At 59.9% G+C, this 230686-nt stretch carries 198 protein-coding genes, 6 tRNA genes, 4 pseudogenes and 1 riboswitch (1 of these 209 cut by a window edge); of the genes and pseudogenes, 109 read left to right on the plus strand and 99 right to left on the minus strand.

Annotated elements, in window-relative coordinates:
- Positions 1 to 140: 140 nt before the first annotated feature.
- Complete coding sequence (gene kdsA / locus K6U75_02515; GenBank protein MCL6473918.1) at positions 141 to 974, plus strand: 3-deoxy-8-phosphooctulonate synthase; 834 nt, start codon at positions 141 to 143, stop codon at positions 972 to 974.
- 175 nt (positions 975 to 1149) lie between these two features.
- On the plus strand, positions 1150 to 2139 hold the full coding sequence (locus K6U75_02520) for a Gfo/Idh/MocA family oxidoreductase (protein ID MCL6473919.1): 990 nt from the start codon (positions 1150 to 1152) through the stop codon (positions 2137 to 2139).
- An 80-nt stretch (positions 2140 to 2219) separates the two neighbouring features.
- Here the strand turns inward: K6U75_02520 and ald are convergent, their stop codons facing one another.
- A complete protein-coding gene (gene ald, locus K6U75_02525) occupies positions 2220 to 3332 on the minus strand; it encodes an alanine dehydrogenase (protein MCL6473920.1) in 1113 nt (370 codons plus the stop codon).
- 180 nt (positions 3333 to 3512) lie between these two features.
- Between ald and K6U75_02530 the strand changes: the two genes are divergently transcribed.
- From K6U75_02530 to K6U75_02550, 5 genes are all read left to right on the plus strand, one after another.
- Entirely contained in the window at positions 3513 to 4598 is a 1086-nt protein-coding gene (locus K6U75_02530) for a deoxyguanosinetriphosphate triphosphohydrolase (protein ID MCL6473921.1), read from the plus strand.
- Positions 4599 to 4613: 15 nt separating this feature from the next.
- Positions 4614 to 4949, plus strand: a complete 336-nt coding sequence (locus tag K6U75_02535; protein ID MCL6473922.1) for a hypothetical protein — start codon at positions 4614 to 4616, stop codon at positions 4947 to 4949.
- 180 nt (positions 4950 to 5129) lie between these two features.
- Positions 5130 to 5900, plus strand: coding sequence for a TIM barrel protein (locus K6U75_02540; GenBank protein MCL6473923.1), 771 nt, complete (start codon positions 5130 to 5132; stop codon positions 5898 to 5900).
- A gap of 261 nt (positions 5901 to 6161) precedes the next feature.
- Entirely contained in the window at positions 6162 to 6638 is a 477-nt protein-coding gene (locus tag K6U75_02545; GenBank protein ID MCL6473924.1) for a ubiquinol-cytochrome c reductase iron-sulfur subunit, read from the plus strand.
- A 24-nt stretch (positions 6639 to 6662) separates the two neighbouring features.
- Positions 6663 to 8795 (plus strand): cytochrome b N-terminal domain-containing protein, encoded by a 2133-nt coding sequence (locus K6U75_02550; protein MCL6473925.1) that lies wholly within the window; start codon positions 6663 to 6665, stop codon positions 8793 to 8795.
- Positions 8796 to 8864: 69 nt separating this feature from the next.
- Here K6U75_02550 and K6U75_02555 read toward each other — a convergent pair whose 3' ends face one another.
- The 4 genes from K6U75_02555 to K6U75_02570 form a co-directional block, all read right to left on the minus strand.
- The gene (locus K6U75_02555) at positions 8865 to 9686 is read right to left on the minus strand and encodes a carbohydrate ABC transporter permease (protein ID MCL6473926.1); all 822 of its coding nucleotides are present in this window, start codon (positions 9684 to 9686) and stop codon (positions 8865 to 8867) included.
- The gene (locus K6U75_02560; protein ID MCL6473927.1) at positions 9686 to 10633 is read right to left on the minus strand and encodes a sugar ABC transporter permease; all 948 of its coding nucleotides are present in this window, start codon (positions 10631 to 10633) and stop codon (positions 9686 to 9688) included. Before K6U75_02560 ends, K6U75_02555 begins: the two co-directional genes overlap by 1 nt.
- A complete protein-coding gene (locus K6U75_02565; GenBank protein ID MCL6473928.1) occupies positions 10633 to 11958 on the minus strand; it encodes an extracellular solute-binding protein in 1326 nt (441 codons plus the stop codon). The genes K6U75_02560 and K6U75_02565 overlap by 1 nt, the downstream gene beginning before the upstream one ends.
- A 179-nt stretch (positions 11959 to 12137) precedes the next feature.
- Complete coding sequence (locus K6U75_02570) at positions 12138 to 14411, minus strand: VWA domain-containing protein (GenBank protein MCL6473929.1); 2274 nt, start codon at positions 14409 to 14411, stop codon at positions 12138 to 12140.
- 172 nt (positions 14412 to 14583) lie between these two features.
- On the opposite strand from K6U75_02570, the gene K6U75_02575 reads away from it, so the two are divergent.
- Positions 14584 to 14898 carry a hypothetical protein gene (locus K6U75_02575; protein ID MCL6473930.1) on the plus strand — a complete coding sequence of 105 codons (315 nt, stop codon included), beginning with the start codon at positions 14584 to 14586 and terminating at the stop codon, positions 14896 to 14898.
- An 83-nt stretch (positions 14899 to 14981) separates the two neighbouring features.
- Here the strand turns inward: K6U75_02575 and K6U75_02580 are convergent, their stop codons facing one another.
- Positions 14982 to 15863, minus strand: a complete 882-nt coding sequence (locus K6U75_02580; GenBank protein MCL6473931.1) for a 2-oxoacid:ferredoxin oxidoreductase subunit beta — start codon at positions 15861 to 15863, stop codon at positions 14982 to 14984.
- A 15-nt stretch (positions 15864 to 15878) separates the two neighbouring features.
- On the minus strand, positions 15879 to 17615 hold the full coding sequence (locus tag K6U75_02585) for a 2-oxoacid:acceptor oxidoreductase subunit alpha (GenBank protein ID MCL6473932.1): 1737 nt from the start codon (positions 17613 to 17615) through the stop codon (positions 15879 to 15881).
- A 292-nt stretch (positions 17616 to 17907) separates the two neighbouring features.
- Between K6U75_02585 and K6U75_02590 the strand changes: the two genes are divergently transcribed.
- The 4 genes from K6U75_02590 to K6U75_02605 all read left to right on the plus strand — a co-directional run bounded on the left by K6U75_02590 (position 17908) and on the right by K6U75_02605 (position 20854).
- Positions 17908 to 18543 (plus strand): DUF6062 family protein, encoded by a 636-nt coding sequence (locus K6U75_02590; protein MCL6473933.1) that lies wholly within the window; start codon positions 17908 to 17910, stop codon positions 18541 to 18543.
- A complete protein-coding gene (locus K6U75_02595) occupies positions 18533 to 18988 on the plus strand; it encodes a hypothetical protein (protein ID MCL6473934.1) in 456 nt (151 codons plus the stop codon). The genes K6U75_02590 and K6U75_02595 overlap by 11 nt, the downstream gene beginning before the upstream one ends.
- A gap of 18 nt (positions 18989 to 19006) precedes the next feature.
- The gene (locus K6U75_02600; GenBank protein ID MCL6473935.1) at positions 19007 to 19615 is read left to right on the plus strand and encodes a cation:proton antiporter; all 609 of its coding nucleotides are present in this window, start codon (positions 19007 to 19009) and stop codon (positions 19613 to 19615) included.
- A gap of 135 nt (positions 19616 to 19750) precedes the next feature.
- A complete protein-coding gene (locus K6U75_02605) occupies positions 19751 to 20854 on the plus strand; it encodes an MFS transporter (protein ID MCL6473936.1) in 1104 nt (367 codons plus the stop codon).
- Here K6U75_02605 and K6U75_02610 read toward each other — a convergent pair.
- The 7 genes from K6U75_02610 to hoxE form a co-directional block, all read right to left on the minus strand.
- The gene (locus tag K6U75_02610; protein MCL6473937.1) at positions 20814 to 21425 is read right to left on the minus strand and encodes a biotin transporter BioY; all 612 of its coding nucleotides are present in this window, start codon (positions 21423 to 21425) and stop codon (positions 20814 to 20816) included. The two genes, K6U75_02605 and K6U75_02610, sit on opposite strands and share 41 nt — an antisense overlap.
- 312 nt (positions 21426 to 21737) lie before the next feature.
- Positions 21738 to 22253 carry a hydrogenase maturation protease gene (locus tag K6U75_02615; protein MCL6473938.1) on the minus strand — a complete coding sequence of 172 codons (516 nt, stop codon included), beginning with the start codon at positions 22251 to 22253 and terminating at the stop codon, positions 21738 to 21740.
- Positions 22254 to 22361: 108 nt separating this feature from the next.
- The gene (locus tag K6U75_02620; protein ID MCL6473939.1) at positions 22362 to 23783 is read right to left on the minus strand and encodes a Ni/Fe hydrogenase subunit alpha; all 1422 of its coding nucleotides are present in this window, start codon (positions 23781 to 23783) and stop codon (positions 22362 to 22364) included.
- Between the two features lie 11 nt (positions 23784 to 23794).
- Positions 23795 to 24328 (minus strand): NADP oxidoreductase, encoded by a 534-nt coding sequence (locus tag K6U75_02625; GenBank protein ID MCL6473940.1) that lies wholly within the window; start codon positions 24326 to 24328, stop codon positions 23795 to 23797.
- Positions 24325 to 25044 carry a bidirectional hydrogenase complex protein HoxU gene (gene hoxU / locus K6U75_02630; GenBank protein ID MCL6473941.1) on the minus strand — a complete coding sequence of 240 codons (720 nt, stop codon included), beginning with the start codon at positions 25042 to 25044 and terminating at the stop codon, positions 24325 to 24327. The genes K6U75_02625 and hoxU overlap by 4 nt, the downstream gene beginning before the upstream one ends.
- A gap of 11 nt (positions 25045 to 25055) precedes the next feature.
- Complete coding sequence (nuoF, locus tag K6U75_02635; protein ID MCL6473942.1) at positions 25056 to 26687, minus strand: NADH-quinone oxidoreductase subunit NuoF; 1632 nt, start codon at positions 26685 to 26687, stop codon at positions 25056 to 25058.
- A complete protein-coding gene (hoxE, locus tag K6U75_02640; GenBank protein ID MCL6473943.1) occupies positions 26684 to 27178 on the minus strand; it encodes a bidirectional hydrogenase complex protein HoxE in 495 nt (164 codons plus the stop codon). The genes nuoF and hoxE overlap by 4 nt, the downstream gene beginning before the upstream one ends.
- A gap of 382 nt (positions 27179 to 27560) precedes the next feature.
- On the opposite strand from hoxE, the gene prmC reads away from it, so the two are divergent.
- The 16 genes from prmC (at position 27561) to K6U75_02720 (ending at position 58508) form a co-directional block, all read left to right on the plus strand.
- Positions 27561 to 28412, plus strand: coding sequence for a peptide chain release factor N(5)-glutamine methyltransferase (gene prmC / locus K6U75_02645; GenBank protein ID MCL6473944.1), 852 nt, complete (start codon positions 27561 to 27563; stop codon positions 28410 to 28412).
- 4 nt (positions 28413 to 28416) lie between these two features.
- Positions 28417 to 29064 (plus strand): threonylcarbamoyl-AMP synthase, encoded by a 648-nt coding sequence (locus K6U75_02650; protein ID MCL6473945.1) that lies wholly within the window; start codon positions 28417 to 28419, stop codon positions 29062 to 29064.
- A 57-nt stretch (positions 29065 to 29121) separates the two neighbouring features.
- Positions 29122 to 30030, plus strand: a complete 909-nt coding sequence (locus tag K6U75_02655) for a CPBP family intramembrane metalloprotease (GenBank protein ID MCL6473946.1) — start codon at positions 29122 to 29124, stop codon at positions 30028 to 30030.
- 3 nt (positions 30031 to 30033) lie between these two features.
- Positions 30034 to 30852 carry a tetratricopeptide repeat protein gene (locus K6U75_02660; protein MCL6473947.1) on the plus strand — a complete coding sequence of 273 codons (819 nt, stop codon included), beginning with the start codon at positions 30034 to 30036 and terminating at the stop codon, positions 30850 to 30852.
- Between the two features lie 10 nt (positions 30853 to 30862).
- Positions 30863 to 31252: a HEPN domain-containing protein gene (locus K6U75_02665; protein MCL6473948.1), complete on the plus strand. Its 390-nt coding sequence runs from the start codon at positions 30863 to 30865 to the stop codon at positions 31250 to 31252.
- Complete coding sequence (locus tag K6U75_02670; protein ID MCL6473949.1) at positions 31209 to 31610, plus strand: nucleotidyltransferase domain-containing protein; 402 nt, start codon at positions 31209 to 31211, stop codon at positions 31608 to 31610. The genes K6U75_02665 and K6U75_02670 overlap by 44 nt, the downstream gene beginning before the upstream one ends.
- Positions 31611 to 31673: 63 nt before the next feature.
- Positions 31674 to 34400, plus strand: coding sequence for a DNA polymerase I (gene polA / locus K6U75_02675; protein MCL6473950.1), 2727 nt, complete (start codon positions 31674 to 31676; stop codon positions 34398 to 34400).
- Positions 34401 to 34478: 78 nt separating this feature from the next.
- Positions 34479 to 35876, plus strand: coding sequence for a 30S ribosomal protein S1 (gene rpsA / locus K6U75_02680; GenBank protein MCL6473951.1), 1398 nt, complete (start codon positions 34479 to 34481; stop codon positions 35874 to 35876).
- 2 nt (positions 35877 to 35878) lie between these two features.
- Positions 35879 to 36481, plus strand: a complete 603-nt coding sequence (gene coaE, locus K6U75_02685) for a dephospho-CoA kinase (GenBank protein ID MCL6473952.1) — start codon at positions 35879 to 35881, stop codon at positions 36479 to 36481.
- 130 nt (positions 36482 to 36611) lie between these two features.
- Positions 36612 to 42035 (plus strand): carboxypeptidase regulatory-like domain-containing protein, encoded by a 5424-nt coding sequence (locus K6U75_02690; protein ID MCL6473953.1) that lies wholly within the window; start codon positions 36612 to 36614, stop codon positions 42033 to 42035.
- 75 nt (positions 42036 to 42110) lie between these two features.
- A complete protein-coding gene (locus tag K6U75_02695; GenBank protein MCL6473954.1) occupies positions 42111 to 43880 on the plus strand; it encodes a CsgG/HfaB family protein in 1770 nt (589 codons plus the stop codon).
- A 105-nt stretch (positions 43881 to 43985) separates the two neighbouring features.
- Positions 43986 to 46937 (plus strand): S8 family serine peptidase, encoded by a 2952-nt coding sequence (locus tag K6U75_02700; protein MCL6473955.1) that lies wholly within the window; start codon positions 43986 to 43988, stop codon positions 46935 to 46937.
- Between the two features lie 51 nt (positions 46938 to 46988).
- On the plus strand, positions 46989 to 49622 hold the full coding sequence (locus K6U75_02705) for a hypothetical protein (protein MCL6473956.1): 2634 nt from the start codon (positions 46989 to 46991) through the stop codon (positions 49620 to 49622).
- A 48-nt stretch (positions 49623 to 49670) separates the two neighbouring features.
- Positions 49671 to 55700 carry a hypothetical protein gene (locus K6U75_02710; protein ID MCL6473957.1) on the plus strand — a complete coding sequence of 2010 codons (6030 nt, stop codon included), beginning with the start codon at positions 49671 to 49673 and terminating at the stop codon, positions 55698 to 55700.
- A gap of 75 nt (positions 55701 to 55775) precedes the next feature.
- Complete coding sequence (locus K6U75_02715; GenBank protein MCL6473958.1) at positions 55776 to 56549, plus strand: penicillin-binding protein activator LpoB; 774 nt, start codon at positions 55776 to 55778, stop codon at positions 56547 to 56549.
- Positions 56550 to 56564: 15 nt separating this feature from the next.
- Positions 56565 to 58508 (plus strand): Ig-like domain-containing protein, encoded by a 1944-nt coding sequence (locus K6U75_02720; protein ID MCL6473959.1) that lies wholly within the window; start codon positions 56565 to 56567, stop codon positions 58506 to 58508.
- Here the strand turns inward: K6U75_02720 and K6U75_02725 are convergent, their stop codons facing one another.
- Positions 58509 to 60596 (minus strand): hypothetical protein, encoded by a 2088-nt coding sequence (locus tag K6U75_02725; GenBank protein MCL6473960.1) that lies wholly within the window; start codon positions 60594 to 60596, stop codon positions 58509 to 58511. It abuts the gene before it with no gap.
- Positions 60597 to 60738: 142 nt separating this feature from the next.
- Between K6U75_02725 and K6U75_02730 the strand changes: the two genes are divergently transcribed.
- Together K6U75_02730 and K6U75_02735 are read left to right on the plus strand one after the other, a co-directional pair.
- Complete coding sequence (locus K6U75_02730) at positions 60739 to 61842, plus strand: rhomboid family intramembrane serine protease (GenBank protein MCL6473961.1); 1104 nt, start codon at positions 60739 to 60741, stop codon at positions 61840 to 61842.
- Positions 61843 to 61892: 50 nt separating this feature from the next.
- A complete protein-coding gene (locus K6U75_02735; GenBank protein MCL6473962.1) occupies positions 61893 to 62438 on the plus strand; it encodes a hypothetical protein in 546 nt (181 codons plus the stop codon).
- Positions 62439 to 62446: 8 nt separating this feature from the next.
- Here K6U75_02735 and K6U75_02740 read toward each other — a convergent pair.
- Positions 62447 to 62523: transfer RNA gene (locus K6U75_02740), tRNA-Pro, on the minus strand.
- A gap of 129 nt (positions 62524 to 62652) precedes the next feature.
- On the opposite strand from K6U75_02740, the gene K6U75_02745 reads away from it, so the two are divergent.
- The 10 genes from K6U75_02745 to K6U75_02790 all read left to right on the plus strand — a co-directional run bounded on the left by K6U75_02745 (position 62653) and on the right by K6U75_02790 (position 75783).
- Positions 62653 to 63618, plus strand: a complete 966-nt coding sequence (locus K6U75_02745; protein MCL6473963.1) for an aldo/keto reductase family protein — start codon at positions 62653 to 62655, stop codon at positions 63616 to 63618.
- A gap of 95 nt (positions 63619 to 63713) precedes the next feature.
- Positions 63714 to 63798, plus strand: a tRNA-Leu gene (locus K6U75_02750).
- Between the two features lie 19 nt (positions 63799 to 63817).
- Positions 63818 to 63893 (plus strand) — tRNA-Gly (locus K6U75_02755).
- Between the two features lie 20 nt (positions 63894 to 63913).
- Complete coding sequence (locus K6U75_02760) at positions 63914 to 64690, plus strand: NTP transferase domain-containing protein (GenBank protein ID MCL6473964.1); 777 nt, start codon at positions 63914 to 63916, stop codon at positions 64688 to 64690.
- The gene (tilS, locus tag K6U75_02765) at positions 64687 to 66102 is read left to right on the plus strand and encodes a tRNA lysidine(34) synthetase TilS (GenBank protein ID MCL6473965.1); all 1416 of its coding nucleotides are present in this window, start codon (positions 64687 to 64689) and stop codon (positions 66100 to 66102) included. The genes K6U75_02760 and tilS overlap by 4 nt, the downstream gene beginning before the upstream one ends.
- Positions 66103 to 66186: 84 nt before the next feature.
- The gene (ftsH, locus tag K6U75_02770) at positions 66187 to 68124 is read left to right on the plus strand and encodes an ATP-dependent zinc metalloprotease FtsH (protein MCL6473966.1); all 1938 of its coding nucleotides are present in this window, start codon (positions 66187 to 66189) and stop codon (positions 68122 to 68124) included.
- 83 nt (positions 68125 to 68207) lie between these two features.
- Positions 68208 to 69008, plus strand: a complete 801-nt coding sequence (locus tag K6U75_02775) for an SPOR domain-containing protein (protein ID MCL6473967.1) — start codon at positions 68208 to 68210, stop codon at positions 69006 to 69008.
- Positions 69009 to 69061: 53 nt separating this feature from the next.
- On the plus strand, positions 69062 to 73279 hold the full coding sequence (locus tag K6U75_02780; protein ID MCL6473968.1) for a hypothetical protein: 4218 nt from the start codon (positions 69062 to 69064) through the stop codon (positions 73277 to 73279).
- Positions 73280 to 73298: 19 nt separating this feature from the next.
- Positions 73299 to 74138, plus strand: coding sequence for a sugar phosphate isomerase/epimerase (locus K6U75_02785; protein MCL6473969.1), 840 nt, complete (start codon positions 73299 to 73301; stop codon positions 74136 to 74138).
- A gap of 7 nt (positions 74139 to 74145) precedes the next feature.
- Positions 74146 to 75783 carry a peptidylprolyl isomerase gene (locus tag K6U75_02790; protein MCL6473970.1) on the plus strand — a complete coding sequence of 546 codons (1638 nt, stop codon included), beginning with the start codon at positions 74146 to 74148 and terminating at the stop codon, positions 75781 to 75783.
- A 48-nt stretch (positions 75784 to 75831) separates the two neighbouring features.
- Here the strand turns inward: K6U75_02790 and K6U75_02795 are convergent, their stop codons facing one another.
- Positions 75832 to 76809: a sugar kinase gene (locus K6U75_02795; GenBank protein MCL6473971.1), complete on the minus strand. Its 978-nt coding sequence runs from the start codon at positions 76807 to 76809 to the stop codon at positions 75832 to 75834.
- Positions 76810 to 77064: 255 nt separating this feature from the next.
- Between K6U75_02795 and K6U75_02800 the strand changes: the two genes are divergently transcribed.
- Positions 77065 to 78033 carry a Gfo/Idh/MocA family oxidoreductase gene (locus K6U75_02800; protein MCL6473972.1) on the plus strand — a complete coding sequence of 323 codons (969 nt, stop codon included), beginning with the start codon at positions 77065 to 77067 and terminating at the stop codon, positions 78031 to 78033.
- A 34-nt stretch (positions 78034 to 78067) separates the two neighbouring features.
- On the opposite strand, the gene K6U75_02805 is transcribed toward K6U75_02800, so the two are convergent.
- Genes K6U75_02805 through K6U75_02815 form a run of 3 tightly spaced genes read right to left on the minus strand, consistent with a single transcriptional unit; the run spans position 78068 to position 81341 of the window.
- Positions 78068 to 78751 carry a queuosine precursor transporter gene (locus tag K6U75_02805; protein MCL6473973.1) on the minus strand — a complete coding sequence of 228 codons (684 nt, stop codon included), beginning with the start codon at positions 78749 to 78751 and terminating at the stop codon, positions 78068 to 78070.
- Positions 78748 to 80136 (minus strand): argininosuccinate lyase, encoded by a 1389-nt coding sequence (gene argH / locus K6U75_02810; GenBank protein ID MCL6473974.1) that lies wholly within the window; start codon positions 80134 to 80136, stop codon positions 78748 to 78750. The genes K6U75_02805 and argH overlap by 4 nt, the downstream gene beginning before the upstream one ends.
- Complete coding sequence (locus tag K6U75_02815; GenBank protein ID MCL6473975.1) at positions 80133 to 81341, minus strand: argininosuccinate synthase; 1209 nt, start codon at positions 81339 to 81341, stop codon at positions 80133 to 80135. Before K6U75_02815 ends, argH begins: the two co-directional genes overlap by 4 nt.
- Positions 81342 to 81491: 150 nt before the next feature.
- On the opposite strand from K6U75_02815, the gene K6U75_02820 reads away from it, so the two are divergent.
- From K6U75_02820 to K6U75_02855, 8 genes and pseudogenes are all read left to right on the plus strand, one after another.
- Positions 81492 to 82481, plus strand: a complete 990-nt coding sequence (locus tag K6U75_02820; protein MCL6473976.1) for a LacI family transcriptional regulator — start codon at positions 81492 to 81494, stop codon at positions 82479 to 82481.
- A gap of 94 nt (positions 82482 to 82575) precedes the next feature.
- Positions 82576 to 82758: pseudogene (locus K6U75_02825) on the plus strand (DUF1559 domain-containing protein).
- Positions 82759 to 83415: 657 nt separating this feature from the next.
- Positions 83416 to 83625 carry a hypothetical protein gene (locus K6U75_02830; protein MCL6473977.1) on the plus strand — a complete coding sequence of 70 codons (210 nt, stop codon included), beginning with the start codon at positions 83416 to 83418 and terminating at the stop codon, positions 83623 to 83625.
- A 216-nt stretch (positions 83626 to 83841) separates the two neighbouring features.
- Complete coding sequence (locus K6U75_02835) at positions 83842 to 85479, plus strand: sensor domain-containing diguanylate cyclase (GenBank protein ID MCL6473978.1); 1638 nt, start codon at positions 83842 to 83844, stop codon at positions 85477 to 85479.
- A complete protein-coding gene (locus tag K6U75_02840; GenBank protein MCL6473979.1) occupies positions 85476 to 86288 on the plus strand; it encodes an NTP transferase domain-containing protein in 813 nt (270 codons plus the stop codon). Before K6U75_02835 ends, K6U75_02840 begins: the two co-directional genes overlap by 4 nt.
- Complete coding sequence (locus tag K6U75_02845; GenBank protein ID MCL6473980.1) at positions 86272 to 87156, plus strand: phosphatidate cytidylyltransferase; 885 nt, start codon at positions 86272 to 86274, stop codon at positions 87154 to 87156. Before K6U75_02840 ends, K6U75_02845 begins: the two co-directional genes overlap by 17 nt.
- A 70-nt stretch (positions 87157 to 87226) precedes the next feature.
- Positions 87227 to 88120, plus strand: a complete 894-nt coding sequence (locus K6U75_02850) for a PilZ domain-containing protein (GenBank protein ID MCL6473981.1) — start codon at positions 87227 to 87229, stop codon at positions 88118 to 88120.
- A 67-nt stretch (positions 88121 to 88187) separates the two neighbouring features.
- On the plus strand, positions 88188 to 88820 hold the full coding sequence (locus K6U75_02855; GenBank protein ID MCL6473982.1) for a PilZ domain-containing protein: 633 nt from the start codon (positions 88188 to 88190) through the stop codon (positions 88818 to 88820).
- On the opposite strand, the gene K6U75_02860 is transcribed toward K6U75_02855, so the two are convergent.
- Positions 88817 to 89581, minus strand: a complete 765-nt coding sequence (locus K6U75_02860) for a DUF2993 domain-containing protein (protein ID MCL6473983.1) — start codon at positions 89579 to 89581, stop codon at positions 88817 to 88819. The genes K6U75_02855 and K6U75_02860 overlap by 4 nt on opposite strands.
- Positions 89582 to 89745: 164 nt before the next feature.
- Between K6U75_02860 and K6U75_02865 the strand changes: the two genes are divergently transcribed.
- The 3 genes from K6U75_02865 (at position 89746) to K6U75_02875 (ending at position 92232) form a co-directional block, all read left to right on the plus strand.
- Entirely contained in the window at positions 89746 to 90138 is a 393-nt protein-coding gene (locus tag K6U75_02865) for a DUF2089 domain-containing protein (protein ID MCL6473984.1), read from the plus strand.
- A gap of 12 nt (positions 90139 to 90150) precedes the next feature.
- A complete protein-coding gene (locus K6U75_02870; GenBank protein MCL6473985.1) occupies positions 90151 to 91329 on the plus strand; it encodes a DUF4097 family beta strand repeat-containing protein in 1179 nt (392 codons plus the stop codon).
- Positions 91330 to 91473: 144 nt separating this feature from the next.
- The gene (locus tag K6U75_02875; GenBank protein MCL6473986.1) at positions 91474 to 92232 is read left to right on the plus strand and encodes a hypothetical protein; all 759 of its coding nucleotides are present in this window, start codon (positions 91474 to 91476) and stop codon (positions 92230 to 92232) included.
- Between the two features lie 76 nt (positions 92233 to 92308).
- Here the strand turns inward: K6U75_02875 and K6U75_02880 are convergent, their stop codons facing one another.
- On the minus strand, positions 92309 to 93058 hold the full coding sequence (locus tag K6U75_02880) for a DUF1559 domain-containing protein (protein ID MCL6473987.1): 750 nt from the start codon (positions 93056 to 93058) through the stop codon (positions 92309 to 92311).
- 188 nt (positions 93059 to 93246) lie between these two features.
- A riboswitch (cobalamin riboswitch) is annotated at positions 93247 to 93387 on the minus strand.
- A gap of 311 nt (positions 93388 to 93698) precedes the next feature.
- On the opposite strand from K6U75_02880, the gene K6U75_02885 reads away from it, so the two are divergent.
- Positions 93699 to 95735: a S8 family serine peptidase gene (locus K6U75_02885; GenBank protein ID MCL6473988.1), complete on the plus strand. Its 2037-nt coding sequence runs from the start codon at positions 93699 to 93701 to the stop codon at positions 95733 to 95735.
- Here K6U75_02885 and K6U75_02890 read toward each other — a convergent pair.
- A complete protein-coding gene (locus K6U75_02890; protein ID MCL6473989.1) occupies positions 95715 to 97775 on the minus strand; it encodes a hypothetical protein in 2061 nt (686 codons plus the stop codon). The genes K6U75_02885 and K6U75_02890 overlap by 21 nt on opposite strands.
- Before the next feature lie 110 nt (positions 97776 to 97885).
- Positions 97886 to 98389 (minus strand): hypothetical protein, encoded by a 504-nt coding sequence (locus tag K6U75_02895; GenBank protein ID MCL6473990.1) that lies wholly within the window; start codon positions 98387 to 98389, stop codon positions 97886 to 97888.
- Between the two features lie 146 nt (positions 98390 to 98535).
- Here K6U75_02895 and glmS point away from each other — a divergent pair, with 146 nt between their 5' ends.
- Entirely contained in the window at positions 98536 to 100365 is a 1830-nt protein-coding gene (gene glmS / locus K6U75_02900; GenBank protein MCL6473991.1) for a glutamine--fructose-6-phosphate transaminase (isomerizing), read from the plus strand.
- Between the two features lie 9 nt (positions 100366 to 100374).
- Here the strand turns inward: glmS and K6U75_02905 are convergent, their stop codons facing one another.
- The 8 genes from K6U75_02905 to infC all read right to left on the minus strand — a co-directional run bounded on the left by K6U75_02905 (position 100375) and on the right by infC (position 107284).
- Positions 100375 to 102237: a redoxin domain-containing protein gene (locus tag K6U75_02905; GenBank protein MCL6473992.1), complete on the minus strand. Its 1863-nt coding sequence runs from the start codon at positions 102235 to 102237 to the stop codon at positions 100375 to 100377.
- Positions 102238 to 102427: 190 nt separating this feature from the next.
- Positions 102428 to 102823 (minus strand): PIN domain-containing protein, encoded by a 396-nt coding sequence (locus K6U75_02910; protein ID MCL6473993.1) that lies wholly within the window; start codon positions 102821 to 102823, stop codon positions 102428 to 102430.
- Positions 102807 to 103034, minus strand: coding sequence for a DUF2281 domain-containing protein (locus K6U75_02915; protein MCL6473994.1), 228 nt, complete (start codon positions 103032 to 103034; stop codon positions 102807 to 102809). The genes K6U75_02910 and K6U75_02915 overlap by 17 nt, the downstream gene beginning before the upstream one ends.
- A 16-nt stretch (positions 103035 to 103050) precedes the next feature.
- Complete coding sequence (gene pheT / locus K6U75_02920; protein MCL6473995.1) at positions 103051 to 105093, minus strand: phenylalanine--tRNA ligase subunit beta; 2043 nt, start codon at positions 105091 to 105093, stop codon at positions 103051 to 103053.
- Positions 105094 to 105096: 3 nt separating this feature from the next.
- The gene (gene pheS, locus K6U75_02925) at positions 105097 to 106086 is read right to left on the minus strand and encodes a phenylalanine--tRNA ligase subunit alpha (GenBank protein ID MCL6473996.1); all 990 of its coding nucleotides are present in this window, start codon (positions 106084 to 106086) and stop codon (positions 105097 to 105099) included.
- A gap of 2 nt (positions 106087 to 106088) precedes the next feature.
- Complete coding sequence (gene rplT, locus K6U75_02930; protein ID MCL6473997.1) at positions 106089 to 106460, minus strand: 50S ribosomal protein L20; 372 nt, start codon at positions 106458 to 106460, stop codon at positions 106089 to 106091.
- Between the two features lie 21 nt (positions 106461 to 106481).
- Positions 106482 to 106682, minus strand: a complete 201-nt coding sequence (rpmI, locus tag K6U75_02935; protein ID MCL6473998.1) for a 50S ribosomal protein L35 — start codon at positions 106680 to 106682, stop codon at positions 106482 to 106484.
- 83 nt (positions 106683 to 106765) lie between these two features.
- Complete coding sequence (infC, locus tag K6U75_02940) at positions 106766 to 107284, minus strand: translation initiation factor IF-3 (protein MCL6473999.1); 519 nt, start codon at positions 107282 to 107284, stop codon at positions 106766 to 106768.
- Positions 107285 to 107556: 272 nt separating this feature from the next.
- Between infC and K6U75_02945 the strand changes: the two genes are divergently transcribed.
- A complete protein-coding gene (locus K6U75_02945; GenBank protein ID MCL6474000.1) occupies positions 107557 to 110019 on the plus strand; it encodes a PBP1A family penicillin-binding protein in 2463 nt (820 codons plus the stop codon).
- Positions 110020 to 110021: 2 nt separating this feature from the next.
- Positions 110022 to 111833: a penicillin-binding protein 2 gene (gene mrdA, locus K6U75_02950; protein MCL6474001.1), complete on the plus strand. Its 1812-nt coding sequence runs from the start codon at positions 110022 to 110024 to the stop codon at positions 111831 to 111833.
- A gap of 21 nt (positions 111834 to 111854) precedes the next feature.
- Here the strand turns inward: mrdA and K6U75_02955 are convergent, their stop codons facing one another.
- Positions 111855 to 112799, minus strand: a complete 945-nt coding sequence (locus K6U75_02955; protein MCL6474002.1) for a hypothetical protein — start codon at positions 112797 to 112799, stop codon at positions 111855 to 111857.
- Between the two features lie 342 nt (positions 112800 to 113141).
- On the opposite strand from K6U75_02955, the gene K6U75_02960 reads away from it, so the two are divergent.
- The 4 genes from K6U75_02960 to K6U75_02975 all read left to right on the plus strand — a co-directional run bounded on the left by K6U75_02960 (position 113142) and on the right by K6U75_02975 (position 117161).
- On the plus strand, positions 113142 to 113819 hold the full coding sequence (locus K6U75_02960) for a M48 family metallopeptidase (protein ID MCL6474003.1): 678 nt from the start codon (positions 113142 to 113144) through the stop codon (positions 113817 to 113819).
- Positions 113812 to 114003: a hypothetical protein gene (locus K6U75_02965; protein ID MCL6474004.1), complete on the plus strand. Its 192-nt coding sequence runs from the start codon at positions 113812 to 113814 to the stop codon at positions 114001 to 114003. The genes K6U75_02960 and K6U75_02965 overlap by 8 nt, the downstream gene beginning before the upstream one ends.
- A 284-nt stretch (positions 114004 to 114287) precedes the next feature.
- The gene (locus K6U75_02970) at positions 114288 to 115817 is read left to right on the plus strand and encodes a hypothetical protein (GenBank protein ID MCL6474005.1); all 1530 of its coding nucleotides are present in this window, start codon (positions 114288 to 114290) and stop codon (positions 115815 to 115817) included.
- A gap of 15 nt (positions 115818 to 115832) precedes the next feature.
- Entirely contained in the window at positions 115833 to 117161 is a 1329-nt protein-coding gene (locus K6U75_02975) for a VWA domain-containing protein (GenBank protein MCL6474006.1), read from the plus strand.
- A gap of 133 nt (positions 117162 to 117294) precedes the next feature.
- Here K6U75_02975 and K6U75_02980 read toward each other — a convergent pair whose 3' ends face one another.
- Positions 117295 to 117447 carry a hypothetical protein gene (locus K6U75_02980; GenBank protein ID MCL6474007.1) on the minus strand — a complete coding sequence of 51 codons (153 nt, stop codon included), beginning with the start codon at positions 117445 to 117447 and terminating at the stop codon, positions 117295 to 117297.
- 14 nt (positions 117448 to 117461) lie between these two features.
- Here K6U75_02980 and K6U75_02985 point away from each other — a divergent pair, with 14 nt between their 5' ends.
- Positions 117462 to 117719 (plus strand): RDD family protein, encoded by a 258-nt coding sequence (locus K6U75_02985; GenBank protein ID MCL6474008.1) that lies wholly within the window; start codon positions 117462 to 117464, stop codon positions 117717 to 117719.
- Between the two features lie 201 nt (positions 117720 to 117920).
- Here the strand turns inward: K6U75_02985 and K6U75_02990 are convergent, their stop codons facing one another.
- Positions 117921 to 118190: a hypothetical protein gene (locus K6U75_02990; GenBank protein ID MCL6474009.1), complete on the minus strand. Its 270-nt coding sequence runs from the start codon at positions 118188 to 118190 to the stop codon at positions 117921 to 117923.
- A 116-nt stretch (positions 118191 to 118306) separates the two neighbouring features.
- Here K6U75_02990 and K6U75_02995 point away from each other — a divergent pair, with 116 nt between their 5' ends.
- The 6 genes and pseudogenes from K6U75_02995 (at position 118307) to K6U75_03020 (ending at position 124753) form a co-directional block, all read left to right on the plus strand.
- Entirely contained in the window at positions 118307 to 119332 is a 1026-nt protein-coding gene (locus K6U75_02995; GenBank protein ID MCL6474010.1) for a LacI family transcriptional regulator, read from the plus strand.
- Between the two features lie 12 nt (positions 119333 to 119344).
- Positions 119345 to 119539 (plus strand): annotated as a pseudogene (locus K6U75_03000) (DUF1559 domain-containing protein).
- Positions 119540 to 120091: 552 nt separating this feature from the next.
- Positions 120092 to 120298 (plus strand): hypothetical protein, encoded by a 207-nt coding sequence (locus K6U75_03005; GenBank protein MCL6474011.1) that lies wholly within the window; start codon positions 120092 to 120094, stop codon positions 120296 to 120298.
- A gap of 126 nt (positions 120299 to 120424) precedes the next feature.
- Positions 120425 to 122338, plus strand: coding sequence for a hypothetical protein (locus K6U75_03010; protein ID MCL6474012.1), 1914 nt, complete (start codon positions 120425 to 120427; stop codon positions 122336 to 122338).
- Positions 122339 to 122503: 165 nt separating this feature from the next.
- Complete coding sequence (locus tag K6U75_03015) at positions 122504 to 124282, plus strand: GAF domain-containing protein (protein MCL6474013.1); 1779 nt, start codon at positions 122504 to 122506, stop codon at positions 124280 to 124282.
- Between the two features lie 12 nt (positions 124283 to 124294).
- Positions 124295 to 124753, plus strand: coding sequence for a response regulator (locus tag K6U75_03020; protein MCL6474014.1), 459 nt, complete (start codon positions 124295 to 124297; stop codon positions 124751 to 124753).
- A 67-nt stretch (positions 124754 to 124820) separates the two neighbouring features.
- Here K6U75_03020 and K6U75_03025 read toward each other — a convergent pair whose 3' ends face one another.
- On the minus strand, positions 124821 to 125036 hold the full coding sequence (locus tag K6U75_03025) for a hypothetical protein (GenBank protein ID MCL6474015.1): 216 nt from the start codon (positions 125034 to 125036) through the stop codon (positions 124821 to 124823).
- Between the two features lie 229 nt (positions 125037 to 125265).
- On the opposite strand from K6U75_03025, the gene K6U75_03030 reads away from it, so the two are divergent.
- Genes K6U75_03030 through holA form a run of 5 tightly spaced genes read left to right on the plus strand, consistent with a single transcriptional unit; the run spans position 125266 to position 131696 of the window.
- Positions 125266 to 126222, plus strand: a complete 957-nt coding sequence (locus K6U75_03030; GenBank protein MCL6474016.1) for a MoxR family ATPase — start codon at positions 125266 to 125268, stop codon at positions 126220 to 126222.
- A complete protein-coding gene (locus K6U75_03035) occupies positions 126219 to 127451 on the plus strand; it encodes a DUF58 domain-containing protein (GenBank protein ID MCL6474017.1) in 1233 nt (410 codons plus the stop codon). The genes K6U75_03030 and K6U75_03035 overlap by 4 nt, the downstream gene beginning before the upstream one ends.
- Positions 127448 to 129523: a DUF3488 and transglutaminase-like domain-containing protein gene (locus K6U75_03040; GenBank protein ID MCL6474018.1), complete on the plus strand. Its 2076-nt coding sequence runs from the start codon at positions 127448 to 127450 to the stop codon at positions 129521 to 129523. Before K6U75_03035 ends, K6U75_03040 begins: the two co-directional genes overlap by 4 nt.
- Positions 129524 to 129533: 10 nt before the next feature.
- Positions 129534 to 130571 (plus strand): Gfo/Idh/MocA family oxidoreductase, encoded by a 1038-nt coding sequence (locus K6U75_03045; GenBank protein MCL6474019.1) that lies wholly within the window; start codon positions 129534 to 129536, stop codon positions 130569 to 130571.
- Positions 130572 to 130583: 12 nt separating this feature from the next.
- Positions 130584 to 131696, plus strand: a complete 1113-nt coding sequence (holA, locus tag K6U75_03050) for a DNA polymerase III subunit delta (GenBank protein ID MCL6474020.1) — start codon at positions 130584 to 130586, stop codon at positions 131694 to 131696.
- Here holA and rpsT read toward each other — a convergent pair.
- The 4 genes from rpsT to K6U75_03070 form a co-directional block, all read right to left on the minus strand.
- Complete coding sequence (rpsT, locus tag K6U75_03055) at positions 131650 to 131943, minus strand: 30S ribosomal protein S20 (GenBank protein MCL6474021.1); 294 nt, start codon at positions 131941 to 131943, stop codon at positions 131650 to 131652. The genes holA and rpsT overlap by 47 nt on opposite strands.
- Before the next feature lie 36 nt (positions 131944 to 131979).
- Positions 131980 to 132055: transfer RNA gene (locus K6U75_03060), tRNA-Cys, on the minus strand.
- Between the two features lie 432 nt (positions 132056 to 132487).
- Positions 132488 to 133135 carry a methyltransferase domain-containing protein gene (locus K6U75_03065; GenBank protein MCL6474022.1) on the minus strand — a complete coding sequence of 216 codons (648 nt, stop codon included), beginning with the start codon at positions 133133 to 133135 and terminating at the stop codon, positions 132488 to 132490.
- Positions 133132 to 134145 carry an ABC transporter ATP-binding protein gene (locus tag K6U75_03070; GenBank protein MCL6474023.1) on the minus strand — a complete coding sequence of 338 codons (1014 nt, stop codon included), beginning with the start codon at positions 134143 to 134145 and terminating at the stop codon, positions 133132 to 133134. The genes K6U75_03065 and K6U75_03070 overlap by 4 nt, the downstream gene beginning before the upstream one ends.
- A 292-nt stretch (positions 134146 to 134437) precedes the next feature.
- Here K6U75_03070 and K6U75_03075 point away from each other — a divergent pair, with 292 nt between their 5' ends.
- Together K6U75_03075 and K6U75_03080 are read left to right on the plus strand one after the other, a co-directional pair.
- The gene (locus K6U75_03075) at positions 134438 to 135442 is read left to right on the plus strand and encodes a DUF1559 domain-containing protein (GenBank protein MCL6474024.1); all 1005 of its coding nucleotides are present in this window, start codon (positions 134438 to 134440) and stop codon (positions 135440 to 135442) included.
- Positions 135443 to 135456: 14 nt separating this feature from the next.
- Complete coding sequence (locus K6U75_03080; protein ID MCL6474025.1) at positions 135457 to 135792, plus strand: hypothetical protein; 336 nt, start codon at positions 135457 to 135459, stop codon at positions 135790 to 135792.
- A 39-nt stretch (positions 135793 to 135831) separates the two neighbouring features.
- On the opposite strand, the gene K6U75_03085 is transcribed toward K6U75_03080, so the two are convergent.
- From K6U75_03085 to K6U75_03110, 6 genes are all read right to left on the minus strand, one after another.
- On the minus strand, positions 135832 to 136497 hold the full coding sequence (locus tag K6U75_03085) for an ankyrin repeat domain-containing protein (protein ID MCL6474026.1): 666 nt from the start codon (positions 136495 to 136497) through the stop codon (positions 135832 to 135834).
- Between the two features lie 44 nt (positions 136498 to 136541).
- Positions 136542 to 137069, minus strand: a complete 528-nt coding sequence (locus K6U75_03090) for a histidine phosphatase family protein (protein ID MCL6474027.1) — start codon at positions 137067 to 137069, stop codon at positions 136542 to 136544.
- Between the two features lie 39 nt (positions 137070 to 137108).
- Positions 137109 to 138569: a DNRLRE domain-containing protein gene (locus K6U75_03095; protein ID MCL6474028.1), complete on the minus strand. Its 1461-nt coding sequence runs from the start codon at positions 138567 to 138569 to the stop codon at positions 137109 to 137111.
- Positions 138559 to 140643 carry a PQQ-binding-like beta-propeller repeat protein gene (locus K6U75_03100; GenBank protein MCL6474029.1) on the minus strand — a complete coding sequence of 695 codons (2085 nt, stop codon included), beginning with the start codon at positions 140641 to 140643 and terminating at the stop codon, positions 138559 to 138561. Before K6U75_03100 ends, K6U75_03095 begins: the two co-directional genes overlap by 11 nt.
- Positions 140644 to 140739: 96 nt before the next feature.
- On the minus strand, positions 140740 to 141102 hold the full coding sequence (gene queF / locus K6U75_03105; GenBank protein MCL6474030.1) for a preQ(1) synthase: 363 nt from the start codon (positions 141100 to 141102) through the stop codon (positions 140740 to 140742).
- A 398-nt stretch (positions 141103 to 141500) separates the two neighbouring features.
- Entirely contained in the window at positions 141501 to 141695 is a 195-nt protein-coding gene (locus K6U75_03110; protein MCL6474031.1) for a hypothetical protein, read from the minus strand.
- Between the two features lie 66 nt (positions 141696 to 141761).
- On the opposite strand from K6U75_03110, the gene K6U75_03115 reads away from it, so the two are divergent.
- The gene (locus K6U75_03115; protein ID MCL6474032.1) at positions 141762 to 141926 is read left to right on the plus strand and encodes a hypothetical protein; all 165 of its coding nucleotides are present in this window, start codon (positions 141762 to 141764) and stop codon (positions 141924 to 141926) included.
- A 63-nt stretch (positions 141927 to 141989) separates the two neighbouring features.
- Here the strand turns inward: K6U75_03115 and K6U75_03120 are convergent, their stop codons facing one another.
- A complete protein-coding gene (locus K6U75_03120) occupies positions 141990 to 143300 on the minus strand; it encodes a Gfo/Idh/MocA family oxidoreductase (GenBank protein MCL6474033.1) in 1311 nt (436 codons plus the stop codon).
- 398 nt (positions 143301 to 143698) lie between these two features.
- Here K6U75_03120 and K6U75_03125 point away from each other — a divergent pair, with 398 nt between their 5' ends.
- The 5 genes from K6U75_03125 to K6U75_03145 all read left to right on the plus strand — a co-directional run bounded on the left by K6U75_03125 (position 143699) and on the right by K6U75_03145 (position 149301).
- Entirely contained in the window at positions 143699 to 144970 is a 1272-nt protein-coding gene (locus K6U75_03125) for an alginate export family protein (protein ID MCL6474034.1), read from the plus strand.
- Between the two features lie 24 nt (positions 144971 to 144994).
- Positions 144995 to 147529, plus strand: a complete 2535-nt coding sequence (locus K6U75_03130) for a methyl-accepting chemotaxis protein (protein MCL6474035.1) — start codon at positions 144995 to 144997, stop codon at positions 147527 to 147529.
- 102 nt (positions 147530 to 147631) lie between these two features.
- The gene (locus K6U75_03135) at positions 147632 to 148255 is read left to right on the plus strand and encodes a Uma2 family endonuclease (GenBank protein MCL6474036.1); all 624 of its coding nucleotides are present in this window, start codon (positions 147632 to 147634) and stop codon (positions 148253 to 148255) included.
- A 13-nt stretch (positions 148256 to 148268) separates the two neighbouring features.
- Positions 148269 to 148865 (plus strand): DUF1992 domain-containing protein, encoded by a 597-nt coding sequence (locus K6U75_03140; protein MCL6474037.1) that lies wholly within the window; start codon positions 148269 to 148271, stop codon positions 148863 to 148865.
- Positions 148849 to 149301: a hypothetical protein gene (locus K6U75_03145; protein ID MCL6474038.1), complete on the plus strand. Its 453-nt coding sequence runs from the start codon at positions 148849 to 148851 to the stop codon at positions 149299 to 149301. The genes K6U75_03140 and K6U75_03145 overlap by 17 nt, the downstream gene beginning before the upstream one ends.
- Here K6U75_03145 and K6U75_03150 read toward each other — a convergent pair.
- Positions 149293 to 149541: a hypothetical protein gene (locus K6U75_03150; GenBank protein MCL6474039.1), complete on the minus strand. Its 249-nt coding sequence runs from the start codon at positions 149539 to 149541 to the stop codon at positions 149293 to 149295. The genes K6U75_03145 and K6U75_03150 overlap by 9 nt on opposite strands.
- Before the next feature lie 69 nt (positions 149542 to 149610).
- On the opposite strand from K6U75_03150, the gene K6U75_03155 reads away from it, so the two are divergent.
- The gene (locus tag K6U75_03155) at positions 149611 to 150222 is read left to right on the plus strand and encodes a DNA-3-methyladenine glycosylase (GenBank protein ID MCL6474040.1); all 612 of its coding nucleotides are present in this window, start codon (positions 149611 to 149613) and stop codon (positions 150220 to 150222) included.
- On the opposite strand, the gene K6U75_03160 is transcribed toward K6U75_03155, so the two are convergent.
- Positions 150219 to 151241, minus strand: coding sequence for a hypothetical protein (locus K6U75_03160; protein ID MCL6474041.1), 1023 nt, complete (start codon positions 151239 to 151241; stop codon positions 150219 to 150221). The genes K6U75_03155 and K6U75_03160 overlap by 4 nt on opposite strands.
- Positions 151242 to 151263: 22 nt before the next feature.
- Positions 151264 to 151737: a hypothetical protein gene (locus K6U75_03165; protein MCL6474042.1), complete on the minus strand. Its 474-nt coding sequence runs from the start codon at positions 151735 to 151737 to the stop codon at positions 151264 to 151266.
- Between the two features lie 241 nt (positions 151738 to 151978).
- Here K6U75_03165 and K6U75_03170 point away from each other — a divergent pair, with 241 nt between their 5' ends.
- The 3 genes from K6U75_03170 to K6U75_03180 all read left to right on the plus strand — a co-directional run bounded on the left by K6U75_03170 (position 151979) and on the right by K6U75_03180 (position 155505).
- Positions 151979 to 152788: a hypothetical protein gene (locus tag K6U75_03170; GenBank protein MCL6474043.1), complete on the plus strand. Its 810-nt coding sequence runs from the start codon at positions 151979 to 151981 to the stop codon at positions 152786 to 152788.
- Between the two features lie 42 nt (positions 152789 to 152830).
- Positions 152831 to 153592, plus strand: coding sequence for a 5'/3'-nucleotidase SurE (surE, locus tag K6U75_03175; protein MCL6474044.1), 762 nt, complete (start codon positions 152831 to 152833; stop codon positions 153590 to 153592).
- An 80-nt stretch (positions 153593 to 153672) separates the two neighbouring features.
- Positions 153673 to 155505, plus strand: a complete 1833-nt coding sequence (locus tag K6U75_03180) for a M28 family peptidase (GenBank protein MCL6474045.1) — start codon at positions 153673 to 153675, stop codon at positions 155503 to 155505.
- Between the two features lie 11 nt (positions 155506 to 155516).
- Here the strand turns inward: K6U75_03180 and K6U75_03185 are convergent, their stop codons facing one another.
- The 6 genes from K6U75_03185 to K6U75_03210 form a co-directional block, all read right to left on the minus strand.
- Positions 155517 to 156323 (minus strand): phytanoyl-CoA dioxygenase family protein, encoded by an 807-nt coding sequence (locus K6U75_03185; protein ID MCL6474046.1) that lies wholly within the window; start codon positions 156321 to 156323, stop codon positions 155517 to 155519.
- Between the two features lie 197 nt (positions 156324 to 156520).
- The gene (locus K6U75_03190; GenBank protein ID MCL6474047.1) at positions 156521 to 157525 is read right to left on the minus strand and encodes a cellulase family glycosylhydrolase; all 1005 of its coding nucleotides are present in this window, start codon (positions 157523 to 157525) and stop codon (positions 156521 to 156523) included.
- A gap of 45 nt (positions 157526 to 157570) precedes the next feature.
- Positions 157571 to 158476: a carbon-nitrogen hydrolase family protein gene (locus tag K6U75_03195; protein ID MCL6474048.1), complete on the minus strand. Its 906-nt coding sequence runs from the start codon at positions 158474 to 158476 to the stop codon at positions 157571 to 157573.
- 11 nt (positions 158477 to 158487) lie between these two features.
- Entirely contained in the window at positions 158488 to 159534 is a 1047-nt protein-coding gene (locus K6U75_03200; GenBank protein MCL6474049.1) for a dihydrodipicolinate synthase family protein, read from the minus strand.
- The gene (locus K6U75_03205) at positions 159521 to 160489 is read right to left on the minus strand and encodes a Gfo/Idh/MocA family oxidoreductase (GenBank protein MCL6474050.1); all 969 of its coding nucleotides are present in this window, start codon (positions 160487 to 160489) and stop codon (positions 159521 to 159523) included. The genes K6U75_03200 and K6U75_03205 overlap by 14 nt, the downstream gene beginning before the upstream one ends.
- 1 nt (position 160490) lies before the next feature.
- Positions 160491 to 161405, minus strand: a complete 915-nt coding sequence (locus tag K6U75_03210; GenBank protein MCL6474051.1) for a Gfo/Idh/MocA family oxidoreductase — start codon at positions 161403 to 161405, stop codon at positions 160491 to 160493.
- Positions 161406 to 161937: 532 nt separating this feature from the next.
- Between K6U75_03210 and K6U75_03215 the strand changes: the two genes are divergently transcribed.
- The 4 genes from K6U75_03215 to K6U75_03230 are packed head-to-tail and all read left to right on the plus strand — an operon-like array spanning position 161938 to position 165948.
- On the plus strand, positions 161938 to 162519 hold the full coding sequence (locus K6U75_03215) for a response regulator (protein ID MCL6474052.1): 582 nt from the start codon (positions 161938 to 161940) through the stop codon (positions 162517 to 162519).
- A 7-nt stretch (positions 162520 to 162526) separates the two neighbouring features.
- Entirely contained in the window at positions 162527 to 164344 is a 1818-nt protein-coding gene (locus K6U75_03220; GenBank protein MCL6474053.1) for a GAF domain-containing protein, read from the plus strand.
- Positions 164337 to 165047: a hypothetical protein gene (locus K6U75_03225; protein MCL6474054.1), complete on the plus strand. Its 711-nt coding sequence runs from the start codon at positions 164337 to 164339 to the stop codon at positions 165045 to 165047. The genes K6U75_03220 and K6U75_03225 overlap by 8 nt, the downstream gene beginning before the upstream one ends.
- Before the next feature lie 34 nt (positions 165048 to 165081).
- Positions 165082 to 165948: a site-specific DNA-methyltransferase gene (locus tag K6U75_03230; GenBank protein MCL6474055.1), complete on the plus strand. Its 867-nt coding sequence runs from the start codon at positions 165082 to 165084 to the stop codon at positions 165946 to 165948.
- Positions 165949 to 165954: 6 nt separating this feature from the next.
- Here the strand turns inward: K6U75_03230 and K6U75_03235 are convergent, their stop codons facing one another.
- The gene (locus K6U75_03235) at positions 165955 to 167289 is read right to left on the minus strand and encodes an OFA family MFS transporter (GenBank protein MCL6474056.1); all 1335 of its coding nucleotides are present in this window, start codon (positions 167287 to 167289) and stop codon (positions 165955 to 165957) included.
- Positions 167290 to 167476: 187 nt separating this feature from the next.
- On the opposite strand from K6U75_03235, the gene K6U75_03240 reads away from it, so the two are divergent.
- Positions 167477 to 168034: a hydrolase gene (locus K6U75_03240; protein ID MCL6474057.1), complete on the plus strand. Its 558-nt coding sequence runs from the start codon at positions 167477 to 167479 to the stop codon at positions 168032 to 168034.
- Between the two features lie 36 nt (positions 168035 to 168070).
- On the opposite strand, the gene K6U75_03245 is transcribed toward K6U75_03240, so the two are convergent.
- The 3 genes from K6U75_03245 to K6U75_03255 form a co-directional block, all read right to left on the minus strand.
- Positions 168071 to 168147 (minus strand) — tRNA-Glu (locus K6U75_03245).
- A gap of 87 nt (positions 168148 to 168234) precedes the next feature.
- Positions 168235 to 168951 carry a hypothetical protein gene (locus K6U75_03250; GenBank protein ID MCL6474058.1) on the minus strand — a complete coding sequence of 239 codons (717 nt, stop codon included), beginning with the start codon at positions 168949 to 168951 and terminating at the stop codon, positions 168235 to 168237.
- Between the two features lie 65 nt (positions 168952 to 169016).
- On the minus strand, positions 169017 to 170420 hold the full coding sequence (locus tag K6U75_03255; GenBank protein MCL6474059.1) for a hypothetical protein: 1404 nt from the start codon (positions 170418 to 170420) through the stop codon (positions 169017 to 169019).
- A 345-nt stretch (positions 170421 to 170765) separates the two neighbouring features.
- On the opposite strand from K6U75_03255, the gene bcp reads away from it, so the two are divergent.
- From bcp to K6U75_03310, 11 genes and pseudogenes are all read left to right on the plus strand, one after another.
- Positions 170766 to 171236, plus strand: a complete 471-nt coding sequence (gene bcp, locus K6U75_03260; protein MCL6474060.1) for a thioredoxin-dependent thiol peroxidase — start codon at positions 170766 to 170768, stop codon at positions 171234 to 171236.
- 2 nt (positions 171237 to 171238) lie between these two features.
- The gene (locus K6U75_03265; GenBank protein MCL6474061.1) at positions 171239 to 171847 is read left to right on the plus strand and encodes a hypothetical protein; all 609 of its coding nucleotides are present in this window, start codon (positions 171239 to 171241) and stop codon (positions 171845 to 171847) included.
- Positions 171844 to 173082: an MFS transporter gene (locus tag K6U75_03270; GenBank protein MCL6474062.1), complete on the plus strand. Its 1239-nt coding sequence runs from the start codon at positions 171844 to 171846 to the stop codon at positions 173080 to 173082. Before K6U75_03265 ends, K6U75_03270 begins: the two co-directional genes overlap by 4 nt.
- An 89-nt stretch (positions 173083 to 173171) precedes the next feature.
- Positions 173172 to 175205 (plus strand): DUF5916 domain-containing protein, encoded by a 2034-nt coding sequence (locus K6U75_03275; protein ID MCL6474063.1) that lies wholly within the window; start codon positions 173172 to 173174, stop codon positions 175203 to 175205.
- Positions 175199 to 175984: pseudogene (gene rsmI / locus K6U75_03280) on the plus strand (16S rRNA (cytidine(1402)-2'-O)-methyltransferase). The gene K6U75_03275 and the pseudogene rsmI overlap by 7 nt, the downstream one beginning before the upstream one ends.
- 141 nt (positions 175985 to 176125) lie before the next feature.
- Complete coding sequence (locus K6U75_03285; GenBank protein ID MCL6474064.1) at positions 176126 to 176944, plus strand: sugar phosphate isomerase/epimerase; 819 nt, start codon at positions 176126 to 176128, stop codon at positions 176942 to 176944.
- A gap of 21 nt (positions 176945 to 176965) precedes the next feature.
- On the plus strand, positions 176966 to 177958 hold the full coding sequence (locus tag K6U75_03290) for a Gfo/Idh/MocA family oxidoreductase (GenBank protein MCL6474065.1): 993 nt from the start codon (positions 176966 to 176968) through the stop codon (positions 177956 to 177958).
- 1 nt (position 177959) lies between these two features.
- A complete protein-coding gene (locus K6U75_03295; protein ID MCL6474066.1) occupies positions 177960 to 178961 on the plus strand; it encodes a Gfo/Idh/MocA family oxidoreductase in 1002 nt (333 codons plus the stop codon).
- A gap of 181 nt (positions 178962 to 179142) precedes the next feature.
- Positions 179143 to 181605: a glycoside hydrolase family 116 protein gene (locus K6U75_03300; GenBank protein MCL6474067.1), complete on the plus strand. Its 2463-nt coding sequence runs from the start codon at positions 179143 to 179145 to the stop codon at positions 181603 to 181605.
- 7 nt (positions 181606 to 181612) lie between these two features.
- A complete protein-coding gene (locus K6U75_03305; GenBank protein MCL6474068.1) occupies positions 181613 to 182734 on the plus strand; it encodes a class I SAM-dependent RNA methyltransferase in 1122 nt (373 codons plus the stop codon).
- A gap of 139 nt (positions 182735 to 182873) precedes the next feature.
- Complete coding sequence (locus K6U75_03310; GenBank protein ID MCL6474069.1) at positions 182874 to 184304, plus strand: DUF4139 domain-containing protein; 1431 nt, start codon at positions 182874 to 182876, stop codon at positions 184302 to 184304.
- A gap of 86 nt (positions 184305 to 184390) precedes the next feature.
- On the opposite strand, the gene K6U75_03315 is transcribed toward K6U75_03310, so the two are convergent.
- The 12 genes from K6U75_03315 to K6U75_03370 all read right to left on the minus strand — a co-directional run bounded on the left by K6U75_03315 (position 184391) and on the right by K6U75_03370 (position 198667).
- Entirely contained in the window at positions 184391 to 185383 is a 993-nt protein-coding gene (locus tag K6U75_03315; GenBank protein ID MCL6474070.1) for a family 43 glycosylhydrolase, read from the minus strand.
- Between the two features lie 8 nt (positions 185384 to 185391).
- A complete protein-coding gene (locus K6U75_03320) occupies positions 185392 to 186123 on the minus strand; it encodes an SIS domain-containing protein (protein ID MCL6474071.1) in 732 nt (243 codons plus the stop codon).
- 3 nt (positions 186124 to 186126) lie between these two features.
- Complete coding sequence (locus K6U75_03325; GenBank protein ID MCL6474072.1) at positions 186127 to 186876, minus strand: sugar isomerase domain-containing protein; 750 nt, start codon at positions 186874 to 186876, stop codon at positions 186127 to 186129.
- Positions 186873 to 187766, minus strand: coding sequence for an NAD(P)-dependent oxidoreductase (locus K6U75_03330; protein ID MCL6474073.1), 894 nt, complete (start codon positions 187764 to 187766; stop codon positions 186873 to 186875). Before K6U75_03330 ends, K6U75_03325 begins: the two co-directional genes overlap by 4 nt.
- 10 nt (positions 187767 to 187776) lie before the next feature.
- Complete coding sequence (locus K6U75_03335; protein ID MCL6474074.1) at positions 187777 to 189579, minus strand: phosphodiester glycosidase family protein; 1803 nt, start codon at positions 189577 to 189579, stop codon at positions 187777 to 187779.
- A gap of 240 nt (positions 189580 to 189819) precedes the next feature.
- On the minus strand, positions 189820 to 192285 hold the full coding sequence (locus tag K6U75_03340; protein MCL6474075.1) for a glycogen/starch/alpha-glucan phosphorylase: 2466 nt from the start codon (positions 192283 to 192285) through the stop codon (positions 189820 to 189822).
- Positions 192286 to 192297: 12 nt separating this feature from the next.
- Entirely contained in the window at positions 192298 to 193059 is a 762-nt protein-coding gene (locus tag K6U75_03345; GenBank protein ID MCL6474076.1) for an inositol monophosphatase, read from the minus strand.
- 58 nt (positions 193060 to 193117) lie between these two features.
- Complete coding sequence (locus K6U75_03350; protein MCL6474077.1) at positions 193118 to 194050, minus strand: lactate/malate dehydrogenase family protein; 933 nt, start codon at positions 194048 to 194050, stop codon at positions 193118 to 193120.
- Positions 194051 to 194081: 31 nt separating this feature from the next.
- Entirely contained in the window at positions 194082 to 195509 is a 1428-nt protein-coding gene (hslU, locus tag K6U75_03355; GenBank protein ID MCL6474078.1) for an ATP-dependent protease ATPase subunit HslU, read from the minus strand.
- Between the two features lie 20 nt (positions 195510 to 195529).
- Positions 195530 to 196063, minus strand: coding sequence for an ATP-dependent protease subunit HslV (gene hslV, locus K6U75_03360; GenBank protein ID MCL6474079.1), 534 nt, complete (start codon positions 196061 to 196063; stop codon positions 195530 to 195532).
- Between the two features lie 148 nt (positions 196064 to 196211).
- Complete coding sequence (locus K6U75_03365; protein MCL6474080.1) at positions 196212 to 197351, minus strand: hypothetical protein; 1140 nt, start codon at positions 197349 to 197351, stop codon at positions 196212 to 196214.
- A gap of 113 nt (positions 197352 to 197464) precedes the next feature.
- Positions 197465 to 198667, minus strand: coding sequence for a cysteine desulfurase (locus K6U75_03370; GenBank protein MCL6474081.1), 1203 nt, complete (start codon positions 198665 to 198667; stop codon positions 197465 to 197467).
- 92 nt (positions 198668 to 198759) lie between these two features.
- On the opposite strand from K6U75_03370, the gene K6U75_03375 reads away from it, so the two are divergent.
- From K6U75_03375 to K6U75_03390, 4 genes are read left to right on the plus strand one after another with little or no spacing between them, the layout of a single operon-like run.
- Positions 198760 to 199578 (plus strand): sugar phosphate isomerase/epimerase, encoded by an 819-nt coding sequence (locus K6U75_03375; GenBank protein ID MCL6474082.1) that lies wholly within the window; start codon positions 198760 to 198762, stop codon positions 199576 to 199578.
- A 46-nt stretch (positions 199579 to 199624) separates the two neighbouring features.
- Positions 199625 to 199954, plus strand: coding sequence for a DUF4258 domain-containing protein (locus tag K6U75_03380; protein MCL6474083.1), 330 nt, complete (start codon positions 199625 to 199627; stop codon positions 199952 to 199954).
- The gene (locus K6U75_03385) at positions 199935 to 200186 is read left to right on the plus strand and encodes a type II toxin-antitoxin system MqsA family antitoxin (GenBank protein ID MCL6474084.1); all 252 of its coding nucleotides are present in this window, start codon (positions 199935 to 199937) and stop codon (positions 200184 to 200186) included. The genes K6U75_03380 and K6U75_03385 overlap by 20 nt, the downstream gene beginning before the upstream one ends.
- A 42-nt stretch (positions 200187 to 200228) precedes the next feature.
- The gene (locus K6U75_03390) at positions 200229 to 201671 is read left to right on the plus strand and encodes a TldD/PmbA family protein (GenBank protein MCL6474085.1); all 1443 of its coding nucleotides are present in this window, start codon (positions 200229 to 200231) and stop codon (positions 201669 to 201671) included.
- 3 nt (positions 201672 to 201674) lie between these two features.
- Here the strand turns inward: K6U75_03390 and K6U75_03395 are convergent, their stop codons facing one another.
- The 5 genes from K6U75_03395 to K6U75_03415 form a co-directional block, all read right to left on the minus strand.
- Positions 201675 to 202070 carry a PIN domain-containing protein gene (locus K6U75_03395; GenBank protein MCL6474086.1) on the minus strand — a complete coding sequence of 132 codons (396 nt, stop codon included), beginning with the start codon at positions 202068 to 202070 and terminating at the stop codon, positions 201675 to 201677.
- On the minus strand, positions 202070 to 202354 hold the full coding sequence (locus K6U75_03400) for a hypothetical protein (GenBank protein ID MCL6474087.1): 285 nt from the start codon (positions 202352 to 202354) through the stop codon (positions 202070 to 202072). Before K6U75_03400 ends, K6U75_03395 begins: the two co-directional genes overlap by 1 nt.
- Before the next feature lie 43 nt (positions 202355 to 202397).
- Positions 202398 to 203444 carry a hypothetical protein gene (locus K6U75_03405; GenBank protein ID MCL6474088.1) on the minus strand — a complete coding sequence of 349 codons (1047 nt, stop codon included), beginning with the start codon at positions 203442 to 203444 and terminating at the stop codon, positions 202398 to 202400.
- A 28-nt stretch (positions 203445 to 203472) separates the two neighbouring features.
- On the minus strand, positions 203473 to 205116 hold the full coding sequence (locus K6U75_03410; protein ID MCL6474089.1) for a hypothetical protein: 1644 nt from the start codon (positions 205114 to 205116) through the stop codon (positions 203473 to 203475).
- An 87-nt stretch (positions 205117 to 205203) separates the two neighbouring features.
- Positions 205204 to 206256, minus strand: coding sequence for a hypothetical protein (locus tag K6U75_03415; protein MCL6474090.1), 1053 nt, complete (start codon positions 206254 to 206256; stop codon positions 205204 to 205206).
- 325 nt (positions 206257 to 206581) lie between these two features.
- On the opposite strand from K6U75_03415, the gene K6U75_03420 reads away from it, so the two are divergent.
- Positions 206582 to 207700 (plus strand): hypothetical protein, encoded by a 1119-nt coding sequence (locus K6U75_03420; protein ID MCL6474091.1) that lies wholly within the window; start codon positions 206582 to 206584, stop codon positions 207698 to 207700.
- A gap of 3 nt (positions 207701 to 207703) precedes the next feature.
- Here the strand turns inward: K6U75_03420 and K6U75_03425 are convergent, their stop codons facing one another.
- The 9 genes from K6U75_03425 to K6U75_03465 all read right to left on the minus strand — a co-directional run bounded on the left by K6U75_03425 (position 207704) and on the right by K6U75_03465 (position 215195).
- The gene (locus K6U75_03425) at positions 207704 to 208753 is read right to left on the minus strand and encodes a chemotaxis response regulator protein-glutamate methylesterase (protein MCL6474092.1); all 1050 of its coding nucleotides are present in this window, start codon (positions 208751 to 208753) and stop codon (positions 207704 to 207706) included.
- Positions 208754 to 208905: 152 nt separating this feature from the next.
- On the minus strand, positions 208906 to 209736 hold the full coding sequence (locus K6U75_03430; GenBank protein MCL6474093.1) for a TdeIII family type II restriction endonuclease: 831 nt from the start codon (positions 209734 to 209736) through the stop codon (positions 208906 to 208908).
- A gap of 3 nt (positions 209737 to 209739) precedes the next feature.
- A complete protein-coding gene (locus K6U75_03435) occupies positions 209740 to 210936 on the minus strand; it encodes a site-specific DNA-methyltransferase (GenBank protein ID MCL6474094.1) in 1197 nt (398 codons plus the stop codon).
- Positions 210937 to 211173: 237 nt separating this feature from the next.
- Positions 211174 to 211347 carry a hypothetical protein gene (locus tag K6U75_03440; protein ID MCL6474095.1) on the minus strand — a complete coding sequence of 58 codons (174 nt, stop codon included), beginning with the start codon at positions 211345 to 211347 and terminating at the stop codon, positions 211174 to 211176.
- Between the two features lies 1 nt (position 211348).
- Positions 211349 to 211696, minus strand: a complete 348-nt coding sequence (locus K6U75_03445; protein ID MCL6474096.1) for a PqqD family protein — start codon at positions 211694 to 211696, stop codon at positions 211349 to 211351.
- The gene (locus tag K6U75_03450; GenBank protein MCL6474097.1) at positions 211663 to 212127 is read right to left on the minus strand and encodes a S24/S26 family peptidase; all 465 of its coding nucleotides are present in this window, start codon (positions 212125 to 212127) and stop codon (positions 211663 to 211665) included. The genes K6U75_03445 and K6U75_03450 overlap by 34 nt, the downstream gene beginning before the upstream one ends.
- On the minus strand, positions 212091 to 213302 hold the full coding sequence (locus tag K6U75_03455; protein MCL6474098.1) for a SpoIID/LytB domain-containing protein: 1212 nt from the start codon (positions 213300 to 213302) through the stop codon (positions 212091 to 212093). The genes K6U75_03450 and K6U75_03455 overlap by 37 nt, the downstream gene beginning before the upstream one ends.
- Positions 213299 to 214102: an AAC(3) family N-acetyltransferase gene (locus K6U75_03460; protein ID MCL6474099.1), complete on the minus strand. Its 804-nt coding sequence runs from the start codon at positions 214100 to 214102 to the stop codon at positions 213299 to 213301. The genes K6U75_03455 and K6U75_03460 overlap by 4 nt, the downstream gene beginning before the upstream one ends.
- Before the next feature lie 103 nt (positions 214103 to 214205).
- Positions 214206 to 215195 (minus strand): metallophosphoesterase family protein, encoded by a 990-nt coding sequence (locus tag K6U75_03465; GenBank protein MCL6474100.1) that lies wholly within the window; start codon positions 215193 to 215195, stop codon positions 214206 to 214208.
- Positions 215196 to 215290: 95 nt separating this feature from the next.
- Here K6U75_03465 and K6U75_03470 point away from each other — a divergent pair, with 95 nt between their 5' ends.
- Positions 215291 to 216010, plus strand: a complete 720-nt coding sequence (locus K6U75_03470) for a hypothetical protein (GenBank protein MCL6474101.1) — start codon at positions 215291 to 215293, stop codon at positions 216008 to 216010.
- Between the two features lie 230 nt (positions 216011 to 216240).
- On the opposite strand, the gene K6U75_03475 is transcribed toward K6U75_03470, so the two are convergent.
- The 4 genes from K6U75_03475 to K6U75_03490 form a co-directional block, all read right to left on the minus strand.
- Positions 216241 to 216327, minus strand: a tRNA-Leu gene (locus K6U75_03475).
- A gap of 61 nt (positions 216328 to 216388) precedes the next feature.
- Positions 216389 to 217414, minus strand: coding sequence for a cation diffusion facilitator family transporter (locus tag K6U75_03480; protein MCL6474102.1), 1026 nt, complete (start codon positions 217412 to 217414; stop codon positions 216389 to 216391).
- A 104-nt stretch (positions 217415 to 217518) separates the two neighbouring features.
- The gene (locus tag K6U75_03485) at positions 217519 to 218409 is read right to left on the minus strand and encodes a histidinol-phosphatase (GenBank protein ID MCL6474103.1); all 891 of its coding nucleotides are present in this window, start codon (positions 218407 to 218409) and stop codon (positions 217519 to 217521) included.
- Positions 218400 to 219233 (minus strand): sugar phosphate isomerase/epimerase, encoded by an 834-nt coding sequence (locus K6U75_03490; protein ID MCL6474104.1) that lies wholly within the window; start codon positions 219231 to 219233, stop codon positions 218400 to 218402. Before K6U75_03490 ends, K6U75_03485 begins: the two co-directional genes overlap by 10 nt.
- Before the next feature lie 124 nt (positions 219234 to 219357).
- On the opposite strand from K6U75_03490, the gene K6U75_03495 reads away from it, so the two are divergent.
- The gene (locus K6U75_03495) at positions 219358 to 219861 is read left to right on the plus strand and encodes a DUF6141 family protein (GenBank protein MCL6474105.1); all 504 of its coding nucleotides are present in this window, start codon (positions 219358 to 219360) and stop codon (positions 219859 to 219861) included.
- Between the two features lie 49 nt (positions 219862 to 219910).
- On the opposite strand, the gene K6U75_03500 is transcribed toward K6U75_03495, so the two are convergent.
- A complete protein-coding gene (locus tag K6U75_03500) occupies positions 219911 to 220114 on the minus strand; it encodes a cold-shock protein (protein ID MCL6474106.1) in 204 nt (67 codons plus the stop codon).
- Between the two features lie 182 nt (positions 220115 to 220296).
- The gene (gene pheA / locus K6U75_03505; GenBank protein ID MCL6474107.1) at positions 220297 to 221358 is read right to left on the minus strand and encodes a prephenate dehydratase; all 1062 of its coding nucleotides are present in this window, start codon (positions 221356 to 221358) and stop codon (positions 220297 to 220299) included.
- Between the two features lie 86 nt (positions 221359 to 221444).
- Between pheA and accD the strand changes: the two genes are divergently transcribed.
- Together accD and K6U75_03515 are read left to right on the plus strand one after the other, a co-directional pair.
- A complete protein-coding gene (gene accD / locus K6U75_03510; GenBank protein ID MCL6474108.1) occupies positions 221445 to 222278 on the plus strand; it encodes an acetyl-CoA carboxylase, carboxyltransferase subunit beta in 834 nt (277 codons plus the stop codon).
- Positions 222279 to 222283: 5 nt separating this feature from the next.
- Positions 222284 to 223246 (plus strand): acetyl-CoA carboxylase carboxyltransferase subunit alpha, encoded by a 963-nt coding sequence (locus K6U75_03515; GenBank protein MCL6474109.1) that lies wholly within the window; start codon positions 222284 to 222286, stop codon positions 223244 to 223246.
- Between the two features lie 49 nt (positions 223247 to 223295).
- Here the strand turns inward: K6U75_03515 and K6U75_03520 are convergent, their stop codons facing one another.
- The 7 genes and pseudogenes from K6U75_03520 to K6U75_03550 all read right to left on the minus strand — a co-directional run.
- On the minus strand, positions 223296 to 223505 hold the full coding sequence (locus tag K6U75_03520; protein MCL6474110.1) for a hypothetical protein: 210 nt from the start codon (positions 223503 to 223505) through the stop codon (positions 223296 to 223298).
- Positions 223506 to 223762: 257 nt separating this feature from the next.
- Positions 223763 to 224965: a hypothetical protein gene (locus K6U75_03525; GenBank protein ID MCL6474111.1), complete on the minus strand. Its 1203-nt coding sequence runs from the start codon at positions 224963 to 224965 to the stop codon at positions 223763 to 223765.
- Positions 224962 to 227382: an alpha-L-rhamnosidase gene (locus K6U75_03530; protein MCL6474112.1), complete on the minus strand. Its 2421-nt coding sequence runs from the start codon at positions 227380 to 227382 to the stop codon at positions 224962 to 224964. The genes K6U75_03525 and K6U75_03530 overlap by 4 nt, the downstream gene beginning before the upstream one ends.
- Positions 227383 to 227398: 16 nt before the next feature.
- Positions 227399 to 228520: a glycoside hydrolase family 27 protein gene (locus tag K6U75_03535; GenBank protein MCL6474113.1), complete on the minus strand. Its 1122-nt coding sequence runs from the start codon at positions 228518 to 228520 to the stop codon at positions 227399 to 227401.
- A gap of 185 nt (positions 228521 to 228705) precedes the next feature.
- A complete protein-coding gene (locus tag K6U75_03540; protein ID MCL6474114.1) occupies positions 228706 to 229860 on the minus strand; it encodes a hypothetical protein in 1155 nt (384 codons plus the stop codon).
- Entirely contained in the window at positions 229857 to 230012 is a 156-nt protein-coding gene (locus K6U75_03545; GenBank protein ID MCL6474115.1) for a hypothetical protein, read from the minus strand. Before K6U75_03545 ends, K6U75_03540 begins: the two co-directional genes overlap by 4 nt.
- Positions 230013 to 230210: 198 nt before the next feature.
- Positions 230211 to 230686 (minus strand): annotated as a pseudogene (locus K6U75_03550) (transcriptional regulator) (it continues 1215 nt past the right edge of the window).

Genomic DNA, 230686 nt, shown 5'->3' on the forward strand with positions numbered 1-230686 from the left:
CTGTGATACCATCGAAGCGTTTGGATATGTGACATTTCAAACTGGGAATTAAATGTGACTCGCCATTGGTAACAACAGGTTGCTCCCTGGCATCCGTTCCATCGCTTGCACCTGTCGCCCGGTGTTGCTATCATATAGACATGGACGGACAGGTTGTTACCCCAGTACATGTCGACAAAGTAGTTATCGGCGCAGGAGTGCCTGCGCTGATCGCCGGACCGTGCGTCATCGAGAGCGAGGCACTGTGCCTGCAGATTGCCCATGAACTGAAAGCCATCTGCGAGCGTGTAGGTATTCCCTGCATTTTCAAAGCCTCTTTTGACAAAGCCAACCGCACCTCGCTGCATTCCTTCCGGGGACTGGGTATCGAGCAGGGCTTGCGCGTGCTGGCATCGGTCAAACAACAGGTCGGAGTGCCGGTAACCACCGACATCCACGAGCCATGGCAGGCAGAACGCGCCGCCGAAGTGGTAGACCTGCTACAGATACCTGCTTTTCTGTGCAGGCAGACCGATTTGCTGGTCGCCGCCGCTCGCTCCGGCAAGCCGGTGAACGTGAAGAAGGGTCAGTTCATGGCGCCGTGGGATATGCGCCACGTGGTGGAGAAGCTGCGCGAGAGTGGCGCAACGGGTGTGATGCTGACCGAACGCGGCGTCTCCTTCGGCTATAACACGCTGGTGGTAGACTTCACCGCGCTGCCCCAGATGCGTGCACTGGGTACACCGGTGGTATTTGACGCGACGCACAGCGTGCAGTTGCCGGGTGGCGCAGGCGCACGCAGCGGCGGCAGGCGTGAGTTCATTCCCCATCTGGTGCGGGCGGCTGTCGCGGTGGGTATCGATGCCCTCTTTATGGAGGTGCATCCCGAACCTGACCAGGGGTTGTCCGACCCCGCCACCATGTTTCCTCTGCGGGAACTGGAAGTTTTACTGACGCAGGTCGTGGCGATACATCAGGCAATCCGCCGGGGATAAGAGTCATGCGCTGGCGAAGAGGGCTTTGGATTGGTAGTGGGTTGTTCGCGCTGGTATTGGCTCTGTGGTTTTGTGAACATTCCGGCTTCCCCTGCGAAGGTTCTCCCGCAGCGCAGGATATTCGCCTCCGCCTTCAGTAATCTGGTAATAACACCGTTTTGGAGGAGAGTGACGAATGGCAGGAAAGGTACGGATTGGTTTCATTGGGTGTGGCGGCATGGCTCGCTCCCACATGAAGGTTTTCTTCACCAGCGTTCCCGAAGCGCAAATCGTCGCGCTGTGCGACCCCAGCGACGAGCAAATCAAGCGATGCATGGAGGCTTTTCCCTCCCTGAAAGAGGTACCCGTTTTTAAGGACTACCGCGAAATGCTGGAAAAGGTGGCGATGGACGCGGTGGCCATCATCACGCCACATACGCAGCACTTCCAGCAGGCGATGGACGCGCTGGACAAAGGGCTGCACGTGTTGATTGAGAAACCGATGGTATGCACCATCGAGCACGCAAAGATTCTGGTCAATCGCTTTACGGAGACGGGCAAGGTAGGGCTGGTTTCCTACCAGCGTCACTACGCACCGCAGTTCCGCTACATCAAGCAGAGCATCGAATCCGGTAAAGTGGGCGAGGTGCAGTTCATCTCCGCGCTGCAGTGCCAGGGCTGGTACAAGGGCACGATGGGCACCTGGCGTCAGGACCCCGAGCTCTCCGGAGGCGGACAGCTGAACGACTCGGGCAGCCATCTGGTAGACATTATCCTGTGGACTACCGGGCTGACGGTACAGACGGTCACCGCCTTCACGGAGAACTTCGAGTCGAAGGTGGATATCAACAGCGCACTGTCCATCAAGTTCCGCAACGGTGCGCTGGGCAACATCTCCATCGTGGGCAACGCCCCCACCTGGCATGAAGACATCACCTTCTGGTGCAGTGAGGGTATGTTCCTGTACCGGAACGGACACCTGCAGTTCGTGGACGCTGCAGGTAAGCGACACGACCTGACCGAGAAGGACATGCCCGCTGGCAGCAGCCCCGGACGCAACTTTGTCGATGCCATCCTGAAGGGGGTGCCGGTGGAGTCGCCACCGGAGTGTGGGCTGCGCGTCATCGAGATGACCGAAGCCGCGTGGAAGTCCGCCGCACAAAACGGAATGCCGGTCACGGTGTAGGATAAAGGTTAGTGGGCGGGCTACGCGCGGTAGCCTGCCCTTCGGTCCTGCTGATAGCGAACTGGTCTTTGCAGAGACAGTCACAGCACGGCTTCCACCGGTGTATAGGTCAGCCCGAACAGCTCCGCAATCGCAGCATAAGTCACTTTGCCATCCACGATATTGAGCCCACGCTGCAGAGGTGGATGCTTGCGTGCCGCCTCCCGCCAGCCGAGATTCGCCAGCTCCAGCACCCAGCGGGTGGTCTCATTGGTCAGGGCGTAGGTGCTGGTACCGGGCACCGCACCGGGCATGTTTGTCACACAATAGTGGATGATGCTGTCCACCGTGTAGGTTGGATGCGAATGGGTGGTGGGTTTAGACGTTTCGGCGATGCCGCCCTGATCGATGCTGATGTCCACAATCACCGCGCCCGGCTTCATCAGCGACAGCATGTCGCGTGTGATGAGAATGGGCGCACGCGCCCCCGGACGCAGTGCCGCTCCGATGACCAGGTCCGCGCGGCGCAGCTCCTCGCGGATGTTGTAGGCGTTGGACATCAGCGTGTCCACGTTCTTGGGCAGGATGTCTTCCAGCACCCGCAGGCGGGCGGTGTTGATGTCCATCACCGTGACGTTCGCGCCAATGCCTGCGGCTATCTTCGCCGCGTTCGTGCCTGCTACGCCGCCGCCGAGTACCAGCACATGCGCGGGGCGCACCCCGGGCACGCCGGAAAGCAGGATACCGCGCCCTTCCATCGGTCGCTCCAGATACTTCGCCCCCTCCTGAATCGCCATCCGCCCGGCGATTTCGCTCATCGGAATCAGTAGCGGCAGCGATCCGTCGTCCAGCTGGATGGTCTCGTAGGCGATGCACACCGCCCCGCTGCGTATCATCGCCTGTGTCAAGCCCTCATCAGCCGCAAAGTGGAAATAGGTGAACAGAACCTGTCCGGGGCGCATGAGAGGGTATTCCTGTGGCAAAGGTTCCTTGACCTTCACCACCATATCCGCCTGCGCGTATACGGTTTGCGCATCGGGCACGATTCGAGCGCCAGCCTGTGCATACTCTTCGTCGGTGATGCCGGTGCCTTTGCCCGCGCCCGATTCGAGAAGCACCGTATGCCCTGCTTTGGTCAATATCTCCACGCCCGCAGGCACCATTGCCACGCGGTACTCGCTGTCCTTAATCTCTCGCGGCACACCGATAACCATCTTCCGTTTCTCCTCCCTAACGCCGTTGTTAGCCGGGGACTGTACACCGTACCCTCAACAACTCATTCTCCTTCGCGGCAGGGATCTCCTGCGGGGGGCGTAGCCCGTCCTGCGTTGCGCTTGCGTGCATCATACGGTATACTATGAGTGTTGCCGAACTCAGTGCTGAGTGTTTATTCCATGACCAGCATCTCTATTCGGGACGGTTCCATCCGCCAACAGATTGAGCAATGGGAGCTGCAGACCCTCTCGCCGTACGCGGCGAAAAGCACGCAATCGCGTGGTAGACTGCGCCACGAACCACCCTGCCCGGTCAGAACCTGCTTCCAGAGAGACCGCGACCGGGTGTTGCACTCTAAGGCGTTCCGCCGCCTGAAGCACAAAACGCAGGTCTTCCTTGATCCTGAAGAAGACCACTATCGCACGCGCCTGACGCACACGCTGGAGGTGGCGCAGATTGCCCGTACGATCAGCCGCGCCCTGCGTCTCAATGAAGACCTGACCGAAGCCATCGCGCTGGCGCACGATTTGGGGCATCCGCCGTTTGGACACGCGGGGGAGCAGGCGCTGGACGAGGTGTTGCAGGAATATCTGCCCGGCAAACGCTTCCGCCACTGGGAGCAGAGCCTGCGCGTGGTGGACGTGCTGGAGCGAGAGGGCAGGGGACTGAACTTGACCCACGAGACGCGGGAAGGTATCCTGTACCATAGTAAAGGTAGAGCCGACCTCGACGCCGACCTTCTGCCCGATGAATGCACGCTGGAGGCACAGGTAGTGCGCATCGCCGACCGAATCGCCTATGTGAATCACGACATCGACGATGCCATTCGGGCGAGGGTCATTCAGCCGAACGATTTACCGTCAGAGTGCGTCCAATTGCTTGGTGAAACTTCGTCTGAGCGCATCGAGTCTATGGTACTGGATGTGATTGAAAACAGCCTGGGGTGCGCTCACGTTTGTATGAGCGTCCCCGTACAGCAGGCGACAGACAGGCTGAAAGAGTTCCTGTTTGAACGGGTGTATCAGGAAGAGGCTATCGGCTTGAAGGAGCTGCAAAAGGCGAAGGGTATCTTGAAGGCACTGTTCCGCTTCTATATGGAGCATCCGGAGCTGTTACCACAGAGCGGGCGGCGATTGACCGATAATACCAGTGTGGAGGCTCTGGCGCAGGCGGTGTGCGACTACCTGGCAGGTATGACCGACCGCTTCGCCATGAACACCTACAGCAACTATTTTGTGCCGCGCATGTGGCATATCACCTCCTGACAAGGAGAAACGACGATGGAAGACTCTCAGAACATGCGAACCGGTATCTTCTGCTCCTGCGGGCAGCGCATCTACGAAAAGGATGTGGTGCAGCGGGGCTACTACCTGCGTCGAGTCGGCTCGAACTTTGTGTATATCCGTTACCGGTGTCCCAAATGCAAGCGGCTCGGCGAGCAGTTCATCCGGCAGGAGGCATGGAACGAGCGACTGCTGCGCGGCGAAGCCAACGAACTCACCCCCTCGGAGAAAGAGCGGGTGGAAAAACTCGGACCGATTACCATCGATGAGATGATCGACTTCCACGAATACCTGGAGCAAGACCCCTCCCTGCGCCTGATGCCGGATAAGTAGCACCCTACACCAAAAGCCAGCTGTAAAGGGCAGAAACTGGGTATTTCGCTGACGATTGGCGTGATGGGAGCGAATAGTCTCCGAAAGCCTCACACTGTTCAGCAAGACGAGAGGCTGCAGGAATCCTTCTGCCGAACAGAGAACCCCCTCCACATAAACCGTGCGTCAGGAGGAAAGGTGATGGCGTTCAAACAGTCGTTCTCGTGGTGGTGCTTTGCCGGGCGACCAGATATCGGTGGCGATGCCGCGAAGTTGCTCCAAGGGGCAAAATCCATCGGATACGATGGGGTCGACCTCGCCCCGACCGAGATACTGGATATGGTCAAGGAGCACGGGCTGGAAATAGCCAGCTATGTGGGGCACGCCTCGCTGACCGATGGGCTGAATCGGCGCGAAAACCATCAACGCATCGCCGAGGAACTGCACCGCAACATCGAACTGGCGAAGAAGTATGGCATCCCCAATCTGGTATGCTTCTCGGGCAACCGCAACGGGCTGGACGATGAGCGCGGCGCGGAAAACACCGCTGAGGGACTGAAACTGGTCGCCAAAGCGGCGGAAGAGGCTGGGGTGATGCTGGTGGTGGAGCTGCTCAACTCCAAAGTCGACCACAAGGACTATCAATGCGACCGCACTGCATGGGGCGTGAAGGTGTGCCAGATGGTGGGTTCGCCCGCGGTGAAGCTGCTGTACGACATCTATCACATGCAGATTATGGAAGGCGATATCATCCGCACCATCCGCCAGAACATTCAGTGGATCGGGCACATGCACACCGCTGGCAACCCCGGGCGCAACGATATGGACGAGACGCAGGAGCTGTACTACCCCGCCATCGCCCGCGCCATCCAGGAGACGGGCTACGACCGCTGGGTAGGGCACGAGTTCATCCCCAAGGGCAACGATACCTTCGCCGCCCTGCGCCACGCCTACGAGCTGTTCCGGGTGTAATCGTTCGCCATGCCCCTGTCGCCAACCGACAGGGGCGACCGCGGCTCCCCTGTCATCCTCTTTCTCAATGGCTCAATGGAAGGAATCCCTCTAGATATGATAAAATATATATTGATGTAGAACTCTAATTAGCAGCGCCGTTCACGTTGTTGGATACATCTGGATAGACAAGCCCGGTTGGCTTGCCTGGGAGGGTTCCGGAAAACGGGAGCAGAACAGCAGTTCTGGGGCAACGGATTGAGGAGTGAGGGAGCAGCAAGCATGGAACAGCAAGTCACACGCCGTCAGTGGCTGGCATTTCTGGTGAAAGCATTGGGAACTGTTTTGGCATTCGCGTATGGCATTCCCGTGCTGGCGATGGTGATTGTTCCTGCCTTTCGCAAACAAAAGTCGCCATGGATTAAGGTTGGCGAAATCAAAGAGTTTCCTGCAGGCGAACCCAAAGCGGTGACCCTGAGCTATCAGCGACGGGATGGCTGGGTTATCCGCACCGTTCGCAGCACAGTGTATGTGGTAAACGGCACAGATGGCTCGCTCAAGGTGCTTTCCAATATCTGTACTCACGCCAGCTGCGCGGTGCGCTGGGAAGCAAGTAAGAGCGCCTTCTACTGCCCGTGCCACGTCGCGTATTTCGACGCGGATGGTAAGGTGATACAGGGTCCGCCCCCACGCCCTCTGGTGCAGTACCCGTACAAGGTGGAAGGTGGCTCGCTGTATGTGCGCCTGGATAACGTATAGCGCGTCGCAAGGAGGTAGATAACCATGTTGCGCAAGCTGCTTGACTGGCTGGAGCGGGAGACCGGCGTTATCAGCGCCTGGGGGCGTTTCTGGGCGCAGCCTCTGCCCCAAGGGGTAGGCTGGTGGCACATCTTCGGGGCGTTGACGCTGATAACACTGGTCATACTGTTCCTCACTGGCGGCGCGCTGATGTTCTACTATAGTCCTACCCCAGACCAGGCCTACGCTTCGGTGCAATATATCGAACATTATTTGCCTGCCGGACAGTTCATCCGCGCCCTGCACTACTGGGCAGCACGGCTTATCGTGCTGCTGGTGATCATCCATATCGTCCGGGTGTTTCTGTGGGGAGCCTACAAGCGTCCCCGCCAGATGATATGGGTTAGCGGAGTGTTGCTGCTGTTAGTGGTCATTGGCTTTGGATTAACCGGCTATGCGCTGCCGTGGGACCAAAAGGCGTATTGGGGCACGGTGGTGCGTCTGAAGATTGCCGAGGGCATCCCACTGATTGGCCCGTCCGTGGCTGCCTTTCTGCGTGGCGGCGACACGGTGGGCGCGGTCACCCTGATGCGTTTCTTTGTGTTGCACGTGTTTGTGCTGCCTGCGCTGGTCTTCCTGCTGACTGCATGGCATGTGATACAGGTGCGCCGTCTGGGGGTAACGCCACCGGGTGTGCAGGTTACTGAGGAAGCCAGTGTGCCGCACACGCAAATGCTATACCCCGACCACACCGCTCGTATTGCCGTGGGAGCCCTCATCCTCTCGGTGTTGCTCATCGGGCTATCGTTGCGGTTCCCTGCGCCGCTCGAGCCGCGTGCGAATCCCTTAGACACGGCATACAAGCCACATCCCGATTTTTATGTGCTATGGATGCACGAGCTGGTCAACCTCTTCCCGCCTCATTTAGAGTTCGTGGGCTCGTTTGTGTTGCCGACCATCCTGCTGCTGTTGCTGCTTGTGGTGCCTTTTGTGGAGCGCAATCCCGAGCGTCAACCGAGGAAGCGACTGAAGGCACTGAGTGCAGGTACTTTGGTACTGCTGGCGATCGTCGCGCTTAACGTGAAGGGGATGGAAGCCCTGCCGCAGCCAGAGCGGCTGTCCCCTCTGGAGCAGCGCGGGCAGCAGATTTTTGTGGAGCTGAAGTGCTACTCCTGTCACGGCATCAACGGCGGCGGCGGGCCCGTAGGGCCCGACCTGGGTCTGGGAGGCAAACGCGACCCGGAGATGGTGCGTGCCCTGCTGCGCAACCCGTCCGCCCATAACGCCCATACTATCATGCCTGCCTACCAGCTGCCCAGGGAACAGGAAGATGCGCTGGTGGCATATATCGTCAGCATCGGCCCAAACTCCAAAATGCCGCCCATTCCGCCGACGGAGCCCGAGAAACCTGCTTCGCACTTCGAGGAGAACTGGTTCGTGAACCACAAGTTCGAGGTGCGCAAAGACCCCGGCAGCTGTAGCGACTGTCATAAGCCGTTCTTCTGTCAGGCATGCCATCAGAACCGCCGCCCCAGCTCACACGATGCCCAGTGGCTGAAGTTCCACTTTGGCAACGCCGCCGAGCGACCGGAGATGTGCGCCACCTGTCACTCACCGGACTACTGTGAGACCTGCCACAAGGTCATGCGCCACGATACCCAGTGGTTGCGACAGCATGGGGCGAAGTTGAACGAGCTGGGCGACAAAATGCGTTGGTCGGGAGAGACCATGAGGCAGCTGTGCAGTCACTGCCACACGCCGCAGTCGTGCCAGAACTGTCACGGCGTACCGATGCCACATCCCGAAGGCTGGGACGAGAAGCACGCGCAGGTCGGGCATCAGAACCCGGCGCTGTGCCAGCGGTGCCACAACTTCCAGTCCGACACCTGCCAGACCTGCCACCAGATGCGCCCCTCCTCCCACACGGAGGACTTCCGCAAGGAGCATCCCCGCCGCATCACCGATAGTGGCGCGAGCTGTCAGGTGTGTCACGGGCGCAACGCCTGCATGGACTGCCACAAGGTGCCCATGCCGCATCCGCCAGATTTTGGCGAGTCGCACGCTAAACTGGGGCAACAGCGGGGCTGGAAAGGTTACACTGGAGTGAAGAAGCTGCAGGCAGCGCAGTGCGCTACCTGCCATGATGTCAAATACTGTAATCAGTGCCATCAACCGTAGAGGGTAAACACCCGTTGCCGCTTAGCGTTGGTGGGCAGCCCGACCATGCTGAAACACCTGCTAAGCGGTTTACCCCTTGACGGCTCCGGCGGTCAGTCCCGCAATGAACTCCTTCTGCAGTAACATGAAGAGGATAATCACCGGTAGCACGCTCAGCAAAGTGCCCGCCATCAGCGTGCCGTACTGTTGTTGATATAACCCCACCAGCTGGTTCAGCGCGATGGGCAGGGTGAACCGTTCGGTCTTGTGCAGGATGATCTGGGGCCAGAGGAAGCTGTTCCATGTACCCATAAAGCTGATGAGGCAAAACGCGCCAATCATCGGGCGGGAGACAGGCATCACGATGTCCCAGTAGATACGGAACTCCGAGCATCCGTCGATTCGCGCCGCGTGGAGCAGCTCATCGGGTACTTGCAGGATGGATTGACGGAACAGGAAGATGCCGAACACGCTGACCGCGCCGGGCACTACCAGCCCTGCGTAGCTGTCCACCAGCCCCATTCGGTAGATGAGTTCGTACAGCGGCGCCATCAACACCTGACTGGGCAACATCATGGTGGAAAGCATCAGAATCATGATGGGCTTTTTACCTTTGAAGTCGTACTTTGCCAGCGCGAAGCCCGCCAGCGAGGAGAAGAACAGCTGCACAATGACCATCGTGCTGGCAACGAAGATGCTGTTTATCATATAGCGGTGGAAGGGTACGGTGCTGAACAGGTCGCGGAAGTTATAGGTGCTGAGGCGTGGCGCGAAGAAGGTGTAGCTGAACAGGTCATCGGGCGATTTGAGCGTTGCCGCCAGCAGCCACACCATCGGCGTCAGCGTCAGGGCGGCAAAAGCCAGCAGAGACAGGTTGACCACGAAGCGAGCGACTCGCTGAAAAGTCTTCATCAGTCTCCCCCCTTCCACGCGCCCGTCACGCGCATCTGCACCAGGCTAATCATCAGCACGCCCAGAGCCAGCGTCCATCCAACGGTCGAAGCGTAGCCCAGATCGCCCGTAATAAAGCCTGTCTGATAGAGGTACATCACGATGGTCAGACCCGCCTGGTCGGGACCGGCGGAGTTATTGAGCATAATCCAGGGCAGTTCGAACAGCTGGAACGAGCCGATGGTGCTCATCACCAGGACGAACACCGCCACCGGTTTGATGCCGGGCAGGGTCACCGCCCAGAACTGGTGCCAGGCGTTGGCGCCGTCCACCGTCGCCGCCTCGTACAGGTCTTTATCCACCGCCTGCAGCGCGGCAAGGAAATAAATCATATTGAAGCCCACGTACATCCACAGCGACGTCAACACCAGGGCAGGCATCACCAGATTGGGGTTCGCCAGCCATTTGGTGTCCAGCGGCACGCCGGCGATGAAGTGCAGGAAACGGTTGACCAGCCCGTATTGCGGGATGAACAGCACGCTGAACAGCACGCCCACAAACACCTGCCCCAGCAGATTGGGCGAGAAGAAGGCGAGGCGCAGAATCTCGCGCCCGCGCACCCAGCGGCTGTTCAGCAACAGCGCGAGGCCCAGGCTCAACGGCAGTTGCAGAAACACCGACCAGAAGGCAAAAACGGCAGTATTCCACACCGCCTTATGGAAATCGCGGTCGGAGAACAGGAAGATAAAGTTCTGCAACCCCACGAACACCGCGCTTTTCGGACCGTTTGTGGCGTAAAACGCGAGTATCAGGCTCTTGACGATAGGGTACGCGCCGAAGATGGCGAACAGTATCAGGAACGGCGATACGAACAGGTAGGGCGCCATCTTATATTGCAGCACGAACCAGCGCGAGGTGCGCACGGCTCGCGCGGGCGCAATCGAGATGTCGGTAGGTCGGGTTGCCATCAGTAGGGGTTCCTCCGCATCAGTCTTCGTACTTCGTCTGCGCTCTGTTTGAGGCGTTTGCGCACGAACTCCTCGAAGCCTTTGTCACCGTTTTGCTTGTAATATTGCACGCACGCCACCAGCGCCTCGCTGAGCTTGCCCTTCGCCGTGCCGATAAAGGGACTGGTGTACTGGAACGGCACATCGGGCGCCAGCTGCGCGTACAGCCTGCCCAGTGGCTGATTGCTCCAGTAGGGGCGCGGTTCATCGTAGGCGGGGTGATCCCAGGCGTCCTTCGCGGGAGGCAAAATGTTGGTGTCTCGGAACCGCTGTGCGAGGTCGTCTTTGTTCAGGTAAAGATGCAGTGCCAGCTCCCACGCCAGATCGGGGTATTTGCAGTGTTTGGTAATGCCTATCATCGTGCCGCCCCAGGTGCTGGTGCGCCTGCCGCCCGGATAAACCGCAGGCAGAGGCATCAGCGCCATCTTACCGCGCATTTTGGGCACGTCCACCTCGATGGTCTTGGAACGCCAGTCAGGGGTGATCATGCACAGGAAGTAGCCGTCTTCTACCGCGCGGGTGAAGATTTGCCCGCCACCCAGGTCGCTGGCGATGCGGTTGGGTCCGGCAACCAGCGGCACGTAAAAGAGCATGGTCTGCACCGCGATTTCGTTGTCCATGATGCAGTTGCCCTGTGGGTCGAACAGACCGCCGCCGCGCTGGTACAGCAGGGGTTCGAAACGGCTGGACTCGCTGTCGGGCAGCTCCAGCATGTAGCGTTTACCTGGGATGGTGACCTTTCGCCCCACAGCGATGAAGTCATCCCACGTCTGGATTTTGCTCACGTCGATGCCCAGCTGGTCGAAGATGTCGCGGCGGTAGGCAATCATCACGGGATGGACGTCGTGCGGCAGCCCAAAGATGCGCCCGCGGCTGGTGTAAGGGGCAAATCGTGCCTGCACCATGCGGTCGTATAACCCCGATTGCTTGATGCGGTCGGTCAGGTCGCGGAAGCCGACGTCCTTGAGTGGTCCGCGGAAGAAACTGCCCGCCGCGCTGATTTCCACCTCCACCAGGTCGGGCACATCGAGGTCGGAGAGGAACGCCGCCTGCAAGCGCGAGGTCACCGCCTGCCATGAGACCAGCTGCAGGTCTACCTTCACGCCCGGATGTTTGGCTTCAAACGAGGGTATCGCCTGCTTGTAGGCGTCATAGTGCGTTTTGGCGAACGTCCACATCACCAGCGTGGCTTTCTTCGGCGGAATGGGATTGAATGCCAGCCACACCGCCGAAAGTATCGATAGAACGAGCATACTCAGAGCCGCAGGTCCATACGGAAAACGCATGGTAAACACCCCAGAAGCGTGATACCCTTAGAAGAAATATTTCCATCTGCCTGCGTCTGATTCCTGCCCTTAAACGATTTAGATTGGGGTGCTGGGCTACCGGCGCGGTCGCCCGGCAACAGTTGCGGCTCCCCCGGAGGTTCGCCCTTCGGGCGATACGCCGGACACCAGCATCTCCACTACGCCCTCGCCTCGATCAACCGCCACTCGTCTTCCGTCAGGTCGGTCTTGCCATCCGGTGCGATTTGCACCGCTACGCGCTCCAGCTGCACCAGCACCTCCTCGCCCAGCGACAGGTACTGCCGCAGCTCAGGACGTCTGCGCAACAGGGCGAAGTGCGCGTCGCTGAACGCCTGCACCTTAATCACCTGCTGTCCGCTCTGATAGCGGCTGTCCATCCACTGCCTGCCCTGCTGGTAGAAGGTACGCCCGCCGATGTTGCGCACCACCTGCTGGGCGCGCTGGGCTGTGCCGTCGGGTGCAACCAACAGTCCGAGGCTTTCGTGACTCTGCGCTGGTATTCCCGGCAGTCCAGCCATGGCGGGCGGAGCCGCTGCACCTCCAGTACCCTGCCGTTGCAGTGCCTGAGCTCGCACGCTGGCATCTACTGCTCCCTTGCCCAGGGTCAGACCAGAGATCAGCAGCATCGTGACGAATTCCCTCGCTCGCAAGGACACTCGTCGGTCGTCGCCCCGTGCCAGAATCATGTCCTCGTCGATCAGGAAGGAAGTATATTCGGTGACGATGCCGTACTCTCTGGCAAGGCGCACAATCTCGTCGATGACCTCCTGATTGCGACGCAGGCGCACCTCGTCCATCAGATAGCCGATTTTGCGCATTGCCCACAAGCGCGGGATGAAGTCCATGCTCTCGGCGCGGTCGGGGAAGTCCACCACGTGCCGGATGCGCTCCTGTCGCTGGCGAGACATCGCCTCCAGCACCACGGCGCCACGCCCACTGCCCCTGTAGCGACCGGCGACGACTACCTGGTCACCGGCAAAAAGGTCTGGCAGGTCGCGCGGGTAAAGGTCATACGCATCGACACCTTCGCAGAACAGCTTTAGGTCTGCCAGCACCGGCACGCTGATGGCGTTGTAGAAGGCGGAGACGCGCGCTTCAATGTTCTCTTCGGGGCGGACGTAGCTGGCAATCCCCCGGTTGCGCTGGCACAGCGTGTCCAGCAGATTCACGTTGACATCATAGCCCACGCCGAAGGCGAAAACGCGCACGCGACGGCTCTGGTTCATCTCGTCAACGGCGCTCAGGATGCGCTGAGGGTCGGTCTCGCCCACGGTGGGCAAGCCGTCGGTCAGGAACACCACTGCCTGCAGCACATTCCTCTGCTCGTTGGGGAACAGACGCAACGCTTCGCGCAGGGCGTCGGCGATGTTGGTGCCTCCCTGTGCGGTCAGTGCCTCGACTTCGCGCACCGCCTTCTCGACGTTCTCGCGGGTGACGGGTACCAGCCCGTCGAACAGCTTTTGCGGCTGCTCGTTGAAGAGGATGACGTTAAATCGGTCTTCGGGCTGCAGGTTGCGCACACAATACGCCAGCGCCTCTTTCGCCTGCTTGATTTTGTCGCCCCCCATGCTACCCGTGCGGTCGAAGACGAACACCAGGTGCCGGGGCATTCGGGGCGGTTGCTGGCCTCCGTTAGGGGCAAGCAGCAGGAGGAAGTAGCCGTCGCCCGTGGTGCGGTAGGTCAGCACGCGCAGGTCGTACTGCTCGGTGGAGGTGGTGTAGTATACCTGCAGGTCGCGCTCGGGGATAATGGTTTCTGCGCTCCACTCGATGGTGGCGCGGTTCGCTCCCTCACGCTTGACCACCGCTTCCGAATGCGAGGGGCAGTAGACGTTGGTCAGCGGTGCGACGGTGGCAATCTCCACTCGCACCCGCACGTAGCCCACCGGGTCCGTCGGGCGGGTAGCCGCGCGGGTGGCTCGCAGGGGAAGCAGGTAGCGGTTGACCTCGCCCTCGCGCCGCAGGGTTTCCGTGTAGCGCAACTGGATGCGCCGCTCGCCCTTTGGGGGAATGGGGAACACCCGCGCCCGCAGCACGTTGCGCTCGGCGAACTCCAGCAGGGCGGGGTCTCTTCGGCGGCGGACGATGTTCTCGTAGATGCGTCGCGCCTCCTCTTTGGGCAGCAGGCGCGCTTCTACCGCCCTATCGCCGACCGTCAGCGTGAAGCGGGTGACCGCCGCCCCTTCCGGCACAGGGAACCAGTATTCCGCCTCCTGCGCGACCTCGGTGAGGTTCACGAAGGTCTGTTCGATGGTCGTTTCTGCCACGCCGTCGCGGATGGAGACGTTGACCAGATGCTGTTTCACCCGGAAGGGCAACGGAACGCGCGTATCACGGGGAGAACCGTCGGCGACGGGTATCAGGATGCCCTGCGCCAGCAGGGGGACCGCAAACCCCAGCAGCAACACCATCACCAGCGCGGGAGTGCGCATGTTTCCGTCCTCCTTTGCACGGTTTTGCGCATTTTAGACGATGGCACGGGGCAAGGGGTTATCCGTAAGGTGCTTCATCTCCGTCTGCTGGCTAATTTGAATGTAAAATATGCTTCACAAAACCACCCCATTTCCTCCTTGATACAACCTCGCAAGATTTACCATCTTATAAATGTGCAGACACGCCACGCGGGTGCTGCGGGTGGAGCTTCGCACCAGGCGAGTGGGCACGGAGAGTAACCCCGCTGCGCCGGTATACGTCAAAGTGGTGGAGACCACTGCCCCGACGGATGTGGTGGAAGTGGAATTGACCTTGCCCGCGGGGGCGTATACAGTTCAGGCGAAAGCGAACCACTGGCTGCGCGGGGAGGTGGCGGTGGTCTCGTCGGTGTCGTGGATATTCGCTGCGCCGACGGGGGCGGACAAGGTGACGCTGTTCGACTTCGGCGTGCTGGTCAAAAACTTCGGTGAGACGGGAGAGGAGTAGTGATGCCTCCCATCCCCTCAATTCGTCGGTAGGGCAGGGGAGGATGCGCTGTAGCATCTCCCCTGCTCTGTGCTCCCACTGCCCTACATGTACCGCTTAAACAGCTGCTCCACGCTGGCGTTCTCGGTATATGCCTGCTGCTGGATGTGGGCGAGTTCTTCATCCAGTGTGGGGCGCTCCACCCGATACAGGATGCCGACGGGGAACGGATTCTCTTCCTCCGCCAGCCGCAGCGCGGCGTACTTGTCCGTCGGGTCGTGCGTTTCGGGGATTTCGTATACTTTACCTTTATAGTGGTCGTAGGTCTGCACCTTGTTGAAGGTCACGCATGGGCTGAACACGTCCACCAGCGCGAAACCGCGATGCCGGATGGCTTCCGAAATGAGGCGCGCCAGATGATTGGGCATGCCGGAGTAACCGCGCGCCACGAAGGTGGCTCCCGACACGATGGCGATTTGTAGCGGGTTCAACATGCCCTCTACGTTGCCAAAGGGGGTGGTCTTGGTCACAAAGCCGTGCGAGCTGGTGGGTGAGGTCTGTCCTTTCGTCAAACCGTAAATCTGGTTGTTCATCACGATGTAGGTGATGTCGATGTTGCGTCGGGCGGCGTGGGGGAAATGCTCCATGCCAATCGCGTAGGCATCGCCGTCCCCGCCCACTCCGATGACCGTTAGTTCGGGGTTTGCCAGCTTGATGCCTGTTGCTACCGGCAGGATACGCCCGTGTACTCCGTGAAAGCCGTATGTCGCCACGAAGCTGGGCGTTCGGCTGGAGCATCCGATACCTGAGACCAGCACCGTCCTGTCGGGATCCAGATTCAGCTGGCTCATGGCTTTCAGCAGGGCGTTCAGCACGCCATAGTCGCCACAGCCGGGGCACCAGATAGGCTCCAGATGGCTTCTGTAGTCCTTCGGCTGGCGCTGGACGGGCTGGGTTTGTATGGATAAGGTCTGTGTCTCTGCCATTCTCTGTCTCCTCTCTCACATCCGGGCAACGCGGATGATTTCTTCTTTGATTTCTTCCGGGTCAAAGGGCAAACCCGTATCCTTCGCGTAGGAAAACGGTTCGATATTCGTTTGCGAACGCAGATAGGCGGCGAATTGACCGGTAAAGTTCTTTTCCGGCACCAGCACCCTTTTGACCTTGCTGGCGAACTCCTCCATGCACTTCACCGGCAGGGGCATCAGCATCTTCGGGTACAGGGCTGCCGCCTTCACGCCTTCCTGTTGCGCCAGCTGAATGGCTTCGCGGATGACTCCCTCGGTGGAACCCCAGCCGATGATGCCCACGTCCGCCCCCTCGGGCTCGCCCCACACGCGCACAAACTGTTCCGCATATTGCTCGCCGAGGTGTTGTAGCTTGCGGAATCGCTTGGATTTCATCGCCTGCAGGTTTTCGGGCGTGTAGGTGGGGTCGCTCCACTCGTTATGCTCGATACCTGTCGACATATAGGCTTTGTGTGGCACGCCGGGTATCGCCATGGGCGAGACGCCGGTTTCTGTGATGGCATAGCGGGCGTAATGGCCATTGGTGCTGACATCCGGCATGATGCGCTCCCAGCGCGGCACGCGCGCCAGATCAGGCTTCGGGATGGTACAGCGACGGTGCGCCAGCGACTGGTCGGACAGCACGATGACCGGCAGCTGGTAGCGCTCGGCGATATTGAAGGCGTGCTGAATCAGATAGAAACAGTCTTCCACGCTGGTCGGCGCCATCACCACGCGCGGCGACTCGTTGTGCACGCCATACAGGGCGATATTCAGGTCACCCTGAGAGGTCTTCGTGGGTAGACCCGTGCTTGCGCCTCCCCGTTGTACGTCCACAATCACCGCCGGGATTTCCGCCTGCGCCGCGAGGTTAATCTGCTCGACCATCAGCGAAAAGCCGGGTCCGGATGTCGCGGTCATGGCGCGCTTGCCCGCGAAGGACGCACCCAGAACAATCCCCAGCGACGAGATTTCGTCTTCCGCCTGGATAACCACTCCACCAAAGCGAGGCAAAACCGGCGCCAGCACCTCCATGATGTCCGTCGCAGGGGTAATGGGATAACCCGCGTACACGCCGACCCCCGCATGGATGGCTCCCAGCGCTATCGCCTCGTTGCCGTTGATGATGAGGCGATCGGGGTTGCCCCTGTCTATGCCCGCGAGCAGGGGAGTCCACCGGTCTATATGCTCGGAAACGTAGTGGTATCCCGCGTGCAGCGCCTGATAGTTTCTCTGCACGACCTCTTCGCCTTTCCGCTTGAAGGTCTGCTCGGCAATCTTTTCGCCCGCTTCCACCGGCGCGCCAAGATAGCGTAGAATCACCCCCAGTGCCACCATGTTCTTGGTGAGTATCGAGCCTGTCTCTTTGGCTATCGTGCCAATGGGAACGGGGATCACGCGGTGGTTGGGCAGGTCATGGGTGGGCACATTGTCGCTGTCGTAAATCAGCGTGCCCCCCGCGCGCAGCGAGGCGATGTTGTCACGATAACCCTCCTCGTTCAGTGCCACAAATACATCCACACGACTGCCGTAGGAGAGAAGCACGTGGTCTGCAACACGCACCTGATACAGCACGGTGCCCCCTTTAATCTCGGCAGGATAGGTGCGGAAGGTGTATACTTCATAGCCCAATCGCGCTAACGCCGTCGTTAGCATCTCACCGAGGCTCAGCACCCCTTCGCCCGACTCTCCCGCCAGGCGCACCACAAAGTCTGTTCGTGAGCCTTCCATGTTTCCACCCCTTTGTGTTGTAGGCAAGAGCCACATTGCATCTGCGATTTCCATTATACCGCATCCCCTGTGAAGTGGATATTTTTAGCTATGCCAAATAACTGGTGTTTACATTCTACCGCAAATTCTGACTTCTGCAGCAGTCCCACGGCTTATTGTGGTATAATAGAAGCGCACAACGTAGAGGGCGATGGAGGTCCGCCCGCCCTTTGAGTGAAAGGGCGAACCGCCGATTTGGCTAATGGCTCCTGTTCGTGTGAACAGTGAGCCATTTTTGCGTTTATGAGGGTGAATGATGCATCTGCCGGAGGTGGCACTGGAAGAGGCATTGCGGGAAGGTGAATGCGCCCTGTGCTGGCTGGCGCATCGGCACCTGTTGCGCCGGGTAGACGCGCTCTTCAGGGAGCATGTCAACGACCCGCTATGGCGGCAATCTCTGCGCGAAGGTAAGGGTTTGTGCACCTACCACGCCGCGCTGGTGCTCTCACGGGCAGATGTGCTGTCCCTGTCGATCATCGCCGAAGACGTGCTGGCGCACGCATCGCTCACTGCCCCCTCCGAACGGGCGCGCAGCGCGCGGGATTGCCTTCTATGTGACGCACAGGCGCACGATGTGGCGCAGGCGGCAAATCTGCTGACACAGCTGCTTCGTCAGGTAGAATGGCGGGCACACTATGAGGAAAGCAAAGGGCTTTGCCTGCCTCACCTGCGGAGTGTGTTGCAGAGCGCGACGCCGGAAGTACAGGCGTGGCTTATCGCCAACGAGAGGCAGCGATGGCAGACCATGCGGGCGCAGCTGCAGGAGGTCATCCGCAAGCACGACTACCGCTACCAGCATGAGCCGTGGGGCGATGAGGTGGGCAGCTGGAGGCGGGCGATTCACAAACTCTACGGCGTTTTTGCCGAGGAGGTGCACCATGAACGATAGTCACCGCAGACATCTCTTTGCCCTGCTGGTGCAACTGGAAGACACTGTCAGCCGTATCACGCAGGCGGGCTGGATGGGTATCTCACCCTCTGGCGGCGGGCAACGGCTCACTCCTCTGCCCCCTTCACAGTGGCGGATGCTGCAGGAAGCCCTCGAAAGATTGGTGGACAGCTACCACGATGCGCTCAGCCGCCTGGTTCCCGACCTGACCAAGCAGCACGACCAGCCGGAACCGATAGAGACCACTTACTACTGGCTGCGGTTACTGCTGGGTAGCCTGCACGACTCGCTCCTGCCCGAGCTGGACCCCGAACGGTTTGAGAAGCGGTACGGCAATTTGAGTGAGGAGGAACGGGAGGCGCTACGTCGGTTACAGCGCACCGTCGAGCGCGAGCTGAAACATGTGCAGGACATCGCACAGATGCACTTTCTGCCGAAACGATAAGGAGGATTGTAGAGAAGAATGAACGTTTGGTGGACGGCGTTTATCTGGGTAGCTCTGGCGCTAGCCGCATCGGTGGTTTCCATCCGTCTGGCGCTGAGCGTTGCGCTGGCGGAAATCCTGTTCGGCGTGCTGGGAGGCAACTTGCTACATATTCAGACCAACGAGTGGATTAACTTTCTGGCAGGGCTGGGCGGTGTGTTGCTCACCTTTCTGGCAGGCGCGGAAACCGATTGGCGCGTGCTATGCAGCGAGTGGAGGGGGGCATTTGCGTTGGGAATGCTCTCTTTCTTGGCTGCGCTGGTCGCTGAAGTGGCGGTGGTTCGGTGGATCCTAAGGTGGGCATGGAGTGCCTCGCTCCTTGCGGGTGTGGCACTGGCGCCTACCTCCATTGCCATCGTATACACCGTGTTGGTGGATACCGGCATGAACCACATACCTCTGGGTAGACGGATGCTGATCGCCTGCTTTCTATCCAACCTAGCTGCGATGGTGCTGTTGGGCTTGGTTTTTACCAAACCGAGCGCGTGGCTAGCGGACATCAGGGGCATTCCACATTGCACGAGCGGGTGTTCGGTAGCACGGCATCTTCGATTGTCGCGCACGTGCCCTGTCATGTGCTGGTGGTGAAATGGGGCAGGAGCCGAACTGCCTGCACGAGAAGCTGTTTCCAACGCTGGCAGAGGAGGCGTATGCTTCGTGAAAAAGCTGTCGCGCCCGGTGTTTTTCGTCGTCCTGCTGGGGCTGGTGAGCCTCTGCGCAGACATGACCTACGAGGGCGCACGCAGCATCACCGGACCCTTCCTGGGTACACTGGGCGCGAGTGGCGCAGTGGTGGGCTTCGTCTCCGGGCTGGGGGAGCTGGCAGGCTACGCCTTGCGCCTGGTCTCGGGCTACCTCAGTGACCGCACCCGCCGCTACTGGCTGCTGACCTTCACGGGCTACACAGTGAACCTTCTGGCAGTGCCCTTACTCGCGCTGGCTGGACACTGGTTGCTGGCATCCACGCTGATTGTGGTGGAACGGCTCGGCAAAGCCATCCGCACTCCGGCACGCGACGCCATGCTCTCCCACGCCACCCGGCAGATGGGGCATGGCTGGGGGTTCGGTCTGCATGAGGCGATGGACCAGATAGGTGCGGTGCTGGGACCACTGATTGTCTTTGCTGTGCTTTCCTATCGCAACGATTACCGGCTGGGGTTTGCCGTGTTACTGGTACCCGCGTTACTGGCGTTGATGGCGCTCACTGTAGCCAGGCTGCAGTTTCCCCGTCCGCAGGAGCTGGAGTCCAAAGCGGTTCCCCTGCAAACGCGCGGCTTCAGCCAGACCTACTGGCTGTATCTGGGCGCGGTCGGACTGGTGGCGGCAGGCTATGCGGACTTCCCCCTGATGGCATATCACTTCGGCAAGACAGGTGTGGTGGCATCCAGCCATATCGCGCTGTTTTATGCGCTGGCGATGGGTGTGGATGCCATCGGTGCGCTGGTGCTGGGACGGCTTTTTGACCGCATCGGTTTTTACACGCTGATTCTCGCGACGGTGATTTCCGCCGGATTTGCACCTCTGGCGTTTCTGGGCGGATTCTTCGGAGCCGTCTCCGGGGCGATTCTGTGGGGTATCGGCATGAGCGCGCAGGAATCGGTGATGCGGGCGGCGGTGGCGCAGCTGGTTCCCTCCGAACGTCGCGGCACCGGTTTCGGTGTCTTTCACACGGGCTACGGGCTGGCATGGTTTATCGGCAGTGCATTGATGGGCTGGCTGTATGACCGCTCGGTGCTCGCGCTGGTAACCTTTTCGGTTCTGACGCAGGTGGCGGCGATGGTCGCGTTCATGGCTCTGGCGCGCGGGCACAATCGCCATCTGCACTAGATTGCCTGCTCTGTGCCAGCAGTTTCCGTCCCCATGGCAGCAGCGCGGTCGCAACCAGCAGCTTGGCAACGTCGCCAGGGATAAAGGGCAACAACCCCAACGCCAGAGTCCGCTCTACTCCGACAAACACTGCCAGCCAGGGCAAGCCAAACAGGTAAATGATAACGTTGCCCATCAGCATCGCCGCAAGCGCCGTGCCATACTGGCGATCCCAGCCGCGCTCTGCCAACAGTCCGACCGCATACGCTGCTGCCACAAAGCCAAACAGATAGCCTCCAGTGGGCCCCAGCAGGTGCGACACTCCTGCTGCTCCTTTAGCAAACACCGGGTATCCGACTGCGCCTTCGGCAAGATAAGTCACCGCACACATGCTGGCGCGACGACTGCCTAACAGTACAGCCATCAGTAGCACCGCCAGCGTCTGCCCGGTGATAGGGACGGGGCTGAACGGTAAAGGTATCGCGACACGCGCACTCCATGCGATGAACAATGTGCCCGCAAGAATGCAACCGATGTCGTATATCAGAGCATACGGTTTAGCCACAGGACGAAATGCATCAGCAACGGTCATCCAAACCTCCTAGGATGGGCGCGGTTACGCTGTGTCTCAATCATTACGCGCCAGCCGTCGGAAACCCTGCTTGAAAGCCTCGATACCCTGTTTCCTCCTGCTGACGACACTCACAGTTGCCGAAAATATACCGGTTAGAGCGACGGAATGGGTGTGCCCGTGAGATTCAGCGAGAGGACGGGGTTCCCTCCAACAAAGGGCTATCGATGACCTGAAAAAGGCGGATGCCTCCACCAGCCGCGATATGACCCTGTATTTTGTGACGGCGGGCAAAGTGTTCGAGGCGGCGATACGCACCCTATCCCACTACACTCAGGCGTTGTGGTAATCGAGCAGCCGGTCACCTTCCAGAGGTAATGAGGGCTGGCTCGCACCGCCAGCGGTGCGAAGCACAAAACGTCTGATCATAGCCGTCGCCCGTTCTACAGCCTTTTCCACTTCGGGCGACAGCCTCTCCTGGTGTTCGAAATGCACACTTTTCACGGTGAGCAGGTATGCCTGCGCCGGAGCCGAACCGTACACTGCCTGCGCAATGAGGCACAGCTCGGCGGGACCTGCGGAATGAGTGAAAGAGGCGTTGGCGGAGGGTGTAGCGGCGACGGTTTCCCAATCCAGCTCACCCACGGGTTCACCCTCTCTCGCGTCGACGAAAACGGCTACGCGGCATTGACTGAGCGGCTCGGCAAGGTCGGGAGTCAGCTGGTGGCAGGCGATGACCTGTACACCTTCCACAGGTTCCTCGATCAGACGCTCTGCAACCCACCAGCCGAAGCCGTCATCTTGCCGGAGGGTATTGCCGTAACCGATGACCAGAATGGGGCAGGACATGTTTGCCTCTGGACACCTGTTCGCGTGGAGGGCGAGGCTCCTGCCGAGCCTTTTGGCATTTTTCCGGCTCACCGGCAGGTTCGCCCTCCAGGTGGTAGACCTATCCGATTACCGCCTCACCTCATCCAGAACCTCGCCGGTGGGTGAGAGCAGCTGGATGTGCAGCGGCATCTGCCCCACAGCGTGTGTGGAGCAGCTCAGGCAGGGGTCAAAGCAGCGGATGACCGCTTCCACCCGGTTGAGCATTCCCTCCTGAATGCGGTCGCCCTTCACAAAGTGTTTCGCCGCCTGCAAGATACCTCGATTCATCGCGAGGTTGTTGTGTCCGGTGGCGATAATCAGATTCGCCCAGGTAATCAACCCATCTTTATCGATGCGATAGTGGTGGATGAGTGTACCGCGGGGTGCTTCCGCCACACCGATGCCCTCGCTGCGGTTGGGCCCCGCCATCGCCTGCACGCGCGTATCGAGGATATCCGGCTCATGCAGTAGCTGCTGGATACGCTCCAGCCCGTACAGTATTTCAATCAGGCGGGCATAGTGGTAGTAGAACGAGCTGAGCACCGCCCCTCGCTCCAGTGCTCGGAACTCCGCCCATGCCTCATCGGCACGTGGCGTACCGCACCGGTCTATCAGGTTCAACCTCGCCAGCGGACCCACCCGGTACACTCCCTCGGGATAGCCAATCGGCTTGTAGTAGGGGAACTTCAGGTAGGTCCACGGTTCGACCGCCTCGCCGATATAATGCTCATAATCGTTGGGGTCGATCTTATCGGCGATGACGTTACCGGCGGAATCGACCACGCGAAGCACGCCGTCGTAGTGTTCCAGTGCGCCTGTTTCGGTCACCAGTCCCAGGAACAGCGAGGGGAAGTTGGCGAAGGTCTGTATCTCTTCGCTGAACTGGTTCATGGTCTTTTTGAACCAGGCGATAGCGCGCTGGGTGATATCGATACCTTCGGGGATGCTTGCCAGCATCTGCTCGCGCTTCTCCGCGCTGAGCGGCTGGGCTACCCCACCCGGTACGATCCAGGAGGGGTGGATGCGCTTACCCGCCAGCCACTCGATCATCTGCTGGCCAATCTGGCGCAGACGGATGCCATCGCGCGCCATCTGCGGGTTTGCCTGAATCACGCCCACAATGTTGCGCACGGCAGGGTCGGCGTCCATGCCTAGGAGGAAATCGGGTGAGGAGAGGTGGAAGAAGCTGAGCGCGTGCGACTGTACCAGCTGAGCGAGATTGAAAATGCGCCGCAGCTTCTCTGCGGTTTCAGGGATGCGCACCGCCAGCAGGGCATCGCACGCCTTGCCGGAGGCGATGAGGTGGCTGACGGGGCAGATACCGCAGATGCGCGCGGTCAGCGCGGGCATTTCGCTGAATCGCCGTCCCTCGCACAGCTTCTCGAAGCCGCGAAACTGGGTGATATGGATACGCGCATCGCGCACGATGCCCTGTTCATCCAGCTGGATGGTGATTTTGGCATGTCCCTCGATGCGCGTGATCGGGTCTATGGTCAACGTTTGAGCCATTTTGCTACCTCCTACGCTCCAAAGCGCGTCAGCTTCGCCATATCCGGCATCCGGTCTGCCAGAAGGTCGCTGAGCGCGAGGAAGATGGTCTCTGCCGAAGGCGGGCATCCGGGAATGAACACATCTACCTTCACCACTTCGTGTACCGGACGCGCCTTCTCGATGAGCGCGGGAATGACCTCACGCGGCACCTGCGGGTGTAACGTGACGTTTTCGAGGTACGCCCGCTGTAATACCGCGTTTGTGCCGAACGGGTTGCGCATGGAGGGCACGTTACCGGTCACCGCGCAGTCGCCAAAAGCCACCAGTATCTTCGTGCGCTCGCGCACCATTCGGATCTTGTGCAGGTCTTCCTCACTGCTCACTGCCCCTTCGACCAGGGTGATATCCACCTCTTCAGGAAACTCCTTCAGGTCTACCAGGGGGCTGTATACTAAATCCGCCTGCTGGAACACCTCCACCAGCCGCTCGTCCATGTCCAGAAAGGACATGTGGCAACCGGAGCAGCCGTCCAGCCATACGGTTGCTATGCGTTTCTTGCTCATCGCCGTTCCTCCCGCATCATGGTGAGGTAGGGCAGAAACTGCCGCTTCTTCAGCCGCTCGTAGACTGGCTTGCCCTTCTCAAACAGCGCACCGGTGGGGCAGACGTTCACGCACTTGCCGCAGCTGGTGCAGGTTTCGGACTCGCCCCACGGCTGGTTCAGGTCGGTGATAACGCGGCTGTCTATACCACGCCCCATCACATCCCAGGTGTGTGCGCCCTCGATCTCGTCGCACACGCGCACGCATCGCGTGCACAGGATGCACCGGTTGTGGTCCACCACGAATCGCTCGTGGCTGGCGTCTACCGGCAGGCGCGGGAAACGGTAGGGCACGCTGACATGCGTCATGCCCAGTATCTGCGCCATGCTCTGTAGCTCGCAGTGTCCGTTCACCACGCACACCGAGCAGATGTGATTGCGCTCGGAGAAGAGCAACTCCAGCACCATGCGGCGGTACTTCTGCAGTCGCTCGGACTGCGTGTACACCTCCATCCCCTCTTCGACCCGCGTCACGCACGCAGGTAGCAGACGCGACACACCCTTTATCTCCACCAGGCACAATCGGCACGCGCCGATTGGGGTCAGCCCTTCCAGGTTGCACAGCGTCGGGATGAAGATGCCGTTTTGCCGGGCGACCTCGAGGATGGTCTCGTCTTCACGACCGCTCACATCGCGGTCATCTATCTTCAGCGTTTTGACGCGAACTGGCTGATTCATCTATGCTCCTCCTAATGACGCATCTGGCATACCCCGGCGGGGCACTGCTTGTCCACGATGTGGGCGATGTACTCATCGCGGAAGTACTGGAGCGTGCTCAGCACAGGGTTAGGTGCGGTTTGTCCCAGCCCGCACAGGCTGGTGTACTTCACCATGTCGCACAGCTCCTCCAGCAGGGCAAGGTCGTCCATCGTTGCCTGACCGGAGGTGATCTTATCCAGCAGGTGGTACATCTGCGCGGTACCAACGCGGCAGGGCACGCACTTGCCGCAAGACTCGGTGACGCAGAAGTCCATGAAGAACTTCGCCACGTCCACCATGCAGGAGGTTTCGTCCATCACGATCATACCTCCTGAACCCATGATGGAACCGACCTTTGCCAGCGACTCGTAGTCTACGGGCATGTCGAGATACTGTTCGGGGATGCACCCGCCCGAGGGACCCCCGGTCTGCACCGCCTTAAACTGATGTCCGTCGGGGATGCCGCCGCCGATGTCGAAGATAATCTCGCGCAGGGTGATGCCCATCGGTACCTCGATCAAGCCGGTGTTCTTCACACGTCCTGCCAGCGCGAATACCTTGGTACCCTTACTCTTTTCCGTGCCGATGCTGGCGAACCAGTCGCCCCCATTCCGGATAATGGGCGCGACGTTGGCGAAGGTTTCCACGTTGTTAATCAGGGTGGGATAACCCCACAATCCGTACTCCGCCGGGTAGGGTGGGCGTGGACGGGGCTGTCCGCGTTTGCCCTCGATGGAGGCGATGAGAGCCGTTTCCTCGCCACACACAAAAGCACCGGCGCCCAGGCGAATGTCCACATGGAAGCTGAAGGTGGTTCCGCAGATGTTGTTGCCCAACAGACCGAGGCGTTCTGCCTGCCGGATAGCGGTGCGCAGCCGTTTGACCGCCAGGGGGTACTCGGCACGCACATACAGGAAGCCCTGACTGGCGCCCACCGCGTAGGCGGCGATCGCCATGCCTTCCAGCACACGGTGTGGGTCACTCTCCAGCACGCTGCGGTCCATGAACGCGCCGGGGTCGCCTTCGTCGGCGTTGCAGATAACAAACTTGCGACTGCCTCCCGCTTTGGCAACGGTGCTCCACTTCAAGCCCGTTGGGTAGCCTGCGCCGCCGCGTCCGCGCAGTCCGCTACGGGTAATCTCGTCAATCACGTCCTGAGGGGACATGTCTTCCAGCACACGCGCCAGCGCAGTGTAACCGTCGCGGGCGATGTAGTCCTCTATCTTCTCGGGGTCGATGACCCCGCTGTTTTCCAGCACAATCTTGTACTGCTTGGTGAAGAAGGACATATCGGAGGGGCATACCAGCCGCTCCACCGGCTTCTTCCCCAGGCTTTGCACAATGTCGGCAGCGTCTGTCTCGGTGACATTCTGATACATCACGCCGTCGGGTTCGACGAGCATCAGTGGGCCCGCCGTACATAATCCGAGACAGCCAACCCCTTTGACCTCGCACTCGCCCTCCAGTCCGCGCTGGGCGATTTCGTTTTGCAGAGCCTCCCGAACGCGGTCGCTGCCTGCGGACAGACACCCTGCCGCGACGCATATCTTGATGCGGTGCCGGGGTTCAGGGCGAGCCCCTTCCTGAGACTCTGCCAGCTTACGCAGTTCCTCTGGGGTCATTGGTCTGTCCACCTCCCTATCCGTTGTAGTGCCTCGTCGGGTGTTACCTTACCTGCCACTTCGCCGTCGAAGACCACCGCAGGCGCCAGACCACATGCGCCGATACAACGCGCTGTGAGCAACGACAGCTTGCCGTCTGCTGTGGTCTCGCCCGGCTGAATCTGGTATTTCTCCGAAATGGCAGCCACCACCTGAGGGGCACCTTTGATGTAGCAGGCGGTTCCCATACATACCACGCAGGTGTGCTCGCCCTGTGGCTTCAGGGTGAAGAAGTGGTAGAAGGTAGCCACTCCGTATACCTTGCTCAAAGGTACCCGAAGCGCTTTGGACACATATTCCAACGCCTCTGTCTCCAGATACCCGAAGGTCTGCTGGACAGAGTGCAGGGTTTCAATCAACGCATTGGGACTGTACCCATGCCGACGCATGGTGGCTTCCACAATCCGCCATCGTTTGTCATCCGAAGGCGGAGACGGTTTGGTGAAATGCATCTTTTTCGCTTCCTCCGTCTGTAGTGTGATGTGCTATCCTTGGGGGCGAAGGGGAAAGCCGCAGAACTGACAAAAATCCCGGCTTTCTGCGGTCGGAGAAACGTCTATGTTGAAGTGGCTTCTTTGCCACCTTTTCTTCCCTCACAAAGCCCCTCGTCTCACACAGCACCTTTCGCTTCTCGACCACTAAACGAGGTTGCATTGAGGTGCTGTGCTTTCACTATTTTGATATACTACATTTACTTGCACCTTTACTATACCACATTAACCTGGCGGTTGCAAGCAGATACCGTGGATGTCCGTATCTTGAACTGGCCCGTGGTTTGTGCTAATCTTTTGATACAGCAGAATAGTTCGGACCTCTTGGAAGCATTTGAGCGAAATGACCATCAACCAGATGATTGTGCAGGGGACGCGCGTTCTCGAACAGGCGGGCGTGGATACTCCGCGTCTGGACACAGAGCTGCTGCTGCAGCACCTGCTGGGTGTTGGGCGAGCCTATCTCTACGCTCATCCCGAAGAGGAGGTGGGCGGGGATATCATACAGGAGTGGCAGACTCGTCTGGAACGCCGGGCGCACCGCGAGCCACTGGCGTACATTCTGGGCAAAGCGGGCTTCTACGGCCTGGAGTTTGCCGTGACTCCTGACGTGCTGGTCCCTCGTCCAGAAACAGAGGTGCTTGTGGAAGCGGTGCTCGCCAAACAGCCGGCCACCGTGGCGGACATTGGCACGGGAAGCGGGTGTATTGCGGTAGCAGTGGCGGTGAGTCTGCCTCAGGCGTGGGTGTGGGCGACCGACATCAGCGAAGCCGCCCTGCGTGTAGCCCGCGAGAACGCGCAACGTCACGGTGTGGCAGAGCGCGTGTGCTTTCTGCAGGGCGACCTGCTGCAACCGCTGGCAGGGCATCGCTTTGAGGTCATCGCTTCCAACCCGCCGTATGTTGCGGAAAGCGAACGGCTGTGCCTGCAGCCCGAAGTGCGCGATTGGGAGCCGCCACACGCGCTGTTTGCTGGCGGTGATGCCCTGCAGTTCCACCGACGGCTGGCGGCAGAAGCGCATTTCCATCTACAGGAGGGTGGATGGCTCGTGATGGAGGTCGGTATGGGGCAGGCGGAGGCGGTCGCCAGCCTGCTGGAAGAGTCGGGATATACGGCGGTGCGTATTCTCAACGACCTCGCAGGCATCGGGCGCGTGGTGGAGGGAAGGTATCGTTCATCTTGCCAAAAGGAGTAGAACTATGGCACAGGTAATACAGGTAGTACCGGGTTCTCCTGACTCACTGAATGATGCGGTGCAACAGGCGTCCGACGTTCTTCATCGGGGTGGACTGGTTATCTTCCCGACGGAGACGGTGTACGGATTGGCGGCGGATGCCCTTTCGGAGGAAGCGGTGCGTCGGGTGTGGGAGGTCAAAGGTCGCCCATCGGACAAGCCGTTGCCGGTGCAGGTAGCGGACGTCGACGGTCTGCGGCTGTTATGGCGCGAGGTGCCTGAAGACCTGGTAGCCCTCATCCGCGCCTTTATGCCCGGACCGTTGACGCTCGTCTACTGGCGCAGCGCCCTGGTACCCAATGTCGTCACTGCAGGGGCAGATACCGTAGGGGTGCGGATACCTGACCATCCGGTGGCGCTGGCGCTGTTACGGGCTTTTGGCAGACCCATTGTCGCGCCCAGTGCCAATCTGTCGGGTGAGGAACCGCCTTCACGGGTGGAGGACGTATCACCTCGCCTGCTGGAACAGGTGGAACTGATGATAGACGCGGGATACACTGGCGGCGGTGTGCCCTCTACCGTGCTGGACGTGACCGTGCGCCCAGCGCGAGTGCTGCGTGCCGGCGCGCTTTCCACCAGTGAGCTGCGGAAGTATCTGGATGTCGACGGCTAACCCCCAGCTTCCCCTCTGCGCGTCCACGCGGTATAATCAGGGCAGAGGTTGATGGGAATGCCAGCGTTCATGGAACTGATTGCGCTTCTTCTGCTGATGGCTTACGCGGCGGCGCAGCTGGGCATACTCGCCGTGTGGGGCGTGCACACCTACTACGTACGTCGGGGGATGCCTGGGCTTCTCGCCGATCGATGGAGTTTCCTGGACCTCTGGATTGGTTTTCATCTCGCGCTGTTTTTTACCCTCGCGTCGCTGGTGGCGGTCGCCATCTGGATGGGACTTTTGCTGGCGCTTTTCTCTCCCCAGAGTATTCCCGCGTTAGAGCGTATGTTCTACACCGCAGACCGAAACGCCCCATTGTTCTGGGCGGCGTTATTGTTTGTGTTGATCGTACAGAACGCCGCCTTCGTATCGGTAGCGATGTGGTATACGCTGGGCAAATACGGGATAGATACAGACAGGCTCGGTTTGGCATGGAACTGGCAGGCGGTGCGCCAGGGGGTGTTATGGGGTGGCGTGGCGTTTCTGATTACCCCGCTGGTGGAACTGCTCAGCATGGGGGTGCTGAGGCTGGTGCTGGGAGCCGCCGCGTTTGAACGTCTGATGGACTGGGAGCGGCAGACTGTGGCTCTCGACTCGTGGCTGGAGACGCTTCAGCCCGGTATCATCACGCTGGGGTTTATACTGGTGGTCGCGGTAGCCGCGCCCATCGGCGAGGAGATATTCTTCCGCGGCTTTGTGTTTAACCTGCTGCGACACCGCACCACCTTCACCTCGGCGGTGTGGCTGTCTGCGGCGCTATTCGCACTGCTTCATGCGTCGGTCAAAAACTTTCTGCCGATTCTGATAATAGGCGTTTTGCTGGCGCGTCTGTATGCGCGGACAGGCTCCCTGTGGAGCAGCGTGGTCATGCACGGCACGTTCAACTTTCTGTCGGCAATGGCGGCAATCATTCTGGGAGGTTAGTCCATGCGCTGGATAAGTCCTGCCGGTATTGTCATCATCATGTTCGCGCTGTTGGCAGGCTGTCAGAGGACAGCGATGATGCCGGGCGCTGTGCCTGCCCCCTTACAGCAGGCGGAGAAACACCTGCGCAACGGCGACATCGCCGCCGCGAGGCAGGCGGCGGATTCCTACCTGCAGCAATCGCCCACCTTTCAGTCCTATCTGCAGGTACTGGCGCTGTGGAGCAGCAACGAGCAGTACGAGCTCAGCGCGGAATACGCGGAGCGTGCGCTTAAGGATACCCGACTCCGGCTGAACTCGCTGGAAGAGGCTCAGCTGTGGCAGATACGGGCGGACTCGCTGGGGTATCTCAAGCGCTACGAAGAAGCCATTCCGTGTTACGAAGAGGTGTTGAAACGTACACCGAGCAACCCGGTTACGCTGAACAACTACGCCTATCTGCTGGCAGAGGCGAACACCCGACTGGACGAAGCGGAAGCGATGGCAAACCGTGCGCTTGCTGCCGAACCCAACAACCCCGTTTATTTGGATACGCTGGGTTGGATATACTATCGCCAGGGGCGGTATCAGCAGGCGGTGCAGCTGCTGGAGCAGGCGGTGCAGGACGCCCCGCAGGAACCGGAACTGCGTTATCATCTCGGCATGGCATACTGGCGACGGGGACGGCTGCCGGAGGCGCGGGTGGAACTGCGCAAAGCGGCAAACCTGTGGCGCATCCAGAAGGGCAAGCCATACGAAGACGCGCTCAAAGCACTGGAGCAGGTGGAGAAGGGGATTCGGGCGAACCCTCCAGAAGAACGGCGTGAGCGCATCGAATTGTAAGGAAACGTCGATGCCCCAGCGATACCTGGACTGGATAAGACAAGCGCGGAGAGACCTTGAACACGCCCTGCGCTCCTTGCAGGACGGGGATTACGAGTGGGCGTGTTTTGCCGCACAGCAGGCTGGGGAGAAAGCGGTTAAAGCCGTATACCAGAAACTGGGCGCGGATGCCTGGGGGCATTCTGTCACGTCGTTGTTACAAAGCCTTCCGTCCGACCTTCAGCCACCGTCCGACCTGCTGGACGTCGCTCGCGAGCTGGATAAGTTTTATATTCCGCCGCGTTACCCAAACGCTCACCCGGGCGGTGCGCCGATGGATTACTACACTCGTGCAGAAGCCGAAAGGGCAGTGGACTATGCTCAACAAGTCATCGCCTTCTGTGAAGGTCACCTGGTTTGACTACACAGCGGTATGGGCGGAGGTACAGCGCTTCGCGCAGGAGCTGCTGCAGCAGTTCAGCGAGGTCGAGGAGGTGCGCGTGTTCGGCTCGCTGGTTCGGCGGGAGTGTGTGCCCGGCAGCGATGTAGACCTGTTGCTCATGCTGCGCGAGAGTTCAGAGCCTTTCCACCACAGAATCTCCCGTTACCTGCCGCGCAGACCCATGCCGGTCGCGGTGGATGTGTTTCCCTACACCCTTGATGAGCTGCAGCAGATGCTTGCCGACGGCAATCACTTCCTGCGGCGGGCGATGCAGGAGAGCGTGCCGCTTGCCCGACGGGAACATCATCACCGCCTTGCCCCATCCCGCACCCCTTGACAGAAACTGCTCGAAACCGTTAGCATACTGCTGAACAGAAAACATCCCGAGGAAACCGCGACCATGAGCCAGCACCCAGGTGCGGCACCCAAACTGGTGCTGATTGACGGACACAGCTTGCTTTACCGTGCCTTCTACGCCACGCGCCCGCTGTCTACCACCGACGGACGCCCCACCAACGCCATCTACGGCTTTGCGGGGATGCTGTGGCAGATTTTGGAAGACGAACAGCCCGACGCTATCGTGGTGGCGTTCGATACCGCTGCGCCCACCTTCCGCCACGAGGAGTTCACCGACTACAAGGCGCATCGTCCCGAAACGGCGGAGACTTTCTACGTGCAGGTTCCCGCTGCGCGGGAGCTGGTAGAGGCGATGGGAATACCCGTCATCGCGCTGGAGGGCTTCGAAGCGGACGATGTGCTGGGCACGCTGGCGCGCCGTGCCCGCGAGCAGGGGTACCAGGTGCTGATTGTCACGGGGGATCAGGATGCGCTGCAGCTGGTGGACGAAGGAGCGGCGGTGCTGATGCCGCAGAAGGGTATGGGGCAGACCGTGCGCTACGACCGGCAGGCAGTGGTCGAGCGGTTCGGGCTGGAGCCGTCGCAACTGCCCGATTTCAAAGCGTTGAAGGGCGACCCTTCCGATAACATTCCTGGCGTACCCGGCATTGGCGACAAGAAAGCGGCAGCCCTGCTGAAGCAGTTCGGCAGTGTGGAGAACCTGCTGCAACGTCTTCATGAAGTGGAAGACCCCAAACTGCGCGCCTTGCTGGAGCAGTATCGCGAGCAAATCCCTCAGTACAAACGGCTGGCTACCATTGTGTGCGATGCGCCCGTGCCCGACACGCCGCCCCGATGGCAACCCACGCCTGAACAGTTCGCCCGCCTGCAGCAGGTGCTGGAAAGCCTGGAGTTTCGCTCCTTCCTTCGCCGGCTGCCGGAGCTTCGCGCGAGATGGTTGAAGATGGAGACCCCCACGCTACCCCTGGAGACCCCCGCTGAGGTGCGCACTGTCGGCGTGAGATGGAGCGTAGCACGCACCGAAGACGAGGTACGCCGATGGGTACGGCGTTGCCTGCAAACGCCGAAAGTGGGCGTTCGTGCGCTGGTACAGGGCACGCACGTGATGGAGTTGCAGCTGAGCGGCGTAGCGGTTGCCCTCTCGCGCGAGGAGGCGGTTTTTGTGCCGGGCAGCTCAGCGGTTGCCTCTCTGTTCGATGAGGGGGGCAACAGTCTCGTCGGCTTACTCACGCCATTGTGGGAAGGGGAGCAGGTCGGCAAAGCCGGTTACCATATCAAACCCCTGCAGGCTGTGCTTATCCGTTCTGGAGTGGAGCCGAAGCAGTTCGTTTTCGATGCGATGCTGGCGGGATACGTGCTGCAATCGGGACGAAGCAGCTACCCGCTGCCCGACCTCGTGCAGGACTATCTGGGCGAGAGGCTGCCTGCAGAGGATACCACCGCTGAGAGCGGTCTCGCCGCCTTTACCTGCGCCGAAGCCGCCGCCTGCCTAAGGTTGGAGCAGGTGATGAACCAGCAAGTGGCGGCTATCGGATGCACGGATGTGCTGCACCGTATCGAGATGCCTCTCTCCGAGGTGCTGGCGCGGATGGAGCTGGCGGGCGTGGCAGTGGATGTGCCGTACCTGCACCAGCTCTCTGACATGCTGGACAGCCTGCTGCGCACGAAAGAGAGCGAAATCTACACGCTGGCAGGGGAGCCGTTCAACATCTCCTCGCCCAAGCAGCTGGGACAAATCCTGTTCGACAAACTACGGTTGCCTGCTGGAAAGAAGACGCGCACCGGAGCCTACTCTACCGACGCCGAGGTGCTGGAGCAGCTGGCGGTAGAACACCCGATATGCCGCAGCATACTGGAGTACCGCGAGCTGAGCAAGCTGAAGTCCACCTACGCCGATGTGCTGCCGCGTCTGGTGCATCCCTCTACCGGGCGCATCCACACCTCCTTTAACCAGACGGTCGCCGCCACGGGACGCCTCTCCAGTAGCGAACCGAACCTGCAGAACATCCCCATCCGCAGTGAGGTGGGAAGGCAGATACGCCGTGCTTTTGTGGCAGCACCGGGCAACAGACTGCTGGCAGCAGACTACTCGCAGATTGAGCTGCGCTTGCTGGCACACGTCAGCGGCGATGAGAGACTCCTGACGGCGTTTGCGGAGGACCGCGACATCCATGCCGCCACCGCTATGCTGTTGTTCGGGGTGCCAGAGGATGGTGTCACTCCTGAACTGCGCCGCAAGGCAAAAACGGTGAACTTCGCCGTGCTTTACGGCATGAGTGACTACGGTTTGTCGCAGGAACTGGGAATGCCCGTGCAGGAAGCACGCGCCTTCATCGAGAACTACTTCCGCCAATTGCCCGGCGTGCGTCGCTACATCGAGGAGACGCTGGACTTCGCACGGCAGCACGGTTACGTGACCACCCTGTACGGTAGGCGGCGCTACGTGCCCGAAATCAACCATGCCAACCGTAACGTGCGTCAGGCGGCGGAACGTGCAGCTATCAACTCGCCCCTGCAGGGAACCGCTGCCGACATCATTAAACTGGCGATGGTCGAGCTCGACCGTCGCCTGCGGCAGGGGAACTGGAAAGCGAAGATGGTGCTGCAGGTGCACGATGAATTGGTACTGGATGCCCCGCCGGAGGAGATCCCCGCGCTGGCGAATCTGGTGCGAGAATGTATGTCCGGGGTAGCCAGCCTGCGCGTCGCGCTGAAAGTGGATGTGGAAGCAGGCGATAATTGGACGCAGATGGAGAAGTTGAACCAGTAAAAGCAGGAAACAGGATGCATGGTGGCAAAACCTATAGCGCGCGTTAGCGCCGTGAATACACAGGGAGCAAGTCGTATTATGCCGGAAGAACCGATAGAGGACTCTGTATTATCAACCGGAGAGGAGCCGCTGGAAACAGCCGTTCCAGAACCACCCTCCGAGGGCGATTCTATATCACCAGCTGGAGAGCGGCCGCTGGAAACACCTGCTACAGAACCATCCTCCGAGCGTGATGAATTCGCTCGCGCCGTGCAGCAGATGAGCGCGGAAGAGCTGGAGCGTGCCACTCGCACCGTGCGCAGAGGGGAACTGATTCGCGGCACGGTGGTGCATGTGGACGAAAAGGGGGTGCTGGTAGACATCGGCACCAAGTCGGAAGGAATTATCCCCCTGAACGAACTCTCCCGTCAGCCCAATCAACCCCCTGAAGAGGTGGTGCAGGTGGGGCAGGAGGTTGACGTGGTGGTGCTCAAGCCCGAGACCGAAGAGGGGCAAATCATCCTTTCCAAGAAACGCGCGGACTACGAGGTGGCATGGCAACGCCTCGAAGAGGCGATGCAGGCAAACGAAACCATCGATGGCACGGTCACTGAACGGGTGAAAGGTGGCTTCATGGTAGACGTCGGTGTACGCGGTTTCGTGCCTGCTTCGCATGTGGGTATGAGCCGTGCCCCCTTGCCTGATAGCGCGCTGGAGAAGTATGTGGGGCAGACCATCCCGCTGAAGGTGCTGGAAGTAGACAGAAAGAACCGCAAGGTGGTGCTGTCTAACCGTCTGGCGGAGGCGGAGCGTCGCGAGCAGCAGCGCCAACAGGTGTTCGACAGCATCCAGGAAGGACAGGTCATCGAGGGAACCGTGCGCCGGCTGGTGGACTATGGCGCGTTCGTAGACCTGGGCGGTATCGACGGCTTACTGCACATTAGCGAGATGTCGTGGAAGCGCATCAAGCACCCATCTGACGTGCTGCGCGAGGGGCAACGGGTGCGTGTACAGGTGCTGCGCGTGGACCCCGCGTCGCGTAAAATATCGCTGGGGCTGAAGCAGCTCATCCCCGACCCCTGGCTGGATGTGGAGCAGCACTATCAGATCGGGCAGGTGGTCAGGGGCAAAGTGGCTCGCCTCGCCCCCTTTGGAGCGATTGTAGACCTGCCGGGCGATCTGGAAGCCACCATCCCGCTGGCAGAACTGTCCACGCGACGGGTGCGCAGCGCGGCGGAGGTGGTGCAGGAAGGACAGGAAGTAGAAGCTCTGGTCGTGCAGATTACCCCTGCCGAGCATCGCATGGTGCTGAGCATACGCCGCCTGCAAAAGCAGCGAGAAGAACAGGAAAAAGAGCACCTGATGGAGCAGTACAGCAGCAGCTCGCGCGGCTTCACGATTGGCGAAGTCGTGGGCAAGAACTTCACCTTTGAAACTGGGGAGGGCGAATCCTCGTCAAAAAATGAGGATGAGCAAGAGCAGGCACCGGCGGAGTAACCATGCTGGTTGCTATCACCGGCGGCATCGCCGAAGGCAAAAGCACCGTCTTGCGATGGTTTGAGGAGTGGGGAGCGCACAGTCTCAGCCTGGACCAGATTGCACGCGCTCTCAGCAAACCGCAGGAGGTGCTTTGGCAAGCCATTGTGGCGGAGTTCGGGCAGGGATACCTGCTACCCGATGGTGAACTAAATCGCAAGCAGCTGGGGGAGGCGGTTTTTGGCGATAATGCGCTGCGGCGACGGTTAAATCGCATCAGCCACCCCCTTATCCTGCAACGGATGCATCTGGAGATACAAAACATTCAGCGCCAGCAGGCGGATGCTGTGGTCGTGGTGGAGGTGCCGCTGCTAATAGAGTGTGCCCTTTACCTCGATTTTGACAGGATAGTGGTGGTGGAAGCAGGAGAGCAGTTTCAACGTGCGCGCCTGTTGGCGAGCGGACTGGACGAACAGGGTATCGCAAAACGCCTTGCTGCCCAGCTTCCTACCCGTGTAAAGAGGATTTTTGCCGACTGGGTCGTATGGAATCGTGAAAATTTGGAGCAAACTCGTGAACAGAGCTGGCGCATCTGGCAGGAGTTGCAGCAGGAAATTGCGAAATAATGGCGTAAGTGTTGTGCGGGCTGTTGACAACGCGTAGAGGCGTTCTTATAATCATGCAGGAACCCTGTAGGAGTTGGCGAAGAATCATCGTGGGTAAGACGGCAAGCACCGCAAGAAGTGAGGAGGAAGGATGGCATTGAGAGGCGCTAATGGTTGGGTATCGCCCGTGTTTCGGGCATGGACGCTCCTGCTGGGAGCAACTATCGTTGCAGTGCTCTTCAGCCAGTCAGTGGCTTTGGCGCAGCCGAAGCCCCGCTTCCCGCGTTTTCCCATTGTTGGCACTCCGGATCGCGTACCCGTCGACCTGAAGCGCGACTGGGATATGCTCAACGGGAGAGGTACTCCCGAACAGACCACCAATCTAACCAATTCGCCAGCGGATGAGCTGGGACCGCTGTGGTCTGGCGATGACCGGTTCATTTACTTCTACTCGAACCGCGTCAGCGCGACCAACGGCGCTCGGGGCAGCAACTTCCGCATCTACGTCATGCGTCCCGACGGCACGGACATCCGTCAGGTGACTACCGAAGACGGCGACCAGATTGAACCCGCGCTGTCGCTCAACCAGAACCGACTGGCATACGTTGCCCGCGCCTCTGCCGCCGCGCCGTATCATCTGTTTGTGCGCAACCTCACCACAGGGGCGGTGCTGAGCCTCACCCGCGAACGAACCGACCTTCCCTTCACCGAAGTGCGGCAACCCACGTGGTCTCCCAGCGGGCTGGAGGTGGCTTTTGCCGGTAAGGTAGGGAACTTCTACCATATCTTCGTCATCAACGTGGACACCGGCGTGATTCGGCAGGTCACCGACGGAAACTGTAACGACATGGAGCCTGCCTGGTCGCCGGATGGGAACCTGATTGCCTTTACCTCCGACCGCACAGATGCAGCGGGGACAGGCTCCAAACCCACCACCGACATCTGGACGGTGACCGCCTACGCGCGCGACCCAGCCAGTGCGGTAGTGCGCCGGGTAACCGACTTCGCACCGGGCGGCGTCAGCAGCACCAATAAGCAGCCGTCGTGGAGCCTGCGCGAGCTGCCGCGCTTCATCACAGGCGTCAACCGACCACTCCTGTGGCTGGCATTCGCCTCCAACCGGCAGGATACCAACAACGACGGCACACCCGACGCAGTGGGCAGCACGTTTGACATCTACTTCCTGGACGCCACCGTACTGCCGGACGGCTCCGGGTTGCAGACAGTCGAACCTACCGCGCAGGTGTATCGCATTGATGCGCGTGACCCTGCCTACAGCACAAATGAAGAGATGCCTACCTGGTCGCAGTTCACGACCGCGCTCAAGCTCGCGCACGTGAGCAACCGCACGGGCAACTGGGACATCTTTTCCACTTCCATTGTAGACGTCAACGCGCCGGAGCTCCTGAAAGCGGATGTCAATGAAAACGAGATTGTGGAAGTAATACCTCGCGTCTCGCTGCCAGGCACCACTGTGCGTTTTCGCGTGAGGGCGCGAGACCCGGAAAGTGGAGTGGCCGGAGTCTACCTGCAGATTAAAGACCCGGATAGCCGATATCAAGACGCGCAGGGCATCGAGCATAAGATTTTCCTCAACGCCGGACCTATTCCGGTTGGTGGGCAAGGTGTACGGGCGACCATAGTGCCCTGGGAGATCGATTGTCAGCCGATTGACCCGGCAACGAACACCTATGTGACCCTGAGCAATACGTTGCCTGGCCGCCCGACCATGATAGCAAACCGGTTTCTCGGCTATCCACCTCAGATGTATGAGCCGGGCACGGACGATTTTGCCGCCTTCAGTGGAGTCCAGAATCCGCCCAAGAGCCACTGGCTGCGCCTTTACGACGACGGTCCTGCCTCACAAGGAGGCAACGAGCCAGAGGGTGAGGTCGCTGGTGACGGTATCTACACCAATGTGTGGGCAACGCCTGCGGATAACCCCAGCGACTGGTATGTGGATGTCATCATTTACGACCGCGCGGTGAACCCGTTCCGTCCCACCCAGCAGTCCAACTGGAAGATTTACGACAACGTCTGGGGGTTCTCCACCAGGCCGTTTAGCGCGTCCAGCAAGGTTCTGTTCGTGTCCGACTACACGCTGGGGCAGAAGTTCTTCCAGGGGCGGTTTGGGATTAACTTTGCCCTCGACAACGTGTTCTTTACCTACTGGGGAGTGGAGTCCTGGCTGACCGGCATCGACATCAACTACTTGCCGTCCTCCGGTTTCTACTTCTCCAGCGATACCGACACCGAGCCAAAACCGGTGCGAGATACGTGGAACGCGCTCGGTCCAGGCTCCTATGGAACCCGGCAGCCCAATGGTCTACCGTGGTCTAATCTCGCTTTCTGGTCGGTAGACCCCCGCATCAGCGACTCACAGAACTACGACATCTGGCGGATCTTGTGCCGTGGTCCGGTGCCTCAGTCTGTCTATCTTGCGTATCTTCCGCGGCGGGAACTGCAACCCAGCCCAACGAACCCGCGCACTGCAACGCAAACCGTGACCGTCGCTGACCGCTGCATCATCTGGTCTGCGCCGTACGCAGGGGATGTGTGGGCAGGCAACGGCACTATCACCGACCTGAACACCCAGCGCGACCTGACCAACTTCGTGGCGGCAGGTGGACGGCTGTATGTCACCGGACAGGATATCGGCTGGGCTTTGACGCTCAACGGGACGCAGCCAAGCGCGTTCTATACGAACGTGATGAAGGCGCGCTACATCGATGACCAGCATCCGTCCCTGGATCCGCTGAATCGCAATACGTTGAGCGGCGGAAATACGCTGGCGAACCCCTTCGCCTGGACGACGTGGAACGAGCATAACTACTATCAATTGACCTCATCCACCTTGCAGTACTCTCCCCCCATTTCGGGTGGTTTCCAACTGCAGCCTGGACCCGACGACAACAACCTGTATTTCAATGATGGCTGTCCCAACCAGAGGTATGTGGACGGAATTAATCCGCTTAGCCCGGCGAGGACGGAGCTGACCTTCGAAGACGGCGTGCAAGGGTTAATTTACTGGTTTGATGCTGCGAGTTCCGGCAAAGTGGTTTTTGCCAGCTTCGGACACGAAGGACTGAACCGCCAGTACTACACTCTGGACAATGTGGCTTACGGTTATAACGTGCCGCAGAAGCTGATGCACAATATTATCTGCTGGCTGCGCACGGGCACCATCGTAGGCACGGTGCGCGATGTGGATGGCGGCGCGCCCATCGAAGGCGCGCTGGTACGTGCCATTTTTGGCGGCGGTAACGAGCGCACCACGGGACCGCAAATCGGCACCGCGTTCACCCGAAGGGATGGCACGTACAATATCGGTGGATTGGACGCCTCGGTGTATGAGGTGGTAGCGGCCTTCCCGGGCTACACAGCGCAAAAGGTAACGCTGGCAGGAGTACACGGTGGCGACTTCGGCGAGACGAGCTTCCTTCTCACCAAGGCGGAGCCGGGCGTGCTGAAGGGCAGGGTGACTTATCCCGATGGCACAACCCCCATTCAGGGCGCGCTGGTGACCGCCACCGAGGTCATCACCGGACAGCAGTTCACCGCGGTTTCCGATGCGCAGGGCAACTACGTCATCCCCCGCCTCCCCACCAGCCGAGTGGAAGACGGCGGTGGATACGATGTCACCGCGACGAAGGAGGGCTTCTCGCCCGACCAGCCGCCGCAGCCGGTGCGCGTGAGCATCCCGCCCGCCACCGAGGTCACGCAGGACTTCCGCTTGAAACCTGCACCCGGTAACGTGACGGGCACTGTCACCCGTTCCGACACGGGTGAGCCTATCGCGAACGCACTGGTGACGGTGCGCAGCGGCACTACCACGGTGGCATCTGCCACCACCGACGAGAACGGACAGTACACCATTACCGGCGTGGACGGCGGAACCTATCAGGCGACCGCCTCCGCCGCGGGCTTCTCGCCGCAGACCAAGACCATCACGGTGGTGTCGAACCAGACCATCACGGAGAACTTCCAGCTCGACCCCGTGCCGCCGGGCAGTGTGTCCGGTCTGGTCATTCGCCAGGGCGACCAGCAGCCGGAAGAGGGTGTGGAAGTGGAGGTGGTCTCCAGCAATAAGACCTACCGCACCACCACCGGCCCGGCGCAGACGGAAAACGGCTATACCTTCAACTGGCGCATCACGGGCGTGGATGCGGGCGAGTACACCGTGCGCGTGCGCAAGAGCGGCTTCACGCCAGTGCCGGAATCGCGCCAGATCACGGTGCAGTCTGAGACCGAGACCACCGGTGTGAACTTCTCGCTGAAGCCACTGCACACGTTCAGCGCAGGGCTGAGCCTCATTTCCGTGCCGTTTGACTATTCGACGCAAGACCCTGCCGACGTGCTGAACGTGCCGGTGGCAGACCGCCCGAACTTCAAACTGTTCGCGTGGTCGCTGGGACGCTACGTGCTGTATCCGAACGTGCCGGCAGACCGCGTGCGTCTGGGACGCGCCTTCTTCCTGAATGTGCCCAGGCCGCTGGTCATCACGCAGGAAGGGGCATCTGCGGATCCCGGCGTACCGTTTGAGATACAGCTGGCACCCGGCTGGAACCTGATTGGCGTGCCGTATAACTTCTCGCTGCGCTGGCTGGATATGAAGGTGCGCGACGGCGCTGGCGTCGTCAGCGTGCAGGAGGCGATTGCCAGGCAAGCGATACGCAACGGTCTGTGGACGTACGTGAGCGGACAGTATGTGCTGGCGACCGAGCTGCAGCCGTGGTTGGGCTACTGGGTGCGTGCCAACCGTGCGGTTACCCTGCTGATTGACCCTGCGGGGCGCAGCCGCAGTGCGCTCTCCCGCTCGGCGGAACCGGTGCAGACCGACGGCTGGCTGGTGCAGATTGTCGCCAGCACGGGCAGCGTGATGGATGCCAGCAACTACTTCGGCGTGGCAAGCCGCGCCGCCGACGGGTATGATGCGCTGTTCGATGTGGAGCGACCGCCGTTCATCGACGGGCAGCCGATGGTGCAGGTGGCGTTCGAGCATCCTGAATGGGGTGCGTACGCGGGGCAGTATGCGGTGGATGTACGCTCCCGCGCCGTCGGGCAAGTGTGGCGGTTCACGGTAACGACGAGTGTCTCCAATAGCGATGTGACCTTGCGCTTCCCGAACGTGGCGCATGTGCCTCGTGGACTGAACCTGTATCTGGTGGATGAAACCACCGGTCAGCGTCGCTCGCTGCGCACGCTGGCGGCCTACACCTTCCGCAGCGGCGAGGGAATGACCACTCGCTCGTTCCGCATCGAGGTGGCGAACGAACAGCGTGCCAGCCTGCGCATCAGCAACGTGAGCCTGACGGGACGTGGCAGCACCCGCACCATCTCCTTCTCGCTGAGCGCGGAGGCGTCGGTGAGCGTGGTAGTGCTGCGCAACGGGCAGCCGGTGCGCGAGCTGCTGACGCAGTCCACGCGGTCGGCTGGCATCAACACGGTCACGTGGGACGGACGCGACCGCAGCGGTGTATCGCTTCCTGCAGGGGCATACACCGTGGAGATACGCGCTACCGGCACCGATGGGCAGGTTGCTCGCAGTGTGGTGCCTGTGGTGCTGACACGATAATCACAGGAGCATCGTCCCCATATGGGGAAGAGATATCGACGAAATGAAACGAACGAATAGGGGGAATCGGTAAAGGTGAAACGCTTCCGGAAAGGGTTAATCGCTCGCGCGTTGAGCTGGACGCTGATCGTGGCGATGATTGTACCGGGGATCGCGTCCTTGACGCCGGTGCCTGCAGCTGCACAACAGGCGGCTCGCGGTACCGTAGCGGTGGTGGATTTCACCGTGCGTCCTGGGCTGCAGCAGGCGCTGCTGAGCCGCGCTGCTACGGATGCGGTGGCGATTGAGCTGTCGCGCGCGGGCTTTAACGTGCTTCCACGCACGCAGGTACAAAACGCGCTGCAGGAGCTCTCTCTAGAGCCGATACTCGACCGCCTGGGGGTCGTGAAACTGGGTAAGACCCTGGCGGTGGACTCTATCGTGTCTGGCGAAGTTGTCGCGGTCACGCTGGAAGGCTCGCCAAGAACCGCCCGGGTCACTATCCTGGTGCGCGTGACCGACGTGGCGTCGGGTGAGGACGTCAACGGCGCCGCTGTGACCGGACAGAGCAACCCGCGAGTGGGCTACGTTGGAGACGATGACCAGCTCATCCGGGAAGCGATCAGCAACGCCGCATTGCAGGCGGCGACCACGATTGCCTCCTATACCATACCTGAAGCCACTGTCTTGAATACCGTTGGCACCGACGAAGTGCTGCTCAACCGGGGTACCCGCAATGGTATTCAGGCTGGTATGGAGATGATAGTGTTGCGCGGTAGAGATGTTGTGGGGCGCATCCGGGTCACCCGTCCGAGCACCAGCGATGCGATTGCCAGGGTGATCAGCAGCACACTCGGCATCCAGCCCGAAGACCGGGCACGTGCCGTCTTCAAGCTTCCCACCGTGCAACTGGACAGGGGTAAGGTCAAAATCGCAGAGCCTCGTGCCAAGCCCAAATCCGCCGGTTTGAGTAACCTGGGCAAAATCCTTGTGGTAGCTGGTCTCATTTTCGGAGCCACCCGAATCGCACAGGGAGGAAGCAGAGGCGTTGACAGCGTGAAGGCAGAGGCAGTCATCGACCCAACCGGGCCGGCAGTGAAAATCTCGTGGAAACCGAGCGTGTTTGCTCAGGCGAACCAGGACCGTATCCTGTACCACATTTATCGTGAACCCGCGGACCCCACCCGCCCGCGAGTGCCGGTGCTGTCTGCCCGCTCGAACGAAACCTACGTGATAGATACGCAGGCGGCGCGCACGGTTAACTGGGTGGACATTCCGCCGGGGCAGGAAGTGGACAGCCCTGACCTGGAAGAGGAAGAGGACATGCCAGGCGTAACCGCAGGACAGTCGTATCGCTACGCGGTAACGCTCATTTACCGATTTGTATCGCCGCTGACCGGACAGCAAACTGGAGGGCAGCAACAGCAGCAGGAAGTCACCTACCGTGAAAGCGATAAGCAATGGACGGGCTTTGCTACGCCGCTTGCCCAACCAGTGCTGCTGCTCCCGGCCAACGGTAGTCAGGATGTCAACCTGAGCTCGGTGGACTTTGAGTTTCAAGCAGTGCCCGGAGCACAGGCTTATCGGGTGGAAGTTTCCACTGACCCCACCTTCCAGAATAAAGCGCTGTCGTTCTACACCAACGAAGTAATGCTGCCCGCTGGTTCGACGGTAACCATTCGCAACATCAACCTGCGCGCAAAGTTCTCGGGTGCACAGCGCCTGTACTGGCGGGCAGGGGCACGCAACATCAACGACCAGCCGGGGCCCGCTCCGTGGACTGGCGACACCAGGGGACAGTACCGGTACATCTGGAGCGAACCCTTCTCGTTCGTGCCGATTGAGGAGCCTCCCCCTGCTCCATAACGGCAGGTCAGGATAGATGCGCCCCCTCTGCCCGTCTCAGGAGAGGGGGCGCGTGAAGAAGTCACAAACGACAGGAAAAGACGACTTATGCGTCGGAGGTGTCAGGTGAAAATGCGCGCGCGGATGTTTGGCATTCTGGCGACGTTTGTGCTGTTAGGTGTTTTGACCGCAGGTGCTGTGCCACAACAGGCGGTGCGCCAGTTTGTGGCAGGAGAACTCATCGTTTCACTGCAGCCCAGTACCAGCGTGGAACAGCTTCAGAGCCTGGCGCAACAGATGGATATGACGGTCAACTATCTGGGCGTGCCAGGCGTGTACCACCTGGTGATGAAAGGTGCCAGAGAGGGCGCAGTGACCGACGAGCAAACCCTTCAGACAGTGCAAAAGCTGGAGGAATCCGGTCTCTTTGCTTACGTGGGACCGAACAGGATTTATTATCCCCTGCAGAGAGAAGTGCGCCCGAACGACCCCCGTTACGGCGAGCAGTGGGGGCTCGAGATGATTAACATGCCGCGCGCGTGGGTGTTCCAGAAGGGCAAGGCGAATGTGGTGGTGGCTATCGTGGATAACGCATTTGAAACCACCCACCCCGACATTCGGGAGAGGTTCATCGCGGGAAGAGACGTAGCTGACCAGGACAACGACGTGAGTCCGCCGAGTCGGATGTCCCCCTGGGAGCATGGCACCGCGGCGGCAGGCATTATTGGGGCTTCCACCAATAACAACCTAGGTGTAGCGGGTGTGGCATGGGAAGGGGTTCGTTTGTTGCCCGTGAAAGCCTCCGCAGACACGGATGGGGTAGGCTTTACCCAGGACGCGCTGATACGGGCGGTGCAATTCTGCATCGAACAACGCGTGCAAGTGGTGAATTTGAGTCTCGGAGGGATTACAGACAGTGACGTGCCGGACCTGAGAGACCCATTTAACCAATTGATACTTTCCGGCGCTCAACAGGGCATCATCTTCGTAGCGGGAGCGGGCAACTTTTTTGCAGAAGGGAACCTACCGGTGACCCCAGCCAACTTAGCCTCGGTGAGCGATATGGTGCTGGCAGTGGCTGCGGTGGGTCCTCGCCGGGAACGCGCCGCCTACTCGCAGGCACGTCCTTATACCACAGTGGCGGCGCCGGGAGGCAACAGTGCCTCTACTGGCATCCCAAGCGACGATATTTTGACTACCACTCTGGGCGGCAGCTATGGGTATGTAATGGGCACGTCCTTTGCTGCGCCTCATGTGTCTGGGGCGGTAGCCATCCTGCTCTCCCAGGGAGTCAGGTCCACCGAGGTCAAGAGGTTGATTCAGGATACCGCTGCGGCGGATGGACGCTCGGTACCCAACCCCGAGTTCGGTTACGGCATCCTCGACGTGTACAACGCCATTCGCCGGGTAGCCACCTCAGCGGCGATAGTCAGTCCGGCACGTTCTGAAGTCGTTGAGACGCTGAAGCCCACGCTCGTTTTCAGCGTCACGAACACCTCCGCCGCTCTGGTAAGCATCACGATTGACGGACAGGCGGTACCGTCCACCGAGATTGCGGACAGCTATGTGGTGGACCCCAGCGGTGTGGTAGCAACGATTAAGCTGACCCGCAGGCTGGCACCGGGCACGCACACGGTGCGCGTGACTGCCCGTAACGTCAACGACCCAACCATCAGCAGCACGGATGAGGTGTCGTTCCAGGTGTCTCCGCGCGTGCTGCGGGCGGGGCGTTCGCTGATTTCGCTGCCCTATTTCCAACCGCAAACCGGTCAGCCCACACGCTCGGTCAGTGCGGAGACGATGCTGGGCACCGCATTCCAGATGTTCCGCTGGCTGCCGGAGGCAGGACGGTATGCCAAGTACAGCTCGTGGGGTGCACCGAAGGACCCCGCCGCCTCATTCGACCAGGTGAGCGAGCAGGTCGGTCCCCTGGGCGGCAGTGCGATGGCGCCGCTGGGACTGGCGTACTTCATTGACCTGCCCTCCGACACGGCAGTATTGACCGAAGGTGCTCCTGCGCCGGAAGTGCCGTTCCGCATTCCGTTGAAAAAAGGCTGGAACATGATTGGCAACCCGTTTGCCTTCAACGTGCCCTGGGTAGCCTGCGAGGTGGAAACCAGCGGCGGCGTGCGACTGAGCCTTCAGGAGGCGGCGGATAAGGAAATCATTCTGCCCCAGCTGTTCCGCTATGAAAACGGCACGTATACCTGGCAGACCGCGCCTGCAGGCGTGCTCTACAAGTGGGAAGGCTTCTGGGTGCGCGCCTTCCAAGACTGCACCTTAATTGTGATGCCTCTGCCGACAGGCGGGCGTTCCGTGAGTGCGAATGCTACCCTTCCCGGCGGCGGTGGCTGGCTCCTGCGGTTCTCGGCAGTGGCTGGCGTGGTACGTGATGGCAACACCGTCATCGGTGTGAACAGTCGGGCGGCAGACGGCTATGGATGTGAGGATGTGCCCAAACCGCCGTCGCTCAGCCCATATGTGAGCGTCCGGATACTCAATCCCGATTGGGGAGCACGCGCGGGAGCGTACGCTCAGGACGTGCGGCGCAGTGATAACCGCCGCCAAACATGGCAGCTGCAGGTGGAGACCGACCAGTTGAACGAGCCGGTAACCTTGCGGTGGGAAGGCATCAAGGATGTGCCCGCACGTGTGCGCCTGACGCTGGTCGATGAGGTAACCGGCAGGCGGATAGCGATGCGCACCACGGGCAGCTACACCTACCAGCCCGGTGGCGCAAGCAGCCGCAGCTTCACCGTTATCGCCGAACCGGATGTGCGTTCCGCACTGCGGGTGTCGTCGGTGCGTGTGCGGGCGACGCGTGGTAGCGGCTTCAGCATTGACTATACGCTGTCTGGCGAGGCGCAGGTACAGATTGCCATCACCGATGCTTCAGGCAAGCCGGTTGCCACTCTGATGCAGAACACCCGTTCGGCGGGCGTTCACAGTGCGACGTGGAACGGGCGCGATAGCAAGGGCATCGCGGTACCATCGGGCACCTATCTGGTGCGCGTGGAAGCCACCAGCCCGGATGGCGAGCGTGCCCGCATGGTGACACCGATAGTGATTACTCGGTAAGGCGTGAGCAAGAAAGAGATGACACACGGGGAAGATACACAGGGAGGACAGATGATGAAACTCGTCGGTTTGAGCAAACGACGATGGACAGCGTGCGTGCTGATGGCAGGGCTGCTGCTGGGCGTTCTATCGGCTGTTACACAGGCGCAGCCCAGCAACGACTTTCGTGCAGTTTACATCAACAATGGCATCTTAGCCGCCGGTATCGGATTAGATGGACAGGTTGGTATCGGTGGTACGAACTACGATGCTATCGGGCGCATCACCCTTGGCACGGCGCAGGGCGCACGCTTTACGACGGATGATGATAACCAGCCGCTGCTGTTTGCCTTCCCGTATCCCTGCGGTAATTTCGGTGTGGTGACGGTGCGGGTGGAGTCGGCAGAGGAAACGACCGATGTCATCTGGGGAAGCGAGGACGGAGATTGGGTGGATGGTGTCGAACCCTATGCCGACCGCAACGGTCGCTCCACGATTGTGGGGCGATGGCGGCACAGTGACACCGGCATCCGAGTGGATCAAATCGTGGAGCTGGTGGGAGCTTACGCGCGCATCACGTGGACTATCACCAACGAAGGCACGACGGCGCAGAGCGTCGGCTTGCGCCTGCTGCTAGACGAAGAAGTGGGGGGGGCGGTTGGTCTGCCGACGTCCCACTATGTCATTGTGCCTGGTTACTTCCCCGTGCAAAATGACCTCGACCTCCAAGGTGGACAGGTGCCTTCTCTTGTAGATGCTGCTCCCAGACGCACCGCGAACGCCCCGATTCTGCGCTGGGTGTTCAAGCAGAATGGACTGACTACCCCCGACAGAGTAGTCATTGCCCAGTTTTCTCGCCTGGCAGCGAATCTTTGGGAGTTCACGGCAATTCCCGAGTTGGAGGTCACGGATTATGCTTTTGCGTGCTATTGGAGTCCACAGTCGCTGGCACCGGGCAGGTCGCGCACTATCGTCACGTTGATTGGTTTGGGTACCAGCACCAACGACCCCACCGGGCGCTATGCGTTAGACACCGAGTCGCCGGGTGTGGTCGGTCTGGATGCCAGTAAGGCCAACCAGCTCTCGCCTGAGGAGTTTACCATCGGGGCATCCATCACCAATTACCGCTCACTCAATGCACTGGAAAACGTAACTTTCGAGAACGTGAGCTTTGCGATTTCGCTTCCACAGGGGCTGGCGCTCGCAGATGGTGAGAGTGTGAACAAGACGGTTCCCTCTGTGCTTCCCGGCGAGGTGGCAACGGTCAGCTGGCGCGTGAGACCGACCGGGGAGAAGATGGGCGAGCTAACCTACCGGATATACTCCACCGTATCGCCGGGTAGCCTGTCGAAGAGCGTTTCACGATCACTGATCGTGCCGATGACCACAAGGGTGGACCTGAAGACCGGCTTCCAGATGGTAAGCTTTCCGTTCGCGTTCGATAACACGGACCCTGCAGCCATTCTGGGGCTGGAGCAGGGCGACTTTACGCTGTTGCGCTGGGACGCCACCCAGCGACGCTATGCGCTGGTCAACAGTATCCGCCCTGGTGAGGGCTACTGGCTGCGGGTCAACACCGACCAGACCCTGACACTGAGCGGGGCAAAGATTGCGGGAGACGTCTTTGGCGGCACCTTGCGGCTGGCTCTGCCGCAGGGCTGGGTGCAAATTGGGAATCCCTATCCCTACCCGGTACCTATCGGGTTGATTCGCTTTATCGACGTCACGCAGGGCATGGCTATGACCTATGCGGAGGCGGTACAGCGTGGTCTGGTGCGCAGTGTGCTGTTCTACTACGATACCACGCCACCTGTTGGCTACAAGCCCATCTCGCTGTACAGCGATCCCTCCGCTCCGATGATGCCGGGGCGCGGCTACTGGATATATGTGGACAGCCGCAATCTGGAGGTGATATTCCCGAACGTCATCACGCCCGGAGCGACCATTACCTTCCCCAGCCGACTGGGCGGGGCTCCCGTGCGCTGGCAGGTGCAGTTCATTGCGCAAAGCGAAGGCAAGCAGGATGCAACCGCCGTCATTGGAGCCGCCTCTCGCGCGGCAGACAGCATCGACATGTATGATATGCCCAAGCCGCCTGCTCCGGTGGAGGAGAGCGTGCAAACCCTGTTGATTGCGCCGGATGGTCAAAGCCTACTGGCGCAGGACCTCCGCGCCGACGGCACTCGTCGGCAGGTGTGGGAGATGGTGGTCTCCGCACCTAAACCCAACAGCGCGGTGGTGCTTCGGTGGAGCGGTATGCAGAGCGTGCCTTCGTCCCTGCGGCTGAAGCTGGTGGACACGGAGGCAAAAGTCACCCGCGATCTACGAGCGACCTCGTCCTACACCTTCACCGCGGGCGCGTCAGGCAGCCGACGGTTCCAGATAGTGGCAGAGCCTCGCGGCGTAGCTGGATTGCGCATCACTTCATTTCGAGTGACGCTCACGCGTGGTGGGGCAGTATCTATCAGCTATGCTCTGAGCGACACCGCCAGCGCGAAGGTGCGCATTGTGAACGCAGCGGGCAAGGTTGTACAGACCCTGCAAGCAGGAGAAGCCGCATCGCGCGGCGTAACAAATCTGACATGGAACGGACGCGACGGCGCGGGCATCGCCGTGCCTGCCGGAGGTTATCTGGTAGAGGTCATCGCGACCTCGGAGGATGGACAGACGGCGCGCGCTGTGCAGCCGGTAGTGATAACGCGGTAAGCAAGGGGAGGATTGGCGAAGAAAATGGTTAAGGGAGAGAAAAAGACCATGCGAAACGGGTGGAAGTGGCTCACTCTGGCTTTCGCCAGCCTTTGGGTGCTCACATGGGCAACGGGCACTTTGGCTGCTCCAAGCGTGGGTAGCACTTCGGTCCGTCCGCACCGTGTACTTCAGCAGGGGGCAACTGCTGACGGCTCTGTCAGTACATGGTTTGTTTTCCAGGCGGTGGTGACGCCTGGCGCGGACAACGAGGTCATCCTGGATGTGTTTGTGACCTTCAACGGGCTGCCGGGGTTGCGGCTGACGCCGGTTGGAGGTGGCGTATACCGCGCCGCGATAAGAGGAAGTCAGATCGGCATTGGTACGCACAGCCTCGGTGTGCTGGTGAACTGGACGACAGACCAGCCGCAGGACCCGGTTACTGCCGCATTTAGCCCGGATACGCTCATTGTCATTCCGCAAATTACGAATGTTCTCAGCCGAGCGCAGCTGTGGCGCGTGAAGACGCTTTTCGATGACGAAGCGCTGGCAGCATCTGACCCCTTGCAGAGAGACCCGCTTCGCCCGGACCCTCTGGACCTGCTGGCGCCGGACGATGGCTCCAGCTCTACCCGCTATCGCTACCGGGTGCTCTACCGACATCCGTTCGGTATCCCGCCGCAGCCGATTTACAGCTCCTTTACAATGAACGCGGCTGACGGGAGCTTCACCTATCAGTTTGTATCCGATACTTTCATGCCGCCACCGCCGTACACCGCTGTTCCACACGCGGAGCCCGTGTGGGGCACGGGAAGAGTGGAAACCAATGACTTTGGCGGCGTATACATCTATATCGATGGCGAACCGCACTGGATGGTACCAGTGTACAAGCTTGACGCGGGCGGTAATCCGATACCGCTTGGTAGCCTGACGCCGGACGACTTCCGCAACGGTGTGGTGTACGAATATGTCTGGGAGCCAACGCACTACGCCAGTCAGTCTGGCGATAGCCGGTATGGCTTGCCCTACAAATACGGTCGCCCCACCGACAACGCGTTTGTGGTGGCACCGTATGGTGTGCACAGCTACGATTTTCGCGCAGGGGTAGACCACTTCCCGACGGAGGACAGTGCGCCTGCGGTCTTCCAGCCGGGTAACCCCTTGCAGGACCCATCGTATCCGCTGTTCTCGGGGGAACATCCCCGTATCACGCCAGTGCTCAGTGGCTTCCGCTCGATGTTCGAGCCGAACTTCCTGCATCTGGGCACGGTTCGCAAAGCAACGGGCGACACGACCGTCTTCTGGAACCCGGACCAGCAGCTGCCTAACGGACCGTTCCATCCGCAGCCCGGTCCTACCGCTCCGGGCACGCAGTCCTTCCCGGTGGCGATGGGTACGGAAGACACGGTGTTCGAATTCCGTATCCGCTACCAGGGCGACCGCGACCCGGCATACATCAAGGTCTTTATCAGCAACGACTTCACCGGCGAGAGCTATCCCCTCCATCTGACCATGCAACCGCTGGACCCGGCGCAGACCAATCCGGGTGTCTACGTGGCACGCACTCGCCTGCCGCGAGGACCGCACACCTACTACTTTGAGGCAAACGACGGTACCCGCACGGTGCGGTTCCCCGTCCGTCCTCTGGATGACCCCGTACTGCCTGCCGGTGGTATCCACACGAAGGGACGCAACTTCTTCATGGGACCCTTCGTCAATACCAAACCGATACTGTCTGACTACTCGGTCACGCCGGCAACGGGCAAGCAGGGAACCAACTTTGTCTTCCGCGTGAAGTACACCGACCCGAATAACCAGCGTCCGGTGCGCGCACGGCTGCACCTGCAGCTGAGCGATGACCCTGCGCCGCGCGGGACGTGGGTCACGGTGAACATGGTGCGCGAGAGCCCGGATAGCGTGCCGTATTCGGATGGGGTGGTGTATAAGTTTGATACCTCCTCCGACCCGAGCATCGTCCTGCAGCCGGGCACGCGACACTACTACTTCGAGTTTGTGGACAACTGGGGTGACCCGTACGACCCCAACACCCTGCTGGCAGGCGAGACTACGCTGCTGCCTGCCAACGCTACCACCGACCCGGATGATGACGCCAATAAAGTGGTGGTGGAAAACACCATCGCCGGACCGATTGTCGTAGAGAACAAACCGCCATATCTGGTGAAGCCTGATACCGTAGTCGGCGACGTGAACTGGGCGCCAGGCGCAGCGGATGTGGGTGGTGACTATCTCGCGTCGGATACCTTCGAGAACACGGCGACGTCGTTCACCTTCCGCACGAAGTATGTAGACAAGAACAACGACGCTCCCACCTTCATCAAGGTGCAGTACCGCAACACCGCCGACCCGGGCAGCGTGTTTGAGCGTGACTTGAGCATTGCGCCAGGCAGCGGCACGCTCTACTCGGACGGCGTGGTGTATCAGGTGACCGGTATTAAACTGCCCATCGGTCAGACCGAGTTCCGCTTCACCACCTCCGACGGTACGGTGGTGACTACAACGGGCTGGCAGACCGGTCCCAACGTGGTGGCGAACACCGCGCCGGTACTGGAAGAGCCAGCCGGTGGAACGGTGACACCCACCAGCGGCGACCAGGGCACGCTCTACACCTTCCGTGTCGTTTACAAGGACGCTGAAGGACAGGCGCCTGTCGCCACGAACGGTGGCTTCATCCGTGTGTGGATCGATGGTACAGAGTACGACATGGTACCCGGCGGCGCACCCGACTACGTCAACGGTACCGTGTTTGAATACGCAACGACGCTTGGTGCTGAACCTGCTGTCCATCAGTATCACTTTGTAGCATCCGACGGTGGCAACACGGTTCGCCTGCCGACGACGGGCGAGTTCAGCGGACCCAGCGTGAACGACTTCAACAAGCTGTCTAATCCGCGCGTGACCATCACGCCTGCGGGCAACAGCGAACCGCGCGGACGCAGCGATGCGGCATACGCGTTCCAGATTACCTTCACCAACCCCAACGGCACACCGCCGGTGGGCAACATCGAGGTGCTGGTGGACGGCACGCCTTACGTGCTGAACGAGACTATTCCCGCCAGCCCCACGCCAGCGGACTTCCGCAACGGCGTGACCTACAGCCTGACGCTAAACGCACCGGTAGCGCCCATGACGCCCGGGCAGCACCAGTTCCAGTTCCGGTTCCAGAACGGTGCCTTCTCAACTCAGCTGCAGAGCGTCGCGGTGAACCATAAGCCGGTGCTTTCGGATAACAAGGTGACCACCGATGGCAGCACGGCGACCACGCAGGTGTCTAAGGTGGCGCGCCCCATCTTCCTCGTTACTTACCGGGATGCCGACAATGACGCGCCGAAGTTCGTCAAGCTGTTTATCGACGGAGACGTGACGGGCGTGAATATGACCTCCACTGGCGGTACGAACTATCGGGCTGGTGTGGTATACCGGTATCAGTCCCCGGCGCCGCTTGCCATCGGCGACCATACCTACCGCATCGCGGCACAGGATGCCGACCCCTTCGCGGAAGATGCGGCGGAGGTCAACGGCGCGTTTGAGGTGCTGAACCTGAAACCGGTGCTGAGCAACGGTACGGTGACGCCCGCTACCGGCTCGCACAACGCGGCGTTCACTTATAGCGTGAAGTACACCGACGGCGACGGCGATGCCCCCGCCTTCGTGCGAGTACGCATCCTGAAGCCAGACAGCACCGAGCAGGTGCTGAACCTGACCGGTTCGGGTGATTATGCGCAGGGCGTGACCTTCAGCGGAACCATTCCGGCGAACTCACGCCTGCTCACAGGTAATTATCAGTTCCGGTTTGAGGCGAACGACGGCACAGTAGACGCCGACCCGTTGCTGGGCGATGGACCAACGGTGACCAACGCCAGTCCTGTGTTGAGCAACGGTACGGTTGTTCCAGTTCGGGAGTCGGGACGTGCCGCGTTCCAGTATTCGGTGACCTATACTGATGCGGATGGCGATGCTCCAGAGTTCGTGCGGGTGGTGGTCATTCAACCGGATAATACCGAGCGCACCCTGGACATGACTGGCAGTGGCACCGACTACACGAGCGGTGTTATCTACACGGCACAGGTGCCGGCGAACTCCAACCTCGCTCCTGGCAACTACGGCTTCCGGTTTGAAGCCAGGGACGACTATGGTGCGGACGCTGACCCGCTCACTGGCACGGGACCGCAGGTGAACAACCCGCCGCAGCTGGTCAACCCGAGGGTCACCCCGCTGTCGGGCAAGCTCAGCACGGAGTTCGTGTACGAGGTCACGTACAAGGATGCCGATGGCGACGCACCCAGAGCGTTCAGCGGCACACCCGGCGGCGAGGTGCAGATCAATATCGACGGTACCTGGTACGCCATGACGAAGGTCGGTGCGGGTACCGACTACAGGGCAGGTGTAACCTACCAGCTCAAGCGGCGCCTGAGCGAAGGCGGACACACCTTCCAGTTCCGCGCTCAGGACCAGTACGATGCCGTGGAGACGGCAGTCCTGAGTGGTCCGACCGTGAACAAAGCGACCATCACGCTCACTGCGCCCAGCGGGACCGCTGCCCTCGGTGAGACCGTCACACTGAGCGGACAGCTCACGCTGTCGGGCAGTGCAACGGTGAACGCCTCGGTGCAGGTGGTGATTTCCCCGCCGGTGGGTGCGGGTGAGGTGAAGAACGTGAATACCGCTTCGGACGGCTCGTTCTCGGTGCAGTTCACGCCGGGCACCACCGGCACGTGGTCTGCCTATGCCTCGTGGGCAGGCAACGAGGAATACGACGGTGTGAACAGCGCACCGGTGACCATACAGGTGCAGGGCGCAACCTTCACCATCCAGCCCGGTATCAGCATGATTTCCATCCCGCTGATACCGCCATCCAGCGACCCCGACTTCCTGTTCGGGTTCGACACTCGCACGATTAACCTGGTCCGCTGGCAACCTCTGGAGAACCGCTACGTCAGCGGCGGCAGTGTGGCAGCGCAGGCGGGTGCTGGTTACTGGGTGCGTGCAATCAGCGCAGTGAACGTATCGCCTGTGGGCACGCTGGCAGACCAGAACCAGCCGTTCTCCATCCAGCTGATACAGGGCTGGAACATGATAGGCTCGGTCTATCTGCAGCCGACCCTGCTGGGTGCGGCGCAGGTGCGCGTGGCTGGTCAGGTGATGACCCTTGCTGAGGCGGCAAAGAGGGGTCTGGTTCGCGACTACGCATGGCGTTACGACCCGGTCGCCCGCGCCTACAGGATAGTGAGTGCGGGTGAGAACCTGCAGCCCTTCGTGGGATACTGGATACGCGCCCTGGTCGATGCTGAGCTCATCCTGAACCCGCCGGGAAGCCGCTCCGCAGGTGGTATGCAGATTAGCCGCTCGGCGAAGATGAGCGAAGCCGACTGGATGGTGCAACTAGTGGCTCGCGCTGGCGAGGCGACGGACTCCGACAACTACATCGGTGTGTCGGGTGACAGCCTGCAGGTGGAGAAGCCTGCGCCGCTGGAGAACTACGTGCATGTGCAGTTGCTGTCGCCGGAGAGCAATACTCCGCTGGCAGTAGACGTGCGACGCAGCGCGGGCGCGAAGCAAGTATACACCTTTGAGGTGCTTACCGACATGCCAAACACGCCAGTGACCCTCTCGTGGCCCAATCTGGCGAAGATTAGCCGCAACGTCGAGATGGTGCTGGTGGATGTAGACGCCAACGTGCGCCGCGTGATGACCAATCTACCGTCCTACACCTACAACAGCGGTGCCAACGGCGGCACTCGCCGTTTCCAGATTATCGTGCAGCCTCGAGTGCGCACGGCAGCGATGATCAGCAACGTGCGCGTGGCGCAGACCCGTGCAGCGGGAAGCACGCGGGTGCAGATTAGCTACGCGCTGAATACGGAAGCATCGGTGGCGGTGCAGATTACCGACGCTGCCGGCAAGCCGATACGCGCTTTGCAGGCTGGTCAGGCTGGACGCGGCGTGAACAACATCACGTGGGACGGTCGCAATAGCGCGGGCGTGGCGGTTCCGGCTGGTGCCTACATGGTGAGGATAACCGCTACCACCGAGGATGGTCAGACCGCCAGCGTGGTTCAGCCGATTGTTCTGACGAGGTAAGTCCGGACAGGGGCTTCCTGCAGGGGAAGCCCCTTCCCCAAATATCCGAGAGCAAGATGAGGAGGTTCAGAAGCAATGAATCCTTTCCGACGGGCATCCGTGCGGATGTGGACGGCGCGAGCAGTCGTATGTGCGATGCTATCGCCGATTCTGTTCAGCCCTGCAGTGGCAGTGGCTGCGCAGGATAAACCCCTACCACCCACGGTGGTGGTGCTGCCTTTCGCGCCATCTATGGAGATGAGCGGAACCGTACCCGCGACGCTCGGCGCCAGCCTGACCCGCGCGGTGACGTCGAGCCTCAGAAGCACCGGCAAGTTCGACGTGGTACAGTTCACTGCTGCCAATCCCTCCATTGCCCGCGCAGTGGAAGAGCAGCGGCTGCGCACGGCGCAGGTCACACCGCCCTTTGAAGACCCGGAAGTGGCAGTGCTGGTGGCACGTGAGATGGGCACGCAGTACGCGCTCGCTGGTGTCATAGAGGATTACACCTATGACGCGGGCGCGCGCAAGACTTCGTTGACGGTGTCGGTGCAATGGCTGGAAGTGAAAAGCGGGCGGGCTCTGAAAACGGTAGCCATCTCCGCCGAGGCGACTGGAACCGCTACCAGCACGCAAGATGAAGTGAACGCCAAAGTGGTCTCTGAGGCAGTCAATCGCGTGCTTCAGGAACTCGCCATTGGCGAGGTCAGCGTAGTGCAGCCCTCTCAGGTTCCGGCGAAGAAGCCGACCGTGAAGCGCGGTTCCACCGTGGGTTGGGTAGTGCTGGGGCTTGGCTTGATTGCAGCCCTTGCATCCGGTGCGCGTGGTGGCGGTGGCGGCATGGATATGCCTCCTCCACCTCCGCAGTAGTGGAGGCGATGGTGCGTGAATGTGCGCACGGGTATCCTCTCACTGCTTCTGATTGTTTGGAGCGGCGTTGCGTTTGGCGCGGCGCCGCTTTATAGCATTAAACTGTCCGCATCTCCCTCTATCCTGCTGTCGGATGGTAAATCTGTAGCGCTGGTGAGCGCGGAAGTACGCGACGCGAAGGGCAATCTGGTTCCCGATGGCACCCAGGTGCAGTTCAGCGCGTCTCTGGGGATATTGCGTGACACGGTCGTTGCCACCAGCGCAGGCATTGCCCGAACGCAGATTACCAGCTCGAGCTTACCGGGCGTTGCGACCATCACGGCGGCACTGCCCGGTGCGTCTGCCTTCGAAGAGATTCGCATCACCTTTACCGATGACCCCGAAATGCTGAGGCAACGAGCCAATACCTATCTGTTCAACTCTCCACAGTATCTGGCATACAGTGCGGACTGGCAGTGCATCGAGGCGGTTTCTCCCGAACAGAAGGCGGAAATCGTTGTGGGTGCTTTGCGCCTGCAAGCACGCAGCTATCAGTACAGACTGGATGAGGACCTGGTGATTGCAGAGGGAGCTGTGCTGTCACGGGGGAAGAGAAGCCTTTCGGCAGAAAGATTGCGCTATTATCCACGCCGCGATGAAGGGCAAGCGGTCATCGTGACGGAGGACGGACAGATACGGGAGGTGGCGTTCCGGGGACCTTTCTGGGAACAGGAGCCAGTTGCTGTCAGCAGACCCGATGCCTACACCTACACGGACCTCTCCACCAGCGAGCTGCTGTTTGTGGCAGATAGCGCGGTTCTGCTCCTAGGGGAGCGTATCCAGTTCCGCCATGCAAAGATGTATGTCGCCGGGCAGAAGCTAATAACCCTGCCCATGTACGACCTTAATTTCCGGACGGGAGAGGCACTGGGACAACAGATTATCGGTGTCAACTCAGGGGGGCTGACCATCGACCTGCCCTTCTATTACGTCGTGTCCCCGGAAGCGGTGGGTGCTTTGCGCCTGCGACACGCCCAGAGGGTGGGGCGCGCGGTGTATGCGATACGCCCGGGCTGGTCGCTGGATTTGGAGCATAGCTACAGCCGTCCGGGCGTCATGGAAGGGGCATTTGCGCTTACCAGCCTGGCACGCGGAGATTGGGGCATTCGCTGGAGCCATGCGCACTGGTTCAGCCAGAACGCCAGCACGCATCTGTACGTGGATGTGCCGGCGCATCGGAATCTGTATGTCAACAGCGGGTTGTCCTATGGCTTCGGGCAGGGACGCATTGGGCTGAACCTTTCGGGTGGGCAGAGCCTGGCAGGTACACGCTACCGTGACCTGCGCAGTGACCTCTACGTGGAAAGCAACCCGATGAAGCTGGGCAGCCTGCTGAAAATGACTGTTTCCACCACGTTCAGCAGCCGGGTGACCGAGTTTTCGGAGCAGCGCGTGCGTACCGATGGCGCCGGTTTGCGCTCACGACTCTATACCACTCCTCTGCGACTTGCAGGCTTCACCATGAACTCTTCGGTAACAGCCAGCTACCTTTGGGGCAATAGCCAGACCACTGGTTCCAGCCTGATGGCAACCGTCTCCGCCAGCAGGGCATTGTGGGACGGTGCGCTGCTGAGCCTGACGTATGACTACACACACGACCGTCTCGTGCGGGCAACTGGTTACGGCAGGCAGCGCCTCAGCGGGATGTTCGCCTGGTCTGCAGGACAGCGGTTCAACGCCTCGCTGGTGGGCACGCGCGTTCTGGACAGTGACTCCTTGACCCTCTTCGCCGATGCATCCTACCGTTTGAGTTCGTTGTGGCGGTTGGGTGCGAATTTCAGCTTCAATCGCTTTCAAGGCGCACGCTATAATGACCTCGAGATCTCTATCGGATACCGTATCGGCATCCGCGAACTATTGCTCACCTGGTCCAGCCTGACCCATCGGTGGCAGGTAGACCTGATTGCTGCGGGTTTTTAGCTATCGCCAGCGGCCGATAAAGAACCCTCTGCCCATCGTGCCGAAGACCAGTTGTGTGGGGTCGTGCGGATTGAAGGCAATGACGTCGCCCCTCAGACAAGCCAGTCCTTCGTTCTGCTGGGTCCATGTGCTTCCGCCATCTGATGACACCCACACCCCTGTCGCGAAGCAGGTGTCATGATACGGGTGGTCACTGGTGGAAACTGCCAGCCGCTTTGGATTGGTGGGGCATACAGCCACCCGCGCGATGTAGCGGTCGTCGCGCAGGCGTGACCATTTGCCCGACTCATAGCGCCACAAGCCGCCGTACTCAGCACTGCGCCACGCCGTAACATAGATGCGTTCGGGAAACAGAGGGTCTACAGCCACCCACGTACACGGTTTCGGAGAGCCTTCCACCAGCTTGAGTTCTCTGCCGCTGGAGGTAAACCACACGCCCGATTCGCCGCACACGTAAAAGGCGCGTGCGCCGGGTGATACTGGCGCAATCCAGCTGAAGCCAGGACCCTCATGAATCACCTGCCAGTGGTCGCCGCCATCGCTGCTGCAGTACAGTTTACCACCCACGGTAGCCCATACTTCACGGGGAGAAGCGGCGTAGATTCCCAGAGGCTGTGCCCGATCGTATCGTTCTGGCAGTCCATGTGATGTGCCAGCCAGTATCGTCCAGCTCCTGCCTCCATCTGTGGAGCGTGCGATACCTTCAAAATTTCCAAACTGCCCCAGTGTTACAAACATCAGATTTCCTGTATCGTCGGCAAACGCCACGTCATTGCCTCCACCCCAGAGAGGCATCCCATCCCCGCCCCATGTCCAGCTGCGTAAGCCATCGCGGCTCTGCCAGAAGTTTCCATGGTCCATCGCCAGCAGCACCGCATGACGGGAGTTACGCGGATTGAAGCGAAAGTTCACGCAGCACAAGCCTGAAAAACCTCTTCCCCTCCAGCTGTTTGCAGCTACACGCTTTGCTGTCACATCTATCCACGTTTTGCCTGCGTCACGGGTACGCAGGACGTATTCGCTGCCCGCCACAAAGGCAATGTTCGCGCTATGCGGAGCGAACTCAATCACCGTTGCTCCCAGCCCCGCAGGGTAGGCGCAGTCTACATCCTGCCGCCGCAAAATGGCTTGCCAGCTGGCTCCGCCGTCGGCGCTTCGGTACAGGGTGCTTCCATCCCAGGCAGTGTCGGCAGTAAGCAAGATGTCGGGTTGCGTGGGCGCAACCGCTATCGCCTCATAGCGTGCCGTCAGGTTAGGGTCGGTAGTGTTTTTGGTGCTCAAACCGTTGACTGATGGCTTCCAGTGACGTCCGCCGTCCTCGCTGCGGTATATTCCGCCGGGCAATACAGGTTGCCCTGGCTGGGCTTGATAGTTGCTCAGGGCTACCCAGAGCCTGTGCGGGGCGCGCGGGTGTACAGCGATGTCCATCACCTGCAGATGGGGCAGACCGTTGTTGCGCGGTTGCCACGTTCTGCCTCCGTCTGTACTCACAAAGACCCCTGCACCCGGTACCACCGCATAGAAGGTAGTGAATGTACGTCCTGCAGCCTCTACGGCTACGATATTGCCGCCGGGCGATTGTGAATTGCCAGGATGACGAGCAGCCACTGTGCCAATACGCCGCCAGCGATTGCCCCCGTCCTTGCTCTCCCAGACGGCTCCCCACAGGGGTTCACCCGGCGAGTGCCACTGACGGTGGGAGCCGCCGAAAGCAATGAGATGGTCAGGATAACGTGGGTTGATTAATACCTTTTGGATGGGAGCCGAGTAGTGCCAGTCGCTGGTCGGGGGGAAGCCATTCCGCATTAAACGCCAGTGTCGTCCACCGTCGGTGCTCAGGCAGGGACCACTCATCGTGCCTGCCCACACCATGCGCGGATGGGTGGGGTGGAAGGTGAAATCCGCAATCTCCCAGCTGGGCAAGCCGAACGTAGATTGCCAGCTGTCGCCCCTATCCGTACTCAGCCCGATGCCCAGCATGTCGCCGCCCAGCAAAACATGCCTGGGGTTATGTGGACTGACGGCGACGGAGGTGAGCCACCCTCCGCATCCGGGTTCGTTTAGTGGCGTCCAGCGTATGGCTGTCATGGATAACCTCCGGGCTGGTATCCTGCCGTTGTTGAACGTTCATCGTCAGCTGGTGAAACTCCTGCGACGAAACGTCTGTCCTCGTGAATGAGGAAACAAGCTCGCATCTGTCTAAAAACATAGCAAAAGGGGTCTCCATCCGATGATATGCCCTCGTTGCCAGGAACCGTTAATGCGCTACCAGTCTTATGCGGGGCTGGTGTGGCAGTGCGCTCGCTGTGGGGGACGGGCGGTTGCGCTGTCTGTGCTGCGCAAGGCGGTAGAAGAGCGCACGGTGCGCACACTGTGGGTGGCTGCGACGCAGGGGCGTGTCAGGTCGTCGTTGCTCTGTCCATCGTGCCGCAAGCCGATGAGTGAGGCATCGGTGGGAGTAAACCTGCCGGTGACGGTAGATGTATGCGAATTGTGTCAGTTTGTCTGGACGGATGCGGGTGAGCTGGAGCAGATGCCTGCTGCTCCGCCTCCCGTGAAGCCTCCGGAGCCAGACCTGCCTCCCGAAGCGAAGGAGGCTCTGGCAATGGCAAAGGTGGAAGCGCTGAGCAAGCGCACGCAGCGATACGGCATCGAAGAGGACATGCCTGACAACCTCTTGCAGGCGGCATTGTTAGTGCTGGGCTTGCCGGTGGAAGAGGATAACTTCCTGCAACGCCAGCCATACATGACATGGATTACCGCCTTCACGATTGCTGTCATCAGCATCCTTGCCTTTTTCCACATGGAGCGCGCGCTGAACACACTCGCCCTGATTCCGTCGGAGTGGTGGCGGTACGGCGGTATCACGCTATTCACCAGCTTTTTTGTGCACGGTTCCATCTGGCACCTGTTGAGTAACCTCTACTTTCTGCTGGTATTTGGAGACAACGTGGAGGACCGTGTGGGGCACGGGCGCTTCGTGCTGCTGCTGGTACTGGCGACGCTGGCGGGGAATATACTGCACATCGCGTTTGACCCACGTCCCGACGTTCCCTGTATTGGCGCGAGCGGCGGCATTTCGGGGGTCATTATGTTCTATGCGCTGGCGTTCCCGAACGCACGGCTTTACCTGATGTGGCGTTGGTGGTGGTACTTTCGTGTGTTCAGTCTGCCGGCGTGGGGGCTTGCCCTGATGTGGCTGTTGCTTCAGCTGCTGGGTGTGATGGAACAGATATCCGGCTTCGGCGGGGTTTCTGCGCTGGCGCATCTGGGCGGTGCGTTGGCGGGCTCTGCTTGCTGGCTACTGTGGCGGCGCGCGCAGCAGGAACTTTAGTTAGCGTGTGTAAGTGTAAAATCGAGTAATAGGTCGCGGAGGAAGAACGTATGTACGAAATACCCATTCTGCATCCTGTCGTGGTGCACTTCCCCATTGCCTTTCTGCTTCTGGCGGCGGTCACCTCGCTAGTCTGGTTGGGCATTGGCAGCCATTTCTGGCGCAATGTCACGCTCGTTTTGCTCATTGCCGGGTTCATCGGTGGACTGGGGGCATACTTCACGGGCGAAGCGGCGGAAGAGTTCGGCGAAGGTAACGCCAGAGTGGAGCAGTTTGAAAAGCAGCACGAGAGCTTAGCGCTATTGACGCTGGTGGCGGCGTGGCTTGCGTTGTTTGTGCTTTCGGCGTACACCGGCGCGTATGTCCGACGCTTGCCGACAGGAACGAATGACAAGGACATGATAGCGGTGCGTGTGATTGTTACTGTGCTGGTGCTGGTAGCGGCAGTGCTGGTGGGGCGTACCGGGCACTTGGGAGGGTTAATGGTCTGGGGGCAACCCGCAGGTGGCGTCTCCGCAACGCCCTCAGGAGAGCAAACCCGTGAGATGCCGGCGCAGCGGGGGGGAGAACACGAACGGGAGGGAGACCGCGAATGAACAAAAAATGGTCGGGGTGGGCGGACTTGAACCGCCGACCTCACGGACCCGAACCGTGCGCGCTACCAAACTGCGCCACACCCCGACCGTCGGCAAGATTATTATAGCAACAATGTGGCGCGGTTGTCAACAGACCGGGGGGATTGACGCTGCCGGTGTTTCGTGTTAATATACAGCCGTCTTAAACGTTTCAGAACCTGCTGGAGGAGGAAAGATGCAGTACCGCAAGCTGGGAAAATGGGGTGTGAAGGTCAGCGAAGTCAGTCTGGGCTCGTGGCTGACCTTCGGGCACGCGACCGATGAGGAATCCGCAGCGCAGTGTATCTACCGGGCGTACGAGCTGGGGATTAATCTCTTCGACACCGCCAACGTCTATGCGGCGGGGCGGGCAGAAGAGGTGATGGGCAAGGCGTTAAAGGCGTTCCGTCGCGATTCCTACGTGCTGGCGACCAAAGTGTACTTCCCGATGGGCGACGGGCCAAACGACCGCGGGCTATCGCGCAAACACATTTTCGAGCAGTGCCATGCCAGCCTGAAGCGGTTGGGCACGGACTATATCGACCTGTATCAGTGCCACCGTTACGATGTCCACACACCGCTGGAGGAGACGGTGCGCGCCATGGGCGACCTCATCCGCCAGGGCAAAATCCTCTACTGGGGTGTCAGCGAGTGGTCGGCATCGCAGATACTGGATGCCATTCACCTGTGCCGGCAGATGAACATCGACCCGCCTGTATCCAATCAGCCCCACTACAACATGCTGGGGCGGGAGATTGAGAAAGAAGTGTTGCCAATGTGCGAGCGTGTGGGTATGGGCAACATCGTTTACTCGCCGCTGGCGCAGGGAGTGTTGACGGGCAAGTATCAGCCGGGCTCACCGCCGCCGCCCGACACGCGCGCCGCAGACGAAAGTTCCAACATGTTCATGCGCTGGCTGATGAGCGATGAGGTATTAACCAAGGTGCAGAAACTGCGTCCGATTGCGGAGCGTAATGGATTGAGCATGGCGCAGCTCGCGCTGGCATGGTGTCTGCGTCAGCCGATGGTGTCCAGCGTGATTATCGGGGCGCGCAAGGTCTCGCAGATAGAGGACAATGTCAAGGCTTCAGGGGTGCAGCTGTCGCCCGAAGACCTGCGCGACATCGATATGGCGCTGGGCTTCGCACAGCCGGAGGGGTAAGGCAGGTTGCTCTGGGGGCGACGGTGCAGATTGCGCCCTAGCCCCCTTGACATCTGTGCAAACGTGCCGTATAATAATAATGCAAACGTCCGAGCGGGCGAGTGGTGAAATCGGTAGACACGCCAGACTTAGGATCTGGTGCCGTAAGGCGTAGGAGTTCGAGTCTCCTCTCGCCCACCACTAACCCGACAGCGAACGAGCGGGAGTAGCTCAGTTGGTAGAGCGTCTGCTTGCCATGCAGAAGGTCGCGGGTTCGAATCCCGTCTCCCGCTCCATTTTTTTGTGAGGTCATCCCGTGAGCTCCCCCACAGTCACTGCGGTTGTGCTGGCGGGTGGTAAAAGCAAGCCTGACCTGCTCGCCGCCACGGGCGTGTCCAACCGTGCTCTGCTGCAGGTGGAAGGGGAAACCCTGCTCGCGCGGGTGGTGCGTGCTCTGCAGGAGAGTGGGGTAACGTCGCAGGTTATCATTGTGGGTGATGTGGGGGCTCCGGAAGGTTGCCCTGTCCTGCCCGATACCGGCGATTTCGTCGAGAACGTGCTGCAGGCGGCTGCTTCCGTCGCTGCGGAGCAATACATCCTGTATGCCACCGCCGATACTCCCTTCCTGACCCCTGAATCGGTGGCGGACTTCGTGGCTCGCGGCGTGCAATCGGGGGCGGATATGTGTTATCCCATAATCCCACTGGAGCTGTGCCGCCAGAGGTTCCCGAACATGCCCCGCACCGCACTGAGCCTGCGCGAGGGCACTTTCACCGGTGGCAATTTGCTGCTTATCCGGGCGGGCACAGTTCGCAGGCAGGCAGGTCTACTGCGCCGCGCATTCGCTGCGCGTAAGTCGGTATGGGCGATGGCGCAGATACTGGGTGCGGGTATCATCCTCCGTGCGGTGCTGGCAAGGCTGATTTCGCCAAACCTGCTTTCCATTGCACACATCAAAAGCCGCGTCCAGCATCTCATGGGTGCTACCGCTCAGGAAATCGTCACCGAATATGCCGAGATCGGCGTGGATATCGACAGGCTGGAGCATGTGCAGACCCTGCGGGAATCGGGGTACCGCGTGGGCAGCGCGTGAAGACCGGAGACGACATGGAACTGCTTCCCTTAGTGGAGGATACCTTGCGCACACGCTCCCTGCTGCAGCCGGGACAGAAAGTACTGGTTGCCTTTTCGGGAGGAGCCGACTCCACCGCGTTACTGCATCTTTTTTCACGTTTGCGCGAGAGCTGGTCGCTGGAGATTGCCGCAGCACACCTGAACCACGCCCTGCGAGGGGAGCAAAGCGACGCCGATGAAAGCCATTGTCGACAGGTATGCTCCGCGTGGCATGTGCCTTTCTTCTCCCGCAAGGTGGAAGTGGCACAAGAAGCAAAGCGACAGCGTCTCAGCATCGAGGTGGCGGCTCGCCAGGTGCGCTATGCCTTTCTGGAGGAAGTTGCAGATGCCATTGAGGCGGATGTGATAGCCCTGGGACACACGCGGGATGACCAGGTGGAAACCGTCTTGCTGAACCTGACACGCGGGACTGGGACAGCCGGTCTGGCTGGGATGCCTATCCGTCGGGGCAGGTTTATCCGTCCTCTGTTGCCTGTCAGTCGTTCGCAGGTGCGGGCGTACTGTGCGCTGCACGGGTTATCTTTTGTGGAAGACGCCTCGAACATGGACACCCGCTATAGCCGCAACCGTATCCGCCACCAGGTGTTGCCGGAACTGCGCCTGATTAACCCACGGGCGGACGAGGCGATCGAGCGATTGGCACTGGTGATGCGGGATGAGGAGGACTGGTGGCGAACCTACCTGCAGGCTCTGGAACCACAGTTCACGTTGTGCCGAACGCAGGACGAGTGGCAGTTGTCCCTCGAGTGGCTGACCCGGCAGCCTGAGGCGATTCAGAGGCGGGTGATTCGATACGCCGTGCAGAACCTTTCTCCTGAAGGCGGGGAAGCGGAGTTCGAGCAGGTGGAGCGTTTGCGAGAGGCGATTCGCACCGGCAGGCGTGCAGGCATAACCGTGCACGGTGGGCGATTGCATGCCTCTGTTGGGCAGCGTGCGCTGAGGGTTTGGGGGAAACATGAATCTGCGCCGCCGGCGTATGAAATAGTGGTGCAGATACCCGGTGAGACACCTGTTCCCGAGGCGGGCGTTACCCTGTTCGCCGAATATTCACCGTTACCGGATGCCCAGTCATGGCGTCAAGATAACTGGGAAGTGTGGTGTGATACCTCGCGCATCTGCGGGCAGGTGAGAGTCCGGAACTGGCGGCGAGGTGACAGGGTTCAGCCTCTGGGGCTGTCGGGACATCGAAAACTTTCCGATATCTTTATTGACAGGAAAGTGCCTCTTTCTCTGCGCCAGAGAATACCCGTCGTTTGCGACGCAGAGGGTATAATCTGGATAGTGGGAATATGCCTGGCGCACCGGGTGCGCTGCACATCCGAAACGAGGCAAGCACTCCATCTGTGGGTGCAGCCTCAAGGTGGGTGGTAAGGAGAGTTCATACAAATATGTCGATATGGTATAATACCAACGTCGCCAGCGCTACATCAGGCAACGCGCTGAGAGGAGGAAGACTTGAACCGCAGTCTGCGTAACGTATTGGTGTTTGTTTTTCTGGGCCTGGCATTCTATCTCGTCGTGCGGGGCGGTCCCTTCCGCCCGTTCGACGCACCGCAGGAAGTGAAATATAAGCGTTTGCTCGACCTGCTCGAGGAAGACCGCGTGCTTCAGGGCGAGTTCGATAAGGATACCTTCCAGTTTCAAACCGATGACGGCGCCCGTTACTACGTCGTCCTGCCAGATACGCCCGAATCACGCACCGACCTGCACCGCAAGCTCGAGCAGAAGCGGGTGAACTTCACCTTCCGTAAGTCGGTGTTCTCGGATGCCCTGCAGGGCTTGCTGCCGATGGTTCTGCCGCTGGTACTGGTGGTTTTTTTCTGGTTCCTGATTCTGCGGCAGATGCAGGCAGGCAGCAATCAGGCACTCTCCTTCGGGCGCAGCCGCGCCAAGCGGGCGTCCGAAAACGTGCCTAAGGTCACCTTCGACGACGTGGCGGGCATTGAGGAGGCAAAGGAAGAGCTTCAGGAGATTGTGGAGTTCCTGAAGAACCCGAAGAAGTTTCAGGCGCTGGGCGCGAAAATCCCCAAAGGCGTGCTGTTGCTGGGGCCGCCCGGCTGCGGCAAGACGCTGCTGGCGCGTGCCATTGCCGGCGAGGCGGGTGTGCCCTTCTTCCACATCAGCGGTTCGGACTTTGTGGAGATGTTCGTCGGGGTGGGCGCATCGCGCGTGCGCGACCTCTTCGATACCGCTAAGGCAAACCGCCCCTGTCTGGTGTTCATCGACGAAATAGACGCGGTGGGACGCCAGCGCGGCGCAGGGCTGGGCGGCGGACACGATGAACGCGAACAAACCCTGAACCAGCTGCTGGTGGAGATGGATGGCTTCGACCCCAACACGGGCGTTATCCTGCTGGCAGCTACCAACCGCCCGGACGTGCTGGACCCCGCGCTGTTGCGACCGGGGCGATTTGACCGGCGCATCGTGGTGGATACGCCTGACGTGAACGGACGGCGCGACATCTTCAAGGTGCATCTGAAAGGGAAGCCTCTGGCGGAGGACGTAGACCCTGAAGTGCTGGCACGGCGCACCCCCGGCTTCACCGGCGCGGACATCGCCAACCTCGTGAACGAAGCCGCCCTGCTGGCGGCACGGCGCGATAAACAGCGCATCGAGATGTCCGATTTCGAAGAAGCTATCGAGCGAGTCATAGCTGGCCCGGAACGGCGCAGCAAGCTCATCAGCGAGAAGGAGCGGGAAATGGTGGCATTTCACGAGGTCGGGCACGCCATCGTGGGCGAGCTTCTGCCCAATGCCGACCCCGTGCAGAAGGTCACCATCCTGCCGCGAGGTCGTGCGCTGGGATACACTCTGCAACTGCCGGAGAAAGACCGTTACCTGCTGACGCGAGCGCAGCTGCTGGATGAGATTACCACGCTACTGGGTGGGCGCGCCGCAGAGAAAATCGTCTACAACGAGGCAACCACAGGCGCAAATAACGACCTCGAGCGCGCGACGGAAATCGCCCGGGCAATGGTGTGCGAGTACGGCATGAGCGAGAAGCTGGGCAACCTCACCTTCGGTAGAAGGCACGGCAACCCCTTCCTGGGGCGCGACATCATGGAAGACCGCAACTACAGCGAAGAGATTGCCTACGCGATTGACCAGGAGGTGCGTGCCATTATCGATGAGTGCTTCCGCCGTGCCGTAGACATCCTCACGACCAACCGCGAGAAGATGGATGAGGTCGTGAGAGTGCTTCTGCAGAAAGAGACTATCGAGCGGGAAGAGTTCCTGGCGCTGATGGAGGGGGCGCAACCGGCCGAGTCCATCAGCACATGGAACACCTCGCCTCCCGAAAGCCCGGATGTGCAGAAGGAGCCTGCGCAGCCGGAGGTACCTCCTCGTGCGCCGGTAACCAAGCGGTTGCGCACAGAACCGGGCGTGGCATAGAAGTGACCCGTAAAAACGGACAACCAGCGCGAGGGGCAGAGGTCCTGCCCCTTCTTGCGTAGAGCGAGGGGGAGGGTAAGACGATGCGTTACTCCACCGCGAACAGCGGACATTCGGACGTGTGGCAGCGTGTCATGTTCGTGTTGCTGGGGGCTGCGTGTGTGGTGCTGTGCTATTTCATCGGCGCATACTGGTTGGGACCGTGGCTCCAGCGCATGAGCGAGAAACAGCCGTCGGAAACGCCGACACCGGAGCCTTCGGGGGCTGTCGTTGCCGGTACGCCTGAGGCACCCTCGGTCGCTGCGCCGTTCTCTCCCGTTTCACCAAAGCTGGAAGGAATACAAATTCGGGAGCGCGATGTCCGTACCCTTCCCGACACCGTGCGGGTGATACCGTCCTCAGGCGGTGTCGCACCAGATGAGGATACTCCCACGGAGGAACCCCAGCCATCCACCACTCTGGAAGAACAGCCCTCTGCACCCGCGCCACCGGCGAATCTGTGGACGCCCCCTCCCACACCGTCACCGTCATCCCAATCCCGCCCGGGCGCGTCGGAAGATTTTTCAGGCGGTGTGCAGGTACCCCAGACACTGGATGGTGAACCCGTACCGGCAGGTGGCGTTTCCAGTGCGCCTGCACCCACGGACGTTCTGTATCGGGTGCGAATGCCGAGTGCCTTCGAGAACCGTGACGAAGCCGACGCGGCGATGCGCGCCGTTTTGGACAAAGGTCTGCCCGCGGCGGTGGTCACCGACACGGTGGGCGGACGCAAGGTGTTTCGGGTGCAGCTGGGCGTTTACCGCAACAGGTCCGGCGCAGAGAAACTGGCGGAACAGGCACGCCGTCTGGGGGTCAGGGCGGAGGTCAGTGCGCCTTCACCATGAACATTGCCGTCTGTCCACGTCACCAGAAGCCACTGATGGAGGAGACAGGTTCCATGCGTTACCCCCTGCTGTCGCTTTTGTTTTCGCTTTTCATCATGCTGATACTCACCGCTCCGGTGCATTCCTCCGTGCCCATCATTCGGGTCAAAGAGATAAAGCCCGGGATGAAGGGCTACGGGTTGACTGTATTTCGTGGGACGAAAGTCGAGCGCTTCGAGGTAGAAGTGCTCGGGGTGCTGCCCAAAGCGAACGTCGGGCGCGACCTCATATTCATCAGGATGACCGGCGGGCCGCTGAACGCGCGCGGGGTGAACATCGCCGCAGGAATGAGCGGTAGCCCCATCTATATCAACGGGCGACTCGCCGGAGCGGTGTCTATGACCTTCTGGGGCTTCCCCAAAGAGCCCCAGTGTTTGGTGACACCCATTGAGGACATGCTGGAGGCGCTCGACCCGCGTCTGCCAAAGGAACCGGCGGGCATGGCGCGGGCGCAGGCAGAACCGCAGACGGTGCTTTACGGGGGCAAGCGCATCATCATCGCACCGGATAACGCACCGCCAGCAGGCGAAGGGGAGCTGGTCTTCACACGCCCTCCTGTACCAGTCATGGCAAGCGGCCTCTCAGCGAAGAGCGTCCAGCGATTGAATGCCCTTCTGCAGCCATACAATATGTTTGCTATGCCGGGACCCGGACGCGCTGAAAAAATGGCGCAGCAGATACCACCTCTGCAGCCCGGCTCGGCTGTGGGCGTCGCTCTGGTAACAGGCGACGTGGACATCAGTGCGATAGGCACGGTAACCTATCGGGATGGCGACCGCGTACTGATTTTTGGGCATCCTTTCATGGGCATCGGGGCGATAGAGGCTCCGCTCACCAGTGCCTACGTGTTTGATGTGGTGCCCAGTTACTCGCGCTCGGTCAAAATCGCCGCGCCGGTGAGCGTCGTGGGTAAAGCCACCCAGGACAGACTGTTCTCGGTGGCAGGCGAGCTGGGCAAACGCGCGACCATGGTTCCGGTGACGGTCGATGTGGAAGATACGAGCACGGGACGCAAACGTCGGTTCCAGGCGCAGGTGGTTCAGCATCCGTTGCTAACCGGTCAGCTGGTGTCGCTGGTGGCATATGAGACTCTGTCGCAGATACGCGGCACGCCCGGCGATTCGCTGGCGAGGGTGCAATTGACCGTGAATGCCGACGAGGTAGGCACTGTGACCCGCGACAACGTGGTGTTCGATGATGTAGACATCGCGAGCAGTGCAACCGCCGACCTGGATAACCTGATGAGCATCCTCACTGCGAACCCGTTCTATCCGCTGGCGATAAAAAGCGTGGACCTGAGCGTGCGCCTCGAAAGCAGACGGCAAACCGCTACTATCGAGCGTGTGTTCGTGCGCAAAGGGCGCTATGAGCCGGGCGAGACGGTGGAACTGGGAGTGGTGCTGAAACCCTATCGCGGACAGCCGATAACGCGCGAAGTGAACCTTGTCCTGCCGCAGAGCCTGCGAAGCGGTCGCTACACCCTGCAGGTGCGTGGGGGAATGCAGCCCTCTCTCGCCTTACTGCCGGGGCTGATTATACGACCCGGTATGACCGAGCAAGCGCCCCCCGCCAGCATCCAGCAGATGGTAAATCGCTTTCTGGAGCGCGAGCGCAATAACGACCTCGTGGTGAGGCTGCTTCTACCGACAACCACCGTGAACATCGGCGGGGAGCGCTTCAGCCAGATACCGCCGACCATTGGCACGCTAATGCGTTCGGGCAAGAGCAGCGCCCTGCGCCTGGAACGCGATGAGATTAAGCTGGTGCTGCCTACCGACTGGGTGCTGAGCGGTTCGCAGACGCTGATACTCAACGTGCAACGCCGCGATTCGTCGGAGACGCGCCCTGTGGAACCGCGAATTCCAGCAGGAGAACCGACACCGCCTGAGGGAGTACCCCCCGGCGTACCGCCCGGCATCCCTGCCATGATGGATAGCGTGTGGGGCGATGACGAAAGCCAAACCTTTGCGGAAAGCATAGTGCTGTCGCAATCGCGGGCAACACCGTCCCGCCCTGCAACGGCTGATGCGAAACTGCCTGCTGCTGCGCCGCAACAGACCCCGGATTCCCCTGGGAAGCCAGAGAAGGACGAGAAGCCGATAACGCGCGGGGCGCAGGTATGGACGCAGACCGAGCAGACGGATTTCGCCAGAGGCTTTTTTGACCGTACCACCGCGACATCGGAGGGAGATGTACGCCTCTCATTCACCCTGTCACGGGCGTTAAGCGTCGGAAAGCCGTTTGTGTGGGCGCTGGTGCCTGCCGGGGATGGTTCTCTGCTGATGGGCACAGGACATGAGGGAGAGATACTGCGTCTGTCATCTGATAACCGGCTTTCCACATGGTGCCGTCTGTCGGATATGGAGGTTCACTGGCTGATTGCGGATGGCGATGGCTGGCTGGTGGGAACGTCACCTCGCGGACGCATCTACCGTGTGAACGCCGAAGGCAAGTTCGAGCAGGTAGCGCAGCTGGAACAGAATTATCCCGTTTGCGCCCTGCGTCGCTCCGGCAACTCGGTGGTAATCGGGGCGGGGGGCAGTGCTGGTGTGGTCTACGAGTGGCGTGATGGGCAGGTACGCCCGCTGTTGCAAACGGGGCAGAATCATGTAACCGCCCTTGCGCTGGCTGCGGATGGCACCGTATACGTGGGTACAGGCGACAACGCGATGTTGTGGCGCATTCTTCCGGACAATTCGGCTCAGGTAGTGCGCGATTTTGGAGAGGGAGCGGTCTCCGCATTGACCGTCTGGCAGGATGGTTCGATACTGGTGGCTCTGCATACACGCTCACAGGTGGTGCGCCTGTATCCCGATGGGCGTACCAAAACGGTCATCGAGCGCACCGAGAACCCCATCCTTGCCTTTACACCGGCGCCCGATGGTAGTGTGTTCGCATACGGCAGCGGGATTATCTACCAGATATTGCCGAACGACCGCGTGAATCTGGTGGAGAACCGGCTGGATGTGGACTTCGCGGCGGGCGTATGGTGGCAGGACGCGCTGTGGCTGGGCACGGTAAACGGCGGCGAGATATACATCGCCCGAACCAACGGCGGGGAAGGTGTATACATCTCGCCGGTGCACGATGCGAAGAACCCCGCCCGTTGGGGTGCGCTGTACTGGATGGCGGAGACGCCGGAAGGCACATCAGTGGAGATAAGCACGCGCAGCGGCAACGTGCCCGAACCGGATGCCAGCTGGAGCGAGTGGAGCAGCCCACTGACCAGCCCGGGCGATACGGTTACCAGCCCACCAGCACGCTACGTGCAGTATCGGGCGGTGCTGCGCACGCGGAACCCGCAGGTCAGCCCCATGCTTCAGTCGGTATCGCTTTACTATCGAACACAGAACCAGGCACCACGTGTCACATTGAAATCCCCCAAAGGCGGCGTGGTGCTGTCTGGCGAGCAGAACATCGAGTGGCAGGCGGATGACCCGGACAAGGACACCCTGAGCTACAGGGTCTACTACCGCATGGAGGGCGAGCGGGAATGGCGGGAGGTACAGACACCGAAGAGCGCAACTCCATCGCCCGCACGTCCATCGGAGGAGAAGAAGTCGTCACTCCAGAAAGCGTCTGAGGGAGATAGCATCCCGACCGTCGAGGAGATGATGGCGGACCTGCGCCGCCAGGTGGAGAACGATCCCAGCATCCCCGCTGCGGTGAAAGCGGAGATACTGGCGAGCGCGGAACGGGATTTACCGCAGGTTCGGGCAGCAATGCAACAACAGGCTCCGGCTGCAGCGCAGGCGCAAAGGTTACCTGACCCCTCGCCCCCCGCCGTGCCGACCACCGCGACCTCGCGCAAGTGGGACACCAAACCGCTGAAGGATGGCGTGTATCGCCTGCGTGTGGTGGCGTCCGACCGTCCCTCCAATGCTACCGACCCCCTATCTGCGGAGGTAGTTTCCGAGCCGTTTATCGTGTGCAACAGCAAACCGTTCATCGTGGTGCCGTCGCGGGACGGTGTGCAGGTAGAGGTAGATGGCACAGTGCAGGTATCCGGCTTTGTCTTACAGAAATTAGTGCCGGTGACTGCTGTGCAGGTGCGCATCGGCGAGGGGGAGTGGCTCGCGGTGGAGGCGGGTGATGGGGTGTTTGATAGCCCTGTGGAGACGTTTCGCTTCCGCTCCGAGAAGCTGTCGCGAGGTGAACACCAGATTACCGTGAAGGCGTTTAACGCGGCGGGTTTGATCGCCACCTGGCAGAAAAAGATAGCCGTGAAATAGACTTCTCAGGAGGTCAACAATGAAACTCTCTGTCATTACCGATGAGATATCGCAGGATCTGGAGCACGCTGTTCGGGTGATGCAGGAGTACGGCGTTACCGGCGTGGAGCTGCGCGGGCTGTGGAACGTGAACATCGCCGACATCGACGACGCCACTGCCCGGCGTGCGAAGAAGCTGCTGGACGCCAACGGAATCAAAGTGTCCAGTATCGCCTCGCCTTTCTACAAGTGTGACCTGTTTGAGGAAAGCACTGAGGCGAAAGGTCCCATGCATCTCGCGACGCCGCGCGATCTCAGCGAACAAATAGATATGCTGCAGCGTTGTATCGATCTGGCGCACTTCTTCGAGACGCCGATTATCCGCGTCTTCTCGTTCTGGAAACGCGGCGAGTTGACACCGGAGATCGAGAAGCGCATTGCCGACTCCTATGCCGAGCCGGTAAAGATAGCGGAGCAAGAGGGGATTATCCTCGCCCTCGAAAATGAGCACTCCTGCTATCTGGGGACAGGCGCGGAAGTGGCGCGAGTGGCACGGGCCATCGATTCGCCACACCTGGGTATCTGCTGGGACCCGGGCAACGCCCTGTGCGCCGGTGAGACGCCCTATCCTGATGGCTACGAAGCGGTGCGCGACCTGGTAGCACATGTACACGTCAAAGACGGCGTACTGGAAGACGGCAAGGTGCGCTTCGTGGTGGTCGGTGAGGGGGCTATCGACTACGCCGGTCAGTTCGGTGCGCTGCGCCGCGATGGTTACACAGGCTGGATTTCTCTGGAGACTCACGCGCGCATAGACGGTGATGCAGAGCGCGCCTCACGCCTGTGCCTGCAGGCGCTCAGACAATGGATGGAGGAGTAGAGTTGCCATGGCAAGACGTAATGATATTCCCAGATACACTGCTGGTCGCGAAGACGAGTTTCTCTCCTTGCGCAGTATCCGCGAGGGCTTCTCGAAAAGGCTGCGAGCGTTCTCCCTCGCGCTTGTGTTTGTCTTCGCGGCTGGGTTGATTACTTATTTTTCGATGGGACCAACCGGCGATTCGGCAGGAGGCGACCCTTCCCGTCAGTCGGTCGCGACCGTTAACGGCGAACCCATCAAGCGCGACCAGTTCGAAATGATGGTGAGTGAAACCTCGCGCGAGAGGGCGATGATGTCCGGGGATGCGCTGGCGTCCATCGGCGTGCGGCGACAGGTATTTGACGAGCAGGTTCAGCAGATACTCATCGCTCAGGCAGCCGAGAAAGAGGGGGTCCGAATCTCCGACAGGGACCTCGACCGTGAAATCGATAAACTGGTAGACCAGCAGGTGAAGCAGGAGCGCGAGCGCGCGGCTCAGGGCAAAGAGATGACCGACCAGCAGTTCGAGATGGTCATCCGCAGCGCGATGGGCAAGAGCGTCGCCGAGTGGCGCGAGGAACTGAAACAGAACTGGGAACCGCGCAAACCTCTCCTGCGTCAGGCTCTGCTGCAGCAGAAGCTGATGGAGAAGGTGGCAAATGTGCCCAACCCGTCGGATGAAGATCTCAAACGCAGCTTTGACCTGCTGACCGTAAGGCATATCCTGATAAGCACGGGCAAGCGCACCGAAGAACAGGCGCGCAAGCGTGCGGAAGAGATACTGCAGAAGGTGCGCTCTGGCGCGGACTTCGCTAAGCTCGCGAAGGAGTTCTCCGACGACCCCGGCAGCAAGCAAAACGGGGGTAGCCTCGGTGATATTCCGCGCTCGCAGATTGCCATGCTGTTTGTGCCCGAGTTTGCGAAAGCAGTAGAAGCATTGCAGCCGGGGCAGGTCAGTGACCTGGTGAAGACGGAGTACGGTTTTCACATTATCCGGCTCGATGGGGTGAAGCCCAACGTACCTGCCGATTTCGAAAAGAAAAAGGCGGACTACCAAAGGCAATATGTGGAGACCCTGCGCAATGCGAAGTGGCAGCAGTATCTGACACAGCTTCGTCGCACGGCGAAGGTGGAGATACTCGACCCCGAAATCCAAGCCTATGAGGTGCTAGATGAGCTGGGGCGCAAAGCAGGCACTCCGGAGTATGCGGCTGCGCTGGACAAGGCGATAGCTGCCTTCGAGAAGGCAACGCAGGAGATGCCCTCTGCCGAGGCGATGGTGGTACTGGGCGAACTGTACCGTGCGCAGTCCGAGATGCCGGGTCTGGCAGAGCCTGCTCGCCAAAAAGCGCGGGAGAACGCCATCACTGCCTGGCAGAATGCCCTGCAACGCATTGAGAGCGTGCAACTGCGCATGAGGCTGGCGGAGCTGTATCGCAAAAACAAACAGACCGACCTCGCCATCAAACAGTACGAGGAGGTCGGCAAGATTGCGTGGGACCGCCCCGATATCCATGCGCAGCTCAAGAGCATTTACAAGCAGATGGGCAGGCAGGACCTGGTGCAAAAGGAGATCGAGTGGGAGAAGAAGTATCAGGAGCGCATGAAGGCGGAGAGGGTACCCCCACCCTCTTCTGCCCAACCTGCTCCCTCGCGCAAACCCTGATGCAGGTAGGCAGCGTAGCCTGCAGGGGCGCATCGCAGTGCGCCCCTGTTACCGTACGATACCTCGTGGGATACCCTGTAATAACTGCTGAAGCTCGTCGGGCGAGGTAAACAGTACATCGCCGGGCACCGTGTGCTTGAGCGCAGAGAGAGCATCAGCGCAGCGCATCGCCAGTTCGATATCCCCCTGCAGATAACCGTACAGCAGCCCCGCATCGTAGGCGTCGCCGCTGCCGATGGGGTCTATCACCTCGAAAGGACATCCCTCTGAACGCCATACATTCTCTGCCGTTGCCACCACGCTGTAACGCCGTCCTACTGTTGCCGATTGCTGGTCGCGTAACGGGGTGGCAACCACCGGAACCCTGTAGCGTCGTTGTATCTGGACGGCGATGTCCATATCCTCGCCGTCTACTGCGAGCACCGTGCGTGCATCGGCGGGAGAAACTATCAGCAAATCCACCAGCGGGAGAAGCGATTCTATCACCCGGCGCGCCTCGTCGGGAGACCACAACAGCGACCGGTAGTTCAGGTCAAATGAAACGGATATGTTCATCTCCCGGGCGACTTGCAACGCCTCCCAGGTGGCTTCCCGGCAGCCTTCGCTCAGTGCAGGCGTGATACCTGTTGCGTGAAGCAGGCTCGCACCGCGAAGCAGGTCGTACCAGTCCCATTCTCCAGGTCGCCAGCGGCTCATCGCCGAGCCTTTGCGGTCGTAATACACACGGGTAGGACGCGGCGTCACGCCGGGTTCCACGAAGTACAGCCCCAATCGGCTATCGCTGTCCCACGAGACGTGTTGCACATCCACCCCAAGCGACCTCAGCCGTTGTGCAACCAGGTGCCCCAATGGGTTATCGGGCAGGCGCGATAGCCAGACGGTTTGTACACCCAGCTGCGCCAGCACCGCTGCCGTGTTGCTCTCGGTGCCGGCAATGGCGATTTCAAACCGCTCCGCCTGAGTAATGCGTTGATAGCCGGGCGGAGATAAACGAAGCATCGTCTCTCCAAAGGTAACGACACGCATCTTCCTTCGCCCCTTTTTCCAGTTCGCGGGCGGATGCAGGCACTCCTGTTACCATTAGGCGACAACCGTTATCCGGTGTGCGAACGTCATTTCACAGCACAATATGCCCAGGAAGCGGGAACTGAGGGGGACAATGGCGAAATAAGTAAACAGTTGATGCATACCTGATTTCGCAGGCTTCCATGCCCTCATTAGCCGGAGCAGATGGTGCAAGGAGCCTGGGTAATACGGCGGAGACAAAGGAGGTAATTCAGCGTGAGTAACCGAAAACTTCGCGTTGGCTTGATAGGTGCGGGAGGTATCGGACGGACGCACCTCTCCAGTTACGAGCGCGTGCGGGAAGCGCAGATTGTGGCGGTCACCGACATCAATGAGGAAGTGGCACGCGCGGCGGCTCAGCAGGTAGGAGCAGAGGTATTCCGCAGTGTGGAGCAAATGCTGGAGCGGAGCGAACTGGACGCGGTGGACATCTGCACGCCTCCCGTCACCCATTTGGACGCGGCGTTGCCAGCGATAGAAAAGGGGTTGCATGTCCTGTGTGAGAAACCTCTGGCTCATCATCCCGACGCCGCACGAAAGATGGTACAGGCAGCGGACGCCAAAGGGGTCAAACTCATGACCGCTTTCTGCCACCGCTTCCATCCCCCAATAGTGGCTCTCAAGCGGCTGATTGATGCCGGCGAGCTGGGAGAAGTGGTGATGTTCCGCAACCGCTTTGCGGGCCCGTTCAAAGGGGTGGAAGAGCGATGGTTCTCGGACAAGGAGGTGGCTGGAGGCGGTGTGTTGATGGATACCAGTGTGCATAGCATTGACCTGTTCCGCTTCCTGGTGGGAGAAGTTGCCCGCGTGCAGGCAGTAACTCGTCAGACGAACCCCGCCATTGGCGAGGTCGAGGATACCGCTATCGCGCTGCTGTCCTCCAGCGATAAGCGGATGGGTGTGGTGGAAGCCAGCTGGGTGCTTGCTGCCGGGTTTAACGTGGTGGAGGTATACGGCACGGAAGGGGCAGCGATGGTGCACTACTGGGACGGTTTCAAGAGCCGCTACAAGACGAACAAGATGGACGACTGGCAACTGCTGGAAGAGGTTGGTCCCGACCGGTTCGTTGGGGAGATACAGCACTTCGTGGACGCCTGCCTGGGCAGAACCGAGCTGCAGGTCACCGGATACGATGGCTTGCGCGCGGTGGAAATCGTGTACGAAGCCTACGCTTCGCAGGGATAGCGAAGCATTCCGCAGGGGCAACCCGCGGTTGCCCCTACGCTTTCAATGCAAACGGGTTGAAATCGGTGTCGTAGTCGTAGTAATCTTCCTGCTCCGCCTTCTTCAGGAACCCAACCACTGCGTAGGTGAGTGGTGTAGCCAGCGCTTCATACAGCACTTTCGCCGTGTAGTTCCAGGCGATCACCCGCAGCAGCAGCCCCGTGTCCCACACACCAGCGAAGGCTATCGTCTGAAACAGTACCGTATCTACGGCTTGTCCCACCATCGTACTGCTAATCGTGCGCGTCCACAGGTACCGTCCCCCAGTCCATATCTTCATCTTCGCCATCACGTAGGAGTTGACAAACTCGCCGCACCAGAAAGCGATCAGACTCCCCACCACAATACGGGGCGTCTGACCCAGTATCATGGCGAAGGCTTCCTGCATTTGCCATTCCGGCGATGGCGGCAGCATCACGATTACCCAGAAGAGCAATGCCGCCAGCAGGTTAAAGCCGAAACCCATCCAGATGACCCTTCGGGAGCGAGCGTAGCCATACACCTCTACCAGTACATCGCCAAAGATGTAGGAAATCGGGAACAGTAGCGTGCCGCTGTCCAAATCCAGGCGCAGGAAGTCCAATATGCGTACGGGCTTCACCGCCACAATGTTGGACAGCAACAGCACCACCACGAAGCTCACCGTAATGACATCCAGGTATCGGTAAGAGCGGTTCAACGGATGTCCTCACCTCCAAGAACTTTCTCTGCCAGCTCGATTTGCTGCTGAACCGCGTCGGGGGCGGTACCTCCACGCGATCGTCTTGCCTGCATCACCGCTTCGGGTTGCAGTAGTTGCACTGCCTCTTCGTCGAACAGGTCGCTGAAGGTGCGCAGCTGTGCTACGTCCAAATCCTCCAGCGCCAACCCTTGCTTCAGGCAATACTGCACCACACGCCCCACCACCTCATGTGCCTGTCGGAACGGCATTCCCCTGCGCACCAGATAGTCGGCGAGGTCGGTGGCATTGGAGAAGTCGCCGCGCACCGCCTGACGCATCCGTTCGGTGCGAAACTGCGCCCTCGTTAGCATCAATTGCATCAGGGGCACACTGGAAAGCACCGTATCCAGCGCATCGAACAGGAAACCTTTGTCCTCCTGCAGGTCGCGGTTGTAGGACAGGGGTAACGCTTTCAGCATGACCAGCGCGCCCGTCAAATCCGCCACCGTGCGTGCCGTGCGCCCGCGGATCAGCTCCGCCACGTCGGGGTTCTTCTTCTGCGGCATGATGCTGCTGCCGGTGGTGACGCTATCGTCCAGCTCCACGAAGCCGAACTCGGGCGTGCTCCACAGAATCAGCTCCTCTGCCAGACGCGACAGATGCGTCATGATTAGTGCGGCGCACGACAGGAACTCCACCACGAAGTCGCGGTCGGACACGGCGTCGAGACTGTTCTCGCACAGCCCGTCGAAGCCCAGCTCCTGCGCCACCATCTCGCGGTCAAGGGGAAAGGAGGTGCCTGCCAGCGCTGCGCTGCCCAGCGGCAGGAGGTTTACCCGCTTGCGACAGTCGCTCAGCCGCTCGCGGTCGCGCTGAAACATCCAGAAGTATGCCATCAGGTGATGGGCAAGGCTCACCGGTTGCGCGTGCTGCAGATGGGTGAGGCCGGGCAGGATGGTGTGCAGGTGGTTCCGTGCCGTTTGCAGCAGCCATTCCTGCAGATGGCGTATCTGTTCACCCAGAGTGTCTATGCCTTCGCGCAGGTAGAGGCGGGTGTCGGTTGCCACCTGGTCGTTGCGGCTGCGGGCGGTGTGCAGTTTGCCTGCCACCGCGCCGATGCGCTCGGTGAGCAGGCGTTCGATCTCGGAGTGAATGTCTTCTGCCTTCGGGTCAAAAGCTATCCTGCCTGCCGCGATGTCCTCACGTAGCGCGTTTAATCCGGCAATGATGGCGTCCGCTTCCTCCGGTGTCAGCACGCCGGTTTTGCTCAGCATCCGTGCATGCGCGATGCTGCCCCGAATATCCACCTCCCACAACCGCGCATCGACACCGATAGAGGCGGTGAATACCTCCACCGCCTCATCGGTCTGCTTCTCGAAACGTCCTCCCCACAGCTTGCTCATGGTGTGCCGCTGCCTTCTCGCTTCTGCTTCAGGGCGTGGTACATCCGCGCCTGCAAGCCGAAAATCTTCACCATACCGGTGCTTTCGCGCTGGTCGAAGGTGGTGGTGTCGAACGACGCCAGCTCCTCCGAGTACAGCGCCCACGGACTGCTTCGTCCGATGACCTGCAGGCTGCCTTTGTACAGGCGCAGCCATACGGTGCCGGTTACCCGTTTTTGCGTCTGGCGGATGAAGCACTCCAAATCCTCCTTGAAGGGGTCAAACCACAGCCCATAGTATGCCAGCTGCGCCCACTCCGCGTCTACCAGCGATTTAAACCGCAACTCCTCGCGCGTTAGTGCCAGCGCTTCCAGCGCCTGATGCGCGGTCAGAATGGTGACGGCGGCTGGGCATTCATAGTTCTCACGCACCTTCAGCCCCAGCATCCGGTCTTCCATGATGTCGATACGCCCCACGCCGTTCTCGCCCGCGATGCGATTCAGTTTGGCAATCAGCTCCGCGGGGGAGAGCGGTTCGCCGTCGATGGCGACGGGCACGCCGTTCTCAAACTCCAGCTTCACCTCGCGCGGCGCATCGGGTGCGTCCTGCGGGTTGCGTGTCCAGCGGTAAATCTCCTCGGGCGGGGCATAGTCGGGTTCCTCCAGCCTTCCGCCCTCGACGGAGCGTCCCCACAGGTTCTCGTCGATGCTCCAGATTTTCTCCACGCTCTGAGTGATAGGCACGCCGCGCGATTTGGCGTATTCTATCTCCCACGAGCGGGTGAGGTTGCGTTCGCGGATGGGTGCGTGGATGACCGCATCGGGCATGAGCGCACGGAGAGTGAACTCGATACGGAACTGGTCGTTGCCCTTGCCCGTGCAGCCGTGCGCGAACGCCGTAGCACCCACCTGCTTTGCGACTTCCACCGCTTTGGCGGCAATCAGCGGGCGGGCAATCGAGGTGCTGACCGGGTAGCCCTCGTAACTGGCGTTTGCCTGCACCGCCGCGAAGCAGTAATCGCGGGCGAACTCCTCTCTGGCAGGCACGGTGTAATGCTCTGTGCCCAACGTCCGCGCTTTGCTTTCCGCTTCGCGGATGTCCTCCTCGGGCTGACCCACATCCACCGTAACGGTAATCACGTGGTCATACCCATACTCTTCCCGCATCAGCGGAATACAAACCGAGGTGTCCAGCCCCCCGGAATAGACTAGAACCACTTTCTTCATCGCCTGTGCTCCCATAATGGTTAACGATTTAGATTATACGCAAAAGGAGCGGGTAACGCAAGCGAGAGGAATCCCCTGTTCCCGTTGACAAATTCGCAGGGCAGGGGTATAATGAAGCCATCTATGCAAACGTTTGCATAACCGAAGACGATGAAAGTCACCATCAAGCAGATAGCAGAATGTGTGGGGGTATCACCTTCCACGGTGTCGCGAGTGCTCAGCGGTAGAGGAGAACGCCTGATTTCGGAGCAGACGCGGCAGCGTGTGCTGCGCGCAGCGGAAGAACTGGGTTATCAGCCCCACCTGGCGGCGCGCTCGCTGGTTACAGGGCGCACCGGTACAGTAGCTCTGTGGATGTATCATCTGTATACTGCGTTCCACGCGCAAGTGGTGCATCTGGTGGAAACCGCCCTGTGGCGGTCGGGATACGAGATGCTGATTCGGCAGGTGGGTCACCAGAGCGAGCCACCCCGACATGGCTGGGGGCGCGTGGACGGGATTATCGGCTTCGAGTGCGTCGGGGCGCTGCGCTTTGTGCAGAAGCACTCCCGTCGTCGGCCGGTGCCGGTGGTCAGTATGGGTGCATACTATCTGGCGGATGTAGACCATGTGGGCGTAGACCTTTATACAGGAGCTGTACAGGCGGTGCAGCACCTGATCGAGCAGGGCTGTCATCGAGTCGCTTATTTGGTCAACGCTGAGTCGCGCCATCCAGGCGATGCACGTCGTGATGCTTACGATGCGGTGATGCAGGAGGCGGGCTTGCGGCGGGAGTACATCGTTAGCGTGGACCAGTCGCGTGCAGCCGCGGCGGCGTCAGTGGCAGCGCATGTGGAACAGTTCGGTCTTCCCGATGCTATCTTCTGCCACAACGACGAGATGGCTCTGGGCGCGTATCGCAGCTTGCGTTTACTGGGCGTGCGTGTTCCCGACGAGGTGGCTCTCGTCGGCTGTGACGGCATTGAGGATACCGAGTATCTGGAAGTCCCTCTCAGCACCATCCGGCAGCCGCTGGAGGAGATGTGTCAGCTGGCGTGCCAGTTCTTGCAGAGGCGCATGGCGCAGCCGGATATCCCTCTGCAGTCGGCGGTGTTGTTGCCGCAGCTGGTGGTGCGGGAGTCTTCCTTACGGAGGAGGTGATGTGGAACAGCGGTCAGTGGACAGTTCTTCCGTGTTTGCGTATGCTACTCAGATTCCAGGTTCAAAGTAACTTTCAGAACGAGGAGGGACAACGATGAAACGGTTTGGCTTTACGCTCATCGAGCTGCTGGTGGTTATCGCCATTATCGCGATACTGGCAGCCATTCTGTTCCCGGTGTTCAGCCAGGCGCGTACCAAAGCCCGCCAGGCTTCCGACATCAGCAACATGAAGCAGCAGGGTCTGGCGCTGATGATGTACTCGCAGGACTACGACGAGAAGCTGCTGGGCTTTGGTCTGCCCTATGAGGGAGACCCTCGCTGTTCACCCGGTCCTTGGGTCTACTGGCCCGCGCTGTTACAGCCCTACGTGAAGAACACGCGGGTATTCCTCTCGCCGCAGCTGGAGGCGGCGTATGATGCCAACGCACCATGGGTCTGTAAGGCACTGAATATCAACCTCAGCCCCGATGGCAACACGCTTTACTTCTCTTACATGCTGAACGGGGTGGGGGATTGGTACTACACCCGCTGGAAAGACAACAACCCGGGCGCGCACTGGGGCATCGTGTGGTGGCGCTATCCCAGCCAGGGGGTGTTACAGGAGCCTGCAGGCACCATCTACGTGGTGAACGGGCACTGCCCGGACTCGTGGCAGGATGGTCACCTCGATTATCCGCTGCGGCTGGGATGGAACACCTGGACGTGTACCGGCACCGACTGGAGCTCGCGTGACCCCAACGTGCAGGGCTTCTTCAACGGTATGCAAAACATCATCTGGACGGATGGGCACGTCTCTCCGCGCAAGTGGGGACATACCTTCCCGCATGAGTGGACGGTGCAGGCAGACCGTGACGCGGACCCTGTGCTGAACCCGTAAACACGTCAAATCAAACGACCTCCGGCAGTGCCGGAGGTCGCTATCTGGAGGTGTAAGATGAGACGCGAGATCCCGCCCTGGGTGGCGGTGCTGGTGATCGTGGTGGTGTTAGCCATTGCAGGTTTCTTTTACGCGCGGCAGTGGTTCGAGGGGCCAAAGCGCATCTCCGGAACCCCTCCGCCCGGCGTGAATCTGGCACCACCCATGCCGGGGCAGTCCGGCACGCCGATGGCAGCGCCACCCCCATCCGGCGGTTACGGAAGGTAAGGTCGTCTCCTGTGGAGGGCGAGGCTCCCGCCGAGGCGTTTGGTGCGTTTTTCGGCTCACCCGGAGGTTCGCCCTCCGCGTACGCAGGTTGAAGCCTGCGGCTACAGAAGCCTCTACAGAAGCCTGCTGCCGAGGCGTTCAGCATCTTCGCCTTGCAACCGGTCTGCTTTCGCCATATAATATCCACAAGAGCTCGCAGCAGGAGAAATCGCTTTGGTGCGCGGTCTGCAACGGAAGCAACAGGTCTTATGGGGTGTAGCCCTCACGGGTCTGCCCGTGTGCTGGTGGCTGCAGCCCGTTCAGGTGGTGCACCCATTCCCCCTGCCTCTGCTAATCCTGCTCACGGTGCTGACGATGGCGGTGCCCGTAGGGCGGCTGAGGACTCGCAGGGTACGCTTCGGCGGTGCGGTGGTTTTCTTCGCGAGCTTGCTGTACGGCGCAGCCGTAGGCGGGGCGATGAGCCTCGTCGCGGGGTGGGTAGCACAGCGCATCGTGCGTGATCGCCAAAACACGTTGTTGTACGCCTCCGCGGTCGCACTCTCGGCGATGTGCAGCGGTCTCCTGTTTCATCCTTCCAGTAGCCTTTCGGCGGTAACATGGCAGTTCTTGTTGCGAGTACTGGCCGCGGCGCTGTTGTTTGGCGCGGTACGGGTGCTTTTGCTGTGGTGGGGTGAAGGCTGGCGAAAAGTGTCCGTCTGGTCTGCAGCACGCGCGGAGATGTTCGTGGATGCTGTGGCTTTCCCCACGGTGATGGCAACGTTATCCATACAGAGCACGTGGGGGTGGTTGTCCGTCGTGCTGTTCTGCGTGATGGGCGCTATAGGGTTGTTGTCCGCGCGGGCGTTTATTCAGGCGCATCTGGCGCAGCGACAAATCCGCGCCCTGCGAACCATGCACCAGCGACTGATAGCCCATTTGCACCCCGACCACCTGATGCAAGATCTGGGTAACGAACTGCGCCGTCTGTTGCCCTTTGACCGGCTGACACTGTGGAGCTACGCCCGTCAGGAGGCGCATCTGCAAAACGTTGGGGTCTACCCGCAGCAAAGTCGGGATGTGTTCCCTGCCTACCTCGAAGCGAGCGGGACGCTGGGCAAAGCGTTGGACCACCGAAAACCGATGGTGCTTGCGCATCCACTTTCCGAACGCCTGCCCGACCTGCAGGAGCATTTTCAGGGGCATTTGCTGCTTGTTCCGCTGTGCGTCCACGACTACCCCTGGGGGCTGCTTGTGCTGGAGCGTGAGCCACAGCGGGAACCTTTTGTACGCGCGGATTACGAGACCATACAGGTGCTGGTGGAGCATCTGACGATTTTACTGGAGAACTTGCGGTTATATCGGCAGACCGCAGAGCTCGCAGTACGCGACGGCTTGACGGGTTTATTGAACCACCGCCGGTTTCACGAGCGGCTTCAGGAGGAGCTGTCCCGCTCACTGCGCTATCACCATCCCTTGACCCTGTTGATGATTGACGTGGACTACTTCAAGCGCTACAACGACACCTATGGTCATCAGCAAGGGGACGAACTTCTGCGTAAGCTGGCAGAGATATTGCGGCAAAACATCCGTCAGAGCGACATCGCGGGCAGGTACGGTGGCGAGGAGTTCGCGGTGATTCTGCCGGAAACCGATAAAGAATCGGCTGTCGTGCTGGCTCAGAGGTTGTGCGAGGTGGTAGCGCGCACACCGTTTCCGGGGTATCCGGGCGGTCCGCCGGTGCGCTGCACCGTGAGCATCGGCGTGGCGAGTTATCCTGAGGATGCGCTCACCGTTTCCGACCTGATTGCTGCCGCAGATACCGCGCTCTACCGGGCGAAGCGATTTGGCAAGAACCGGGTGGTGATAGCGCCTTGAGGACGAATCTTGCGGTAGTCGTCACGGCAGGCGGGCGTATTGCCAGAGCGGATTTTCTCTCCAGCAGTCTACCCGAAGCCTCTGCCGCCGCGGAGGACTACGCCGGTGAAGGCAGGCATGTTCTCATCAAGGCTCTCCTCAAGACAGGAAGGCGCGCTCTGCTCGAAATCGTTTTGGATGCGGTGCGGGCGACTGGTCTGGCAGAACGGACGGTCATTGTCGGTAGTGCGGAACTGCAACACTGGTTGAATCCTCCGCATGAAACCCTCGTGCCCGAGCTCTCGGAAGCGCACGAAAACCTGATTGCCGGTTTGGAGGCGGTGAAGGAGTATCCCCGCGCGCTTTACCTCACGTCTGACCTGCCCTTTGTAACGGCTGATGCAATCAAACGTTTCGTGGATGCCTGTCCGCCCGATGCACAGCTCTGCTACGCGATAGCCCGGCGTGAAGCGTTCGACGCGCGTTTTCCCGACTCGCCCAGCACCTACGCCCGGTTGAGGGACGGTGAGTTTGTGGCGGGGTGTGCAATGATGGTGGAACCCGCTGCACTGCTGGCGCGTGCCGAATGGATACGGCAGGTCGCCCAACGGCGCAAGAGCCTCTGGCGGCTGGCTCTGCTGGCAGGTTGGCATGTTCTGTGGAAGTACGCTACCCGACAGCTGAGGGTGGCGGATGTGGAACGCCGTGCAGAACAACTTTTGGGGATGCGCTGTCGGGCGGTGGAGTGCGACCCGGAACTGGCTTACGATATAGACACCCCGCAGGAGTATGAGTACGCGTGGAGGTTCGCCAATGACAGAGCTGGCTAAGCGCGTGCTCACTGCGCTGATTGGTATCCCTGTGTTTCTACTCGCGCTGGTGGGACCACCGGCGGCGGTGATGCCTGCAGGAAGTACCTGGGTGGTACTGGTGATGCTGATAGCGCTGATGGGTATGCTGGAGATGCTGTCGGCGGTGGAGAAACGGTATCCGCAGGTGCGGGTGAACCGCCCGCTGGCGATGTTATCGGTGTATCTGCCCTTTGATGCGTGGCTGGGTTCGCAGCCGCAGGCGACCTTTCTGGGGAGCGTTCGTTTGGTGGTTGCCGCCATCATGCTGGTCGCTCTGGCGTGGGAGGTGTGGCAGGCGGAGAGGCTGGGGAAGCTGAGTGTATGGCGGAATGTCGGCACCGCTGCGCTCGTTGTTCTGTATCCCGGACTGTTGTTGAGCATGTGGGTGAGACTGCAATTGATAGATGCGGGCTGCACCGGGGAGGGGGTATGGTTTTCGGACGGCGTGCGCCTGATATTATTGACGTGCGTTTCGATGTGGGTGTGTGACTCCGCCGCCTACTTTGTGGGTAATCGCTTCGGCAAGCGGCGAATGTCGCCCCGGCTCAGCCCGCGCAAGAGCTGGGAAGGGGCGGCAGCGGGTACACTGTTTGGGACGGTTGCCGCCAGCCTGACCGCTCTGGGGATGGGTTTGGCTCCCTGGACAGCGGCGTTGCTGGTGCTGGTAGCGGTCGTTATGGGGCAGATAGGCGACCTGTTTGAAAGCGCATTGAAGCGCGAACTGGAGATAAAGGACTTTGGCGGTTTTCTGCCCGGGCATGGTGGGGTAATGGACCGGTTTGATAGCCTGCTGTTCGCTTTACCGGTTGTTTATCTGCTCAGCCACTTCTTGCCCATTTGCTCGTAGCTGTACCAGAACGCAAATCCTCTCCGGTGTGGAAGGAACTCGTTGAGGATTAACAAGGAGAGGATTGCTCATGGTTGTTGTATTGGCGGAGAGCGCTTTGGTGAGCCGCCCTTCGGCGTGGTGGCAGCGTGCTCTTGTAGCCGATGGACAGTCATGGATATGGGTGGGCACGCTGGTTATTAGCCTCGTGCTGATTGCTATCCTCGCTTTGCGCTACCTGTGGTACCTCTGGTGGCTACATCGCATTCGCCTTCTACGCGGACAGGGGTTGATATCTTCCTCGGAGTTGCGAAGAGGGCAATGTGCTTACCTGCAATTGCTGGACGGTTCCGAGGAGGAGCGTTTGCGCCGGTGGCGTACGATGGTGCGCGCCGTTCACCCCAGCACAGTAGATGTGGACATGCCCATGCTGGCAGAGGGTGAGCGTTTCGTGCCAGGGGCACGGGTCGCCCTGGCGGTGAACGCAATAGACAGCCTGTATGTGATGGAAACCGAGGTTGTCGGTGTGGAAAGCGGTGAACCATGTGTTTTGCGGTTACGCCGACAGCCTTTACTCCATCGTCTGCAGAGGAGACAGTTTGCGCGGGTGGAGCTCATGGCACCGGCTACCATCGAGATAGTGGGGGGAAAGAGTATTGGTCGGTATACCGGTGTGATTCTGGACATCGGCGGAGGCGGTGTGTGTGTGCAGGCACCCGTGGCTCCAGTGGTGGGAAGCACGGTGTGTCTGGAGGTGCCGACGTTGTCTGAGGTTTTGCCTGCTTCAACCCGCCTGACAGTGGTGGGAGTGTCGGAGACCGTGGTGGACGGGCATCTGGAATATCGCCTGCATTGCGCCTTTGCCGACCTGAGCGCGGAACAACATGAGCGCGTGGCGCGGTATGTGCACCGAAAGCAGCATGAATCTGTCACTGAGCGACGCTGGCGCACACCGCAAGAGGTGGGGACTCAGCATTATTCCTGACCTGAACTCTGTTGCCTTCGTAGCCGATAATGGACATGGATAGAGCGATGGCAGGAGCGATAGGTCCGTGTTTCAGACAGGGGACCCGGTAGAGATACATTTCAGGACAGGTAACACCCTGGTGGCTTTGCACGGGACGCTGGTGCAGATGGTGCGTCCACTGATGGAGATACATCTGAACAGCCAACCGCTTCACGACGGTCTGGTGAGGTCGGGCATCAACGTGCTGGTGGTCATCAGCGCGGGAACAGGGATTTACACCACCGAGGCAGTCATCCAGCGGTACCATCCTGCAGCCGGTCAGATTGTCGTTTGCGTCAACGGCTCCTTCCGCTTCCAGCAGAGGCGACAGCATGAGCGTTACCGGTGCAATATGCAGGTGCGCCTGCGTGCGGTTGGGGATACGGAGTGGATTACCGGAGAATGTCGGGACATCTCGGCAGGGGGTGCTCGCATCTACCTCGCGCAGGAGCTGGTTTTGCGCTCCAACACTCTGGAGTTGCTCTTTATCTCTCCGGGCAACCAGCAGGCGGTGCGTGCGGTAGCAGAAATCGTGCGGACGGGCAAGCTGCTGGACCAGGACGGTTGGGAAATCGGGGTGCGCTTTACCGAGATGAGCCGTATGGAGAAAATCCAGTTCGCGCGCTTGCTGCAACTGTGGGCAGACCCCCAGGACCGCGAGCCAGTGAGGCCTGATTAGCTCCGCATGAGGTCTGCCAGCCTGTCCACCAGAACCGCTCCCTCAAACATCAGCGTTCCCTCGCCGATAGCCACCCGTTCGATGCGAACGGGCGCCCGGATACCGGAGAGGTCTATTAGTGGACGGTTCAGGAACAGCTCGGAAAGCAGCTCCCGAACCTTCTCGGGCACGGAAAGCCCTACCACTTTCAGCTCCGTGTCCTCGAACCACACCTGCGAGCCTTCTTTAAGGCGCAGTCTGCCGCTCAACTCAGCCGAAAGCTTCACGCCCAGACGGGTATACACGTCGATGGATAAACGCATTTCGCCAGCGCGACTGCGGATCAGCAAATTGTCCAGACGAGATACCACCAGATTCCACGGCGAGCGCACAGGCGGTAACAGACTGCTCAGGTAGGACTGCAGAACCTCGTCGTCCATGCTGGCATGGAAGGATCCCTGCTTTGCCTGGAGCGGGGCGTCCTTCCGGTATTCGATGTCTTCCAGTTCCACCACCAGTTCGCGCAGGATAAGCCCTTGCTGAATCTCCACCCCCTCGCCGACAATGCGTGCTGCCCTCACTTTTCCCTGAAACATCTTTTCGTGCCTCCCCAGAAGGTATACGCGGTATCGTTTTGCCGGGGCGATGAGATGGGGCAGCTGTGCCTCCACGCGCTTTTCCGCTAAACGACGCGGGTTCACTCCACAGCCGCTCACCGCTATCGCTACAACAAGAGCGATGACAGCTATCGCCTCTCTTTTCTTGCTTTCGGTGTTTTTCATGGTAAGCCGATATCAGTATACCCAATATTCAGTTGGTAGCAGGGGGCTTCCTTTTTCCTGGTCAGGCGATTGATTATTTTCATAAAAATCTTGAAAATTTTTTCATAGACACTTGATTTTTTGAATATGAGCGTGTATAATCTAAAACAGTGGAGGTGATAGACATGTACTCCGTTCCTGCAAGATGTCCGGTGTGCGGTGGCAATCTGCAGATACGCGAAGTGGTATGCGAAAGCTGCGGCACGCAGATGCGCGGTCAATTCGCGGCGTCTACCTGCCGGTATTGCGGGCTGGACCCGGAGCAGCAGCAGTTTTTGGAGGTGTTTTTGCGTTGCCGCGGAGTGTATAACTGCGTCGAGCGCGAGTTGAATATCTCGTATCCGACGGTGAAAGCCCGACTGGAGTCCCTGTTGCAGGCACTCGGGTTATCGGCCGTGGGCGAGGAGAAGGCAGAAGAGATGGATGTGCAGGAGCGCCGGAAGGCGATTCTGGATGCTCTGGAGCGTGGCGAAATCACCGCAGAAGAGGCGGCGGATGCGTTGCGCCAGTTGCGGTAGGAGGTGTATCCCATGAACGAGGAACTGCAGCGAATCTTGCGCATGGTGCGCGAGGGCAAACTCACCCCGGAGCAAGCGCAGATGCTCATCGAGGCGCTGATGACCAAGCCGGGCGGTGAAAAAACAAAGCGCAAGGAAGAAGCTGCCTTCGAGGAGGCGATGGAGCAGCTGCGCAAAGCCTTTCAGGGCGTGGACTGGAAACGCATTCAACAGGAGTGGCGACGTATCAGCGAGGAAATCCGCGAGCAGACCCGCCGCGGCTGGGAAGAGGCACAGCGTGCTTTTCGTGGCATGGGACGCTGGGATATCGACCTGCGGCTGGGCACGGTGCAGGACATAGAGTTTGAGCAGACCGTGGATATCCCTGCGGGCGCACGCCTCATTGTGCAAAACGTGCTCGGTGACGTGCGAGTGCGCGGACAGGAAGGCGCGACGCAGATGCGTGTGCACGCCGAAGGTGCCATTCGCGCTGAAGGCACGGAGCAAGCCGAGCAGGGTGCGGGAGCGTGGGCACCGGTCATCGAGCAGCGCGGCGATGTGGTGTTCGTGCGCCTGGCACGAGCGGGGAAGTTCGCCTCTGCCGACGTGGATATCACTGTGCCAACAGGCGTCTCTTTAGAGATACAGTCTACAGCCGGTGACGTGTTGGTGGAAGGTACAGGGTCACCCGTGAGCGTGGAGAGCGCAAGCGGCGACATCACCATACGCGAGGCGAGCGGCAAAGTGCGCCTGATTTCCGCCAGTGGCGACGTCACGCTGGAGAGGAGTGAAACAGAGAGCGCGCACCTTGAGGCGCAAAGCGGAGACATTCATTGTGTGGCATGCGCCTGCACAGGGGCAGAGGGCTTGCGTGCTCGCACCGCCAGCGGCGATATCGTCGTGCAGCAGCTGCGCGCAAAACAGGTATCTCTGGCTTCCGCCAGCGGTGACATCCGTCTGGAGTTTGGCGAGCCGTTCTGCGGAGAGGCAAACCTGCAGACCGCCAGCGGTGATGTGACGATAGGGTTGCCACAGGGTTCGGCGTGCACCGTGCGCGTCATCTCTACCGACGGCGATGTGCAGAACCAGCTGGGAATCACTCTTGCGCGCAACGAACGTGGCGAATGGGAGGGCACCTTTGGCACAGGCGCGGAGGTCGGCACACTGGTGGCTCGCACGATCCGCGGAGACGTGATACTGCGCGCTCTGTAAGCCTTTATCGCAACAACAAAAAAAGAAGATACCCCCTGACCTTGGACGCTGGGAAATAACCAGCGTCTTTTTTTCGCGACGGTTGACAGCACGCGGGTGGTCGTGTTATCTTAAACACGATAATCCGCAAAAGGGGGTCTAGCCATGGCACAGCCGACCCGTGCCGAAGTGATAGAGGCGGAGTTACAACGCATCATCCCCATCGTCATTACGGGGATTGTGGTGCTCCTCGTCGGGCTGTTCTTGCTGTATCTGTCCACTATTGCTGCGTGGATGCCGTTCATCATCGGGGTAATTGTCACCCTAGCAGGCGTGGGCATCGCCGGGTACGGCGGCTGGCAATATATGCAGGTGAACAACTTGCCTGCGTATCGCGCGCTATGTCCGTACTGTGAGAAGCCTACTCTGTTCGTGGCTCCGCCTACAGAAGACTACACCTGTGAACACTGCCACCGGGTGGTGGCAATAGAGGGTGGACAGGTAGTGCCTCCGCTGGTACTGGTGTGCCGGCACTGCGGCACGCCGCAGAAGGTGTCGCCTCGTGCGAAAATGTTCATCTGCGACAACTGCAACGGGCAGAACGACCTGAAACCCGCTGCCCGACCTGGTGTCGCAACGGCGCCTGTGGGCGCGGCAGAAGAGAGCCTCGAGTACACTACCTACGACCTAGTGCTGGTGGATGCCGGGCATGATACGGAAGAGGTGCTGGATATACTGTGCACCATTCTGGCTGCGCCGCGCGACCATTGTCGGGGTATTCTGAAGGACCTGCCGATGGTGATTCTGGTAGACCTGCCCCGACGCAAGGCAGATTCCTACCGCAGGATGCTGCGCGAGGCGGGGGCAACCGCAGAGGTGCATCCTACGGGACAGTACCGTCCGCCCGCCAGGCACGACATGTAGCCGAAAAAGTCCCCCCTTCTGCTGAAGGGGGGATATAGCAATTCAACGCACGTTAAGCAGGAGGAACTCGTAAGCCTTAATCGCGGGTGAAGTGAGCGTCGGTCATCTGCGTTTGGGTCATGGGTTTGACATGTCCGTCGCAAAAGACCACGTTCGCGAACCCGCGATGTTTTACAACCTGTGCGGTAGCGTCCACATCCTTCCGGTTATCGATGTGCCGGAAGTCCACCGTGGGGTTGTCCCACCACATGGAGGGCGGGTCGATGTAGGGCGTCTCCCACATGGTGCCGTCGCCGCCGTACCACGGCACGTTATAAAAGCCGCTATCCGCGAACATTACCTTCTCTGCAGGGCGCGGGAGCGATCCTTCCGATGCAGGGTTCTGCAGGTTGGGCCAGGTGCCCCAGTTGAAGCTGATGTAGATGTCCGACCCGATGTAACCCCAGTTGTAGCCGTAACCGTTGCCATCGCCGAACCGGGTGCGCCCGCCCCAGCTGGGACATCGCTGAATCTGCCCGTTTTTCATATAGGGGTAGAGCAGACTCTGGTTTTTGTCCCAGACGTTGGATTGCACCTCCCGCCCGAACCAGCACTGCCGCAGCGAGCCGCTATAGGCGTACTGGGCGATGGGGTAGGTCTGGTCGTAGTCCTGAACATACATCAGCGTTGCCAGACCGAGTTGCTTCATGTTGCTGAGGCAGCTGGTTTGACGGGCTTTTTCGCGCGCCTGCGCGAAGACGGGGAAGAGGATGGCTGCCAGTATCGCGATAATCGCGATAACTACCAGCAGCTCAATCAGCGTAAAGGCGTTGCGTTTGTCAGGCATGTTTCCCTCCTCACGAAAAAATAATCACCGCTGACGACGTGCGGAGGGAAACGTCGCCGCGCGGTGGTGGCGTACGGCGCGTCAACAAAAAACCTGATGCCCTTTCGCACCAGGTTGGTTGAAACGCGCCCGATATTCACCTTCGGGTCACGTCCCCCTCCCTCCGCGAAGGGGTACCCTGCGATTGCAGGGAGTGACCAGCCGTCGCCGGGCATTCGGGCTCGCCTCCTGAACGGAGACACACCGCAGCGGGCCTGCGCCGGATTCTCACCGGACTTCCCCCGATATTTCAGCCTCAATGCGATTGAGGCGCAGACGGCTTACCCTTATTGGTTTTAGTGATAGTGTATCACGCTTGTGTCCGGTTGTCAACGGTCATCGAGGGTGTTCGATAAAATCTCACTAAAGTCGCCTGCAAAAAAAACTGCGCCTCGAGGAGCCTTCTGTAGCCGCAGGCTTCAGACTGCGTACCTGGAAGGCGAACCTCTCGTGAGCCGAACCCCCACCCGACCTCCCCGCGGACGGGGAGGTGGCAACGGCTTGGCAGGAGCCTCGCCCTCTCCAGCTTGACGCCAGTATGCCACGTGGCGTAAGATAGATACTGGCTGTTTGTTTCGTTTTAAGGAAGGGGAGGCAAAAAATGAGGCGTCTTTTCTTGCTGATATTGCTCCTGTTCTGTGTGCCACTGGGTGCAGAACACTCGAAGGAACCGATTCTGACCTCGCAAACTCGTGTGCTTGCCTCGCCGGACCGCATTATTGTGCGTTTTGCGCACCCGGCGGCGCAGAAAGCAGTGCAGCAGCTGGGATACCGCACGCTGCGTCAAATCCCACAGCTGGGCTACGCGGTGCTGAACGTGCCATACGGGCAGGTGGACGAGACCATCGCCCTGCTGAAGGCAAAAGGGCTGGTGCGCGAGGCGTATCCCGACCGCGCCTACCGCATGGCGTACATCCCCAATGACCCCCTGGTGCCGAACCAGTGGAACCTGTTCCGGATGAACGTGCCCGCTGCATGGGACATCACGCAGGGTAATCAGGATGTGGTGGTGGCGGTGCTGGATACCGGTGTGGACTACACTCACCTCGAACTGGTTCCCAACATCTGGCGCAACCCGGGCGAAATCCCCGAGAACGGCATCGACGATGAACACAACGGCTTTGTGGACGACGACCTCGGCTGGGATTTCGCCTACGGCGATCGCGACCCGATGGACGACCACGGACACGGCACCGCCTGCGCAGGCATTATCGCGGCAGCGGGAGATAACGGCTATCAAATGGCAGGCATCGCCTATCGATGCCGTATCATGTGCGTGAAAATCGGGCTTTCGAACGGTTACTCATACGACTCGATGTTCGCCCCCGGCGTGGTATACGCGGCGGATATGGGGGCGAAGGTGCAAAGCATCAGCTACTTCAGCGACGACCTCACGCCGCTGCTTCGTGCCGCCGTTGATTACGCCTGGAGCAAAGGCTGTCTGGTCATCGCGGCGGCGGGCAACTTCGACGAGCCGTACCCCATCTACCCCGCCGGTTATGATAAAGCAGTGGCTGTGGCGGCGACCACCTCCGCCGACCGCAAGGCGAGTTTCTCTAACTACGGCACGTGGGTGGATGTCAGCGCGCCGGGTGTGGGCATCGTGGCAACTACGTGGGGCGGGGGATATACCGGGCGCTTCGCAGGAACTTCTGCGGCGACACCGAACGCGGCGGGCGTCGCGGCGTTGCTGTGGTCTCTCCAGCCGAACGCCCCTGTGCAGAGCATCCGCATGGCGCTGGAATACTCCTCTCTACCGCTGAATGACCCTGTGGTGGGCTATTTCTCGAACTACGGGCGAGTGGATGCCTGGTCTGCCCTTCGTCTGCTGCCCTCACTGAACCCCTGGTACCCGACCTCGCCGACCATTCACTGGATCAGCCCGCACCGTTTGCCTGTTACCGGTGGGGTGGTCACCATTTTCGGACGCGGCTTCGGGTGGGACGCGAACGCAGGAGCGGTGCTGCTGCAAGGCAGACAGCTGGTGACGTTATCATCCCGTCCTGTCCCTCGCCCGCGACAGGGTCTGCGCGTGCTGGAATGGAGCGACTCACGCATCGTGGTTCAGGTACCGAATGGGGCGATATCGGGGTGGCTACAGGTGCGCGTGCATGGCAGAACCTCCAATCGCCGCTGGCTGGCGTTGGATCCGTCATCTACTGCCTGCGCCACCGCGCCGAGCGACGCGGGCATCGCTGGGCGCTACGGACAGGGGGCACAGCTCAGCGGCGGCTACGCAGAGCTGCTGGAAGCGGACGGTAAAGCTCTGGTTGCCCGTCCCCGCACGGACAACAGCAAGACCATCGAGCTGAGACTGCTGGTGCGTGGGCTGGACAGAAACGGCGTGTCCTCTATTTCCTGTGAATACCTGCGCCAGTATGTCGGCGTGGGAGACAGCGTGGTGGAGAGCGTGCAGCTGTACGACTTCAGCACTGGCAGCTATCCGTATGGCGTATGGGTAGAGGTGTACAGCGCTCGCGCAAACGCGCACGCTGGCGAGACGCTGCGCTTCAGCCTGCCTGCGCCCGCGAGCCGGTGGGTCTCCTATGAAGGCGACCTGTTCGTCAGGATTGTGGTGAACACCGGCAACGCGGACGCCCGGCTGCTCATCGATAAGCTATGGTTTCTCTGGCAGTAGCGTCTCTACCAGCTCGCTCTCTACCGACAGCTCGCCAATCGTGGAGACGGCAAAACGATTCGCCTGTGAGAACCAGTACACGTCCTCCGGACGCTGGCGGAGGTCCACTACGCACTCGAACGTGTCGGGACCTACCGTTGCCACCGGGAACCAGGGGCGGTCGTTCAATCCGTCGCTGGAGACGCGGCGGTACACCCGGTAGCCGATGGCTCGATCGAGATACTGCATCTCCCGCAGAACCGCCGGCTTCTCCCATCGCACACGGACGTGGTGTTCGTCGATGCGCTCGACCGTGACATTGCGCGGCGGCAGCGGCGAATCCACCGAGCCATACGGCGTTCTGAGCGTGATAGTGAAGTGTTCCTTCTGCCCGCGGAACCACGCGGTGATAAAGTCGGTAATCTCCAGCCAGTAGTAGCAGGGACGGTTGTACTTCGTGACCTTCGCCAGCATCAACCCGCGCCCGCCCACCACGTTGATATTGCCGAAGGGGTTGGGGCGGCGGTGGAAGCCGTTGAGCGTGCGCACTTCTTTGACGGGGCGGTTCGGCAGGCGTAGCATTCCCTCGTCGTCGGTTTCTCCCACAATCACGGGGTCTTTGGAGACGGGATGGTCAAAGTTGCCGTCCTCGATCACGGGGAAGTATTTGACCCCCGCCTCTTCTCCGGGTTGACCGTTTGGGTCTACCACACAGCCGCGCTGGAAAATCTCCACCTTCGCGCCGGGCACCGGCTTGCCGTTCACGTCCACCACCCGCAAGAAGTTCCCGGCAGGGATGGCAAAGTAGTGGTCACCGAAATGCCCGCGCGGTTTATCCCACGTCATGTTCAGGTAGCCCGCATCCGCCTCCGAGAACACGTGCGGACCATGCCAGTGCATCATCGTCACGGGGTGCGTCATGAAGTGCGCCACGAGGTCGCCGTTATCGGGCATTTTATGATGCTCGTGCCCTGCGTAGTCCAGCGCATACCAGTCGGTCAAACCCAGCTGGTGCCCCAGCTCGTGGGGCAGTGACCATTCGGTGTTCCGCCGCCACTCCTTCGTGGGAGGTTCCCATTTGCCCGCTTTCTCCTCGGGGCTATCGTGCCATATCCAGCCACCCTGGTGGTAAGCGATGCCGTCCTCCGCGACAAGCCCCTGTACCGCTTTATCCACATCGTCGGTATAGATGATGCGGTCCAGGCGCACCCGTGCCTTGATGCCCTCGGGAGCGGCGGGGAAAATGCTGTGCGCAAACAGCAGATTCATGATGTCGATATGCCAGCGGTAGTAGTCTTCGAAGCAGAAGGTTCCCGCCGCGCTGCGGAAGGTGTGCCACATCTGCACCCGCTTGTTGCTGACGATGTAGAAAAAGCCCCAGCCCCACAGTGGGTCGGTGACCTCATTGTTGATGGTAGCTATCTCTTTCTGGTTCGTGATGATGCGGAAGGTAACGTGGTGGAAGCCTTCCTGCCAGTTCCACTTGAGCGTGAAGGTGGCTTCCTCCATCTCACGCAGCCGTTGCCGGTATCTGCCCCGGCTCACCTCTTTGCCATCGACCAGCCACACGTAGTCGAACGGTTGCGCGGTGGCAAAGCCCACGTTCTTCACGTGTGCGGTGAGGGTTACCGGCTCGCCCGGCTGGTATTTCAGCTTCAGCCCTTTGACAATCTCTTCCGGTTTGAGGTAGCTCTCTTCGCCCAGGTCCGGTAACACGGGGGCACCGGCGATTTTGGGACGGCCCCACTGGTCATAATGTACTCTGCCGTGTAGTCCCGCCAGTTTGGGGTTCAGCTCGATGAAGGTCACCGTCAGGTCGGGCAGGTTGGGTCGGGCATCCCAGCTGTCGTCGCGTTCCACCCTGAACTGTTTGACCATGCTGCGGGGATACACTTTCGCAGGCCCACCGACCTGTTGCATGTTCTCCCACACCAGCAGACGTACGCCCTCATCCCGGATGAAACATCCTTGAAGCACTGTGCCGTCCATCAGCTCCAGTGTATCTGCATGTGCGGACAGCAGCAGCGCGCATAGTGTCACTACGGTAAGCAGGCGTGTCATCAGCGAATACCTCCTGAAACTCTTGCCGATGTAGCCAATTCTGTGCACGCCTGCCGAAAGCCTGCATGTAAAAAAAACGGCAGCCCAAAGGGCTGCCGGGTGTTTGCGCCTTATCGCGCGTTCACGAAGGGGCAATTCGGGTTGGCTCCGCGCATCTGTGCCCGCGCTCGGTTGCCGTAGCCGTTCCCTGCGCCGCCGAAGCCCTTGCCACCGCGATTCTGCTGCATGATTCTCTGGTGCAGCTCACGGTTGCTGACCTGCAGCTGATGCAGCTGCTCGCGCAGGGCGTTAATCTCTGCCTGCTTTGCCTCGATCGCCTTCGCGTCTGCCTTATTTGCCTGCATCTGCGCCAGCTCGAATTGCTTCTGCCGAATCTGGTCATGCAAAGCCTTCACCTGCTCCACAAACTGCTTCTCCTGCGGGTCGGTGGGGTTCACGCGCGTCCACCAGCCGCCGGCGTTCGGGTTGGGCTGGGTGTAGCCATAGGGACAGGGTTGCCCCTTCGCCCCGTAAGCGTTCCCGCGTCCCGCGCCACGTCCCTGCGCGAAGGCAGGGCTTATCACCATCGCTGCCAGCAAAGTGGTTACCGCGATCCATGTCCATGCTCGTTTCATCTTCTGACACCTCCTTTAGGGTTCACAGGTGATAAGACGGTGCAAAGGGTAAGCCGATTCCCTTGTTTTTTGCGAGAAACTATCTTACAATGGTTGCGCTTTGCCGAAAATAGAATCAAGTAGTTCGCAAGGAGGTGCGCCCCTCGATGTGTGGTATTACCGGCTATATCGGCCCGCGCAACGGTATTGAGCTGGCAATCGACCAGCTGCATCGGCTGGAGTATCGCGGCTACGACAGCGCGGGCATCGCTTTTCCGCAGAACGGCAGCCTGCGCGTGATCAAGAGCGAAGGCAAAATCGCCCGGCTGGAAAGCCTCCTGGAAGGAGAGAAGACCGCCGCTTTCACTGCGGTGGCGCACACCCGCTGGGCAACGCACGGCAAGCCTTCGCACGACAACGCCCACCCTCATACCGACTGCACGGGCAGAGTGGCAGTCGTACATAACGGAATTATCGAGAACTATCTGGAACTGCGCCATGCGTTGCAGGAGCGTGGACACGCCTTCTCCTCCGAGACCGATACGGAGGTCATCGCGCATCTGATTGAGGAGCAGCTGGAGCAGGATTTGGCGGAAGCGGTGCGCAAAGTGTTGCCTCAGCTGCGCGGGTCTTATGCCATAGCGGTGTTAAGCACGGTGGACAAAGACAAGATTGTGGTCGCGCGGAAGGACTCGCCGCTTATCATTGGGCTGGGCGAGGGCGAGAACTTTGTGGCATCCGACATCCCTGCCGTCATGCGCTACACCCGTCGGGTGATTGTGCTGGAAGATGGCGAGATGGCTATCGTGACCCGCGACAGTGTGCAGGTGATGCAGGCGGACGGAACGCCTGTCGTGCGCGAGCCGATGGAGGTTACCTGGGACGAGGCGTCAGCGGAGAAGGGTGGCTATCCGCACTTCATGCTCAAAGAGATTCACGAGGAGCCCCGCACCCTGCGTGATACGCTGCGAGGCAGGATTTCGCAAGATGGGCTGGTGGCTTTCTCTGATTTGAGCATTTCGCCCGACGAACTGCGCCGGTTCAAGCGTATCCTGATTACCGCCTGTGGCACCGCGCTGCACGCAGGCATCGTGGGCAAAATCTTCTTCGAGAAACTGTTGCGCCGACCGGTAGACATCTGGTTCGCTTCAGAGTTCCGGTATGGAGACCCCATTGTCGACGAGGAGACGCTCGCCATTATCATCAGCCAGTCGGGAGAAACCGCGGACACGCTTGCCGCTCTGCGGGCGTGCAAGGAACACGGGGCGACCACGCTGGGCATCGTGAACGTGGTGGGCAGCAGTATCGCCCGCGAAGCGCATCATGTGCTATACACCTACGCGGGTCCAGAAATCTGCGTGGCTTCCACGAAGGCGTATATCACCCAGCTGGCAGTGCTGTACATGCTGGGCATCTATCTGGCGCAGCTGGAAGGCCGATTGAGCGACGATGAAGCCCGCGCTCTGGTGCGCGAGATGCAGTCGCTCTCGGACAGGGTGGAAGAGGTCATTCACAGTGAGGAGCAGATTATCCATCTGGCGAAGAGGCTCGCGCCATCTACCTGCTTCTTCTATCTGGGGCGGGGATACGACTATGCGGTGTCGCTGGAGGCTGCGCTGAAGCTGAAGGAAATCAGCTATATCCACGCGGAGGCGTATCCTGCTGGCGAGATGAAGCATGGGCCGCTGGCTCTGGTGGAGCCGGGGGTGACGGTAGTCGCTTTCGCCACACAGCCTCACACCTTCGAGAAGATGATAAGCAACATGAAGGAGGTGAAGGCGCGCGAGGGCTTTGTGCTGGCGGTCGCTCCCGAAGGGCATGAGGAGGTGCTGCGTCAGGTGGCGGATGAAATCATCCTGTTACCTGCAGTGCATCCGACCTTTGCGCCGGTAGTGGCTATCGTGCCGATGCAGTTGCTGGCGTACTACATCGCGCGAGAGCGGGGATGCGAGATCGACCAGCCGCGCAACCTGGCGAAGAGTGTGACGGTGGAGTAGTGGTGTTTATCACAGACTCTGTTCCAGTGTCACCGTTTTTACTCCGCCTGCACCGACCTTCAGCGGCACCCGCCACTGCAGCTGCTTGAAGTAGCAGAGTGCCTCCTTGCCGTCCTGACAGTAGTAAATGTCGGCTGTAACCTGCAGCTCGCCGTCCGCTTGCACGGTCAGCGGCACACGCAGGGGCAGTTGCGTGAGCGCAACGGTCTTTGCCGATGCGCTATCAGGGGGATTAGCCGCCACCGACACCCGCGAGTTGGCTAGCGGGTTCAACTTGTAGCCCACTGGCAGCGTGACGTTCAACACCAGCTCCACATCGCCTGTCTGCACGCTTTGCGCGGGTAGGGTGGTCACTTCGGCACGCAGCAACGCCTGTGGCGGACGTAGTTTCTCCAGTCCGCGGATGGTCAGCGTCTCCACCCGTCGGGTCTTCAGGTCGGCGATGCGGATGGCATGGTTATTGGTATCGGCGATGTACAGCCTGTCACCAGCGATACTAACCCCGCCCGGCTCATCGAAGGCAGGGCGTTCGCCGTCGCGCAAGCCCGCCGTGCCGTCGCCCAGAAAGGTCTCGATGCGCCCCGTCGCAAGGTCATAACGCTTGATTTTGTTATTGTAGGTATCCGCGACGTAGATAACGCCTCTGTGGTAGACCACCCCCAGCGGATGTTGCAGGCGGGCGCGTCGTCCCTCACCGTCGATGTCGCCGAAGTCGAACAGGTCGCCGCCAACCAGCGTGTCAACCCGTCCATTCGGGTCGATATCCGCGGCGCGGAGGGAGCTGCTCTCGCTGTCGGCAAAGTAAAGCCGCTTGCCGTCAGTGGTGATGCCTGAGGGTTGAGCTAAAGCCGCCTGTCTAAGAGAGGCATCGAACCGCGCTTCACGCCCGCTGCCCGCGTGCGGTTCCACCACACCGCGGCGCAGGTCGAGCCGCCACAGCTGATGCACCCCCGCCATGGCGATATACAGCACATCCCCCACCAGCACCACATCCCACGGCGAGCTGAGCTCGGTCTCCTTGGCGAGACCGCCTTCGCTCCAGAAGCGCATCTGTTTGCCAGTGCCCGCGATGGTGCTGACGGCGCGCTTCTCGAAATCGATCAGGCGGATGGCATGGTTTTCGGTATCCGCCACGTAAAGGCGATTATCGCGGTATGCCATGCCCTGCGGATGGCGGAACTGCGCCTCGTCAAAGCCTCCGTCTTTGTAGCCTTCCTCGCCCGAACCGATGACCTCTTTCAGCGTGCCGTCTTTGAGGGACACCACCACGATGCGGTTGTTGCCCGAGTCGGCGATAAAGAGTTGCCCGCTACGCTCGTCTGCCAGCACCTTGCCAGGAAACTCGAGAATGCCCCTTGGCGTCTTCTCGCGCTCCAGCTTCAGCTGGAGAGGGGTGCGGTCTATCTCGCCGCGCGGGTCGTGCTTGGCAATCAGCTCCTGAATGGCGCGGTCGAACGGCTCGTAGATGCCTTCACCCGACATTGCGCCCACCACTTTGCCGTTGGGGTCGATCAATACCACCGTCGGCCACGCGCGTGCGCCATACATGCTCCAGATGACCATATCGCGGTCGTTCACCACGGGATGCTCGATGCGGTAGCGCAGGATAGCCTGGCGGATGTTCTCGCTCTCCTTCTCGGTGGTGAACTTGGCGGAGTGGACGCCAATGACCACCAGCTCGTTGGGATATTTCTTTTCCAACCGCTTCAGGTCAGGGATGATATGCATACAGTTGATGCAGCAATAGGTCCAGAAGTCCAGCATCACGATTTTGCCCCGCAGGTCTTTCAGGCGAAGGGGGCGGTCGGTGTTCAGCCATTCAAGCCCTTCGGGAAACTCCGGTGCGTTGACAGACGGCTGGTAGACCGGCATGACGGCACTCTCCTGTGGAACGGTGTTGCGCAGCTGGCTCAAGCCAAGCACGCTCAGGCTACCAATCACCAGCAGCCAGAACAGCGGTTTGACCGAGATGGCGCTCGTCGGGTTCATACTTTTAGTACCGTTAAAAGTAGCCGCAAAGTTCCCGTATTTTTCTTGGAGAACTCTGTATGCTATGTGGTTCTCAGACCGTTTCTGGTGTTCTTCTGCCCTTTGGCGTCCGATCAAAGTCGGTGTCGAAGCTCACAATCTCGAGGTTAAACTCTTCCGCCACCACGTAGAGGTAGGCGTCGTCGAAGTCAATCCCATGCTGTTGAGATGCTGAGGCGACTCGTTGAAACATGTTTGGCGGCAGGCTCAACATCTGAAGCCCTGCTCGCTCGAGCATGTCGTGGACAAAGTCCACGAAGACCTGATGCTGTTGCCTGCGGAATAGAACCACGCCCAAAGAGTGAAGCGTAAAATCTGTCAGGAACATTTCGTGGGCATGAACATTTCTCAGGAGACGGCGTGCCTGCTCTGCACGCTCTTGGTCTAGCAGTATTTCCAGAAAGATGTTCGTATCAATCAGTAACCTCACCGTTGCCTGTTCTCCAGTGGGCGATTTCGTGCTGTAGCTGGACGGAGGTATACTCGTCGCGCAAGTCTGCCAGTGCCCCAGCCCACGAAAAAGTCGGTGGCTGAGGATGTCGTCGTCGGCGCTTTTGCAGCAAGAAGTCTACAAAATCGGCAACCTCCTGCTGCAGGTCAGGAGGGAGTTGCTTGATTCGCTCTTCCAGAGAAGGACGCATTCCAGTTCACCCGCTTTCACGTTCTCAACCTCGCGCCGATTTCCTCCAGCGCGCGCACGATTCGGGCAACGATCTCGTCCACTTCCTCGTCGGTGAGGGTGCGTTCGGGGCTGCGGAAGGTGAGAGACAGCGCGAGGCTGCGTGTGCCCTGCGGGATGCGCTCGCCGCGATAGACGTCAAACAGCCGCACGCTTTCCAGCAGCACGCCGCCTGCCTCTTTCACCGTGCGCTCGACGGTCTGGTAAGGCACATCCTCTGCCGCCACCACCGCCAGATCGCGCAGCACCGCCGGATACTTCGGCAGGGGTTCATAGCGCACGCGCCGCTCCGCTAGCGACCACAGGGTCTGCACATCGAACTCCCCTGCCAGCACCGTGCGCCGCGTGATGTCCAGTTGCTCCAGCACGTCGGGATGCAGCTCGCCGAAGATGCCCAGCTCGCGTCCGCCCGCCAGCACACGTGCGCTGCGACCGGGATGGAAACGCGGGTCATCCAGCGCCTCATACTCGGCTTCTGCCACTCCGACCGTTTCCAGCAGGGTCTGCACTACTCCCTTCGCGGTGAAGAAGTCGGCGGCAGGGTAACGGGCGTCCCATCCGGGCGGAAAGACCGACCCGGTGATAGCAAATCCCGCCTTCAGCGTCTCCGCGTAGTCTCCATCGGCAAGCTGTGAGAAGACCGCTCCCACCTCAAACAGGAAAATCTCCGTCTGCCGTCGCGCCAGGTTGTGCAGAACCACGTCCATCAGCGACGGGATGAGCGAGTTGCGCAGGGTGCTGAGCTCCTCGCTGGCAGCGTTACGCACGCGCACGGGGGTGCGGTTGGGGTCATCCAGTGGACCCGGCGCACGCAGGGTGTGCGTATGCACCTCGATCAACCCTGCCCGTACGAAAGCCTCCTGCAGAGGGCGGATGAGGCGGGTATTCGGGCTGTCGCCGCCGCGATGGGTATGCCCGAAAGGCAGCCGCTCTGGAATGTTCTCGTAGCCGTAGACCCGTCCCACCTCCTCCGCCAAATCCTCTTCAATGTTCAGGTCGGGGCGGAAGGTAGGCACGGTGACGTGGATGACTCCGTCCCGCATCTCTGCTTGCAGTTGCAGGCGACGCAGGCAATCCAGCATGGTCTGTGCGTCCAGATTCATCCCCAGCAGCAGGTTACAGCGTGCGGGGCGCAGGGTCACGGTTCGCTCGGAGACGGGACGCGGGTAGACATCCACCACTCCGGAGAGGGTTTCGCCTGCGCCGATTTGCTCCAGCAGTTCGCACGCCCTATCCAGCGCAGCAACAACACCACCGGGGTCTACCACGCGCTCGAAGCGATAAGAGGCTTCCGTAGAAAGCTGCAGTCGCTGCGAGGTGCGCCGGATGGAGGTGGGATTAAAGTGCGCCGACTCCAGCAGCACGTTGCGTGTGCTTGGGGTCACTTCCGTCTCGCTGCCGCCCATCACTCCGGCGACTGCGACCGGGTGCGTGGCGTCGCAAATCATCAACATATCCGGTTGCAGCTCGCGCTCGACGCCGTCCAGCGTGACGATTTTCTCGCCCGGTCGGGCACGACGTACCACGATGCGCCCGTTGGGCAACAGGTCGAGGTCAAAGGCGTGCAACGGCTGCCCCAGCTCCAGCATCACATAGTTGGTCACGTCCACCACGTTGTTGATGGGGCGCATGCCTGCCGCCAGCAGGCGTTGTTGCATCCACGCGGGGGAGGGGGCGATGCGTACGTTGCGTACCACGCGCGCGGCGTAACGCGGGCACAGGTCGTCATCGAGTATTTCCACCTTTGCTACCTGTGCCGCTTCGCCCGGCTCGGTGGTACGTGCGGCAGGCATCGGATGGTGCAGGGGCAGAGCGTACAACGCTGCTACCTCCCGGGCGACGCCCACCATAGACAGACAGTCACCGCGGTTGGGAGTGACTTTGACATTGAGCACGGGCTCGCCGGTGTCGTGTTCAATCGCCTCCACCTCCAGTCCCGCCATTGTCAGACGGTGAGCGAGCTCTTCCGGCGACGCCTGCACATCCACGTATTCCTTTAACCACTCTATCGGCACACGCATGGCTTACGCCCCATATCGCTGTAAAAATCGCAAATCGTTCTCCAAAAACAGCCGCAGGTCATCGATCTGATATTGAATCATGGGGATACGCTCGATGCCCAGCCCGAACGCGAAGCCCGTCCACTCTTCGGGGTCGATACCGTGCGCACGCAGGATGTTGGGATGTATCAGCCCCGCGCCGCCCAGTTCCAGCCATCCACCCTGCCAGTAGATGGCGTAATCCACGCCCGGCTCCACGAAGGGGAAGAAATCGGGACGGAAGCGCACCTGCACGTCTTCACCGAACATCTGCCGCGCGAACGCCGCCAGCACTCCCTTCAAATCCGCCATGCTGATGCCTTTGTCTACCATAAAGGCATCCACCTGATGGAAGGTATGGTGATGGGTAGCATCTACCGTTTCGTTGCGGAAGCACCGCCCGATGACCGCGATGCGGAACGGCGGCTGGCGTTTCTCCATCACGCGCCCCTGCACGCTGGTGGTCTGCGTGCGCAGCAGGCGGGTATCCGAGATATAGAAGGACATCTGCTCGTCCATCGCCGGGTGGTCATCGGGATAGTTGAGTGCAGCGAAGTTGTAGCGATAGTCGTCCAGCTCGGGGCTGTCCACGAACTCGAAGCCCAGTCCAATGAGCGCGGCGCGCACCCGCTCCATCGTTTGGGTCAATGGGTGTTTGAGACCCACGCGCAGGGGGCGAGGCGGCAGGGTAATATCTATTCGCTCGGCGCGCAGACGTTCTTCACGTTCACGCCTTTGCAGCTCCGCGCGGCGCTGGTCAATCTGTGTCTGGAGTTGCGCCTTAACGGAGTTGAGCATCTGCCCGAAGCGTGGACGTTCCTCCGGGGGCAGGGTGGGCAGGGCGCGTAACAGTTCGGTTACCTGCCCTTTGCGCCCCAGAAAGCGTGTTTCCACTGCTTCTAGTTCCGTTGTACTGCTGGCGGACAGGATGGCTTGTGTTGCTTCCTCTATCAGCGTACGGATACGCTCTTCCACCGCTACCCCACCGCTGCTAACGTGGCGTGTTGTCGTGCTATCTCTATCAGTTCGCGGAAAGCCTCGGGCTGGTTCACCGCCATGTCTGCCATCACCTTGCGGTCCAGTGCGACACCTGCCTTTGCCAGCCCTTCGATGAAGCGGCTATAGGGCAAGCCTTCGGCACGGCAGGCAGCGGAGATGCGGGTAATCCACAGCCTGCGGAACTGCCGTTTGCGCACGCGACGGTCGCGGTAGGCGTATTGCAGGCTTTTCATTACCTGTTCGTTGGCACGGCGGAAGACGTTTTTCTTTCGCCCCCAGTAACCTTCCGCCCGTTCGATAATCTTCTTATGCCGTTTATGGGTTATTGTGCCGCGTTTGACACGAGGCATAGTTGTTGACCCCCTTCCGTGTTAGATTCCCAGCAGACGCTTCATGCGCCAGCGGTTGCCTTTATCGACCTCTTTCTCGATTTCCAGCCGGCGTTTACGAGAGCCACTCTTGTGCAGGAACATGTGGCTGTTGGCAGCATTGAGGCACATCAGTTTGCCCTTACCACTGAGGGCAAACCGCTTCGCCGCCGTTTTATGGGTTTTCATCTTCTGTTTCGGCATACGGCTCATCTCCTTAGCAGAGTAGTGCGTGAAAAATGGGGGAGTTTTCCCCCATTCACATTTACCAGCAATCGGTCTGCTCGCTACTTGCCTTTCGGTTTGGGAGCAATCACCATCGTCATGGTGCGTCCTTCCATGGTGGGAGGTTTTTCCACCACGCCGACCTCGGCACAGCCGTTGGCGAAAAACTCCATCACCTTTTGTCCCATTTCGGGGCGGGTGATTTCCCGGCTGCGGAAGAGCACCGTGATTTTGACTTTGTCGCCCTCTTTCAAGAACTTGATGCAATTATTCAGCTTGAAGTCCAGGTCGTGGTCGTCCGTTCCGGGACGCACCCGGATGGCTTTCACTTCCGTGACGTGCTGCTTTTTCTGGGCTTCCTTCTCCCGTTTCGCCTGCTGGTACTTGAACTTCCCGTAGTCCATGATGCGACACACGGGAGGGTTAGCCTGAGGGGCGACCTCGATAAGGTCCAATCCGCGTTCCTGCGCGATTTGCAGTGCCTCGCGGGTGGGCAAAATGCCCAGTTGCACGCCGTTCTCGTCCACGACGCGCACCTCGCGTGCCCGGATGCGCTCGTTGATCCGCAGATCCGTTCTGATGTTTCCTCACCTCAGACCAAGTTTTGCGCAAACCAACGCAATACATTGTATCGGCAAAAGGCTGTTGTTGTCAAGTATCTGCAGGGCGGTGTTCAATAAATCCACCGGACGCCTTCCTAGGCGGGGGCGAGGTCGGTCAGGGGCGGTTCCACCTCCGGGCGACGCGCCGCGCCTTGCAAACTGTGGGCAGGTTGTGCAATGATATACCCGATACACGAGATTGGGATATAATGAGAGCGGGAGAGGCTGAAAGTCGCACCAACGGAGAGACGATGGCTTCAAGACCACGAAAACGTCCGGTAACCCGCCCACTTCGCAGGCGGCGTCGCCCGATTTGGCAGCGTCTGCTCATCTATCTCCTGCTCCTGGTGTTACTGGGGATTGTGGTAGGCGGCGGGTATCTGGTGGTGCTGCTGGTGCAGGTGTCGAAGTTGTTGCCCAGCAGTGAACAGATTGCAAACCTCAAGCCGTATGTAGGCACCCGCATTCTCTCACAGGACGGGGTGGTGCTGGCAACCCTGACCCACGAACGGCGTGAGCTGGCAAAGATGTCGGAGTTTCCCAAGCCGCTCATAGATGCAGTAGTGGCTATCGAGGACAGCCAGTTCTATCAGCACAGAGGCATCAGTCCACGAGCGCTATTCCGCGCGGTTTGGGTGAACTTGCGCGAGGGCAGGTACGCTCAGGGGGGCAGCACCATCACCATGCAGCTAGCACGGAACGCCTTCCTGACGCAAAAGAAGACTTTCCACCGCAAGATACAGGAAGCACTTCTTGCTCTCCAGATTGAACAACACCTGACCAAAGAGCAGATTATGGAGACCTACCTCAATGAGGTCTACTTCGGTAGCGGAGCATATGGTGCTAAAACAGCTGCCCGTGTGTACTTCAATAAACCTCTTCACAAGCTGACCCTTGCCGAGTGTGCCCTGCTGGCGGGAGTAATACGTCGCCCATCCGCTTACTCACCCCACGAGAACCCCGAGCTGGCGTTGCGCCGACGGGATAGGGTGCTGGAAAGGATGCGTATGCTGGGGTTCATCAACGAGCAGGAATATCAGGAAGCGAAGCGCGAGCCGATTCGCGTGGTGCCACTGCGACGGCAGGGAATCAGCTTTAAAGCGCCTTACTTCGTGTTCCATGTGTTAAAGCAGTTAATGGAGGATTACGGTGAAGACCAGATTTACAGGGAGGGATTGACCGTAGAGACCACCCTGAACTGGCAAATGCAGCAGGCAGCAGAGCAAGCGTTACGCGAAGGACTGGCGAAGTACGGTAGGGGGAGCGCTACACAGGGCGCGATAATCGCCATCGACCCGCAAACCGGCTTCATTCGCGCGATGGTGGGCGGAGTGGACTTTAGCAGGTCACAGTACAACGCCACCACACAGGGCAGAAGACAGCCGGGTTCGGCTTTCAAACCCATTGTCTACTGCGCGGCAATCGACAGGGGCTTACTGACTCCTGATTCGCGCATTGTGGACGCGCCTGTCAGCTATCCTTCCTATCCAAAGCCTTACCGTCCCAAGAACGCAGATGGTCGCTACCGCGGCTCGGTAACGGTGCGGCAGGCTATCGCTTACTCTATCAACATTCCGGCAGTGAAGACCATTGCGATGGTGGGACCACAGACAGTGATTGATTACGCACGCAAGCTGGGCATTCAGTCACCACTGGAGCCAAACCTTTCCCTCGCGCTGGGGTCGTCGGCGGTGCGTCCCATCGAGATGGCGGTAGCATACGGCGTGTTTGCATCGGGGGGCAATCGCTGCGAGCCCGTTGCCGTCGTGCGCGTGCGAGATCGCGAAGGCGACATCATTCAGGAAAATGCCCCGGAGATAACGTATGGGGTTATCCCTGAATCCACCGCGAAGACGATGGACGACCTGCTGAAGGCACCGGTACGCACGCCCGGCGGAACCGCCTATCGCGTATTGCATGATTTCCCCGAAGCACGGGGCAAGACGGGCACTACCGATGAAGGACGTGACGCATGGTTCGTTGGCTACACGCCCGAGCTGGTCACCGCCGTGTGGGTGGCGCGTGAGGTGGAGGACCCCGTCAAGAAGCAGAAGGCGTATTTGCCAATGCCTCGCGTTTTCGGCGGTACGGTGTGCGCCCCTATCTGGAAGGAGTTCATGAGCAGGGCGGTGCCCCTGCAGAAAGAGTGGCTTCGCAAGCTCGAGCCGGGCGACGTGCCGCAAAAGCCTCAGCAACCGGAGAGCGTGGATACTATCACGTTGACCCTGTGCGACGACACCGGCATGATAGCTACGCCCGCTTGCCCGCACACGCATCGCTTTACGTTCCGGCGCGGTGAGGAGCCTGCACAGCCGTGCACCCTGCACGGTTCACCACAGCCCTCCAGCCCGGACGTTCCTGACAGCACCGCCAGCCCGTCGTCTGAAGGCGAACCGCCTGCCACCACTGCCCCGCAAACGCCGGAGCCGGTGCCCCCGCCCGCGATGACCGCTCCGGGTAACGTCTCTGGCGGTGAGCCGGCGATGTTGCAGCCCCGCGTGAGCGAGCCACCGCCGGTGACCGCACCTGTGCAGCCGCGTCTTTCCGAACCCAAGGTGGTTGCTCCACCGGCTGAGGAAAAGGTTCGAATCTGTGCGGATTCTGGTCTGCTGGCGACGCGCTATTGCCCTGAGGTGGTCATCAAGAGTTTTGCTGCCAGCAAAGCACCCCGGAAGCGGTGTCCTCTACACCGTCCGCCTCCCGGAGAGGAGTAGCCATGCGCGGGCGTTTTGGGGTGGAGATACCTGCATCTCCTCAGGTGCCCCACTTCAAGCTGTACCTGGCGGTCATCGTTCTGGGCTTCGCGGCGCTGGTTCTGCGCCTGTGGTATCTGCAGATAGCGATGGGCGAGCAGCTGCTGGCGCAGTCGGAGAGCAACCGCAAGCGGTTTATCCGGCTGTTTGCGCCCAGAGGAATGATTGTTGACCGCGCCGGACGCACGCTGGCGATGAACCGCCCCGAGTTTGTTGTCAGCATCATCCCGGCGGAGGTGGGAAACGACGACTCGGTGCTGTATCGCTTAAGCCGGATTCTGGAGATGCCTCTGGAGGACATCCTGCAGGTGGTGGGCAACGCCAAACAGCGCGCCCAGCGGCTGTATCCCGTTCCTCTGGCAACAGGCATCTCTCTGGAAGTAGTGACGCGCATCGAGGAGAACCGCCTGTGGTTGCGCGGGGTGGATGTTAGCCCACAGCCGGTACGGTGGTACCCCGATGGCAAGCTGGCGTCGCACCTGCTGGGGATGCTGGGAGAGGTAGATGCTAAGGAACTGCAAACCCTGCGCGAAGTAGGAGTGTCACCCGGGGAGTACGTGGGAAAGATGGGGGTGGAACGGGTGCAGGAGGTGTGGCTGCACGGCAAGGCGGGGGGCAAGTGGGTGGAGGTGGACGCGCGAGGACGGCAGCGGCGTGAAATAGAAGAGGTGCCTGCCGAGCAGGGCGCGACGGTCATGCTTACCATCGACAAACAGTTGCAGCGAGCCGCTGAAGAGGCTTTTGGGAACAGAGTGGGGGCAGTGGTCGCTGTGGACCCCCGCACGGGCGAGGTTTTGTTGCTGGCGAGCTTTCCGCGCTTTGACCCCAACGCCTTTGCGCGCGGGGTGAAACCGCACGTTTGGCGTGAGATAGCGAACAACCCACTGCACCCCCTGCAGAACCGCGCCATCGGCAGCCGTTATCCGCCCGGCTCCACCTTCAAGATTGTGACGGCAGCGGCGGGGCTCCATTTCGGGGCGATTACGCCTTATACGGGCTTCTACTGCCCCGGCGCTCTGCAGCTGGGAAAGTGGCGGTTCCGCTGCCATCGCCGGCACAATGCCACAGACTTTATCAAGGCGATTGCTGCGTCGTGTGATGTCTACTTCTATCAAACGGGATTGCGGCTGGGCATGCCCAAACTGGCGGAGATGTCGCACGCCTTCGGCTTGGGGGAGCTGACCGGCATCGACCTCGTCGGCGAGAGCAAGGGCAACATCCCCACGCCGGAGTGGAAGAAAAAACGCTACAAGGAAGGCTGGTACGACGGCGACACGGTGAACGCCTCCATCGGGCAGGGCTTTGTGCAAACCACCCCGTTGCAGATGGCGCTGGTGGCAGCGGCGGTGGCGAACCGAGGGACGGTGATGAAGCCCTTTGTGGTGAAGCGTATCGTGCGACCGGACGGCACAACGATAGATACCCCGCCTACCGTGCTGAAACAGATACCGCTGACACCGGAGCAGTGGCGCTGGATTGAAGAAGGCATGAGGGCGGCGGTGGCGGGTCGAGGGGGCACGGCTCATGCGGCGAATCTGCCGGGCATTGCCGTGGCGGGCAAGACGGGAACCGCTGAAGACCCGCCCCGTCGCGAGCCGCACGCCTGGTTCATCTGCTACGCCCCGATGGACAACCCGCGCATCGCATTGGCGGTGGTGGTGGAACAGGGTGGACACGGCGGTGCAGTGGCGGCACCCATTGCACGGCACATTCTGGAGACCTTCTTCGGCATCACCCACACCCACACCCGCGCCGACGCCAGCGCCACGGATTAGCCGCACGGGGCGTATCCCGCTTCAGCAGCAGGGGATAGGATACTTTCGCGCCAGTTCGGGATGACTGAAAAACCGCTTGCCGATGACCAGTGGGAAGACCAGGTTCGGCTGGCGTCGTACCGTCTCCAACAGGTCACTCCGCCTGTGGTTCCTGCCCCCATGCCGCCAAGCGATGCCCGCGCGGTCGAAGGCATCGTACACGCGGTGCCAGCGCAACCAGACTGTCTCAATGTATCGGACCTTAATCACTTCGTGTATCTGACCATCGCTCATTGCCATCAAGAGTGCCAGCTGCAACATTTCCATCTGTTCGCGGCGTAGCTGCAGCGCGGGAGCTGTGTGCGAGAATAAGTGATGCAGGAACGTGCCGGGTTGAGCCGGGGTGTCGTGACGGTCTACACCGATGAGATAGCCCTCCCGCCTTTGTGTCCGCAACGAAACCGCCTGCGTCTGGTGGAACAGCCGAAAGCCCATGCGCAGGTGCACCTGCAGCGCCTGTTCACCGTATACCTCCTTGGTGATAGAGCGTAGATGAAGCCCCTGATGCAGATGCAGGAAGCTGGCGATTAGCGGTCGATGCAGCTGTTCCAGCTGGCTCTCACTGAGGTCTTCTCGCCAGCCGTAGAAGGCGATGAGGCCGACCCCATGACCGCGGTGCGCCCGGATGAACTCGCTGGGGTAAAAAGCGGTGTCAGGGTAACGAAACACGGCACGGACAATGGTTCCCCTGTCATTACGCACGTGTTGGACAAACCCTTCCGATACCGCTGCACTCAATCCGAAGGCGACCACATGATCCTGCTCATCTACCACCACCGCACTGATTGCCCGCCCCTGTTGCAGCCACTGCTGCCATATCTGCGAGAGATACTGCTGCATGCCTGGTGTTTCCAGCTGCGCAGCTTGGCAAAGTGCGACGCACACGGGCAAGTCGTCTGGGACTGTGAATCGCACCTGGAAAGGCATGATTGTCACCTCCTGTGGTCTGTTACGCCACTCATTGCATGTTTTCCTGCACGGAGGGGCTGTTCTCTGTGCATTATGCAAAGTGAAAGTGTACTTATCGGTTATCAATGGTTAAGGGAAGAAGACGGGTCTGAAACGTATTGACGTTTCTCTGTGTGGTGTTGTACGATGCCAGTACCCGCTGCAAATTAAAAGGACCTATACGGAGGAGGTAGGATGATGTCCAGCGTTTCGCAAGCGCTCAGTATATCGGCTCTACGCCACCCGAAAGAGCAGACGTACCTCTTGGTGGGAGCGGTGATAGGTGCCATCGTGTGGCTGCTTTTGCTCCCGCTTCTTCTTATGTTGATCTGGTTTGTCATTCCATTCGCGATTGTACTGTGGATTGCGGAGCAGTTCTTCAGGGCGGAGCTACTGGGCAACGCGGTGAAGGTAAGCGACGAGCAGTATCCAGAGATTCATGCGATTGTCAAGAGTCAAGCTGGAGTTTTGAACCTCGCTAGTATCCCCGAGGTGTTTGTTATAAACAGTCAGGGGGCGATAAATGCACTTGCCGTCAAGTTTGTCTCGAAGAAGTACGTTATCTTGTATTCGTCTCTGATCGACGTGATGCTGGCGCATGGTTCCCTCAAGGAGTTGAGTATGGTGATAGGACATGAGCTCGGGCATCATGCCGTGGGGCACCTTGCCTGGTGGAAGACCTTCTTGCTGAAGCCAGCCATGTTCATCCCGTTCTTTGGCGCTGCTTACTCTCGAGCATGTGAGCTGACGGCGGACCGAATCGGGTTGTATTTGTGCGGCGACAGTGAAGCTGCCCGCAGAGGACTAATCGCTCTGGCGTCGGGAAGCATCTATCTGGCACCCAAGACCGCTGTCAAGGCGTTTACCGAGCAGGAGCGGCAGATGCCACCGCTATTTGGTTTCCTCCATGATTTATATGCGACTCATCCACGAACAACCAGACGGGTTCTCGAACTGGAGGCAGCGAAGTCTCTCATCGGAGGTACTCAGAATGGCTAAGAAGAAGATCGGATTAGAAGACAAGGACGGTCATTGGCACGAGGCAACGTACTATCCGGACAGCAGAGAGGTTTACTTGAAGGGTAGCTACGTGGGGAGAGCCAGCACAGTAGACGACGCAATCACTGTGGTCAGGCAAATACTCAATAAGCAGGTCAAACGCATCGAAATATCGGATGCATAGCGAGCGCAGATAAATAGCACCAGAGTGAGAGGACGACCCGTCTCTGTTATTTCATTCTTGCGATGATAAACAATCGGACCGAAAGTGTACTTATCGGTTATCAATGGTTAAGGGAAAAGACGGGTCTAAAACGTATTGACGTTCCCTGTGTCGCGCTGTATTCTATAAGCACCTGCTGCAGTTTAGAGCAACCTTTCGATTTGTTGACACAAGAGTAGTCGCCGGGCAAGCCGGTTCGCAGTAATCCGAGATGGGTGTTACATTCGATAAGGGAGGGGAGAGAAATGCAAGCGCTGCGCACTATGGGCAAAGTCTGGGCCGCAAGCGTATTGGTGCTCGCCCTGTGGCTGACTAATGGTTGCGGAGGGGGTGCTGGTATAAACGAACCACCCAAACCGCTTTGGGAAACCACTCGCGTTGTTGGACCTGAAGGCACCACCATTGAGACCCCCCAACAGTACGGCGCGAAGGTGGAAGTCGCGCCGGGTACATTCGATTCCGCCACTCAACTTCGTGTTCAAGTCTACCCACCGGAGGTAGCAGCGGGCAATCTTCCCCAAGGTGTAGCTCCCGCCAGCTACGTTGTCCGGATGGACTTTGAAGACACCCCTTCTGGTCAACAAGGGAACATATCTATATCATTAACTCTCCAAGCATCACGCCAAAGTGGTGATATGTGGTACTTGTTTTCCACAATTCCACAGAACAAAAATACAACTCCTGCCGTTGTGCTCAAGGGCTGGCACACATCAAAAGTTGGTCAGGAATTGAGGATTGACCTCTCCCAAGAAGACATTAAAAAGCTTCTTGAGCGGCTCTCGCAACCGCCGTATTTGCACTCGTTAACAACAGGAATGTACACGTACAACAGCAAACCTGCCCAAATCAGTCCTCGAGGACTGGTTAAATACGACCCACCAAGCCATAAATGGCGGGCTGACAATCCAGTTTGGAGCAATAAGCGCATTGCCATCCTTTTGCATGGTATGAAAAATGACATTGATAACATGTTAGATCTTGCCAAAGTTCTGCATGGTTACCGTGTCTATGACGAAATTTGGGGGTTTGATTACGACTGGAGTAGACACATTGATGAAAACGGCGAAGACCTTGGTATCGAAGTTGGTATAGCGTTGAAAAAGGCTGACAGACCGGCTCGGATAGATCTTTACGGACACAGTATGGGAGGCCTAGTAGCCCGGTGGGCATTAGAAAAGGAGGGTGCTTCACCATTTGTAGAGAGGCTTTTTACTTTCGGAACACCCCACCTTGGGGTGCCTATCGATGACCCAACAAATTTGCCAGGAAAGTGGGATTGGTTTCTCTATAACGCTATTCCGTGGCTAAGAGGTCTCAATACGGATGGTGTGAAAGATTTACTGGAACCCGGCAGTTCTTTCTTGGACAAACTGAATGACCACACTCCCGCTGCTAAGAATACGGTGTACATAGTGTTTGCCGGAACTAAATTTGAGGACTATTTGGGGAAATGTTTTTCGCGAAGTTGCTACACCGTAGGTATGTGGGCTTCTACACATGTATACAACACGCAGCTGCTGCTTGATGGAATCGTTGCCGTGTACAGCGCAGCGCCATTAGTATCGCCTAATCCTGTTGACAATGATTGGGCACGCCAAGTGATGCAGAATCAGGGATGGGGTGACATCACAAAACTGAAAGGCGCATACTGGGTGCTGGGCACACAGAATTTCTTGCTCGACCAAAACCACTCAGAGATCAAAGTGCCGAAGAAGGGCGCAGAAGATGCCCTAGTTCCTAGTGTCATAGATAACACGAACATCGTGATACGATAGCGGAGGATGATGGCGATGCAAAACACACTTCGTACTGCCTCGTGGTGGTTGCTCTTGCTCAGTACAGTATTAATCCCTGTCGGTTGCGGCGGAGGGGGAAAGATTCACTCGCCGACCGATCCCGACACAGAGCAGTTAGGTGCGACTGCTGCTTTCATCATTCGTTGGCCGCGCACGCGGCTGATACCGGATGGAACCAATCGCATCATCATATATGCGCACCACCAGCAAGCGAGAACAGCCTTCGCCTATGTGAAGGATCGGAGCGGTTCGGCGACGGAAGAGCGTATCAGCGTGGCAATCCCCTATGGCCAAGGCATCACCTTCAGCGCGGAAGCACGAAGGGTTCCGACGACCAAATACCACAATGTCCATCGCTTACCATTGAACCATCCTGATCTACGGGGGGGCGACCTGCTCGGGAGCGGGCACGATGGAACAGCACATAATGTGATGTATAAAAGTGTAGTCACCGCAACGGTTGAAATTCAGGCACCAGGAACCCCCGACCCCGGAACCGCTCGCGTAGACATTCGGGTGAACCAGGTCCTAGCCGACTTCTTCCCGCTGGTGCTGGTGTTGGAGTTGATACGCGACCAAGATGGCAATCCTATTACCAACCTCAATAGAAGCAACTTCGAAATTTGGGAAGACGGCGTGCCAGCCATCATCACGGATGTGCGCGTGATCACGCAAGGCGCAACAGACCTGTCCGCGTGCCTGGTGCTGGATCGCAGTGGCAGTATGGCGGGCCAACCGAATGCAGACCTTGAGCAAGCCGCATCTACTTTCGTGAACCTGATGGGCAATCGCGATTATGGAGCTGTTATCAACTTCTCCTATTACCACTCGATAGAGCTTTCGCAAGACTTCACTCAGGATAAAAACGCCTTGCTTGCTGCGATAAACGGACGTAGCGCGGCTGGCGCCACAGCGCTCTATTCGGCGATATGGCTCGGTCTAGAGGCTACCGCTCGGCAGCAGGGAGCAAAGGCTGTGATCGCGATGACCGATGGCAGAGACAATAACAGTGACAAAAGCGTCGATGACCTAATTACTCGCGCCACGCAAACAGGTATCCCTGTTTTCACGGTTGGCTTGGGTGATGTGGATGCATCCTCTCTGCAACGATTGGCGAATGAAACAGGCGGGCTTTATTTCTTCGCTCCCAGTTCAGACCAGCTGGAGGTAATTTACCGACGAATCTCGCGTCAGTTGCAGGGAGCGATCCAAATTACCTTCATCAGTCCTGATCCACAACCGGCTGGGAGAACGCGGAATTTAGTGATCCGGTATCGCTACGGTCAATTCCAGGGGGAAACCACGTCCCAGTACACTTATTAGGAGGTTACCACATGAACACCTGTCCCGTGTGTCACAATCAGGTGCCCGTTGGGACACGATGATGTCCGCTGTGCCGCGTCAACCTGCTCAACCCGGAGGTGCGACTGGCTCCGCCGAGTAAGCGCCTCGGCGCCTACTTCTTCGATGTGCTCATACCCACGTTGGTGATTTGGATTATCATCTGCGGCGGCGGTGGGCTGACCCTCGGGTTGGCAGCGGCGTCTTCCGAAACCGTCGGCAGCGAGACAGCGGCGGGCGTTGCCGTCGGGGTAGGAACGCTGGTCATGCTGTTTTGCATTTTTGGCGCATGTGTTCTGGGCGCTGTGGCTGTTCGCCCAGCGTACCACCCCAGGTAAACAGGTCTTGAGAATGTACGTTATGAAAGCGGATGGAGACCGCGCCAAGTTTGGGACGATGCTTTTGCGCGCGATAATCGGCAAGTTTCCCTCGTCCCCGATATTCTACCTCGGCTTTCTCGCTATCATACTGGACAAGGAATGGCAGGGGTGGCCCGATAAGCTGGCGAGTACATTCGTGGTAGAGGAGTTCGTAACCTAGGGGGCCAGTGACTGTTCTGTAACCCCGGGGTCCGAGGTAGAGGGCGAATTAGAAGGCGTGCGCGTCGCGTTATTGCCATCAGACAGGCGTTAACAGCCGCGGGTCTCATGTTAGTGGCGCCGTTCACTGGGAAATCGAGCTTTCGCGGTTGGACGCATACCGAGTGCTGGCACGCCGTATCGGAGAGACCGAAGGCACGGTTCAGGGGAACCGCATCACGTGGAAGGTTGCAGCTGATGAGACAGTGTGGCGCAGGCTGCCGCTACCGTAACCGAGGTGGGCGCACTGTGGCTGGCTGGCGCGGTTGCCCGGACGACGGCGAGGGCGTGTGTCCGCCCGCTGCGCGCAGTGCGGTGCGATGGTCGCGGGGGATGAATAACGCCCACTGGCAGACTGACCCACAGCGGGGCGGAGTAACACCGCCCCGCTGTCCTGAATCTCTGTTAGCCCTGCGGAGATCCTGCAAGACAAGATAAGAGTATCCAGCGCGAAAATTTTCGTGCCGTTCCCCCAAAAACCCCTTGACATGTCTGCGCGGATTATTTATAGTAGATGCGTAAACGCTTACACAACGAAAAAGGGCAATTATGACCATTGAGGAGTTCGCACGTAAAATCGGGGTGTCCAGCGCCACCGTTTCGCGGGCAATCCACGGCAAGGGGCGCATCAGTCCGCAGACGCGCCAGATGGTGCTGCAGCGCATGGAGGAACTGGGCTTTACGCCCAACCTGCACGCGCAGAACCTGGCGCACCGGCGCAGCCGCACCATCGGGCTGGAGTATCTGGGGCGCACCGAGGTGCTTTCCGATATGTTCCTGATTGCGCTGGCGCGGGGCATCCAGCGGGTGCTGACCCAACACGGCTATAACCTGCTGCTGAACCCTGTGGGAGTGGTGCACGAACGCGAGAGCCTGCTGCGGCGATGGGCGCACTCACGGGCGGTGGATGGCGCCATCGTGGTAGGCGACCCCGATGTGAGCGTGGACTGGCTGCAGAAGCTGGTCACGCAGAAGACCTTCTGCGTGGTGATTGTGCATCATCCGCCGCCGCCACTGCCCAACGTGGGCTGTGTGACGCTGGATTTGTCGCGGGGCATTGCGCAGGTGGCGGAGTTGCTGTGTTCGCTGGGACACTGTCGGGTGGGCTATATCGGCAGTATCGAGCCGGACCCGGTATTGCCCATGTTCCAGAAGCAGGTGGCACGGCACGGTGGAGAGGTGCATCCCCAGCACATCGTGTACGCGGGCAGGACGCCGGAGGAGGGTGCGCTGGCAGCCCAACAACTGCTGCAGGGGGAACCCCGCCCAACTGCCACCTTCGTGCGAACCGATGTGCTGGCAATTGGGGTGCTTCGTGCGGTGCGGGCGATGGGGCTGCGCGTGCCGGAGGACGTCTCCCTGGTATCGCACGACGATGTGCCGCTGGCACAGTTTACCGACCCGCCGCTCACCACCGTGCGGGTGGATTACGAGGCGCTTGGCAAATCGGCGGTGGAGATGTTGCTGGCGATGCTGGAACGCAAGCCGGTGGCGCTGTCGCACACGGTGCACACCACGCTCATCCAGCGCGCCACGGTCGCGCCGCCTTTGCATCATACACTCTATCGCGATTAGGAGGGATACACCATGCGTCACACGTCTCGGAGCAAGGGCTTTACGCTCATCGAACTGCTCGTCGTCATCGCGATTATCGCGATACTGGCGGCAATCCTGTTCCCGGTGTTCGCACAGGCGCGCGAGCGCGCGCGGGCGGCAAGCTGTCTGTCCAACATGAAGCAGTTTGGTCTCGCCATCCAGATGTACAAGCAGGACTATGACGAGACCTACTCCGGGCCGTTCATCTACTACGGTGCCTGGGGCGACTGCAATCAGCTCGTGTGGTTCCCCGACCTGCACATGCCCTACGTGAAGAACCGCCAGCTGAAAGTATGTCCTTCCGGGCGGGAGTACACGACCTTCGCCGCTCCCAACACGATGGATGAACCCGGCACCTGCGGCTGGGGCGACCCCGGCAACGGGCGATACTACTTCAGCTACAAGTGGAACAGCATCTGGGCATGGCCCTGCACCGACCCCAATCCCAACTGGAGCTGGTCAAAGTTTGGCTTCAAGCACTATCTGTCTGAAGGCGCAGTGGAGGAGCCTGCGGGCACCATCCTGCTGATGGACGGCTCGTGGCCCGAGACATGGGCGGACTGCGACGCCGACCCCATCTGGAACCATCAGAACGTGTGGTGGGGACCGCCGACCATCGTGTACCGGCACTTTGACGGCTTCAACGCCACGCACGGCGATGGGCACGCCAAGTACTATCGCAAGGCGTCCACGCGCTGGGGCCAGTGGACGGTGCAGGCGGGCGACTAGGAGGACGAGATGGCATCGCCGTTGAAGCGTGAGGTGTCGCCGGTGGTGGCGGTAGTGGTTGTCGTGGTGGTGCTGGGACTTATCTTCGGAGCGTACTGGTACCTGACCGCGACGAAAGAGTCTGACCAACCCGCCCGCCCGCTTCAACCTCCACCAAGCGTCACCATGCCACAGGGAGCAGGCGCGGGCAGCGCACCGTCAACTGCACCTCGTTAGCGACACACGCGGGCGTATCTTACACGATACGCCCGCTTACCACGAATGCAGGAAGGGGAAAGGGCTTTTTGGGCGATGGTCTCCCAGCCAGAAATCACCGGTGCGCTTGAGGAGCGGACGGAGAGGGTGCCTGCCACGCTCCACATCCGCTGGTGGACTATTGGGCTGGGGCTGGTGCTCATCGTGCCCAACAATTACTGGGTAGTGTACATGGAGAAGGTGCGCACCGGTCCTTATCCCACCACTATCTCCATCTTTGCCAACTGTGTGTTCCTGCTGGTGGTGCTGCTAATAGTCAACGCGCCGCTGCGCCGGTGGTTTCCCCGCGTTGCGCTCAATCGCGCCGAACTCCTGACGGTATACTCCATGCTCTGCTTGGGTTCGGCACTGGCGGGGCTGGACATGATCCCCGTGCTGGTGCAGATGATGGGGCATCCCTTTCAGTTCAGCAACGAGTCCAACGGCTGGCTGAACACCTTCGGCAAATACCTGCCGCGCGAGCTGATGGTCACCGACGTAGATGCCCTGCAGGGCTACTACCGGGGCAGCGACACGCTGTATCGCTGGGAGCATCTGCGGGCGTGGCTGCCGCCCGTTCTGCGGTGGATGGTCTTTATCTTCGCGCTGTTGTTCGTGATGCTGTGCCTCAGCAACCTGCTGCGCAAGCTGTGGGTGGAGCGTGAGCGACTGACCTTCCCCATCGTCATACTGCCCCTGCAGATGACCGAAGAGCGCGTCCCCTTCTGGCGCAACGGATTGCTGTGGGCGGGTATCCTGCTGGCAGGGGGTATCGACACGCTGAACGGGCTGAACTATCTGGTGCCCTCGTTGCCCGCCATCAACGTCAAACATCAGGATTTGCTGCCCTACATCACCCAGAAGCCCTGGAACGCCATCGGCTGGACGCCCTATTCGTTCTATCCGTTTGTCATCGGGCTGGGCTATCTGCTGCCTCTGGATCTGGTGTTTTCCTGCTGGTTCTTCTATCTGTTCTGGAAGGCGGAGCTGGTAATCTCGAACGCCATGGCATGGGATACCATCCCCGATTTCCCCTTCATCCGCGAGCAGGCGTTCGGGGGATACATGGCGATCCTGGTGTTCCTCACGTGGACAGCGCGACACTACCTGAAGGCGGTGTGGCAAAAGGCATGGCACGGCGCTGGCGAGCTGACGGATGAGACGGAAGCCATGTCCTACCGGGCGACACTGCTGGGGCTGATGGGTGGGCTGGCGTTTCTGGTGGGGTTCCTGTGGTATTATGGGATGTCGCCAGTGTGGGCGGCACTGGCGGTACTTATCTATTTTGCGTTGACGCTGGCGGTGATGCGCATGCGGGCGGAGCTGGGTCCGCCCGTGCATGACCTCCACTTCTCGGGACCTGACCATGTGATTACCCGTGCCTTCGGCACGGGCGCGCTGGATGGGCGCAGTCTGGCGTTGTTGAACTTCTTCTACTGGTTCAACCGCGCCTATCGCAGCCACCCGGTTCCCATCGTCATCGAGAGCCAGCGCATCGCCGGTTCGGTCAACGCCTCGCAAAAGCGGATGGCGGTCGCATTGATGCTGGCGGTGCTGGTAGGCGGGCTATCTTCGTTCTGGGCGTTTGTGCATCTGGGCTATCAGCTGGGAACAGCATCCAAGTTCTTTCAGGGCATCTGGTTCGGCAACGAGGCGTACAACCGTCTGGCAACATGGATTTCCAGCCCCACCGAACCCAACCCGCAGGCGAACTGGGCGATGGCGATTGGCTTTGGCATCTGTTCGTTGCTGATGTTTCTGCGGCTGAAACTGCTGTGGTTCCCATTTCATCCCATCGGCTTTGCCATCTCCGGCTCGTGGAGCATGAACCTCGTGTGGCTGCCGCTGTTTATCGCGTGGCTGATTAAGTGGCTGGTGCTGCGCTACGGCTCGTTGCAGACCTACCGCCGCTTCGAGCCTTTCTTCCTGGGCTTGATGCTGGGTGAGTTTATCGTGGGCAGTATCTGGAGCCTGCTGGGTATGGTCTACGACCTGCCCACCTACAGCTTCTGGGGCGCGTGAGGTAGGGAATATCCCCTGGCAGAGGATTAAAGCTTAGTTAAGCCGTCAGCCCCGCCTCCCCCGCGGCGAGGTTAATGAAAAACCTCCAAGAGCGTTGCGAATTGCCTGTTTTCCAGTTATACTGATAGGTGCAGATTCAGAGGGTAAAAGGAGCGGTTCGTCGTTTTGAGCAAGCAGCAGCAATACCGACAGGCCTTACAACAGCTGGGCAAGGTGGCACGGCAGGCGGTGTCCCAACCCGATATCGACCGATTTCTGGACTACGCGCTGGAAGAGGGCATGAAGCTGGTGGGAGGCTTTCGTGCCTTCATCGCACTCGTAGACGATGACGCGGGCGAACTGGTCATCCACAGCGCGCTGGGACCGGGTTGGGATGAGGAGAAACGGCAGCGCCGTTTGCAGGTGGCGCAGGAGGAAGGAAAGGGCATCACTGGCTACGTGGCTGCCACACAACGACCCTACTGCACAGGGGATGTGAATCATGACCCGCACTACTTGAAGTTCTTCGAGGATGTGGTCAGCGAGCTGGCGGTGCCCATTGTGGACGCTTACGGGCGCACGCGCGGTGTCATCAACATCGAGTCCGACCAGCCGGATGCCTTCGACGAGGAGGATGTGAGCTCGGTCGCTCTGCTGGCAGACCTGTGTTTGACGGCTTTAACCCTGCACCAGTCCCGCGTGCGACAGGAAGCGCTGGTGCAAATCGGCAACGAGCTGAGCACCTCGGAGGACCTGGACGACCTGATGCGCACGGTGCTGGATGTAGCGGCGAAGGTATTGCGCTTTGAAGACTGCTCGGTGTTCCTCATCGATGACGACCAGAAACGTCTGATCCTCGCCGCGTCCAGCGGTGCGCTGAAGGAGCAGGTGGGCAAGGTGTCTTATCCGCTGGGCGAGGGGCTAACCGGCTGGGTAGCGCAACACGGGGAGGCTGTGCGCACTGCGAACCCGCGCGAAGACCCCCGCTGGCGGGGCATCGCCATTGAAATGCCGGTGGAGCAAATCGGCGCGTTTCTGGCGGTTCCCGTATGGGGGCGGGAGCGCACGATTGGCGTCATCCGGGTAGTACGAAGGCGCAGTTTAGCGCCGTGGTTCGATAACTGTTTCACCGACGACGAGCTGGAGGTGCTTTCCGCCATCGGCAGCCAGCTGGGTTCGGCGATAGAGAGCCTGAACATGCGGCATCGGCTGGTGCAGACCGAGCGAATGGCAGCGTGGGGGGAGATGTCTGCCAAAGCCGCGCACATGATTGGCAACCGCACCTTTGCCATCAAAGGCGACCTGAACGAGGTGGAATACCTGCTGCAGCAGCCCGAGGTGAACCGCGAGGAGCTGACCGAGCTCATCGGCAGTATCCGGCGGGGGATTTCGCGTCTGGAGGAGATTCTGCATGAGTTTCGCGACTTCGTGATGGCTACCCACCTGAGCACGGGTGTGGACAACGTGAATAACATCATCGCCCAGACGGTGGCGGAGATATTCCCGCGCCGGGGGCCCGTGGAGCTGAAATTAGAGCTGGACTCCAGGCTGCCGGACATCCGATGCGACGCGGTGAAGCTGAAGCGTTGCTTCGCGGAGATGATAGAGAACTCGCTCAGTTTCCAGCCGGAGGGTGGAGAGCTGTTCATCCGCACCGGGCTGGTGGACTCGCGCGCCCTCCCCGTGCGATTGGGCGTGGCGCGCAACAAGCAGTTCGTACATGTACAGTTCTGTGATAAAGGACCGGGCGTGCCTGCCGACATCAAGGAGAAGATTTTCCAGCCCTTCTTCAGCTCGCGTGTCAAGGGGATGGGGCTGGGGCTGTCTATTGTCAAGGGGATTGTGGAAGCGCATCGCGGTTTCGTATACGAGGATGGCGTGCCCGGCAAGGGGGCTTGCTTCCATATTCTGCTTCCGGTCAACGGAAAGCCATCAGGTGAGCAAACGGACGTGAAAGAGCGATAGCGAGGAGGTGCTATGTACCGGATACTGGTGATCGATGACGAAGAAGAGGTGCGCCATGCGTTGCAACGCCGTCTACAGCGCGAAGGTTATCAGGTAGACGTTGCCGAGGGGGAAACCGATGGCATCGAGAAGATCAAGCAGGCGTCCCCCGCGTACGACGTGGTTATCACCGATATGGCGATGGAGAACCCCGACAGCGGGGTGCGCATTTTGGAGGCGGCGCTGGCGCACGACTTGTTCAGCGAGGTGATTGTGCTCACTGCGTACGGCAACGTGGCGAACGCCGTAGAGTGTATGCGCCGCGGCGCGTTCGACTATGTGGAGAAGAACATCCCGGGCGTCGATGTATACGAACTGCTGGTGCTCAAGATCGAGCAGGCGCTGGAGCGCCGCCGCTCCGCAGTGAACACCCTCCGCCGGATGGAAGAGATTACCCGCCGGTTGACCTCCTCCATGAGGCGTGGGGATTAGAAAATGTGATACGGCGGGTAGAATCAGCGCTTCTACCCGCCGGCACGCGACAGGGATATGCCTCTCATTATGCCGCCTTGCGCATCACGGCGTCTGCGACCTGAATGGAGACCACCTGGTCCAGGCGGATATCCTCGGCGTCGGTTATCAGGTATGCACCGTAGAGCGGCACATATCTGGCATCTTCAACAGTAGCCAGCGTCACGTGGGTGTTTCCTATGCGGTCTTTCCACACAATCTCGCAAAGCGAACCCACGTAAGCCTTGGCATCGTGCACTCCCATGTGCATTCCTCCCTTGGCTGGTGGGATGCCACCTTCTGTAGAGGATTTTCCATGTTCCTCCTGTGCGGGTACCTGAAGAGGATACGGGTAGCGCAAAAACCCCGCATTGCTACCGAAATGGAAGCGGAGGCGGGTATACTGGATGCGTAACGAGGGAACACCGGCGCGCGTCCTTACAGTATAGAGAGGTGTAGGCTGCGCCGGTATTCCAAAAGGAGGAAACTTCGTCATGCCAGAACCCACCGCCGAACTTCTCCGCCGCATCGTGGACGAGGTGGAGAAAGCCATTGTGGGCAAACGCCAGGTGGTTGAACTCGCAGTACTCACGCTGTTGTGTGACGGGCATCTTCTCATAGAAGATATCCCCGGCGTCGGCAAAACCACCCTCGCTAAAGCGCTGGCGCGCTCCATCGGCGGAAAGTTTCGCCGCATCCAGTTTACTCCAGACCTGTTGCCTGCGGATGTGACCGGCACCAACGTGTTCAATCCCAAGACGCTGGGCTTTGAACTGCACCCTGGGCCGGTCTTCGCCAACGTGGTTCTGGCAGACGAAATCAACCGGGCGACCCCCAAGACGCAGTCCAGTCTGCTGGAGTGCATGGAAGAGCGACAGGTTACCATCGACGGCGTCTCGCACCCATTGCCTCGCCCCTATTTTGTCATCGCCACGCAGAACAATGTGGAGATGCTGGGCACGTATCCGCTGCCGGAGGCGCAGATGGACCGCTTCTTCATGCGCCTGTCGCTGGGTTATCCTTCACAGCAGGATGAAGTGTTCATACTGGACCGCCAGCAGCAAGAGCATCCCCTGCAGCATGTGCAGCAGGTCACCGAGCCGGAGCAGATTGTCGATGCGCAGCAGGCAGTGCGCACGGTCTTCGTGCATGACGCCGTGCGACATTATATCGTCAGCCTCGTCAACGCCACCCGTCGTCACCCGCATGTGCAACTGGGCGCCAGTCCACGCGGCTCGCTCAATCTCATGCACGCAGCGCAGGCATACGCGGTGCTTCAAGGACGCGACTATGTGCTGCCTGACGATGTGAAAGCGGTGGCTGTCGCGGTGCTTTCCCATCGGCTTATCCTGAAGCCAGAGGCGCGGGTGCGCGGCGTTAGCGCGGAGCAGGTGGTCTCGGAAGTGCTGCAGCAGGTGGCGGTACCGCTAGGTGTGAGGGCGCAGAAATGACGGAGCAGTCGCAAATGCAACAGGCTACTCCCGGCTACCACGGGGTGAAGGTGCTGGCGGCGGTGCTGGCAAGCCTGTGTATCCTCACCGTGGCAATGACGCTCGGACTGGGACACCTGTACATGATGGCAGTGGCAACGGCGATGGTACCGTTACTGTCCTACTCGCTGGGTAAAAGGATGCTTCGCGGGCTGGAGGTGCGGCGAGAGGTTGCTGATGTCGCGTGGGACGGTCAGGCGGTTGCGGTGAAAGTGCATGTGCATAACCGGTCTGCCACCCCCAAATACTTCTTGCAGGCGCGGGACAATCTGCCCGAGCAAGCGGAGTTGGCGGAAGGCGATGGCGTCATTCCGCTGGCTGTTCCGGCGAGGGGCACACAGACGGCAGAGTATCAGGTGCGGTTTCAGCGTCGCGGAAGGTATACGCTCGGTCCGATGAACATCCGCGCCACCGACCCGCTGGGCATGTTCTTCTTTGAGCACCGCCTGCGCGAGCAGACAGAGGTTCTGGTACTACCATCCCCGCTGTCACTGCCACAGATGAACATGATTCGGGGGGCAACCTTCACCGCAGGGGGACTGCACTCTGCGCCGGTGCGCGGGGATAGTGTGGAGTTTCTCGGCATTCGGGAGTATGTGCCGGGCGACCCGCTACGGCGTGTGGACTGGAAACATTCCGCTCGCCATGGCGACCTGTTCGTGCGCGATTTCGAACGGTTCACGCAGAGCGAGGTCTGTGTGCTGCTGGACTGCTCGGCGGGCTTGCGCCACCTCCCCAACAGCTTCGAAGTCATGGTGAAGGCGGCAAGTGGCGCCCTGCATCAGGCGTATGCAGGTGGACTACCGTTCCGGATGCTGGTCGGGTTGCCGGAGGTGGATGGTCTGCCGGCCCGCTGCTCGGCGGAGCGGCTGTATGAGTGCCTTTATCGCCTTGCGGAGATTACCCCTCGCCCCGATTTTGTGTGGGCGGATGTGGTAGCGAAGGCGGTGGCGGAGGAGCCACCCGGTACTCTGCTGGTGCTGATAACCGCCGCGGCGGACCCGAGTTTACCCCCGCTCCTGGACGCTTGCGTCCGCAAGCAGATGCAGGTTGTGCTTTTGCTGCCAAATGTGCCTGCGCTGGACAGGCAGGGTGGTGTGCGTGATGCCCTGCATGACGGGGAGTTCCTGCGTGCCCTGTCCGTGCCTCACGTGAATGTCATTCCCCTGCATCCGGGAGGTGGCTCATGACGGAAACACACACCCCGCGCGAGAGAGACAACCCCAGCGTCTGGATGTATGTGTCGGGGCTGGCAGTGGCGTACTCCGGCTTGCTGGCGGCGCGGATTGTGATTGAGGACGTTCGTTTTACCAGCATGCTACTGCTGCTGGTGCTGGGCGGCTTTGTGTTCAGCTTTATCGCCAGGCAGCTGGGCTGGTTCAACCTGTCGCCCGGGCTGTTCGTGCGATGGCTGTTCGCGGGGTTAATTGTGTATGCCCTGTTCAGCTTCTGGACGCAGGGATGGGTCATGCCTTCCGATGTAGAGACCACCTACGGCGGCACCGCCATCGCTTTCCTGTGCTGGCTGGTGGTGTTCATCTCGTTCATGCTGGCATCGGATGAGCATGTGTTGTTTGTGGCAGTGCCGGTCATCGCCTTGCTGGGGGTGACCGCGCCCGCGTTGACCTCCTATCAGGCGTTCTGGTTATTCACCATGTTCCTGGGCAACACCGCCTTCTTGCTGGCGCATGAGAACTTCCGGCGCGTGTACCGCACGGCGAAGCCCAATGCCCTGCTGTTGCGCGGGCAGATAGTCGTGGCGGTGGCATGTGGAGCGCTGGCGGCGTTGACGGGGGTGCTGGTTGGATTGACGCTGAAGGATACCACTGTCCGTCTGAGCGGACAAGCCCTGCCGGCAGGTCTCAGCACCCCGGCCAGTAACAGTGTCTCCAGCTCGTTCAACCAGCCGGCAATCCTGGTGGGTTCGGGACCCGTATCGCTGAGCGAACAGCCGGTGCTGGAGGTGCAAAGCGACGAGCCGCTTCTGTGGCGCGGCAGTGTCTATGTCCGCTACACAGGGCGCGGCTGGGCGAACCCGCGATATGGCTTCTTCGGACGAGACCTGTTCAATGTGGATATGCCATTCGCGGAGATGCCTGAGCGACGCGACGGTTTGTATACGCTGCCGGTGCCCCCGGTCTCGCCGGAGCCGATACGCTACCGCGAGGTCAAGCAACGGTTCAAACTGTTGAGCGGAGCGGCGAACGTGATCTATGGGGCTGCTCAGCCCGTGCTCGTCCGGTTCCCGACCATGGCGGTGCGTGTGGACGCCGGAGGATGTCTGCAAAGTTATTACGGTTACCGCGCCGGGGCCGAGTATGAGGTGGTGTCGCGCGTACCCGATGCCACCCCCGAAGACCTGCGTCAGTCCCCTGCGGCGACGCCGCTGGATGTCGGGGCTTTCTATTTCGACGCGCCGCCCAATCCTCGATTGCAGAACCTCGTTCGGGACCTCACCGCAGGACTTACCAATAACTACGACAAAGTGATGGCGCTGAAGGCTTATATCGAGTCGACCTGCAAGTATAACCTGAATGCGCCAGCGGTGCCAATGGGCAGGGATGCGGTGGATTTCTTCCTGTTCGATTCGCGGGAGGGCTATTGCGACCTGTTTTCCTCTGCGCTGGCGGTGCTGGCGCGCTACGCGGGTATCCCCTCGCGCGTGGCAACGGGGTTCATCACGGGCGACCAGCAGCCCGACGGCAAGTATATCGCCAAAGAGAAGCATCGCCATCAGTGGACGGAGATTTACTTCCCCGGCTGGGGCTGGATTGCCTTTGACCCCACCGAAGGCGCGCGCAACGTGACGGAAGACCCGAATCAGCGGGGAGGCCGCCTATCGTGGCAGGCTCTCGTGCAGCGATACGGCTATTTGCCGTGGGCGTTGCTGTTCGGGGCTATCGGTCTGCTGCTGTTCGCGGCGGTCAATGAGGTTCTTGGGCGTCGTTCATCTGCTGCCTCTGCCTCGCGCATCGTGCGTGCGTATCTGCGGGCGGTGCAGCTGCTGCACAGGGCAGGGGTTCCTCGCGCCGAGTGGATGACCCCCTCCGAGTACGCCTCGCGTGTGCAGAAAGCCCTGCCCGATGCGGCGCTACCTGTGTGGGGACTGACGCGCCTGCTGGAGCGCAGCGAATACGGAAAAGGCATCGACGAGGCAGAGGTGGAGCAGGCGGAACGCTACCTGCAGCAGATCCGCGCCGTGCTGAAGCGTCAGAACAGGTGGTGGCGTCGCGAGTGGCGAAATAGCAATCGCTATCTCTGAACATGGAGGTATCGCCGTGGAAGTCATTCGTGTGGGCGTAGTCGGCGCGGGAGCCAATACCGTTGAAAAGCATATCCCCAATTTGCAGGCGATAGAGGGTGTGGAGATTGTCAGCGTGTGCAACCGCACGCGCGAGTCTTCGGAGCGTGTCGCCAGGCATTTCAACATCCCCAAAGTCTACGATAACTGGCGCGAGCTGGTGGACGCGCCCGATACCAATGCCATTGTGATAGGCACGTGGCCCTACATGCACTGTCCTGTGACGCTCGCCGCCCTGCAGGCAAACAAGCACGTGATGACCGAGGCGCGCCTGGCGATGAACCTGCGGGAGGCCCGGCAGATGCTGGAAGCGGCGAAGATGCGCCCCCATCTCGTGGTACAGGTCGTGCCTTCGCCGTTCACACTGAGAGTCGACAACACCATCAAGCGCCTGATCGCGGAGGGGTATCTGGGCGAGGTGCTGGCGATAGAGGTGCGGGCGGGAGGCACTTTCATCGACCGCGATTCCCCCCTGCACTGGCGGCAGGATTTCGACCTCAGCGGTTTCAACACCATGACGCTGGGCATCTGGTATGAAGCAGTGATGCGCTGGGTGGGCGAGGCGAAGCGAGTCACCGCTCTTGGCAAGACCTTCGTGCCGATGCGCAGGGATGCTTCGGGCAACCTGAAGGCGGTGCGTATCCCCGACCATCTGGAGGTGGTGGCGGAGATGGTGTGCGGCGCTATCGCGCATTTTCAGATTTCCGCCGTCACCGGTTTGGCGGGCGGACCCGAAGTGTGGCTCTTCGGCAGCGATGGCACGTTGCGCCTTGCAGACGGCAGGCTGTTTGGCGGCAGGCGAGGCGATAGCTCTCTCACCGAAATCCCCATTCCTCCCGAAGAAGAGGGCAAATGGCGGGTGGAAGAGGAGTTCGTCAACGCCATCCGCGGCAAGGAGAAGATTAAACTCACCACCTTCGAAGACGGTGTGAAGTATATGGAGTTCACCGAAGCCGCCATCCGCAGTATGGCGGAAGGCAGGACGGTCGCTATCGGTGACCTGTTATAATGGCGGGGCAGGATGGCAGTCAGCGCAACGGATTTCTTGCATCGGGGCGTTGGGAAGACGCCCGCGCGCGTCTATCTGGTGCATGGCAGGGAGGAGGGGCAGAAGCACGTCGTTCTGCAACGCCTGCGCGACGAACTGGTTACTGAGGAGTTCGACCGGGCACACCTCGATGCACAGGAGGCAGACCTGTCCACCATCCTTGCCGAGACGATGAGCATTCCTGCCTTTTCCCCCCGTCGGGTGGTCTTCGTTCGGGGCGTTCAGCACCTCAAAAGCGCGGATATCGATAGCCTCGTGGACGCCATCCCCCGCCTGCCCGACAGCACCTGTTTGGTGCTGTACACCCACGCCGAGAGTGAAGAGGAAGACAGGAAGGGAACTGCCGTGCCTGCGAAACTGCTGAACGCTGTGGACAAACAGGGAGTGGTCATCGAGTGCAAACCCCTGTCCTCGGCGGGTTTTGTGGGCTGGCTGGACGCGCGGCTGAGGGAGTCGGGAAAGGAGATGACTCCTGACGCGAAGGAACGTTTTACCTTCCTGACCGCTGCCAACACCGCTGCTGCAGAGCCGGAACTGGCAAAGCTGCTGTGGTTTGTGGGCGAGCGGACGGTTATAGGGCGCGAGGATGTGGAGGCTGTGGTCAGCCGCACGGTCGAGGCGCAGGTGTTCAAGCTCGTGGACGCCATTGCGCTGGGCGATGCGGCGTCGGCGATGCGCTTACTGCAGGATGTGCTTTCTTCAGGAGGGCGGGCGGAAGGTGTGGTGCCCCGTCTGATGGTGCTGATCGCCCGCCAGTTTCGCTTATTGTGGCAGATGCGCCTCCAGATAGAGTATCGTGAGCAGGCGCAACAGTGGTTCCCTTCCGACCCGAATCTGGCGCAGCTGCTTGCCAGACAACGCTTTCTGGAGAAGAGCCTGCGCGAGCAGGCAAACCGGCTGTCGCTGCAGGAGCTGCAACAGGCCTTTGACCGCCTGCATCAGGCGGATCGTATGCTGAAGGGAATAGACGAAGGGGATAACGACGCTCGCAGAGTGTTCGAGCGGCTGGTGGTTGACCTGTGTGGCTTAAAAGCAACCACTACGCGCCGCTCGATGCTGTCTGCTGCTGTGCCAGATATTGGTTGACGAAACGCATCAGGCGCGATTTGCGCCGCGCTGCCTGGTTCTTGTGGATGATACCGCGCTCGGCGGTTTTGTCTATCGCACTGCACGCCTGCGCCAGCGCCTTGCGGATGGCTTCGATATCGCCACTCGCAGCTGCCGCCTTCGCCTTCTTGATGAAAGTCTTCATCGCCGACTTGGCAGACTTGTTGCGCAGGCGACGCTTCTCATTGCGCTTAATGTCCTTGATGGACGATTTCAGGTTTGCCAACCTTGCTTCCGACCTCCCCCTTTGAGCAGTAAAAAATGGAGGCGCCGGCCGGAATCGAACCGGCGAATAGCGGTTTTGCAGACCGCCCCCTTAGCCACTTGGGTACGGCGCCTCGCCCTTTTGCAACATCATTATACTGAATCCATCCGTAATTTGCAAGATGTGCTGAGGGGTTTATGGCTCGGCGGGATCTTCGTGTCCTCCAGGCGGTATCCGGCGAATTATGGGACGCCCCCTGTTCCTCGTTAACAGACCTGATAACACAGTGGTAGCATACTGTTCGACGCAGAAAATCGGTCACCAGCGCAAATCCGAACAAGCGGAAGGCAAGGTGTTGTACAAATGGAGAGCAGTATCGTTATCGACCTCGACCCGGAGACGGCAGCGCGCTTGCGCGAGGAAGCAAAAAGGCGTGGTGTTCCTCTGCCACAGTACATCTCAGACCTTTTGCGCCACCGGGCGCTTGTAGAGTGGCCGGCAGATGTCTTGCAGCTGGCAGGCACTTGGACCGACTTCCCCGATCCGGAAGAGCTTCGCGCACACCTCACACAGGGGGGCGCATGTCAAACACAATCACCTCCTGCTGGCTCTCCAGTAGATGCGCTGTGTGCTCGCTGAAATCTACCCGCCAGCCTGCTTGCTCCATTTTCACCATAAACTCCCATGCGGTATCGCGCCACGGGTCGGCGAGCCATACGCGCCCGTGTGTGCGAACGCACCTCGTCAGCACGCGGCGCAGGGCGTCGTGGAGGCGACGCTCGTACAGCACGTCCGCCGCGATGACCACCTCAAAGGGTTCCACCTCGGGAAAGTGTCGCCAGTCGGCGAGCAGGGTGGTAACGCCTGTAATGCCGTTCTGCTGCGCATTCCACAGGGCGAACTCCAGCGCATCGGGTTGGTAATCGTTCAAAGTGACCTCCGCCCCCAGCCAGCGCGCCACCAGCCCGCACAGCCCGAGCCCAGTGCCCAGTTCCAACACCCGTTTACCCCGAATCTGCTCGCGACGCTCGCACAGAAACTCACACAGCCCCACTGCCGCGTGCCACGGTACCGCCCAAAAAGGAATGTCGTCGGCGGAGGTACTTTCGGTAAGCAGGTCATCCACACTGCGCACGGCAGTAATCCGAAACGTTCGCCGGCAGAGTGGGATGGACAGGGTATGGGTGGGGTAGCGCAAAATGGCGGATGTCACCCGACGCGCGCCTCCGGGCTCTGCGTGTTCAGGTGCGCTCTACCGGCGAAGATGTCGCGGATGACCTCCTCTGCCTCCACCTCGTCGATCACGATATCCACCACCGGCAGTTCGGAAAGCACCTGTGCCGCAATCTGCGTGGTGCGCACGCGAGGAACTTCAATCACCGCGCGCAGTTCGTCCATGCTGCACACCGCGCCGAATCGCTCCAGTTGCTCACGGGCAACAGGACGGTCAAAGGTGAGCTTCAGCAGCTTGCTATCCGAGTACTGCTCCACCAGGGTTTGGAGTGTATTATCGAAGATAATCCGCCCGTGATCGATGATAACCACCCGCTGGCACAGCTCCTGAATATCCTGCATGTAGTGCGAGGTGAGCAGGATGGTGGTCTTTGCCTGCCGGTTGTACTCTTTCAGGAACTCGCGGATCCGTTTTTGGGACACCACGTCCAGCCCGATAGTGGGTTCGTCCAGAAACACCACCTTCGGCGCGTGCAGCAAAGCCGCCAGCAGTTCACATTTCATCCGCTCGCCGAGGCTCATGCGTCGCACCTGCGTGTGCAGCAGGCGTTTGATGTCCAGCATCTCCGCCAGCTCGTTCACGCGCTGCTCGAAGGTGCGGTCATCCACCTCGTACAGCTCCTTTAGCAGGACGAAGCTCTCGTAGGCAGGCAAATCCCACCACAACTGCATCTTCTGTCCCATCACGATGGACATCTGTCGCTGGAAGGCGGGCTTGCGCTCCCACGGCACATAGCCCATGACGGTGGCTTTGCCGGAAGTCGGATAGAGAATGCCCGACAGCATCTTCAGCGTGGTGGTTTTCCCCGCGCCGTTGGGACCGAGAAAGCCGACCAGCTCCCCTTCCTCAATGGTGAAGGAGACGCCCTGTACCGCGTGAACTTCCACCTTCTGACGGGTAATCAGGCTCCTGATGGCTCCCAGTGTGCCCTGTTCCCGTTTGTGGGTGACATACGTTTTGGAAAGCCTGTCTACCTCGATAATGGGCATACCACACCTCGCATGAGCACCTCTTAATGATACACATCACCACCGTTGTGTTGCAAGGGAGGGATGAGGCGTTCATAAATCCACCAAAGGCGTGCGGCAGGGCGAGGCTCCAAGCTGAGCCGTCAAATGCCCCCACAAGAATACTTGACATGCTTGTCACAACGTTATATAATATAGGTAATCATCAGGCAGGGAGGTGATGTTACCTACTTAAACAGACGTTTTTGTTTAAATACCTCTTGAGTGTTCGCGACAGGAAAACCAACTACGAAAAACAAAAGGAGGGTGACACATGAAACGACAAGCCTTTACGCTCATCGAGCTGCTGGTAGTCATCGCGATTATCGCGATACTGGCAGCCATCCTGTTCCCGGTGTTCGCACAAGCTCGGGAGAAGGCGCGGCAGGCAACCTGCACCAGCAACATGAAGCAAATCGCGACCGCATGGCTCATGTATTCGCAGGACTACGATGAGACAGGCTCACCGATGTGGGTGAAGAGTAACCTGCGTACAGGCTGTGGCGGTTCCGGGGACCTGATAAACCCCAATTTCCGCGCTCCCTATTCTGGCACACCGTGGGGACAGTACTGGCCTGACCTCATTTACCCCTACGTCAAGGCAGGGCGCGCGGCAAATTATGATGCTGCTGGCAATCCCATCTCGAAGGGCAACCGCGCAGTGTTCACCTGTCCTTCTGGGGACTCTCGCCTGACTATACCCGGCGGCACCAGCGGGTGGGGGTCACTGACTTATGGCATCAACCAGAGCTACGTCAACTATGACCCCATTAATCCCGAAAGCGCGTGGAACGCACCAGGCGGGGGGCCCGACTTCCTGTGCGGGCAGGACCCCGGCTGCCAGAGCTGGGGTTGGGGCTGTTCGAAGGGCGCCACCATCGCCAAGCTCACCAACCCTGCTGACACCATTATGTTTATGGAAGGTCTTGTCGGTGCAGGACCCGGCTGGTTCGGTGGCTGCTGCAGCCTGGACAACTACCCGGGCACGCGCGAGACGGTGATGGCTGGTATGGCTGCTGCCTATCCGGCGGAGGGTGGCTTCCCTGCTGGCTATCATCCCAACCGTCCCCTGAAGCGGCAGCGGCTGGACGGTGTGGGCAGCTTCTGGGACTATGCTAGCGGCACCCTCAACGATGACGGTACGGTGATGCCAGTGCCTCTGTCCAACGACCGCGTGCTGTACGTGCATAACGGCGTGGCGAACTTCGTCTTTGCCGACGGGCACGTGAAGGCGCAGCGCGTGACTTACATGCGACAACACACTGCGTCGTCTCATTAAAGGTCATTTGCGGGATGGCGACCAGTCGCCATCCCGCCGGACAGGAGGTGGACAAGGTGCCGCAAGTGATTCGCAAAGACCAGCAGTCCAAGCTACAGCGGGAAGTCTCTCCACCAGTGATTATCTTAGCGGCGGTGGTGTTGCTGGTGTTACTGGTCTTCCTGTTTGACCGCTTTGTCACGCCAATCGTGCCCCGGCGGCAAATGAGCGAACAGGAGGCGTGGGAGAAGCGGCTAAAAGAGATGCAGCAAGCCATGCCACAAGGCGGATGGGCGTCACCTGCGCCGGGCATGCCGCCGGTGTATGTGCCTCCTGCTGGACAGCCGGTGAACACGCCACCGCCTCGTTAGCGAAAAGAAGTGGGGCAGGTAAGCCTGTTCCACTTCCTGCTATTCCTTTGCGCCTGCTTTCAGCAGCAGTTGCTCCGCTTCCTTGCGGTTATACTTGCGTGCAAGCGCAAGCGGTGTATCCCCACCATTTGTCTTCACGTCCACCCTGGCACCCTTTTTGAGCAGCAGTTCAACCACCTTTGGCTCGCCGAACATTGCCGCCAGGGTCAGCGGCGTCTCTCCGAAGTTGTTGGTGGCGTTCACATCCGCCCCGCGCTCGATGAGCAGGATGGCAATCTCTCGCTCGTTGTCGGAAAGAGCATACATCAGTGGAGTTCTGCCGTTGGAGTCGCTGGCGTTGATGTCTGCCCCTTTGTCCAGAAGGGCAACCAGCACCTCGCTCTGCGCCCGCTGACGGGGATTAGCCGCCATCATTAACGCAGTCACACCGTACTTGTCGGCGGCGTTCACATCTGCCCCGCGCTCCAGCAAGAGCTGTACGACCGGTAGTGAGCCGTTCATGGCTGCCCAGATGAGAGGGGTCTTGCCATGTTCATCGCGGGCGTTCGGGCTAATACCTCGGTCTAACAGAGCGCGGATAGTATCCACGTCACCCCGTGCGGCGGCCAGGAATATCTCTCTCTCACCCTGTCTGCGTGAAATACCCCAGAGAAGGACTGCCGCGACCACCACTACACCGATTATCACTGCGACCGTGCGCCACATGCCTTCCTCCCGTTCGCGATTTGCGATGATAAACCGTTCGATACTCAGGTAATCATGTCCTTGCTGAGGTGTCCGGTGAAATTGGTATATCGCACACGCAACACGCTGTGTTCATCCCACTCCAGCAGGGTGATGGCACCGTTGAAGTGGGTGAAGCGGGTGTGGGGGGTGGTTCCGGTAAAGGCGCATACCAGCCGCGAGCCGAATGTGCCATGCGTGACGATGACGATATTGTTCTCTTCCCGCACACCGAAGCGTCGGAGTACCTCTTTGGCTACGCGCTGTGCGCGCTCCCACATCTGCTCGCGTGTTTCCAGCTCTTCCTCGTATTCGCGCAGGTCGTCCCAGGTCTCCGGTTCCAGTTCCAGCACCTGTGCGAGAATGGCTGCGCTCTGCTGTGCCCGCAGCAGCGGCGAGGTGAAAAGCCAGTGCATGGCGCCGGGCTCTTCCGCCAGCCATTTGGCGACCCGCTTCATCTGCCTGCGCCCCAGTGGGGTTAGAGGCGGATCGTCCAGAAGCGTGTGCCCCGCGTTGTTGGTGGACTGCCCATGTCGGATAATGTAGATGCGCATCGCTCCACCCTATTCGCTGTCTATACCTCACTTTCCTGTTCACGGACTATCCGCCCACCACACTTCCAGCTTGGGGCGTCCCTCCACGTTCCAGTCACCGGTATCGGACGAGACGAAGTATTTGCCGCTGTGGTAATCGGAGTCTGCACTGTAAAGGATTAAACGCAGTGGCTCCTTGCGGGCATAGGCGCGCGCCACGGCGTACGAGACGTCCCACGTGCGCGGCACGCCAGGCCATCCCGGATGGCTGGCAAGAGGCTCCACCCAGCTGCCTCCGATGTTCTCAAGTGCCAGCGGTGCGCTGTTCCACGTGATGGTATCCTCACGCCAGTCCGCGGCGGCAATCAGCACCTGAATCCACGACGGTCGCGCCTCGCCCGGTCCGCCCGAGTTGCCGAAATGATACAGGGTCAGCCTTGCCGACACGATAGATTTGCCCGGCGGGATGGAGTCCAGCGGAAACGTGACATAGTATTTGGAGAAGCATGGCCAGTCCGCCACGTCCGACTGGTTCTGGATGTTAAAATCGGGGGCGCGACCGTAATTGCGGTTGCCCCACTCGTTCCAGATGTGATACTCGTCACCCGGGCACTGGTTGGAGATGGTGCCGCCGACGTCGGCATCTGGCACGAGTGGGCTGTTTTCCTGAGGGCGGCGTATCAGAGTGTAGCCATTTGGGTTCGCCGTCGCGCGGTAGGTCGGCAGTCCGAAACGCAGGAAGCCCCAGCACACTGCGCTGTTTTGCGACGCGCCGGGCGGCCACGATTGGTAGGTCGTAGGCGGCGTGCGAGGGTCATCACGGTCGTGCAGCAGCACCGCCATCCGCCAGACCGTGCCCTCTGGGGGCGCACCACCCACCTCCAGACTGCTGAAGGGAATGGTAAACCCCATTGCCCAGCCGCGGTCGGTGTCATCGTCGTTGTTGATGGCGTTGCCCCGCCAGCCGGGAACCGTCCGCACGGGAACCTGCACCGCCTGCCAGCCTGTCGGGCTTCCCCGATACACCGCGCGGTGCGCTTCGCTGGAATCGCCCGACAGCTGCGCCACAAACCGCCAGCTGGCTGCGGACAGCCTGTCCTGCCCCGATGTGTCGATACCCGATGTGTCGATAAGGAGTGTCACCGCGTCCCACTGGGTGAGTGTGTCTGGCGTGGGGTTCTCGTCATACCAGAGATGGCGGTCGAAGACAGCGATGTAGACGTACAGCTCGTTCGCGTTATAGCCCACGCGGATGTCCGCGTAGTTTTGTGAGGGAGAGACCCTGCCGAACCATGCAATCGCCGTTTGCCCAAAGGGAATCTCGCCTGCGAAACGGGGGGCGTTGATGCGGGGCAGGGAATCGGCGTCGCAACGGGGGCGCGGCACCACCTCCGGTACCAGCGAGGACGAGGAACACCCCTGAAGCGCCACGAACACAGCTGCCGCTACCGTCACGCCCCCAGCAAACGCCAGCGTCCACACTCGCCTGCCAAATGCATGGATACTGTGTTTAGCGAACATCCGTGCTGTTCCCCTGTGCTAAAGTGGTGACCCGGATTTGAGCGGGTGTGGTGGCATAGATGCACGGGTCGCCCTGATACCAGGCGATGGTTCCAGTGACTTCCACAGGCTGTCCCACATGGTACATCTGTTCCGGGGTGCGCGGGAAGTTGCCCCAGTGTTGCCGATGGATTATCACCTTAAAGGTGCCCCGATGCGGGTTGGAGAAACCCAACAACACCTGCTTGCGGTTGTTGAACACGAACCGAAGCGTGCCTTTGACGGTGACTGTCTGCCCGTCCCACTGACGCGCTGCGGTATGGGGGATGACCGCGACAGCAACAGGGGTGACCACCCTGCGTGGTTGCTGAACTGCAGGGCGCGGGGCGCGGGACGCCTGTGGGTTGCCGCTGGTCAGCGCGACAATGGCGCCGTCGCAGCTGCGGAAGTAGACGTTGTTGTTGCTGACCACCCATACAGCGTATTCGCTCCAGTAGCGGTCGTAGACGGCTCCCTGATTGTAGTAGATGTAGAAGCCGAAATCGTACCCGCGCGTGTTGAACAGTCCACTGGAGCAGTAGTGGGATGGGCTGAAGCTGCACCCACCGTCATCCTGCGAGGTCGCCACTGTCGCCAGTCGCTGGCTGGTAATCTTGTTGGTGAAGCTGCCTCTGGCGTCTGAGCGGTCCAGAATACGCAGCGCGAAGCCCGCCTCCCAGTGTCCGCCAAACAGGATGTCGCCCGACATGGATACGTTCGGCTGTTCGTCGGTCAGTAGGAAGGGAGCGTCCGAGCCAGGAGGCCAGTCGAAATGGATGAATCGAATGTCGCCACCTTGAAGCCCAGGCACAGTCGCGTTGTCCAGCACCATCTCACCGAAGTGCGAATCCCAGCGCGGGTCATAGGCGTGTTTGGCGCGCACCACGGTGTAGACCACCTCCTTGCCGTTGGGAAGCCGTTTGACCACCGGCTGCGGTCCCATCGGGAGGTAATCGCTGTCGCCGTAGCCGCCGTGCCCCACGTTGGCGATGAAGGGTCTTGCGCCGTCGTCAAGGCGCAGTACAAACAACGCCTGATGGGTGGGATTGTTCTGTAACATCTGACGGATGGCGGAGTTGGTCTGAGGCCAGTCATGCCACAGGTATTGCCAGGGCAGGCGTACCTTCACCAGCACGTAGCCCGCGCTATCGGCGATAACGGGCCAGCCGTATCGGTATTCCACAGGGTCGGTGAAGTTGAGGTTGGGATGCACAGGGCGGACGCGCCATCGCTGCGTGCCATCGGCGTTGCGGATGGCGTGGACGAACAGGTCGGGTTCTGTCGCCACCACAATCAGGTCACGCGAGGCGGAGTAGGCAGGCGGAACCGCCACCACCACATTCGCCCCGGCGTTATACGCCCAAATCTGCTGCATGTTCTGCTTATTGACCGCATATACCGAGTTGCCCATCGAGAAGACCACGCGGTCGCGCAGCAGGATAGGCGGTAACGGCAGGTCGCTGCGTTTGCCTGAGTTGCACTGCGCCAGAATCACGCCGTCGGTGGCGCGTAATTTGTAAAGGATACCGTTAGACGAGACCACAAACACCGACTGCGTCTCGTGGTCGTATGCCACTGTCGACCGCACGTCGCCGATGCCGCCTCGCCGCCAAACCTGCTGCCCCGTGTCTTCCCGAAGCGCGAACACACCGTCCACGCCAGCCGCGATATATACCCGTCCGCCGCCGGTAACCGGTTGCACATTGCGGGGCAGGGAACCGCTGGAGGTTACCTTCGCCACCCTTCCGCCAGCGTCCACGCCGTTCCAAATCCAGCGGAGGCGCCAGGGGTATGGCACTGTCTGCGCAGTATAGCCGGTGTGCTGGGCATCGTGGGCATGCTGACTCCACTCTGCAGGGTTTTCCGGTACGACCGGTGTGGGTGTTGGGCGCGGACGTGGAGGACGGGGACGCGGCGAACGCGGTGGAAAAGCCGACGCAGGGCGGTATCCATCGTCGGGCGGGACGTAGGCTCGCGCACCGACCAGTACGACCGCCACCAGAGACATTACTCCGACTATCGCCGCCAACAAGAGCGACCACTGCCGCAACCGCATTTTGCCAAGACCTCCTCCCTGTGAATCGTGTCTGCATCTGCCCATAGAGAATGTTCGGCAGAATGCACCGTGTGCATGACAGGATTTTCGTTACGGTTACGTTAAACTTTCTTGGTCGGCAACATAGCTGGCGGTAACCACCGAGTAGATTCCGCCGCGCACGTTAAACTCACCGGTCACCGTCATGCGTCGGGGCTGGCACACCGCCACGAGGTCATCCAGTATCTTGTTCACCACAGCCTCGTAGAAGATGCCCTGATTGCGATAGGCGAAGAAGTAGTATTTGAGCGATTTCAGCTCCACGCACTTCTTGTCTGGCACATATTCGATCGTGATGGTGGCGAAATCCGGGTTACCCGTTTTGGGGCACACCGAGGTGAACTCAGCACAGACATGTTTAATCACATAATCTCGGTCGGGATACGGGTTGTCGAATACTTCCAGGATGCTCCTGTCCATTCGCTTCCTCCACGTTGTCGGTGCTATTCCTATTGTACCTGTTGGTCTAATAGAACGCCAGCCCGCTGCTGTAGCGCAGGGAGACGCCAAGCAGGTCCTCGCCAGTGGAGCTGTGCAGGTAGAACACAGAGTACTCGGCAGGGTGGTTTGGCTCGCGGCAACGTACAAACGCGCCGTAGGCGTGGTTTGTCAGGGTGCTTGGGAAGGTGTATTCTACTTGAACCGCGAAAGTGTCTGAGAGAGCGCACGCATCGGTGTATCGAGCCGGCGTTTTTCGTGCGATAATTGCAGCAACTCCCGTGCTGCCGCCTGTCGTTGCGGAGATAGGTCTATGCGTAGCGCGAAGCCAAACGCCTGCGTGTCTTGCGAGGCTGTCCGTGCAAACTGTATCGCTCCGTCTATGCCCAAAGTGTAGTCGCTATAGCTCGTTTCTGGTAATAGTCGCGAATAGACAGTTGCTGCTCCGTGCTGCGCGCCACCAGCGAGAAGTTGCACATCTCGTGTACCGCTTCTTCCACCTGTTGCCCACTCAGCGGTTCACCAATCTGGCGCAGCAAATTTGTCGCGGCGAGTTTTTCTCGAAATTTCCCCATCACAGGTGTTAGGTACCGCCGTTGTGGTGCGTTTGTTTATCAAAACACCACACGGAGGGTACCGGGATGTATATTCCTGCCGACCTGGCGTACAGGGGCGCACAGATGGTGCGCGCATTTCTGGAGCAGATGGAAGAGTTTGGACGCTCCCACGCGCTGTCGTGCCGCGAGATGTGCGCCCTTGCTGGTGAAGCATTGTTTCTCTACCGCTACACGAACACCGAAAACTGAGGTGGTTCTGTGCGGTGGGCGGGTAGAGGCACGTCCCCCCGACCTCTACCCGCTTTTTTTCGCTCAGAGGATCCATCCTTTGCGATAGGCAGGACGGATGAGTTTGTCTGCCTTCGGGCTGTTGACTGCCTTCATGCGTCTGGCATCCCAGTTGATACGCTCGCCGGTGATGATTGCCAGGTTGCCCAGCAGGGCGGTTTCGGTGAGCGCGCTGGCGTAGTCGAAGTTGGACATGGCAGCTGATCCGCCCTTGCAGGCGATAATCCACTCCTGGTGGTGCCCCGGCGAGCGCGGGATGGAGGGTGCTGGCGGCTGATAACTGGCGAATTTGTCGCGGGGCAACAGCACAAAGGGCGTGCCGTAGTCGCCCGGGCTGTACAGTGTGCCCTCGCTACCGATAAGCAGCAAGCCGCTACTCGCCATCTGCTCGCCCTGCAAAAGTTCGACGGGCGGCTTCTGTCCACCGTCATACCACACCATCTTGCAGGGTGGCAGGTCGCCGCGCTGGGGGAACTGGTAGCGTACGATGGACCACTTCGGGAACGTCTCGCCGTTGACGCCTGAGGTTTCGGCTTCAATCGATATGGGGTCGCGCAGGTTCAGCGCCCAGAACGCCATGTTCATGGTGTGGCACGCCATGTCGCCAATTGCCCCTGTGCCGAAGTCGATCCAGCCGCGCCAGTTGAACGGGTGGTAGGCATCGTGATATGGTCGCTTTGGTGCGGGGCCCAGCCACAGGTCCCAGTCCAGACCATCAGGGATAATAGACTCCTCCTTCGGACGCTCAATGCCCTGAGGCCAGACGGGACGGTTACTCCACACATGAATCTCGGTCACTTTGCCCAGCACACCCGACTGGATGACCTCTACGCCCTGGCGCAGTTCGTTAGAGGCGGTACCCTGATTGCCCATCTGCGTCGCGACCTTATAACGGCGTGCTAAGTCGCGCAGCATCCTCGCCTCCCAGATAGTGCGGGTAAGGGGTTTCTCGCAGTACACGTGTTTGCCCATGCGTATTGCCATTGCGGCTGCCACTGCGTGCGTGTGGTCGGGTGTACTCACCACCACGGCATCGATCTGGTTGCGCATCTGCTCCAGCATCTTGCGGAAGTCTTTGTAAAACCTGGCATTCGGGCAAGCCTGTCGCGCGCTGTGGGCAAGCCGCTCATCCACATCGCACAGCGCGACGATGTTTTCGCTCAGCACGCCGTCCAGATTACCACGCCCTCTGCCACCTGCACCAATCATGGCGATGTGCAGCTTCTCATTCTGCGGCAAGCCGAACACCATTTTGCTGTCCCGCAGGAACAGAAAACTAAAGCCTCCTATAGCAGCACCCTTCAGAAAGGTACGCCGATCCATCTTCCGCGACATCACTCCGCTACCTCCTTTGTGTTTCCAGCGTTTAAGGGTGTCTTCCCAGATAATCTGTAGTCCTTTTTGCGTCTGTCTCGTGAGAATCCTGCTAGCGTTTCCGGATTCCGTCGGGCGTTATACTTGTAGCATGCCATCCTGCAGGTGGTCCGTCATGCCTCATTTGCTGGCGAGGACGAGGCTTGCCCACACGGGTTTCTCCCTGCGGTGTCTTTATCATGGCTTTCAAGAGATAGTATTTATTACTACAGAAAATCTGCTCTAAAGTTCTGCGCGATATACTCCGAAAATGCACAGGTGGAGAACCTTAATTCCTGCGGGCACACGGCTGGTACGGGTGCGGTGGTTGAGAGGGTCGTGTTGCCAGCACAAAGCGCTTGTAAGGAGGAAACGGAAACATGCGTTTGTCTGTTTTTGCAGTTGCTGCCGTTGTTTTCAGCTGCACATTCGGCGGATGGCTGACAGCAAGTGCGGGGCAGTCATCGCCCGCGAGCAAAGCCATCAGCTTCAACGCCGAATGGAGACTGCGGTATGAAGACCGTGCTTGCACCGATTTTTGCTCGATGAATCAGAAAGACCCGCAGGACGAACTCAGCCGCGTTCGGCTGAACTTCGTTGCAACCGCTTCACCGAACACCCGGTTCGTGGCACGCCTCCAACACTCTTACAGGCGGAACAGCCTCAATGGGAGTGCGGATACGCAGGAGAAGAGTGGTTTCCAGCAGCTTTATCTGGACACCGCGTGGGGCAATGTGACCCTGCGTCTCGGAAGACAGGAGCTGGGCTACGGCGATTACCGATTGCTGATACTTTCGAACTGGGACAACATCGGCTATACGTGGGATGCCGTTCGTCTCGGGGTGAAGGGCAGTCGCTGGCAAGCCGATTTGCTCTACGGCAGGCCGGGCATGTTCCCTACCAGCACCACGCATCCGGTGCTTTATGGTATTTATGCCACCTGTAAACCCTCTTCCCGCTGGCAGTCTGATGTCTATTTGCTGCGCAAGGAGGTGATTGCCTCTGGCGTCCAGCACCGCATCTGGGCAGTGGGAGCGAGACCAGTGGTGCAGCTTGGCAAAGGAGCGAAACTCACCGCCGAGGCGGTGTTCCAGACCGGAGAGGTGGGCGCGAAGAACCTCAAGGCGTGGGGCTACTGGGCACGCCTCGAATATGCGCTGAATCGCTGCGGCGATACAAAGCTGATTCTGCAACGAGACTTTGCCAGCGGAGGCAACCCTGACGATACCAACTTGCACACCTTTGACCAGTTCTTCGGTACCACCTTCGCGACGGCAGGGCGCATGGGATTGCAGGGTTGGCGCAACATGAGCGCATGGCGCATCGGTGTCAGCGGCTCTCCCTCACCCCGCTGGCAGTATACTGCGGATATCCACCTGAATCGCCTTGCTGACGCCAGAGACTACTGGTATGGCGGCGGAGGTTCACCGATGAAGGGTGCAAGCGGTACGGCTCTGCGCGACCCGACCGGCGCAGCCGGCACCGAGGTCGGTACGGAGGTGAGCTTCACGCTCAACTATTCGCTATCCCGGGACCTGCAGCTTTCGGCTGGCTATGGACGCTTCATTCCGGGACGTTTCGTGCGGGAGACCAACGGCGGCTTCGGTGACCGCACAGAATGGTTTTACCTGCAGACCACTCGCAAGTTCTAAGGCAACTGGAGGAGGCTTGAGTCAATGAGGATACCGCAGATACGCAACATCAGCACCAGATTCGTGCTTCTGGGAGTGGGAGCGATTGCTGTTCTCACCATCACGTTGATAGCAGTGGCAGCGTGGCAAAGCAGTGTGTTCAACGCAAAGGCACAGCGTGAGGTCGAGAAACTGGTAGATTCCGACCTGTCTGACGTGGTGGAGACCACCTACCAGATGGTGGCCTCGCAGGATGCCCTGCTGCGGAAGGTCGTCGAGCATAACCTGAGCGTCGCGGAATATGTGATGAAGGGTGCAGGTGGTGTAAGCTTCGCACCGGAGACGGTGACGTGGAACGCGGTAAACCAGTTCACCAAACAGGCGCAGACCGTCACCTTGCCCAGGATGCTGGTGGGTGGCACGTGGCTGGGACAGCAAACCAACCCCAGCGCCACCGTGCCGGTGGTCGACAGGGTCAAGTCGCTGGTCGGCGGAACCTGTACCATCTTCCAGCGCATGAACGCACAGGGTGATATGTTGCGGGTCGCCACCAACGTTATCGGCAAGGATGGCAAGCGGGCAGTGGGCACCTACATCCCGGCCAAAAACCCCGACGGCACGCCGAACCCTGTAGTGTCCACCGTGCTGCGCGGGGAGACCTACCGCGGGGTGGCTTTCGTGGTGGACGCCTGGTACGTTGCCGCCTACGCCCCCATCCGTGATGCATCCGGGCGCATCATCGGGATGCTCTACACCGGCGTGAAGACCGAAAGCGTGGACGCTGTGCGCAAAGCCATCATGAGCGTCCGCGTCGGGAAGGACGGCTACATCTTTGTCATCGGCGGCAAGGGCGACCAGCGCGGGCATTACATCATCTCGCTCAATGGCAAGCGCGATGGTGAAAACATCTGGGAGGCGAAAGACGCCAGCGGGCGCCTGTTCATTCAGGAGATGGTGAACCGGGCACTGGAACTCAAGCCTGGCGAAAGCTTCAAAATGCGGTATCCGTGGCAGAACAAGGGCGAACCCAAACCGCGTATGAAGGTGGCACAGGTGACCTACTATGCGCCATGGGACTGGGTTATCGGTGTTTCTGCCTACGAGGACGACTTCGGCGCCGCCTTCCAGCGGCTGCAGGCGGGAAGGCGACAGATGCTGTGGACGTTCCTCATCGTCGGTTTGATTGTGGCTGTGGCGTCAACGTTTACCTTGTTGCGGTTCGGTCGCGCGGTGGCGAGACCTCTGAACCAGATGGTGCAGGTAGCCACCGCCATTGCGGCGGGCAAGCTGAATCAGCAGATCGAGCATCGCAGCGCGGACGAAACCGGCGTGCTGGCAGAAGCCTTCCGCAAGATGCTGGCTTACATGCAGGAGATGGCTCAGACCGCCCGCCGCATGGCGCAGGGCGACCTGACAGTGAAGGTCACGCCCCGTTCTGAACAGGATGAACTGGGTCAAGCGTTCAGCGCGATGGTGACCAGCCTGCGCGAGGGGACTCGCCAGCTTGCCGAGACCTCCTCCACGCTGGCTGCCACCAGCCAGCAGCTGAGTGCCGCCACGGAGCAGAGCAGCCGCGGCACGCAGGATGTGGCAAAAGGTAGCGAGCAGCTTGCCCGGACGGCATCGGAAGCGGCTGGGGCTGTGGACGAACTGGAAGTCGCCATTCAGCAAGTGAAAGCCAGCAGTGAAGTGCAAAAGCAGTCTGCCGCCGAAGCCGAAGAGGGCATGAAGCAGGCGGCGCAGGCGGTGGAAGAAGTCGCACGCAGTGCGCAGCAGATGTCCTCCTCCGCACAGCAGGCAGCGGCAATTGCCCAGACAGGTGGGCAGGCGGTTCAGGAGACCATCCAGACAATGAGCCGCATTCAGGACCAGACGCTGGTGTCTGCTCAGCGGGTGAAAGAGCTGGACAGGCTCGGTCAGCAAATCGGCGCCATCGTGGAAACCATCGAGCAGATAGCCGAGCAAACCAACCTGCTCGCGCTCAATGCCGCCATTGAGGCAGCACGTGCTGGAGAGCATGGTCGCGGCTTCGCTGTGGTTGCCGACGAGGTGCGCAAACTGGCAGAGCAGGCGGCGGCCTCTACCAAGGAGATTAGCGAACTGATTGCCAACGTGCGCCATGGCGTGGAGCAAGCGGTGCAGGCGATGGAGAGCACCAGCGCAGAGGTCGAGAGGGGCTTCACCCGCAGCAGCGAGGCGAACGAGGCTCTGGCGCAGATAGTGCAGGCGGCGCAGACGGTGGCAAACGAGGTGCAGGGGGTTACTGCCATCGCCCAGCAAATGTCTGCCAGCGTGCAACAGGTGCTTGCCTCAGTTTCGTCGGTACGCGCGGCTGCCGAGGAGAACGCCGAGGCGGTGCAGACGATGGGGGCACATGCTCAACAGGTGGCAGAGACCATCTCTACGGTGGCGTCCGTCAGCGAGGAGGCTGCTGCCAGCGCGCAGGAAATCAGCGCATCGGCACAGCAGGTGACGGCCGCGTCGCAGGAGCTGAGCGCAATGGCACTGCAACTACAGCAGCTGGTACAGCAATTCCGCCTGGAGGAGCAGAGCGTTACTGCACTACCACGCGCAGCGTGAAAGCCTGCGCAGACATCACCTCATGCCAAGGGGATGCCCATCGTGGCATCCCCTTTCCTTCGTCTGTGCAGGTTGTGCTATAATGAGGCCGAGGTGAGGCACATGGCGCATGAGATGTTGACACCGCCTGCACGCCCCCTACCCAGAGGCAAAATCAGCTACGAGCAGTTTTTGCAGTGGCTGGACGAGGACACCTGGGCAGAGTGGGTAGACGGTGAGGTAGAACTGACGAGCCCTGTTTCCATGCAGCACGACCGCGTGCATGTTTTTCTTGTCGCAGTGCTTCATGCATACACATCGGCAAACCGTTTGGGGGAAATACATTCTGAGCCTTTTCAGATGAAGACAGGTGTAGACTTGCCTGGTCGTTCCCCAGACATCCTGTTCGTCAGCAACGAGCATCTGCACCGTCTTAAGCCGACCCATCTGGACGGACCTGCCGATTTGGTGGTGGAGATTGTGAGCGCGGAGAGCGCGGAGCGCGACCGCGTGCAGAAGTTCGCAGAGTATGAACGCGGGGGTGTGCGCGAGTACTGGCTGATAGACCCCGACAAGCGACAGGCGGAGTTTTACCAGCTGGGCGAGGACGGCAGGTATGTGTGCGGTTTCAGCGGTGGGGCCGGCGTCTATCACAGTGCGGTGCTGTCGGGGTTCTGGCTGCGGGTAGAGTGGTTGTGGCAGCAACCGCCCCTCATCGACATCCTCCGCGATTGGGGACTGGTGTAGCGAGGGAACGCAAATGCCGGGGTACGACATCAGCCGCGCGTTTGAGATTATCGCCGAGCGCAAAATCGTAGAGGCGATGGAAGAGGGCAAGTTCGACAACCTGCCAGGCAAAGGACAGCCTCTGGAGATAGACCCGCAGTGGCTGGTTCCGCCTCATCTGCGCATCGCGGCGACCATTCTGCACAACGCGGAGATACTACCCGAATGGGCGCAGACCGACCGCGAGATTGTGATGGCGCGCGAAGCCATTGCGATTCTGCGTCGGCGTGTGGCGACCGAGTATCCTCTGCGCTGTGAGAAGCCCGCCTTTGCCGAGTGGTATGCGAACATCCTGCAAAGCTTGCTACGCCTGATGCGCCGCGTCAACGACCTGATTCTGCAGTACAACATCAGTTCGCCCGTAAGCCTGCATGTGCACGCACCGTATGCCATTGACCGGGAGGTGACCCTGTTGCTTGCCGAGTTTCCGCCGCCCGCGTCGCTGGACGTGCAGCGGGTGATTGCTGAAAGCAGTACCACCAGCGGCGCGGTTCGGGTGGAGGCGCAAGCACGTTACGAGTCCCTGAAATCGGGGCAGAGGGAGACGTCCAGCGATGCAGAAGAACCGTGAGCTGGCGGAGGTGTTCCGTTTTTTAGCAAACGCGCTGGAGTGGCAGGGCGAGAACGCCTTCAAGGTGCGCGCCTACCGGTCAGCAGCGGAGACGCTGGAAGCGTTGCAGGAACCCGTGCAGGCACTGGTGGAGCGGGATGCGCTGCGCGACCTCCCGCATATCGGCGAGGCGATCGATAAGAAGGTGCGGCAGTATCTGGCGGAAGGCACTTTCCCTGCGTTGCAGCGGGTGAGAGAGCAGGTTCCCGAAGGCATTCAGCAGCTGTTGCAGTTACCCGGCATGACGGGGCGCGCGGCGCGCGCCCTGCAGGAGCGGCTGGGCATCGAGGACGTGGAAGCCCTCCGACGCGCCGCGCAGGACGGTTCTCTCTGGCGCGAGAAGTGGACGCCTGCGGTGAAAGAGGCGATTACTGAGGCAATTCGTTTGTTAGGGTAAACGCGGAACACGGGCTGCTTTTCTTGCATGGAAGTAGCTCTCCCACAATCGGTGTAAGGTTTCGGGTAAATCCAGCTCCGGTAGCAGTCGCTCGATCTCGTCCCAGTCCAAGCGGGCGACGTCCTCGGCGCGCCCATACATCAGCACCTGCCGGATGTACCACCGACGTTGCCACTCGTCGGAGAGGTCGATATCCTGCGTGCTCCACACCATATAACGCGGGAACGGTTCCCTTTCCATTGCCAGCACCTGTGCACCGTGTGATATTATATTGGTGCTGGGGAGGGACCGTCAAGCCAGCTGGATGCGATGAGCGTTCTGGAACGTCTGCCGTTGCCCGTGCAGTTCTACCTGCAGCCCACGCTGGAGGTCGCACGCGCACTGCTCGGACAGGTTCTGATACATGAGGCAGAGGACGGGCTGACGGCGGGTATCATTGTGGAAACGGAGGCGTATCTGGTGGGCGATCCGGCGAACCACGCCTCGCGCGGGAAGACCGCCCGCAACGCCGCCATGTTCGGTCCGCCAGGCATCGCTTATGTGTATCAGGTGCATACGCACCATTGCCTCAACGCGGTCACCGCGCCGGAAGGTGTCGGCGAGGCGGTGCTCATTCGGGCGGTGGAGCCGCTGGAAGGCATCGGTCTAATGCGGCAACGACGAGGTGTCGCTGATACGCGCCTGCTCACCTCAGGACCGGGCAGGTTGACTCAGGCGATGGGGATCACGCTGGCACAAAACTACTGCCCCCTCTATGAGGGAAGGTTGCGCATTGTGTACGGCGAGAGGGTTCCCCCTGAACGGGTAACCCAGACCACACGCATCGGCATCCGCTGGTGGGCGGACAAGCCTTGGCGGTTTTATGTGACGGGCAATCGGTTTGTGTCCCGAAAGGGCGCAACGCACCACCGTCCACGTTAGAAGTGATTCAAAACCCCTTCTGGGTCCCTCACAGTAATACCGATATTTGGAGCAAACCATCTGCCTTCGATGACACTCGGGAGATGTAAGATAACCTCCAACTCGCGCAACCTATCGCGATAGCGGAAAAGCGACTCGTCTGGTTTGAGGGAGGACCTATCGATAACGAAGTTCACATATTGTAGTGCCTTGTCCTGTACCTCTGTAGGTAAGCGGGATAAAGGAATATCGACCATCTCTCCTCGTTTGAACCGCTCCATCTCCTCTGGCGTGAGCAACGCCAGCAACTCCGGCAGGAGCTCATCTGACTTTTTATCCCTCGCGAACAAGTCGCTTTGCGCGGACTGTTCTATCATACGCCTGTGTTTGTCTCTCGCTTCTTCGCTTAAGGTCATTTTGACCTCGACCTGCGCGCCCAGTAATACCGAGATCGCCTCTACAAGTTCGCCCGGTGAAACCGACTGCAGCCGTGTAAAGATGCGGGTGTCTTGCACTTCGGTGCCCAGAACCACTTTCCAGCCGGTCTGCGCTTCGAATCGCTGGCACAAACGTTTTAAAGGAATGTCAGATGCCGAGATCGTTAGCTTCACGGTGCCATCTTCGCCCTTCTTGGATCTGAACTCAAGAACCCCGTCTTTCCAGGCGAGATCGCCAAAGACGTTTAACACCCGTGCCTCCTCGAAATACCGGTCGGGATTAGATGCCACAGGGGTATACAAGACGAGAATACTACCCACCCTGGCCAAATTGCAACCATACATGCTTGCCACCTCGTCGACGGTTTGCATCGTTCGCAGGGCTGTGCGCCGTGAGCTGATCTCTGTATCGACGAGAGTAAAATACTGAGCGATCACGTTCAATCGCTGCTGTCTGGCAATTTTGTCGAGAGCCTCTGTGAAACGGGGAGGCGATTGCCAAGAATCATCTGAGGGCGCATCCCGGTTTTGTGCCCACCCGTTCGCAACCGTTGCCAACATGATGGCAACTGCTGTCAATAGTTTGCAAAAGACTGAAAACATCGTGTCTCCCTCCTGTTCCATCTTATGGTTCGACATAAACCACTTGCGTGACGCCAAGATCAGGGTCCCTGTAGATGTCAAGGCTACCTCGCTGGTTCCTCAAGAAGAAATGGTCTTCATACCGGCTGCGTGCATTCACCGACTTCGCTCTGCCATCGAACCGCCATCGGTATGTACCATCATTGTTTAACGCAGCAAGAGTGATCTCGTAGCGGTTCACCCACCAGTACGGCATTGACTCGCGCAGGCGATACTCCAGGTAGCATGTGGTATCCACTACTTGCATCTCACGCTGATACGGCGGGTAACCTACCAACCATGTGTCCAGGTCGCGTTGCCATATTATGTACTCTCCCCATGTATTGCTTCGGAAAGTGACTGGCGTCTGCTCACATCCTCCTGTCTGAACGGGAAGATAGCCCTGGTACTGCGCGCGAGCTTCCGTTAAAAACAGCAATGCCAGTGATGCTGTAAGCCAAACTACTGCTCTTACCATGATGGTAACCCTCCTCAGGTTAGATTGCACCTACATTCTACCCCGTCGGAAAAAAAAAGTCAAGGTGTTCCGCTTTCTCCGTGCAAAAAATCATCCTCCCGCTTCCCTGCGTGCAGGAATCGAACGAGATCACCACGAAGGAAGCCTTATAATGTGCCCAGAAGAACGTCCCCCAGTGCGTCTTGCCCTCCTTGCAAAGGATGCGACAGATGCCCGGCGGGTGAAAGGAGCCTGATACATCATGATAACCCATGCACGGTGCCTCGGCTATGACGAGGCGCAATCTCTGGTGAACGCCCTTCATACCATCCTGACGGAGAGCGAGGGCTACGAGGTCGAAAACGGCGCCTACTTCGTGTGGCAGGCGCCCAACGGCGCACAGATATGGCTGACCATGAAAGGCGCCAGCACGCAGGGGGCTTCGATGGAGGTCGTGGACCTCGAACCCCACTACAACGGCGCAGGACGGATGCAGGCGGCAGTGGTGGAGATGGTTCCCTATGACGAGGAGCAGCTCACCGGCGCGCTGTACGGCTGGAGCAGTCCCTTGAGCGTGGAGGACCCCGAAACAGGCTATTATCCGTTCAGTGTAGACCTGCGCGACTTCTCCACGCACCTGCACGCATGGCAAATCCTGCCTCGCATGGTTACGCTGCAGATTGCCGCCTTTGCGCAGGAAGCATGGTGCTTTGACGACGAGCAGAGCTACCTGCAGTCCGACCACAGCATCCTCACGGAGAGCGAAGATGAAGACACGGGCGAGCTGGTTACCCTGCGCCTCGCGCCGCAGGCGATGCTGCCCATCAACGAGGGCGCCAGCGACAATGTCGCCGGTAATTACGCCCTGCTGACCGGACGCATCGTGGAACTGCACCGGTTGCAAAACCCTCATACCGGCAAGAACTTCCTGGCGATGCTGGTGGATACCTACGGCGGCAGTGTGGACGTGGTGGCTCTCGAAGACGACGTGGAGGGCACCCCACACACGGGCGGAACCATCAAGGCGTACGCCTGGCTCAGTGCGCAGGTGATACCTACCGAAGAGAGCTAGCCCTTTGCAAGCCCTCGCGCTTTGTGCTAAGATAAGACCGCTATGCGTATACTGGTAACCAACGACGACGGCATCTTAGCAGAAGGCTTACTCATGCTCAAGCGTGCCCTGGAACCGCTGGGTGAGGTGTTTGTGGTTGCCCCGGAACGCCCTCGCAGCGGTTCCGGGCACTCGATTACCCTGCACAAACCCTTGCGCCTACACACAGTTCGGCTGGGGGATGGCTCTCTGGGCTACTCCACCAACGGCACGCCATCTGACTGCGTCACGCTCGGCGTTTCGGTCGTGATGAACGGACGGTGTGACCTGGTTTTCTCCGGCATCAATCAGGGAGCCAACCTCGGTTGGGACGTGACCTATTCGGGTACGGTGTCGGCGGCGATGGAGGGGGCGATTTTTGACATCCCTTCGGTGGCGATCTCCGTGTGCTGCGGCGACGACGAGACGCCCGAGTATGACGCCGCGTTTCACTTCGCCCGCAAGCTGGCGGAGGTCCTGCGCGAGCGGCGACTGCCATCCCACACCCTGCTCAACGTCAATGTGCCCAACTGTACGATGGAGCAGGTCAAAGGGGTAGCGGTTACCCGTCAGGGCACCAGGCAATATGTGGACCGGGTGGAGGCGCGGGTGGACCCATGGGGACGCAAATACTACTGGCTGACGGGTAGCCTTGCCAACGAGGAGGTTCCGCCAGACAGCGATGTTGCCGCCATCCGCGCGGGCAAAATCTCGGTCACGCCCATCCATCTCGACCTCACGGCAGAGGCGTTGCTGGACGAGTTGCGCCGCTGGCTGCTGGATTAGGGTACACTATTAAAACAGTTTCGCAGGCTAAAGCCTGCGGCTACAGTGAAAGGTGATGACTTATCTGGAGGAGGGGTTCGATGAGACCTTTTCGCATCTTTGGTGTATGGTTTGGACTGGCACTGGGGTTGTTGCTCACGCTGAGCGCGTCTTCGGACGTAAGCAAAGGCTCTACGGGCATTCACTCCTGGCGCATCTGGTCGCATATCTTCACATTGGCATCGGAGGAGTTTGAGGGGCGCGGTTCGGGCACAAAGGGCAACGAGCTGGCCGCTCACTATATCGCCGAACGCTTCGCGGAGTACGGTCTGAAGCCGATTGGCACTTCGCGCTACCACGACCTGCAAGCGCCGATGGACGGCAGCGGCTACTTCCAGCCGTTTCGCGTGTACGTGGGCGCAGAAGCAGGCAAGGCGAATCGGCTGGAAGTGGAGGTAAACGGAAAGCGCCTCACGTTCAAGGTGCGTGAGGATTTCATGCCTGATGCCGCCGCCACCACCGGCGCCGCAAAAGGTGAGCTGGTGTTTGCCGGATACGGCATCCATTCCAGCCTTGCCGGTCACGAGGACTATACTGGTCTGGATGTGAAAGGCAAAGCGGTGCTGGTGCTGGAGGGCACGCCGCCTGTGACCGGAGGACCGAACCTGCTGCGAGCCTATCAGTCCGCCCGGGCGAAGGCACGCATGGCGAAAGAGCAGGGTGCCATCGCGCTGATAGTGATGCAAAAGGAGGATTCCCCCCTGTCGTCCTTCATCGGCGGACGCAGCACGGATACGGGCATTCCGGTAGTTATCCTGCGCCGGACGGCGGCGGAGAAGCTGCTCGGTGCGCTTGGCATGTCGCCGGACGAGCTCTGGCAGAACCCAAAGGGACGACCGCTGGCGAATGCCTCTGCGACCGTGCAGACGGAGGTGATTCAGAGATACGGCACTACTGCCAATATCATCGGCATGGTGGAAGGTACCGACCCCCAGCTGAAAGACGAGTATATCGTTATCGGGGCGCACATGGACCATCTGGGATGGGGCTATCAGGGTGGCTCTCTGTATACAGGCAAATTGCCGGCAATCCACTACGGTGCAGACGATAACGCCTCGGGCACGGCTGGTTTACTGGAGCTGGCTCAGTACTTCGCCGCCAATCCCACAAAGCGTTCCATCCTGTTCATGGCGTTTTCCGGTGAGGAAATCGGTCTGCTGGGCTCCGCGCATTACACTCGCAACCCGATAGTGCCTCTGGAGAAGACGGTCGCCATGCTGAATATGGACATGATTGGGCGTTTGCGCGAGAACCAGCTCAGCGTCATTGGCGCGGACTCATCTCCGGCATGGCGTCCGTTGATCGAGGAACTCAACGCCGAGGCGGGCTTCAATCTGGCTACTGCGGGCGGTGGGCTCAGCGCGGGCAGTGACCATGCTTCCTTCCTCGCGAAGCGAATCCCGTCGCTGTTCTTCTTCACCGGAATGCATCGCGAGTATCATACCCCTGCCGATAAACCGGAGCTGATTAACGCAGTCGGAGCTGCCCGAGTGGTTCGGTTTGTAGCCAGTGTTGCCGAGCGCATCGCCAACGCGCCGGAGCGTATCACCTACAGCGAGCCGCGGGCGACCGCTCCACGCACCAGCGCGAGACCAGAACGGGGAGCTCGCACCTACGTGGGTACCATACCCGACTACAGCGAGGATGTGAAGGGGTTCCGTATTTCAGGGGTGCGCGAGGGCAGTCCGGCACAGAAAGCGGGGTTGCGCAGCGGCGATGTGATTATCCGCTTCGGTAACTATAAGGTGGAAAACATCTACGACTACATGGACGCGCTGAACCGCTACAAACCGGGTGATACAGTGACCGTCGCGGTAGTACGCGACGGTCAGGAGGTGGAGGTTCAGCTGACGCTGGAAGCGCGTGCCGACTAGCCCACTGTGGTCTAACGGCTGACCTTCGGGTATGGAGGGTCTCCTTCGCCCGTGAAACGGGCCCGCGTGCTGATGTAGTCCAGCACGAACGCCCAGCGCGGCCTGGACGAGCGGTTGGGGGCGGAGTAGTGCAACACCATGCCATCGTGTAACACCACGTCGCCCGGCTGCGCCTCCACCAACACCGCCTGCGACGTATCGATGCGGTCAGCGTCCACCGCCAGGTGCGAAACAGTCTCAGTCCAGGTGGTGGAGGTGGTCAGGTTGCCCCAGCGATGGCTGCCCGGGATGTACTGCATACAGCCGTTCTCTGCGGTCGCTTCGTCCAGCGCAATCCACACCGCCACATGCAGGTAAGGCTCTTTGGGCTCAAAGGGGAAGTAGGGAATGTCCTGATGCCAGGGCTTCTCGACGCCGATGTGCGGTGGCTTCAGCAACGCTTTATCGGCAAAAAACCACACCTCGTCTCCGAGAATGTCCGTTACCATAGAGATGATGCGCTTGTCGCGGATGATACCGGTCAGGAGGGCGTCGTTGCCATACAGGTTCCATACCTTGCGGGCAGCGTACAGTGGCTCCGAGACCGTCACCTTGTCGGACAGCACCGCTGGCTCCAGCTGAATCAACACCCCGTTGACCTGAACCGTGTCTGTCTCCGGCGGCCGTCCCTGAGTCAGCCATTGAAGCCCTTCCCGCAGATACCCTGCCAGTATGTTTTTGATGGAATCCACCTCCTCGGGGCGCAGTAAGCCGCGGACTGGCAGAAAGCCATCGCGCTCGAACTGCGCTTTTTGATCGGCGGTCAAGCCAAGAGACATAGCCGTTCCCTCCTTGTGTGTTCGTTCGAAGATGTGCTGTTTTTGTTCCCCAATTTTCTACGATGCTGTGATGGTATCCTTCAGTTCAACCGTTGTCTTCGCTAAACATCAGGCGATTAGAGCCAACCTGAATGGCCCGCTTTTGTCTTTCGGGAATGAAAGGCGTCGGGAACACCTCCTGCGCCGGGTGACCTCCTTTAAGAGAACGGAGTGCGCTTTGCCCACTCGCGAAGCAGTTCCACTTCGCTGGGGTCGTAAGGTGTTCCATCAGGGTGGAACAGGTCATGTTGCCAAACTTCTGGGGGCGGGTCTCCGGGTTTTGCCGACCAGTGACAGTAAGCTTGCGTCTTGCCAGCAACTAAGCCCCAAAAATACCAGCTAATGCGGTGCTGGAAGAAAATGGGTATGATGTTGGCGAAAGTGTTTCCGCGGTCTCGACAGAGAAACTCCGTACACAGAAGGGGGCGATTCAGGCGGATCAGCCTATCTACCGTTTCGCGAACCTCTTCGGGTGGAGAATAGGTGTGGAAAGAGATGACGTCGGAAAGTTCGGCAAACCTGCGGTGCATCGTGTCTTCAAAGTTCGCCCATAAGGCGACGGTCAACGGCTGTGACGGCGAAACTTCCCTTGCCCATTCAAACGATGCTTCTACGAGTGGAAGGCTCTGCTCTCCCATGTCTTCCATACCCGGCTCGTTGTAGAGGTCCCAGACGACCACGCGCTCGTCGTTGCCGAAACTGCCCACGATGTCCTTGACGTAAGCCTCCAAACCTGTCCACGCCGTTCGGTCAAGCACGCGGGGACGCCCTGGGCTTGCCGCCCAACGGCTGAGACAAACGCCGGGGATAGGCGGCTCTTGCGGTCCCAGTTTGGGCTCTTTGTTGAAGCAGTCGTCGAAAAGAACCAGCATCGCGCGGATTCCATGTCGTTGTGCTATTTCGAGAAATCTGTCCAGTCGCTGCTTAAACGCCTCCGGCTCAGCCTCCCACACCAGGTAGTGTAGAAAGACCCGCACGCTGTTGAGGCAGACCGCTTGCGCCCAGCCCAACTCCTGCTCGATGGTCTGCTCGTCAAAGGTTTCTGCCTGCCACATCTCGATAGTGTTGACAGCGGTTCTGGGAACGTAATTGCAGCCGCGAAGCCAACCTACCTTCCTCTGCCACTGCCACGCTTTCTCTTCGCTCCATCTCGTTGGTGTCATCACCTTTCACCTCTCTGTTTGCAAAGTGGATTTCGTTTGGCGACGCTACCGCGTCAACCGTGTGCTGCGCTCGTGACGGGCGCGACGGAAGTAATCGTCCCAGAGCAGCAGGTCGTAACGCCGTGCCAGCTCGTGGGCGCTGGTGTCCTCGCGGTGGCACGTCAGGAGAAAGCGCGCTTCCGGCTGCAGGATGTCAATTTCGACCTCGTGTCCAAAGTCGCGCTTTATCTGCTGGAGTTTGTCGTGGTTGTAGTCCAGATGCGCTACCAGGCAATCCAGATTCACGCTCACGCTGAGAACAGGCTGATAGTTGGGTTGCGCTGCCTTGCGCACGCGCCCCAGCGGGTCTACCAGCATCCCCTGCAGCGAGGCAATCGCGCTCAGCATCCACCAGTGATGCTCCAGCGACCAATACTGCAGTTGCATCCCGCCCGGATACATGGAGCTGAAGCACACCAGCTCCGCCCCTTTTGCGTGCAGGTCGTCCGCCACCTCGCGGAAGTTCAGGTCGAAGCAGATGGCGAAGCCCACTCTGCCGAAATCGGTTTCTATCACTGTCGCCTCCGCGCCGGGAGTCACCCCTAAGGACAGTTCGCCCAGCGTGGGAAACATTTTATAGTAACTGCCGGCTATCTCGCCCTTGCGATCGAGCAGCACAATGGCATTGTAGACGGTGCTCCGGTGTTTGAGTAGAACAGGGCAGGCGATGTGTGTCCGGTGCTGACGAGCGATGCCGCTGAGGCGGGTGATGGTCTCGCCATCCGGCGGCTCGGCGGTGTTGAACCAGTCGCGTTCGCCCATGCCCAGACCGGAGAAGGTCTCTGGCAAGAGAATCAAATCGGGCTTGTCCCACAGTGCCTGCTCCAGCAGTTGCGAGGCGTGATGCCAGTTCGCCTCACGGCTGCCCTGTCCATGAAAGTTGATACTGCATAACCTGACCCATCGCGCCATAAAACGCCTCCTTATGATAACCATTCATGCAGGTGTTCTTCCACAAAGGCATCGTCGTTAAGGTGCGGGTAGCTTCGGTACACGCGCTCGATTTCCTCCGCCTGTCCGGGACTGAGCGTCTCGTTCGGGTCCAGGCACCAGATGCCTTCCAGCAGTCCCTGCCGACGCAAGACTTCGTGGATGCCCGCGATACATCCCCTGAACCCGTTGGCGGCGTCGAAGAAGGCGGCGTTGCAGTCTGTGACCTCCACTGCCAAACGCAACAGGTCAGCGGGGATAGCTGGCTCCTGGGCTGCAGCATGGCATCGTTCCAGCAGCTCCACCGCGCGTTTGGTCCACACTGCCCAGTGCCCCAGCAGCCCGCCCACGATGCGCCGCTCCACCTGTTTGCCTCCCACGTTGAAGCGGTACGGCATCAGCAAATCCAGCACAATGTTATCGTCGTTGCCGGTGTAGAGGGCGATGTCGTCGCGCTCGGCTTCAGCGATGGCGCGAACCACGTCCAGCGTTTGGTAACGATTGAACGGGGCAATCTTGATGGCGACCACGTTCTCTATCTCCGCGAAGCGCCGCCAGAAACGATAACTCAACACCCTTCCGCCCACCGCCGGTTGCAGGTAGAACCCTACCAGCGGGATTACCTCTGCCACTCGCCGGCAGTGGAGAATCAGCGTGTCGTCGTCCGCCTCCTTGAGCGCGGAAAGGCTCAGCAAGCCCGCGTGGAAACCCGTCTCTCGTGCCAGCTCGGCTTCAGATAACGCCTGTGGGGTATCGCCGCAGATGCCTGCGATGCGCACCAGCGGCTGGTTGCGCGTGGCGTCTGCGCGATCAAACTCCTCCTTTGCCAGCTCCAGCAGGGGGCGGAACAGCCCGATTTGCGGGTCGCGGATGGCGAACTGTGTGGTATGCACGCCGACGGCGATTCCCCCTGCGCCCGCCGCGATATAGTACCGCCACAGGGCGCGCTGGCGACGTTCGTCCCAGCGGCGTTGCGCGTTCAGCGCAAGCGGACTGGCAGGAATGACCACGCCCTGCCGCAATACTTCAAAGGCGTTCATGGTATATCCTCTCCACCAGCTCCATTGTCTTCACAGCATCGGCAAAGCAGGTCTGAGGTTGCTGTCCGCTTTTGATGCAATCGATAAAATGGCGGTTCTCGTCGTAGAAGCCAAGATATCGATGCGGAGCATCGCTGCCTGCCGCTTCGGTGTTCAGGATGACCTCCGGTTCCAGCGAACCGTCGCGATAGATGACGGCGCGGTCATCGGGTTCGGCATAGGCGGAGATGTTGTAACCGTGCATCTCCACCGAATAGATGCGCCTGCCCGTTACCCAGTTGGTGAGCAGGATGCCTGTCGCGCCGCTTTCGAACTCCATCAGCGCATTGAAGGCGTTGTACACCGGTGAGTGGAAACGGTCTATCTTGCTCACTATCTTTTTGACCTCGCCGCCCATCCAGCGCAGATTATCCACCGCATGAATGGCGTCACAGGTGAGGATGTCCACCGCTCCGCCATAGTAGTCTTCGGTTCCTCCACTTTTCACAAACCGCGCCAGGCATTGTGTGATGGCGCCGCGTTCCTCCACCCTGCGCCTTGCCTGTACCACCACAGGCACAAATCGCCGCTGAAACCCCACCATCGTCAGGCAGTGGTGCTTTTCGGCAAGGCAGGCGAGGTTGCGCGTCTGCTCCGGGGTGATGCCCGGCGGCTTCTCGATAAACACATGCAGTCCGCGCTGCAGGCAGTCGGCAACGATGTCATACATCTGGTGCGGCGGCAGGATGATATAGACCGCCTGCGGCCGTGTCTCGGTCAGCATCTGGCGGTAATCGGTGTAGGTACGCGGGATGTTCCATCGTTGCGCGGTGGCAGCAGCGCGTTCCGGGTTGAGGTCGCATACCGCTGCGATTTGCACGTCCTCCATCTCGCTGAGGGAGGGATAGTGTGCGTAGTTGGCATGTGACCCTGCCCCGATAAAGGCAACGGTTACTGATTCGCTCATCGCGCTCACACTATGGATATTTCATCCTCTGGTATTCTCGTGCGAAGGCAGCACCATCGTAGCCCTCGTCGTCAGCGACTTCCGACAGCAGTACCTCGCGGTCGCCCTGTAACCACGACTGCCGTGCCGCCAGCGCCCAGAGCTCGGGTTCTATCAGCTCCTCAACGGGCACAGGGGGTATATCTGTCTCTGCCGCCAGGTAAGGCAGGGTTTTTTCCAGCAGGGCGCGATAAAGCTGCGAAGCATCCGCCTGAAACTGCGTCACGCCCTTCTCGGTGACGATAGTGGAGTAAAAAGGCATCCACTTCTCTGCGCTACCGATGACCACAATGCCCATACGCCCGTCACTCCAGCGGATGACCACCCGTCGCAAAACGCCCTTGCCGATATGTTGCACGCTGTGTGCCCGACCGCCCATGATACCCGCCAGCATCGAGTAAGCATGGATGCCGTAGTTGAACTCGTCTACCGCGCAGCCGCAGATAACCGTATCGGGTGTGCCGCGTTCTTCCGGCGGTTGTGCCAGCCATCGCTGGGTCTCATAGCAGAAGCGCAGGGAGGAGCCTCCGGCAATGCGTATCCCACTGCGTGCCCATTCCACAATCTGACGCAGGTCGCGCAGTTTGCCGGCGAGCGGTTTATCTATCAGTATCGCCTTACCTGCCTCGACAAAGGGGCGCGCTTTGGCGATATGGGTATCCCAATCACATCCGTGAAGGATGGCGCAGTCTACATCCTGTGCCATCTCGTCCAGCGCCCGATACACACGGGGAATGCCGTATTCCTGCGCGAACCGCTCGGCGTAGCCCGGAGGATGCACCGACCCACCGTCCCATACTCCTGCAATCTCATGCCCCAGCTCGCGCTCGATCGGAATCCAGCTGGGCGGATGTGATGTGTCCAGGTCAACGATGCCCAATTTCATCTTGTCTCACCGCTCGGTTAGTCCCAGTTGTTTCAACACAAGACGCTCGACCTCTTCTGCAAGCGATATTGCTTCTTCCGCCTGTGCCAGTGAAGGGATGCTGAAAGGTTCTCCGTCGCGTACACTAACTGCATAATCGGTTCGTTCATCAATGCCCAGCTCCGTCAAGTATACAAACTTCAGCCAGTTCCTCCCGGATGATTTGTTTCGCTTGTTGAAGGATGGCTTCCATCTTTCTCACCTGCTACTGATATCCTATCCTTTTGTTCGGAGAAAGTCAATATTTGCGTGAGGTTGCGCAATCCGCTGGGTGACTTGTGACGGGCGGGCCTCACTCCGATCTGTGAACCTCCTCGACGCCCGCGGGGAGGTTGGGTGGGGTCTTGACTCACTGGGAGTTGTGCCCCCGACAGGGCACCTAGCGCATTTATCGAATACCCCTGCTGCGGTTGCATCTAGCCTCCTGAACAGCATATAATTAAGGTAAATACACCAAGTGATACGTCACGAAGCATGGGGAGGAAGCACACGTATGGGCAACGGCAAACTTCGCATCCTGATTGCCGACGACGAACCCCTCATCCGGTTGGACCTGAAAAACATGCTCGAGTCGCTGGGGTATGAGGTGATTGCAGAGGCTGGCGATGGGGTTTCTGCGGCAGAAGCTGCGCGTACCTTGAAGCCCGATGTGGCGATTCTGGACATCAAGATGCCCGGTATGGACGGTATTGACGCAGCAAACATCCTCAACAGCGAAAAGATTGCGCCGGTGGTGCTCCTGACCGCCTACAGCGATATGGACCTGATTAACCGCGCGAAAGAGGCGGGCGTTTTTGCCTACCTGGTCAAGCCCTTCCGGGAGAGCGACCTGCGCCCTGCCATCGAGGTCGCCATCTCGCGCTATAAGGAGTTCCTCGCATTAGAGGAAGAGGTCAGCGAGCTGGAAGATAAGCTGGAGACCCGCAAGCTCATTGAGCGCGCCAAAGGCATCCTGATGGACCTGTATGGGCTCAAGGAGCAGGAGGCGTTCCGGCGTATTCAGGTACAGAGTATGAACACGCGCAAATCGATGAAGGAAATCGCTGAAGCCATCATCATTGCGCACAGCGTGTAGGTGAAACATGCGCTTTCGACCGAATCTGCGTTTGCGCAAAACTATGCGCCTGTTCCGCCGCAACCTGCGGAGTGACTCCGCAGAAGAGGTTGCTCCGCTGCTAGAGCAACTGCAACTCAAGGAGCGTCAATTGCTGGAGGCGCAGCGGGTCATTCAGCAGCTGCAGGAACAGCTGGAGGAGCAGGCGGCGGAAGTAGACGCCCTTCGCCGGATCGGCGCGGCGGTGGGTTCCGCGTTTGAAGTGGATGAAACCCTCAACGCACTGGTCGAGGTGGCACTGCGTCTCACCGGCACGGAATCCTGCCATATCTACCTGCTCAACGAAAACCGCACCGAGCTGGTGCTTCGCGCCGCCGATGAAGAGGCACGCCCCATGGTGGGCAAGATTCGGCTGAAGGTCGGCGAAGGCATCACTGGCTGGGTCGCCCGCGAAAAGCGGTATGTTGCTGTCCCGCGCGAGGCATACAAAGACCATCGTTTCAAGTTCTTCCCTGAAATGCGTGAAAGGGAGTATGAGTCTATCCTCGCGGTGCCGCTACTGCATGATAACGAGGTGATAGGCGTCATTAACGTGCGCACGCACCGTCCCCATGAGTATAGCCGCAATCAGGTGCGCATCCTCTCGAATATCGCCGCCCAGGTGGCTGGGGTCATCGAACGTTCCCGCCGTCTGCAACAGCTGGAGCGACGTGCCGAGCAGGTCTCTACCCTTACTGAAATCACCCGCCAAATTGCCAGCAACCTCTATCTGGAAGAAATCCTGCAGTTTCTGGTGAACATGACCGCGCAGGCGATGGGGTACAAAATATGCACGGTGATGCTTATCGACGAAGAGCGCAAGCACCTGGTGCTGAAAGCTACCTCCAGCAAGAGCCGGGAGTATATCTCCAAACCCAACTTGCCGCTGGGGGAAAGCATCGCCGGTCGCGCAGCCCAGCAGGGGCGCATCATTACCGTGCAGGACGTGAAAGAGCATCCCCAGTACACCTTTGCCGACATCGCCGCCAAAGAGGGGGTGTGTTCTCTGGCTTGCATTCCTCTGCGCACCAAGGGCGAGACGCTGGGAGTGCTGAACTGCTATACGGACTGTCCCCACCAGTTCACCGAAGAGGAACTCAACGTGCTGATGGCACTGGCGAATCAGGCGGCGGTGGCGGTAGAACACGCCAAGCTGAGCCTGCGTTCCGCCATCTTGCAGGAGATGCATCATCGTGTCAAGAACAACCTCCAGCAGGTAGCCAGCCTGTTGCGCCTGCAAATGCATTATGCGGAGGGCGCGAATGCGAAAGAGGTGTTGAATGAGAGCCTCAGTCGCATCCTCGCCATTGCGACGGTGCATGACCTGCTCTCGCGCGAGGACCTGGACATGGTTCCCATCAAACGGCTGGCGGAAACCATCCTGTTCCATACCCAGCAGGGCTTGATACCGCCGCACAAACGTATCGAAACGCGCGTTATCGGCGATGACTTCTTGCTACCGTTGCAGCAGGCGACCTCTTTCGCACTGATACTGAACGAGCTGGTGCAAAACGCGGTGGAGCATGGCTTTCAGGAACAGGACAGCGGACGCATCACCGTCACCATCGAGGAGCATCCTGAGCGTTACTGCCTGACCGTGGTGAACAACGGCAAACCACTACCTGAAAGCTTTGACCCTCGCAAGACAATGACACTGGGGCTGCGCATTGTGGATGACCTGGTGCGTGGTGGGCTGCAGGGTACTTTTGACCTTTTTAACTGCGAAGAGGGAATCTGTGCGCAGGTTACATTTCCCAAACAGGGCGGCGCACTATCCCCAGAGTGGAGGCATCGAGGACATGAATGATGCGTTGAAACAGATATATGAGCTGCAAAAGATAGATGTTTTGTTTGCTCATGTGGTATCACGTCTGCGCAAGCTGGACAGCGGAGAGACGCTGAAACAATCGGCGGAGGCGGCAGCGGTCAACTACGAAAAGGCGGTCACCGAACACAAGCGACTGACCACCGACCTGCACGATGCCGAGCTGGAGCTGCGTTCGGTGGAAGAGAAGCTGAAGACCTTCGAACAGCGTCTATGGGGCGGTAGCGTGCGCAACCCCAAGGAGCTCGAGAATCTGGAAAAAGAGGTCAATGCGCTCAAACGCCAGCGGTCGCATCTGGACGAACGTGTGTTGCAGCTGATGGACGCTGTGGAAGCCGCACAGCGAACAGTGGAGCAGGCGCGCAAACAGAAGGAAGAGACCGAACAGACTTACCAGCAGCATGTGGAGGCATACCTCGCTGAGAAACGCAAGCTGGAGGCAGAGGGCGTGCGTCTCAAGCAGGAGCGCCAGAAGCTGGCTGCGCGGTGTGACCCGCAGCTTTTGCAGCGTTACGAAGCCATCCGCCAGCGGCATGGTGGCATTGGCATTTCGCGGGTGGAGGGTGACTCGTGTGCGGTGTGCCACACCAAAATCAGCACGAGTGCGCTGAGGGCGATTAAGAGTGGGCAAATCGTGCAGTGCGAGAACTGCCAGCGTCTGCTGTATATGGAAGGTGCATCGTAGATGGTAGAGATACTGGAAGGCGACTGCATCCAACATCTCCACCAGCTGTGCGAAAGACGGGAAGCGTTCCACCTCACCTTTCTGGACCCGCCTTTCAATCAAGGGAAAGACTACGACTTCTTTGAAGACAATCTTCCTCCGGAGTCCTACTGGCAGTGGATGGAGCAGGTATGTCAGCTGGTCTACCGCTGCTCCGCTCCGGGCGCGGCTATCTACTTCATGCAACGCGAGAAGAACGCCGAAGGTGCTGCGGGTATTGCGAGAGACGGGGTGGACGCTCCAGAACCTGATCATCTGGCTGAAGCGCACCTCCGCCGTGCCTGTTCGAAACAGCTTTGGCAAGCAGTATCAAATCATCGCCTTCGCCACGAAGGGCGAGTCGCCGCGAGTTTTCCACCGCCTGCGTATCGATGCGCCGTTGCGCCCCGAGCACCGACAGCCGCGCAAAGAGGGGGTGTTTGTCACCGATTGCTGGGACGACATCCGCGAGCTGACTTCTGGCTACTTCGCGGGCGAGGAAGCTCTGCGCACCGAGACGGGGGAAAGGTTCCACCTGCAGCAATCGCCGCTCGCGCTGCTGTTGCGCATCATTCTGTCGTCGAGTCAGGTGGGCGATTGGGTGCTGGATCCGTTTGCCGGTACCGGTACCACCGGCGTCGTGGCAGAGCAGCTGGGGCGCCACTGCGTGCTTATTGAAAACGCCCCGCGCAACGTGCAGATGATACGCCGGCGACTGGAAGTCCAGCGTCCTGCGGATTCCATCGAGCGTTGGCGCCACTACTATCGCTTCACGCCGAATTTGGAGGAGATTTGGCCGGTAGATGGTATCCCTGTGTGGGGCAGAGAAACGCAAAAGGTACTCTTTGAGGAACAGACAAACCCCTGTAGCCTCAGGCTTTAGCTTGCGTCATTTCCGCCAACCGTGTACACGCAGCAATAGCGCGGCGGATAAAAGGCACATGGCGCCCGAGATGATAAATGCGGGTGCGTAGCTGCCTGCTTCATACAGGACAGCGGCTGTTCCGTCGGATGGTAGGTAAGGAACCTTCTCCACCACCTGCATCAGGCGTGGAGCCAGCCAGGGACCCAACAACCCACCTGCGCCGAATGCCGAGAACATCACGCCGTAGTTCGCGCCCACGTGCCTCGTCCCGAAAAAGTCCGCCGTCACCGCGGGATAGAGCGCCAGGAACCCACCGAAGCAGAAGCCGATGGAAGCGACACCCAGCAGGAACAGCGCGTAACTGTTCAGGTAGTTTAGCAGCAGCATCACTGTGCCCGCGTACAGGAAGATTGCGACCAGCGTGCGCCGTCGACCGATGATGTCGGAGACCTTGCCCCATACCACGCGCCCGGCAGCATTCAGAACACTCACGACGATGACCGCCAGTGCCCCTTGAGAAACGAAGTTCGCGTACACGGTGTGAGGCACAGCCGTATCGTCGTATGCACGGAGCAGGGCAGTGGACAGCCAGATGTTGGTGGTATTCATGATAATCATTAAGCCGGCAGTGCATCCTGCGAAATAGGTCGCCCACAGCATCCAGAACTGTGGTGTCCCCAACATCTCTCGCCAGGTGAACTCCCTCTGTGCCGAAGCCTCGCTGGGTTCGTGGCGGTCTGCGGGAACATAGCCGGGCGGGCAGTATCCGGGTGGAGGGTTCACCATCACCTGTGCGCCCAACACCACGAAGACCAGAAAAATCAGACCCAAATACATGAAGGTGGGCATCACCCCCTGAGAGGCGATAAGAGCCTTAGCCACCGGAGTAAATGCCAGCGCCCCTGCTCCGAACCCGGCTACCGCCAACCCTGTAATGAGACCGCGCATATCGGGGAACCATTTGACGCAGGTCGCCACCGGGCAGACGTAACCCGCTCCAATACCGATGCCGCCCAACACAGCGTAGCTCAGCACAAACTGCCACAGGCTGGTAGCAAACGACGCGCTAATCAATCCCGCTCCCAGCAGTAGACCGCCCAGCGTCGCTACCAGCCGCGGACCGAATCGATCTTGCAGCTTGCCGAAGAAGGGCATGCTGAAAGCAAAACAGGCAAGCACCACTTGTGAAGGCAGCGCCAGTTCGGTTTGGCTCCAGCTCGGAAAGCGTTGCTTTAGAGCGGGCTTGAACACACTGTAGATGTACACCGCTCCAAGCGACATCTGTATCAATATAGCGCCAACCACCACCAGCCAGCGGTTGAACGTTCGGGCTGAAACATGAAGCGAAACGGTCTTCATCCCCTCATGCTCTTTCCGGTAAGTTTGCTGAATATATTATACAGGATAGATGAAAGTATCCTCCCGTTTCGCGAAGACAGGAGTTTTCCCGAAGACAACGAAGGTAGTCCACGTTGAGTTCGGCAACAGCGGACACGTCAGGTCCCATTTCATATTCACAACGGTAAGCCGAAGGAGGGTGTTCCCGATGCGTCACGCACAGATTCTGCAAGCCGACCGCTCGGTGCTGGTCGTGGTCGATATGCAGGAGCCGTTCCTGCGCCGCATCTTCGAGCGGGAGCGAGTGCTCCAGAACTGCCGGTTGCTCATTCAGACGGCAAATATCCTGAAGGTTCCCGTCATCGCCACTCTGCAGTATGCGCAGAAGATGGGCGGGGTCGTGCCCGAAATTGCGGAGGTGTTACCCCAGGGCTGCGAGCCCATAGACAAGATGTGCTTCAGCTGCTATGGCTCGGAGCCGTTCCGCGCGGCACTCATGGCAAGCGAACGCACCCAGGTGGTCGTGTGCGGTGTGGAAGCGCACATCTGCGTCATGCAGACGGCGCTCGATGCACTCGGCGCGGGCTTTCAGGTGCAGGTGGCAGAGGACGCTGTGAGCTCGCGCTCGCGGGAGAACTGGCAAATCGCCATGCGCCGTTTGCGCCATGCGGACGTGGTGGTGACGTGCACCGAGTCGGTCGTCTATGAGTGGCTGGTTCAGGCGGGCACCGACGAGTTCCGGCAGATACTGCCGCTGGTGAAGTAAAACAAAAGCCCCTGCCGCGACAGGCAGGGACTGAATTGGTAGCCCCAGGGGGATTCGAACCCCCGATCTCCTGGCTGAGAACCAGGTGTCCTAGTCCACTAGACGATGGGGCCCTATTGCCACGTAGCATTATACACGATATGCCCGCGATTTGTCAAATGGGAAGGGGAGGCTAACTGCCTCCCCTGAACGTTTGATAGCTACAGCTGCCTCGCGCCACCACCCGCCCCGGCGGGCGGACCACCGAAACCACGGCCACCGCCAAATGGTCCGCGCGGGAACTGGAACGGTTTGCCCTGCATCTTCTTCCACTGTTCCTGCTGTGACTCGGTCAGCACGGCCAGCAGGTCCTTGTCCATCTGCTGACGCAGCTGCTGCATCATTGCCTGGCGGTCTGCACCGGGGCCTTGCTGCCAGAGCTGCATCTGCTTCTGTCGGTACTGCGTCAGAATATCAGTGATTTTCCTCTTCTGCTCCTCATTCAGGTTGAGCTCTTTGGCGACGTCGGGGCGAGCCAGCGCAACAGACCCTTCTGCCTGCAGCTGCAGCTCTCGCAGGCGCGCCTTCTGTCCGGGTTGCAACACTTTGCCCAGCGCTTGATCCCATTTCTGCATCATCTGTTCCATCAGCTTTTGGCGCTGCTCGGGGGTGGAGTCGCGCATCTGCTGCATCAGGGGCATCATCTGCTCACGCTGTTCAGCCATCAACTGCTGGAGCTGCTGCCGTTGCTGGTCAGTCAGATTCAGCTCCCTCTGCACCTCCGGCATCATCAGCAACCCAAAGCCGCCGCCCATGCCAAAGCCCATTCCCATGCCGGGACCCATTCCACGTCGTCCACCGGGTCCTCCGGGACCGGGTTGTGCCAGCGCAGTGGTGACCAGCGCCAGCACCGCGAACATGACCATCAGTTTTTTCATGTTCTTTCACCTCCTGCTCTTAATGACGCAGGGAGAGCGCAAAGGTTCTAATCATGGCGTTCGTGCTACTCATCTCCTGTTCTGCCGAAGTTACGTACGAGGAGGGCGAAGTCATACAAAGTAATCTCTTGATCCCCGTCCAGGTCTGCCATAGCATCCCAATTCCCGTCGCCGGGGTTGCTGCCGAAAGCAGCGACCAGCCTTCCAAAGTCAAAGAGTGTCACCTCGTTGTCACCGTCAATATCGCCACTTAGCAGGCTGAGCGACAGTTGGACACGCCCAAAGACGGGTACTTTGCATATGGTACGTTTGAGGAAGCGCGGCACATGCAGAGAGATGTCCCATATTCCGTTCAGGGGCGTGGTCAAGTCAAATCTGCCGAGACCGTCGAATGTCACTGTGTACTGCTGAATAACGTCTGAGTGTCCGGGGTGTCGCAGTTCCAGAGTGCCCGCAAGTGCTGCAGGGTCACCGAGGAAACCTTCCAGATGTGCAATGCCGCGTATTTCGGCAGACAGGCTCTCGCCTGTGTCCAGCAAGAAACCCTGGTAGGTGCTTCCAGAAACCAGAGCACGCCCCACGATAAACCGCCCATCCGCAGAGATAGCTTCAGCGGATTGCAACACCACTCCTTGCAGGAGAGAGGCGTAGGGGACGTTGAGGTCGTCCAACCCCCGTTCAGGCGTCCATCGAAAGGCATGTACCAGGTCTGGAGAGTCTACCACGAGGTTTCCTACCACGACTTCCCCATTGGCGGAAATCGCCAGGGCTTCGCTCGCCAAGGGGCTGGTTGAAGCGAGGTCGGTCCAGCCTTCACCGAAGACCCAACGCCCCGCGTGCCACGTACCTCCTGCGGTGCGCACCTTGCCTGCCACGACCATGCCATCAGAAGAGACAGCATTGGCAACGCTGCGCTCGAAGGAGAGACGCACCTCTGGCAACCCACCTAAGGAGACCATTCCTCCTTCTGGCGTCCAGAGGAATCCCGCCCGGTGCCCGGCGCCATCGGACGAGGCGGCAACGTATGTCCAGCCTGCCACATATCTTCCATCAAGGGAGACACAGGTGGAGGCACTCTGAGAAGACGGTGCCGTTCCAGCCAGCGAACCCAGGCTCTGTATCCCTTCTTCCGCAGACCATCGTATGGCCCGTAGCCACCCTCGCGGGTACACCGCGTACCCGGCAAGCACGGAACCGTCTGCGGAAGAGGCGACTACAACGCTGCCCGCATTGTAGCCTGGCAACAATCCAAGCAGCTCCAGCCCAGTATCGGAACGCCAGCGAAACGCGCGGAAGCTGGAACCTCCCGGCGAACTCGTGTGCCCGACCACGGTAGAGCCATCTGCGGAAACCCCGTATGCAATCGCATTACTATTATCGGGAGGACCTATATCCTGCATTCCTTCTGAGGCTGTCCACCGAAACGGACGCACTACTCCCGAAGCGGTTTCTGATAACCCTACGACCACCTTTCCGTCAGCAGAAACCCCCTTAGCCACACTGCGAGCATGACCAGGCAATGTGCCAAGTATAATGAGCCTTTGCGCTCCAACTGATGAAGCGACGCACAGGAAACCACAAACGCCCAGGAGTGACAGAATGGGTCTCGCATATCTGCTCCCAAGCAAGTTTTCTCACCTCCATGCCGTAGAAGTTTTTGCTGCCAAGTTTACACACCTTAGACAGTCTCTCAGCCATGTAGCTTATCACTATTTACGTGGCAAAATATCCGTTTTGTTTCACTCAGCGACTACCCGTTTTTGTTTTCTCTCTGGTAGAATCCTCATGGATTTTGGTTTGCAGGAGGCTTCTCAATGAGCGTGGTTGAAGGTCAAATCGCCCCCGACTTCACCCTGCCAGCGACCGATGGCAGCACCGTGCGCCTGTCAGACCTGCGAGGCAAAAAGGTGGTTCTCTATTTCTACCCGAAAGACGACACGCCCGGCTGCACGAAGGAAGCGTGCGCCTTCCGCGATAATCTGGGGGTACTTCAGAGCATGGGAGTGGTGGTACTGGGCGTCAGTCCGGATAGCCTGGCTTCGCACCAGAAGTTTGCGCAGAAGTATGGGTTGCCGTTTCCGCTGCTGGCGGATGAGGGAGCGCAGGTTGCTACCACCTATGGCGTCTGGAAGGAAAAGAAACAGTATGGACGTACGTATATGGGTATCGAACGCACCACCTTCCTGATTGACGAAAACGGTATCGTGCAGCGCGTCTTTCCGAAAGTAAAAGTGGACGGCCACGTCGAAGAGGTCATTGAGGCAATCCGTTCTCTGGAGGCATGAGGATGAAGCGTCTGGTAACGGTTCTCACTTTCTTACTGGCAGCATACCTGGTACAGGCGGCTTCGTGGTCGCAACCCCCGAAAGTTCCCGAGGCGGTGCAAAAGGCGAACGAGGTACTCACCGCGCTGGCGGATATCGACCTGCTGCTGGTGCTGACGCCGTTGAAGCTGAGCAAGGAGCAGATTGGCAAGATAAAGCCACTGCTCGAACAGGCGCAGAGCGACCTGATGCGCATGGAAGAGCGCAACGCACAGGCTCTGCTGCAACTGAAAGATGAAGTGATCACGGCCAGGAACGACGCGCTGAAAGGCAAAACCCCTTCTGACGAACTGCGCAAGAAACTGCGCGAGGCGGATACCGCGGCCCTGCAACTGCGCATGAAGACGGTGGACCAGGTGGTTCGTGCCCTCTGGGCAAAGCTGGATGGTATCCTTTCCGATACGCAGAAGCAGACCATCTACGATCAGGCAAGGGAACAGATGCGCGCGGCTCGCCGCCCTGATGTGGACAAGGTTAGCAAACGGGAGCTGGGTGAGTTTTTCACACAGGAGGTGCTGCTCGCGCCCCGCACCCTGCCATTACTGGAGGACCTGCAGAAGGTATCTGAATGAGCCACATCGCCACTGCTCCTGCAGCCGTGCGTCGGAACATCATCGCCATCATCGGCGATGTGGCTTTCTTCATGCTGGGGTTCTCCTGCATGGACCCCACGACGGTCATGCCGCAGTTCCTGAAGGAGCTGGGCGCGTCGCCACAGCTGATTGGGCTGATTAGCGGGTTACGTCTGCTGGTGCTATTCGCGCCGCAGCCCTATGTAGCGCACCGTATCCACGGCAGGCGGCGTGTCAAACCGTTTCTCGTCACCGCGTGCGCCATCGGCAGGTTGCCGATGTTCCTGCTGTTCCTGTTGATATGGGCGTACGGTCACCACCACACGCTGGCGTTATGGGCGTTCGTGCTGTTCAGCCTGCTGTTTATCGGCTCGGACGGCTTCAGCATCGTGCCCTGGACGGAGATTATCGGCAAGGCAGTGCCCTCAAACATTCGGGGACGTTTCTTCGGCGCGATGCAGACGGTCTCCTCGCTGGCGGCGCTGGGCGCACCCATACTGGTCAGCACCATCCTGAATATCCGCGCGCTGACCTTCCCGCGAAACTACGCCCTTCTGATACTGCTGATGGCTACGGGGCTGTTGCTGTCGATGCTGATGCTTCTGCTAATTCAGGAACCCGATACGCCGCCACAAGAAGACCCGGAGCGCACTTTTGTAGAGCACCTGCGGCGCATCCCTGCCCTGTGGCGCAACGACCCTGCCCTGCGCTGGATCCTCACCACGCAGTTTCTGCTGGCCGGGGGAGGCGTGGCTTCCAGCTTCTACGTGCTGTATGCGCGGGAGCGGTTTGGCTTGCCGGAGTCCTACGTGGCGATTTATCTGACCGCTCAGACGCTGGGGGCGGTGCTGACGGGTCCGTTATGGGGCTGGATGGCGGATCAGGTCGGCGCGGTTCGGGCGCTACGGGTGGTGGTGGCACTGGCGGTAGTGCCTCCGCTGGCGGCTTTGGTGATGCCCGTGGCGTGGGGGTTCGTACTCGTCTTTGCCTGTCTGGGCGCGCTGGGATGGAGCCTGTGGAACGCCTTTACCAATGCGATACTCTCCGTTGCGCCGCCGTCAGAACGTCCCACGTACATCGCGCTGCAGCAGTTCATGAACCTGCCAGCGACCCTCACCCCCTTTATCGGGGGAGTGATTGTGGCATCGGCGGGGTATGCCGCTGCTTTCATCACCACGGCGGCGATTGTATCGCTGGGCGCGTTGAGCGCACGACGCATCCCCCTTCAGCATTGACAACTTTCTCACGACTTTGTATGATAACCTGTAAAACTGGGAGATAATGCAGGTAGCTTACCTTTGTCCATTTGTATGGAGAAAACTTGGTGAGCCCGGTTCGCATGATGTTCTCGGTTCGCGGGATTGTCTGGCTTGTCGGGGGGGTACTGGCTCTCGCCGCGGGAATAGCTTCTGCGCCCGCAGAAGCGGAGCTGGACGCGGTGGTCATCCCGGGCAGGCGGTTTCCACAGCCGCCGGTCATCGACGGCGTGCTCGCCTCCGGAGAGTGGGAGAACGCAGTGGAAATCACCGCTTTCTGGGACTTCAAAGACCAGCGTGAAGCCCAACTGCCCACCCGCTGTCTGCTGGCGTACACCTCCGAAGGAATCTACGCGGCGTTCGACTGTCACGACCCCGAGCCGGACAAGATTCTGGCGCAGGAAACCCGCCGCGGCGCCGACCTGACGAAGGACGATTACGTGCAGCTGGCTGTGGAGCCGACGGGAGTCAACGTCGAGCCCTACTCCTTCCGGGTGAACGCGCGCGGCGCACAGGACGAGAGCATCCCCGGCGGCAGCATCAGCAACATCCGCTGGCGTGGTGACTGGAAGGCAGCGGTCTCCCGAAACAGCAACGGTTGGTCCGCCGAAATCTTCGTGCCGTTCCGCATCCTGCGTATCCCGCGCGGGCAGAAGGAGCTGGGCGTGCAGTTGCTGCGCAATGTGCCTCGCCTCAACGTGCAGTACGTCTTTCCGAACACCGGCACTACCCTGGACCTGCTCAAACGCGCCCGCTGGACCGACCTGGAGCTGCCCGAGGTGCTGCCTCCTCCGATTATCCTGCCGTATACGCAGCTGGATACCACCTCCGGCAAAACCGAGTGGCGCAGTGGTCTGGACATCAAGTGGCAGATGCCCGGAGGGCTGACCTCTCTGCTTACCCTCAACCCCGACTTCAGGAACGTCGCGCGGGAGGTGGACAGCGTCTCCTTCAGCTACGTGCCCCGTCTGGTGCGCGAGACCCGTCCTTTCTTCGTGGAAGGAGACGGCTTCTTCCCCGACACCACCCTGTTCTACAGCGGTAACGTGCAGGCGGTGGACGCCGCGCTCAAGTCCTTCGGCACGGTGGGCAGGTGGAACTATGGCGCACTGTTCAGTCGGGGTGCAGACCAGTGGATAGCCGTTGGGCGGCTGGCGTACCAGATGAGCACGCGTTCCCATGCCGAGGTGCAGTTCGTCCGCGACGACCGCCCCGGCGTGCACGCCACGGCAATGGGAGGCGGAGCGGTGTTTTACCCCTCTTTCCCCGACGGCTTCGCCAACGTCAGTGTGCTGTACTTTCGCACCTCCGGGCAGGATATGCCCACCGGCGAGAAGATAGGACTGATTCTCTGGCGGCAGCGCGGGGATGGACGCATCAGCTTCGGGGGGCAGGTTTACCAGATATCGCGTGGTTTCGCGCCGACGTTGGGCTATGCGCCGGAGGTAGGACTGCGCGGTTATGAGAGCATGGCGATATACAACAAACGCTGGGACAACCGTCCCGTGCAGCTGATGGATGCGGGCATCGTGCGCAACCAGCGATGGAAGCTGGACGGCGGCATCTACGACGACACCCTCACCGGCTGGGTATCGGTAACCCTGCGCAACGACATGGTGTACTGGCTCAGCGCAAGCCGCTACCACCGTCCTCCCTATCTCGACCGCACCATCTCTGCCATGGTAGGCTGGAACGCGCATCGGCTGTACAACGCAGGCGATGTGGTCATCACGGTGGGTAAAGTCGCGGGGGGTGACAGCCTTTACTGGCGATTCCTGCAGGGCGTGCCCTTCACCGAGCGGCTGCGCCTGATGCTTCACTACGAGCAGAGCCGCATCCGCTACCGCGACCCAAACACGCCCGACCGCAACCTTCACCAGTTCATCGCCACGCTGAACTACGATATCGACCCCGAGCACAGCATCGGCGGGCGATATATCGGCAGGGGAAGCGGCTTCGGCAAGTTTCACGAGGTGAACACGCTATACCTCACCTATCGCCAGCAGGTACGCCGGGGCACCGATATCTTCTTGATCTTTGGCGACCCCAACGCCTCCAGCACGCAAACGCGCTTCGCGGTGAAGGTGATGACACCGTGGTAGAGACAGCGGGCGTGCTGTACGTGGTGGCAACCCCCATCGGCAATCTGGAAGACATCACCCTGCGGGCGTTGCGCGTGCTGAGAGAGGTGAATTTGATCGCTGCGGAGGATACTCGCGTCACCCGCAAACTGCTGAACCATTACGACATCCACACCCCACTCACCAGCCTGCACGAGTATTCGCCCCCTGCGAAGAGCGAGCAGATGGTGCGACGTTTGCTGAGCGGCCAACGCATCGCGCTGGTGACCGACGCGGGTACGCCCACCCTCAGCGACCCTGGTAGCGCACTCATCCGCCGCGCCCGCGAGCAGGGGATAGCCATCGTGTGCGTGCCGGGTCCCTCGGCGGTGACGGCGGCGGTCAGCCTCGCCGGCTTGCCCGAGGGGCGGTTTATCTTTGACGGCTTCCCACCCCGCAAAAGCAGGGAGCGGCTCGCTTACCTGCAGTCGCTGGCAGGCGAGCGGCGGGCGGTGGTGTGGTTCGAAGCCCCCCATCGTGTCGTAGCGTTGCTCAGAGATGTGCAGCGAGTGCTGGGCGAGCGCGACATCTTCGTCGCCCGCGAGCTCACCAAGCAGTTTGAGGAAGCGCGACAAGCGACTGTCAGCGAGTGGCTGTCGCACTACGAGCAGACGCTACCCCGTGGCGAGTTCACGCTGATTCTGCTGCCTGTGCGCGAAGAAACAACGTCACCGAGCGAAGAGGAGCCACTGCAGATGATAGGGCGTCTGCTGGCTGAGGGGATGAGCGAGAAGGAGGCGATTCGCGAGGCGGCGAAGCGCAGCGGCGTTCCTAAAAGGAGATTTATGCCCGCTGGCTGGAGCGGAAGAGGGAGTGACGCACTACCGTACCGCTGTGCACGGTACCGCAGGAAACCTTTGCCCCACGTCGAACATAGTTCCGATATCCCCATAGTAGGAGGCATCTCGATGAAAATCGGCGTCAACCGATGGACGATGCCCGGCGACTGGTCGTTTGAACAGTGCCTTAAGGCGGCAAAGGAAGCCGGCTTCGACAGTATCGAGTTCAACATGGACGAAGACGGCGTTCTCGGCTTCAACGCGCAGGAGTCCGAAGTGCGCCAGATTGCAGAGACCGCACAGCGCATCGGGGTGGAGCTGTCCAGCCTCTCCACCGGTTTGGGCTGGCGCTATCCGCTAACCAGTCCCGACCCCGCTGTGCGCGAGAAAGGCATGGCTGCCATCCGCAAGCAACTGCAGATTGCCAGCTGGCTGGGTGTGGACACGATTCTTGTGGTGCCCGGCGTGGTGAACGAGGAAACCGCCTACGACGAGGCGTATGAGCGTGCCTACAGTGCACTGCGTGAGCTGCTGCCCGACGCCGAACGACTGGGCGTGCGTATCGGCATCGAGAACGTCTGGAACAAGTTCCTGCTCAGCCCGCTGGAGATGCGCCAGTTCGTGGACGAGCTGGGCAGTCCCTACGCGGGCGTGTATTTTGACGCAGGCAACGTGCTGGTGATGGGCTATCCGGACCAGTGGATCCGCATCCTCGGCAGGCGCATCTACCGCGTGCATGTGAAGGACTTCAAGACACACATCGGCAACATCAGCGGCTTTTGCAACCCATTGCAGGGCAATGTCCCCTGGACAAAGGTGGACGAAGCTCTGAGGCAGGTGGGCTACGATGGCTATATCACCGCGGAGGTAGAGGGTTACCCGGGCTATCCCGAACTGGGCTTGAAGCACATCGCTGAGAGCCTCAAAGCGGTTTTCCAGTGATGTGATGGAGGAGGTGACAACATGCTGCGAGTGGGAATTGCAGGCGTCGGTACGATGGGGCGCACCCATGCGTCCGCCTACGCCAAATTGCCAAATACCCGGCTGATCGGTTTCTACGATTCAGTGACGGAGGCGGCTCAGCGTGTCGCGTCGCAGTTTGGGGTGCAGGCGTTCCCCAGCTACGAGGCGATGCTCGAACAGGTGGACATGGTGGACATCTGCACACCGACACCGACCCATCTGGAACTGGTGCTGAAAGCCGCCAGTGCGGGCAAGCACATCCTGTGCGAAAAGCCGTTAGGGCGCACCCTGCCACAGTGCGAGCAGATGATCGAAGCCGCCAGCAAAGCGGGCGTGACGCTGATGCCTGCACAGGTGCTGCGCTTCTTCCCCGAGTTCAAGCAGGCGCGCGACCTGGTGCTGGCGGGCGCGGTGGGCAAGCCGGCCGCCATCCGCACGCGACGCGGCGGTCCATATCCTCGCGCTGCCAACGACTGGTATGCCGACTTCGAGCAGAGCGGTGGACCCATTCTGGACATGGTCATCCACGACTTCGACTGGCTGCGCTGGACGTTCGGCGAGGTGGAGCGTGTGTTCGCTAAGGCGCTGACTTTCAAGAAACTGGACCACATCGACTACGCCCTGATTACCCTGCGCCTGAAGAGCGGCGCGATTGCACACGTGGAGGCAAACTGGGCAGACCCCAGCGGGTTCAAAGTGGACTTCGAAATCGCGGGCGACGCGGGCATGATTGCCTTCGACAGCCGCTTCGCGATGCCGTTGATGGTGGCGAAACAGAATGCCGGTGGCGGTGGTGGAGGCGTGGCAGTGCCCGAAAGCCCGCTGGCGGAAGACCCCTACATGCTGGAGATTAAACACTTCGTGGACAGCGTGGAGGCAGGGCAGCAGCCCTCTATCACCGCAGTGGACGGCATGAAGGCGGTGGAGATTGCACTGGCGGCGATAGAGAGCGCACGCACAGGCAGGGTCATTCGGCTGGGAGGAGGTGCTTGAGATGGCAGTACGAATCGGCATGATGAGCTTTGCGCACATGCACGCCTATTCCTACGCGCACTGTGTGAAGCAGCTGGAAGCCGAGGGCAGGGCGCAGCTGGTAGGAGTGGCAGATGACGACCCGCAGCGCGGGCAACAGGTGGCACAGCAATACGGCACGCGCTTCTACGAGAGCTATGAAGCCCTGCTGGACGCCGGTATCGACGCCGTTATCGTCTGCCCGGAGAACGTCAAGCACCGTCCGCTCACCGAGATGGCGGCAAAAGCGGGCAAACATGTGCTGTGCGAGAAGCCCCTCGCCACCAGCAAAGCCGACGGCAGAGCGATGATCGAGGTCTGCAAGGCGAACGGTGTGCAGTTGATGACCGCGTTCCCCTGCCGCTTCAGCCCCTCCTACATCCGCCTCAAGCAGATGGTGGAGGCGGGCGAGCTGGGCGAGGTGCTGGCGATTCGAGGCACCAACCGAGGGCGCAACCCGGGAGGCTGGTTCATCGTGCCCGAACTCTCTGGCGGGGGCGCGGTGATCGACCACACGGTGCATGTGACCGACCTGTGCCGCGACCTGCTCAAGAGCGAGGTGGTGGAGGTCTACGCAGAAATCGGCAACGGCTTCTGCCACGGCGACTTCGACGATACCGGGATGCTGACGCTGACCTTCGCCAACGACGTGTTTGCCACGCTGGACTCCTCGTGGTCGCGCCCGAAGGTGTTCCCCACGTGGGGCGATGTCACCCTGCAGGTGGTGGGCACGAAGGGGCTGGTGTACATGGACATGTTCGCGCAGAACTCCACCCTGTACGACGACCGCAACATGCGCATCACCCTCGAACACTGGGGTTCCAGTATCGACTACGGGCTGGTCAGCGCGTTCGTGGAGAGCGTGGCGTCAGGCAAACCGGTGCCCATCACCGGCGAGGACGGTCTGGCGGCGGCAGAGGTCGCCTTCGCGGCGTACGAATCCGCCAAACGCGGCGAGCCGGTGCGGCTGCCGTTGCCGGAGTAGCAAACAGTCCCTATCTGGAGGGCGAGGCTCCCGCCGAGCCAGTCCTTCCCCGCCCGCGGGGAGGATGTGTAGGGGCGGCTCACCCGGAGGTTCGCCCTCCAGGAACACAGGCTGAAGCCTGGGTCTACAGAAGAGGCTCCCGCTGAGCCGTTCATATTTCATCTGGGGGAGGGGACATATTATGTCCACCCTGCGCAACGGTTATTTCACCGTACAGCAACAGAAGCACACCCTGAACGACCTGCGCTGTGACCCTACCGGCAAGGGGCGTCGCAGCCAGTCTTTCTGCCTGAACCTCATTCCGGAAGATTGGGAAATCACTCCCCGTACCCTTGTGCGGCAAACGGAGACCAGCGTTACCCTGGATCCCCTGCAGGTGTATCACTCTGAGCAGATTGCACTCGAAAGCGGCGGAGAGGTTTCCTTTCCCGAGCGGCTGGAGGCAGGGCACACCCTGGCACAAACCTTCCGTATCGCCGCCGGGCAGCAGTTCACCACCGTCTCTGTACACCTGCCCACCTGGCACACGACGGATTCGGGGTGCGTGTTAAGCCTCTACCGCGGGGGGACGTTGCTTGCCTCGCGGCGACTTCAGAACGTGCCGGATAACTCGTGGCAGTCCCTCTCGCTGGACGAACCGCTGGGCGAGGGGGAGTATACCGTGCAGATTTCGGAGCCAGAAGGTTCCATCGGCTGGTGGAGCAGTCAGCGCGACGTGTGGGCCGGCGGCAGCGCTCTGGTAGATGGGCAACCGGTAGAGCGCGACAGGGCATTGCGCGTGGATTGCCGGCGGTTTGTGGGCGAAGGACGTTTGACCTACCGCCTGCAGCGGGATACACTGCTGGTGGAAGCGGAGCTGCGTTCGCAGGCAGCTCCCTCGGGTGCACTGCGCTGGACGTGGATCACGACATGGACGAAATCGGGCTATGATTGCACCTCCGCCGCGGGGGTGGTGTTCAGCCGCTTCTTCACCGACAATCAGCGCTACATGCCTGTGCAGCAGTTGAAACGGCGTGACCATGCCGAGCTCTCGTTCGACGGGGCGCGCTGGATAGAGATGGAAGGCACACGTGACGCCGATTTGCGCATAGAAGGCGATGGGTTGCACCTGCACTGGGAGATGGAGGAGAAGCGAATGCACCTGCGCCTGCATGTGCCCTACCGGCGACAGGGCGACCGCTGGATAAGCCACTGGAGCGTACGCGTATTGCCACGAACCGATTCCGTGCCCGATACCTTTCCCCGCTTCGTTTGCCCGCAGCGCAGGCTGGAGCAAGACTTGAACCGCTTCTGGTGGGAGCGCGCCTTCACCTATCCTGCTCCCGCCGGACCTGCCGCGTGGTTCGAGTGGATGGCAACCATGCGCTGCTGGTATGACGGCGATCAGCGACGCGGCGAGATGGAGCAACTGCGTACCTATCCGATAACCCGCGAGGGCTACGTGCACACCTGGGGCGCAATGGAGGGCTGGCCGTTCCCGCCCTCGCCGCCCTACGACACCCGCCACTTCGACACGAATGCTCGCTTTATTCTCGCCTGCTGGAGGTTCTACCTGTGGACGGGGGACGCGGAGTTCCTGAAGAGTCAGGCAGACCGGCTGCGCCGCGCGATGGCTTACCAGCTGGAGACGTTGAGGGGCCACGAGGGGCTTATCATCACCGCCAGCAAGGACGTCAACGGAAGACATAAGGGCGTGGGCAATAACTACTGGGACATCCTGCCTTTCGGACACCTGGACGCCTACGCCAACGCGGTGTACTACGCCAGCCTTGAAGCCATGCAGGGCATCGATGCGGTGTTGCGCCGGCAACCGTTAACCGACTATCGCGTTCTCCGCCAGAAGGTGCACCGCCGCTACGATGAGGTCTTCTGGGACGAGAAGGCAGGACGCTACATCGGCTGCGTGGATATCGACGGCGCGCGACATGATTACGGCTTCACGTTCGTCAATTTGGAAGCGCTGTATTACGGCCTGGGCGATGCGCAGAAGGCGAGGCGTATCTACCGTTGGATGGAGACGGAGCCAACCTCCACCGGCAGACCGGATACTTACAGCAAGTGGATTTTCGCTCCACGAGCCAACACCATCCACAACCCCATGTGGGGCGAGAATGCGCCTCCCGAAGAGCGTAACAGCCCGCTGCCTCCGTGGTGGCATTTCGGGTGGCATGGCACCCCCTACGGCGACCAGTGTCAGGACGGCGGGGCAATCCTGTATACCTCCTACTTCGACCTGATGGTGCGCCTGCGCTACTTCGGCATCGAAAACGCCTGGAAACGGTTCGGAGAGATACTCTCGCGCTACCGGATGCCCGACCGTTTGTGCGGAGGACCGCCCCTCTTTCGGGGTGAGGTCCCGCAACAGGAAAACCCGGGACAGGTGGGGGTGGACTTGCCCTTCCCCGAGAGTGGGCTGGTTCCCTGTTTCCTGCTGTATGGCGTGCTGGGTGTTGAGGCGACTCTGGAGGGCTTGCGCATCCAGCCGAAACTGCCTGCCGCGTTGCCAGCCTTTGGGGTCGATGGACTGCACTATCGGGGTAACCGCCTGCGCGTTACCGCCACCCCGCGCGAAGTCATCGTCGAAGGCAACTGGCAGGGTAGAAGGATGCGTAAGAGATTGCCCCCGGGAGGTGGTATCATATAGCGGGGGGATGATGCATCACGACTTCTTCGCCACCTGCACGACTGGACTGGAGTTTATCACTGCACAGGAGCTGACCGCTCTGGGCACGGAGGTGACGGACACCAGCAAATCGCGTGTCTTCTTCCGCGCCCAATGGGAACTTATCTATCGCCTGCATCTCTACGCCCGCACCGTCAACCGCTTCTTTGCGCTGCTGGCAAAGGCACAGGTGCGCAATCTGCAGGAGATCGAGGAGCTCGCCTGGCAGGTTCCTTACGAGCGGTGGTTCGAGAACCAGTACGCCTTCGCCATCCGCTCCGAACGCGACGGCACGCACGACTTCACCAGCATGGACATCGCCCGCGTGGTGGGGCAGGTGGTGTGCGACCGCTTTATCGCACGCACAGGCGCACGCCCGCCCGTCAACCTGGACAACCCCGATGTGGAGATATTCTCCACACTGGTGGACGACCAGTATCTGCTGGGCTTGAACCTGACCGGCTCCAGTCTGCACCGGCGTCCCTGGCGGCAGAGCCTGGCGCACATGACCGCACTGCGCCCGACGCTGGCGGCGGCGGTGGTGATGGCTTCCGGCTGGGACGAGCGTCCGCTGGTAGACCCCCTGTGCGGCACAGGTACGCTGTTGATCGAGGGGGCGTTATGGCGGCGGGACATCAGCCCTTCGCGCGGGCGCGAGGAGTGGGCGTTCCGAAACCTTGTCCTGCATGACGAAGGTCGCTGGCGGGCGGAACTGGAGGCGAGTGCGTCTGTTGGGGGAACGTCGCCCCCCTTACGCGGCAGCGACTGGAACGCCCGATATATCGAGATTGCCCGGCAGAACGCGCAGGGAGCGGGGGTTACGGATATCCAGTTTGCGGTTGCCAACGCGCTGAACCTGCCTCCGCCCGATCAGCCGGTAGTGCTGGTGACCAACCCCCCTTACGGCGTTCGCATGGGCAAGCCGTCGGAGCTGGTACACCTGTATCGCAAGCTTTGGCACAAGTGGAGCGCAGAATATGCCGGTAGTCGTATCGTGGTCATCAGCGGCAACCCCGCCTTCGAGCAGCTCGCGCCGATAGAGCCAGTGGCTGCGTATGACTTCCTTCAGGCGGAGCTGCCCTGCCGATTGCTGATATGGGATTTGCCATAATGCTGCCAGGCTACCCCCCAGAAACATTTTGCCCGGCTGGCGCGTCTAATCCGTGCGAACAGAATAAGGGAGGTTGAATGCGAATATGTTGCGAAACTTGCTGGTGTGTCTATCTCTCCTGATGGGGGCAGCGATGGCAATGGAAGCACAGAACCTGGTTACCTCGACCGCGAAGGACATGAAGGGCGTTTCGCTCACCATCTACAACCAGAACTTCGCGGTGGTGCGCGAGAACCGGCAGATAAGCCTCAGAGAGGGCGTGAACTTTGTGCGCTATGAGGACGTGGCAGCGCAAATAGACCCGACCTCCATCAGCTTCAAGTCGCTGACCGCCCCCAACGCGGTTGCCGTGCGCGAGCAGAACTACCAGTACGACCTGCTGAACCCTATTTCCATCCTCAACAAATCCGTGGGCAAGACGGTTCGATTCAAGCAGGTACACCCCGACGGCAAGGTGGAGATACTGGAGGGTACGTTGCTGAATCCGCCCACTGCCATTGTGGGGCAGACCGATGCAGGCGGCGGCGGAACGGTGTATCAGGGACTGGTGATACGGCTGAAGGACGGGCGTATCGTGCTGAACCCCACCGGTCAAATCGAGTTGACCGAGCTTCCCGAGGGACTGGTGTCGCGTCCGTCGCTACTGTGGAAGCTGGATGTGGACCGAGCTGGCACACACAATACACAGGTCTCGTATCTCGCCAACGGCATCACGTGGAAAGCGGACTATGTGGCAGTCGTCAACAAAGACGAAACGATGGTTGACCTCACGGGCTGGGTGACCATTGACAACCGCAGCGGTGCGACCTACTCCGATGCGCAACTGCAGTTGCTGGCTGGAGATGTGCGCCGGGTGCAGGAAGCGCCCGGAATGGGTGTCGTGCCGATGGACGCGATGGCGATGAAGCGTGCAGCTGCGCCGCAGTTCGAAGAGGAGGCGTTCTTCGAATACCACCTTTACACCCTTCAGGGCACCACCACGGTACGGGACAACGAGACCAAGCAGATGACCCTGTTGACCGCCTCCGATGTGAAGGTCACGCGCAAGCTGGTGCTGGACGCGGGCAGGCGGTGGTGGATACAGGGCATCCGAGGTCCGGGCATGGGCAGTGATACCCAGAACGTGAAACTGAACATCGTGGTGGAGCTGCGCAACACAAAGGAGAACAATATGGGCATGCCGCTGCCCAAAGGCAAGGTGCGTCTGTACAAAGCGGACGACCGTGGCAACCTGCAGTTTCTGGGAGAGGACCTGATCGACCACACGCCCAAAGACGAACTGGTACGCCTGTACATCGGGGATGCGTTCGATGTGGTCGGCGAGCGCAAACGCACCGATTACAAACAGATTTCCGACCGAGTGATTGAAGAGACCTATGAAATCACCGTGCGCAACCACAAAGAGACCGATGCGGACGTGTGGATTGTGGAACACTTCTGGGGCGAGTGGCAGATTCTCAACAACAGCCACCCGTATAACAAGCTGGATGCCCGTACCATAGAGTTTCCGGTGAAAGTCGAGCGCAACGGCGCGGTGAAGGTGACCTACACCGTGCGCACGAGGTGGTAACTCGCAACGGAGGGCGTGGCTCCCGGGAGGCACAGAAACACGCACCAATGGCTCGGCAGGAGCCTCGCCCTCCAGCGGATGTTGGTCTACCAGAGCAGTTTGGATGTCGCTACTGCGATGCCTCTGCGCTCGCCGACTTCGACGTCTCCCGCCCTGCCCTCCGCCAGCGGCGATACCGCGCAGTAAAAGTGATACAGGCAACCATTGTGCCAGAAGAGGCTGGGCTTGTGGGCGAAGCGGGAGTCGATGCTCCCCTCTTTGCCCACATCGATAAGCACCTCTGGCGCCTTCTCCCAGTGCAGGAGGTCGCGGCTGAAGGCGACGCCATCGCGCGCGTGCCCGTCACTGCTCAGCCCGTAGTAGAACATCGCCCAGAGGTCCTTGTCGACCTGCAGCACACAGGGGTCGCTGGCGAAGATGTCGTCCCACGCGCCGCGCTTGCCCACGCGCAGGATGGGATTGCCCTCATAGCGTGTCCATCTTTTCAGGTCAGGCGATGTCGCCACGCCAATCTGCTCTTTCCAGCCGCTCTCGCGGTCTTTGGCGTTGTAGAACAGGTAGTAGGTTCCGCGATGCTCCAGCAGGCACGATTTATACAGCCCCGCACGCTCCCATTCGGCTCCCTCGTGTGCGTACAGGCAGGGCGGTTCCAACTGCCACGTTTTCAGGTCGCGACTGTGGCAGATGCCGATGGCGGCGGGACCCGCCTCGTAACCGGGTTTGGGGTAGGCGTGGTACGTGCCCACATACTGCCCTTTCATCCGACGCAACCGACCCGCACCGAACAGGTTGTTGTCGCGCAGAATCCATGTGAGTGCGACGTTGAACTCCGTCACCGAACCGGGCGCGCCGCGGTCGATCCAGATGCCCTGCTTCTGCCAGTGAATCAGGTCGTCCGAGAACGCCAGCCCCGTGCGGTAGCCGATGCCGTCGAAGCCCACAAAGCTCATGGCAAAGCGGCTGCCATACCGAAAGACGAACGGCACATCGACCCCGTGGCTGTCGAACTGGCCCGCGCGAAACGAAGGCTCCAGCACCAGCCTGGGATACTTATACGGCGTGCGCAGTCGGGCGAGTATTGCGTCGTTCACAGGTAAGTCACCCTCCCTCGGTATCGCTGCAGCAGTCTGGCATTATGCACATCGCCGCCGTCCAGGTTCGCGCTCAGGAAGACGGGCGGCTCGATGCCGCGCTCTTGCAGCAGGGCGACCGTCTGCGCCACCAGCGCGTTCAGCATCGCCGCGCCGATAACCGTGGAAGTGGGAGACACCTTCTGCCTCATTCCGGGGATTTCCGCCACCGCATCGCCAATCACGCCGCAGTTGTCCAGCACGATGTCCGCCACCTCAAACAGCCGTTTCGTGCCCGCGCGTGGCGTCACCGACTTCGAATAGGTCAGCGATGTCAGGGCAATCACCGTCGCCCCTTTGTCGCGTCCGTACTGTGCCACCTCCACTGCCACCGCGTTGCGTCCGGACACCGAATGCACTATCAGCACGTCGCCTGCCTCAATCGGTATCTCGTTCATGAAAATCTGCGCATAACCCGAATGCCGCTCCAGATGGGAGGTCATGGTGATAGGGCGCACATCGCAGGTCAACCCAGGCGGCAGGATAGGGGAGATGCACGCCAGACCGCCTGCGCGGTAGAACAGCTCCTGCGCCAGAATGCCCGCGTGTGTCGCGCCGAAGACGTAGATGAGACGGTCATTGGCAATGGCATCCGCCATCGCCTGTGCGGCACGCTGCAGGTTTCCCATCTGCGTGCGCTCCACTTCGTCCAGCTGCTGTCGTACGGCGTCAAAATAGGCTTTAATCATCGCTCAGTACCCCTTGCGGATGTAGTCGTCCAACGTCTGTTTGTAGATTTCAGGTCCGTCGGGCAGGTTGATGCTCTTGAACACGGTGGGCTGTAGACCGCGCTTCAGCATCTCTTCCACGATGCCCGCCACCATCGCCCACATCACCATCGCCGCGCCGATGCCCGAAGCGGGGCAGATTTTGCGGTCCAGCCCCTCCACCTCCAGCATGGCGTCGCCGTAGTCCGCGCCGTTGTCGATCACCAGGTCTACCACCTCGAACAGCCGCTTGCCCGACGGATGCACCGACTGCAGCTGCGAGGAGTAGCGCAGCGACGTGATGCCGATGGTGGTTAATCCGTGGTCCTTCGCCTGTATCGCCAGCTCCACGGGTATTGTCTGCTTGCCCGACACCGTGCCGATAATCAGCACGTCGCCCGCCTTCGCGTGGCTGCGCTTCAGCGCGGCGGAAACAATCAGCGCGTCGGTTTCAAAGCCGCCTTTGCCCGTCTCGCCCTGCGCCTGACGAAACTGGTTCGGGTTCTCTACGGACAGGCTGAAGTTCAGCGGGGACATCGCCGCCAGTCCGCCCACGCGGTTGATGAGCTCGCGCGAGACCAGATGCCCGGTGTCGTAGATGTGAATCACGCCCTGCCGGGATAGACAGTCGGCACACAGTTTCGCCGCGCGACGGATTGCCTCTCCTTGCGAACGGGCGATGTCCGCAATCAGCTGCTGGTATGCCTCAAATGCTCGGTGAACCAGGTCGTTCATGGTGTTTCCTCCTTGATTTCGATTCCCGCCAGACTCTCCAGCACCTTCACCACCGCCGAGTAGTCTTCGTCCGCGTAGCCCTGTTGCATGGCGGCGACAAACAGCTCGCGGGTAAGGGCGTTCATGGGCAGCGGGGTGTTGGTCTCCCGCGCCGCCTCTTCCGCCAGCGTCAGGTCTTTCAGCAGATGGCGCACGAAGAAGTTGGCGCGGAAGTTGCGCTCTAGCAAAGCTTTGCCTTTGGTGGAATACATCGGCGCGCCGAGATTGGATTTGGACAGGATGTCAATCAGCATCGCAGGAGACACGCCTCCCTTTGCCGCGAATAGCAACGACTGCCCCAGCCCTACCATCATGTGCGCAATCAGCATGTTGCACGCCAGCTTGGTGGTGGTAGCTTGCTCGGCGGTCGGGAAGTGCCAGATTTTGTCCGAGAAGGCACGCCATGCTGGTTCACAGCGTGCGACGTTCTCCTGTGCGCCACCTCCAAACACCAGAAGGGTGCCTTCCAGTATCTGCTTCCTGCCGCCGAGCACCGGCGCCTGCACGAACCGCCTGCCCGCCTGGCGATAGGTCTGTGCCATGTGGCGCGTCCATGCGACCGACACCGTGCTCATATCGCAATGCACGCTATCTGACGGCAGCGCACTCAGCACCCCGCACTCCCCGAAGGTAATCTGCTCTACCGCGGCGGGGTCGGTGACAATGGAAATCACCACCTCGCTGTGCGCAGCCGCGGTGGCTGGGGTATCCGCCCATTGCGCTCCCTGCGCCAGCAACGGTTCCGCCTTCTCGCGGGTGCGGTTGTATACGAACACCTCATGTCCGGTGGCGAGTAGCCGCTCGGCAATCGCCCCACCCATGATGCCCAGTCCAATCACTCCAACTCGCATGGAATCCTCCTCACTGCGCAGGTCTTTTGATTTGCAATGGCGTGACGCCTTTCGCCTCTGGGGCGGTGATGGTCATCAGGCATTCGCTCGCAGGTACGCTGGCATCCCATGCCACAGTGAACCGGGCTGCGCCGGTCGCGTCGGTGGTCGCGCTGTCCTGCTCAGGCACCGCACCTTTTGCCTGCAGTCGCACCAAAACCCCTGCACACGGGTTGCCTGCCTGGTCGGTCACACGCACGACCAGGTCAAACCGCTCCAATCCAGCAGGCACCTGAGCCGGTTGCACCAGCACGATGCGCGCCGGGTCGCCAGGCAGCACTGTGACCTCCGCCTGCAACAGGCGGTCGTCGGGCAACAGCACGCTGACCGTGCCTTTACCTGCCTTGAACGCGGTGAACCGCCCGTTCTGGTCGACGAAGCCGATGCCCCCTGTGGTGCCGTAAAGCAGATGATAGGGGTTGAACCGCGCCGCCTGTGCCTGCGGGCGCACGGTAAACTGCACGCTCTCTCCAGAACGCAGGGTGGCAGAAGTCGGTTCCAGCTGCATCTCCACCTCCGCTGCGGTCGGGCGGGGTGCGTAGACCACCACCGCATTCGCCACAGGACGCTGTTTGCCTTCGGAAGGGCTGTTCAGCACCAGTCCACCGCGCACCGCCAGCGTTGTGGAACCGCCGCCGTCCAGATTGATAGCATCCGTTGCGCCCAGCTGCTTCATCAGCTGTGCCAGCTCATACAGGGTCATGCCACCCGACATCGGCTGCCGTCCGTCTACGGTTACCAGCAACAGTTTGCCCTGCGCGGTGACGCCCACTGCCGTGCGCGGGTGGCGCCTGTCCGAAAAACCGGTCTGAAAGCCCTGCTGCGGCGCGTCGATGAGTATCTCCCCATTGCGCACCAGCCACGGACCGCCGCCCACCGCCATCGTTGCCTGCGCCCAGTAGTCCACACCATTTTGCCGTTCAAAGCCGCCGCGCGACGCCAGGCGAGTAGTCTGTCTTGCTTTCTGCGGCACCAGCGCGACGATGTTGTCGGTCGCCGCAATGCCAAAGTGGAATGTGAGCATGGTTCCGTCCGGCAATCCCTTGACGCGCTCTGCCACACTGCCCGTCGCCACCAGCAACGCTCCATCGGGGGGTACCGGCACTGGCGACGTTGCCTGCACCATCTCGCCGAGCCGGGCGCGGATCTGTTTGCCCAGTACGGGCACGCCGTCCACTTCGCGCAGGACCCGAACAACCGCGCCGTTGGGCACGGGGTAGGCATCGCCCCAGCGCGGCATTACCAGCAGGCACTCATTCGCCTGAATGGCGCGATTCAGCCCGTTCAAGGGTATCGGCTCACCGTTTTCTGGGGTCATCTGCCCGTTCCAGCGCGGCGCACCAAATAGCACCACGCCGTCCCCCGTCAAGCCGAAGACCGAACGGTCAGAGCCGGGTTCGCTGACCAGCTCGCCCCCCTGAATGTGCAGGTTCAGCGGGTCGCCTGTCCAGGGGAAGAAATCGGCGTTCACCCCTGCCAGCGCGCCCAGCCGTTGCACGGTCTCGCTGACAATCTCCCGTCCCTGATAGGGTTCAGGGCGATACACCTTCCCCGTGCCCACCTCGGCTTCCACGCGCACGGCTGGGTTGCGCAGGTCTACTTCCAACACGTTCACGATTTGCGGGCTGTTATAAAAAGGCTGCACATACTGCTTCAGCACCACGCCCCTGCCGAGCAGCTTGACCGCCGTCTGCGCCTGCAGCGGCGACAGGATGAGCAGAAACAGGTACAGTGCAAGCCATCGAGCAGTCAAACGTGTAACCACTTGGTTCAACTTCGTCCTCCCGCAACCACTGGGAACTGTGCAGATTCGTTCGGTACAGAGGCTGGTAAAACCTGCTAGGGGAGATGGATGCGCTCCCTGCACTGCACGTGGAGGCGTGCACGAGGGTTTGCCTCCAGAGGTTTTCCAAGCCCCTGTGGTTGCCCCATTTCCGTGGTACGTGCAAACGGCGTGGTAGAGGCAACCACAAGTGTTGCCCCGATTTGACAGCGCAGACACGGGGGTCAGCCCCTACGTCTTGCTGACCGGTTTGATGTACCAGATGTCGCGGGCGTATTCCTGCACAGTGCGGTCGCTGGAGAACTTGCCGATGCGGGCGACGTTCAGGATGGCTTTGCGCGTCCACAGTTCTGGCTGCAGGTACTCCTGAGCCGCTCGTTCCTGCATCTCGATGTACGAAGGCAGGTCGGCAAGGTGGAAGTAGTAATCGCCGTGATGCACCAGGCTGTCGAATATCCAGCGGAACAGTCCGGGCTCATGCGGGCAGAACAGGTCGGTGCGGAAGGTGTCCATCACGCGCTGAATGATGGGGTTCGACTCGTAGAGCGCACGTGGGTCGTAGCTGCCTTCCCGCCGCATCTCTCGGATTTGTTCGGCGGTATGCCCGAAGATATAGATGTTCTCCTTGCCGACTTCCTCCATGATTTCGATGTTCGCGCCGTCCAGCGTGCCGATGGTCAGCGCGCCGTTCATGGCAAACTTCATGCAACCGGTTCCCGAGGCTTCCATGCCAGCGGTGGAGATTTGCTCGCTCAGGTCGGCAGCGGGGATAATCACCTCCGCCAGTGACACGCGGTAATCCGGCAGGAACACCACCCGCAGGTAATCTCTCGCGCGGTGGTCGTGGTTTATCACCGTTGCCACATTGTTGATGAGTTTGATGATGTTCTTGGCGGCCCAGTAGCCGGGCGCGGCTTTACCCCCGAAGATGAAGGTACGCGGTACCGTGGGATACCGCTGCTCCTCAATGATTCCCAGATACAGATGAATGATGTGCAGCACGTTGAGCAACTGCCGTTTATACTCATGGATGCGCTTGACCTGCACGTCGAACAGGCTGTCCGCTGGCACAGACGCTCCTGTGGTCTCACGGATAAGGTGAGCCAGACGCAGTTTGTTCAGCTGTTTGATTTCTCGAAACTGCTGTTGAAAAGCCGCGTCATCCGCAAAGCGCTCCAGTGAGCGCAACCGCTTCAGGTCGGTGATCCACCTGTTACCGATGGTGTTATCGATGAGCTGGCTCAATCGCGGGTTTGCCAGCTTCAGCCAGCGGCGTGGGGTGACGCCGTTGGTCTTGCTGTTGAACTTGTGCGGGAACAGGTCGTAAAAATCGGGCACCAGCGAAGTGGTAATCAGCTGGCTGTGCAGTTTCGACACGCCGTTGACCGAGTGGCTGCCGATAATGGCGAGATGCGCCATCCGCACCTGTTGCTGTTCGCCTTCTTCGATGATGGACACACGGCGCAACCTTTCGTTGTCGCCCGGGTAGAGCCACATGACGTGCTCGAGAAAACGGCGGTTGATTTCATAGATAATCTGCAGGTGGCGGGGAAGCAGCTTCTCGAACAGGGCAACAGGCCATTTTTCCAGCGCTTCCGGCATCAGCGTGTGGTTGGTATAGCCGAAGGTCTGTTCGGTAATCTGCCATGCATGTTCCCACGGCAGGTGGTTCTCGTCCACCAAGATGCGCATCAGCTCGGCGATGGCTAATGCGGGGTGGGTATCGTTGAGCTGTATCGCCGCCTTGTGCGGAAACTGGTCAAAGGTGTCGTGTTGCTGCGTGTAGCGGCGCACGACGTCGCGCAGGGCACAGGCTACCAGGAAGTACTCCTGCGTTAATCGCAGTTCCTTTCCCGCCGCTACCGAGTCGGAGGGGTAGAGCACTTTGGAGATAGTCTCGGAGGCGATTTTCTGCTCCACCGCGCTGATATAGTCGCCACTGTTAAATATCTGCATATCGAACTCATGGTACGAGCGTGCCGAGAAAAGGCGCAGTACATTGACTGTCTTTCCGCCATATCCCACGATGGGCATATCGTAAGGCACGCCCACAATCAGCTTCCAGTCCACCCAAAGGGGCTGGTAGTGACCGTTCCTGTCTACAGTGTGCTCGATGCGCCCATAGATGGGGATAAAGAAACGCTCCTCGAAACGCTCGATCAGCCACGGTGACATGCCTCGAAGCCATTTATCAGGCTTCTCATGCTGATAACCGTGATGGATTTCCTGCTTGAAGATGCCGTACTCATAGTTGATGCCGTAGCCGTAGCCCGGCATTCCCAGCGTCGCCAGCGAGTCGAGGAAGCAGGCAGCGAGCCTGCCCAGCCCACCGTTGCCCAGGGCGGCGTCGCTCTCGGTCTCCTCGATCTCGTCGAGGTCAATTCCCTGCTGTAGGAGCGCGTCGCGGAAGAGGTCATACAACCCCAGATTGATCAGGTTGTTGGTGAGCGAACGCCCAATAAGATACTCCAGCGACAGGTAATAGAGCCGTTTGACATCCTTCTGCTGGTACCGCCTCTCGGTTTCAATCATTCGGTCGATGATACAGTTGCGCAATGCCAGCGCCACGGCGGTGAACGTTTCATGTTTGGAAAGCCCCTCGCCAGTTTTGCCCAGCGAGTAGCGCACATGCCAGCATAGCGACTGCAAAACATCCGAGGTGCTCTTGAAAGTCTGCACCAGTTCATCACACGTCATCTTACATTCCTCTCATGAAGTCTTGTGAAGCAGGCTGAAAATCGCCCGCATCGTTTTCGGTGGTGCGGTCAGAATCGGTTCGCGCAGGGCAGCCCCACTCAGCAAGTGCTGCAGGTGCCACTCTGCCCCAGACAGGTAGCGTGTCTCGCAGCCAGCCTCATGGCAAAGAAGCAGTCCCGCTGCGAGGTCGTACAGCTTACCCAGCGAGATGGCTCCTCGCACTCGTCCGGCGGCAGTCCACGCCAGCTTCACCACCGCACTGCCGAAACAGCGGGGTCTGCCTGGCATGATGCTGAGCAGGTGTGCGCTGACTGCATCGCTGGCGTAACAGATGACGTCTTCGGAGGTGAACTCCTCGCTGTCTACCGCCGTGATGCGTTTCCCGTTGAGATAGGCGCCGCCTCCTGCCTCTGCCCAGTAAAGCTCATCCAGAACGGGCAGAAAGATGACGCCGAGTCGGCAGGTCTCTTCCTCCACCAGCGCCACCGATACGCCCCACAGCGGAATGCCGAACACAAAGTTGCTGGTACCGTCGATGGGGTCGATCGCCCACAGCAGACGGGCGTGGCGGTTGGTGAAGCCTTCCTCCTCCCCGAAAAAGCCCGCTTCAGGCAGGAGGCGGGCAAGGTGTTCACGCAGGTAGCCTTCCACTGCCCGGTCTGCACTGGTGACGAAAGAGTCGTCGCTTTTGGTTTCCAGCGTGAAGTCATCCGCCAGTCGTCGCGCCAGCTGACCTGCTTCCACCACCAGATTCTTCAGGTCATCGATTAACATGATGCGTTGCTCTCGTGGTGTACCTCCTGAAAGATTATCGGCAACGGAGCCTCTGCCGTTATGGTTGTGCCAGCACCTGCGACAGGGTCTCCTGCAGCGCCTGTGCGGAGCGACGTAGCCCTTGCAGCTCCTCTTCGGTCAGCTTCATCTCAATCTGCTGTATCATCCCTCGCCGCCCAACAATGGTGGGCACACTGAGGCACACGTCGCTGATGCCGTAAAGACCCGTCTGCAGGGTGGAAACGGGCAAAATCTGCCTGGTATCCAGCAGAATGGCGTGCACTACCTCGCGAATAGCCAGTCCCACGGCATAGCCCGCACCGCCTTTGAGGCGAATGACTTCCGCGCCGCTCTTTTTGGTGAATTCGAAAATCTCCTGTACCTTCGCGGGGTCATAGCCCGGCAGGCTTTGCAGCGGCACGCCATTTGCCGTCGCGCTGGACCAAACAGGCACCATGCTGTCGCCATGCTCGCCAAGAATGAGCACCTTCAGGTCGGTTGCTGCCACGCCGAAGTACTCCGCCAACAGGGAACGGAAGCGGGCAGTGTCCAGCACCGTGCCCAGACCAATGACCTGATGCGGCGGCAGGGTAAACTCCTTCACTGCCAGATACGTCAGGATGTCTACCGGATTAGACACTACCAGTAGCACAGTGTGTTCCGAAAGCCTGACCTGCCGCAGGTCGCTTAAGATACTGCGGAACAGCGACACGTTGCGGTTGATCAGGTCGAGGCGGCTCTCGTCGGGTTTGCGTCGCAACCCGGCGGTGATGATGACAATGTCTGACCCTTCGGCAGCGTCGGTGCCGCCTGCGGTGATGATTTGCGGGGCGGACAGCGAGGCCCCGTGACGCAGGTCTAATGCCTCTCCCTCAGCCAATTCGCGGGCGACGTCGATAACCACCAGTTCTTTCACAATCCCACCCATCTGCAGAGCGTAAAGGGTGTTGGAGCCGACTCGCCCGCCGCCTCCAATCACACTGACTTTCATGGTAAACCTCCCTCTCCTCGTCGAGTTGTCATCACAGGATATAGCGGCTCAAATCCTCGCTGCGCAGCACGTCTGCCAGCCGCTCGCGCACATATTCAGCGGTGATGGTGACCGTTTGTCCAGCCAGTTCGCTGGCGCGGAAGGAGATGTCCTCCAGCACACGCTCCATCACCGTGTGCAATCGGCGTGCGCCGATGTTCTCGCTGGTGCTGTTCACCTGCGCGGCGATGGCGGCGATTTCACGGATAGCGTCGTCAGTAAACTCCAGTTCCACTCCCTCTGTTGCCAGCAGGGCTTTGTACTGTTTCACCAGGGCGTTCTGCGGCTCGGTCAGGATGCGCACGAAATCCTGCTCGCTCAGGCTGTCGAGTTCCACACGGATGGGCAGACGTCCCTGAAGCTCGGGGATGAGGTCACTGGGTTTGGAGACATGGAACGCTCCTGCGGCAATGAACAGGATATGGTTCGTGCGCACCGCGCCAAACTTGGTCATCACCGTCGAGCCTTCGATGATGGGCAGCAGGTCACGCTGTACCCCTTCGCGCGACACGTCGGGACCGTAGCCCTGCTCGCGTCCGGCGATTTTATCCAGTTCATCGATGAAGATAATACCGCTCTCCTCCGCACGGCGGATGGCTTCGCTCACGACCTGCTCACGGTCAATGAGCTCGCGGGCAGCCTCCTGCGTCAGTATCTGCTTTGCCTCGCGGATGGTTACCTTGGTGGTGCGCCTCCGTCCACCCATCATCCCGCGCAGCATATCGGGCAGGTCCAGACCCATCTCTTCCATGCCCTGCGGACCGAACACCTGCACAAACGGCATAGGCGGGCCGGACTGCTCCACCTCTATCTCTATCTTTTCATCGTCCATCGTGCCGCTGCGCACCCGTTCCATCAGCTTCTCACGCATCCGGCGTTCGCGCTCGCGCCGCTCCTTTGCCGCCAGGGACGTGTCCTCCTCTTCCTCCTTATACTCCTCCTCGTAGAGCGCACGGAACAGACGTTCGAATGGAGTTCCGGACTGGACACTGCGTCGCGAGCGGCGAGGCATGAGCCTGTCCACGATTCGTTCGATGGCTATCTCTTCCGCACGGGCACGCACCTCTTCTATCTTTTCGCTCTCCACCATCCGTACAGCCGTCTGGACGAGGTCGCGTATCATCGAGTCCACATCCCGCCCGACGTACCCCACCTCGGTGAACTTGGTGGCTTCTACCTTCAGGAACGGAGCCTTGACCAGCTGGGCGATGCGCCTCGCGATTTCCGTCTTACCAACGCCGGTAGGACCAATCATCAGGATGTTTTTGGGGATAACCTCTTCGCGCAGGTCCTCAGACAGGCGTTTGCGCCGATAGCGGTTGCGCAGGGCGATGGCAACGGCGCGTTTTGCCTTCTGTTGCCCGATGATGTATTTGTCCAGTTCCTCCACAATCCGCTGGGGCGTCAAATCCTCTTCCATGTTGAACTCCTCCACGATGTTCATTCGATGCTCTCACACTGTACTTTGTCGTTGGTATAGATGCACAGCTCCGCCGCAATGCGCATGGATTCCAGTGCGATTTCCTTTGCGGACAGAGAGGTGTGCCGCATCAGTGCACGTGCTGCAGCTGCAGCGTACGCCCCTCCACTGCCGATAGCCAGCACGTGATCATCGGGTTCAATCACGTTGCCATCACCCGAAATGAGCAGCAGGTCGTCGCGGTCTGCGACAATCATCATGGCTTCCAGGCGGCGCAGGATTCGGTCGGTGCGCCACTCTTTCGCAAACTCCACCGCCGCCCGGCGCAGGTTGCCATTCGTGGCTTCCAGCTTGGCTTCGAAGCGGTCTGCCAGTGCCTGCGCGTCGGCGACTGCCCCGGCGAATCCAGCCAGTACGCGGTCGTGATACATGCGGCGGATTTTACGCGCGGTATGTTTCAACACGGTCTGGTCGTAAGTTACCTGTCCGTCGGCGGCGACGGCTACCTGCCCATTGCGCCGAACGGCGATGACGGTGGTATGATGCCAGGTCATTCCGCTACTCCTGCGGTGAGTTTCCCTCCTTTAGTATAGCATATTACAGGGGGTGAATGTGACCTCCGGGTACGAAACCCTCGTCGCACGCAAGGAGATTAACCCGCGTTGGGGGGAGGGTCACGAGGGAGCGTGACCCTCCAGACCGCTATCTGTGCAGCGTTGCTTTCACCTCTTCCCAGTTCGGTGGGTCGGGAATACCAAACATCTTGCGCTTCGTCTCCAGATAGAACAGGTAGTTCTCGTAAGTGACGTCGGGCGGGCATCGATGGTCTACGTGCGGGATGTATCCGCCCTCTTCTACGAGGGGTTTCAAGCGTTCCAGTTCTCTGACAATCGCCTCTTTGCCCGCTATGAGTTGCGTCTTGTCCACACCACCCATCAAAAGCACCGACTTGCCGAACTTCTTCCGAATCAACACGGGGTCAGAACCGCCCCGCACTTCCAGTGGAAACATCACGTTCACCCCGCCCGCCAGCCAGTGCTCCACCAGCTGCAGGATGTTACCGTCGCAGTCCACATACACGATGTCGATACCGAAGCGTTCGCGGAGAGCGTCCGTGATGCGTTTGTAGCGGGGCGTCATCCACTGGCGGAACAGTTTCGGCGAGATGATGGGCCCCTTGTTGAACGCCATATCCTCCCAGAACGAGGCGTAGTCCAGTTCGACATCGGCGGGGATTTTGTGGATAGCGGTCAATGCCATCTGCGTGAGATGCTCCATTATCTCTTCCACGAGGTCGGGCTGGTCTACACAGGCATAAGAGACCCCCTCAAAACCCATCCAGTCGCGAATCCAGCCAAACAGGCTTCCGCAGTACACCCCCAGAGGATAGTCGCGGTTTGCCACTGATTGCTTCCACTGCTCCCAGTCGGCAGGATAGCGACGCGGGTCATCGGGGTCCAGGCGTTTTTTGAACTCCAGCCAGTCCTCCCGGCTTTTGATGGGGAACTCGAGGTAGTGGGGGATGGTGGATGTGCCGTCCTTGTACACGATGCTTTTCACGCCTGTCCCGTCGATCTGGAGGCGGTATCGGTCGGTCTCTTCGAGCACTTTGGCTTCGAAGGGCGGTATCAATCCCAGGTTGATCGGCACGCCTGCGCGCGGTGCGAAACCGAAGAACTGATTGGCCTTCCACTCTTCGTCCACCCATTCAGGCAATCCCTGTTTGTGCCACTCGGCGTATGTCTCCGTCCAGTAACCGAACTCCTCATCGGGCACGTGGTCTACTGGCTCGTAGTGAAAGGTCCTCAGCCAGCGTTCGCGATGCGTTAAAGTTTCTCCCATCGGCTATGGTCTCCCTAAGGCACGTTGGTGTGAATCATTTCTGGAAGGATGTAGGCAAGTCCTGCGGAAGGGTGTTCTTGGCTCACTCGAAGGTTCGCCCTCCAAATGAGGAATCAACGCCATCTGTAAGGCGAGGCTTCCACTGGGCTGTAAACTCGTCCTCCGGATGAAGCAGCTTTGCGTCGCAAACGACCAACCTCTTCCGCGATGACCTCCGCCGCGAAATCTACCTCGTCTGGCGTGTTGCCCCTACCCAGACTGAGGCGAACGGTGCTCATCGCCTTCGCTTCGTCCATCCCCAGCGCAAGCAGCACGTGCGACGGCTCAATAGACCCCGCACTGCATGCCGCCCCTGCGGAGGCAGCAACCCCACGCCGATCCAGAGCGATCAAGAGGCTCTCTGCCGAGATACCCTCAAAGGTCACGCTGAGGATGCCCGGATGGCACTGCTGAGGGTGTCCATTCACCCGTATATCCGGCACCAAATCCTGCAGGCGTGTGCGCAGCCTATCGCGCAGTGCCCTGACCTTTTGCCATGCCGTCGCGTACCGGGTACGGCTCAGCTCCACTGCCCTGGCGAAACCAGCAATGCCGGGCACGTTCTCCGTGCCCGCACGCAGTTCGCGCTCCTGCGCTCCACCTACCAGAAGAGGCGCAATCTTGACCCCTCCACGGATATACAGTGCCCCAACGCCTTTCGGACCGTATAACTTGTGCGCTGAAACGGAGAGCATGTCCACGCCCAATTTCTCCACATCTATCTCCAGCAATCCAAAGGTTTGCACCGCGTCACAGTGCAGCCACACCCCCGCCTCGCGGCAGATGGCGGCGATTTCGCGGATGGGCTGCAGGGTGCCGATTTCGTTGTTCGCGTGCATGACGCTGACCAGCCATGTCTCCTCACGCAGCGCATGACGCAGGTCATCGGGGTTCACCATACCCGTCGTGTCCACTGGCAGATAGGTGACGTCCCAACCGTCCTGCTGCAGTCGCTGGCAGGCGTGCAGTACCGCATGGTGTTCAATGGCAGTGGTGATGAGATGCCTTTTATGTGGAGGAGCCACCCGCGCGGCCCCGAAAATCGCCATGTTGTTCGACTCGGTGCCGCCAGACGTGAAGAAAACCTCCGCGTCAAGACAGCCCAGAGCCTGCGACACGGTCGCCCGTGCCTCATCCAGCAGGTCGCGCGCCTTACGCCCGAACAGGTGCAGGCTGGAGGCGTTGCCCCAGCACTCCGCCATTGCCTGTGCGACAGTTTCGCGCACTTCGGGGTCTATCGGTGTAGTCGCAGCGTGGTCTAAGTATACTGTTCGCATCTGCTTCACCATGCCGATTATACCCGTACGGCAGGAAATCGCCGACGCAGGCGCGAAGCGAAAGATGTGCTGCCGGAAGGAGGAGCGGACTCATGGATATCGGTGTCATCAACAGCCTGACCAACGGAGGCAGGTGTTTCGACCACGTCGCGCAGTTCGGGCTCAAAGTGTGCCAGCTTGCCTGCTGGGATACTTCCCTCGCCACGCGCGAGGTGGCGCAGGTGGTGGTAGAAGAATCGGCGAAGACCGGCGTAAGAGTGTGCGCGGTGTGGGCGGGCTGGAGCGGTCCCGCCGAATGGAACTTCACCCGCGGACCGATTACCCTGGGACTGGTGCCTCGCGAGTACAGGGCGCAACGGGTGGAGGAGCTGAAGCGATGGGCGGATTTTGCCTCGTGGATTGGTGCCCCTGCTATCATCACGCACTGCGGCTTCATCCCCGAGAATATGACCGACCCCGAATACCCGCCGGTGGTGGACGCCATCTGTGGAGTGGCGCAGTATTGCCAGCAGCAGGGCATCGGCTTCTGGTTTGAGACGGGACAGGAGACGCCCGTGGTGTTGCTGCGTACCATCCAGCGCGTGGGTACCGACAATCTGGGCATCAATTTAGACCCCGCGAACCTGATTCTGTACGGCAAAGGCAACCCCATCGATGCGCTGGATGTGATTGGCAGGTGGGTGCGTAACGTGCATGTGAAGGACGGGCTGTACCCGACGGATGGCGACCATCTTGGACACGAGGTTCCTGTCGGGCAGGGGAAGGTGCGCTTTCCGGAGTTTCTCAGGCGTCTCAAGGAGATTGGCTTCGACGGCGAACTCATCATCGAGCGCGAAATCAGCGGTGAGCAACAGATTCGCGACATACGTCAGGCGGTGAGCGACCTGCAGAGATGGCTGGCAGAGATTTGAAACTATCTTTGCCAGAGACGTGTTCGAAGCTGTTCTGTGGTAAGCTATGGATATAGACAAGATTAGACAATGTGTCCGTGAGTCACGTTATCTCTATAGTCAGCATGCGGAACACAGACGCAAAACAGAGGGGCTTACCTTTGAGCAGATTGAGGAAGCTCTGCTTAGTGGTCAGATTATAGAGGACTACGCGGATACTGGTCGCGGTGAGAGCTGCCTCATTGTTGGCTTCAGTGGGTCTGTTGCCATCCATGCTGTATGCGGCCGGCGCGGAGACAAGGTTGTGATTATCACGGTCTATGTTCCGCGACCACCGAAGTTCGTGGACCCGTGGACTCGAGGGAGTGTGTCTAGCGATGAACCAGAAAAAGTGTAACTTCTGTGGTAGCATCCGTTACGAAAACAGACGGATTGAATACCTATACAGTCATGAGGGCAAGTATTTACTTGTACCGGACATGCCTGTCGAAGTATGCCTCGAGTGTGGCATGATTTACTACGACGCCGCGGTACTGAAGGAGGTGGAACGGCGATTCTTTGCCATCCTCTCGGGCGTCGAAAAACCAGATCGGACTATCGAGGTGCCGGAAAAAGCTATTGCTTCTTAGGGGAATTGTCTCAGTACGTCCTTTTACGGGAGGTCTATCTACATGATGAAAGACCTGGTGCTTCTGGCGATTGACACGGCAACGGCGAAGGGGGCAAGCTATGCCGATGCGCGCGTGGTGCAGTATCGACGGCAATACATCGCCTGCGAGGACCAGCGCGTGAGCCAGCTGGTGGACAGCGAAGACTGGGGCATCGGCGTGCGGGTGATTGCCGACGGCGCATGGGGCTTTGCGGGCACCTCGGTGCTCACGCCGGAGGAGGTTCAGCGTGTGGCGGCGGAGGCGGTCGCCATCGCCAAAGCCAGCGCATCCGCGCGACGCAAGCCGGTGCAGCTCGCGCCCGAGCCGGTGCATCAGATAAGCTTCCGCTCGGCGTGCGAGGTAGACCCGTTCCATGTGCCGGTGGATACGAAAGTGGGCTTGCTGTTGCAAATCAACGCGGCGCTGCTCAAGCACGCCGGAATCAAGAAGGCAACCAGCTACCTGCTGTTCAAGCGGGAGGAGCGCGTCTTCGCCAGTACCGAAGGCTCGCTGATGGATAGCATCATCTACACCACCGCCGCGAGCTACACCGCGACCGCCGTCGGGGAAGGGGACGCCCGCAGCCGCACCTACGCCCCTCCGCCCATGACGGAGGGCTACGAGAACATCAACGCGGAGGACCTGCTCGGCAACACGGAGCGCGTCGCCCAACAGGCGCTGGAACACCTGAAAGCACCTGAAGTGGACGACATGGTCACCGACCTGGTGCTGGACCCCCTGAATCTTGCGCTGACCATGCACGAGTCGGTCGGGCATCCGACGGAGCTGGATCGTGCGCTGGGCTATGAGGAGTCACTGGCGGGACGCAGCTTCGCCACCCCCGACAAGCTGCACACGTTGCAGTACGGCTCGCCCATCGTGAACTTCGTGGCGGACAACACGCTGCCCGGCGGCTTAGCCACTCAAGGATTTGACGACGATGGCGTGGAGTGCCAGCGATGGTATGTCGTGAAGGACGGTATCTTCTGCGGTTACAGCACCAGCCGAGAGGTGGCGGCGGAAATCGGCATGCCGCGCAGCACCGGCTCCACCCGCGCGGACAGCTGGGGAAGCATCCCCATCGTGCGCCAGCCGAACCTGAGCTTGATGCCGGGTAAAGAGCCTCTCAGCCCCGAGGATCTGATTGCAGACACGAAGGACGGCATCTATATCGAGGGCATGGGCAGCTTCTCCATCGACCAGATGCGCCAGAACTTCCAGTTCGGGGGAGACGCCTTCTGGCGAATCAAAAACGGCAAGCTGGTGCACATGCTGAAAAACGTCACCTACCACAGCATCACCGAGAAGTTTTGGAACTCGTGCGATGCCATCTGCGACGAGCGGTTCTGGGTGCCGAATGGCGTGTTGAACTGCGGCAAAGGCGACCCGATGCAGATTGCGCAGATGACACACGGCGCGGCAACCGCTCGCTTCCGGCAGGTACAGGTACGAAGAGCAAGGTAAACGCTAGGGAGTTAATAGACGCACGAAGCCTTCCTGCTCGAAATGGCGGTCGGTTGTCAGCGCCTCCTGCACTCCCTGCAGGCGCATCACCACGAAACTCACCGCATCGCACAATGAGTAGGTCTTGTCGGGACGATTATCGAGGAAGTTGACTGCGACGCGGTGCAGTTCGCGGTCTACCCACACAACCTGCACCATGTCGCTCTCGATCAGGTCCCGCACGAAGGCTATTGCCTTGCCCCGGTCCAATCCACGCACATGACAGAGCGGGATGAACTCCGCAAGTACGTAATTATGGGTTACCCGTCTTACGGCGTTCTCAAAGAGAACTACCGCATCGTGGTGCTGCGGTTCGTCGCGATGGTGATAACACAACAGCCCCGACGTATCGAGAAACACTAACGCGCCTCCTCATGTGTACTCGCATATTCACGTCCCAGATCGGCGTCGATGCACTCATTGTGCGCACCCGTTGGTCTGCCGAGACTTTGCGCTCCAGCATGACGCATTAGCCGCTCCATCGCGGCGCGGCGTTCCTCCTCGCTCAGCACGGGCTGGGGACGCGGGCCGTATTTTAACAGAAACTCCATCACGCACTGCTCCACCGTGCGTCCGGTGAGCGCCGCCTCCCGCTCGCACGCCGCATAGACCTCATCGGGCACCTGAATCGTGAGTGTCTTCATCCCTTTCACCTCCCCGCTGTCAGGATACTTTTGGAACGCTGGTTTATTCGTCCCCCGTCGCGCCAAAGTTGCGTACGAGGATGCCGAAGTCAAAGAGGGTCACCTCCTCGTCTCCGTCCAGGTCCGCATCGGGGTTCCAGTTGCCATCGCCCGGCACCGAACCGAACGCCGCCACCAGCGCGCCGAAGTCGAAGAGGGTCACTTCGTTATCGCCGTCGATATCGCCGTTGGTCAGGGTAAAGTCCACTGTAGCGTCGCCGGCGATGGAGACGTTTGCCACGGTCTGGCGCAGCCAGTGCGATGCCTTTGCCGACACGTCGAACGTCCCACGCAGCAGGGTCTGGAAAGAGTATCTGCCTTCGTCGTCCAGATTCACCGCGTGCGTCTCCAGCGGGTCGGTGGAGCCGGGATTGCGCACCTCGATGGTAACCGGCACTAAAGTCCTGTCGCCAGCGTATTCTTGCAGGGTCACTGTTCCGCTGATTCGGGCGGTTGACCTTCCTTCGATGGTAAACGCCAGGTCCTGTTCGGTCAGCCAGCCTCCGCCGACAGGGTTGCCCCCGAATCCCCAGCCGCCGCCGGGGTTGTGCAGGTAGAAAGGCTCGCCCTGCGTGGGACTGGTGCGCAGCCAGAACCATTGCCCGCCCGGCTCGAAGGGACGGCGTACCCACGCGCTGAGGTAGTAAGTGCCCGGCGGCAGGTAGAAGCCGTTGAGGTCAAACACGAGGTTCGCCCGCCGACGCAGTGGAGGCTCCCCCGGCTCCAGCACCACCTCACTGCCGACGGCAACCACATCCAGCACGTCCACATGCGGCGCGGGCGAGATGGAAAGATAAACGCCGAGATTGTAGCGCGTATCGCCCTGTTCGCTGCCGTACACCGTCACGCGATCGATCCACCAGCCCGGTTCGGGCACGGTGAAGTCGTCAAACAGCCACACCGAGTAGATACGGTAGTCCGTGTCGGTGAACTCCTGCGCGGGGCTACCCCGACTCACGCCATCCCACGGCTGGTCCCACAGCACATCGGCGCGAAGCGCGGGCGCGCTCCACACCAGCGCTGCCAGTACTGCAAGTGCAAACCGTTTCATCCTTCCTTCCTCCTTTCAGCAGGCTATGTTATGGCTTAATGGAATCGAAATATCGCTTTACCGGCTGTCTGTACTCCGGCGGCACCGTTTCGCGTTGCAGTGCGCTCTCCGCCGCCCGCCGGTACTGGAGATACACCTCATAGCTGGGTACGCCACTGGAGACGGCATCGGGTGCTCCTCGTGTGACGAAAGCAGGCTGTTCGCCCGTTCCGGTGACAACACCCGGCACGTGTGTGGGCTTGCCCTCTTTCACGTTCAGGCGTGCCGTGTCCTTATCCTGTTGGGCGCGATACTCCAGCTTCTCCATTTTGGGACCGGCATGAGGGGCTCCTGGCCCGCCGCCGAACCGCTTCTCATAGGAGTTCTGCGCAACGGGCACACTGCCCAACTCCGACTTCAGCATCGCCAGCATCGCCGCCATCTCCGCCCACTGGCGTGCGTCTAATGCACAAGCTCCAGCCTGTTGGCACGAACGGCACGCCTTGCCCATACACTGCTTTGCCTTTTCCAAATCGTCCAGGCGAAGATGTTTCAACGCCTCCAGCAGGTCTTTGGAAGCGGCGTCGAGGTTCGTGTCTTTTAAGGCTTTCGCCAGCTCGCGCAGCAGCTCTTCCAGCTTCTTGCGCTCCTCAGGCGAAAGACTGTTCCACTGCTGGGCTATCTGCTGCAGTAGCTCGCCCAGCTTTTGGGCATCCTGCTGGGACAGCGCCAGTGCCATCTGCATCGCCATCTCGCTGGCGAATGGAGTGGTGGTTTTGTTCATAGCAGCGTTTTGCACAGAGGCAGGGGCGTTTTGCTCACCCTTCTGTTTCAGGGCAGCGGTTTGCAGACGTGCCCCCAACTCGCGCTCCAGTTTCGCCTGCTGGATTTGCTGTTGCACGCTGCGGGCGCTAAGAAACTCGTCGCGGGCTCGCTCCATGGGTTTGCCCGAGTGAGCTTGCGCCAGCCTGCGCTGTTGTTCTTCCGCCTCGCGTTGCAGGCGCGACATCTTGACCATCGCCTCGCGCTTGCTGAGCCGGGCGCGCTTCATCTGCTTGCTCAGCGCATCCAGCTGCGCGGCGAGCCTGCGCATTTTCTCCCTGTCCTGACCTGTCGCCTGCTTGCGCCACTCCTGAGCCAGTTGCTCGGCGCGTTCGCCCGCGGAGCGCAACGCCTGCTTCTCCTGACGGGTCTGCGGTGATTGAAACCATGCAAGGTCTGGTGCAAACCACAGGAACACGGCGACGGCCGTCATCGTCAGGGCAACCCAGAAGGTGCGAGGTAGGGGAATCCGCGCCAGTCGGCGGACGTCCAGGGTTTGGGCGCAATTCTCCGCATCCTGCAGTTGCAGCTGTTCCATTTCCTGCTGCAAGCCGCGCTGCGACAGCCATTGCGCAGTGGTGAGGCGTTCCTGCGTGTTCGCCTGCCGATCCAGCCACCGCGCGACCTGCTGTTGGTCTACCCGTCGCGTCGCGCCGTAGAGTAGTCCCGCGGCTGCGAGAGCCGCAACTGCGCTTGCAGGAACCCAGAGGCTAATGTCCCAGCGCATTGCCCACGATAGCGCAAGCAGGATACTGGCTAAGCCAGCGCCCAACAGCCATCCGAGGCACAGTGCGCGCAGTAGATAACCCACCTTCGCGCGGCGCGCCGTGCGTGAAAGCACCGATTGCAGCGTCGCGGTTGTGTCCGTCAAACGGTATCGCCCCTTTCCCGTATGCTGGATTCAGTTTACATCTTGATAGGGAAGGAATGCAAGATGAGAGAGTGTGTTTTTGTCCTCTTATGCGAGCACGCGATACCGCAATAATCTTGCGATGCCCGGCAGCTCGCTGGCGCTGTATCGCGTTTTCTTCAGATACGCCTGCAGCACGTCGCGATACATCGCCTGCGCCAGCGGCTTCGGCAACACACGGCACAACGCCAGCCACATCCCACCCGAGAAGGGCATGTATTCGCTGCCATCTTCTCGACCCGAAACCTCGCCCGCGTAGGAGCCATCCTCACGCCGTACCTTGAGCAGCCACGTGTTGGCAAAGCGTTCCGCATCTGAACGGTTAAAGACGATGCCTTCCGCCACACACCGCACGGCGAAGTCTACGTTCAGGGCGGCGTGGGAGATGTCTTCGCTACCGCGCGCTTCGCCGTTCAGTTTATACCAGTATGCCCAGTCGTACACTCGCGGGTCGTCGGAGCGCAGGCGGTTGCGGAAAAAGCGGGCCAGCCGTTCTGCCTGCTCACGATAGCGTGGGTTGCCTGTTGCCCGCCACATCTCGAGCAGCACGCTGCCCATCGCGTTCTGCTGGTTCAGCGGCAGAGCGTCATTGAATCGGGGACTGTAGTAGTATCCTTCGCCAGACCCTGGTCCGTTGCGCCAGTAAGGCTGTGTATCGCGGATGCACTCTTCGATGCGTTCCCGATACGCCTGCGCTGTCGCGCCAAACTCGCGGCGCAAGAACGGGTCGCGGTTCACCAAACGCACGAACTCCGCCGGCGCCATGGTAATCATGCCCGTATGTACTATCCACACGTGCCATTCGCCCCTGGAGTATCTGGTGGAACCCCATCCTGCCAGCGGTTTGCCCGCGTGAACGTCGGCAACGCCCCGCACGTCGTCGCGGTTCTGCAACACGCGGTCGAAATGCTCTACCAGTTTGCGCAGGTAGAGACGGTCTCGCGTGGCGCGATACATCTCCATGTAAGCGAGTAAGATGTACGACTCTCCCCATGCCAGTTCACCGTTCTCGTTGAGCGACTCGGAGTAGCCTTTACCGTTGTGGATGGCGTGGTCGCTTTCGTCAAACAGCTCGCGCAGCCTTCGTGCGTCTATGCCCATCCTTTGCCTCCTGCCTGTTTTCGCCAGTATAGCAGTCCAAAAGGCGGACGTCAACGAGAGGAATACTCTTGTATTTCACAGAAAATGTAGGTAGGGGTTACGCATTTGAAAGACTTTTGTGAAGCTCGTGATATAAAGCGACATTCTCTGTCATTCTGAGCGAAGCGAAGAATCGCTGTTACGGCTCTGAGATGCTTCGCTGGCGCCCAGCATGACGGGACAATGTTTCCAGGGTCGCTGAAAAAGCATGGTCTGCTACGTGTTCATCGCAAGTGCGTAACTCCTGGCCGGATTCCGATGATAGGTACGCGACGAGAGGTGCAGCATGACCCATAAAGAGCGACTGCTGGCGGTGTTCCGGGGCGAGCGTCCTGACGTGATGCCCTGGTATGCCGACCTGACCTACTGGTATAACGCGGAGATGATAAAGGGCACCCTGCCGGAGAAATACCGCGGGGACGGCGTGGTGCAACTCTATAAAGACCTGAACACGGGCGCGCACGAGCACCTGCTCAACTGCCCCTGGCGCGCGCAATACGAGGATGTGCAGGTAAAGGTAGAGGAAGAGCGCGACGCCGATGGTAAACCCGTTCGCACACGCACCACATGGGTGACGCCGGTGGGGACTATCTCGCAGGTGCAGGAGTTTGAGCCGAACTCCTACTGCTGGGCATACCGGGAGTATCCCGTGAAGACGCCCAACGACCTGAAGGTGCTGCGCTTCATCTTCCAGCACACCCATCTGACGCCCGATTACACCGAGCAGCACCGTATCATCGACCTGTTTGGCGACTGGGGTGTAGCAGCTTCGATGCCCAACCGTACCCCGATGGCGAACCTGTTTGTCATCTGGATGGGGGTTACCAATGCGGTTTACGCCCTTGCAGACGCGCCGGAGGAGATAGAGGAGACCATTGAGGTGATGTCTGCTGCTGAGGACCAGATGTACGAGATTATCTGCAACGCGCCTGCGCCGCTGGTGTACTTCCCCGATAACATCACGGGGGAGGTGGTCAGCCCTCGCATCTTCCAGAAGTACTACGCGCCCTACTACCGCAAGCGCGCGGAGCAGCTGCACCGGGCGGGCAAATATATCTTCGTGCATATCGACGGCACTTTCAAGAACCTGCTGCCATACGTGGGACCGACGGGAGTAGACTGCGCGCAGTCGCTGACACCTGCGCCCGTAGGGGATGTGCCGCTGGAGGACTTCCGCCAGCTGGCGGGACCTGACCTGATTTTGTGGGGGGGAGTACCTGCTGCCTACTTCAGCCCGCTGTATAGCGAGCAGACCCTGCGCGACATCGTGCTGAAAGCGATACGACTGTACAAAGCCGACCCGCGTTTCATGCTGTGCGTGTGCGACCAGGTGCCACCCGATGGCATTATCGAGCGGGTGCGCCTGGTGAGCAACCTGGTGGAAGAGTACGGGCGCATTGAGTGAGCGTCACGCCGCGAGCAACTCCACCACCTTGTGCGCAATCTGGGGCAGGGGAAGCACGAACTCCGCCCCGCCGAGATGGATTGCCTCGCGCGGCATCCCGAAGACCACGCAGGTCTCTTCGTCCTGAGCAATGGTATGCGCCCCGGCGTCGCGCAGCTTTTTCAGACCACGTGCCCCATCCGCGCCCATGCCGGTCAGCAGCACGGCGACCGTCGCCGCACCGCTTGCCTGCAGCACCGAGTCGAACAGCGCATCCACCGACGGGCGGTGGCGATTGACAGGTTCGGTCTGCACCACTCTGGCGCGGAACTGCGAGCCGTTGGTGGTTACCTGTAAGTGATAGTCGCCGGGAGCCACATAAGCGTGCCCCGACTGAAGGGTATCGCCGTCTTCCGCTTCTTTGACGCGCACGGTGCACAGTTTGTCCAGCCGCTCGGCGAAGGAGCGGGTAAACACCGGAGGCATGTGTTGCACGATGACAATAGGCGGAACCTCCACAGGCAAGCCCTGCAGCACCTGCCGGATGGCTTCGGGACCTCCCGTCGATGCGCCGATGGCAATCAAACGGCTTGCCGCAGTGCCCCGCTGCGCAGGCGTCCTGGCTAGCGGTATCGGCGTGACGTGCGCAGCTGAGGGACGCACGCGGGCGCGCGCCGCCGCCTTTACCTTAGACGTTATTTCATGCGATAACGCTGCCATGCCGGTGAAGACGCTTTGCGTCGGCTTGGCAATGAAGTCCACCGCGCCCAGTTCCAGCGCCTTTAACGTGACCTCGCTGCCCTCGCGTGTGAGTGTGGAAATCATCACCACCGGCATGGGGTGCGAGCGCATGAGCTTCTGCAGGAAGGTGATGCCATCCATGCGCGGCATCTCCACATCCAGCGTCAGCACATCGGGTTTCAGCTGCACAATTTTATCATAGCCTTCAATGGGGTCGCTGGCAGTGCCGACGACCTCTATCTCTCCATCCCGCGCGAAAATATCCTTCAGTAATTGACGGATGACCACCGAGTCGTCGATAATCAAAACCCGCACCGGGCGATGCTCATCCATAGACGTTTCCTCCTGAGGGTGTTTACCGTCGAGAATTATCGGCAGTGAGGCAGGTCAGGGTGAAGGGGGAAATAGGGTGCGGCGACTGATAGACCGTTCCTTAAAGATTTTGCATCTGGAGGTGCGTCGAGAGTGAGGCATCGTGGTACGCTTCAAAAACCGAAAGCCAGATTGTCCAGAATGTATTTTGCCCGCGCCTCGCCAACCTCCTGATAGATTTCCAGCAGCTCTTCGTACACACCTTCTGTGCCCACCAGACTCCAGAACTCGTTGCCAATGAGTACTGCATCATCAAAAGGCATATAGTTTCTGGCGTATGTCCAGCGGTACTCTTCCCGAGTGCTTCCGTATGGATTGTATGCCATTGCGAAGTATGCAGATACCTGCGGAGCACGGTTCCCTGTCAGCAGATGTATTCGCAGTAGCCTCTGGGTAACCTCGAGGCATTGTCCCTTATTCGGCATCGGTGATTTAATTTCAAAGAACATTTGTGATCCGTCGTGCCGCTGCACCCACAGGTCGGCGACAACCTGCAGAGGTATCAGGTCATCCTGACGCTGTGACGCCAGTACGGTGTCCACCATGCCGTCCATCCGTGGTCGTTCTGAGGAAGCGTGTTCGAAAAGGCCTACCTGCTGCTCTATGGCTTGCAGGGAAGACTGGCTCACCTTGCCCTTGACGCGATGCCCCCGGCGTGCGTCCTTGTGAAATTGTAAAGCAATAAGACGAGCGCACTCCTCGAAAGTGGAGCCAAGTCGTGTGCTGAAACTGCGCTCAAACGCGCTGAGGCGTATGAGTTCGGCAGGTATGATCGCCTGATGAAACGGCTTCAATCTTCCCTCTGCCGACTGTTGTCTCAGATACTCGCGTACTGCTATCGAGGACGGCAGGAGTCGCTGCCGAGTCTCGTCCACCACATTAGTGATGAACGCCTCTAAGTAGCCCTGTATCCGGGCACGGGTTGTATCAGTGAGGACAGCCATCTGTTATGGGCTACGCCAGATAAAGATGGACTCGTAGAACTCGCTGGAGCGCCTTCCTGTTCGGCGGTTCACGTGCCGATGTAACACCGCTTCTACTCGCACCCCGACCATCTCCGCAATGCGACCATAAAGGTTATGTCGATCGTTTGCCACCACAACGAGCGGCGCTCCTGATGGGGTACATTTTAGGATGCGCTGAAAAACCGTTGCGATATCCTGAACGTACTGCTGCCTTGCCTTTTCGGACGCCCCGTTTGCCGCGGCGCCAATCTCGCAGTCGCGCAGGTCGCGCAGCCCGAGCAGGTGATAGGCATAGGCGTGCTGTTCATGATAGTCAATCAATCCCACATAGGGGGGACTGGTAATTACTCCGTCTACAGGAGGAAACTGTGCCGTACGGCTATCCGCGTGGGAGATGACCACTTCCGCATCGGTGCGTACCAGGGCGTATTGCCGAACACGGTGGATCGTATCGATACTATACCGTTTGAGAAACTTAAAGGCTTCGAGGGTGGGCTCACAGACGCGACGATGCTTGTGACACCAGTAGGGAGCCGTCACTGGCTGCTTCGGAAAGTCCAGGTCATAATGCGTGGTGAGCCTTGCGGAGCGTGCTGAGCGCGACAGAATAACGTATAACAAATCTTTATATTCATAGTCGCCCTGCTTTACAATATCACGATAGGTTAACAGCTCACGAAGTGCCTGCGGGGCGTACCACCGTTGGAGGTATTCACTGGTGGAAAACCCGTCCGTGTCGTAGATAGTGTCCTGCTGTTCCATCATCAAGGAAAGCTGGGTTGCATCCTGGGAACATGTTCGGCGATGTACTTTCTCGAGCACGTCCAGCACTTCCTTTTGCATCTGTTCGAGATGGTATCGGGTGGTTTTTGCCCGGCAGAGCATGACATTAAACGCGGAAACGTCGTAACCAACAGCATGGATACCCAGCTCATTCGCCTGCACGAGAGTGGTACCCGAGCCGCAAAAAGGGTCCATCACAGTTTGTCCCGCACGGAAGAACTTCCGCAGAAACACTTCCACCAGCTGGGGGATAAACTTTCCCAGATAGGGATGCAAGCGGTGCACGTGCTTGGTGCGGAGATGCTCCGGCAGGTCGCGTTCCCGCCAGTTCAAGTTGAGTGTTTCCAGCGGGGTTTCTGGCGTTACCGTCTCCGGACGAGTTGGCTCCGTATCCATCTGATGAATCACGCTTTAGTTTCTCCTCGTTGGCAAAAACTTCTCCTTCCTCTGATATTGTAACACACGAGGGTTCACCGTAACGCACACCAAGTTCTTCCGCCATCCACACACCGAGTAGAGCAGCATGGTTCGGCAGCGAACGCCTTCCTCTGGCTTCTGGTGCGTCATACGGGCTCGACCGTTTGTGCTGACGACGCTCGCCCGGGTCAGGTAGACATGCGTCACGGCTAATACTTACGAGTTCCGCTCGATGGTACTGCACGCGAACTGTGAGAACGGTCCGCTGGTACACTTGCCGCAGGCGAGGGCGGTAGTCTCGAAAATGGTTTCGGTCATCATCTGCGGTTTTTGATAAGCTTTGCGCGCTTTTCGGGAAGGCTGCTCTGTCTGTTTGCCATGCTGTTCCATGCTAGGTCACCCCCATTGCTTCTATTTCGTCTTCTGAGGTTGGGCGGTCCGACAGGAAAGCGATGCCCTTTTCGACCATTTCTTGCGCAAATGCCAGTACGTCGGGTAATGCCTCTTCGGGCGCGATTTCGTATGTTTGGCTCAGCTCCTGCGTGATCTGCCTCAGCGTGCGGCTGCCGTCCGCCATGCGCCAAATTTCGGTAGCCACCTCGTTCAGGTTGTGCAGCTCGCGCTCCTGCGGTGAGATGACCACTGCCTCTCCCTCGATGATACGCCACGCCAGAAACGGCGAGCGCACCAGGTAGTGCTCTGGCGTCACATTCGGTGTCGTCTCTGCCTGCGGCTCCATCTCCACACCTTTCGCAATCCGTGCATCACCTGGGGCATCCGTGTCTGCAGCAGTCCATAGAGCCACCATTTCCCACTGTACGGCGAGAACCGCTTGTTGCCTCGCCATACCGTGCGCACCGAACCCAGAACCTGTTCGCGCAGTACCTTTTCTTCGTCCTGCAGGGTGTCGCCGCGCAGGGTGATATGCCCGTTCTCTACGGACACCACGCGGTGGCAGCGCACTCCCCAGGGCGTGTTGACAAGTACAATCATGCCCGGCTTTATCTCCAGCGAAGGCGTAATTTCCAGCACATCCCCTCCCTGAACCACGGGCGACATGCTTTCGCCCTGTGCCTTCAGCCATACGGTTTCGCCTGTCTGGAGACGTGCTATCAGCTGAACGGTCTCCTCGCTCAACGGGCGGAATTCGGTTTCCGAGCCTTTCGCCATTGCCACATCGCCTCGCTTAACGGCACAATCTGTGCGCCGGGGTAGTAGGCTTGACAAATCTCCTCCGCTTTCTGTCCTGATTGGGCTCTCCCCGCCGCCCCCCACTGGCACAACCCATAGCCATGTCCTGAGCCACTGCCTTCGAAAACGATGGTGTTACCCTTGTCGATCCGCACGCTGAACAGGGTAGACGGCAGCAATAACCGACTGCGCAGTCGGGTGCCGCTAACATCCCGCGTTTGCTCGCCGCAGCGAATGCGCAGCGTGACCACCCGTCCGCTTGCGTCGGTTTGCGCGATTTGCACGTCTGCTTCACTGTTCGGCATGTCCTGCAAAGAATCCTTCTCACCCGCCGCCTGCCATACCTCCAGAAAGGTAAAAATTAGCGACCAGTAGTGCCCCGGATTGGCAAGACAGTAGTCTCTGCCCGAACTGTCGCGGTCGGGCGGGGGAGTACTGACACCGTTGGCGGGGGCAGGCTGTCCGCCACAGTCGGCAGTGTAAACACCGTCTACTGAAGACCCGTCCTTGACCAGGATAAGACCCGCGCTATTCTGCACCGCCAGCGTCGTGCTTTCTTTCTCGGCGGTAACGCCTCCGTAGACCTGACAGTGTGTGCTATCGCACACGTCTGCCCCGTCCGCTTCGTGCTTGTGACGGTTGCGTACGGTCCAGCTGCGTGCGGCAATAGCCTGCGCTTTTAACGCCTCTGACGGAAAGCTGGAAGGCATTTCCAGTGGAACAACGCCCAGCAGGTAATCCTCCAGTGGCAGTGTATTCACCACCTGCAGTTTGCCTTTACGTACGCGCAGAGTCAGTTTGCCCCGGTAGCTGCTTCCGGATTTGTCCTGTGCTCTGGAAAGGCTCAACGGCGCGTCACCTTCTATAGTCCACTCCTCCGCCTGCAGGCTTTTGTCCCTTAAGCGCAGGGTCACCAGTGTCGCGTCGCATTCTACTCTGACCGTTTCTCCTGCAGCCATGCGATGCGGTGCTCCTGCGCCGGTGATGCGCCATTCTGATTGGCTGGTGATGTACAGGGGGGTGCTTTGCCAGCGTGTCAGCCACACGCGCACCGGGGGATTGAAGGGTTGCTGCGCCTGCAACGCCGGGCAAAGGAGAAAAAAGAGTAAGTAAAGCGTTGACAGGAGGAACCACTTGCAGTAAGGGTGTTTCATCGTTGCCAGCTCCGTGAGAACCGTTCGCGTGCCCTGTCGGTAAGCAGCCACAGCGGGTCCTTTTGCAGGACAGGCAGTAACACCTCCCGCATCGCTCTCGCGTCAATCAACCGGCACAAAGCGTTACCCACCATTTCCTCCCGCATCGCGCCAGCCTCACGCAGTGGTTCATCCACCTTCGTGAAGTCGCGTTCCCAGCCCCACAGGTGCAGGCGGTTGCGCACCGCGATTTCGCGACCCTCCGCGTCTATGACAATGCCGTCCGTCCATTCGTCCTGCAGGTGGTATGGCACCTCTGCCAGCTCTTCCAGCGCGTGCAGGCTGGTATTGCTTTGCTGAGTGCAACCCAGTAAAAGGATGTACCCGCCGCTGTCCATCAGCTTCACATACGGGCTGCCCTCGCCGCAGGGGGTCTGGCAATGTTCGTGTCCTTGCGTATAAAAGTCGGCACGTGCGCCCAGTGCGGTTACGGAGTGGGTGGGATGCAGACTGCGCCGGACGCCCTCGCGACGGCGGAAAGCTTCGGGGATGATTCCAATCCATTTGGGGCAGGGGGTGCGGCGCACGTCCATACGCGGCGGGTTCTGGGGGGAATCCTGTGGTGAGCCGTTGAGTGCTGGCATCAGTATCGTGCCAGCGGGTGATACCGCCGCAAGCAGAGCATCGATGACGGTGTCCGCACCGCCTTCCACCCAGCCGATGCTGCTAAGCGAGGAGTGAACGAGCACATCCATCCCGCGCGGCAGGCCGAGACGGCGCAGCTCCTGCGTGAGGGTCTCTTTGTCGATGCCTATTTGCATCCGATACTCCTTGTATGCGTCTTGCAGCTCACCGACTGCAACTTCGACGTTGGGTAGGGCTGAGCCTGCAAAGGTTTTGTCAGAAGCATGCCGAAGCAGTGGCTCAGGCGATAGCATGGCTCATCGGCTCGCGATTCCCGCTTTCCTGCCCCTCAACTAATGGACGGTGCTCCGGCTGTTGAATTATCGTCCGACCATCTTCCAGCCGCAGCCAGGTTCGGAAGTCGCGCACGCCTTCTTGCAGTTCAATGACTCTGGCACCGCACGGGAACCCCTCTTTGCCATAACCGCCGTAGCCGCTGCATCTGCCGTAGCAAAGGCGGATGCCGTACAGTGTGCCCCAGAAGTCGTTGATATGGTCATGCCCGACGAACGTACCAATGACCTCACCCACCTCATGCAGTGCAGCAAAGAACCCCGTGTTGATTTTGGGGGCGCAGACGTCCTCGTGTTTCTGTCCGTAGCAGACCTGCGTGCGCCATACCTCATCATATTCGGGCAGCGGAATGTGAAAGAAGGCAAGCGCAGGAACACGCAATCGCTCCTCGTCGGTGATGCTCCATCGCCTGCGCACCTGCCGGGCAGTGCGTTCGTACCATGCAATCTGGTCACGGGTAATCCAGCCCCACCCGCCGATGTCGGTGGTGGCGTAACTGCTGGAATCGATGCCCCACAGGAACGCGGCAGGACGCTCGCCTTTGCGGTTCATCACGGGCAGGACGTAATTGCCAACGCCTGTGATGTTTCGCGGACCGCGTTTGCCCACAAAGTGGGCACAGCTCTCCATCACCCGCCAGAGTTCTTCGCGGCGCAGAGTGCTTTCGTCGTCGTGGTTGCCCATCACTGCTGTCCACGATAACCCCCTCTCCTCGATGGGGTGTACCAGTTGTCGCATTCCTCTATCGGCATCTTTGCAATCGGCTCCACCCAGCATGTCACCCGTCAGGAATACCAGGTCGGGTTGTTCGCTGTCCAGCACCGTTTCCATGAGCTGGCGTGTGAGGCGATCGCGCTCGTCGAAGTTTGTCCAGTGAGTATCGGTCAACTGTACGATTTTGAAGGTTTCTGTTCGGAAACGCAACGGCTCGGGCATCTTTGCTCCTCCATGTGAACCTGCTTTCCACCACATACGTCTTCCGTCTTCATTTTCCTGCAGGAACCGGACGGTGTGCATGAGAAAGGGATGTCATGGGCAAGCCTAATTTCTGGCATAAGACCATTCATGTCGCGCTGGTATGGGCGGCAGCGCAGGTGAGTCTCTTCTTTGTGCTTACGCGGCATTCCCCCCGAGACAACGCGGTGGCGATGATGGCAGGTGGTCTGTTCCTGCTGTGGTGTGTGCTGGGTGGATGGCTGATGTGGCGATATCGGCATCGATTCGCCGCTCTCGTACAGCGGTGGCGCTGGCGATGGCAGGTGAAATTCGTATTGCTATGCACCCTGTTTGCGCTGGTGGAGGAGGCGGTTACCACCAGCATGACCAACCTCGCGCCGGTGTTTGGGGTGCGCATTGGTGAAGCGTATATCACCGCTTCCACCAACTATCTGGACGTGGTGCTGGGGCACAGTGTGGTGGTGTTTGTGCCGATGTTTGTGTGCTGGGCGTGGATGTTGTCGCGCTGGGCGTTCGCGCCGAGGCAGGTCATGGTGCTGTTTGGCTGCACCGGCACGCTGGCGGAGGCGGGTTCTTTCGGCTGGCACAACCTGCTGGGATGGGGGTTCTGGTTAATGGTGTATGGTCTGATGGTCTATCTGCCCGCGTGTGCGGTGAAGGTGCATAGGGGTAGCCAGCCTCCGCGCTGGAAGCACTGCGTGATGGCGGTGCTGTTGCCGTTCCTGTTCGCCGCGCCGGTGGCAGGCATCGTGGGCTGGCTGCATCCGGTGAAGGTGCATTTTGCGGTGCAATAAAAGCTAGCTACGCATGGGTAGGTCTCGTGCCTGCCCACAGTGAAAGGGCAACCACAAGGGTTGCCGCTGCGGGGCGTCTTGCCTGCCACGTGCATCGCATTGCCCTTTGCAGCGGAGAACCCAATGCGCTGGGCATCCGATCGAGAAAATCCCTTTGCCATCGCACCAGGACCGGAGGGCGCATGGGAGTTATGACCGAAGCGGACGACGGGGCGGAATCATAAAAAAACTGGTGCCGACGGGGGGACTCGAACCCCCAAGCCCGTTCGGGCACTAGACCCTGAACCTAGCGTGTTTACCAATTTCACCACGTCGGCAACCATTCTATATATACAGCTTTTGCCCTGCGTTTGTCAAGGGGTGTGGCGCATAGTCCGCTTATGAATGCGAATGCAATCCTAACCCATCGTGCATATGCTGCTGCACGCGGTGGTATTTTTCTCCAGAGTGGCTGATGGGGTCTACATGGATAGTAACACTGCGCAGATACGGCAGGTCGTGCTGGAGCTGGTGCCGGACTTCTACCGCAATCGCATGTCCTTCGGCAACCGAGAGGTCAGAACTAACCGCCAGGTTGACTTCGGCATGTAGTTGGTGTCCTAACCAGCGCGCCCGCACATCTGTTACGTCCTTCACTCCTCGTACGTGTAAAGCCGCGTGCCAGATTTCATCGATCACTTCGGGGGCGACACCGTCCAGCAAGCGAGTGAAAACGGCTTTACCCGAATCCCACACGATGCGCCCGATGACAGCGGTGATAACCAGTCCAACGATAGGATCGGCGATGGGGTACCCCAGCCACACCCCTATTGCGCCGAGCAACACCCCTAAGCTGGTTAAGCCGTCGGTTCGGGCATGATATCCATCGGCTACCAGCGCAACGCTGTTGATGCGCCTGCCCACCCAAATGCGGTAGATGGCGACGAACTCGTTGCCAACGAAGCCGAGTAGCGAAGCGACCACCACAGCCCAAGGATTCTCGATAGGCTTGGGATGTAGAAGGCGGTCAACTGATTGGTAGCCAGCAACAACGCCGCTGAGCAAAATGGTTAGAACGATGATAACACCCGCAACGTCTTCCACGCGCCCATAGCCGTAGGAGAAACGACGAGATGGCGGACGCCGCGCTAGGGAAAATGCAACCCACAGAGGAATGGCGGTGGCCGCGTCGCCGAAGTTATGTATCGTATCGGCAAGCAGGGCGACACTGCCCGACAAGAAAACGACGACCATCTGGAACAAAGCAGTTACTCCCAGTGCAACCAGCGACCACTGCACAGCCCGGATGCCCTGCGCAGTGGTAAACAGCACGGGGTCTATCGCGCCGTGTGCATGCTGGTGTGTATGCCCGTGCATATGTTCATGCCTGTCGGATTGGCAGTGCGCGTGCCCTTGATCGGACATCGTTCTCCGCCCACAAAGCCGTCAACACTGATAGGAGTATACCATTACCAAATATTGTTTTCAATGGCTAGAACCAGGCCAGTAAAAGGTAACTTAAAGGTAACTTATTCCAGCGGTACCTCGTGCCGACTCAGGCTGTCCCCTTCGCGCGTGAGCACCGTCAGGGCTCGCACACCCTGTTCCAACAAGTACGCTCGCGCCTGCTCGAGTCCGAAACCGACCTGTTCCACGCGGTGGCTGTCGTCGCCCAAACAGAAGCCGATGCCCATCTGCTGCGCCAGCTGCACCAGCCACGGGGCGGGGTAGGGTTCGCTCAGCCCTTTGCGGTAGCCTGCAGTATTTATCTCCACGATGCCGCCTGTAGCGCGCACCGCCTGCAGAGCCTCTTCCGCCGCCCGTCGCACCGCCTCGGTTTCCTTTAAGCCGAAGTGCCGGCCGTGCAGCTTAATCAGGTCGAGGTGCGCCACCACCTCCGGCTGCAGGGCAGTAACCATCTCCGCCACCGTCTGATAGTAGCGTACCGCCAGCGGCTCCACACCGCCGCAGGCGTCGATGGCTTTCTGAAAGTCCTCCACGCTGCCGTCGATGGAGATTTCGTTCACGTAATGCACTGAGCCGACGATGTACTCGAAGGCATAGCGCCGACGGTAGTCCTGCATCAGCGAGACGTAAGAGGCGGCGGGTACGACCTCGATCTCAAACCCGCGCAGCACGACAAGACGGTCGGCGAACTCTTCCACCAGTGCAGGCAGGGTCTTCGCGTAGCGTTCAAAGTCGGCGAGCAGTTTGGGCACGTCCCAGCCCAGCGCGATTTCGTTTGGATATAAAAGGCGTTCTTCCACGCGCGGGGCGTGTTCGGTGACGCCGAAGGTATGGTAGCCTGCGGCGACCGCCGCCTCCAGCATCTCACGGAGGGAGGAGTAGGCATGGTCGCAATACTCGCGGCTGTGCCCTCCGTGCAGCGAAACCTTCCAGCGTGCTGCGTCTACCGGCATAGCTCCTGCCACAGCGCACGGTAGTAGCGCATGAAGCGCTCCGTATCCGCCACACTGCTCGTCTCCAGCCCCGGTATCTCGGCGAGGGTGTATCGGTCGTAGCCGATACCCTGGAGCAGGCTGAACAGCTCGCGCCATGGATAGCTGCTGGTCAGCTCGGTGATGTGACAGGAGCGGATGTACTGTTTCAACAGGTCGAAACTCTGCCGTACACTGCGGTCTTTCACATCGGTGGGGTTGGAGTTCCACGTGATGCCCACGCTGGGATGCCCACAGTGTTGCATGATACGGGCGATGTTGGGTGGCTCCTGTGTACCCTGACCATGCACCTCCAGCCAGATTTCCACGCCGTTGTCCGCACCAGCCTTACCGCACTCGATGAGTGCCTTGCCGATTTGCTCCAGCGTTTTCTCCACCGGCACGCCTTCGGGCAGGGCATTCGGACGAACCTTCACCCCTTTCGCACCGACATCCCGTGCCAGTTCGCAGAAGCGTTTACAGGTCTCAATGTTCTCGCGCACGACGGCGGGGTCTGGAGAGTGGAACTCACACACCGTGCCCAGCCCCCACAGTACGATGCCCGAATCCTCGAATAGTCGGCGCACCTCTTTGCGCCGGTCGGCATCGATATCGGGTTCCACACCGTGCGCATGGGTGGTACGCAACTCAACGGCGGCGAAACCGGTGGCTTTGCACCGCGCCAGGATGGTGGGCACGTCCCATGCCCGCGCCAGGTTGTAGGTCACCAGCCCCAGCTTGAAGGCAGGTGGGCGTGGCGCAGGTTGTGGTGCAGAACCGGAAGCAAACGCGGCGGCTCCAAACATCATCATGCTCCCCTGAATGAATTCGCGTCGATTCATGGTGGCTTCTCGCAGTGCGTACGTGTTATGATTCTATGGGGTCTAATTGGCGGGGCTGGAGGTAGACTCCTGCCGGAGGGGGAGCGAGATGGAAGAACATTTTGCCCTCTTTCATGAGGAGCAACGGTTCACGCAGTGGTGGGTCTGGCTGATTATACTGGTGGGGATAGCGCCTGCGTGGTACATCTGGTGGAAGCAGCTGCTATTGCGTCGGGTGTCGGGGTCAGACCCTGTATCTGAGTGGACGGCGTGGATAGTTTGGCTGGGGGCTGGCGTGCTGCTGCCGGTGTTCCTTGCTTCCATGCGGTTGGTGACTCAGGTCAGGCACGATGGCATATACCTTCGCTTTATTCCCTTCCATTGGCGCTGGGTGAGGATAGAGCCCGAGCGCATCAAGGGGGTACAGGCGCGCACCTATAGCCCGCTGCTGGAGTATGGCGGCTGGGGCATTCGTTACGGCGCGCGTGGGAAGGCGTATACCATATCAGGCAATCAGGGTGTAGAGCTGGAGTTTGCGAACGGTAGAACCCTGCTCATCGGCTCGCAACGGGCAGAGGAGCTGGCGGAAGCGATACGCGGCATATTAGCATGAAAGCGCCGGTGGGGTGAACCGGCGCTTCGTTTTCAGGGATGAGAGCCGCTTATAGTGCAATGACGTTTGCGGCTTGTGGACCTTTCGCGCCTTCCACGATTTCAAACTGCACGCGCTGTCCCTCGGTGAGGGTCTTGTGCCCGCGCATCTGGATCGCCGTGTAGTGCACGAACACGTCCTTGTCGCTGTCATCTGGCTTAATGAAGCCGTAGCCCTTGGCGTCATTAAACCATTTCACGGTACCGGTTTGCATTGCAACTTCCTCCTATCTCGTACCTCGCCCGGTGCTACGCTTTCCCAACCTCAATGGCGCGGGCGCGAACACGGGCAAAACCTGCGGCTGGTGCCGCATGACTTCCATCCTGTAGTTACTGCAAGAATCGTGCCAGAATCCTGCTTTTTGGGACTTTCTGCGCGAAAAAACCGTACGTCGTGCTACTCCGCCTCCGGATAAGAGCCCAGCACGGTCACATAAAGGCTTCTCTCTCGCAGCGCCGTCAGCGCCTTGGCGACGGGGGCATCCCTGATGTGTCCCTGAACGTCCACATAGAAGATATACTCGCCCGGCACAAGTTTGGTCGGGCGACTCTCGATCATGGTCATGTTCACGTTGTACATCTCGAACGCCGCCATCGCACGGAACAGCGCGCCCGGGCGGTTGTGTACCGAGAACAGTAGCGAGGTTTTATCTTTACCGGTCGGCTCGGGCTCATTGTAGCCGATAATCAGGAATCGGGTGCGGTTATGCGGGTTGTCTTCAATGTGTTCGCAGATGATGGGCACGTCATACATCTGCGCCGCAAGGGCGTTGGTGACCGCCGCGGATTCGGGGTCCTCTTTCGCCATCTCTGCCGCGCGAGCGGTGGTGGAGACTTCGACGATTTCAATGCCGGGTAAGTGCTGGCGCAGCCATTGTTTGCACTGCTCGCGGGGCTGTGCGCCTGTGTACACCCGCTTCACGTTCTCCAGAGTGGTGAGCGATACCAGATAGTAGGCAATAGGCACGTACAGCTCCGAACAGATTTTCAGGTTGGTGTGCACGAACTGATCTAAAGTTTCGGGGATGACGCCGGCCGTGGAGTTTTCCACCGGCACCACACCATAGTCCGCGCTCGAACGTTCCACCTCGTGGAAAACGTCCTGAATGGAGTCTACCGGCACGAACTCGCAGCTGGTGCCGAACTTGGTAACGCCTGCCTGGTGGCTGAAGGTGCCCGGTGGTCCCCAGTAAGCGATGACCAGAGGCTTCTCCAGAGCGCGCGCCGCGGAGATAATCTCCCGGAAGATGGCGCGCAGTTGCTGGTTGGAAAGCGGTCCCCTGTTGATCTGGCTCAGGCGACGGTATATCTGCTGTTCCCGTTCGGGCGTGAAGAACTGCGTGCGCGAGCGCATCTTCATCTTGCCAATCTGCTGTGCCAGCTCCGCCCGTCGGTTCAGCAGCTGCAGGATTTGCTCGTCTATCTGGTCAATCTCTTTACGGAGGTCGTGCAAAGTCACAGACACATCACCCCTGCGCGGATGTTTTGTTGGGGCAGATTTCGGTTTAAGGCTGCGCTAATCCTGCCTGAAGGAGGACTGAGCAGATGCAAAGGGGATGGTTCGCAAGGCGAAGCCCGGCGGAAAGGGTGGCGATGGATGAGATGAACGATGCGTGGGTGAAATGCAACGGGTGTCAGCAGATTCTGTTTGCCCGCGACTTCGAAAGGAACCTGAAGGTTTGTCCGCGCTGCGGACATCACCATCGGCTTTCTGCTCGCGAGCGCATCGCACTGCTGGCAGACCCGGACAGTTTTGTGGAGCGGGACGCCGAGGTGGTTTCCGCCGACCCGCTGGGCTTCCCCGAATATGCGGACAAACTGAGCAAAGGCAGGGCAAACTCGGGACTGCCGGAAGCGATGGTCAGTGGAACCTGCACGCTGTCGGGCATTCCGATTGTGCTGGCAGTGGCGGACTTCGCCTTCATGGGCGGCAGTATGGGCAGCGCGGTGGGTGAAAAAGTAGCACGGGCGATGGAATACGCCCTGGAACAGCGGCTTCCGATAGTGACCTGCTCCACATCTGGCGGGGCGCGGATGCAGGAAGGCTTGCTCTCGCTGATGCAGATGGCGAAGACCTGCGCAGCCGCGGCGCGACTGCATGAGGCGGGAATACCCTTTGTCAGTGTGCTGACCGACCCCACGATGGCAGGGGTGCTGGCAAGCTACGCTTCGGTGGGCGATGTGGTCATCGCCGAGCCGGGCGCGCTCATCGGGTTCGCCGGGCAAAGGGTGGCGCAACAGGCGCAAGTGGTGAAACCGCCGCCCAACTTCCAGACGGCGGAGTTCCAGCTGGAGCATGGCATGGTGGACATCGTGGTGCCGCGCAAGGAGCTGAAACACACGCTTCACAGGGTGCTTCGTTTTTTCACAGGGGGGTAGAAGAGGTGCGAACGGTTCTGGACTTCGAAAAGCCAATCGCCGAGCTGGACGCCAACATCGAGGCACTGAAGCGCATCACGGCGGAGCAGGGGATCGACAAAAGCGAGGAGATTGCCGCGCTCGAGCGAGACCGCGAGCGGCTGCTGCGAGAGATATTTCACAACCTGACGCCCTGGGACCGCACTTTGCTGGCACGCCATCCGCAGCGACCCTACACGCTGGACTATATCCGGGTGATTTTCGACGACTTCATCGAGCTGCACGGCGACCGGCAGTTCGGCGATGACGGTGCCATCATCGGGGGCATGGCATGGCTCAACGAGAAACCGGTGATGGTGATCGGACAGCAGAAGGGGCGCGACCTCAAGGAGCGTCAGCGACGTAACTTCGGCATGGCGAAGCCGGAGGGCTATCGGAAAGCGCTTCGGTTGATGCATCTGGCGGAAAAGTTCGGGCGGCCGGTGATTACTTTTGTGGACACCCCCGCTGCAGACCCGGGAGTGGAATCGGAGAGCCGGGGCATCAGCGAAGCCATCGCTCGCAACCTGCGCGAGATGATTGCCCTGAAAGTGCCCATCGTGTCGGTGGTCATCGGGGAGGGGGGTAGCGGCGGCGCGCTGGGCATTGCCGTTGCAGACCGCGTGTTGATGCAGGAATACGCTATCTACTCGGTCATCCCGCCCGAGGGCTGCGCGGCCATTCTGTGGCGCGACCCCAAGCGTGCTCCTGAGGCGGCAGAGGCATTGAAGCTCACCGCTCACGATGCGCTGCGCTTTGGCGTGGTGGACGAGGTGATTGAAGAGCCGCTGGGCGGGGCACATCGCGACCCGCTGGCGGCGGCACAGATTGTGAAGGAGGCGTTGCTCAGGCATTTGCCGCCACTGCAGAAGATGGCGGTGAGCAAACTGCGCGAAAGCCGTTACGAGCGGTATCGTAACCTGGGCGTTTGGCAAAGCGCTCTGGAGTAGCAAAAGAGCCGACGGCAACACCGTCGGCTCCACCTTCTGTTAACCTTCTCTACGTGTGCATCGCCTGAATCTGCGACCATAAGTTCTGGATACGCACATAGCAAGCGACATGTCCGTCACAGCTCGCAGGCAGAACGTCCTCTTTCTCTAACCGTATTACCCTGTCACTGCCTACCTGCCTGTACACGCCTGGAGCAACGCGCTCTCCCGCGAGGAAGAGCTCTTCTACAAACTGGTCGTTTTCCGGTCGCTGCCACATTGCTGGTGTCCCCCCTCGAATACAGTCACGTTGCAGCATGACCAGCATCTGGGAACGCGCTGCATGACTGTTCCCATGTTTCGTCTGCAGTTGGTCCCTTTCTGCGCGAACCGGAAAGCAACCAAAAACAGCAAGCGCAGAACGCCTGTGCGTTCCTGCTACCCGACTACGTATGGTATTGTAACAAACTTTGGTGTGAAAGTCAACTGTTCCACGCAGATTTTCAAAAAAATCTTACGAAACTCGTAATCTGGCGATTACGCTTTTGTCCAAACAGGCATGTTCGCGGTCGCGGCGTTGCCCGCAGGGTCGTATACGTACACGAACAGGCGGTACTTCCCTGCCGACTCCGGTAGCTGCACGACCGCGCGGTAACCTTCAGAAGACAGTATCGCGCCATCTATCGGCTGCACCGGCTCTTCGCGGTCACCGCCGACGTTGGGGTTGTCTGCCACATCTGGACGCAGTTCCCAGCGAATGGTCAGGGTGTCGCCATCAGGGTCATCTGCCTGCACCGTAGCGTGCACCTGTGCGCCCGCGTCAAGGATGGCGTACACACTCTGTCGGGTATTTTGATGCTCTACCCACAGGTTCTGGATGCGTGGGCAGCGGTTCGGGGGATACGAACCGCTCCAGAAATACTGCATCACCTCCACCGCTTCGGTAGGACTGCCGTCCTCCAGAAACATCCCGTACCACGTGTGCGTTTTCTCGTGATGGAAGCTCCAGTGAAACACGTATGCCCCCAGACATTGGGGACGATTCAAAACGGCGTGCTGGTAGGCGCGGCGGTAGAACTCCGCCTTGTGGGTGCTGCTATCCTCAATCGGCATTCCCCATGGCGTCTTGATAACCTGCCAGTGCCCACGCGGACCGAATTCGGTAACCACATACGGACGCGACCAGCGCAGCTGGCGCAGGTCTTCGGGCAGGGTCAGCATATCCTGATAGGCGTTGATGCCGATAGCATCCAGTGCGGGACACAGCTCGTCTATCTCCCATAACAGATGCCGGTAATCGCAGCCAACGGGCGTAATAACGGGATGCTTGCCGTCCACCTCGTGAATCATCTGCGCTGCTTCGTTAACCGCCTGCCACAGCGGAACGCGCTGTTCGGGTGTTGTCCATATCTCCAGCTCGTTGCCGATAGCCCACATCAGCAGGGCAGGGTGGTCTCTGAACCGCTGTACCGTCTGGCGCAGGTCGTCCAGCTGTCTGGCGACAGCGGTGCGGTCGGTGTAATCGAACCCCCAGCGCGGCTTGCCAAAGGGCAGGTTCGCCAGCACCGTCAGCCCAAGCGCATATGCTTGATCCAGGTCGTTCACGCTGGCACGGATGGAGTTGCCTCCTGCCTGTGCCAGCCGCTCCAGAAAACGGTTTCCCACTGCGCCCTTGATGAAGAACTCCTCCCCGTGGCGCAGAAGGGTGTAGCCGTGCGGTGTTTTCTGTATGGTGGTCATCTGCCTCCGCCTCCTGTCGGAACCTCGTGCCCACTGTAGCCCTCCGGTACAGGCGTGCGGGTCTCTCCAGCCACCAGCGTGCCAGTGACTCCTTCCGGCAGGAGCACTTCCACCTGCAGAGTCTTGCCATCGCGCTGGCAACGCACGGAGATTTCGCCGCGCGGATGCACCAGCCTGCCCTCCGCCCGGGTCAGATGACCCAGCTGCGGCTCAATCGTTACCTGTGCGAAGCTGGGCGCGGCGGGGCGGATGCCCAGAAGGCTGGCGTAGAAGTGAAAGACTGGATGCGCCCCCCACGCATGGCAGTCCGAGCGTGTGGGTTCGGGCGATTCGATGGTGGTCTTGAGGCCGTTTTGGGTCAGCCGGTACCACTCGTCCAGGCGTTGCAGAATCAGGTCCGGGCGTTTCAGCACGCGCAGGGTCTCGAACAGGTAATGCGAGAAGTAGATGGTGGTCTTTGCCAGGTTGTTCGATTGTGTCAGCGTCTGGGCGAGACGCGCCTGTCGCTCCGGCGGCAGGCAGCCGCTCAGGATGGCAAGGCATTGTGTGTGCTCCGAGAAGTGCTGGTGCGACAGGTCATCCGCGAACAGCCCCCGCTGCTCGTTCCAGAACGCGTTGACAGCCACTTCTGCCAGCCGGTCGCGCAGGCGTAGGGCGCGTTGTGCCAGTTCCGGCTCGCCGACCATGTTTTCCAGTTGCGCCCACAGGTTGAGCGTGTAGACCAGATGCCAGTGGTGCACGCCGGAGATTCCTTCGGTAGCCGGCGGGATGCCGTTGCGCCAGCTGCCTACCCAGTCGGCGTAGTTCCAGCCGTCGAGGCAGCGGAACAGTCCCTCCTGGCTGAGATGCGCGAGATGCGCTTCCATCACACTGCGCACGCCGGGCATCCTTTCCCGCACGAAGCGCAGGTCATCACGCCACATCGCGTAGTCGAACACCATTGCCACCCACCACAGCGAGAAGGGCGGGATGACCTGCTCCCAGCGGGATGGATAGCGCGACTGCGTGATGCCGATGTTAATGCGCGACGAGTCGAACATCAGCAGCGCCTTGCGCGGCAGGCGGTCATCGCGGGTGAGGGCGTAGGTCACCAGCACCTGCAGGCGCGTGTCGCCCACGTACATCAGCTGCTCGAAGAAGGGACAGTCCATATACGTCTCGTGGGCGCACATCTGCCAGGCACGTACACTGACGCGGGTGATGGGGGCGATACGCGGGTCGTCGGCAGTGAAGGTGCTTTCCGGTTCCATCGGGTAGCGTGTTTCCAGAAAGCGCAGGCTATCGATGGTCAAAGGCTCGTCCGCCGTGCGCACCACCACCTCCACATAACGTCCTGCCCGCCACCAGTGACTGTCGAACCGTCGTCCTCTGCCGCCATCGGTGACGAAGGTATCTCCGAAGCCATCCTTCAGGTGCCATACCATGCAGAAATACTTGCCGTCGATCTCGTCGCGGTTGCCCTTGACGCTGCCGCGCGGGTCTTCATACAACGCCTCCTGCCAGTGGATGCGCACCGACGCTCCTTTACCCCCGCTCAGCACCACCTCCGGATAGGCGCACACGTAGTCCTGCAGGTCGATGATCACCCGTCGCGCCGACTGCGGAGCGATGGTGAGAGCCGACTTTCCCTCCAGCAGGTGCTGCCAGCCCTCCGCCTCCCCGGCGAGATGTTCGGACAAGCGGATGGGGATTTGGGCGGTGCTGTCGGATTCGAGTTTTGCCACGAAACGCACCCGGGCGTTCTGCCATGCGCGCTCCATCATTGGAGGCAGGGTGGCGGGTTGCAGCACGTGTTCGGGCAGGCGGTCGCCGCGATGCATGGAGATGGCGGGCTGCAACGCCCGGGCGGGCAACCATCCCTCGCCTTCGCCGCGCTCGAAGCCCCATTCCACCAGATTGCCGTCCACGTGTAACGTCGCGCCGGTGAACCAGCCGCCAAACGCCGAGAAGGGGTTGAAGCCCCGCAACCGCTTCACCTCCCACCCGGCAACACCGGTTGCGAGCGCGTTGTCCCATTCGGGCTGCTGTGGGCAAAGCACGAAGCCCTGCGGGCGCAGGGTCATCTGGGCAATGGGAGCGAGCTCCCCCAACACCCACACCCGCGCTACCAGCACATGCTCGCCACGGGTGAGCGGCAGGTCGTAAGTCTCGAAGAACCAGTGATGACGGTCGCCGCGCTCGGGTCCCCTGCCGATGCGCTCACCGTCCAGATACAGCTCGTAGCGTTCATCGGCGGAGACGTGTATGCGTACCGTCTCCTCACGTTCCGCGCGGAAGCGGTTGCGGAAGGCGAGCACGTATGGCGGTTCAGGCGGTTCGGGATGGGCTATCCAGCGGGCTCGCCAGATGCCTCTCTCGTCCCAAGGGCGGTCTTTGGTCTGCTCCGCGAAGGGATATGCCTCAATAGAAACGCGCATGGCTGTCTCCTCACCCTCAATCCTTCACCGGTGTGATTTTAACCACTACCACATCGTGCGGGTCCACGGGTGCGCCGAAGAAGCGGGTGTACACGCCATAGTCCTCGCCGGTGATGACGTTCTGCACGCGGCAGGGGCGACGGTCATGAAGACCCAGCGACTCCCAGGGCGCGGTAATCACCCGTCGCCAATCCTTGTGGCGGTTGAACAGCCCCACAGCGATGGAACCGTCCGCCAGCGGTTTCATCCACGTCTCAAAGTGTTCCCACTCCTGTCCCACGCGGAAGCCCTGCCGCCCGAGCGGGTCCTGATTGATAGCAATCAACCCCTTGTGGGTCAGCAGCTGGTGGGTGAAGGTGTTCATGTGGCGCACATCGCACCCAATCATCAGCGGCGCGGCAAGCAGGCACCACAATGCAAAGTGTACGCGGTACTCGCTATCGGTACAGCCGCCCCGCGCCACGTTGCCCTTGCCGTACATGCCGACAACCAGCATGTCAGGGTCGTTCCAGTGGTCGGGACCGGCGTACGCCTCCAGACCGTTCTGGCTAAAGCCGATTTGCTCGATACTCTCCCACGAGTCGTTAATGTCGCCCGTGGTGCGCCACATGTGCCCGCCAACGCTGGCGCCCCACTTCCACGGCTCGTTAGTGCCCCACTCGCACAGGCTGAAAACGATAGGGCGTCCGGTGGCACGCAAAGCCTGTCCCATGCGCCGGTACAGCGAGGGCCCATCCACGCCTGCGGGCTTGTAGCAGAAGTCGTATTTCAAGAAGTCCACGCCCCACTCGGCGAAGGTCTGCGCATCGATCTCCTCATAGCCGTAGCTGGCAGGTTTGCCCGCGCAGGTGTGCGTGCCAGCGCACGAGTAGATGCCGAACTTCAGTCCCTTACTGTGCACGTAGTCCGCCAGCGCCTTCATGCCGCCGGGGAACTTTTTGGGGTCGGGGACAAGGCGTCCTTTTTCATCACGCTCATCTGCTTCCCAGAGGTCGTCAATCACCACGTAGGTATAACCCGCTTCCTTTAAGCCCGCTTCCACGAAGGTATCGGCGACCTGCCGAATCAGCTCCTCGTGGATATCTGCACCAAAGGTATTCCAGCTATTCCATCCCATTGGGGGTGTCGGTGCAAGCATCGTTTCTTCTCCTCGTTGCCACAGGATTATTGGTTGAGTTTGGTTTCGAAGCGGAATAGCGGATTACCTGCATCGAGAGTTGCTGAGGCGATCTTGTAGCGGGTGAACCTCTGATTGTCTGGCGGCTCGGCGGTAGCCTTACGCTATAAGGCACACGGCACGAACTCCATAGCGGAATCTATGACTCAGGTTGCCTGACGGACATCGTGGGCAGTGCGCTTGCCCCATAGCTGCCGCGCGGCACCGAGCGGATTGCATGCGCTGACCACGTAGCTCTCCAGCTGCCGGTACTCGGGGTGGACGCACTCGTACACTCCGTTCTGCTGGAAATCCGCTATCAGTTCGTCAAAGGTGCGCACCGCCAGCTGCGGATTCACAGGGTGTATCGCCTGCATGACCCAGCCGGAGGCGGTCGCCCAGTACGCGCCGTTTTGATAGCGGTCGCGCGGCACGGGGATGAGCAGTCGCTCCCAGTATTCACCACGATACAGGTGGCGCACCTGCCCTTTCCACATGTAATCTGCGTAGCGGTGCACCAGCGTCTGTTGCACCGTGCTTTTGCGTTTGCCCAGCGGGAAACCCACCGCGAGGGCGTAAGCATTGCCCCAGATATCCACCTGCCTGCAATCTACGCTGGCGGCAAGGAATGCGCCTGACCTCTCGTCCCAGAGCCGGTTCAGGTTCTGTTCGATACGCCGGGCGCGCTGAAGATACTCGTCTTCGCGACGCCTTTCGCCCAACTGCCGATGCCATCGCGCCATACGCCGGCACGCGGTCCAGTACAGCAGCGATTCCATCAGCAGCTCACCGGTCTTGCGTACCGTATCGGTGAAGCCGTAGGGCGAGTGGGGCTTCTCCGGGTTATTGAACACCAGCCCCTGCGGACTGCGAGGGACCCAATCCATACCTCTGTCCAGCGGAGGCGACCACTCGGCGAACAGCGCTTTACGTCTGGCTGTTGTGGCGCGCTGCAGAGCAACATCGGCGGCGATTACCAGAAACATGGGGTTATCCAGATTAGGCTCGCCGAGGGAGTTCTCTTCGGGTCCAGCCACATACACCGCCACGCCATCCGGGCGCACGCGGTCGGGTACTGCGCCGTCCTCCCGCTGCCCTTTGATCAGGTAGCGGATGCAGGCTTCGACATGCCCGATGGGCATCAGGTCAGCAGTGTGCTCCACCATGTAGGCGAAGTCGCGCGTCCACAGCGCGGCGTAGTTGCCCCGACCATCGGGGGTGTACAGCACCGTGCCGTCCCGCGCCGTAACCTGGCATCCCTGCAGGAGCTTGCGGGCGGTCTCGGTCAGGTAGTGTATTTTCTCAATGAGTTCGTCGGTCATTTGTCGGCTCGCGACAGGAAGTTTGCACCCTCTGCGAAACGCGGCGGCGTTTTGCCACGATGGAAGAGAGTGACATCCATTCCCTTCTCCAGAAGCTGGCGCGTCATCGCCGTGCTGATGAGCCCCGTCCCACTGATGAGGAGGATTCTCATGGAGAAAGGTTCTCCGGTTTCCCTATTGCATAGAGAAATTGCATAAATCTCGAAATTTTGAATAACTTATGTAATTCTGTCGTGAACGACCTCAAAGTCCTGATACAAGATATTGACTATCTTCCGAAACATTACCCTGTATGTTGTGTCCTATTTGCAGTAGACTCAGTAACAACCCGCTTGTCGATGTCGGGCATATTAACATATTCTTCGCTCATCATCACGTTGTTTACATAATTCCCAGCGTGCGCCTCGTCCCCGTTTTCCCTCTACGGGGCGTATTATCCCTTCTCGCCGCATCTCCTGGAGCAGGTTCATGATGAAGTTGCGTTTCTGGTCATTGTTGAGAACCTCCGAGAGTTTATCCATCAAAAGGTTTTCAATGTCCATTCGCGTTGCGACTCCAAACTGCACCAGATATTCCTGCACTAATCGCATGTAGTGCTTTTTGTCAAGCCTGCGCCGCTTGATATAATCTGCGCGCGTCTCAGTGGCTGCGGCTATACTGGCGGACACGAAAAGGTTCGGTCGCCGCCCTTCTATTAGTCTCTTTTTCTTCAGCATTTGGAATTCGTCGTCCGTGAGGGGCTTACCTTTCTGAACCTTGTCGAGGGCGATAACCTCCCAAAGGCTTAAATCGGTTCGCTCTATTAGCAGGCGGGTGTATCGCTCGT

The sequence above is a fragment of the Bacillota bacterium genome (genome assembly GCA_023511455.1).
In the GTDB taxonomy this organism is placed as follows: Bacteria; Armatimonadota; HRBIN16; order HRBIN16; family HRBIN16; genus HRBIN16.

Bases quoted from the DNA above. Each gene is read 5' to 3' on its own strand.
- K6U75_03265 (MCL6474061.1), top strand. From the start codon at position 171,239: ATGAAGCGTCTGGTAACGGTTCTCACTTTCTTACTGGCAGCATACCTG.
- K6U75_02710 (MCL6473957.1), top strand. From the start codon at position 49,671: ATGCGAAACGGGTGGAAGTGGCTCACTCTGGCTTTCGCCAGCCTTTGG.
- K6U75_03180 (MCL6474045.1), top strand. From the start codon at position 153,673: ATGAGACCTTTTCGCATCTTTGGTGTATGGTTTGGACTGGCACTGGGG.
- hoxU (MCL6473941.1), bottom strand. From the start codon at position 25,044: ATGAATCAGCCAGTTCGCGTCAAAACGCTGAAGATAGATGACCGCGAT.
- K6U75_02870 (MCL6473985.1), top strand. From the start codon at position 90,151: ATGAACGAGGAACTGCAGCGAATCTTGCGCATGGTGCGCGAGGGCAAA.
- K6U75_02890 (MCL6473989.1), bottom strand. From the start codon at position 97,775: ATGACACGCCTGCTTACCGTAGTGACACTATGCGCGCTGCTGCTGTCC.
- K6U75_02530 (MCL6473921.1), top strand. From the start codon at position 3,513: ATGACCAGCATCTCTATTCGGGACGGTTCCATCCGCCAACAGATTGAG.
- K6U75_03095 (MCL6474028.1), bottom strand. From the start codon at position 138,569: ATGTTCGCTAAACACAGTATCCATGCATTTGGCAGGCGAGTGTGGACG.
- K6U75_03125 (MCL6474034.1), top strand. From the start codon at position 143,699: ATGCGTTTGTCTGTTTTTGCAGTTGCTGCCGTTGTTTTCAGCTGCACA.
- K6U75_02955 (MCL6474002.1), bottom strand. From the start codon at position 112,799: ATGCCTTTCCAGGTGCGATTCACAGTCCCAGACGACTTGCCCGTGTGC.
- K6U75_03100 (MCL6474029.1), bottom strand. From the start codon at position 140,643: ATGCGGTTGCGGCAGTGGTCGCTCTTGTTGGCGGCGATAGTCGGAGTA.
- K6U75_03330 (MCL6474073.1), bottom strand. From the start codon at position 187,766: ATGCGAGTTGGAGTGATTGGACTGGGCATCATGGGTGGGGCGATTGCC.
- K6U75_02600 (MCL6473935.1), top strand. From the start codon at position 19,007: ATGAACGTTTGGTGGACGGCGTTTATCTGGGTAGCTCTGGCGCTAGCC.
- argH (MCL6473974.1), bottom strand. From the start codon at position 80,136: ATGAGCAAGCTGTGGGGAGGACGTTTCGAGAAGCAGACCGATGAGGCG.
- K6U75_02585 (MCL6473932.1), bottom strand. From the start codon at position 17,615: ATGGAAGGCTCACGAACAGACTTTGTGGTGCGCCTGGCGGGAGAGTCG.
- K6U75_02520 (MCL6473919.1), top strand. From the start codon at position 1,150: ATGGCAGGAAAGGTACGGATTGGTTTCATTGGGTGTGGCGGCATGGCT.
- K6U75_03415 (MCL6474090.1), bottom strand. From the start codon at position 206,256: ATGGGCATAGACGCACGAAGGCTGCGCGAGCTGTTTGACGAAAGCGAC.
- K6U75_03485 (MCL6474103.1), bottom strand. From the start codon at position 218,409: ATGCCGGTAGACGCAGCACGCTGGAAGGTTTCGCTGCACGGAGGGCAC.
- K6U75_03005 (MCL6474011.1), top strand. From the start codon at position 120,092: ATGGCATCGCCGTTGAAGCGTGAGGTGTCGCCGGTGGTGGCGGTAGTG.
- K6U75_02565 (MCL6473928.1), bottom strand. From the start codon at position 11,958: ATGCGTTTTCCGTATGGACCTGCGGCTCTGAGTATGCTCGTTCTATCG.
- K6U75_02705 (MCL6473956.1), top strand. From the start codon at position 46,989: ATGATGAAACTCGTCGGTTTGAGCAAACGACGATGGACAGCGTGCGTG.
- K6U75_02650 (MCL6473945.1), top strand. From the start codon at position 28,417: ATGGCACAGGTAATACAGGTAGTACCGGGTTCTCCTGACTCACTGAAT.
- K6U75_02730 (MCL6473961.1), top strand. From the start codon at position 60,739: ATGATATGCCCTCGTTGCCAGGAACCGTTAATGCGCTACCAGTCTTAT.
- K6U75_02665 (MCL6473948.1), top strand. From the start codon at position 30,863: ATGCCCCAGCGATACCTGGACTGGATAAGACAAGCGCGGAGAGACCTT.
- K6U75_03210 (MCL6474051.1), bottom strand. From the start codon at position 161,405: ATGAAATTGGGCATCGTTGACCTGGACACATCACATCCGCCCAGCTGG.
- K6U75_02670 (MCL6473949.1), top strand. From the start codon at position 31,209: ATGCTCAACAAGTCATCGCCTTCTGTGAAGGTCACCTGGTTTGACTAC.
- K6U75_02775 (MCL6473967.1), top strand. From the start codon at position 68,208: ATGCGTTACTCCACCGCGAACAGCGGACATTCGGACGTGTGGCAGCGT.
- K6U75_03325 (MCL6474072.1), bottom strand. From the start codon at position 186,876: ATGAACGACCTGGTTCACCGAGCATTTGAGGCATACCAGCAGCTGATT.
- coaE (MCL6473952.1), top strand. From the start codon at position 35,879: ATGCTGGTTGCTATCACCGGCGGCATCGCCGAAGGCAAAAGCACCGTC.
- pheT (MCL6473995.1), bottom strand. From the start codon at position 105,093: ATGCGTGTGCCGATAGAGTGGTTAAAGGAATACGTGGATGTGCAGGCG.
- K6U75_02725 (MCL6473960.1), bottom strand. From the start codon at position 60,596: ATGACAGCCATACGCTGGACGCCACTAAACGAACCCGGATGCGGAGGG.
- K6U75_02620 (MCL6473939.1), bottom strand. From the start codon at position 23,783: ATGGCTCAAACGTTGACCATAGACCCGATCACGCGCATCGAGGGACAT.
- K6U75_02605 (MCL6473936.1), top strand. From the start codon at position 19,751: ATGACCTACGAGGGCGCACGCAGCATCACCGGACCCTTCCTGGGTACA.
- K6U75_03535 (MCL6474113.1), bottom strand. From the start codon at position 228,520: ATGCTTGCACCGACACCCCCAATGGGATGGAATAGCTGGAATACCTTT.
- K6U75_03160 (MCL6474041.1), bottom strand. From the start codon at position 151,241: ATGTTTTCAGTCTTTTGCAAACTATTGACAGCAGTTGCCATCATGTTG.
- K6U75_03460 (MCL6474099.1), bottom strand. From the start codon at position 214,102: ATGCAAATAGGCATCGACAAAGAGACCCTCACGCAGGAGCTGCGCCGT.
- K6U75_02795 (MCL6473971.1), bottom strand. From the start codon at position 76,809: ATGCGTGTCGTTACCTTTGGAGAGACGATGCTTCGTTTATCTCCGCCC.
- K6U75_03490 (MCL6474104.1), bottom strand. From the start codon at position 219,233: ATGTTTGGAGCCGCCGCGTTTGCTTCCGGTTCTGCACCACAACCTGCG.
- K6U75_03375 (MCL6474082.1), top strand. From the start codon at position 198,760: ATGGATATCGGTGTCATCAACAGCCTGACCAACGGAGGCAGGTGTTTC.
- K6U75_02885 (MCL6473988.1), top strand. From the start codon at position 93,699: ATGAGGCGTCTTTTCTTGCTGATATTGCTCCTGTTCTGTGTGCCACTG.
- K6U75_02815 (MCL6473975.1), bottom strand. From the start codon at position 81,341: ATGAAGAAAGTGGTTCTAGTCTATTCCGGGGGGCTGGACACCTCGGTT.
- K6U75_02575 (MCL6473930.1), top strand. From the start codon at position 14,584: ATGTGCAGACACGCCACGCGGGTGCTGCGGGTGGAGCTTCGCACCAGG.
- K6U75_02655 (MCL6473946.1), top strand. From the start codon at position 29,122: ATGCCAGCGTTCATGGAACTGATTGCGCTTCTTCTGCTGATGGCTTAC.
- K6U75_03290 (MCL6474065.1), top strand. From the start codon at position 176,966: ATGCTGCGAGTGGGAATTGCAGGCGTCGGTACGATGGGGCGCACCCAT.
- ald (MCL6473920.1), bottom strand. From the start codon at position 3,332: ATGGTTATCGGTGTGCCGCGAGAGATTAAGGACAGCGAGTACCGCGTG.
- accD (MCL6474108.1), top strand. From the start codon at position 221,445: ATGCAAAGGGGATGGTTCGCAAGGCGAAGCCCGGCGGAAAGGGTGGCG.
- K6U75_02595 (MCL6473934.1), top strand. From the start codon at position 18,533: ATGAACGATAGTCACCGCAGACATCTCTTTGCCCTGCTGGTGCAACTG.
- K6U75_03295 (MCL6474066.1), top strand. From the start codon at position 177,960: ATGGCAGTACGAATCGGCATGATGAGCTTTGCGCACATGCACGCCTAT.
- K6U75_02660 (MCL6473947.1), top strand. From the start codon at position 30,034: ATGCGCTGGATAAGTCCTGCCGGTATTGTCATCATCATGTTCGCGCTG.
- K6U75_03405 (MCL6474088.1), bottom strand. From the start codon at position 203,444: ATGAAACGGTTTGCACTTGCAGTACTGGCAGCGCTGGTGTGGAGCGCG.
- K6U75_03140 (MCL6474037.1), top strand. From the start codon at position 148,269: ATGCCGGGGTACGACATCAGCCGCGCGTTTGAGATTATCGCCGAGCGC.
- K6U75_03030 (MCL6474016.1), top strand. From the start codon at position 125,266: ATGCCAGAACCCACCGCCGAACTTCTCCGCCGCATCGTGGACGAGGTG.
- K6U75_03130 (MCL6474035.1), top strand. From the start codon at position 144,995: ATGAGGATACCGCAGATACGCAACATCAGCACCAGATTCGTGCTTCTG.
- K6U75_03440 (MCL6474095.1), bottom strand. From the start codon at position 211,347: ATGGAACAGCATGGCAAACAGACAGAGCAGCCTTCCCGAAAAGCGCGC.
- K6U75_02970 (MCL6474005.1), top strand. From the start codon at position 114,288: ATGCAAGCGCTGCGCACTATGGGCAAAGTCTGGGCCGCAAGCGTATTG.
- K6U75_02945 (MCL6474000.1), top strand. From the start codon at position 107,557: ATGGCTTCAAGACCACGAAAACGTCCGGTAACCCGCCCACTTCGCAGG.
- K6U75_03115 (MCL6474032.1), top strand. From the start codon at position 141,762: ATGTATATTCCTGCCGACCTGGCGTACAGGGGCGCACAGATGGTGCGC.
- K6U75_02875 (MCL6473986.1), top strand. From the start codon at position 91,474: ATGGCACAGCCGACCCGTGCCGAAGTGATAGAGGCGGAGTTACAACGC.
- rpsA (MCL6473951.1), top strand. From the start codon at position 34,479: ATGCCGGAAGAACCGATAGAGGACTCTGTATTATCAACCGGAGAGGAG.
- K6U75_03025 (MCL6474015.1), bottom strand. From the start codon at position 125,036: ATGGGAGTGCACGATGCCAAGGCTTACGTGGGTTCGCTTTGCGAGATT.
- K6U75_02615 (MCL6473938.1), bottom strand. From the start codon at position 22,253: ATGTCCTGCCCCATTCTGGTCATCGGTTACGGCAATACCCTCCGGCAA.
- kdsA (MCL6473918.1), top strand. From the start codon at position 141: ATGGACGGACAGGTTGTTACCCCAGTACATGTCGACAAAGTAGTTATC.
- K6U75_02975 (MCL6474006.1), top strand. From the start codon at position 115,833: ATGCAAAACACACTTCGTACTGCCTCGTGGTGGTTGCTCTTGCTCAGT.
- K6U75_03385 (MCL6474084.1), top strand. From the start codon at position 199,935: ATGAACCAGAAAAAGTGTAACTTCTGTGGTAGCATCCGTTACGAAAAC.
- K6U75_03425 (MCL6474092.1), bottom strand. From the start codon at position 208,753: ATGGATGAGCATCGCCCGGTGCGGGTTTTGATTATCGACGACTCGGTG.
- K6U75_03270 (MCL6474062.1), top strand. From the start codon at position 171,844: ATGAGCCACATCGCCACTGCTCCTGCAGCCGTGCGTCGGAACATCATC.
- polA (MCL6473950.1), top strand. From the start codon at position 31,674: ATGAGCCAGCACCCAGGTGCGGCACCCAAACTGGTGCTGATTGACGGA.
- K6U75_03120 (MCL6474033.1), bottom strand. From the start codon at position 143,300: ATGTCGCGGAAGATGGATCGGCGTACCTTTCTGAAGGGTGCTGCTATA.
- K6U75_02860 (MCL6473983.1), bottom strand. From the start codon at position 89,581: ATGAAAAACACCGAAAGCAAGAAAAGAGAGGCGATAGCTGTCATCGCT.
- K6U75_02790 (MCL6473970.1), top strand. From the start codon at position 74,146: ATGGCAAGACGTAATGATATTCCCAGATACACTGCTGGTCGCGAAGAC.
- K6U75_03235 (MCL6474056.1), bottom strand. From the start codon at position 167,289: ATGAAGACCGTTTCGCTTCATGTTTCAGCCCGAACGTTCAACCGCTGG.
- K6U75_03225 (MCL6474054.1), top strand. From the start codon at position 164,337: ATGAATGATGCGTTGAAACAGATATATGAGCTGCAAAAGATAGATGTT.
- K6U75_03370 (MCL6474081.1), bottom strand. From the start codon at position 198,667: ATGCGAACAGTATACTTAGACCACGCTGCGACTACACCGATAGACCCC.
- K6U75_03400 (MCL6474087.1), bottom strand. From the start codon at position 202,354: ATGAAGACACTCACGATTCAGGTGCCCGATGAGGTCTATGCGGCGTGC.
- K6U75_03495 (MCL6474105.1), top strand. From the start codon at position 219,358: ATGGAAGAACATTTTGCCCTCTTTCATGAGGAGCAACGGTTCACGCAG.
- rpmI (MCL6473998.1), bottom strand. From the start codon at position 106,682: ATGCCGAAACAGAAGATGAAAACCCATAAAACGGCGGCGAAGCGGTTT.
- K6U75_03240 (MCL6474057.1), top strand. From the start codon at position 167,477: ATGCGTCACGCACAGATTCTGCAAGCCGACCGCTCGGTGCTGGTCGTG.
- hslU (MCL6474078.1), bottom strand. From the start codon at position 195,509: ATGGAAGAGGATTTGACGCCCCAGCGGATTGTGGAGGAACTGGACAAA.
- K6U75_02580 (MCL6473931.1), bottom strand. From the start codon at position 15,863: ATGGCAGAGACACAGACCTTATCCATACAAACCCAGCCCGTCCAGCGC.
- nuoF (MCL6473942.1), bottom strand. From the start codon at position 26,687: ATGACCCCAGAGGAACTGCGTAAGCTGGCAGAGTCTCAGGAAGGGGCT.
- K6U75_03365 (MCL6474080.1), bottom strand. From the start codon at position 197,351: ATGGGAGAAACTTTAACGCATCGCGAACGCTGGCTGAGGACCTTTCAC.
- K6U75_03220 (MCL6474053.1), top strand. From the start codon at position 162,527: ATGCGCTTTCGACCGAATCTGCGTTTGCGCAAAACTATGCGCCTGTTC.
- K6U75_03155 (MCL6474040.1), top strand. From the start codon at position 149,611: ATGAGCGTTCTGGAACGTCTGCCGTTGCCCGTGCAGTTCTACCTGCAG.
- K6U75_03525 (MCL6474111.1), bottom strand. From the start codon at position 224,965: ATGACCACCATACAGAAAACACCGCACGGCTACACCCTTCTGCGCCAC.
- K6U75_02560 (MCL6473927.1), bottom strand. From the start codon at position 10,633: ATGGCAACCCGACCTACCGACATCTCGATTGCGCCCGCGCGAGCCGTG.
- K6U75_02590 (MCL6473933.1), top strand. From the start codon at position 17,908: ATGATGCATCTGCCGGAGGTGGCACTGGAAGAGGCATTGCGGGAAGGT.
- K6U75_03470 (MCL6474101.1), top strand. From the start codon at position 215,291: ATGGGCAAGCCTAATTTCTGGCATAAGACCATTCATGTCGCGCTGGTA.
- K6U75_03190 (MCL6474047.1), bottom strand. From the start codon at position 157,525: ATGACACCAACGAGATGGAGCGAAGAGAAAGCGTGGCAGTGGCAGAGG.
- K6U75_03250 (MCL6474058.1), bottom strand. From the start codon at position 168,951: ATGAAAAAACTGATGGTCATGTTCGCGGTGCTGGCGCTGGTCACCACT.
- K6U75_03445 (MCL6474096.1), bottom strand. From the start codon at position 211,696: ATGGAGCCGCAGGCAGAGACGACACCGAATGTGACGCCAGAGCACTAC.
- K6U75_03145 (MCL6474038.1), top strand. From the start codon at position 148,849: ATGCAGAAGAACCGTGAGCTGGCGGAGGTGTTCCGTTTTTTAGCAAAC.
- K6U75_02915 (MCL6473994.1), bottom strand. From the start codon at position 103,034: ATGCGTCCTTCTCTGGAAGAGCGAATCAAGCAACTCCCTCCTGACCTG.
- K6U75_03435 (MCL6474094.1), bottom strand. From the start codon at position 210,936: ATGGATACGGAGCCAACTCGTCCGGAGACGGTAACGCCAGAAACCCCG.
- K6U75_03215 (MCL6474052.1), top strand. From the start codon at position 161,938: ATGGGCAACGGCAAACTTCGCATCCTGATTGCCGACGACGAACCCCTC.
- K6U75_02895 (MCL6473990.1), bottom strand. From the start codon at position 98,389: ATGAAACGAGCATGGACATGGATCGCGGTAACCACTTTGCTGGCAGCG.
- K6U75_03165 (MCL6474042.1), bottom strand. From the start codon at position 151,737: ATGGTAAGAGCAGTAGTTTGGCTTACAGCATCACTGGCATTGCTGTTT.
- hslV (MCL6474079.1), bottom strand. From the start codon at position 196,063: ATGACCTGGCATCATACCACCGTCATCGCCGTTCGGCGCAATGGGCAG.
- K6U75_03075 (MCL6474024.1), top strand. From the start codon at position 134,438: ATGAAACGACAAGCCTTTACGCTCATCGAGCTGCTGGTAGTCATCGCG.
- K6U75_02610 (MCL6473937.1), bottom strand. From the start codon at position 21,425: ATGACCGTTGCTGATGCATTTCGTCCTGTGGCTAAACCGTATGCTCTG.
- K6U75_03035 (MCL6474017.1), top strand. From the start codon at position 126,219: ATGACGGAGCAGTCGCAAATGCAACAGGCTACTCCCGGCTACCACGGG.
- K6U75_03195 (MCL6474048.1), bottom strand. From the start codon at position 158,476: ATGGCGCGATGGGTCAGGTTATGCAGTATCAACTTTCATGGACAGGGC.
- K6U75_03430 (MCL6474093.1), bottom strand. From the start codon at position 209,736: ATGGCTGTCCTCACTGATACAACCCGTGCCCGGATACAGGGCTACTTA.
- K6U75_03540 (MCL6474114.1), bottom strand. From the start codon at position 229,860: ATGACCGACGAACTCATTGAGAAAATACACTACCTGACCGAGACCGCC.
- holA (MCL6474020.1), top strand. From the start codon at position 130,584: ATGGCAGTCAGCGCAACGGATTTCTTGCATCGGGGCGTTGGGAAGACG.
- K6U75_03480 (MCL6474102.1), bottom strand. From the start codon at position 217,414: ATGTCCGATCAAGGGCACGCGCACTGCCAATCCGACAGGCATGAACAT.
- K6U75_03300 (MCL6474067.1), top strand. From the start codon at position 179,143: ATGTCCACCCTGCGCAACGGTTATTTCACCGTACAGCAACAGAAGCAC.
- K6U75_02965 (MCL6474004.1), top strand. From the start codon at position 113,812: ATGGCTAAGAAGAAGATCGGATTAGAAGACAAGGACGGTCATTGGCAC.
- K6U75_03090 (MCL6474027.1), bottom strand. From the start codon at position 137,069: ATGCGCATCTACATTATCCGACATGGGCAGTCCACCAACAACGCGGGG.
- K6U75_02830 (MCL6473977.1), top strand. From the start codon at position 83,416: ATGAGACGCGAGATCCCGCCCTGGGTGGCGGTGCTGGTGATCGTGGTG.
- K6U75_03085 (MCL6474026.1), bottom strand. From the start codon at position 136,497: ATGTGGCGCACGGTCGCAGTGATAATCGGTGTAGTGGTGGTCGCGGCA.
- K6U75_03040 (MCL6474018.1), top strand. From the start codon at position 127,448: ATGACGGAAACACACACCCCGCGCGAGAGAGACAACCCCAGCGTCTGG.
- K6U75_03380 (MCL6474083.1), top strand. From the start codon at position 199,625: ATGGATATAGACAAGATTAGACAATGTGTCCGTGAGTCACGTTATCTC.
- K6U75_02995 (MCL6474010.1), top strand. From the start codon at position 118,307: ATGACCATTGAGGAGTTCGCACGTAAAATCGGGGTGTCCAGCGCCACC.
- K6U75_03500 (MCL6474106.1), bottom strand. From the start codon at position 220,114: ATGCAAACCGGTACCGTGAAATGGTTTAATGACGCCAAGGGCTACGGC.
- K6U75_02980 (MCL6474007.1), bottom strand. From the start codon at position 117,447: ATGACCAGCGTTCCTACCCCGACGGCAACGCCCGCCGCTGTCTCGCTG.
- K6U75_02960 (MCL6474003.1), top strand. From the start codon at position 113,142: ATGTTGATCTGGTTTGTCATTCCATTCGCGATTGTACTGTGGATTGCG.
- K6U75_03135 (MCL6474036.1), top strand. From the start codon at position 147,632: ATGGCGCATGAGATGTTGACACCGCCTGCACGCCCCCTACCCAGAGGC.
- K6U75_02905 (MCL6473992.1), bottom strand. From the start codon at position 102,237: ATGCCGGTCTACCAGCCGTCTGTCAACGCACCGGAGTTTCCCGAAGGG.
- rplT (MCL6473997.1), bottom strand. From the start codon at position 106,460: ATGCCTCGTGTCAAACGCGGCACAATAACCCATAAACGGCATAAGAAG.
- K6U75_02845 (MCL6473980.1), top strand. From the start codon at position 86,272: ATGACAGAGCTGGCTAAGCGCGTGCTCACTGCGCTGATTGGTATCCCT.
- K6U75_02545 (MCL6473924.1), top strand. From the start codon at position 6,162: ATGGAACAGCAAGTCACACGCCGTCAGTGGCTGGCATTTCTGGTGAAA.
- K6U75_02780 (MCL6473968.1), top strand. From the start codon at position 69,062: ATGCGTTACCCCCTGCTGTCGCTTTTGTTTTCGCTTTTCATCATGCTG.
- K6U75_02850 (MCL6473981.1), top strand. From the start codon at position 87,227: ATGGTTGTTGTATTGGCGGAGAGCGCTTTGGTGAGCCGCCCTTCGGCG.
- K6U75_03345 (MCL6474076.1), bottom strand. From the start codon at position 193,059: ATGTTAATCGATGACCTGAAGAATCTGGTGGTGGAAGCAGGTCAGCTG.
- K6U75_02690 (MCL6473953.1), top strand. From the start codon at position 36,612: ATGGCATTGAGAGGCGCTAATGGTTGGGTATCGCCCGTGTTTCGGGCA.
- surE (MCL6474044.1), top strand. From the start codon at position 152,831: ATGCGTATACTGGTAACCAACGACGACGGCATCTTAGCAGAAGGCTTA.
- K6U75_02715 (MCL6473958.1), top strand. From the start codon at position 55,776: ATGAATCCTTTCCGACGGGCATCCGTGCGGATGTGGACGGCGCGAGCA.
- mrdA (MCL6474001.1), top strand. From the start codon at position 110,022: ATGCGCGGGCGTTTTGGGGTGGAGATACCTGCATCTCCTCAGGTGCCC.
- K6U75_03170 (MCL6474043.1), top strand. From the start codon at position 151,979: ATGATAACCCATGCACGGTGCCTCGGCTATGACGAGGCGCAATCTCTG.
- K6U75_02555 (MCL6473926.1), bottom strand. From the start codon at position 9,686: ATGAAGACTTTTCAGCGAGTCGCTCGCTTCGTGGTCAACCTGTCTCTG.
- K6U75_03455 (MCL6474098.1), bottom strand. From the start codon at position 213,302: ATGAAACACCCTTACTGCAAGTGGTTCCTCCTGTCAACGCTTTACTTA.
- K6U75_02535 (MCL6473922.1), top strand. From the start codon at position 4,614: ATGGAAGACTCTCAGAACATGCGAACCGGTATCTTCTGCTCCTGCGGG.
- K6U75_02540 (MCL6473923.1), top strand. From the start codon at position 5,130: ATGGCGTTCAAACAGTCGTTCTCGTGGTGGTGCTTTGCCGGGCGACCA.
- K6U75_03320 (MCL6474071.1), bottom strand. From the start codon at position 186,123: ATGATTAAAGCCTATTTTGACGCCGTACGACAGCAGCTGGACGAAGTG.
- K6U75_02550 (MCL6473925.1), top strand. From the start codon at position 6,663: ATGTTGCGCAAGCTGCTTGACTGGCTGGAGCGGGAGACCGGCGTTATC.
- K6U75_02820 (MCL6473976.1), top strand. From the start codon at position 81,492: ATGAAAGTCACCATCAAGCAGATAGCAGAATGTGTGGGGGTATCACCT.
- K6U75_02745 (MCL6473963.1), top strand. From the start codon at position 62,653: ATGCAGTACCGCAAGCTGGGAAAATGGGGTGTGAAGGTCAGCGAAGTC.
- K6U75_03110 (MCL6474031.1), bottom strand. From the start codon at position 141,695: ATGGGGAAATTTCGAGAAAAACTCGCCGCGACAAATTTGCTGCGCCAG.
- K6U75_03390 (MCL6474085.1), top strand. From the start codon at position 200,229: ATGATGAAAGACCTGGTGCTTCTGGCGATTGACACGGCAACGGCGAAG.
- K6U75_03020 (MCL6474014.1), top strand. From the start codon at position 124,295: ATGTACCGGATACTGGTGATCGATGACGAAGAAGAGGTGCGCCATGCG.
- K6U75_03350 (MCL6474077.1), bottom strand. From the start codon at position 194,050: ATGAAAGTCAGTGTGATTGGAGGCGGCGGGCGAGTCGGCTCCAACACC.
- K6U75_02785 (MCL6473969.1), top strand. From the start codon at position 73,299: ATGAAACTCTCTGTCATTACCGATGAGATATCGCAGGATCTGGAGCAC.
- bcp (MCL6474060.1), top strand. From the start codon at position 170,766: ATGAGCGTGGTTGAAGGTCAAATCGCCCCCGACTTCACCCTGCCAGCG.
- hoxE (MCL6473943.1), bottom strand. From the start codon at position 27,178: ATGCATTTCACCAAACCGTCTCCGCCTTCGGATGACAAACGATGGCGG.
- K6U75_03420 (MCL6474091.1), top strand. From the start codon at position 206,582: ATGACCCATAAAGAGCGACTGCTGGCGGTGTTCCGGGGCGAGCGTCCT.
- K6U75_03530 (MCL6474112.1), bottom strand. From the start codon at position 227,382: ATGCGCGTTTCTATTGAGGCATATCCCTTCGCGGAGCAGACCAAAGAC.
- queF (MCL6474030.1), bottom strand. From the start codon at position 141,102: ATGGACAGGAGCATCCTGGAAGTATTCGACAACCCGTATCCCGACCGA.
- K6U75_03520 (MCL6474110.1), bottom strand. From the start codon at position 223,505: ATGTGGCAGCGACCGGAAAACGACCAGTTTGTAGAAGAGCTCTTCCTC.
- prmC (MCL6473944.1), top strand. From the start codon at position 27,561: ATGACCATCAACCAGATGATTGTGCAGGGGACGCGCGTTCTCGAACAG.
- K6U75_03305 (MCL6474068.1), top strand. From the start codon at position 181,613: ATGATGCATCACGACTTCTTCGCCACCTGCACGACTGGACTGGAGTTT.
- K6U75_03340 (MCL6474075.1), bottom strand. From the start codon at position 192,285: ATGACGTGTGATGAACTGGTGCAGACTTTCAAGAGCACCTCGGATGTT.
- K6U75_03080 (MCL6474025.1), top strand. From the start codon at position 135,457: ATGGCGACCAGTCGCCATCCCGCCGGACAGGAGGTGGACAAGGTGCCG.
- K6U75_02570 (MCL6473929.1), bottom strand. From the start codon at position 14,411: ATGCGCACTCCCGCGCTGGTGATGGTGTTGCTGCTGGGGTTTGCGGTC.
- K6U75_03465 (MCL6474100.1), bottom strand. From the start codon at position 215,195: ATGCCCGAGCCGTTGCGTTTCCGAACAGAAACCTTCAAAATCGTACAG.
- glmS (MCL6473991.1), top strand. From the start codon at position 98,536: ATGTGTGGTATTACCGGCTATATCGGCCCGCGCAACGGTATTGAGCTG.
- K6U75_03150 (MCL6474039.1), bottom strand. From the start codon at position 149,541: ATGGAAAGGGAACCGTTCCCGCGTTATATGGTGTGGAGCACGCAGGAT.
- K6U75_02625 (MCL6473940.1), bottom strand. From the start codon at position 24,328: ATGAGCAAGAAACGCATAGCAACCGTATGGCTGGACGGCTGCTCCGGT.
- K6U75_02735 (MCL6473962.1), top strand. From the start codon at position 61,893: ATGTACGAAATACCCATTCTGCATCCTGTCGTGGTGCACTTCCCCATT.
- K6U75_03200 (MCL6474049.1), bottom strand. From the start codon at position 159,534: ATGAACGCCTTTGAAGTATTGCGGCAGGGCGTGGTCATTCCTGCCAGT.
- K6U75_02880 (MCL6473987.1), bottom strand. From the start codon at position 93,058: ATGCCTGACAAACGCAACGCCTTTACGCTGATTGAGCTGCTGGTAGTT.
- K6U75_03545 (MCL6474115.1), bottom strand. From the start codon at position 230,012: ATGAGAATCCTCCTCATCAGTGGGACGGGGCTCATCAGCACGGCGATG.
- K6U75_02865 (MCL6473984.1), top strand. From the start codon at position 89,746: ATGTACTCCGTTCCTGCAAGATGTCCGGTGTGCGGTGGCAATCTGCAG.
- K6U75_03310 (MCL6474069.1), top strand. From the start codon at position 182,874: ATGGAAGCACAGAACCTGGTTACCTCGACCGCGAAGGACATGAAGGGC.
- K6U75_03450 (MCL6474097.1), bottom strand. From the start codon at position 212,127: ATGGCGAAAGGCTCGGAAACCGAATTCCGCCCGTTGAGCGAGGAGACC.
- K6U75_03185 (MCL6474046.1), bottom strand. From the start codon at position 156,323: ATGTCTCTTGGCTTGACCGCCGATCAAAAAGCGCAGTTCGAGCGCGAT.
- K6U75_03070 (MCL6474023.1), bottom strand. From the start codon at position 134,145: ATGCCCATTATCGAGGTAGACAGGCTTTCCAAAACGTATGTCACCCAC.